This window comes from Rhodococcus sp. 06-1460-1B (assembly GCF_002258475.1).
In the GTDB taxonomy this organism is placed as follows: Bacteria; Actinomycetota; Actinomycetes; order Mycobacteriales; family Mycobacteriaceae; genus Rhodococcoides; species Rhodococcoides fascians.
In genome coordinates, this window is record NZ_NOYS01000026.1 from 1 (window position 1) to 221,218 (window position 221,218).

Here is a 221,218-nt window from a genome sequence, read left to right on the forward strand (position 1 = left end):
GGGGGGGTGGGGGGGGGGGGGGGGGGGGGGGGGCGGGGGTGCGCGGGCGGGGCAGGTGAAGATACGACAACGGGCGATCCTCCGAAGAGGATCGCCCGTTGTGTTGGAACTGGTGAAACTTACTCGCTGTCGCTGTCTCCGGCGGCCTTGGCCAGGTCGACCGGGACCTCGTCGGGGACGATGATGGCTTTCTTCTCGCCGCGGAACGTGAACTTCGCGTCCTCGCCAGCGCCTTCGCCGTCCCAGTTCTCGACGTCGACCAGGATGATCTGGCCGGCTTCGATCTCGCCGAAGAGGATCTTCTCCGACAACTGGTCCTCGATCTCGCGCTGGATGGTGCGACGCAGTGGCCGCGCACCCAGGACGGGGTCGAATCCGCGCTTGGCGAGCAGAGACTTCGCCTTCTCGGTGACCTCGATCGCCATGTCCTTGTTCTTGAGCGCACCTTCGACTCGGTTGAGCATGAGATCGACCATCTGGATGATCTCGTCCTTGGTGAGCTGGTGGAACACGACGATGTCGTCGATACGGTTCAGGAACTCGGGGCGGAAGTGCTTCTTCAGCTCGTCGTTGACCTTGAGCTTCATCCGCTCGTAGTTCGATCCGGTGCCTTCGCCCGAGGAGAAGCCGAGGCCGACTGCCTTCGAGATGTCCGAGGTACCGAGGTTCGAGGTGAAGATCAGCACGGTGTTCTTGAAGTCGACCGTGCGTCCCTGGCCGTCGGTGAGACGACCGTCCTCGAGCACCTGCAGGAGGGTGTTGTAGATCTCCTGGTGTGCCTTCTCGATCTCGTCGAACAGGACGACGGAGAACGGCTTGCGGCGGACCTTCTCGGTGAGCTGGCCACCCTCTTCGTAGCCGACGTATCCGGGAGGAGCACCGAACAGACGCGAGGCGGTGAAGCGGTCGTGGAACTCGCCCATGTCGATCTGGATGAGCGCGTCGTCCTCGCCGAAGAGGAAGTTCGCGAGTGCCTTCGACAGCTCGGTCTTACCGACACCGGACGGGCCGGCGAAGATAAACGAGCCCGACGGGCGCTTCGGGTCCTTCAGACCTGCACGGGTACGACGGATCGCCTTGGAGACGGCCTTGACTGCCTCGACCTGGCCGATGATCCGCTTGTGCAGCTCGTCTTCCATGCGGAGCAGACGGGTGGTCTCCTCCTCGGTGAGCTTGAAGACGGGGATGCCGGTCCAGTTGCCCAGAACCTCGGCGATCTGCTCGTCGTCGACCTCGGCGATGACGTCGAGGTCACCGGAGCGCCACTGCTTCTCCCGCTCGGCACGCTGACCGACGAGGGTCTTCTCCTTGTCGCGCAGGTTCGCAGCCTTCTCGAAGTCCTGTGCGTCGATGGCCGATTCCTTCTCCCGGCGTGCGTCGGCGATCTTGTCGTCGAACTCACGCAGGTCTGGCGGCGCGGTCATCCGGCGGATGCGCATCCGCGCGCCCGCCTCGTCGATGAGGTCGATTGCCTTGTCGGGCAAGAACCGATCGTTGATGTACCGGTCGGCCAGAGTGGCGGCAGCGACGAGTGCACCGTCGGTGATCGAGACGCGGTGGTGTGCCTCGTAGCGATCGCGCAGACCCTTGAGGATCTCGATGGTGTGCTCGACGGTCGGCTCGCCGACCTGGACGGGCTGGAAACGACGCTCGAGAGCGGCGTCCTTCTCGATGTACTTGCGGTACTCGTCGAGCGTGGTGGCACCGATGGTCTGCAGTTCGCCACGAGCCAGCTTCGGCTTGAGGATCGACGCTGCGTCGATGGCACCTTCGGCGGCACCTGCGCCGACGAGCGTGTGCAGCTCGTCGATGAACAGGATGATGTCGCCGCGGGTGTTGATCTCCTTGAGCACCTTCTTCAGGCGCTCCTCGAAGTCACCGCGGTAACGGCTACCGGCCACGAGCGAGCCGAGGTCGAGGGTGTAGAGCTGCTTGTCCTTGAGCGTCTCGGGAACCTCGCCGTTGACGATGGCCTGCGCGAGACCTTCGACGACTGCGGTCTTACCGACACCGGGCTCGCCGATGAGTACCGGGTTGTTCTTGGTACGACGCGAGAGCACCTGCATGACGCGCTCGATTTCCTTCGCGCGACCGATAACCGGGTCGAGCTTGCCTTCGAGCGCGGCCTGGGTGAGGTTGCGTCCGAACTGGTCGAGAACCAGTGACGTCGACGGGGTGCCCGCCTCGCCGCGGCCGCTGCCGCTCTCGGACGGCTCCTTGCCCTGGTAGCCCGACAGCAGCTGGATGACCTGCTGGCGCACGCGGTTGAGGTCGGCTCCGAGCTTGACCAGAACCTGAGCTGCGACGCCTTCGCCTTCGCGGATCAGGCCGAGCAGGATGTGCTCGGTGCCGATGTAGTTGTGGCCGAGCTGCAGTGCTTCACGCAGGCTGAGCTCGAGTACTTTCTTGGCGCGCGGAGTGAACGGAATGTGACCGGACGGAGCCTGCTGGCCCTGGCCGATGATTTCCTCTACCTGGCTGCGAACTCCTTCGAGGGAGATGCCCAGCGACTCGAGAGACTTTGCTGCAACACCTTCACCCTCGTGGATGAGGCCCAGCAGAATGTGCTCCGTGCCGATGTAGTTGTGGTTGAGCATCCGGGCTTCTTCTTGAGCCAGGACGACAACACGCCGCGCGCGATCGGTGAACCTCTCGAACATCGCTCTCCCTCACTTCTCGGTGGGTGGTAGCTCGCCCACCAGTTCTTCCAGCGCCGCAGTGTCCTGAACACTCGGTCGCTTGTGCATTCGAAGGTAAGACTGTGTCTCACTGTAGTTGGCCGACGTGACGAACGCCGACCCTCCACCCCTGAAATACTGCGTATCCGGCAACGAGACGGACCGCCTCGTGTGCTTACTGTTCATAACGCAGGCACTTTGCAAAACGTTTCCCGATCGCTGTCCGCTGCTGGCGAACAGCGGACATACCTCCCGATCAGGCCTGCGACGGCTTGACGATCGGAAACAGGATCGTTTCTCGGATACCCAGCCCGGTCAACGCCATCAGCAGACGGTCGATTCCCATACCGGTTCCGGTGGTCGGCGGCATTCCCTGTTCCATGGCCGCCAGGAAGTCCTCGTCGAGCACCATCGCCTCGTCGTCGCCTGCGGCAGCCTGACGCGCCTGGTCCTCGAAGCGCTCGCGCTGGATGATCGGGTCGATCAGCTCCGAGTAGCCGGTCGCCAGCTCGAATCCACGAACGTAGAGATCCCACTTCTCGGTGACGCCCGGCTTGCTGCGGTGCTGACGCGTCAACGGCGACGTCTCGACGGGGAAATCACGAACGAACGTCGGTTCGGTCAACGCGTCGCCCACCTGGTGTTCCCACAGTTCCTCGACGAGCTTGCCGTGGCCGTAGATCGGGACGCCGTCCTTGCGGGGGACATCCAGCCCAACCTTGTCGGCGATCGCGAGCAGTTCGTCGACGGTGGTGTCGGGGGTGACGTCGAATCCGAGCGACTCCGACAGCGACGGGTACATCTCGAGCGTCGTCCATTCGCCGCCGAGATCGTAGGAGGTGCCGTCGGGCAGGGTGACCACGGTGGATCCGAGTGCGGCCACCGCCACTTCCTGGACGAGTTCCCGCGTCATCTTCGCCGAGTCGTCGTACGTGCCGTAGGCCTCGTAGGTCTCGAGCATCGCGAACTCCGGCGAGTGCGAGGAGTCGGCACCTTCGTTGCGGAAGTTGCGGTTGATCTCGAAGACCTTCTCGATGCCGCCGACGACGCAGCGCTTGAGGAACAGCTCCGGCGCTATGCGCAGGTACAGGTCCGTGTCCATCGCATTGGAGTGGGTGACGAACGGCCGGGCCGCGGCACCGCCGTGCAGCGTCTGCAGCATCGGGGTCTCGACCTCGAGGAAGCCGCGACGCTCGAGTGCGTTACGCAGTTCACGAACGACGGCGATGCGCTTGCGGGCGGTCTCTCGGGCCTCCGGACGCGTGATCAGATCCAGGTAGCGCTGCCGAATACGCGTCTCTTCGCTGAGTTCCTTGTGCGCGACGGGCAAGGGCCGCAACGACTTCGACGCGATCTGCCAGGCGTCGGCCATCACCGAGAGCTCACCGCGACGGGAGCTGATGACCTCGCCGTGCACGAACACGAAGTCGCCCAGGTCGACGTCGGCCTTCCACGCTGCGAGGGCGTCCTCGCCGACACCTGCCAGGCTGATCATGGCTTGGAGCTGGGTGCCGTCGCCCTCCTGCAGGGTGGCGAAACACAGCTTGCCGGTGTTACGGACGAAGATCACGCGGCCGACGACGCCGACGATCAGGCCGGTCGTCGTGTCGGCGTCGAGCTCGGGAAACTGGGTGCGGATCTCGAGCAGCGAATGGGTCCGCGGAACCGACACCGGATACGCCTCGACCCCGCGCTCGAGCAACGCAGCGCGCTTGGCGCGACGAATCCGTAGCTGCTCCGGGGTGTCGTCGGCCGGCTGGGTAGAAGCTGTATCACTCACGCGCACACACTTTACAGTCCGAGACTGTCGGGACGATCAGTGCGCTGCGACGGCCTCGGCCTCGCGAACGCAGTGCTTGGCCTGCGTCAACACCCCGAGCAGCCCGGCGGACTTCAGTGCCTGATAGCCGCCGACCAGATCGGTGGCCTTGTGCAGACCCAGCAGCTTGAGCGACGCGGCCGCGAGCGAGGAGGTATAGCCCTCGGAGCAGATGACGATCCACTCGACGTCGTGGTCGGTGGCGATCGCCAGCCGCGCGTCACTGGTGGGATCGAGACGCCATTCGAGGACGTTGCGTTCGATGGCCAACGCACCGGGCAGGGTGCCCTCGACTGCGCGCTGCGCCTGCGGGCGAATGTCGACGACGACCGCGCCGCGGTCGACAGCGTCACGGAGCTCGAAGACGGTCATGCGATCGATGGTCTCGCGAGCGGATTCGAGCATTTCGACGATGGTCATCTCGTGGCCTTCTCGGGTTCGGCGGTGAGCTCGCTGCGGGTACGGCGCAGCGTGGCGCGCTCGGTCACTTCGTAGTACGACATCGCCGTCAGCGGCGGTGAGTAGGCGTGCACGCTGAGGGTGGGCCCGGTCGTGTTCGACGCCGGATCGTGCATCACGTCGTGCACCCATCCCAGCGGAAAGGCTGCCTGATCTCCGGCGTCGAGATGACGTTCCTTCAGTTCGGTTCCCGCCCAACGGTATTCGAGCAAAGAACCACTCAGGACGGTCAATGCACCGAGCGATCCGGCGTGATCGTGCAGTTCGGTGGATCGCTCGGGAACCCAGCTGATCAACCAGACGTCGAGATCGTCGTCGGAGTGCAGGCGAGTGGCCCAACGCTCGTCCGTGGGCCACTGTCCACCGCCGGGAAGCAGGTGGTCGAACCGCCCTTCGAGGACGTCCGATGCGCCCTGATCGGTGATGCGCAGCAGGTCGGGTGGACGTAGCCGGGTCGGCAACGTCGAGACCGACCGTGAGGACAATCGGGGTCGGGAGGGTGCAGAAAATACAGGTGTGGAAAGCATGAAGCTCTACTCCAGGGATGTGTAACGAACGAGGCAGCGGTCAGCCTCGACAACACTCCTGGGTGGCCATGCACGTCATCACGCCGACGATTCTGACACACGAACGCCCGACGCGCTACCCCGCTTCACCGAAACATTCAGCGTGGCCGCCGCTTTGCCATGTTGCGTTCGTAGACCAGTCGCAGACCCTCCAGCGTCAGGTCGGGTTCGTGATGCTCGATGGTCGTCGACTCGGGCAGGATCAGCGCAGCGATGTCTCCGGTACCGATGACCGCGACGTCGGTGCCTTTGACCTCCGGCACCTCACGTCTGATGCGTCCGACAAGCCCGTCCACCAGGCCGGCGAAACCGAAGATGGTGCCCGCTTGGATGCACTCGACGGTGTTCTTTCCCAGCACCGACCGCGGCCGCACCATCTCGACCTCACGCAGCGTCGCGGTGCGAGTCGACATGGCCGAGGCCGAAATTTCGAGACCGGGCGCGATCGCCCCGCCGAGGAACTCGCCCTTGGCCGAGACGACGTCGACGCACGTGGTGGTCCCGAAATCCACCACGATGCACGCCGAGTCGTACAGATCATGTGCGGCAAGGGTATTGACGATGCGGTCGGCCCCGACCTCTTTGGGATTGTCGACCAGCAGCGGAACCCCGGTCCGCACACCGGGTTCGACCACCACGTGCACCACGTGATCCCAGTAGCGCACGAGCATCGTCCGCATCTCGCGCAGCACGGACGGCACCGTGGACAGAGCCGTCACCCCGGTGATCTGCTCGGCCTGTTCGCCCAACAACCCCCGCAACATGAACGCCAGCTCGTCGGCCGTCACATGGGGGTCGGTGCGAATACGCCAATCGCGCAGCAGTTTCGAGTGATCCCCGGTGCCGGTGAAGAGCCCGACCACCGTGCTGGTGTTGCGTACATCGATTGCGAGAAGCATCGAGTCAGACCAGCACGGAGTCGGCCCGCAGATCGCGCGGCGTGATCAGACCCGAACCGGCGGGCGCATGAGCCGGGTCGCTGCCGAGCTCGACCGGCCGGTTCTTGTCGTCGACGAACACCACCCGGGGTGCGTAGTCGGCAACCTCCTGCTCGTTCATGACCCCGTAGGCGATCAGGATGACCAGGTCACCCGGGTTCACCAGATGCGCTGCGGCCCCATTGATTCCGATCACACCACTGCCCCGCTCACCGGTGATCACGTAGGTCTCCAGCCGCGCACCGTTGTCGATGTCGACAATGGTGACCTGCTCACCTTCGAGAAGATCGGCAGCCTCCATCAGATCCTGGTCGACGGTCACCGAGCCCACGTAGTGCAGATCTGCGTGCGTGACGGTGGCGCGATGGATCTTGGACTTCATCATGGTGCGAAACATCGTGTCACTCTCCACTTTTCGGATCGTCGGGGCTAATTTCTTCTGGTCGTTTCGCAGGCTCCACTCCTGCCTCGAGGAAACCGGTGCCGACGGCGACACCGACGTTGTCGATCAATCTCGTGGTGCCCACTTTGGCTGCCACGAGCAGTCTTCCGTCTCCACGCTCGGGAGCCGGGCCGAGATGCGGGTCGCGCACCTCCAGGTAGTCGACCTGCACCAGCGGCACCTCGTCGAGCACGGCGCGCGCGGTGGCCAGGATGGCGTCGACGCCCCCGGCAGCTGCGTGCGCCCCGGCAACGAGGGCTGCCGACAACGCCATCGCAGCGTCGCGCTGCTCCGCATCGAGATACCTGTTGCGCGAGGACAGCGCCAGACCGTCCTGCTCGCGAACCGTCGGGACTCCGATGACCGCGACGTCGAAGTTCAGGTCTCGCACCATCTGCCGGATCAACGTCAGCTGCTGGTAGTCCTTCTCCCCGAAGTACGCCCGATGCGGAGCGGCTATCTGCAGCAGCTTCGCCACGACGGTGAGCATTCCCGCGAAATGCGTTGGTCTGCTGGCACCTTCGAGTTCACTACCGAGCGGACCGGGATGGACCGTGGTGCGCGGCCCGGACGGGTACATGTCGGACGCGGACGGTGCGAATACCAATTCCACGCCCTCGCCGCGGAGCAGTTCGACATCGGCGTCGAGGGTCCGCGGATAGGCGTCGAGGTCCTCCCCCACGCCGAACTGCAGTGGATTGACGAAAATCGACACGATCACGACCGCGCCGGTGAGCTTCGCCTGGCGCACCAACTGCAGGTGGCCGGCATGCAGTGCACCCATGGTCGGCACCAGAGCGACCTGCTTGCCGACGCCACGTAGGGCCTTGGACACCGACGTGATCACCGCGGGATCGTGGTGAACCGTCAACTGTCCCTTCGTGTAGCTGCCCGCGAGGGTCATCGCTTCCCTTCCAGAATCTCGATCAGATCGGCTGCGGCACCGATACGTTGGGCGGACCGCAGCGACAGCGCACGGTAACCGGCGGCGATCCGTGGATCGACGGCCTCGAGCACTTCGAGGTGTTTGCCGACAGCCGCGGTATCGCCTCGGGCCACCGGGCCGGTCAGTGCGGATTGTCCGTTGCGCAGCGCATTGTCCAGTGCAGCTTCGAGCAGCGGAGCCAGAACGCGCTCGGGCACACCACGTTCGGCATCGGATCCAGGAAAACCCGGACCGGCCAACGCAACTCGCAGTGCCTCGACCGCGTCGACCACCAACGTCACGAGGTGATTGCTGCCGTGAGCCAACGCCGCGTGGTAGAGCGCCCGGTTGCTCTCGGGCACGTGCACCGGCTCGCCGCCGATCTCGAGGACGAGGGCTTGGGCTACCGCATAACCGATCTCGTCGCCCGCGGTGATGCCGAAGCACGCGGCCGTCATCCGGTCGGTGTCCTCGGGTCCGCCGCTGAATGTCATGGCCGGATGTATTGCCAACGGAACCGCGCCAAGGGCAGCCAGCGGCTCCAGTACCGCGACGCCGTTCGCGCCGGAGGTGTGCGCCACCAACTTGCCCGGCGCGACCGCCCCGGTCGCGGCGAGACCGGCGACGATCGAGGCCAGTTCGTAGTCCGGTACCGCCAGAATCAGCAGTTCGGCGCGACGGGCAACCTCGTCGACAGGCAGAATCTGCGACTCGGGCAATCGATCACGTACTCGCGCGATGGATGCGTCCGATACCGCGGCGGCACCGACGACAACGTGTCCGACGCGTTCGAGCGCCTCACCGAATGCCGTACCGACCCGACCGGCGGAGACGACACCCACGGTCAAGCGAGCCGGAGACAGACCACCAGTGAACCCTGATGAGGTCACCGAAATTTTCCTCTCGTTCGTTCCAGTCCCGCTCGGCGGGTACCAGACGTCCTGCAGGGAACAATAGCGACAGCGGCACCGAACGTGCCATGGGAGACCGGTGTGATCTGGTTCTCAGTCTGCGCGACGGCGACGGCGACGCGTGCCGGCGTCGGTGGTCGTCGTGTCGGCCGAATCGCCGCCTGTCAGCCCGGCCATGATCTCGGCGACGGAACGGCCGTTGGAGTGCGCGCCGGACGCCTCCTCGGGGGATTCGGCGCGCCTGCGTCCGCGTCGCGGTGCATCCGCCGTCTCCTCGGCAGGCGTGTCGTCGACGCGGTCGGCTGCGAAGAACGCATCGGCCGAATCGCGCAGCGATCGGCGAGACTCCGGGTACGTGGCCTCTTCCTGGGCCGATTCGGACTCGGTGGCCTGCTGGGGCTGGGCCTCCTCGACAGGTTCGGCGTCCTCGACAGGTTCTGATTCGGCCGCGGGTCGACGCGTCTGCTCGAATCTGTATGCGGTGAACGGCGAGGTGGGCGGGCTCACCCGACCGGCCGGCCTCGGTGCCCCGTAGGGGCGGGACTGCGCGGCCGGCGGCTCGGTGCGGTCGTTCTGCCCGGCGTCGGTGACGTCGTCGGAACCCTCCGGTGCAGAACCCTGCTCGGCGGACGCGTCCTGTGCGTACCCGGAACCGGGGTCCGGTGTCGCCGTCGCGCGGGGCATTTCGTCGGGATCCTCGGGGTAGACCACCGACGTCTCGGCGGTGACCGGCTCGTCGTAGGGCGTGCCCACGCCGTTGAAGCCGGGGCCTGCGGGTCCGTTGCCGTTGCCGCCACCTCGTACGTACAACCCGGACGGTGCGGGCTGATAGCTGTCGTATCCGCGGCCACCGAGTTCCTGCATCCGCATCGCCTCGGCGCGCAGTGCGACCCGTTCGGTCGGCAGATTGCCCTCGAAGAGCACCTGCAGGTTCTGGCGCAGCGCGGCCAGTTCGTTACGCAGCGCGGCGACCTCGTCCGATTCCAACCGCGTCTCGTTGCGCACCCGGGCTTCGACGCTCATCTCGTACTCGCGTCGGGCCGAGATCTCGCGGGCGAGCTGCAGTTCGTAGACGGTCTGTAGGTCCTTGGCCTTGGTCTGATCCGCGGCCGCTTCCCTGCGGTACTTCGTCATCGCGAACGCACCGATCACTGCGGCCCACAGCGCCGAGAGCACCCCGACGCGCATCCACTGAACGCTTTCGCTGAACAACAACAGCACACTGGCGACGATGCCGAACACGACGAGCGCCGCGAGGAACAGCTGGCTCGCACTACGCCGCTTTCGGCGTCCCTTCTTGGCGCGAGTCTGATCTGTCATGTTCTCAAGGGTAACCGGCCTGTCGGTCGCATCCGGTCATCCCCGACCGATCACGTACACAACGAAGGTAACGATCGAGGGACGGATACGTTATCGGGAGCGCTCGTCGTCCCGATCTTCCGGGGTGCGGCAGCACTGCTCCAGCCACACCGCGGCGGCGACGACGGCCAGGCCCGCGACGAGGGCCACGATCGCTCCGGCTCGGTCCGCGGACGCCGCTCGCACCGTTGCCGCTCGTGGCAATACGTACACCAGGAAGCCGACGCACACCCCCACCAGAGCGGTTCCCACCAGCAACGACGCCTTCGCCAACACCAGCGCCCGGAAGACCGTCAACGGATGCAGGTCGTGCAGACCGGTGCCCACTCGATGCTCGGCGATGCGATTGCGGACGATCACCGCGGTCACCACTTCCACCACCGCGACCAGGTACAGCGACGCTCCGGCGTACACCGGGATCGGCGGAAACGAACCGTAGAAAACCCGCACCAGCAGCCACGTGCCCACTGCGGCGATCAGAAACAAACCCAAGACATCCCAGATCTTGGTGGGATTGGTCACCACAGTCGATCACCGTCGCCGTCGAGTCGGACGACTCCCGCTCGCTCGTCCGTACTCAGACGCTCGAGCAGCTCGGAGACCGGCACGTCCGCCCCGTCGACCCGAAGAGTGGCGTCGGGATCGACGTCCAGCCACGGCAGCAGCACGAACGCGCGCTCGTGCGCACGGGGATGGGGAAGAATCAGGCGCGGGTCCTCACTGATGACGTCGTCGCACACGATCACGTCGACGTCGAGGCTGCGGGGTCCCCAACGCTGCACTCGAACGCGGTCCGCTGCCTCCTCGAGTTGCTGCGCCAGACGCAACCAGTCCCACGGGCCGTAGGCCTCGTCCTCGGCCACCACGATCGCGTTGAGGAAGTCCTGTTGCTCGACGCCGCCCCACGGAGCAGATCGATGGACGGCCGAGCACGCCACCACGCGCGAACCCAATTCCGCTGTGACAGAACGCAAGTGGCTCATCGAGTCGCCGATGTTGCTGCCGATCGACAGCACTGCACGGCTCACTTTCGCTCCCGATAGGCCACCACGGCAACGTCGCCGAACGTCAGGGGAATGGGAGCCGACGGCTTGTGCAGCACCACCTCCACCGCGTCGACTCGGGAGTCGTAACCGAGCACCACCTCGGCGATCTCGGCGGAGACCGTCTCGATCAGGTCCCGGGACGGGCCCGCTACGACCGCCGCGGCATGTTCGGCCAGTTCGCCGTAATGCAGCGTCCGAGTCAGATCGTCGGTCTCGGCCGCGGGCGAGAGATCCATCCAGACGGTGATGTCGACGACGAAGTCCTGGCCGTCTCGCTTCTCGAAGTCGAAGACACCGTGATTGCCGCGGACGGTCAGCCCGCGCAATTCGATGCGGTCGCCGCGACGAGTCCCTGCAGCGGCACTGTTGATCTCGCTCATGCGCGACCACCCTGCCATGCCCGCACGACGGCCACCGCGTCGAGTGACGACCGGACGTCGTGCACCCGCACTCCCCACGCGCCGCCGGCGACCGCGAGGGCCGAGACGACGGCCGTCGCGATCTCCCGGCCGTCCGGTGGACGCGGTGAACCGTCGGGTTCGGCGAGGAGCGAGCCCAGAAAACGTTTGCGGGACGCACCCACCAGAACCGGGAAACCGGATTCCACCAGGGTGGGCAGTCCGCGCAGCAGCTGCCAGTTGTGCTCCGCGTTCTTGGCGAATCCGAGGCCCGGGTCCAGCACGATCCGCGACGCGTCGACCCCGGCGCTCACTGCGTGGTCGACCTGCTCGAGCAGTTCGCGGCGAACGTCGGCGACCACGTCGTCGTAGTGATCGGCCGGACCGGTGTGCCGGAACGTCGAGTCGGCGGCCCGCCAGTGCATCAGGATCCACGGCAGCCCGCCTTGCGCGACCACGCCTGCCATTGCGGGGTCGGCTCGACCGCCCGAGACGTCGTTGACGATCGACACCCCGGCCTCGATCGCCGCAGCGGCGACGTGTGCGCGCATCGTGTCGACGCTGGTGCTCACGCCTTCGGCGGCCAAGGCCGAGATGACCGGTACGACGCGCTGCACCTCGACCGACGGGTCGACGCGGTCCGCCCCGGGGCGCGTGGATTCCCCGCCGACGTCGACGATGTCGACTCCCAGCCGATGCATCGCCAGACCGTGTTCGACGGCCGCGTCGACGTCGAGGTAGCGACCACCGTCGGAGAACGAATCGGCCGTCACGTTGAGAACGCCCATGACGATGGGCGCAGCGGGAACGGAGCTCGCGAGAATCATCGTGATCGGACCGGAACCGTCATTTCCGGAGGATCAGGTCCAAGGCTTCCGAACGCGATGCCGCGCTGGACTGCAGCAGACCTCGGACCGCCGAGGTGGTGGTGCTGGCACCGGGCTTGCGGATACCGCGCATCGCCATGCACAGGTGCTCGGCCTCGATCACGACGATCGCACCGCGTGGGTCGAGTTTGCGCATCAACGCGTCGGCGATCTGGCTGGTCAACCGCTCCTGCACCTGGGGACGCTTGGCGTACATGTCCACCACGCGGGCCAGCTTCGACAGACCGGTCACCTTGCCGCTCTTGCCGGGGATGTATCCCACGTGGGCGACGCCGTGGAACGAGACCAGGTGGTGCTCGCACGTGGAGTACATGGGGATGTCGCGAACCAGAACCAGTTCTTGATGGCCTTCGTCGAAGGTCGTGTTCAGCGCGGTGTCCGGATCGGTGTAGAGGCCGGCGAAGATCTCGCGGTAGGACCGGGCGACACGAGCCGGGGTATCGAGCAGGCCCTGGCGGTCGGGATCCTCACCGACGGCAATGAGCAACTCGCGTACCGCAGCCTCCGCGCGGGGCTGGTCGAACACCGCGCCCGTGGCATAGGCCACCGTCTCCGCGATTCCCTGCTGCGGGGCGGCAGATTGCACGGCTGCTGGGACTTCTGCCGAGTCGCCTGTCGACTCGTCGGTCCTGTTGACTGACACGAGAACGTACCTCCGGTTGGGCTCCGCGAATGTGGCAGCTGGGCGGGCGTGCTGCTCGGTGTGAACGGCTCGCCGACGAACAACAGCACGGGTTCGAAACGACGCACTGGGTCGACCGTCACGGTCGACCCAGTCAGCCTAATGATCGGACTAGCGGTGTGAGCCGCCCGGTCCTTCCCACCGTTGGGTGCGTGGGCCGGCGTCGCCGTCGTCGTTTCCGTGACGGTCGCCGTGCTCACCCTGCTGCGACTCCTCCGACGAACCATGAGCGGGTCGATCGTCTCCGGGCAGCGGGTAGTTGTGCGAGCTTTCCGGAACCTCCCACGTGGGAGTCGACTCCGGCGCGCCCTCGGAATTCTCGCCGTAGGGAGGCTCGTGCCGGGACGTACGACCGTGCTCCCCGGCGTCCGGCCGGAACGGATCCGGCTGGTACTGCGGCGGCTGATACGACTGCTGCGGCTGCTGCGGGTCGTACGACTGCTGCGGCTGGGGCGGCTGGTAGGACTGCGGCTGCTGATACGTCGGATGCTGACGGTAGCCCTGATCCGAGTCCTGTTCACGCGGAGGCTGGTACTGAGCCGGCGGCGTGGACGGGCCTTGGTAGCGCGGCACCTGTTGCTGATCGCGCGGCGGCCAGCCGGGTGCCGACCAACCGGCGGGAGCGCCGTAATCGGGGCCCGAACCGTTGGGACCCGATCGGGGCTCGGGCCGGCGATAGCCCTCGGAGTATCCGCCGCCTGTGGTCGGCCCGCCGTAGCTTCCGTTGGCAGGACCGCCGTTGGTAGCGCCGTTGTAGCCGCCACCGTTGGTAGCCCCGTTGTAGCCGCCGCCGTTGTTGCTACCGCCGTTGTAGTCGCCGGGGGCAGGCGCGCTACGTCGACCGGCACCCGTGTTCGGTCCGAGCTCGCCGGTGCCCGGTGCGCCGTTGCTGGGTGCGCCGTTGTAACCGTTGGTGCCGTTCTGCTGCCCACCCTTGGTCAGCTGCGGCGACCCGGCGTAGCTGGGCTGCGGAAACTGTTGCGGCGGAAGCTGTTTCGGTGCCGGTGGCACCGGAGGCCACGGCTCGCCGCGCTCGGCTGCGAGCTCGCGAGGTGTCTTGACCGGCGGCTTGTCCGACGGCTTACGGTCACCGAAGTCGTTGAACAGCGTGATGCGCGGACGCTTGGTGACACTGTGAAAGATCTTCTCGAGGTCCTTGCGGGTCAGCGTCTCGCGTTCGAGCAGCTCGGAGGCAAGGGTGTCGAGCAGGTCGCGGTACTCGTTGAGGATGGCCCACGCCTCGGTGTGCGCGGCTTCGATGAGCTTGCGCACCTCCTCGTCGATTTCGCGGGCGACCTCGTGCGAGAAGTCGGACTGCTGTCCCATCGAACGACCGAGGAAGGGGTCGCTCTGTTCCTGTCCGTAGCGGACGGCACCGAGCTTGCTGCTCATGCCGTACTCGGTGACCATCGCGCGGGCGATCTTGGTGGCCTGGTCGATGTCCGAGGACGCTCCGGTGGTCGGCTCGTGGAACACGAGCTCTTCCGCGGCGCGGCCACCCATGGCCATCACGAGACGTGCGATCATCTCCGACCGCGTCATCAGGCCCTTGTCGTCCTCCGGGACCGTCATCGCGTGGCCGCCGGTGCGACCGCGCGCGAGGATGGTCACCTTGTAGACGGGCTCGATGTCGGGCATCGCCCATGCCGCAAGAGTGTGGCCACCCTCGTGGTACGCGGTGATCTTGCGCTCGTGCTCGCTGATGATGCGGCTCTTGCGGCGCGGACCACCGACGACGCGGTCGACGGATTCTTCGAGCGACGCCTCGGTGATGACGGTGCCGTTCTCACGAGCGGTGAGCAGTGCCGCTTCGTTGATGACGTTGGCCAGGTCTGCACCCGACATTCCGACGGTTCGCTTGGCCAGACCTTCGAGGTCGGCATCCTGCGCGACGGGCTTGCCGGCCGAGTGCACCTTCAGGATCGCTCGACGGCCGGCCAGGTCGGGGGCACCGACGGGGATCTGACGGTCGAAGCGGCCCGGACGCAGCAGGGCCGGGTCGAGGATGTCGGGCCGGTTGGTGGCGGCGATGAGGATGACGCCGGTGCGCTCACCGAAGCCGTCCATTTCGACGAGCAACTGGTTGAGCGTCTGCTCGCGCTCGTCGTGTCCGCCGCCCATACCCGCACCGCGCTGGCGCCCGACGGCGTCGATCTCGTCGACGAAGATGATGCAGGGGCTGTTCTGCTTGGCCTGCTCGAACAGATCGCGCACGCGGGATGCGCCGACGCCGACGAACATCTCGACGAAGTCGGAGCCGGAAATGGTGAAGAACGGGACGCCCGCCTCGCCTGCGACGGCGCGCGCCAGCAGCGTCTTGCCGGTTCCGGGAGGGCCGTACAGCAGGACGCCGCGCGGAATCTTGGCACCGAGGGCCTGGTAACGCGCCGGGTTCTGCAGAAAGTCCTTGATTTCGTAGAGCTCTTCGACAGCCTCGTCCGCGCCCGCGACGTCGGCGAACGTGGTCTTCGGCATATCTTTCGTCAGCTGCTTGGCCTTGGATTTGCCGAAGCCCATGACACCGCCGCGGCCGCCGCCCTGCATACGGCTCATCACGAAGATGATCACGCCGAGGATCAACACCATCGGGAGGATGAGCAGCAGGAACGAGCTGAACCAGCTCTCCTGGGTGACGGTGGTGTTGTAGCTGTTCAAGCCCTGCGAGTCGACCTTGTCGAAGATCTGCTCGGACGCCGAGTCCGGATACTTCGCGATGATCTGCTTCTCGTTCTCCGTGGCGTCGGAGGCCTCTTTGAGGGTCAGCCGAATCTGCTGCTCACGGTCGTCGATCTGCGCGGACTCGACATTTCGGTCGTCGAGCTGGGCGATCGCCACCGAGGTGTCGACCGACGTCCAGTTCCGCGTGTCGTTACCGAAGTAGCTGAAGGCATAGATCACCAACAGAATGCCGAAAACGATGGCGAGATTTCGTATTACTGTCTTCCGATTCATACAGCTTCAGCCGACTCGGCCGTGTCCTTTCAGTCCGCTCCCGCGCGCTGGCTGCTCCCTGCCCGCCGGATACTCCAGGCTACCGCGAGACTCGGACATCGGACTCGCTCTTACCTGGCGCTCTGCGTCCACGCGCCTGTCGGCGTCGACGCTTCTTCCCCTCCAACGACTGCACTCCCCCGGCAGTTCCCCGTGTATCGCCGCACACTATCCGGATCGATGGACCATTGCATACGTCTCGGCGCGGCAATGGTCCATTGACGGACGGTCCAGCGCAGCGACACGGGCGGAACCGAAAGAACTCGGATCAGCTGTACACCTTCGGGTCCAGCAGACCGATGTACGGCAGATCGCGGTATCGCTCGTTGTAGTCGAGGCCGTAGCCGACGACGAACTCGTTGGGGATGTCGAAGCCCACGTTCGCGACCTCGACGTCGACCTTGATCGCGTCGGGCTTACGCAGCAACGTCACCACCGACAGCGAGGCCGGCGACCGGGTCGCCAGGTTGCGCTTGAGCCAGCTCAGCGTCAGACCGGAGTCGATGATGTCCTCGACGATCAGCACGTGGCGTCCGGTGATGTCGCGGTCGAGGTCCTTGAGAATCCGGACGACGCCGGAGGACGACGTCGACGAGCCGTAGGAGCTCACCGCCATGAACTCGAGCTGCGCCGGGATGGGCAGGGCCCGCGCGAAGTCGGTCATGAACATGATCGCGCCCTTGAGAACGCCGACCAGCAGCAAGTCGCCTTCGGGAGCACCCTCGGGATACCGCTTGGCAATTTCCTCTGCGAGTTCCGCGGTCCGTGTTTTGATCTGTTCCTCGGAAATGAGAACCGATTCGATGTCGCCCTCGTACACGGGGTTTCCCTTCATTCGTTCTCCAGGCCGACGCTCAGCCTGCCATGCCGACGCGAGCACACCAACCTCGCCTCCGGCGTTCCCCCAGGCAGCGCAACTCCGCCCTGCCCGGTCCAGCGCACGACGAGCGCATCGACAGCGCGGATCTGACGGTCCGACAACGACGTCACACCCCGGCCGAGGAGCCAGCGCCGCACCACTCGGCGGCGGATCGCAGGGTCGGACGATTCGATCGCCGAGACGTCCAACTCGCGCGTGTTCGGATCGACGACGGCCGCGGCGATGGCGTCGAGCGCCCGGCCGTCGTCCTGCAGCTGCTCGGCCGTGCGGGCCAGAGCCGGAGCGACGCCCCCACCGAGCACGTCCTCGAGCAACGGCAACACCTCGTGGCGTAGTCGCACCCGAGTGAAGTCCGGATCGGAATTGTGCGGATCCTCGAACGGTTCGAGTCCCAGCTCTGCGCACGCGGCCCGCGTCACGGCGCGGCGGACCCCGAGGAGCGGCCGACCCCACGGGTCGTCGAACGCTGCCATTCCGGCGATGGACCGCGGCCCCGAGCCGCGACCGAGGCCCAGCAGCACCGTCTCCGCCTGGTCGTCGAGAGTGTGCGCCACCAGTACCGAGGCAGCGCCGCGCGCGCCGTCCAATGCGTCGTACCGGGCTCGGCGAGCGGCAGCTTCCATCCCGCCCGAACCGGCCACGGTCACCGTCAGCACTCGGGCGTCGTCGACGCCCAGCAACCGGGCACGCTCGGCGGCAACGGCAGCCACCTCCGCGGATCCCGCCTGAAGCCCATGATCGACGATCAGCGCCGTCACGTTCGGAGCCTCGGCTGCCGTCGCCGCAGTGAGCGCCAGTGAATCTGCACCACCGGACAGCGCCACCGCTACCGGGCCGGGACGCGCCGCCAACCAACCCCGCACCGCTCGCCGAACTTCCAGCAACGCCGGAGACTCGGGCAGCATGGGTCGTTTCGCAGGCTCAGCCAAGGACTCGCGCGACCCACGCATCCGGGTCCTCGATCTCCGACAGCAACGGCAGAGTGTCCGGCCCGGTCCACACCGTGTTGAAGCGTTCCATTCCCACCGAGCCGACGACGTGATCGACGAATGCCTTGCCGCGTACGTATTGCGCCATCTTCGCGTCCATCCCGAGCAGCGTGCGCACGACGCGTTGCACGGGGTTGACCTTGCGTTGGCGTCGCCGATCGAACGCGCGGCGGATCTGCACCACCGACGGCACGACGGCCGGTCCGACGGCGTCCATGACGTGGTCGGCGTGACCTTCGAGCAGTGTTCCGAGAACGAGAAGCCGGTCGATCGCCTGCCGCTGCGGCTCGGGCTGGGTCGCGCGGAGCAGACCGATGATGCCGGCGTCTTCGGCGGATCCGCCGGGATTCTTCCTGGCCTTCAGAGCGCCGCTCAGCCGAGTGAGGACATCGGACATCGGCTCGTCGGTGCCGTCGGAGAGCAATCCGACGTTGTCCCGCATGTACTGCCCGAGCCACGGCGCGGAGGAGAACTGCACTCGGTGGGTCACCTCGTGCAGGCATACCCAGAGTCGAAAATCGCTGGGCGAGACGCGAAGTGCACGTTCGACGGCGATCACGTTGGGTGCGACCAGCAGCAGGGTGCCGCTCTCACCGGTGAACGGATCGTACTGTCCCAGAATGGCACTGGACAGGAACGCGAGCATGGCACCGGCCTGCAACCCGGCGGGCTTGCCACCGAGCAGACCGGTCGGGGGTGCCTCGTTCTCGTCCCCGGTGAGGTGCTTCATCGACGCAGCCGCCGCTGCGATCCATCCTGCTCGATCGACCACCTGGGCGTCGGGCACCGGCAGACCGTCGGCCAGGCCTGTCGTCTCCCGCACCGGACCTTCGGCCCGAATCGATGCTGCGGCAAGCTCTTCCACGGCCGCGTCGGCGGTGTATCGCGAGGTGGCCGGTCCCGGGCGGGCCAATCTCGCTCCGGCCTTCGCGGCCACCGCCCAGTCGACTGCGCCGGCGAACCCGGACGTGGCGTCGTTGTCGTCGGCGGTTGCTGTTTCGGTGCTCATCGGCAACCACACATTCTCAGGGTCGATGCGACGGCATCGAGGGCGGGTCGACTGACATCGGGTGGCCGGTCGTTGGACATCAGGGCGAACGTCAGGATCCGGCCGTCGACGTCGACGACGTATCCCGCCAAAGCGCTTGCAGCGGAAAGAGTTCCGGTCTTCGCACGAACCCAGCCGGCACCGGTACGATCACCCGAGGCGTACCGATCGGACAGCGTTCCGGTGGCACCGGCGACCGGTAGGTAGTCGAGCATGGGCCGCAGTGCCGGTTGACCGCTCCCGGCTGCCGACGTCAGCACCTGATCGAGCAGGCGCGCGGGAATCCTGCCGTCGACCGACAGTCCGCTCGCGTCCTGCAACGACAGACCGGCCATGTCGAAGCCGGCCGAGAACAGGGTCTGGCCGATGGACGCCACCGCCCCGGAAAAGCTTGCCGCCGTGTTCATCTCGAGCGAGAGTTCTCGGCCCACCGCTTCGGCGAGTACGTTGTCGGACCGATAGATCATCTGCTGCAGCCGATCTCGCAACGGGGCCGACTGCACCGATGCGATCTGATCGGCACCCTCCGCCGCCTTGCCCGTCGTCACCGCAGCGGGGTCGACGCCGAGTCCCGCGGCGAGGGCGCGGCCGGCATCGAGGGCAGGCGTGGTGCTGCGCGGCGATTCGTCGACGAGGGGGTTCGAGCGGCCGCCGTCGAGCATGATCGGTTCGATCGGGGTGATCGAACCGGCGGCGATGTCGGCCGGGAACCAGCCCTGGGCCATCGTGTCGCCGGCGTAGATGGACGTGTCGACGCTGATGCTGCGCACTGCGGTTCCGCTGCGACGGATCTGCTCCACCAGGTCGTCGATGCGTGCCGCTCCCGGATAGAACCCGGTCGTACCCACCGGCAGGGCGGTGAGCGTGGGGTCGCCGCCGGCGATCAGCACGATGTTGCCCTCACCGCTGCCCTGGACCACCCGGGTCGCGACGCGGTGGTCGGACGGAAGCGCGAGCATCGCGGCCGCTGCCGTGAGCACCTTGGTCGTCGATGCGGGAGTCATGGGCGTGTCGGGATTCTGCGACCACAGGATCTGGCCGGTCTGCGCGTCGGCCACGGTTCCGGTGAAGGTGCCGAGCGCGGCGTCGTCCACGACGGGTGCGAGCGCGCCTGCGAGACCGGCTGCGCTCGGCACCGGGGCCGAGTCCGGGAACGCGGTGATCGACGGGTTCGGCAGCACCGTCTCGGGTGGGGGTGCAATCGCGGCGTCGGCACTCTCGGAGACCCTGGGCAGCACCAGAGCGGCGGTCGTGACGGCAAGGACCACGACGAACACCGCGCACAGCGTGAGGATCAACCGCTTCTTCCTGCGTCTGCGCCCCGCCATGGGACCGAGGAATCGCCGTGTCAGCCCCGCCACCGTTCCTCCGTCATTGCCGTGGTCGTACCCATGATCATCGAGTCAACAGTATCCTCGGGTCCGGTAGCCTTGCGCCGCCACCATAGAGACATTCGCAAACCACTCGAGCCCGCTCGGGCTCGAACCAAGACAGTGAGGACTGCACGTGTCGTTCGACGTCACCATCGAGATCCCCAAGGGGCAGCGCAACAAGTACGAGGTCGACCACGTCACCGGACGTGTTCGCCTCGACCGCTACCTCTACACCGCGATGGCGTATCCGGCCGACTACGGCTTCATCGAGAACACCCTGGGCGAGGACGGCGATCCGCTCGACGCGCTGGTGCTGCTGCCCGAGTCGGTGTACCCCGGTGTCATCGTCGAGGCCCGCCCGGTGGCCATGTTCAAGATGGTCGACGAAGCAGGCGGCGACGACAAGGTGCTGTGTGTGCCGGCCGGCGACACCCGCTGGGATCACATCCAGGATCTGAGCGACGTCTCGACCTTCGAGCTCGACGCGATCAAGCATTTCTTCGTCCATTACAAGGATCTCGAACCCAACAAGCACGTCACCGGTGCAGACTGGGTGGGTCGCGCAGAAGCCGAGGCCGAAATCGCTGCGTCCTTCAAGCGTTTGACGGACAATCCGGGTCACTGATCCTTTCGGCATCACAACACCTCGTTTCGGCCGTGTGCCGACGAACCACAGTTTGGGGAGACGTATGACCGACAGCACTTCCAACGGCACCGCCGGTGATCGGCGCAATCTGGAGTCGCGGCCGATATCGGACCCGACCCAGTTCCCCGATCTGCCGGTGACCGTCGTTCTCGACCGGATCCCGGTACCGATTCTGGCTGTCGATCCCACCGGTGCCATCGTGTTCGCGAACGAGGCCTTCGACGATCTGTTCGGACTCGACCGGACAGAACGAGAGGACTTCCACCTGCACGACATCTTCCCGGATCGAGCTCCGGAGGGCGTGAACGTCGCAGAGATGTTCCTGACCACCGTCGCCACCCGTGCGGACTCCCTGTGGCGGATGACCGACAAGACCGGCGACATCGTTCAGGTGCGGGCCAGCAAGTCGATCCTTCGGCGCACCGAGGACACCATCGTGCTCGTCGCGTTGGAGGATTTCACCGACCAGCTGTGGAACGACCCGAAGAGCGCTCTGCGCTGACGGCTCGAATCGTTCTCCCCAGAACGTTTCCCGGGAACGACCAACGGTGTACATCGGCATGTCAGGTGCCGGTGTACACCGTTGCTTTGTTTCCACCCGCGTGTTTCGACTCGTACATCGCTGCGTCGGCGTCGAGCAATCCGTTGTGCATCAACTCGGCCGACTCGTAGGACGAATCGGCCGACCGCCACCGGCCGGCATCGAGTATCGCGACCCCGATGCTGACCGTCACCGGCACGTCGTCGCCTGGATCGTGCACCGCCTCGCGAATGTCGTCGGCCAGGTGTTTCGCGGAGTCGGCGTCGACCGGAACGGCAATCGTGAACTCTTCGCCTCCGGTCCGCGCCACGCACGGACGTCTACCGGTGACAGCGCTCAGCCGCCGCGCTGTCCGGCGAAGAACCCGGTCACCCATCGCGTGGCCGAAGGTGTCGTTGACCCGCTTGAACTGGTCCAGATCGACCACCATCAACGCCACGGATTCGGTGTCGGCCAATCTGCCCAGCATCCGCTCGAGCCGCAGTTCCAGACCGCGCCGATTGAGCAGGCCCGTCAAGGAGTCGGTGTTGGCGAGGTCGAGCTGGCGTTGGATGACGGCGCGAAAGGCGAGCACCGAGTTGACCACGAGCACCGTGACGAGAGCGCGCGCGACGATCGAGGCCGGATCGTCCGGGCGCTCGAGGACGGCCAGAACCGCGAGCAGCAAAATGATGGCGTTGACGAACGCCGTGTGAAATTTCAGTACGTTGCGGCGGGAGAAGTACGCGATGTAGGTGCCGATCACCGAGAACAGGGCGGCCCCGTACAGAGCCAGGTCCCGGTCCGCAAAGGTCAGCAGTAGCCCCGACACCCCCACGTCCGCATAGATCACGAACCATCCGGGCATGTGCGAGGCGTCCACCGACCGTAACCACCACCACGCTCCCACCGGCAGGGTGGAGAGCAGCACGATCGTGCAGATCAGCACGGCCGTCGTGCCCACCGGACCGTCGTCCGACAGCATGATGATCGCGCCGATCACGCCGAACGACGGGACGAGCACCGCGATACCCCTGGCCACGCGACGCTCGAGCCGGATCGAGCCCGATCGGGGTCCGATCTCGGACGACGGGGAGGGTAGGTCGTGATCGGTTGGCATCGCGTCCCCTCCGTCCGTTCCGAGCAGTCCGAGCATCCGGGTACGACGGCGTCGCGCCCCGGCCGTCGAGGCAGGGCTCGAGCGTACGAAACGACTCGACCGTCGGCACCGAGTTCTCGGAGTCCGAGGCTCAGACGTTACCCGGGCGTTGAGTGGGCAGGTCCGGTCTGATGGTCTCGTAATCGGTCAAGAATCGGTCCAGCAGTCCGACCAGCGTCGCCCGATCCTCCTCGGCCCATCCTTCGATGACTCGTCCAAGGTTCTCGGTGCGGCGTTGCTGGATGGCGGCTGCAGCTTCCTCGCCCGACGGGGTGACGGCCAGAACGAATGCCCGCCCGTCACGTTCGTCGGGTACCCGAGCGACATGTCCTCGCTCGACCAGCTGGCCTACCTGCCTGCTGACCGTGGACGGGTCCGAGTTGACCATCGCGGCGAGCTCGCTGGACCGCATCGGTCCGTCGCGCAGCAGGCGGAACAGGCAAACGTAGGCGGCACCGTCGACGCCGCCCGAGGACGAGATCTGCGCGATGTTGCGCTCCCGAATCCGCTGCAGCCGAACCAGCTGTGTACCCAGCTCTTCGGCGTACTCGACCACGTCAGCTACCGGTGAATTGGGCCGGACGCTTCTCGAACACCGAGGTGATGGCCTCGGTGAGATCGTGCGAGGCGAGGAAAGCCGCGTTCCAGGCCGCGACGAATCTCAGCGAATCGTCGACGCTCGCCGACCGGGAATGGTCGAGGACGGTCTTGATGCCCTGCACCACCAGGGGCGGGTTCGCAGCAATGGCCGCAGCGCACTCGCGGGCGGCCGCGAGGACGGCATCGTGGTCCTCGAACACGTCGTTGACCAGGCCGATCTTCTCGGCGCGCGCCGCGTCGATGTCCTTGCCGGTCAACGCGAGCTCACGCAGGTGGCCGTCGCCGATGATCGCGGGGAGTCGAGCGAGAGATCCCATGTCGGCGACGATCGCGACACGCACCTCGCGGACGCTGAACTTCGCGTCGGCGCTGGCATATCGCACGTCGGCGGCGGTGATGAGGTCGACGCCGCCACCGATGCACCAACCCTGCACTGCGGCGACGACGGGCTTGCGGCAGTCCGCCACGGCGTTGACGGCCTTCTGCATCGTCTTGATGGTGTCGTGAAACGTGGTCCTGGGTCCGGCGAGTGCTTGGTCGGCCATCAGCGGCCCGAACGTTCCGGCCATGGCCGGCAGGTCGAGACCGTAGGTGAAGTTCCTGCCGGAGCCCGCGAGAACCACGGCCCGTACCTCTGGATCGGCATCGAGTCGGTCGAACAGTTCTGGGCATTCGCTCCAGAAATCAGGGCCCATGGCGTTGCCCTTGTTCGGCCCGAGAAGTGTCACGTGCGCGATGTGGTCTGCGATCTCCACAGAGAATGCGGTCCAGTTCCGTTCGGTCATGCCTGCGAGCCTAGCGGCAGACGCAGCAGTACCCACAGGGCGTGTTACGCCGAGTAACGTCTGCGCTAAGAGCCTGCTCAGCTATGGCAATGGCCGACTCCGGTCCCTCATCATTCATGCATGTTGATGCATCAGGGGTTGGGTCTCGAGACATTCAACGATCTGCCGCGTCGCAAGGCGGTACACGCGCTCTACGAGTGCTGTTGCTCGGTTGCCTGGGCCTCACGTCTCGCGGACGGCCGCCCGTACCGGTCGCGGGACGAGTTGTTCACTGCGGCTGCCGCCGAGCTGAACGAGTTGTCCGACAACGTCATCGACGCCTTGGCCGCGACGCTGCCCGAGCCGAACAAGATGTGCACGGCCATGGACGCAGAATCACGTAGCGCCCTGGGCACCGCAGCGCGCGCGTACGAATCGAAATTCGGCTGGCGGTACGTCTCGAACCTGATGATGACTCCCGACGGTTTCGAACCCAGGGACGTGCTGATGGAGCTCGGCCATCGACTCGACAACGACGAACCGACCGAACGGCTGGTCATGCGCAGAGAGTTGATCGCGATCGATCACCGTCGCCTCGGCCGACTGTTGGGTCCCGAAGGCGGCTGGCCGCCGTACTGATACCGCGAGGTCAGCCGAAGAGGCCGACGACTCGGCCGACCAGGCCACCGGCGATCACGATCGCCAACAATGCCACCAGAACGATGACGACGATCGGCATCACGCGACTGCGCTGCGGCGGTTCGTGGTTGGGCCCACCGACTGATGTCTCGGCTGGAGGAGTATCGCCCGGCGTCACGCTACCGCCCGCTTCGAGGCCGGCAGTCTCATCGGGTTCTGGATTCTGAGCAGTCATGAACCCGGAGTACCCGGTAGCGCAGCCCTCAATCGAGCTGTGCTCTGGCTATCGCTCCGGCGAACAGTTCCGACACGGCATCGGCGATGACGGACCGGTCGATCTCCTCCGGATCCACCGAATGTTCCACGGCCAATCCGGAGATCAACGCAGCCAAGGACATCGCGAGGCGTCGAGCATCGAACGCCTCCCCCACACCCCACTGCACCGCCCGATCGGCGATCAGTCGTTCGAGCTCGGAGCGGAGGGCACGACGGTCGGTGCGGTAGCGCTCGGCAATCGCCGGGTCTCGGCCCGCAAGAATCCCGAATTCGACGGTCAGTAGCGGCCACCGCGGCTCGGCGACCACCCAGGACGCGATTTCGCCGCCGCCGGCTCCCGCAGCCGCCTGCGGGTCCAGGTCGGACACGTGAGCGAGTACTCGGGCGGCGAGATCGAGTGAGCGCTGTGCCAGCAGTTCGGCGAACAGCCCTTGCTTGGAATCGAAGTTGGAGTACACGGCCCCCTTCGTGAAGCCGGCCCGATCGGCTATGTCGGTGAGCTTGGCCGCCGCGTATCCGCGCTCGGTGAACTCGTCGGCCGCTGCGGCGAGCAGTCTCTCTCGCACATCGGTGCGCTGCGGCCTGCGCTGTGGCTGTGTCGATCGCCACTCTTCTTGCTGCTCGGCATTCACGATACCTAGAGTATTGAATACCTCGGGTATCGACAAGGTCTTCGAGTCTCGACATGTTCAGGAGCACTTTTCATGCGCAAGATGTCACTACTCGCCGCCGCAGTGCTGGTGCTGCAACTCGGCTTCATCCTCAGCTACGTGTCGGCGTTCCATCAGCCGACTCCCCACGCGATTCCGATCGCCGTGGTGACCGAGGCCGGGCTTCCCGCCGGCCTGGACCAGCAGACCGCCGACCGCCTCGACGCCATCGACGGTGCGCCGCTCGACGCGCGTACGGCAGTGGACACCGCCGAGGTTCGCACTCTGCTCCGCGATCGGGACATCCTCGGTGCCTACGTCGTCGGCTCGAGCGGCACCGACACACTGATCACCGCGAGCGCTGCCGGCAGCTCGGTGGCGACCGCCCTCGAATCGATCTTCACCGAGGTCGATGCCGCTCAGGGACGCCAATTCGTGGTGCGTGACGAGATCCCGGTCGGCGTGCATGACAACCGTGGATTGTCCGGCTTCTACCTGTCGGTGGGCTGGGTCGTCGGCGGCTACCTCCTCGCGGCCGCCTTCGGTCTCCTCATCGGGGCACCGACGACCCGACGCGAAACCTGTGTCCACGTCGGCATTCTCGCCGCGTACTCGATTGCCTCGGGCGCACTGGGAGCACTGCTGACCACCCACGTACTCGGAACCTTTGCCGGACACTGGTTTCCGCTCACCGTGCTGGGCACCGGGGTCGTCTTCGCCACCGGACTGTTCACGATGGGCCTGCGAGCCCTGATCGGAGTGGCTGCGGTACCGGCGGCGATCGTGCTGTTCGTCATCCTCGGAAATCCCAGCGCTGGAGGCGCTTTCGGGGCCAACGTACTGCCGCATGTGTACGCGTCGATCGGCCGGTGGATCACCCCGGGCATCGGCACCGAAGGAGTGCGCAGCATCGTGTACTTCTCGGGTGCGGGGGTCGGGCAGCCGGCACTCGGACTGGGCCTCTACATCCTGATCGGCGTGCTGCTGATGGCTGCGGCAGCGGTTCTGCGCCGTCGTCGCAGCGCCGGTGAATCGATGCCGAGCCAGTAAAGTGGCATCCCATGACTGCCACCTTCCCTCTGCCGATGCCCGATCTCGCTGTCCGCACACTCGGCGGCGCAGTGGTGTGGGCGAACGACGAGACGTTCGCCGAGAAGGAAAATCTGATCACACCGGGCAAAGCCGACTACTCGACCGCGACGTTCGGGCACAAGGGGCAGATCTACGACGGGTGGGAGACGCGGCGCCGACGCGAGGCCGGCTACGACGAGGCGATCGTGCGACTCGGAGCTGCCGGTGTCGTATCGGCCGTCATCGTCGACACGTCGTGGTTCACCGGCAACTACCCGCCGGAAATTTCGATCGAGGCCGCCGAGGTGACCGGATTCCCGTCACCGACCGAGCTGTACGACACGGAATGGACGACCATCGTCGCCCGTAGTGCCGTCGACGGCGACAGCGAGAACCGATTCGAGGTCGCGTCCGACGCCCGGTGGACTCACGTCAAGCTGTCCATCTACCCGGACGGCGGCGTCGCTCGGCTGCGAGTACTGGGCCGCGGCGTCCCGGACCCGAAGTTCCTCGCCGTCGGGCCCGTCGACCTGGCCGCGCTCGAGAACGGCGCATACGTGTCGGCCTGCTCCAATATGTTCTACAGCTCCCCCAACAATCTGCTGTTCCCCGGCCCGCCGCGCTCGATGGGCGAAGGCTGGGAGACCTCGCGTCGACGCAACGACGCCAACGACTGGGTGCAGGTGCAGCTCGCCGGCACGGGCCGAATCCGGCTGGCCGAGCTGGACACCAGTTGCTTCCTGGGCAACGCCCCCGGCGCCGCGTCCCTGCAAGGGCGACTGGGCGACGGCGACTGGATCGAACTCCTGCCGCGAACGACACTGCAGCCCGACACTCGGCATCGCTTCGTTCTCGACCACGACACTCCGGTGTCGGAGGTGCGAATGGACATCTTCCCCGACGGGGGAATGGCGCGATTGAGACTGTTCGGTGATCTCGACCTGTCTGCGTAAACGGTCGTGTGGCAATAGGGTTGGGGCATGTCCCGGCTACTTCATCCGAATGCAGCCCACGTTGCCGACACCCTGATTTCTCGTGGTCATCACGGGGTGGTGGTGAACAGTCCCGAGGGCACCCACACCGCCGCCGACGCCGCAGCTGCGTTGGGCGTCGATGTGGGTGCGATCGTGAAGTCGATGGTGTTTCTGCTCGACGACGAGCCGGTGTTGCTCCTGGTGTCCGGGGCTCACAATGTTCATCTCGAGCACACCGGTGAGCGTCTCGGCGGCACGCTCGCCCGGGCCGATCTGCGTACCGCCAAGCACGCCACCGGCCAGCCGATCGGGGGAATCGCTCCGGTGGGCCATCCGACGAATTTGGATACGTTCGTCGATCAGGACCTTGCGGCCCACCCCGAACTGTGGGCCGCGGCCGGGCACATCGACACGATCTTCCGCTCGTCGTACACCGAGTTGCTGCGCATCACCGCAGGTCTGGCGATCGACGTCACCTGAGCTCGAACGACCTAGGAAGCAAGGGTCGGGGCAATTCGGGGTGCGCCGAGGATCGCGTCGACGACGTCGGTGTCGAGGCGGGTGCCGCGCGATTCGAGGAGCGGCAACACTCCCGCGGCCAGGAACGTCGACTGCCGCTCGATCTCGCCGTGTACCTGCAGCGTCACGCCGTCGGCGACGTCGGCCGCGGTGACGTCGGAGATCAAACTCGCCAGTCCCGACGGGGTACCGACGTAGCGGATGGACGACGGGCTTGCCGGCGCGTCGAGTGCGGCGAATTCCCGACGGGCCGTCCTGGCGTCGGCAGCGATGTAGATCTCGAGATCGAGGAAGACCGCGAGATTGTCGGCCGATTCACCGCGGTCGACGGCTTCTGCGTGCAACCGGGTGCGTTGTTGCTGAGCTTCCCGCAGGTCCGAGGCAACGATTCTGATGGTGTTCACCTCGGGCCCGACGGTCAGTTCGGTCCAGACGTCAGCGGATTCGATGGCTATGCGGGTGTGATTGTGCGACATGAGTGGTGGTCCTGATTCGTCGGTCGGGATGCGCATGCGGTCGGAGCGGAGCCGAACTCGAACACGACCCGGACGCAGTGCGGCACAGATCGACATACCTGTTGCACCAGTGGCGATTGCCACGCGACACGACACTCACGGTCATGACGCCATGCTAACTGCCTGTGGGGCTGCACGGGGATCCAACCCCGGCGGCCCCGTCGGCCAGGGCGGGGAACGGCCGACGGTCCGGTACGGGGTTCCACCACCCGGCTTCTTCGGCGTAAGCCCATGTCGGCCCGGACTCGACGAACGCTGCCAACGCGTCGACGAGTCGGTCCACGTCGGCCGAGGAACTGCCGAGACCGATACTGGCCCGCACGGCACCGTCGGCATGACCGAGCCGGCGCAGCAGCGGGTGGGCGCAGAACTTTCCGTCGCGCACTCCGATGCCGTGTTCGGCCGACAGGTACGCCGCCACTTCACCGGGGTCGTGGCCGGCGACGGTGAAGGTGACGATGCCGACGACGTCGGGCGCGTCGGCCCACACCTGCAGCAGTTCGACACCCTTCAGTGCGGCCAACCCGTCCCGCAATCGGGTGGACAATTCCCGCTCGTGCGCCGTCGCGGCATCCTCGTCGAACGACGCGATGGCCTCGCACGCCGCCGCCAGCGCGGCGACTCCGAGCACGTTGGGCGTTCCCGCCTCGTGACGCTGCGGTGCGGGAGCCCAGTCGGTGTGCTCGATCGTCACACTGCGCACGGCACCGCCGCCGGCCAGGTGGGGCTCGCCCGCGTCGAGCCAATCACGGCTTCCCACAAGCACACCCGCGCCGAACGGGGCGTAGAGCTTGTGACCGGAGAACGCCAGATAGTCCACACCGAGTGCGGCGATGTCCACTCGACGGTGCGGAACGAGCTGTGCGCCGTCGACGACGATCCGGGCACCGTGGCGATGCGCGAGATCGGCCAGTTGCTCGATGGGGAGCACTTCGCCGGTGACGTTCGATGCACCCGTGATGGCCAGTAGCGCAGCAGGTTTCGCAGCCAGTTCGGAGTCGAGCCGGGCGAGCGTTTCGGCCAGCGTCGATGCCGCGACCACCACTCGGCGATTGCGCCACGGCAAGAGGTTGGCGTGGTGTTCGATATCGAGCACCACGGTATCCCCCGGCACGCACGCGGCCAACAGATTGAGCGAATCGGTGGTGTTGCGTGTGAACACGACCACTGAATTCGTCTGTGCACCAACGAATTCAGCCACGGTCTCACGCGCCTTCTCGTACGCCGCGGTGCACACCCGAGACGCGTAGCCGGCCCCGCGGTGCACGCTCGAATAGAACGGCAGCAACTCCGCGATCCGATCGGTCACTGCGGACAGCGCAGGCGCGCTGGCCGCGTAATCGAAATTGGCGTAGGTGCACGTGCCGCCGTGAACCAACGGAACCTGCAACTCCGTGCCGGAAACAGGGGCAAAAGGGGTGCAGGGACGGGAAAGTACAGACGTCATGACAGATCAAGCCCTCACGTTCGAGGGACCCGCAACGGAAGATATTCGTGAACGAGTCCGCGCTTGCCGCACCGATTGTTCGGTGTCAGCCTGGTCGTCACCCGGAGCACCCCACCGCGAAGGAGGGTTGCCGACCAGCAAGCCGGGGCTCGATGCTGGTACTCGTGACCGTGGTCAAGACACTGGCAAACCCGCCACGGTTTTGTCAAGCCGGGGATCGCTCCGACACAGCAGTAGGATTTCCGCGGTGGGAAGGCGCGCTCGTTCACCTGCTGGCAAACAGAACGTGAGATAACCAACGGCGCTGCTTTCCCCAGCACCACAAGAGTCATCTGCCAACGAACGAGAAGGACACCCGGTTGCCTGTGCACCAAGAGAACGATCTGCCGGGTTCGAGCACGGATATCGCACCTGCTCCGGCCGCGTTTCTCCGCTCGCCCCTTGCCCCGCCGGCCCGCACACTGATCGACGTACTGCAGGAGACCGCCGATCGCTTCCCGGATGCACCCGCGATCGACGACGGGACGGTGTCGGTCAGCTACGCCGAACTGCTGGACGACATCGCTGAGGGCGCCCAGTGGCTCGCCGACGCCGGTGTCCGGCGCGGCGACCGCGTCGGCATCAGGATGCCGTCGGGGTCCTTCTCGCTCTATGTCGCGATTCTGTCGATCCTCGACGTCGGGGCTGCGTACGTACCCGTCGACGCCGACGATCCGGAAGAGCGCGCCGAATTGGTCTTCGGTGAGGCGCAGGTGACGGCCATCGTCACTGCGGGCGGAATCGCTGCCGGCACCGCGCCGAAACAGAATGCGCCCGAACTGGGTGCCGGTACTCCGGTGCCCGAGCTGCCCACACCCGAGGACGACGCGTGGGTGATCTTCACCTCGGGTTCGACCGGAACCCCCAAAGGTGTTGCAGTCAGCCACCGTAACGCCGCGGCGTTCGTCGACGCCGAGGCCCGCATGTTTTTGCAGAAGGATCCGCTGGGTCCGGGCGACCGAGTGCTCGCCGGTCTGTCGGTGGCATTCGACGCCTCCTGCGAGGAGATGTGGCTGGCGTGGCGGCACGGTGCCTGTCTGGTGCCCGCGCCGCGGTCGTTGGTGCGGTCCGGTTTCGATCTGGGGCCGTGGCTCGTCTCCCGCGACATCAGTGTCGTTTCGACGGTGCCCACGCTCGCGTCGCTGTGGCCCGCAGTAGCGCTGGAAGCGGTGCGGCTGCTCATCTTCGGCGGCGAGGCCTGCCCGCCGGAGCTGGCCGAGCGGCTCGCCGTCGAGGGCCGCGAGGTCTGGAACACGTACGGTCCCACCGAGGCGACGGTCGTCGCCTGTGCGGCGATCATGGACGGCAAGGGCCCTGTCCGGATCGGCCTTCCCCTCGACGGGTGGGACCTGGCTGTGGTCGACGGTTCGGGACTACCCGTGCAGGTGGGTGAGATCGGCGAGCTGGTCATCGGCGGCGTCGGACTCGCGCGGTATCTCGATCCGGCCAAGGATGCCGAGAAGTACGCGCCCATGCCATCTCTCGGGTGGGAACGGGCGTATCGCAGCGGCGATCTGGTCAAGCTCGAGCTCGAAGGGCTCTTGTTCCAGGGTCGCGCCGACGATCAGGTCAAGCTCGGCGGGCGACGCATCGAGCTCGGCGAGATAGACAATGCGCTGCAAGCACTTCCGGGCGTCGGCGGCGCGGCGGCCGCCATCCGCAAGACGGCGGCCGGAAACTCGGTGTTGGTCGGATACCTCGCCAGCACCAATCCCGATTTCGATCTCGAAGCCGCACGCGAATTGCTCGCCGAGCAGTTGCCCGCGGCATTGGTGCCCAGGCTTGCGCTGGTCGACGAGATGCCCACGCGCACCTCGGGCAAGGTCGACCGCAACGCGCTGCCGTGGCCCCTGCCCGGCATGGCAGGAGCGTCCGCGCTCGGTGGGACGGCGGGCTGGGTGGCCGAACTGTGGACCAACATCCTCGGTGCGCAGGTCTCGGACGAGAGCGCCGATTTCTTCGCCAACGGGGGCGGCTCGCTCTCGGCCGCCCAGTTGGTGACGGCACTGCGCGAACGGTTCCCCGAGATCACCGTCGCGCAGCTGTACGACCACCCGCGGCTGGGTTCGCTGGCGCAGTATCTGGATGATTTGAAGCCGGTCGTCGAGGCCGTTCCCCGTGCGGTCGCCCCGACGTCGCGCACCGCGCAATGGGCGCAGATCGCGGCAACGGTTCCGTTGACCACCCTGACCGGATTGCAGTGGGTCACCTGGCTCGGGCTGCTCTTCAACGTCATGTCCTGGTTCGGCGACGTGCCCTGGGCCCCGACGCTGTCGTGGTGGTGGGTGCTCGTGGCATTCGTCCTGTTCATCACTCCGGTCGGCCGCATGGCGATCTCGGTGATCGGATCTCGCATCCTGTTGGCGGGCTTGAAACCCGGTGCGTATCGACGCGGCGGCAGCATGCACATCAGGCTCTGGGCGGCAACACGATTGACCGACGCCAGCGGTGCCTCGAACCTCTCGGGTGCGCCGTGGATGGTCTACTACGCGCGTGCGCTCGGTGCCAAGATCGGCAAGGGCGTCGACCTGCACACGATGCCGCCCGTCACCGGCATGCTCGAACTCGGCGACGGCTGTTCCATCGAGCCCGAGGTCGACCTGTCCGGGCACTGGATCGACGGCGATCTCGTCTACATCGGCGGCATCGAAATCGGTGCCGGTGCCACCGTCGGCGCACGCTCCACGTTGTTGCCCGGCACCAAGGTCGGCAAGAACGCGGTCGTCACGGCAGGCTCGGCCGTCGTCGGACGAGTGAAGGCCGGTCAGATGTGGTCCGGCTCGCCGGCTCAGAAGGTAGGCAAGGCCGACCATCCGTGGCCCGCCGAGACACCGCCGCGCGCCACGAAATGGGTGTTCGCGTACGGCGTCGCGTCCCTGTTCCTGTCCGGCATGGCACTGTTCTCCATCGGCGTCAGCCTCGTGCTGATGGGCTGGTGGATTCACACCGCGGACTCCGTGTTCGACGCCTTCGAACGTGGCCTGGTGATGTTGCCCGTCGCGACGCTGGTCTCGTTGGCGGTGTTCGCACTGATCACCGTCGTCGCGGTGCGGTTGCTCGGCATCGGACTCGTCGGCGGCTACCACCCGGTGCGCAGCCGTATCGGCTGGCAGGTCTGGGCCACCGAACGTCTGATGGACTCCGCGCGCACCTTCCTGTTCCCGCTCTATGCATCGCTGCTGACGCCGCACTGGCTTCGACTGCTGGGCGCGAAGATCGGCAAGGACGTCGAGGCGTCGACGGTGCTGATGATTCCCAAGTTCACCACCGTCGCCGACGGTGCGTTCCTGGCGGACGACACCATGGTCGCCAGTTACGAACTCGGCGGCGGTTGGATGCACCTGGGTGACGCCAAAGTGGGCAAGCGGGCGTTTCTCGGAAACTCCGGCATGACGGGACCGGGGCGGACCGTCCCGAAGAACGGTCTCGTTGCGGTGCTGTCGGCAACTCCGGACAAGGCGAAGTCGGGCTCGTCATGGCTCGGTAGTCCGCCGGTCCGGTTGCGCCGCGCGGCAGGCAGTGCCGACTCATCGCGCACGTTCGACCCGCCTCGGAAGTTGAAGATCGCCCGTTCACTCGTAGAGACGTGCCGGCTGATTCCCGTCGTCGTGACGTTCGGTATCGGGCTCGGCGTGTTGTTCGGACTGACCGCGATTGCCGACTCGATCGGCTACTGGCTCGCTGCCGCGCTCAGCGGTGTCGTGTTGCTCGTCGCCGGCTTCGTGGCTGCAGCGGTGTCGGCGGCCGCGAAGTGGCTGTGGGTCGGCCGGATCGGCAAGACCGATCATCCGCTGTGGAGTTCGTTCGTCTGGCGCAACGAGGTGGCCGACACGTTCGTCGAGACCGTCGCCGCACCGTGGTTCGCGCGCGCTGCCGAGGGCACCGCGGTGCTCAACATGTGGCTGCGGTGGCTCGGGGCGGACATCGGTCGAGGTGTGTGGTGCGAGACGTACTGGCTCCCCGAGGCAGACCTCGTGACGTTGGCCGACGGTGCGACGGTGAACCGAGGGTGCGTTGTGCAGACGCACCTGTTCCATGATCGGATCATGTCCATGGACACCGTCGATCTCGGCAGAGGCGCAACCCTGGGACCGCACTGTGTCGCTTTGCCGGCATCGGGTATAGGTGATGGTGCGACGGTGGGGCCTGCCTCTCTGGTGATGCGCGGCGATACGGTTCCCGCGCATACTCGTTGGCAGGGCAATCCGATCGCGCCGTGGGCCAAGGGTGATCCCTTTCCGCGGATTCGCGACGACCGAAACGAGGGGTGATCTTCAATGCCGGACAGGCTCGTGGCACCGGTGTTCGACGTCGACTCCAGTGACAATCCGATCGATACGTATCTTCCGCAGAACGGCAATCGCGGCTATCGCGTCTCGCGCTACGAACTCGACCTCGAGTACAAGGTCGAGAGCAACCGATTGACGGGCAAAGCGAAGATCACCGCGGTCACCACGGCGACGGTGTCGAAATTCGCGTTGGATCTCGGCCCGGCGATGAACGTGTCGAAGGTGTCGGTCAACGGGTCACGTTCGGTGAAGTTCAGCCACCAGCGGGGCAAGCTGAAGATCACTCCCGCCAAGCCCATCGCGTCCGGAGCGGCACTGGTGGTCACGGTGGCGTACGGCGGAACACCCAAGCCCATCAACGGTTTCTGGGGTGAGGTCGGCTGGGAGGAGCTCACCGAGGGATCGATCGTCGCGAGTCAGCCGAACGGTGCCGCATCGTGGTTTCCGTGTGACGACCACCCGGTGTCCAAGGCCAGCTACGGCATCACCATCACCACCGATTCGCCGTACTACGCGGTGGCCAACGGCACGTTGGTACGCAAGCAGACTCGGGCCAGCCGGACCACGTGGGTGTACGAGCAGCCCGAGCCGATGGCCAGCTATCTCGCGACCATTCAGGTCGGCCCGTACGAGCATCGCGTCGTCAGCCCGGGACCGGTGCCGATGAACGCGATCACGCCCCCGCGGCTACGAGCTCAGTTCGACCACGACTTCGGCCGTCAACCCCAGATGATGGACACCTTCGTACGGCTCTACGGCCCTTACCCTTTCGCGGCGTACACCGTGGTGGTGACCGACGACGATCTCGAAATCCCGGTCGAGGCGCAGGGCCTGTCCATCTTCGGTGCCAACCACTGTTCGGGTTCCCGGTACTACGAGCGCCTGGTTGCACACGAATTGGCCCACCAGTGGTTCGGCAATTCCCTCACCCTCGGCAAGTGGGCAGACATCTGGCTGCACGAAGGATTCGCCTGCTACTCGGAATGGATCTGGGCCGAGAACTCCGGCGGCGCAACGGCTCACGACAAGGCCAAGCGAGCGCACACCATTCAGCGAGGGCTCGCGATGGATCTGCAGCTCACCGATCCCGGGCCCGCCCGCATCTTCGACGACCGCGTCTACAAGCGGGGCGCGCTGGCCCTGCACGCACTGCGACGCACCATCGGCGACGAACGATTCTTCGGCCTGATCCAGGAATGGACCTCCAAATACCGCTACTCCACCGTGGCGACCGCCGACTTCACCGACCTCGCCTCCCGCTTCGGTTGCCCCCGAACCCTGTGGGACGCATGGCTTGTGGACACGCAATTGCCGTCGTTGCCGTAGATCCGGCGCTCGAATCGGCTCCCCGGTTTCGGAAATGTGCCTCCGGTCAGAGGCATATTTCCAAGTCTGGGGAGCCGATTGCCGTCAGCGATACCCGAGCGAGACCGCGAGGCCTGCCACGGCGTAGCCGTAGAGCGCCGACGTTGCCAGTGCTTGTCGCCAGAAGCTCGTCGGGAACGACGCCGCCCAGCGTCCCTTGCCGTCCAGTTGCAGATCGCAGGGGAAGTCGCTGATGACCATCGCTGAAGCCGGTTGTTTCGAGTGCGCCAGCACCACACCGGTGGTGAACGGCAGTCCCCGAACGAACAGGTGCCCGCGCGCATCCCCCGCTCGATAGCGCACCGTAGATTCCGTCAACGGTCCTGTGTACCAACGCCGTTGGACATTCCACCCGGTGGCGTGTGCGAGTCGGAGGTTGTGATCGCCGCGCAGTGCCGTGTCCACGGTCTCGACGTGTGCGATCACTCCCCAGCGCAGCATCGACACCCACGAGGCGATCCGTCGGTAGCGAAACACCAGAGCCCCGAACAGAACGATCGCGAACATGTACGGCACCAGCGCGGGATACCTGGACCAGCATGCGGCAGGCACGATCACTGCGACGAGAAACCAGTAGGCTTCGCGTCGATTCCAGACCGTGGCAGCAGCTACCAAAGCTGTCGGGGGCACCCGATACGGCGGGACCGTGCGCGAGGACTGCACCATGATGGCGCTGATCCTAGGGCCGAACCGGTCAGCGCGCACCCACTCGCGCGGTGCCCCGTCTGTTCCGGAGAATGCACCACGCCTGCGTACCATCCCCTGATGGCGAAACGGTGGTGGGGACTTGTCATTGCAGCCGCGGTTGCCGTGGCTCTGTTGTCGCTCGCCTCGAATGTCACGAGCGCAAGCCAGTTGTCCGCTCAGGCGAACACGTTGCTGGCCGTGCGCTCGACCTTCAGCAAACTGCTGAATTCCGGTGCCGTGTGGGCCGGCCTGCCTGTCCTGTCCGGCTGGCTGGTCCGACGGCCGCTGCACGCATTCGCGGCGGGGATCGTCGCGAGTCTGCTGGCGTTGGTGGTGCACTACGGTGTCGGGCAGTTGTTCGGGATGTTCGACGAGACCGTGTGGGCGGGGAACCGGATATGGTTCGCTCTCGCCGTTGTCATGGGCGGCCCGTTGGGCGTGGTCGGGGTCGTAGCGCGAGCCGGTGGCCTCCCGGGATCGATCGCGCGGCTCGTCGTCCCCGCCGGCGCGATCATCGAGCCGTCCTTTCGGGGCATGTTCAGCGTGCCGACGCTACTGCCGTGGCCCGAGCGTGTCGCCAGTGTCGCCGCAGGCGTAGTTCTCGTGGCCACCGGAATAGTGGGAGCCGCGGTGCTGATCCGCCAACGACGAAAGCAACACGTAGCGCACAGGAAGTCCCAGCATCCGGGCGCGGATCGACCGCACCCCAACCACATCGTCCGCTAGGACCACGGCGACGCGCACGACCCCTAGGGCAGGTGAGCCGACGTTTTCGATCGCACCACCAGGCCACACAGTGCCGCCATCACCGCGCCGAATCCGAAGATGATCGGATACGTGACCACCCCTGGCCAGGTCTCGGTCAGCGCCGACAGCACAGCGGGCACCGCAAAGCCGAGATACGTCAGCGAATAGAACACAGCGGTGAGGCCGGCGAGATCGTCGGGGCCCGCAATGCGTTGCACCTCTTGCAGACCCGAAACCAGCGCCATGCCGTATCCGCAACCGAGCACCGCTGCCGCGATCAATGCCGCGGCGATGGTGAGCACCGACGCTGCCCACGCCGCGACAGCCATACCGACCACCAACAGAGACAGCGCAACCAGAGCGCCGCGGGCATTGGCGGGTGTGTCGATCCGACGCCCGACAGCCTGGATCGCGAATCCGGAACCGAGGGCGATCACCGCCATCGCAGCGGACAGGGCGACGGGGTAACCGCCACCGGGCTCGTCGGCCAACGCGTCGGCCATCAGAGACGGCAGCACCGCATAGGCGACGCTGGCCGCACCGAAAACCCATGGGGCCAAGGGCAACACGACGAACAGGAACCGTCGATGCGACGCCGACGGAATTCTGAGATCGTCGACGAGGCTCTTCCTTCCCGATGATGCTGCGGCGCTGCGTGTCTCGGGGACCGACAGCATGCCGACGAACGCGGCGATGCAGATCAGCACGTGCACGCTGTACGCGAGGTGCGTCGGCCAGGGTGCCCACTGCGCCAGCACACCGGCGACGCCGGCTCCCAGGGCGAAGCCCGCCGTCAACGACATCGCGGCGCGGCGCGCTCCGGCACCGGGCTTGGCGGTGGCGTCGTGACCGGAGAGTTCCTTGACCCAGCTACCGCCGACGGCCATACCGATTCCGAGCGCGATGCCGCTGAGCACCCGCCCGCCGAAGAGCATGTAGGCGTTGTCGGGTCCGAGGGCGATCAGAATGGACCCGGCCGCGGCAATTGCAGGCGCGGGCAACATGATCGGGCGTCGGCCGAGTCGATCGGACAACGGACCACAGATCAGCATCGCCGGAATGATGCCCAGAACGTATGCGAACAGGAACGTGTCGACCACCACGGCAGAGAAGCCGTGGTCGAGTCGATACATCACCAAAAGCGGTGTGAATTCGTTGCCGCCCCAGGCGACGGCGAACATGCCGACGGCAACCAACAGCCAGCGTCTGGCCGTCGTCTGTCGGACGTCGTCGTCGATCATGGCCTCGGTCATCGTGTTCCCCCTCTGTCTGTGCGCAAGCCGTGCACCCTGAGCATGTGTTGTTCGACGGCTCGCTCGAATTCGTCTGCGTCCCCGGCTTCGATCAGGTCGGCGAGTCTGCGGTGGTCGTCGACGATGCGCAAGATCTGACCCGGATCACGGGTCAGGGATGCCGCGGTCATCCGCCGCTGTCGCTCGCGAAGTCCGTCGTAGAACGCGTCGAGTAACGGGTTGTTGCCTGCGCGGACGACGGTGCGATGGAAGTCTGCGTCGGCGGCACTGAACTCCGCTGCGGTGCCGTCGACTGCGAGCTTGTCCTGGATTCGCAGGTTGTCGCGTAGCGCCTCGACCACTCGTGCGCGGGCATCCGCATCGCCGACGAAGGCGCGAACACTGCCGGCCTCGACCAATCGCCTCGCGTCGACGACGCTCTCCGCCTCACCCACCGCGATGGGGACGACCAGCGCCCCGCGCTTGGGATACAGGCGCATCCATCCCTCGACCTGGAGGCGAAGGAATGCCTCGCGGACCGGCGTGCGGCTGATGTCGAGCCGCGTCGCGATCTCCCCTTCACTGACGAGCTCACCACCGGGAAGTTCCCCCGAAATGATGAGCTCCTTGACAGTCAGGTACGCCGTATCGGCTGCGGATCTCGTCTCGGACACAACATAGATACTAGATGCGCCTCACGCTGATACCAACCCGGGACCATCCGAAGAGCCACTCGACGTGACATTGACCCCCGAAAAGGCCACCACATGTCACATTGACTCCCCGCGGGGAGTCCAGAGGGAGCCAGCGGTCAGGGCACCCAGTGTCTGGCGGCGATGTCGTCGATCACCGGGTCTCCGTCGGGGGCTGCGTCCAGTGCTTCGAGGTCGTCGCGCAGTGCGTTCAGGCGTGGGTCGTCCCCCTCGGCCTGCTCGGCTGCCGTGCCTCCGTCGTCGGCGATCTGGGCGAGCAGTTTCGCTCGCACCCGATCTCGCAGTGAGTCGCTCATTCGTCGTCACCCTTCTTGAACACGCGTCGGGCCGTGGGGATGAGCGCGATGAGCACGCCCAGCAGCACGATGATCGAGAAGATTTGCAGCAGCACAGCAGCCTCCTAGGGATGTCAGGTCGGGGCGAGGGCGGTGCCCCACGCAGTGTTGCGCACCACGGTGAACAAGACCAATAGGGCAACCCCGACGACGACGGTCGGGCGATTGGGACGAGGCAGCGTCAGTGGCGTCTGCGTCCATCGTGCTCGCAGCCACGCGGCCCAGACACCGATTGCGACGACACCGAGCAGCACCGCCACGACGTTGCTCGACGCGGCAGCCGCGATGTCTCCGCGGGTGAGGTCGCCGAAAGCCCTGGTCGCGCCGCATCCCGGACACCACAGTCCGGTGAGGGCGTGGAAGGGGCACGGCAGGTACGTCGAGCTTTGGGGATCGCGGACGTGCAACAGGATGGCACCGCCGACCGCTGCTCCCGCCACCCCCAGGGGTGCGACGATGCTGCGGGACCGCGTTGCCATGACCAGCAGTCCATCACGGTTCGACGATGATCGTCGCGGTCATGTCGGGGTGCGGGGTGCAGTGGTAGGTGTAGGTGCCCGCGGTGTCGAAGGTGTGGGTGAACTGCCCCGACTGCATCAGTTCGCTGCGGAACGACTTGTCGTCGGCGACGACATTGTGCGCCATCGCGCGGTCGGAGAAAACCCAGGTCACGGTCTCGCCCGCAGTGATCGTCAGAGACTGCGGCGTGAACATCCGATCGGCGACGGTCACCTGGTTCTCGGCAGCGGGCTCGGCGGGTGCGGCCGGGGTGGTCGAGGTGGAGCAGGCGGTCGCGGCCAATGTGATCGACAGTGCCGCGAGCAGTCCGAGTGCCTTCATGACCTCGACGGTACCGAAGCGGCTCGTTCTCTCCGATCCAGCAGGTAGGTCGCCGTCAGCGCGATCGAGCGGTCCTCATCCTGAGTCAGCTCGCGCAGAGCCTGCGCCGCCGCCGGACCCGGAATGCTGGCCAGTGCCTGGGTCACCCGTAGGCGCGCCGCAATCTCACTCGGGCCGTCCATGAGGGCCGCGACCGTGGAGTCTGCATACCCGAGCTCACCGAGCACGTCTGCCGCGTCCACATCGTTCGTACCCTCGTGGACCATCTCGATCAGCACCGCAATCGCGTCGACGATTCCTCGGGCACCCAGTTCCAGCGCCGCGAGTCGTCGTACCTGCCCGTCCTCGTGGCCCAGCGCCTCCCGCAGCACCTCGGTGGCGTCGGGATGCGGAATCTCGACGACGGTATCGACGGCGCGGCGACGCACCTCGGGATCCGGTGAGTCGAGGCCCTGCCGCAGCGCCGAGACGGCGTCGCTCCCGGTCTGCGCGAGTGCCCATCGCAGCGCGCCGGCGACGTTGGTTGCGGGCTCGCGCAACACCGCCTCGGCCAGAGCCTCGGCCGGGATGGGGCGATCTCCGACGGAGGACAATGCCGCAGACTGCCGCTTCCCCGCGCTCACCGAGTCCAGGTCTCCGAGCATGCCGATGACACCGAGGACGTCCTCCCAATCCTCCGGTCGGGCGCTTCCGATGCGGCGCAACCGTGTCAGCAACTCGGTGTCTCGTGCGATGCGCTCCTCGGCTAGGGCCGCGAGCTCGTCGACGAGTCCCGACGCCGCGAAACTCGGATCGTCCAGTGCACGCCCGACGTCGTGCAGGGACAACCCGAGCGACCGGAGCGATTCGACGTGGAACAGGCGGCGCACGTCGGCCGGGGAGTATTCGCGGTAGCCGGTGCCAGTCCGCGAGGTCGGCTGCACGAGCCCGAGCCGGTCGTAGTGCCGAAGCATGCGCGCGCTGACTCCGGACCGCCGCGCCACCTCACCGATCAACATCTGCCTATATTCACCCCGTCGGGTCGGATGCGCCAAGTGCATCGACGCGCTGGGCCTCGAACAGTGCAAATCCGCTGTCGGGGTCGCGGAGCAGCGACTCCGTCGCCAGCGCGTGCGCGCGAACAGCAACATCCTTGCTCGACGCGGCCTCGCGCACCATCGGCTCGATCACCGACCCGAGTTCCACCAGCGCGCGGCTGAGGCTGCGCTGCAACTCCCGCCCGCCTCGCCCCAGCTGAGTGGACAGCGTCGTCGCCAACCACTGCTCGCTGCCGTCGGGGACCAGGACGACCGCCGCCCGCCACGCGCTTCGGGCCACCTCGTCGTCGGAGTCGGAGATGAGCGGCTCGGTGATCACCGGCCAGGCCGCCCGGTCCTTGACCTTCGACAACGTGTGCAACGCCTGGCTGCGAGCCTGCGCGCCGCCGGTGCGCACTTCGTGCATCAGCCTGGGCACCGTCGATGCAGCGGGGAGACGAATCAGCGCCCACGTCAACATCTCTCGAACCTGAAAATCCGGTTCGACGGCGCAACGCTCGAGCAGCGCGTCAAGGAGTTCTGGGTTCTTCGATATTCCGATGTCGAGCGCAGCCCGAAGCCGCACGGAAGAGTTCTGGTGCCGAAGTGAGTCGATCATGGCCGTCAGCCAAGACCTTGTCACCGTGTGAAGGTCAAGCCCGGGTCAGGACGTCCGCGAGCGTCCGATTCATGATGTTCAGCGCCCGCACCGCGACCCGCACCGGGCCGGGCGAGTTCGCGCTGGTGAGCAACACATCCAACACCGTTGTGTCGGTGACCTTCTCGGGCTGGCCCACCCGCTTGCCTGCGATCGCGGCCTCCACGTGCCGGGCGGTGTCCCGCACCAGCGCCGCAGCGTCGCGCAGGGCCTGGGCAGTATCGGCCGAGGGTGCCGTCTCCGGTTCGGCACGCGACGCCAGCACTCCGGCTCGCGCGAGTGCGTGGGCGGATCGGCCGCTGACGGTCAGCACCCGCAGTAATCGCTTCGCCCCTCGCCGGCTGCGGGTCGTCGGCCCGAGCACGAGCGGCTTCCCCGCCGTCACGACCTCCTTCAGCGCATTGTCGAGCGTGCGCGTCGACGCCACCAGGTCGGTGGCATTTCCCGGAGTGATCACCGATTCGACGCTGGTGTCGATCAGGGCGTCCAGTTGGTCGAGATACGTATCGACCTTGTCCACCAATGTCTTTCGTGTTCCGGTCGAGAAGATGAAGTAGGCGGACACAATACCGACGGCTCCGCCGACTGCAGTCTCGATGATCCGTAGTTCGAGAACTTCGATGCTGAACGTGCCGAGCAGCCCGTAGAGCATCGCGAGCAGGATGGTGACGAAGAACGACAGCAGCGCATACGCGACGGTCACCAGGTAGAACGCGAAGAACACACAGACGACGATGAGCACCAGCTGAACGGATTGGTGATTGCCGACGAGTGCCGCGATCACCACTCCCGCAAGCACTCCCGCCATCGTGCCGAGGATGCGTTGACCGGCTCTGGTCAGAATCTCGCCGCGCGTCGACGCCCCGGTGAACACCAGGAACGCCGTCAGCACGGCCCAGTACCAGCGGTCCGGCGAAACCAACTCCCCCAATACCGTTGCCGCGCTGGTCGCGACAGCAACCTGGATTGCCGCCTTGGTGCTGGGGTTCAGGCCGGCAGGCTCGTCCTTGTCCGCCGGCTCGAGAGCAGCCTGTCGAGGGCTCGACGTGACAGCCACCGCGTTGGTGGTGATGTGATGAATGGCGATGTGTGCCTGCACCGCTCGTTGCGCGGACACCGTCGCGATACCGGCGGGGGTCGACGGGTCGGCGCGCTCGGCCGCCGTGGCGGCCAACCGTCGGGCGGCCTTGAGTTGCTCGGCGGACGGGGCGTTCTGCAAGCACGATCCCAGTGCGGTAGTCGCTTGCCCCAGTGCGGTCGGCCACGGCTTGGCCGGATCGAGAGCCCACAGTGAGCTGACGAGTTGTTCGGTGGCGATCTGGGCGTCGAACACACGAAGCGACAGGTCGGTACTCGTCACGCTGAGCAGTTGTCCCGCGTCGTGACGGTCGAGCCAGTCGTCGATCATCAGGGCGGTGTTTCCGAGCCGATCGAGCCTGCGCCGCAACAGTTCCAGATCACGGTCCTCACGCGCCGATGCCGCCGCGAGCACCGATTCCGATACCGCTCGCATGGCGTACAGCAGCCGCCGCACCTCCACGATCGGTCGGTCCGGAAAGACCACCGCCCGTACGAACAGAGCGATGAGCACTCCGCCGACGATCGCCGCGATCAGCATCGGCACTTGCCCCGGGGTCGCCTGAAGGAACAACGCGAAGAAGTACGAGATGAACGCGACCATGCCGAGCGCGGTGCCACGGGGTCCGAATCTGCGCACCCATACGGCCGCGAACAACACCGCGATGAATCCGACGTCGGCCACCGCGCCGAGCCGCGAGAGCAGCGCCGCGACCGTCACTGCCGCCGAGGCGGGCAGCACCATCAGGGCGGTGGTGACGAGCCGGCTGTGCTGGTCTTTGTCCTTGACCGACGCCGACGCCTGCATCGCCACCACGGTGCCGAGCATCGCCACGGTGACCGGCTGGCCGATGGCGCGAGTACCGAGCAGCAGGACCACCATCGCGAGCAACACCGTCAGCGTCGTCGCCGAGGCACCGCGCAGCCGTAACTGCCCGGGATCCGACGCGTCGAGGATGCGGGCGAGGCGGTTCATTCCCCGATTCTGCGCTACGGCTCAGCCCCGTGCGGCCCGGATAGCGGGGGCCGACGAATGCGGTAGCAGCCTGTTCATGTCCGCCGGCGTGATCACGTCGACCGTCGCCGACTCGTCCAGCCGGTAGGGCTGAGTGGAGATGATGCCGGCGAGGTGTTTGCGCAGGCGCGACATCTCGGCCCGCACGGTGATCGCGCGGCCGTCGTCGCCGAAGAGGTCGGCAGCCATCTGCGACGCGGTGCGTCCCTGCCGGTGGATGGCCAGCAGGTACAGAATCTCGGCGTGCCGGGGCGTCGGCTCGTGGGTCCACTTCCCCACCTCGCTGCGCACCTCGATACGAGGCTTCTGCGAATCGCGCAGGTCGATGCGAATCGTCGTCGTATTGCCGGACTCCGCGACGAACGAGTCCGCCGAGTCGCCAGGAGTGGAGCCGGCGGAACGCCCATGAGAAGTGGGGCGCACCAGCCATCCACCGGGCAGGGGTTCGAAGTCGCACACGCCGAGGCTCGGCAGCCAGAAGCGTCCCGTCGCGAGGTCCTCGGGCAGCAGGATGCGATTGCGCAGTGCCACCGATTCGACGGCCGCGACCCACCCGTTCGCGTCGACGGCCAGCGCCGGGGACTGCAGGCGCGCCAGCATCGGTGCGGCCACCGAACGCAGTCGATCCAGGGTGGTTCGGTGAATCTCGCGCAGCTGCGATTCCGCCAACCTCGCCACGGCGTCCACCAGGGCGATGGTGGTGGGGTGCACCGTCTTGGCCGGCCCGCTGACGTCGATGGCGCCGAGCACCTGGCCGGTACGCGGATCGCGAATGGGCGCTCCGGCGCAGGTCCACGAATGATGGCTGCGCACATAGTGTTCGGCCGAGAAGATCTGCACAGCGCGGCGTGAGACCAAGGCTGTCCCGATGGCATTGGTGCCCACCGAGTCCTCGGCCCAGTTGGCCCCTTCGACGAATCCGAGGCCGTCGGCGCGGTCGAGCACCGACGTCGATCCGCTGCGCCACAGCACTCGACCGTTCCGATCGGCGACGACGAGAATGTTGTCGCCGTCCTGCACCACCGATTCCAAGCCACGGGCGAGGTCGTCCAGAATGTCGAACAACCCCGATTCCCGTCGACTGAACTCGAGATCGGACGCGTCCATCTGTCTCTCGGCAGGATTGCCCAGTTCCGGGTCGATACCGAGGGTCTGCAACCGCCGCCAGGAGTCACCGATGACCTCGCGGGGACGCGCGGGAGACTTCCCGCCGGTCATGGTCGCGTCGTACACGGCAGTGAGAATCTGCGCGTAGCGGCGCGGGTCTTCGCCGGCCGCCAGCGCAGGTTCAGGGCCTGTCGACTGCGTCATCGCTGTCAATTGTGCTCCAGCTCACAAAGCGGATTCATGCGGGGTCACCGGTAGACCAAACCACCATCGATCAACGGTGCCTGGCCGGTCATGTAATCCGAGTCGGGTCCGGCGAGATACGACACGAACGCGGCGACGTCCTCGGGAGTCTGCGCCCGACCGAGAGCGATACCGCCGACGAACTTGTCGTAGGTCTCGCCTTCCGCGGCACCGGTCAGCTCGGCGAAGCGCTTGTCGATGGTCACCCACATGTCGGTGCCGACAACGCCGGGGCAGTACGCGTTGACGGTGATGCCGTCCGAGGCGTACTCCTTGGCCGCAGCCTGGGTCAATGCCCGGACTGCGAATTTCGTTGCGCTGTAGACCCCGAGCATCGCGAAACCGTCGTGGCCTGCGATCGAGGAAGCGTTGATGATCTTGCCCTTCTGGCCGAGCGCCTTGAATGTGGCTGCCGCAGCTTGAATTCCCCATAGCACCCCGTCGACGTTGACGGCCCAGATCTTCTTCGTGTCTTCCGGGCGGACGTCGTCGAGCGGCGCGACCTGTGCGATACCGGCATTGTTGACGATGACGTCGAAGCCGCCGAGCGCTTGACGGGTATGTTCGACGGCCGCGAACACTTGATCGCGATCACTGACGTCGGCGACGAATGTCGTTGCCTTCGAGCCTGTTCGACGCACCTCGTCGGCCACGTCGGCGATCTTGTCCTCGGCCAGGTCGACCAGCGCGATGTCGTGCCCGTCGTTGGCCAACCGCAACGCGATCGCCCGTCCGATGCCCTGACCGGCCCCTGTGACCAACACCGCGCTCATGCGGGTGCACCCGTCGAGGGGTCGACCAGAACCTTCATCTTGGTGCCTGCGTGCAGCGCCTCGAATCCGTCGTCGATGACGCCGTCGAGCGTGATCTTGTCCACCCAGCCCGTCGTGTCGTAGTGGCCCTGGCTCATCAGATCGATGACGGCCTCGTAGTCGGCGGAGGTGTAGCAGAGCGATCCCTGGATGCGGGATTCGTTCATGACAAGCTTCTGCAGCGGTGTGGTGAGCGGCTTTTCGTAGATCGCGACGCTGACGAGCGGTTTGCGGGCACCGATGCAGCCCAGCGCGGTCTCGACGGCCGGTTGCACACCGGCCGCGTCGTAGATGGCGTCGGCCCCGTTGCCGTCGGTCAGATCGGCGATGAAGGCGGGCACGTCCACTGCCGTCGGGTCGAGGGTCTTGGCACCGAGCGCTTCGATCGAGGCGCGACGCGTCGGCGACGGTTCGACGACGTAGACGTTGTCGAGTCCCTTACCGCGCAACGCGAACCACAGGCCGATGCCGATGGGGCCGGCTCCGAACACCATCGCGGTGTCCTCGGGCTTCGGATCCCCCAGTGTCGCAGCGTGATAGGCAACCGACATCGGTTCGACGAGGGCACCGAGTTCGAGAGAGACGTTGTCGGGTAGGGCGTGAATCATGTCCGTGGGGACCACGGTGAATTCGGCCATTCCGCCGTCGGACATCAGTCCGTGGAAGCCGATCTGCGCGCAGATGTTGTAGTTACCTGCCCGGCAGGGTCCGCAGTGTCCACAGCGGTAGAGCGGTTCGATGGCAACGCGATCGCCGACCGAGATGCCGGTGACACCCGTGCCGAGCTCGGTGACCGTGCCCGAGAACTCGTGTCCGAGCACCAGGGGCATTTCCTGGCCGGTCAGCGGATGCGGCGAGGTGGGGATGAAGATGGGGCCGGCGTAGTACTCGTGTAGGTCGGTTCCGCAGATTCCGTTGAACCCGACCTTGACCTTGACCTGCCCCGCACCGGGATTCGGCTCGGGTACGTCGGTGATCTCCACCTTGTTCGGGCCGTAATACACAGCTGCACGCATCGGTTCTCACTCCTGACTGAATTGGATGCACACAGGTTTATGTGACGACGACCACTTTCGACAGGGTTGCAGTGCGTTGCATCGAATCGGCCACACTGCAACCTCCCGCAACCCTGACGGTGGGCTGTGATTCAGCTCATAGTGACGGCGACCCTGTCGACCCACCGAGAAGAGACCCCCATGACCGCAACCGCAGACCGACCCCTCGACGAGCCGAAAACGGCGTCAGCACAGGGCAACTGGCTCATATTCGGACTGGCCAACCTCGCCGTGGTCACGGCCGTGTCGCTGGCGACCTGGTATCTGTTGGCCGATCCCACCACCAGTCCCTGGAACTTCTATCCCCTGCCGTTCAACGCCGCGCTGTTCTGGGCCATTCTCTTCATCGTGTTCATCGGATTCGATTGTGAATTCGCCGGATTCGACTCTCTGAAGCAACCGATGCGCGGGCTCGCGATCCTGACTTCGACGGCGGTGTTCGCCGTTGCCGTCACCTGGATCCTCGGCAGCGGCCTCGGGGCGTTGTACCCGGACTTCGCCGGTTCTCGTGACGGCGGGCTCGGCTACTTCGCCGGAGCGCTGTTCGTGCTGTTCGGATTCGGAACCTGGGTCATGGTGGTCCTCAACTGGCAACACTGGCCGTGGACCGTGCTGCGCATGAAGCAACCGCTGATCGGGCTGTGCGAGATCGCATTCGTCGCCGTCCCGACCCTCGCGTTGTACTTCATGTTCGGACTGCCGTCGGTCTCGCTCTCGGCCACCGATCCCCTGATGTCCGTGGACACCGCACTCGGCTGGTTCTACTCGATCGTCGTCTCGGTGATTCTGACCGGCCAGACCCTGGACAACTGGCCCTGGAAATTGGCTGGCGGCGGCGGACGGACCGCACTGGCGGCCACCGTCGGCAACGCTGCGCTCGGCACGGCGATCTACTTCCTGATGGTTCCGCTCGCGAAGCTACTCGTCGGCTCGGAAGCCACCGCAGAACTCGGAACGGTCATCAACCAGTTCCCGGCACAGATCGGAGTCTGCTGGGCATTCTGGATGATCTTTTGGGCGAACGGCTTCGGTGATCGCTTCCCGGCGGCGGGACGCGCAGTACTGACTTTCGCGCTGGCCATCGGCACGTTCCTGGCCTACTACTACGTTCTTGCCGAGCACGTGCTCCACGAACCCGTCGTCGCGGCCGGCATCTCCGGCAACGCACTGGGCTTCGTCGACTGGCTGGTCCTGTGGACATTGATCTACGTCGTCGGATTCCAGTCGTTGGGGTTGAACAAGCTCTCGCAGCCCGATCAGTCGCTCAGCGCAGGACACTGAAATGTCAGTGCGGCTCTGATGAATTCGACCCGATCCCGTTCGATCTGCAGCAGGTGTCCATCGGTTTCGCTCTCCAGTCGCGCAATGATGTCCCGTAGTTCGATGACGTCATGTCGGGCGATTCGTCGGTTCTCCGGCAGTTCGCCGGGTTCCTCGGGGGAGGCAAGGAAGTCGAGGCGGTCCTTCAGCGAGTTCTGGTGCATCGCCCTCATGAAGTCGACCTTGCCTGCAGCGTTGTCCTCGAATCCGGCCAGTTTCTCATCGGCCCTGGCGAGGTAGTCGGTGGTGTTGCCCGACATCTCCATATCGGTGCAGAGTCGACGACCCAGGCCGCGCAAGAACCCTGGAGTCGACATCGCCGCCTCGAACTCTCCGGACGACAGGCCCGCCTTCCAGTCGAATTCGAGACTGCAGGTGGCTGCAGCGAAAGCTGCGTCTCCGCCGACAGGTGTGTTGGCGTACAGCAATGCAGTCTTGCTGCCACCGGGAACGAACGCGCTCAGGCGGCGTGCGTCCATGGGGTCGTCGGGCTGCTTGTTACGCCAGTAGAACTCTTCCTCCAACGCCGTACGCACCTGTCCCCGCACGCGCAGATACGGCGTGAGGAGCAATGCGTCACCCATGACGGCCAGCGTCGAGTTCTCGCCGACGGAGTCGATGCACGGGACCGCCGGCGACCGGGCACCGGTGTCGACGGTAGGCGACGCCGACGAGCACCCGGTCACGACGACCAGCACCAGAGCAGCGGTAAGACGACGAATCATGTTTCCCCCGGAAATTTCTCGAACTGTAGCGCTCACCGTGAAGTGCAACCCCCTGCAACTCTCGACCCCCTGGCCCGACAGGAGTGTGCTGGGTCACATACACGGCACCTCTTCATCGCAAGGAGTTTTCATGACCCAGACCATCGAGCCCGACTCGATCACCCGCACGCACACCCCGCAGGAACGGGTCGACGCCTGGTTGTCGAAGTTCGAGGACGCCCTGGTCGCCCGGGATATTCCTCGTGTTGCCGGCATGTTCGCCGTCAGCAGCTTCTGGCGCGATCTCGTCACGTTCACCTGGAACCTCAAGACGGTCGAGGGCCGGGACGGCGTCGCCGACATGCTCGGTGAAAGGCTCGCCGATACCGACCCGACGGGATTTCACACCACCGAGACCCCCGACGAAGCAGACGGCGTCGTCTCGGCGTGGATCGCATTCGAGACGGCGACGAGCCGCGGCAAGGGACATCTGCGTTTGACGACGGACGCCGAGACCGGTGACGACGTGGCGTGGACGCTGCTGACGACGATGCAGGAGCTCAAGGGATACGAGGAGCGGCAGGGCAAGTCCCGAATCAAGGGTGCCGTGCACGGCTCGAATGCCGATACCCAGAACTGGGCCGAGAAGAAGGAGATGGAGGAGAAGGAGCTCGGCTACAGCGTTCAGCCGTACGTCCTCGTCGTCGGCGGCGGGCAGGGCGGCATCGCCCTCGGTGCTCGGTTCCGTCAACTCGGCGTCCCGGCGATCGTCGTCGACCGTGCCGAGCGCCCCGGAGATCAGTGGCGTGGCCGATACAAGTCACTGTGCCTGCACGACCCGGTCTGGTACGACCATCTGCCCTACCTGCCGTTCCCGCCGAACTGGCCGGTGTTCGCGCCGAAGGACAAGATCGGCGACTGGCTCGAGATGTACACCAAGGTCATGGAGGTTCCGTACTGGAGCAAGACGACCGCGAAGTCCGCGACCTACGACGAGACCGCGAAGGAGTGGACCGTCGTCGTCGACCGCGACGGCGAGGAAGTGATCCTGCGGCCCAAGCAGTTGGTGATGGCCACCGGGATGTCCGGCAAGAAGAACGTGCCGAACTTCCCCGGCATGGACGAGTTCGAGGGCGAGCAGCACCATTCCAGCGAACACCCCGGTCCCGACGCTTACGTCGGCAAGCGCGTGGTGGTCGTCGGTTCCAACAACTCGGCGCACGACATCTGCAAGGCGCTGTACGAGACGGGCGTCGACGTCACGATGCTGCAGCGCTCGTCCACGCACATCGTCAAGTCGGATTCGTTGTGCGAGATCGCTCTCGGCGATCTGTACTCCGAGCGCGCGGTGGAGTCCGGAATGACCACGGCCAAAGCCGATCTCACGTTCGCGTCGCTGCCGTACCGGATCATGCACGAGTTCCAGATCCCGGTGTATCAGCAGATCGCAGAGCAGGACAAGGATTTCTACGATCGCCTCGAGAAGGCAGGCTTCCAGCACGACTTCGGTGACGACGGTTCCGGCCTGTTCATGAAGTACCTGCGCCGCGGCTCGGGCTACTACATCGACGTCGGCGCATCCGAGCTCGTCGCGGACGGCAAGATCAAACTCGTTGCCGGGCAGGTGGAGCGGATCAGCAAGACCGGCGTCGTACTCGAGGACGGGACCGAACTACCGGCGGACCTCATCGTCTACGCCACCGGATACGGCTCGATGAACGGCTGGGTCGCCGATCTCATCGACCAGGAGACCGCCGACAAGGTGGGCAAGTGCTGGGGTCTGGGCTCGGACACCACCAAGGATCCCGGTCCGTGGGAGGGCGAACAGCGAAACATGTGGAAGCCGACGCAGCAGGAGAACTTCTGGTTCCACGGCGGCAATCTGCATCAGTCACGCCACTATTCGCTGTACCTGGCGCTGCAGATCAAGGCGCGCTACGAGGGCATCGACACCCCGGTCTACGGGCTGCAGGAGGTGCATCACCTTCGGTGACGGTCGTGCGCGGAAACTCGTAGTGGGCTACGAGTTTCCGCGCACATGGCTGTCTAGTCGTACACGCCGGTCCCCTGCGCCTTGGCGATCAACGCATCCTCGGAGCGCACCTGATCGAGGTTGACCACGCGGGTGGACAGCACCGTCGAGTACAGCCAATCAGTGGCCACGCGCACCCGGGCGGAGGCGGTGGGCAGGGCATAAAGGTGATAACCGCGGGCGACGAACTTCGCGACGGCTCCGGTGAGGGGCACGCCCAACGGCTTTGCCACACCGTCGAATCCGCCCAGGTCGGCGACCAGTCCCAGATCCTTGTGTCGGTACGGTCGAGCAGTACCGACACCGAGGGACGCGGCGACGTTCTTGGCCACCGCTGTGCCCTGCCGCTGCGCGTGCTGCGCGGTGGGCGGCGTCGGCTTCGACGGGTCGGCGGCGATATCGGGCACCGCGGCCGCGTCACCGATGGCCCAGACGTCGTCCACGCCGGGGACCGTGAGGTCGGGGTTGACCACAAGCCGGCCCTTTTCGGTCGGCAAATCGAGTTGCGCGATGAGGGGGCTCGCAGCCACGCCCGCTCCCCACACCAGGGTGCGTGTCGGTACGACGTCGCCGTCCGTCAGCGTCACCGCGTTCGCCGTGGCCGATTCCACCGACACCCCGAGACGCACCTCGACGCCGCGAGCCGCGAGGACTTCCATTGCTTCCTTGCCGAGTCGCTCGCCCAGTTCCGGCAGCACCGCCGGCGCGAGGTCGATGAGCAACCACCGAATGTCCGACGGGTCGACCGTCGCCCACCGGGTAGCGATACCGTGAATCCAATTCTGCATCTGCGCAACGAATTCGGTGCCCGTATAGCCGGCTCCCACAGCGACGACGGTGAGCCGTTCCTTGCGTTCGGCGCGGCCCTCCGGCGTGTCGGGCAGTTCGTCGGCTGCATCCAACTGCTTCAACACGTGGTTGCGAATGAACACTGCTTCGCTCAGGGTCTTGAGACCGTGTGCGTGCTCGGCGACACCGGGGATGTCGAACTGCCTCGTCACCGAACCCGGGGCCAGAATCAGCTTGTCCCAGGCCAGGTCCGAATCACCGTCGGGACCGGCGACGCGAACGCGTCGATTCTCGAAGTCGACGGACGTGACGTGTCCCAGCACCAACTTGGTGCGCCGCAACGTCTGTCGTGTCGACACCGCGATGTCCCGCGGATCAAGCACGCCGGTCGCCACCTCGGGCAGCAACGGGCTGTAGAGCAGGTAGTCGTTGGGCGCAACCAGGGTAAACGAGGCGCGGTCCGGGCCCAACAGCTTCTGCATCTTGCGCAGTGCGTAGAAGCCGCCGAACCCGCCGCCGACCACCACCACCCGGGCTGGGGATGCGGGAGCCGGGGCGGTGCTGCGATTACGGAGTGGTGAGCGCATGGTCCACATTAACGCCGAGTACCGCAGCTCCGCCCCGTCAAACGTGGACCGGTCGACGAATTTCTAGACCAACCGGGCTTCCGGGGAGCCGGTCTTGCCCGCATCACGCTCGACCGAATCGCCGAGGGCTTCGTCGATCTTGGCGAGTACATCCGCGTCCAGGGTGACCTCGGACGCCTTGATGTTCTCGGCGATCTGCTCGGGACGCGATGCCCCGACCAGCGCGGCGGAAATGTTGTCGTTGGCCAGAACCCAGGCAACGGCCAACTGCGCCATGGTGATTCCGAGATCGTCGGCGATCGGCTTGAGTGCCTGCACCCGGGTGAGCGTCTGATCGTCGAGGTAGCGCGCGATCATCTTGTCGCCGCCCTTGTCGTCCTTGGCGCGCGAGCCGTCGGGCAGCGGTTGTCCGGGTAGGTACTTGCCGGTGAGCACGCCCTGAGCGATGGGTGACCAGACGATCTGCGAGATGCCCAGTTCCTTGGACGTCGGGATCACCTGATCCTCGATGACGCGCCACAAGGCCGAGTACTGCGGCTGGTTCGAGATGATCGAGAACCCGTTCTGCCGTGCCAGTTCCTGGCCGGCGCGGAGCTGATCTGCCGTCCACTCCGAGACGCCGATGTAGAGGGCCTTGCCCTGACGGACGACGTCGCCGAACGCGGCGATGGTCTCTTCGAGCGGGGTCTCGACGTCGTAGCGGTGGGCCTGGTAGAGATCGACGTAGTCGGTACCGAGCCGACGCAGCGAGGCATCGATGCCTTCGAAGATGTGTTTGCGAGAGAGTCCGGTGTCGTTGGGACCCTTGGGTCCGACGGGGAAGTAGACCTTGGTGAAGATCTCCAGCGATTCGCGGCGCTCGCCCTTCAATGCGTCACCGAGGACCGTTTCCGCAGCCCCGTTGGCGTAGACATCGGCGGTATCGAATGTGGTGATGCCTGCATCGAGAGCCGCACGCACGCACTGGGTCGCGATGTCGTTCTCCACCTGCGAACCATGGGTCAACCAATTGCCGTAGGTGATCTCCGAAATCTTCAGTCCACTGTTTCCGAGGTATCTGTAAGCCATGTAAGAAAACGGTACTCCGGTGTTCAATTCACAAGTGGCCGACGACCGAGGAACCGCGTCCCGACGCCTGCGAGGACCACCGTCGCCACTGCCCCGCCCGTCGAGAGCCACAGCTCGGCACTGGGCCACGTCGAGTGGTGGAGGGCGGATGTGAGCGGCGTGTACGCCGTCCAACCGTAGGTGACGACCATCGGCACCGTGATCGCCACCGGTACCGCGAGGCCGATGGTCAAGGGCGTGGGGGTCGAGGGCGTGCACGCCACGTAAAGATAGGCCGCAGCAGCCGGGAAGATCACCAGACTTGCCGCGTAGTGCACGTTGTCCCACGGGGGGCGCTCGAACAGCGCGGTCGTACACACCACCGCCAGGGTCGCGAAGCCGACGATCGGTCGACCCCAGCGCAGCCCGAGTGCCGCGCCCACTGTCACCGCAACTGCCGTGATTGCCACGAGCCCGAGCACCCAGATACCGTCCGACACATCGATGCCCACCCCAGCGGTGGTGGTCGAGGTGAGCAACACGGCTGTCCCGGCGAGCACAAGTATGCCTCCGCGACCCGGTAGCAGAGCGGCAGCACCGAACAACACTGGTACGACGACGAGGCCGAAGTACCAGCTTCCACCGAAGCCGTCTTCAGCTCGAAACAGCATCTGCACGAACAACATATTGAGCAGCAAGCCACCGATCGAGATAAGCAGTATCGCCCCGACCGGTCGGATGCTCCGTTCCGGTGGCGCATGGTCGTCGCTGCGGTCGACACGAGCTGCCGAGGCCACTGCAATTACGACGAGCACGCACAGCACCGGAACGACCACCGTTGGGCCGATATCGGATTCGGTGAGGTAGTCGGCGTAGCGACGCGGGATACTCGGATGCTGCAAGGCCTCGACCGCGCCTGCATTGAGTAGTCCGACGAGGAATGACCCGATCAACAGTGCTTGCCGAGCTCGTACACCGTTCGCCCGTACTGCAATGCATCCCAACAGAACTCCGCCTGCCACCACCTCGGCGAGGTCGGAGGGCATCATCAGGGCCGTCACCCCGGCGCCAATGGCCGCAGCGATGGACAGGCCGGCCAGAATATTGCGCCGACGGACGAGCATAGCCAGACCCGACGCCAGAATCACTGCAACGGCGACTCCCCCTCCGCCGCTGGAGAACACCACACCCCCGACGCTGGTGTCGCCGAAGATATCGACCCCGTCGGATTGCGAGAGCAAACCGGCCAGGAGTCCGGAAAGAACGATCACGAGCGCTGACATCCCCGAATTATGCACGGCCACCACGGTAGGCGCGGGATGCCGCAACAATCTTCTCCAAAGTCTGTGCAAAAGAACGCAATTCGTCCTCACCCACCGCGGCACCCACCGCGTCCGACCACGCGTGTTGAGCATCTCGCAGAGCGGCTACGGTCTCGCGTCCCTTCGGGGTGGGCTCGAGGAGCTTCGCTCGCTTGTGGTTCGGATTCTCGATGTAGACGGCCCAGCCCCTGTCCACCAACAGGTTTGCGGTTCGTTGCACACTTTGCCGCGCCAAACCCAGACCGACGCGTCGCGCTATATCGGCCACCGAGAGCGGCTCGTCGAGAGTGGCCCCGAGAACCTGCCACCAGGCCGGCGTCAATCCTGTCGGTTCGGTGATGTCCTGTGCGGCAGCCAGGAATTCGCCGTTGAGCTCGAAGACCGGCAGGACCACCTCGGTGAGCGCATCTCCCTCCGGCGTTCGTCGGCTCATGCGCCCGTCAGCTGGTCGTAAAATCTGCGCTCCCCCGTCGTGTAGAGCCCGTACCATGCGTCGATGATGGGCTGCGGGAACACGTCCAGGCGCTCGAACACCAGCTTGGCGAACTCGATCGGTGCAGTCGCTCCGGCGGTGATGACGGTGCCGTCGGACACTGCCTTCTCCTCACGGTAATGCTCCGCTCCGCGGTATTCCGCAGCCTGAGTGAGGAATTCGGCCGCATTCGAGGTATGCGGCCGGTCGTCGAGCAGGCCGGTCCGAGCCAGCCCGTAGGTTGCCCCGCAGATTGCTGCGACCGGGGTGCCCGCTGCAACGAGTTCGGCGGCCAACTTCAACGCTGCCTCGTTGGCGGATTCCCACGTGCCGGCACCGGGCAGAATCAGCGCGTCGACGGACGGAAGATCGGCCAACGCAACGTCGGGGGTAATCCTCAGGCCGCCCATCGTCGTCACCGCCTCCCCCGATTCCGATGCGACGAGCAACCGGTTGGCGTCGGGATTCTGCTCGCGGGCCATCGCGAGCCCGGCGATGAGGTAGCCGTACTCCCAATCGGCCATGGTGTCGGTGGCATACAGCGCAACGGTGATCACGGAACGGTCCTCACGTCGATTGACAGGATGCTGTCAATATTGCGCGCATGACAGCAGGCTGTCAACCCTTCTGCGATCCTTGTAAACCAATTGGTTGACTACACAGCTCGAGGGGCATATCTTTACTGCATTCGAGGAGGTAAGTGACCATGGACGACCGGATCGAGCAGCTCAATCGAACCTTTGCAGCGTTGGCGGACCCCACCCGGCGTGACATGGTTGCTCGGCTTGCGGGTGCCGACGCCAACGTCAGCGAACTGGCCGAGCCGTACGACATGAGTCTGCAGGCAGTCTCCAAGCACGTGAAGGTGCTCGAGGACGCCGGGCTGGTGACGCGCAGCAAAGACGCCCAGCGCAGACCGGTGCACTTGGATGCGGAGGTGTTCGGCCTTATGGCGAAGTGGATCGAGCGTTATCGCCAGGAGGCCGAGCAGCGCTACCGCCGACTCGACGACCTGCTGGATCACGTTGTAACACAAGACGACTCTCAGAAGGACGTGTCATGACCGAGCACGAAACCGAGATAGTAGCGGACGACAAAGTACCCACAATCGAGATCATCCGGCAGTTCGACGCGTCGCCCGAGCAGGTGTTCCGCGCACACGTCGACCCCGATCTGTATCGGCAGTGGGTGGGCCCGCGGTCGGTGACGACGCGAATCATCGCGTGGGACGCGCGAACCGGCGGTGCATGGTCGTTCGCGAACGACCGCGACGGCGAAGAGATCGCGTCGTTCTTCGGCAGCTTCCACGAGGTTCGCGCGAACGAGCGGATCGTGTGGACCTTCACCTACGAAGGCGATCCGGATTCGGTCGCCCTCGAGACAATGGCTTTCGAGGCCCGCGACAACGGCGGCACGCGATTGAGGGTGCTGAGCGTGCTGTCCGACTTCGCAACCCGAGACGGGATGCTCTCCAGCGGAATGGATGTCGGAGTCAGGGAGGGCTACGAGAAACTCGATGCACTGTTGACGGGACCCGCTGCACAGCATGCACGGGACGCCGCCGCGTTCACGGCGTTGGTCGAATCCGTTTCCGGGGACGCGTGGTCTCGGCCCAGTCCGGTACCGGAGTGGAACGCGCTGGGTGTCGTCGAACACCTCGTCGGTTGGTCACGTGGTTTCCTCGGCGGTGTCGAGGGTGTCGAGCTCACCGAACTCGACGTGACGCGCGACCCTGCCGCCGCGTGGGCGCGACACGCCGCCGACATCCAAGCCATCCTCGACGCCCCCGCGGGCCGCATCCTGAGCAATCCGCACATCGGCGACATGCCGGTCGAAGACGCGATCGACCGGTTCTATACCGCTGATGTGTGGATGCACACCTGGGACTTGGCCAAAGCCCTGGGACGCGATCCCGATCTCGGCGAAGAGCGTTGCGCCGCAGCGCTGATCGCCATGAAACCGATGGACCGCGTACTCCGCGAGAGCGGGCAGTTCGGCCCCGCCGTCGACGTCGACGACAACGCATCCGCCCAGGACAGGTTGATGGCCTTCATCGGACGCGACCCGTCCTGGTCACCCGAGAGTTAGGTACCCACAGCCTCGAGCTGCGGACGAATCTTGTTCAGCGAGAACTCGACCGACGCTTTCGATGGTGTATTGAATCCCACCACCGTCGCGTAGTCGACGACGGCAACTCCGCCGCCGGTCGCCGCGGGCAGGCTGGTGAACCCCGGAAGTTGTTCGAGGTCTTCGCGCGTGCCGCCGTTGGGGAGAATGACCACGAGGTCTGCGGTGAGAACGTCCAGCCGTTCGGGGCTCAGCACGATCCGGCCGTGAGAGATGTCGGGCGAGTTCACCAAATCCTGCGGGACGTCGAGTCCGATGCTGTCGAAGACCTTCGCGGCACCGTCCTCCGGGTCGGCGACGACCGCAAGCTGCTGACTGTCGAAAACGAACTGCGACAACACAGCCGACTTACCGTCGAGCGCCGGGTACTGCTGACGGATGCCATCGGTTACGGCATGCCCCTCGTCGATGATGCTCTGTGCATCGTCCTCGCGATCGAGCACCCGCCCGAGCGTCTCGATCTGCGATTCCCACGTCTCGACCTTCTCCGCCTTCGGAAATATCGTGGGCGCGACGTCGGACAAGCTCTTGTACGGCTCTATCGACGGTATCCCCGACAGCAGGATCAGGTCGGGCTGTAGCGCCGCGATCTGCTCGGTCGGCACCGAAGCCCCCATCTGATCGACGGCGGCCGAGTCGAGCATCTGGGCATCCGTATCCACTGCGGACTGCCAGGGGTAGAGCCCGCGTTCGTCGCCGTTCGATCCGGCGGAGACATACCCGACGGGTTGCACGTCGAATTCGAGCAGCGCGTCCACCCACTGCTGCCCGAATGCGACGATGCGCTGTGGCGTTCCCGTGATCTGCGTGGGTCCGGCGAGTGTGTCGACGGTGACGCTGCGGGTGTCGGAGCCGGCGTCGTCAGCGGTGTTACTGCTGCACGATGCCAGCGTCAGGGCCGTGGCGACGGCAAAGGCGCACCCCAGGAAGGTCCTTGTCATCGGCAGAAATTAGCACAGCCTTGCCTTCCTGAGGTGAGCTACGTTCACATGTACTTGCGCAGCTCCATCTTCGCGATGGACATCTTGTGCACCTCGTCGGGACCGTCGGCGAGCCGCAGCGTCCGCACGTGTGCGTACATCATCGCCAGCGGGAAGTCGTTGCTGACTCCGCCGCCGCCGTGCACCTGAATGGCGCGGTCGATGATCTTCAGCGCCATCTCGGGCGCAGCGACCTTGATCGCTGCGATCTCGGTGCGCGCTTCCTTGTTTCCGACGGTGTCCATCAGGTACGCGGCCTTGAACGTGAGCAGCCGCGTCTTCTCGATCTCGATGCGTGCCTCGGCGATCCAGTCCTGGATGTTCGCACGCATGGCGACCGGCTTGCCGAAGGTCACCCGTGAAACCGCACGGCGACAAAGTAATTCGAGCGCCCGTTCCGCAACACCGATGGTCCGCATCGCGTGATGGATACGGCCGGGCCCCAGCCGAGCCTGACTGATGGCGAATCCCTCACCCGGCCCCTTCAGCACGTCCTTCGCCGGCACCCGCACGTCCTCGAAGAGAACCTCGGCGTGGCCCTCTCGGTCGACGTAGCCGAAGACGGGCAGGTTGCGCAGCACGGTGACGCCGGGCGCATCGATGGGCACGACGAGCATCGACTGCTGCCGGTGCGTTGCTGCCTCGGGGTCGGTCTTGCCCATGACGATCAGAACCTTGCAGTTCTTGTGCATCGCGTTCGACGTCCACCATTTGCGCCCGTTCAGGATGAAGTCGTCGCCGTCGCGGTCCATCTTCATTGCGATGTTGGTGGCATCGGAACTGGCGACGTCGGGCTCGGTCATCGCGAAGGCCGAACGAATCTTACCGTCCAGCAACGGCTTCAGGTACTTCTCTTTGTGCTCGTCGGTACCGAAGAGGGTGAACACCTCCATGTTGCCGGTATCGGGTGCGTTGCAGTTGCATGCCTCGGGGGCGAGCAGGCTGCGGCCCATGATCTCGGCCAGCGGAGCGTATTCGAGGTTGGTCAGGCCGGGGCCCCACTCGGGGTGCGGGTGGAACAGATTCCACAGTCCACGCGAGCGCGCTTCCTTCTTCAGGTCCTCGAGAATCGGGGGATGGAAGTGCGGGTCACCGGCTTCGAGCATCTGTTGCTCGTACACCGCCTCCGCCGGATAGACGTGAGAGTCCATGAACTCCAACAGATCCGACTCGTACTTCTTTGCGCGGTCGCTGGTCTCGAAAAATGCCACGTTCAGTTCCCCTGTTGGTTGTCGAGCAAGCTGTCCTGGTAGCGGCGCATGCCGCGCAACCACCGGTCGTAATCGGCACCTTTGTTGCGGTACATGTCCAGTACGTTCTCGTGGGGCAGGATCAGGAACTGCTCCCGGTCCATCGCGTCGAGCACCACGTCGGCGACGTCGAGCGGCTCGAGCACAGCGCCCGCGCTCAGCACCGCGGCAGTTGCGGCCGCTCCCAAGGCATCTCCCGATTCGCGGCCTTCGTAGAGCAGCTTGGTATTGACGCCCATCGGGCACAGGCAGCTGACGCGAATGCCCCGATTGCCGTAGGTGACGTTGAGCCATTCGGCGAATCCCACCGCGGCATGCTTGGTCGTCGCGTATGTCGCGGAACCGATCTGGGTGAGCAAGCCGGCTGCGGAGGCCGTACTGACGAAGTAGCCCTCACCACGTTCGAGCCAACCCGGCACCAACAGCTGCGCAGCGCGGATGTGTGCGCGCACGTTGACGTCGAAGGACAGGTCCCAGTCCGGTTCGCTGGCGTCGAGCCCGGGGGCACCGCTGATGCCGGCGTTTGCGAAATACAGATCGACCGGACCGAACGACTCTTCGGCGACCGCGATCAGCCGCTCGATATCCCCGATGTCCGACGCGTCGGCCGCGGCAGCGACGGCTGTGCCCGGCCGGTCTCGCTCGATGGCGTCGACCACGGATCGGGCCGTGGACTCGTCGACATCGGAGACGACGACGCGGGCTCCGTGTTCGGTGAGTCTGGCGGCGATGGCTCCGCCGATTCCGCCACCACCTCCGGTGACGATGGCGACCTTGCCTGCAACCTTCATTCCCCAGGTATAGTTGAAGTCAGATTCAAGTTCAACCCTGGTTGAATGAACTGCCAGCTCAGCGCCGGTGTGTCATGCCCTCGGCCGCGTCGGATCGGTGATCCAACCCGACCACGAGCCGGGATACAACGCGGCATCGATACCTGCCAACTCCAGTGCGAGAATCTGATGCGCAGCGGTCACACCCGAGCCGCAGTAGACGGCGACGTCCTTTCCCTTCGGCACGAGTCCACCGAATGCGCCGTCGAGTACCTCCGGGGGCAGGAAGCGCCCGTCGGAATCGACATTGTCGGTCGTCGGCCTGTTGATCGCCCCGGGGATGTGGCCGGCCACAGGATCGACTGGCTCGACCTCGCCGCGGAATCGCTCGGGTGCGCGGGCGTCGAGAAGGACGTTCTCGCGTGCGAAGTCGAGCACGTCCTCGACTTCGAGGACCCGGGCCAGCGGCGGCCGCGCCGTGAACGATCCGGCCGCCACGATCGAGGGCTCGGTACCGACGGAATAGCCCTCGTCGACCCATCGCGCGAACCCGCCGTCGAGGACGCGCACATCCCGGTGACCGAAGTAGCGGAGCAACCACCAGGCCCGCGCAGCCGCAGTTGCCGGCCCCGCGTCGTAGACCACCACCGCGGAATCGTCGCCGACTCCGGCTCCTCGCATCGCCGCAACGAACGTATCCGCGTCGGGCAGCGGATGGCGACCACGATCGTCTGGCGGTGCCGCCAGTTCCGTACCGAGGTCGACGAATTGCGCGGTCGGGATGTGCCCCGCCTCGTAACCTGCTCTGTCGCTACCGTTTTGAAGGGTCCACCGAATGTCCAGGACCACTGGGCCGCGACCCATCTCGAACAGACCGTGCAATTCGGAAGCTGATATCAGCGGCGACTGGCTCATAATGTTTCGACGCTAACAGTCAGGGAGGGGGAATAGCTCGGACTCCGGCCAGGTTGTGCGCAGGCGTGACCGAAACTGCAACGACAACACCGCACCTGTCCACCGCTGGACTCTTCGAGCCGTTCGAGGTCAAGTCGCTGAAGCTGCGCAACCGCTTCGCCATGGCGCCGATGACGAGGGCGTTCTCGCCCGACGGCATCCCCGGCCCGGACGTGGCGGAGTACTACCGCAAACGTGCAGCAGGCGGCACCGGCCTCATCATCACCGAGGGCACGTATATCCCCGACCCCGCCGCAGGACCGCACACCCGCGTACCGAGGATCTACGGCGACGCCAGCCTCGACGGATGGAAGGGCGTCGTCGATGCAGTCCACGCCGAGGGCAGCGCGATCATCCCGCAGCTGTGGCACCTGGGAGTCGAGCGCGGCACCGAGCCACGCCTGTTCCCCGACGTCACCACCGTCAGCCCGTCCGGCATCGCTCTCGACGGCTCCTCGGTCGGTCGCGCCTTCACCGACGCCGATCTCGACGAACTGACCTCGCACTGGGTTCAGGCTGCCGTCAACGCGAAGAACACCGGCTTCGACGGCCTGGAACTGCACGGTGCTCACGGTTACCTTCTCGACGAATTCCTCTGGGCAACAACCAATGTGCGTGACGACGAATTCGGCGGATCTCTGGAGGCCCGCACCCGCTTCCCCGCACAGGTTGTCGCTGCGATCCGCGCCGCGGTGGGTGAGGACTTCGCGATCGTCTACCGCTTCTCGCAGTGGAAGAGCAACCACTTCGACGCTCGACTCGCAGAGAACCCGGCCGAACTCGATCGCGTCCTCACGCCGCTGGTCGAAGCAGGCGTGGACGTACTGCATGCTTCGACTCGTCGGCACTGGGATCCGGCATTCCCCGAACTGGACGGAGTGGACGGCAAGCTCGGTCTGGCCGGTTGGACGCGCAAGCTCACCGGCGTTCCGACCATCACCGTCGGCTCCGTGGGCCTCGATTCGGTGTTCACCTCGGCATGGTCGGAGGACGCGGCCTCCGGTGTGACGGGATTGGACGCGCTGGCGGGCCAGTTCCAGGACGGCGAGTTCGATCTGGTGGCTGTCGGACGCGCGCTGCTCTCCGATCCGGAGTGGGTGAACAAGGTCGGCGACGGCCGCGTCGACGAGCGCATCGAATTCACGCGCGACCACATTCGGAACCTGGTCTGACGCCCCCAGCCCTGGTCGCCCTCGGGTCCTAGCGCCCGAGAGCGACTCTCACCTCCTGCACGACGAGCCCACGATCGGTCGGTCGTGGGCTCGCGTGTTGCGCCCGAGCAGGAGACGGCACACCCCGCGCCGGCCAGCAGAATGTTCGCGACGAGGGCGATCGCCCTGCGCCCGCTGCGGCGCGCGACAATCAGTCGCCCGCTGCCCGAGCACGGTGCCGTCGGGCCTTCATCTTGTTGCCACACGTGGCCATCGAACACCACCGCGCGGTGCCCGCACGGGAGCGATCCAGGAGAAACAGGCGGCACTCGTCATTCGCACACGGACGCAGTGCGCCGGGAATAGTCTCACGAATCTCCGCCCAGGCCAGCACTATTCGCGCAGCCAGTCGGCGATCCTCGGCTACCTGCAGATTCCAGTCCAGCGCGTCATCGGTCAGCACCGGCACCCGCGAGAGGCCATCCAAGTACGTTCTCAGCGACGACGGTGACGCCTCACCCCGCACCACCCGCTGAAGGTCGTCACGCACAGCGCGACACACCTGAAGCTCCTCGGCGCTTCCGGTCCCGCCGCGTGCACTCAGCCAGTCTCGGCCGTCGGCGTCGCCCGCCAAGAGATCGATCGGCTGATCATCCACGACCGGTGTGGTGTTGAGCAGGTCGATCAGCAGCGCTTCGTCGATCGCCCGTGCTTCCGCGGTGTCCATGTAACCATCATAGACCGCTTGACAGGTTACGGCCAGTGTGGTTCCGTCATCGGAGTAACCACATCAACTACCTATAGGGGTTATTCATGGTCGCCGTTCATCACCACACCACCACCGTCGACGGACTCGAAGTCTTCTACCGCGAGGCCGGCAATCCCGCCGATCCCACCATCGTGCTGCTGCACGGAACACCCTCGAGCTCTTTCATGTTCCGCCACCTCATCCCGTTGTTGGGCAAGCATTTTCACGTGATCGCACCCGACCTCATCGGCTTCGGATACTCGTCAGCTCCATCCGTCGACAACTTCGACTACACCTTCGACACGCTCACCGCGGTGACCGATCACCTCCTCGAGCAGCTGGGTCTCGACCGGTACGCGATCTACACCCAGGACTACGGCGCACCCGTCGGATGGCGTCTCGCCCTCAGCCATCCCGATCGCATCACCGCCATCGTCACTCAGAACGGAAATGCCTACGAGGAAGGGTTCGTCGACTCGTTCTGGGCTCCTCTATGGACCTACGCGAATAACCGCACACCGGAAACCGCGGCTCCGCTGCGCGAAGCGCTCGAACTGGACGCGGTCCGATGGCAGTACGTCCACGGTGTCTCCGATTCGACGCTCCTGAGTCCCGACGCTTGGATCCACGACCACACGCTACTCACCCGCCCCGGCATCGACGAGATCCAACTGCGGCTGTTCGCCGACTATCCGACCAACGTCCGCCTGTATCCCGCGGTACAGCGCTACTTTCGCGATTGTCGTCCCCCACTCCTTGCTGTCTGGGGCAAGAACGACGAAATCTTCGGACCCGACGGCGCGCGCGCGTTCCTGCGCGATCTCCCCGACGCGGAAATTCATCTACTGGACGGGGGCCACTTCCTCCTCGAAAGCCACCTCGACGACGTCGCCACCCTGATCACCACCTTCCTGCACCGATCTTCCGGGGCGCGACACGCAGCCTGATAGAGAACTTGTTCTCGATTCCGCACCAGTTGTTCCCAATAGCCATGTATGCCAACAGCCTCGGAGAAAGGCCAGACGTCGTGCGAGCAGATGACGACCACATGCCGAGCCAGTGGCATCCAGGGGAGGAGACGATGCACCGTCTTCTGCAGGTGCCGTACGAGGACAACCCCACTGTCCCAGGGCTGCCCGCCGCATACGGACCCTGGATGAGCCGGAGCCCACTCGTGGCGCTGGGGACGATCGGCGTCGACGGCCGTGTGTGGACAACGCTGCTCGGAGGCGCTCCGGGAACAGCAACCGTGGCCTCGGACAGTGTTCTCCGAGTGAGGTTTCGGACCCGGCTCGAACCTCGTCCCGCAGATCCGGGCGCTCACTGGACGGGTACCGACCCAGTGCTCGAGGGTCTCGTGGGCGACGAAGCCACGAACGGACGAGGAAAGCTGGTCTCGGGCCTCGTCATCGATCTCGAGCACAGGGGCCGGGTCAAGATCGCAGGACGGCTGCACGACGCGATGGTGCTGGAAAGGCGAACGGACACAACGCCTTCGGAGACCAGCGAATCTATCGACGTACAGGTGAATGTCGCAGTCGACGAAACCCTCGGAAACTGCCCCAAATATCTGAACAAGCGGGCGATAACACCCTACGCATCATCTCCGCAGTTGATCACCGATTCACTCCCGCTACCAGCCGACGCCCTCGCCCTCATCGGCAGATCCGACACGTTCCTCATCTCCAGCCGACACGGCGCCCACAGCATGGACACCAACATCCGCGGTGGGGCACCAGGATTCGTCCGGGTATTCAGTAACTCCGACACGGAGGGCGTGACCCTGGTGTACCCGGAGTACTCGGGGAACCGCCTCTACCAGACGTTGGGAAACATCACTTCCGACCGGGCAGTGGGACTCACCTTCCCCGATTTCGACACCGGCGACATCCTCTACCTGACGGGACGCGCAGAGGTACTGATCGGAGATGCCGCTGAAAGCGTTCTGCCACATAGCAGTATGGCTGTACGGATCGATATCGAGGCAGTGCGCTTCGTAAGAGAGGGCCTTGCATTCCGAGGCACGCTGCTCGACCCGTCGCCGTACAACCCGCCGGTTCGAAGATTGGCCCGCGAGGTCGGAGGTTCGGGCCGGCGGCCCAGATCAGCGGACAGAATGCTTGCCTCGCTGATCCACAAGCTGCCGATCACACCGACGATATCGCGCTACACATTCCGGCTTTCTCCGGGCGAGTCGTCGACGCCGGTGCGATGGAGTGCAGGGCAACACGTCACCCTCGACTTCTCGCATCGACTCGATCGTGGCTGGTCGCACATGCGCGATCATGACCCGAGCTCCCTCAACGACGACTTCATCAGAACGTTCACGGTGTCCAGCGAACCGAACACTTCGGGCAGCAATGTATTCGAGATAACCGTTCGGGAGCACGGACCGGTCAGCCGCCTGCTGTCGCGGTGGACTCCAGGGTCGGACCTGGCCGTCCCTGTCATGGGCTTCGGCGGCGAGGACGACACCAGATACGCCGATACGCAGCCCGATACCGACGACGTAGTGGTCGTGGCATCGGGGATCGGGATCACGCCCTTCATGGCGCAGGCGCATGCTGCCCACGAATCCGGACTCGCGCTGACCCTGCTGTGGAGCATCCGCGCAGAGGACCTGGCTCTCGCCGTCGACGTCATCGAGCAGGTCGGCCACTTGGGGATGGCGATCACGGTGTTCATCACCGGACAGTTGGACACCGACGGGCATGCCAAGGCACGCACTCTCGAACAGCTCCGAGCCCGGACATACGTACGACGAATGACCGAGTCCGACGTCAAAGCCGTAGGCCACGTGGGGCGAAGGCAGTTCTATGTGTGCGCGGATCGGCCTCTGCACCAAGCAGTTCTGGAGTGGGTGGCCGGTGAAGATGTCAGGTTCGAGGCGTTCGACTACTGAACGCTGCACCTAAGAACGCGGCCTCTAGAAGGGCGGTGCTGCCGTGTCGTCTGTCTCGGGCTGTTCGTTGTCCGGTGGGTCGGGGTAGGCAATGATGCCGGATCGTTTGGGCTTGGTGGGTATGTACGGTCGGAGGTCGTTGCCAATGATGGGTACGGCTGTTCCGTTGGCGGGCAGGGTGATTCGGGTGGTCTTCGAGGTGGAGGTCCACAGGGTGGCGCCGCCTGGGAGCATGACGGCTTTCCAGTAGCCTGCGGTTTTGACGCTGTGGTGGTATTCGCAGAGGCATTGGAGGTTGTTGACTGTCGTCCAGCCGCCGCCGAGTGGATTGGCGTGATCGAAGGCGATGATGTGGTCGAGTTGGCAGCGTTCGGCAGGTCGGTGGCAGCCGGGGAAACGGCAATGGCGGTCGCGTAGCCGGACTGCCGCGGTGGTGAGGGCGTCGGGCCGGTAGATCAGGGCTCGGTCGGTGAGTGGGTCGCGTCGGACGGACTTGCCGAGGGTGGGGTCGGCGGCGATGGCGGCTTCGAGGGCTGCGGCCAGGGATGCGTTGCCGAGATAGACGCCTGAGGAAGTGCGCTGTGCGGTGCGGCCTGCGGGGCGGATCGTCGGGTTGTCGGGGCGGACCTCCGAGGATAGGTCGAGGGCAGAGCTGTGCCGTGTGCCCCTGCCGACGGGTGTGTGAGTACAGAACAGGGCTGCGGAGGCCGCCAAGGCATTCCGACGTCGTTGCCGGTGCTGGGTCTCGTCGTAGTCGGTCGGCTCAGGCGGTATCGGGGCTGGCTTCGAATGCGATTCTGCTGCAACCGAACCCGAACCCTGGCCCGGCCCCGCGCCGGGATGCGGTCCTGGGTCCGGGAGCGACGGTGGCGGAACCGAAGGTGGCGGTATCGACGGTACTGGCGCTGCTGTGTTCGTTGCGGTGCCAGTGCCAGTGCCAGTGCCAGTCCGCGTTACTCGCGTATCCGCTTCCGCGTTGGTTTGTGTCGCGTCGGGCTCTGTCGCGTCAGGCTCTGTCGCGTCAGGCTCTGCCGCATCGGGCTCTGCCGGCTCGGGCTCTGTCGCACTCGGCTCGGCTGTTGTTTCTGCCGAGCGTTGTTCCCATTCCCCGGTTTCCGGGTTCTGCACTGCCAGTCCGAGTGTCTCGGCGAGGGTCACCGCCTCGGTGAGCAGGATCTGCCAGTGACTGTTGCGCGCCAACTCCCGCGCGAGGTCGGGATCGATGGATCCGTGCCCGGCCAGGTACGCCGGATTCGCGAGCAGTCCGATCAGCGTCGCGATATCGACAGTGACCATCGTCAACGGCACCCGACGGTCCGGCAGCTCTGCATCTTTCTTCGGGCAGTCCTCACGTTGACACAGGCATTCCAGCCGGGGTTCTCCGTGCATCCGCGCCATGAAGGCGTCACACAGCCGATCTTGTTTGCCGCGTGGGTCTTTCGGGCAGAGCGTGTCGGCCATTTCCTCCAGGAGCTGCCATGCGGCCGCCGCTTCGGGGGCGGTCAATTCTGCTCGGATCCGGGCCAATTCCCCAGCCGGGGCGTAGGAAACATTGCGGAACTTTTTCGCGAACTCCCGCAACGCTGCTGCTTCCTCCGGCGCGACCCGCAGAAGAATGTCCCAGATCTCCTTCTCCAAAGGCCCCGGTGACGACCGTCGGGCCGCCTCGACGATCTCGTCCTCGACCGACCTCACGATGTCGTCCGAGAGGTTGTCGAGGATCCGGCACACCACCCTCACTCGCGGAAGATCGATCTCCCCAGCCTCGAATGCCTTCTTCACCAGCGGCAGTCGAGTGTGCAGGGCGACCCCGACCGAGACATACGCCTCGGCGACCGTCGCCGAACACCCCAACGCCACCGCCATCTCGGTGCGCCCATACCGGCTGTAGTGCTTGTGCTTGGTGTCGAGAGTGATCCAGCTCCGATGGACGTCGTAGCACGCGGAAATCTTGCGAGCCGCCAGCCGATTCTCTTCCCGCGCAGCAGCGGTCAACGCATCCAACGACACCGTCGGTATCGCCATCTCTTCACCCCCCAGTGAATCGAAACAAGAACGCATGTTCGAACTGAAAGAAGAGTATCCCGACCCACCGACAAGAACGCCGGACCCGTCGAACCCCAGGTCGTCGGACCGACGCGGCGATGATCGCGTACCCGAGCCACATCCCCCGAATACTCGACAACGCCTATCCTCGGTACGTGCCCACCCTCTGCACTTCATCGACGAGTACCACGTGACCGGTTCGGCAGTGGCGTGGCTCGAGAAGTTCCAGATCCCGCTGTATCTACTGGCGTTGGCCGTCGGAGTTGTTGTCGGGTTGGCGGCACCGGCATCGGCTCCCGCATTCGAGATCGCCATCAATCCGGTGCTGATCGTCTTGCTCTACGCAACGTTCCTCGCAGTTCCGTTCTCCGCCATCGGCGATTCGCTACGCGACCGGAATTTCTTGCTGAGCGTCGTGGTGCTCAATTTCGTACTCGTCCCGATCGTCGTGTTCGCACTGACCCGGTTCGTTGCGAGTAACGAAGCGGTGCTCGTCGGGATACTTCTCGTGCTGTTGGCTCCGTGCATCGACTACGTCATCGTCTTCAGCGGATTGGCCGGGGCGGCATCGGAACGACTTCTCGCCGCTGCTCCATTACTGATGCTGCTGCAGATCGCGTTCTTGCCGCTCTACCTCTGGTTGTTCGTCGGACCCGACCTGGTGAAGATCATCGACGTCGCACCGTTCGTCGAGGCGTTCGTCCTACTGATCGCGCTGCCACTGACATTGGCTGCGGCAACGCAGTGGTTGGCACGACGCACACGCCTCGGCACTCGCATAATGGACGCCATGGCAGCGGCAATGGTGCCGATCATGATGGCGACCCTCGCAGTCGTCGTCGCATCTCAGGTCGACGCAGTCCGCAGCGAGGCATCTCAGCTGATCGCAGCAGTGCCGATCTTCGTGGCGTTTCTGGTCGTCATGGCCGTCGTGGGACTCGCGACGGCTCGGGTCACCCGCCAGGACGTGCCCGCGACCCGGGCTTTGATCTTCTCCGGGGCGACCCGGAACTCGCTGGTGGTGCTGCCTCTCGCGCTCGCGCTGCCGCCGGCTCTTTCCCTCGCCGCAGTGGTCGTGGTGACGCAGACGTTGGTGGAGCTGATCGGCATGATCGCGTACGTCAGAATTGTTCCTCGCCTCGCACGGGCGACTTAGACTCCGTACATGACCGAACCCACGCCATCCGACCTGACCGCACTACGTGCACGGGCTGCGGGCGGTGACCAGGACGCGATCGACGAATTGGTGGAGCAGGGCACCGTCGACGACCTGCGTTCACTTGCCGCAGCCGGCAACAGCGACGCCGTCGACATGCTCGTCGAACGCGCCGGAGAGCGCGAGGACCGCGACGAACTGCAGCGACTGGCAGCCGGCGGAAGTCAGGATGCCGCAGACATTCTCGAAGGACTGGACGGCTAGATCGGATCGGGACGGGTGCCCACCTGCAGGGTGAGCCGATGCGCGGCGTCGAGCAGCATCTTTCCCAACTCCCGACGTCTGTCCTCTCGAAACCTCGTTTCCACACCGGTCAGACTCAATGCCCATGCCGGCCTACGGCCGCGGTCGAACACCGCTGCGCCCAGTCCCCAGCTGCCTTCCACGAGCAATGCCGGGTTGACGGCGTAGCCCGAGGACCGCGTCAGCTCGATCCGGTGCCGAATCGCCGACTCCGAATGATCGGGTCCCCACTCGGGCACCAGATCGACGCCGTCCAGGTACTCGTCGACCTCGCGGTCCGGGAGATGGGCGAGAACGGCCAAGCCTGCGGAGGCCACCCCCAGCGGTAATCGGATGCCCTCGTACAGCACATGCGACCGTAGCGGGAAGCTGCCCTCCACCCGAAGCAGACACACTGTCTCGCCACCTCGACGCGCGGACAGGAACGCGCTCTCGCCGCTCCGCATTGCCAAGTCCTGCACGATATCTCGGGCCTGATCGGTGACGTCGTAGCGCAATGCGGCCATGGAGCCGAGGAGATAGATTTCCGGTCCCAGTGCCCACCGTCCGGTTCCCGTATCGCGGTCGACGAATCCCTCGTCGGCCAGTTCCGTCAACAGCCGATGAGCCGTCGGGCGCGCAACTCCAGCGGACCTCGCCAACTCGGTGGTCGAGGTACCGGTCGCCTCCGCCGCACTGGCGGCACGCAGCAGAGCACACACTTTGGCGATGACGCCTGCGTTGGCATCGAGCACAGTCACCGCACCACTGTACGTCCACTGAGTGAACGCTGATGCACTTCATGTTCGACATTCGAGCAGAATTTCCTAAAACAGCCGCGATGCGCGCTGGTCGAGTTCACTGGACCCATCGTTTGCTCAACGAACACATCAGGAGTTCACGTGACAGGAAAGACCTACGACTCCGCAGCCGACGCGGTGGCGGACATCGGTAGAGGAGCGACCATCGCGGTCGGCGGCTTCGGCCTGTGCGGCATCGCCGATGCCCTCATCGAGGCCATCGCCGACACCGACGCGGACGAATTGGAGGTGTTCTCCAACAACTGCGGCGTCGACGGCTACGGATTGGGAATTCTGTTGGCAGCCGGACGTATTCGCCGCGTCACTGCGTCGTACGTCGGCGAGAACAAGGAGTTCGCCCGGCAGTACCTCGCCGGCGAACTCGAAGTGGAACTGACACCGCAGGGCACGCTCGCCGAGCGTCTCCGCGCCGGCGGCACCGGCATTCCCGCCTTCTTCACCCCCGCCGGGGTCGGCAGCCCCATCGCCGACGGCGGAATGCCGTGGCGCTACAACGTCGACGGTTCCGTCTCGATCGAGTCACCGCCCAAGGAAACACGGGTGTTCGGCAACAAACGCTACGTGCTCGAGGAGGCGATCAACGCCGACTTCGCTCTCGTGCACGCCGAAATCGGCGACACCGCGGGAAATCTCGTGTTCGACAAGACAGCGATGAACTTCAATCCGCTGGCAGCGATGGCCGGCAGGATCACGATCGCTCAGGTGGAGAAGCTCGTCGAGCCGGGCGAAATCGACCCGGCCCAGGTGCATCTTCCCGGAGTGTTCGTCCAACGTGTCGTACATACCGGTCCACAGGACAAGCGCATCGAAAAGCGCACCGTCAGTTCAGGAGTTCGAGCATGACCGCAGGATGGACCCGAGACCGGATGGCCGAGCGTGCGGCGGCCGAGATGGTCGACGGCGAATACGTCAACCTCGGCATCGGCTTGCCGACGCTGATCCCGGGCTACCTCACCGACAAGGTGAACGTCACTCTGCATTCGGAGAACGGCATTCTCGGCACCGGCCCCTACCCCACCGAGGACGAGGTCGACGCCAACCTCATCAATGCCGGAAAGGAGACCGTCACCGTCAATCCCGGTGCGTCGTACTTCGATTCGTCGCTGAGCTTCGGCATGATCCGAGGCGGCCACATCGACACAGCCGTTCTCGGCGGCATGCAGGTCTCCCGAAACGGCGACCTCGCCAACTGGATGGTCCCCGGCAAGATGGTCAAGGGCATGGGCGGCGCGATGGACCTGGTGCACGGGGCTCGACGCGTCATCGTGGTCATGGAACACACAGACCGCGACGGCAATCCGAAGATCCTCGACGCGTGCACCCTGCCGCTGACCGGCCAGGGCGTCGTCGACCGCATCATCACCAACCTGGCCGTCATCGACGTCGTCGGCGACGGCACGCTGAAGCTGGTGGAACTGGCACCGGGCGTGACCACCGAACAGGTCATCGCCGCCACCGGATCAACCCTGAAGCACTGAAGCACCGACAGCCGTTCGAACAGCACCGTGGGCCCGAACGTCCGAAGACGTTCGGGCCCACAGTGTTACGTTCTAGTCCGGAATCATGTCGAACGTGTCCGGATTCGGACCGTTCCGGCCTTCCTCGCCCTTGTCGAGTGCGGTGATCGCATCGACGTCGGCCGAGCTCAGCTCGAAGTCGAAGATGTCGAAGTTGGCCTTCACTCGCTCCGGTGTCACCGACTTCGGGAAGATGATGTTGCCACGCTGAATGTGCCAGCGCAGCACTACCTGTGCAACGGATTTGCCTGCGGCGTCGGCGATTCGCTTCAGTTCCGCGTCGTCGAGAACGTTGCCCTGAGCGATCGGCGACCACGCCTCGGTGGGGATGGCATGTTCGCGGCCGTAGGCCCACACGTCGTGGTTGACGAAGTACGGGTGCACCTCGATCTGGTTCACCGCGGGAACCGTCTCGGTCTCTTCGGCGAGACGATCGAGGTGAGCGGGCTGGAAGTTCGAGACGCCGATGTTGCGGGCCCGGCCGTCTGCCGCGAACTCCTCCAACGTCTTCCACGTGGAGACGAAGTCGCCGTCGTACCGGGTGGGCAGCGGCCAGTGGATGAGGAAGAGATCGACGTAGTCGGTCCCGAGGTCGCTGAGCGTCTTGTCGAACGCCGAGCGCGCGTCGTCGGGCCGGTGGAAACCGTTGTTGAGCTTGCTGGTGACGAACACCGATTCGCGGTCGATGCCGGAGTTGCGAATGCCCTCGCCGACCTGCTTCTCGTTGCCGTACATCTGCGCGGTGTCGATGTGTCGGTAGCCGATCTCGAGCGCCGTTTCGACGGCCTTCGCGGTCTCGTCGGCGTCGATCTGAAAGACGCCGAAACCGAGCTGGGGAATCTGCTTGCCGTTTCTGAGCGTGACGTTGGGTACCTGAGTCATATCGCCGGGGTGCCCGCCCACTGTGGCCTTCAAACCGGGTGGAACAATGCCATCGTGATAGTGCAGCGCATCCGGCGCGTCGTTGACGGAGTTGCCGAGAAATTCGGTCGGTCCACCTCTGCTCTGACAGCTCCCGAGCGCAGTTTCGATCCGGGGCACCCGTGGTTCCTGACCGCGCCCGAGCGAGGCAACGACGACACCCGAATCTCGGCCTGGACCGAGGGCAATCGCGTCGAGAACCTCGTGCACGGCAAGACGTACTTCGCGGCACTCGCACGGGCCCTCGAGCAGACCGAGCGCGACGATCTGGTGCTCTTCACCGATTGGCGCGGGGACCCGGAGCAGCTGCTCACCGACGACGGCGTGACCGTCGAGGATGCCCTGGCCGCCGTCGCGCACCGCGGTGGCGTCGTCAAGGGGATGGTGTGGCGCTCCCACATGGAGACCCTCGGTTTCACCGGTCCGAAGAACCGCAAGCTCGCGCTGCGGCTGGAGGAGGCGGGCGGCGAGGTCATTCTGGACCAGCGCGTGCTGGTCACCGGGAGCCACCATCAGAAGTTCGTGGTCGTGCGGTACGGCAGGAAAGATCTGCCCGACGTCGCTTTCGTGGGCGGTATCGATCTGGCCCGTGCTCGACGCGACGACGCCGATCACTTCGGCGATCCCGTCTCGCGCCCCTTCCCGCCCGAGTACGGCGAGATTCCGGCGTGGCACGACGTGCAGGTGCAGATCGAGGGGCCCGCAGTCCGGGATGTGGAGGACGTCTTCCGCGAACGGTGGGAAGATCCCGCGGCGCTCTCGCGTCTACCGTGGCATGCCATTCCCGATTTCCTGCGCGGAGTCACGCGTGAACCGTCGGAGTTGCCACCCGCTGCCGCCGCCCCGGAGCCCCAGGGCACGTGCTCGGTTCAGCTGCTGCGTACCTACCCGCGTCGACGCCCCGCCTACCCGTTCGCGACGAGAGGCGAGCGCAGCGCGGCCCGTGCGTACGCCAAAGCCCTGGACCGTGCCACCGAGCTGATCTACATCGAGGATCAATATCTGTGGTCCGTCGACGTCGCGCGCGTGTTCGCCGCGGCACTGCGCCGCAAGCCGAACCTGCGGCTGGTGGTGGTGGTCCCCAAGCACCTCGACGACGACAGTAACTTGACCATTCCCTCTGCGCTGCTGGGACACTCGGCGGCGCTCGGGGTCATCCGCGCAGCCGGCGGTGACCGCGTACTGGTACTCGACATCGAAAACGACCGTGGCATACCGGTATACGTGCACTCGAAGGTCTGCATCATCGACGACGTGTGGGCGGCAGTGGGGTCGGACAACTTCAATCGCCGCTCCTGGACCCATGATTCGGAGCTGACCGCGGCCATTGTCGACGAGCAGCGCGACGATCGGGCACCCTTGGACCCAGCAGGCCTCGGCGACGGCGCCAGAACCCACGCGCGCAACCTGAGACTCGAACTGATCCGCGAACACCTCGGGCGGGCCGACGGCGACGACGCCGACCTCGTCGACCCGCAGCAGTTCTTCGACGTGATCTCGGCGAGCGCGACGGCCCTGGACAACTGGCACCGCAACCCGTCCGCGAAGCCCCGGCCCGTCGGCCGACTGCGAATGCACGAGATCACGGTGCCGCCCGTCTGGCAGCAGCGACTTGCCGCACTCGCCTACCGGTTGTTCGTCGACCCCGACGGACGCCCTATCGGGATGCGCCTGCGTCGTCGATTCTGAGTCCACGTTTTCGAGTTGTAGCTGTTTCGGACCTGACATATCGGGCATTCGCTCACGATGTCCACCTCCTCTCGCGCACCGAGCGCGCTCGTCTTCGCGCCGTCCCCACTACTGACGGTGACCCTCGACGCTGCCCCCAACGGCAGTACCGAACTGCACGTGCACGCGGGCGGTCAGGGTCACTGGATCGCCAGGATGGCGTCGGTGCTCGGTCTCGACGTCACTCTGGCCGGGGTGTTCGGCGGCGAGATCGGTGCCGTATTGCGGGGCATCGTCGAGAGCGAGGGCATCTCCGTCGTCTCCGTCGACATCGGCCAGGAAAGCGGCTCCTACGTGCACGATCGCCGAAGCGGAGAGCGCGAGGTACTGGCCACGGTCGATCCGCCGCCGCTGGCCAGGCACGCGCTCGACGACCTGTTCGGCGCGGCACTGGCCACCGGTGCCCGCAGCGACGTGGCAATTCTCGGCGGTCCGCACGCCGACAACATCGTGCCTGCGGAGGTGTACGAGCGGCTGTGTGCCGACCTGCGCGCACTCGAGGTCCCGGTGGTCGCCGACCTGTCGGGCCCCACCATGCTGGCCGCCCTCGCCGGCGGCCTCACGGTGCTCAAGGTCAGCCACGAGGACCTCATTGCCGACGGCGGAGCCGAGTCCGAGGACCCGAAGCACCTGATCGATGCGATGCGAAAGATGCACGACGACGGTGCCGAGGTGGTCGTGATCTCCCGAGCGGGAGACCCCGCCCTGGCGTTGGTCGACGGGGACGTGCTGGAGATCGTCACCCCGGGTCTACAGATGGTCGACCACCACGGCGCAGGCGATTCGATGAGCGCCGGCATCGCCGCCGGAATCGCTCAGGGACTGTCGATGCCGGAGGCGCTCCGGCTGGGCGGAGGCGCGGGCACGGCCAACGTCACCCGCCGCGGCCTCGGTAGCGGCCGAAAAGACCTGGTTCTCGGACTCACCGAATCGGTCGACGTGCGTCCGTACGGCAAGGCGGGCAAGAAATGAGGGCGCTGATCACCAACGACGACGGTGTGGACAGCGCAGGCATCGCGCTGCTGGCGCGGGTCGCGCTCGACGCCGGCCTCGACGTCGTGGTGGCCGCTCCCCACGAGGAACGCAGCGGTGCCAGTGCATCGCTGACGGGGATGGGCGTCGACGATCACCTGGGTATCGAGCGAACCGAGATCGAGGGGCTGCGCGGTGTCGAAGTGTATGCGGTACAGGCCTCACCGGCCCTCATCGCGTTCGTCGCCACCCGAGGTGCCTTCGGCGCTCCACCCGACGTGGTCCTCTCCGGCATCAATCACGGCCCCAATACCGGTGCGGCCGTACTGCATTCGGGCACGGTGGGCGCGGCGCTGACCGCATTGACGCACGGGGTTCCCGCCATGGCGCTGTCGTCGCTCGCCACCCGGCCGTCGCACTGGGACACCGCCGAACACGTCGCGCATCTGGCGGTGACATGGATGATCTCGCATCTGACCGTCGATGCGGTCGTCAACGTCAACATTCCCGACGTTGCACGGTCGGATTTCGCCGGGATCGTTCCGGCCTCGCTGGCCCGATACGGCGCGGTGCAGGCCGAAATAGGCGATCGCGGAGAAGATTTCGTCACCGTCCGGTTCGACGAGATCCACGCCGAGGACGACGACTCCGACGCCTCCCTACTGGCACGGAACTGGGCGACCGTCACCGCGCTGCGTCCCCCGAGCGAGGTGGACAGTATCGATCTGTCGACGCTGCGTGAGTGAGCTCGGTGCGGTGGACCCGAATGTGTCGGTGCCCTCGGGCACACTGGGAACCATCACCGCACATGCCACGGACCTAGGGGGTCACCGCACATGACGACAGATACCGATTCCGGATCGTTCCGCAGGCTCCACTCGCATGGCGTAGTTCCACCGTTCCTGCTCGAGCGTCTACAGGGAGCCGGTGCACGCGCGACTCTGCTGGCCGACCGCGAGATGCGGGCGGGCCGAGAGGTCGTCCAGGCACGTACCGCCATCGCACCGCGGACCGGCGGCACCCTCGAACGCACCATCTCCGATGCCAAAGCGACCCGTGACCTCCCGGGTCAGCAGGTTCGCGCCGAGGGTGAGGATCCCACCGGCGATGCTGCGACCGACGAGGCATACGACGGCCTCGGTGCCACCTATGCGTTCTTCGACGAGGTGTACGGCTACTCGAGTCTCGACGGCAGCGGCCTGCCCCTCGATGCGACGGTGCATTACGGCCGGGACTACGACAACGCGTTCTGGGACGGCTCTCGCATGGTGTTCGGCGACGGTGACGGCGAAGTGTTCGCCCGCTTCACCGTTTCTCTGGGCGTCATCGCGCACGAGCTCGCGCACGGTTTCACGCAGTACACCACCCCGCTCGAATACAAGGACCAGGCCGGCGCACTGAACGAGTCCATCTCCGACGTGTTCGGTGCGCTCGTGGAGCAGTACGCCGCGAAGCAGAACGCCGAGGACGCGTCGTGGTTGATCGGCGAAGGTCTGTTCCTGCCCGCGGTGCAGGGCAAGGCGCTGCGCTCGCTCCTCGAGCCCGGCACCGCGTACGACGACGATGTACTCGGCAAGGACCCGCAGCCGGCGAGCATGGACGACTTCGTCGTCACCACCGAGGACGACGGCGGTGTGCACATCAACTCGGGCATTCCCAACCGCGCGTTCGCCGTGGCCGCAACCACTTTGGGTGGCCCGGCGTGGGATCGCGTCGGGCAGGTCTGGTTCGACACCATGACTGTCGGGGGTCTGGCACCGACGGTCGACTTCGCGGGTTTTTCCGCGGCGACGCTGCTCGCAGCGCAGAAGCGATTCGGCACCGATTCCGACGTCGCCCGGGCCGTGGCCGCCGGTTGGTCTACCGTGGGAGTTCAGTCAACACGGGAGCCGAGCGACGATCGGGTGTGATCGAGGGGCATGAGCCTGCGCATCGAGGTACTGCGAACCGGTGGGATCGCCGGGATGTCCAAACGCGGAGTGGTCGAGACCGACGAGCCGGAATGGCAGTCGCTGGTCGAGGCTGCGCGCCCGTACCTCGCTGAGCCGCCCCCACCCGAGCCCGCCGAGTCGCAGGCCCGCGACACCTTCGTGTGGAACGTGTCTGTGGGCGAGCAGTCGTGCCGGGTCGGCGATTCGGCCCTGACCGGGCCGCTACGCGACCTCGCGGAGCGCACACTCCGCGAGGGTCGCGTCAGGTAGTTCAGCAGCTCGGCTCAAGCTTTCCATTCCGCGGAACGTTCCGGGGACGCCTCGGCCAACGCCTTCACGGTGTCGTCGACGCCGAAGTCCTTGCCGTACACCGGGGTTCCCGGCTGCTGATGCCACGACTCGGCGAGAGAACCGGCATCGACCGGGTCGAAGCCGAGCTCGTCGATCACCGAGAACACCAGCTTCTTCGACTCGGCGTCGTCCCCGGCGATCGGCAGCGCGATGCGCTTGTCGGTTCCGGCAGGAACACCCTTCTCGAGCAGGTGCTTGTACCAAATTCCGTTGAAGGCCTTGATGACCGGCTCACCGAGCTGCTGCGACACCCACACGCTCTCGGGTGTGCCGCCTTCGATGTCTTCGATCAGACCGTCGCGCTGCTGCGGGTAGTAGTTGTTCGTTTCGATGACCGGCGCTCCGGGCTTGCGTGCGCCGGCGATACCGGCGGCGAGGTCGGGCACGTTCTTCTGCGGGATGCTGAGGATGACCAGGTCCGCATCCTGCGCCGCGTCCGCTGCCCACACCGCCGTCGCTCCGGTTTCCGACGCCAGCTCCGCCAGAGTCTCCGGGTCGCGTGAGTTCGAGAATCGAACCTCGTGACCGAGCGCCGTCAACCGGCGCACGAGCGTTCCACCGATGAATCCACTTCCGATGATGCCAATTTTCATGTACGGGACAAACGATCAGGGACTCGATCTATTCCCGTCAGGAAGCGACCGCGACCTTCGATCGAGGCCGCCCGAACTTCATCGCCTTGTCGACGAGCTTGCCGTACCGCAGAACCGGCAGGTCGCGGAAGTAATTCATCCGCAGCTTCCACGGAGTTTCACTGCCCTGCCTCGGGAAGTTGTCCACGGCCCGCAGCACGTAGCCGGCGGCGAAATCGAGGAACGGCTCTTCGTCCACGGACGGGTCGCGTTCGAGCTCGACGGTGCTGTACCCGTTCTCGTCCATGTGGGCGAGCAGGCGCATGACGTAGTTCGAGACCATGTCGGCTTTGAGCGTCCACGACGCGTTGGTGTACCCGACGACAAAAGCGAAGTTGGGGATTCCGGTGAGCATCATGCCCTTGTACGCCATGGTGCTGGGCAGATCCACGTCTCTACCGTCGACGCGGAAGGTCGCGCCGCCGAGTGCGGACAGGTTCAATCCCGTTGCAGTGACGACGATATCGGCGTCGAGGTGCTGGCCGGACTTCAACTTCAGGCCGGTCTCGGTGAAGCTGTCGATGTGATCGGTGACGATCGAGACCTCGTCCTTGCGGATCGAGCGGAACAGATCGTTGTCGGGCACCAGGCACAGGCGCTGATCCCACGGGTTGTACGACGGGGTGAAGTGGGTGTCCAGGTCGTATCCCTTCGGCAGCCATCCCTCCTGCATCTTCCGGATCCGCTTCTTCATGAATTCCGGGTACTTCTGGCTCAACGAGAAGATCAACATGGCCATCGATACGTTCTTGAGCCGAGTCACGCTGTACGCCAACTTCTTCGGCAAACGCTTCCGCAGTGTCTGCGCAATCGGATCCTTCGAGGGGAGCGAGAGGATGTAGCTCGGCGAGCGCTGCAGCAACGTCACGTGCTCGGCCTCACGAGCGAGGTTGGGAGCCAGCGTGATCGCCGTTGCACCGCTGCCGATGACGACGACCTTCTTGCCCGCGTAATCCAGATCCTCGGGCCAGTGTTGCGGGTGGATCACCTGCCCACCGAAGTTCTCCTGGCCGACGAACTCCGGGCTGAAACCCTTGTCGTAGTTGTAGTAACCACTGCAGGAGAACACGAACGACGCGGTGATCGTGACGGTCTCGTCGGTGTCGCTGCGCTGCGCCGTGACCGTCCAGAACTGCTGCTCGGACGACCATTCGAGGGCGACGACCTTGTGGTGGTATCGAATGTGCTTGTCCACACCCGCTTCTCGTGCGGTTTCGACGATGTAGTTACGGATGTCGGAACCGTCGGCGATGGACTTCTCTCCTGTCCACGGCTTGAAGCTGTACCCGAGGGTGTACATGTCGGAATCGGAGCGAATACCGGGATAGCGGAACAGATCCCAGGTGCCACCGATCGCCCCGCGGCTTTCGAGGATGGTGTACGTCTTCCCGGGCAGATCGTGCCCGAGGTGGCGCGCGGCACCGATCCCGGACAGGCCGGCACCGATGATGAGGACATCGACCTCGGGGGTGGTCAGTACGGCAGTCATGAGCAACGATTCCTTCGGTGGGGGGGTCAGCTGATTTTGTTGCGTGCGCTCTCGGACCTACCGAGGCGCGCTACTTCTTCGTCCATCTTGGGCAGGATCGTCGGCACGTGCGCCAACATGCTGCGGTCGCCGACGCGCGAGGTGATGACGGCCTTGAACCAGGACGCCGCACCCACCCACCGCGGTACGTAGACGCGGCGCTTGCGCTTGGCCAGGCCGTCGACGAACGCATCCACGCACTGCTCGACGGTCATCGTCTTCCCGAGGGGGCCGGGCAATACCGCGAGCAAATCCTGGAATGCCGTGAGATCGGACTTCGCGTCCTGGACCATCGGGGTATCGATCCAGGCCATGTGGGCCGAGCCGACGTCGACTCCTCGGTAGTTCACTTCCAGCCGAAGCGCATTGGCGAAATGTTCGGCTGCGGCCTTGCTGGCGTTGTACGCGGCCAAGCCGGGGCACGGGGTGAACGCGGCCAGCGAGGAGACGACGAGGATGTAGCCGTTGCGTTCGATCAGCGACGGCAAGGCAGCGCGGACGGTGTTGAACACGCCCATCACGTTGATGTCCATGACGCGCTGGAACGTGGCCGGGTCCACCTGCAGGATCGATCCGTAGCTGGCGATTCCCGCATTGGCGAGCACCAGATCGATGCCTCCGTAGGCCGCGATGCCGCCGTCGACGGCGCGCTGCATGTCGTCCAGATTTCGGACGTCGGCGACGAACGCCTCGGCCTTCAGCTGCGTCGCGACCTCCCGCAGCGGAGCCTCGTCGACGTCGACGAGTACCAACTTGGCTCCACGACCTGCCAACGCACGTGCGGTCTCGGCACCGATTCCTCGTGCCGCGCCTGTGATCAGAACGACCTTGTTCCGGAGCGTCGATGACGCCATGTCTCCCCCTCGATCGAGATTCATTCCTGCGAACACTTTGCATCTGATACCGAGCGGTGTCAAGATCTGTCTGTGACTACCCATCACAGTGACGTCGGCAGGACGTATCGCGGAGCTCCCCCGCAGCAGCGGCAGCAGGAGCGTCGAACCCGGCTGCTCGATGCCGCCGTCGAAGTGTTCGGCACCACCGGGTACCGGACGGCGACCGTGGAGAAAGTCTGCGTCGAAGCGGGGCTGACCAAGCGCTACTTCTACGAGTCCTTCACCAACAGCGAAGAACTCCTGATGGCCACCTACGCCCGCGCCACCGACGCGATGCGCGAGAGCATCCTCGCCGGAGCGGCCTCGGAGACGGAGTCCAGCGAACAGGTGCTCCGAGGAGCCCTGACCGGATTCTTCACGTTCGTCGCCGAGCAACCGAAGTCCGCTCGTATCGCCTTCGTCGAAATCCTCGGCGTATCCCCCACCGTCGACGCGTTGTACCGCAAGACCACCACCTCGTTCTCGGCGACGGTGCTACAGGTAGCCGACACCGTCGGGTCCAGCCGAGGCCTGGCCGGGCCGAACCGTAAAACGCTGGCGATGGGCCTGGTGGGCGCGGTTCTCACCATCGCTCAGCAATGGTTGCTGTCCCCCGAACGCGAACCTCTCGACTCCGTGATCGCCAGTGCGCACACCATTCTGGCCGCCGTCGTATTCGGACGCGTCGACGGCTGAGCAATTGTCATGCTCTGCTCTGCAGCGGCTCCACCGGTTCGTCCGAGGTGACGCGTTCACCTGATTTGACGACGACGACACCGAGCAGAATCAGTGCGCCACCGGCCAATTGGATCGGCCCCGGAGCCTGGCCGAGCAACAGCCACGCAAACACAAGCGCTGCAACAACTTCCATCAGACCCATGAACGACGCCAGCCGCGAGCCGAGGCGTCGGCCGGCCGCAATTCCGAGTACGTACGCCAACGCGGCGGTCACCACACCGAGACCGATGATCGGAACCCACCACGGCACAACGGCATCGACGAACGTGACGTCGGTCAGGGGAGCCGCGAACGGGACGATGCCGACCAGCCCGGCGGCGAGCAGAATGAGTCCACCCGCCAGCAGACCGCCCCCGGCAAGCACGATCGGTGGCAAGCCGTTGCTCTCGTCGGCGGAGAGCACCCAGTAGACGGCGGCCCCCGCCATCGCGCCGAGCGCCCACAGCACGCCGACGCTGTCGACGTCCGCGCCGGAGATCAGGTCGAGCACGAGCACCAGTCCCATTGCGGCCAACAGCGCACCGACCAGCGTCAGCCGACCCGGACGCTGCTGGTGCCGAAACCACATCCAGCCGATGACGGCTACGGGCGAGGTGAATTCGATGAGCAGTGCGACACCCACGTCCATTCGGCCGACGGCGTTGAAGAACGCGAGCTGACAACCGGCCACCGCGAAGGCACCGTAGGCCACGAGCAGCTTCCAATTCTTGGCCAACAGGCCCCAGCGTCCACGCAGCGCGAGAATCGACGGAATCAGCAACACCGCTGCCGCGAGCAGGATGCGCGCAGTCACGGCGGCACCGGCGGTCCAGCCGGCATCGAGCAGGCCTTTGGCCAACGAGCCGGAGAGCCCGAACGATGCCGCGGAGAGGAGCGCGAACATGAGCCCCGAGAGTCGACGCGACCGTGCCGCAGCGTCGTATGCAGCTGCGCGATCCACCTGCGCGTCATGAGTGTAAGCCGTCATGACATGTGACAGTAGGGAGTGAGTTGGTAAGGTGTCAACATGCTTTTTGCTCATGACGCAGAACTGTCGCTTCTGTCCGCCGTGGCATTGGTCAATTCCGCCGAAGACCCGGACACGCTGACCACCCGCGAGGAGCTGGCCGAGTTCTTCACCGACCAGGGCTACTCCGGACGGTTCGACGGCGACGACGCCGAGCTCGAAGCGGTGCGGGCACTGCGCCCGACCCTGCGATCACTGCTGACCAGCAGTCGAGACGACGCCGTGCTCGAGGTGAACCGCTTGCTTGCCGAATCCTCGGCCCTGCCCCGATTGGTCCGGCACGACACTCTCGACTGGCACATCCATGCCGTCGCCGACGACAGTCCGCTGGCAACCCGCATCGTCGTCGAGACTGCGATGGCCATGATCGACGTCATCCGAGCCGACGAGCTCTCCCGTTTCGACGTCTGCGCCGATCCGGACTGCAACGGGCTGGTTCTCGACCTCTCCCGAAACCGCTCTCGCCGCTTCTGCAGCACCACCTGCGGCAACCGCGCGGCAGTTGCCGCGTACCGCGCACGCAAGGCCCAGTAGCACCGCAGGGCTTAGACGACCGGGTTTCGGGTATTCGGCGACGGAACTTAGCGAGAGGAACATCCCCATGGTCGAGAAAAGGCCTTCGAAAACGAGCTGGGCACGTGCAGTCGAGAACATGCTGGCCGTCATGTTGATCTTCGCCGGAATCGCATCCGCGGGCGGTCTGATCGCGGCTCTGGCGGGCGGCTTCGAGGGATGGGCGATCGTCGCCGGCATCACCGTGGTCGTACTGTTCGCAGCCGCGTTCTTCGCCGTTCGCGACGGTGCCCGACGACGCGCGCGGGAAGTCGACACCGTCGTCTACTCCCCCGACAACACCGATCAACTGTTCGACGTGGACCCGAACACCGGTGAGCGCACTCCGCACCGGGAATAGCACTGCCGCACGGTAGTGCTGCTCGGCGTCAACTCGGAACCGATTCGAGACGAACCATCGAATCGGTTCCGAGGAAGAACACACCCGATCGCGTCTGGGCGATCGAACCCGATTCCGTGAAACCGTCCGGCCTTCTGGGTAAGGGCCACCGCCAGCGCACGTCGTTCGATGCCGTGGTGGCCACGAGCGCGTCCTCCTCGAACGAATAGACGGTGTCACCGACGGAAGTCTCGGTGGCATACGGCTCCCGCAGCTTCCACACTTCCGCGCCGTCCTCCGCGACCGCGGTTGCGTCGGGCAACAATTCGAGCCCCTCGAGCGGAGTGCCGGTTCGTGGATCGAAGAACGTGGCCTCGCCGCCGAGGGTGACGAGACCGCGACCGTCGGACACGTGAATCAACGGGCCCTCCACGCCATCCCAGCCCGCAAACGATGTGATCGGACGCGACCACATCCGGTCGAGGGCATCGATGGAACCCCCGTGCAACACAGATTCACCGTCCTCCGGGTTGCCCTCAAGCACGAAGACAGACGAGCCATCGCTCTCGACGGCGTACGCGAACCACGCTTCGGGCATCGGCGTTCTCCGTGCCTCCCCGTCGTCCACTCCGATCCTCACGATCGATGGGACGTCGGAATACGAATCCAGACAGACGATCTCGCTCTGAACGGGAACGCTCGCGCATTCGTCGACTGCACCGGGCGACTTCTTCCACCGGACGCTGCCGTCGTCGGCGTCGAAGGCCGCGAACTCGATCGCATCCACCGAGTAGGAACGCGGATTCGGCAAACCGACGGCCGTGACGAGTACATCGTCTCCGTCGATCACCCCGGTGACGCTCGAATCGAACTGCAGATTCGCAGCCGGAGAACGGAATGCGGCGAAGTTACGTCCATAAACGGCCTCGGCGTCGATCCGCCAGCTCGGATCCAAAACCGGGCCGGGCGGTGCCTGCGTGGTGGTCGCCTCCTCCGAGAACGTCGGTGTCATCGCCAGACTGTCCGACGGCTGTTCGACGGGATCGTCCTGCATCGACATCACGAGAACAGCAGCGACGACGGACACGACCGCCACCGCCACCGCCACGCCGGCTCCGATGTTCGGGGTCCAGCTCGAATTACTCATGGCCACTGCTCAATAGGGGCCTGTGCCACAGCATCGAGAACCTCGAAGGGCAATGGGTCCGGCAACACCAGCGGCGCATACGAGCCCGGCTCGAACGCCGCCGTCGAGCGGACCGACACCTGCACTCCGGATGGCCGCGTCACCGTCACCGAACGCGTGAGCTGCGTGGTGCCGTCCTCTGATGTCGTGCTGTTGACGATATCAGCGTCGTAGCTTTCGACAGCCGAACCGTCTGGCAGCGTGCGAAACTCGACGACAGGTCCGTACGCGTTATCGGGATCGTAGGGATCCGTCGCCACCGGCAGTTCCGCACCCCCGGATACCGAAACGAACAGTCCCACCCGAGTTCCGACCACCTCCAGATCGGTGCACACCCCTGAGCCATAGTAACCGGGCACGAGGGACCCGATCGGTCGATTCAACGCGGGAGCGTTGGGAATGGCTTGCCACACTGTCGCCAACGCGTCGTTTGCCGCGGCCACACGATCCGCGCGAATATCTTGTGCAGAGCCGGAATCCTGCGTCCAGACGGAGCAATCCTGCCGTGGCGCAGCGCTTCCCGCCGGCGCGGGAACCGCGACACGCAGATCCGACACGGTCGCGATCCGAGCCAACTCCGATGATTCCAGCGGAAATTCGTCCGACCGGGCTGCAGTGAGATTAGCGGTCACCTGCGTCCCGTCCGGGTGATAAGCGGTGGCAGTGCGCAAATTCGTTCTGTCGCCGGCAAATTCGTACCAACTGTCGACAGTGTCGACGACGGTGCCGTCGGACTCGGTGGTTCGCGCATCAAGAGCGCCTGCGATGCATGCGGGGATACCGGTTTCGGAAGGCCGAACGTCGACGCTTGCGTAGGCCGAGGAATCGCCCCGGGCCAGTGTTCCCGTCGCGGTCGTGCTGGGCTCAAAGCCCTCCGGCACAGCACCGCCAAGGTCGTCGACCGGTTGAAAGGTCAGTGACTGGGATGGAGCGGCCAATGCGACGGTCACATCGGCCGGTAGCGCAGCGAGAACTGCGTCGGACATCGCACCGGCTTTGCCCGAGGTGAGCCACGGATAGGCGGGGTTGTCGTACGACGGGGTCTCTCCCCCGAGGGTCGCTCTCATCACCACCTCGCCCTCATCGGACGGGGGCGGTTCGACCTCCACGCAACCCGGAATGTCCACCGGGTATTGAACCGGCTCGAACACGACCGAGGAATCGGCGTCGACCGCAACGGACTCCGGCGATCGAAGCAAGCCGGCCGCAACGACGCCGAGGGCGACCACCGTGACGATGACGGATACGTCGATGACGGTGTTGTGTCTTCTACCTCCGGGCACGAGGAAACAGTACAGACCCACCGGAAGGTTTCGCGCTGGAACGCGAGGGCTATCGCGAGTCCGCCAGCACCGCCGCCACCATACTCGAGCTGTTCACACCTCGGCTGATCCATGTCGCCTGCACAGCGTGGTACAGGTCCGGCTTTCCACTCCACACCGTGGCTGCGGGCCTGTTGTCCGCGTCGAGTTCGTGATGCCAGGAGCCGTCGACGAGGTCGATGAAGGAGTCGGCGGCAATGTCCCACCAGGTGCGATAGTCGTTGTCGTAGCGGTCTTCTCCGGTCCGACGGCCCAGTGTCGCGGCGGCCGCGATCGCCTCGCACAACACCCAGTGCAGACGCTCTGTCACTACCGGTCGCCCAGTCCAGTCGGTGGTGTAGACGAAGCCGGGCGACGGACCGGGTTGCCAGCCGTCCTGCGCCGCGCGGTGATACAGGGACGCGGCGGCGGCAACGTAATCGTGGCCACGAGGGCTGTCGGCCACGAGATTCGCCTGCACGAGCAGCCGAGCCCACTCGAAACCGTGCCCCACCGTTGCCCCGTAAGGCTTGAACTGGTTTGCGGTGTCGCCGCTGTTGTACTCGAGCATCGGCTGCCATTCGGCAGTGAAATGCTCGGGTATCCGATGCTCGTTCGCCTGCGACCAGCCGATCACGTTGTCGCAGATGCGTACTGCCCTGCTCCACCAGATTTCGGGCGCACCCGCATCGGCCGCCGCCAGCAGTGCCTCGACCATGTGCATGTTGGCGTTGATACCGCGATAACCGTCGAGCGCAGTCCAGCTCGCATTCCAGGTGTCTGCGCACATGCCGTGGTTCTCGTCCCAGAATCGCCGATCCACGACCTCGAGGGCTTCGTCGAGAAGCCCCCGTCCACTGGGGTGTCCCGCCGCTGCGGCTGCGGCTGCCGCCAACACCACGAAGGCATGCGTGTAAGCCGTCTTCGTCGCGTCGGGGGACGAGGCGTCGGCGCTGGACTCGAACCACCCGCCGTTCGTGCTGTCCCGCAACGTCGTCAGTAGACCTTCGAACACTCGATCGGCTTTCCTACGAGACCCCGGATACCCCTGCATCGAGGCCAGGAAATGCACGTGCGCCATCCGAGCAGTGATGTAGGTCAGGGCCGGATGGCTCAGGTCCGGATGTCCGCGGTCGTTCAACCACGCCGCTCCCCCGGCAGGATGCTCGAGCGAGCTACCGAACCCGAGGAGCCGAGCCGATTCTGTGTCGAGCCACCGCTGGTGCGCGGGCAAGGTCCACCACTGACGACGATCACCGGATGTCATGAGCCCATTCTGCGCGATCGGGCCGGACGACAGGTCTGCTTACCGAACCACCCTGTACCGCAGATACATCCAGCCCGACGTGGGGAAGTGCCTCTGCTCTTCCAGCACCAGGTTCAGTCGGTGCCCCACAGGGAAGTACGGCTTCCCACCACCCAGGACGGTCGGGACGACAATCAGCTCGAACTGGTCGATCTGGTCGAACAACGACGCGGCCAGGTTCGCCCCGGCGACCGCCAACGTGCCCTCGGTCTCGCGCTTGAGTCGCTCCACCTCCGCGACGGCGTCGGCACTACGGACCAGCCGGCAACCGTCGGGCACGGAAGTGAGGGTGTCCGAGAAGACCACCCGGGGAGTTGCCTTGTACAGCTCGGCGAATTCGGCTTCGACGGGGTCGCCGGCCGCCCGTTCCGGGGCGGTCCAGTAGTCCTCCATGGCCTCGTACAGCCGCCGTCCGAACAGAAAGACGCTCGTCTCCACGGTCTGTCGATTCGAGAACCGATGCGATTCCTCGTCGGGCATCGAGTAGTCGAGGCTGCCGTCGGGATCCTCGATGTAGCCGTCGAGGGAAACATGCAGGTTGTAGGTCAGAATCGCCATGTCACTCCAGAGGTCGGGTGGGTTTGCCGGTATCGACCTCCGCACCGCCGAGAAGTCACCGGCCTATCCGCGGATTCAGTCCAGAATCGCGGTTGCTTCCACCTCGACCCGCACGTCCGGTTCGAAGAGGTAATCCACTCCGATCAACGACGCAGGCGGCATGGGAGTCGGCAGTCCGATCTCGTCGGCGACGCGCGTGACGCCGTCCATGAACTCACCGATCAGCTCGGGAGCCCAGTGCGTGACGTAGAACGTCAGCCGCAGTACGTCCTCGAATGTTGCTCCTGCACCGGTCAATCCGATCGCGGTATTGCGCAGCGCCTGCGCAACCTGACCGGCGAGGTCGTCGGTATCGATGGCCGACCCGTCCTCGTTCCGGGCGATCTGACCGCTGACGTGGATGTGTCGAGAACCCTGACCCACCGCCACGTGGTGATACGGGGTGGGTTGCATCATTCCGGGCGGGGTGAATCGAGTGACGCTCATGGTTGGTCCTTCGTCGTAGAAATTCAGGTATAACGTTGATACCTGGTACACAAAGGACACTTCAAGGGAACCTGGTTTCATGACCGATACCGCCGACGGCAACGCAGAACTCACGATCACTGCCCCGCACCGCGAACTGTTGGATCAGGTGCTCGACAAATGGTCGCTGCAAGTACTCAACGAATTGTGCGAGCGCCCCTGCCGATTCAACGATCTCCGCCGCGCGATTCCTGAGGTGACTCAGAAGTCCCTCACCGCAACGCTGCGCAAGCTCGAACGCAACGGAATCATCGAACGCACGGTTCTGAGCACCCGCCCGGTGGCGGTGGAATATCGAATCACTCCCCTGGGCAAAACGCTCCGAACTCCCGTCGACGTCCTGCTGGCGTGGGCAACCACGCACATGGACGACATCGACCGAGCGCGAGACCGATTCGATGCCCTGTGACGGTTCACGTCCAGTACAGCAGCTGCGCGTCGGGCAGAACGTCGCGAAGTTCGTCGACGAACCAGCTGCGCATCTCGGCCATCGTGTCCTTCGGATAGACGTATTTCACGCCGCCGAACTTGTTTCTCTTCGCTGTGCGCGCGCCCTCGTCCATCTCCAGTTTCGTTCCCGGATACCAGCTCAACAACACATCCTTGCTCGACGGCGTGAAGCGGTGAGTGATGATTTCGGCGGTCAGATCGAGATCGGGCACATCGCGCAACGCGTCGGAGACATTCGCGAGCAATCGACCGTACTGCTCGCGCCAATGCGGGATCGGCATGATCGGCGCGATCGTCAGCCCCACTCGGTAACCGGCCAGTGCCAACTGCCGCAGAGCTTCTATCCGAGCCGGCATACGTGCCGTGCCGCCCTCGAAGCGGTGAGCGATGTCATCGGCGTTGACCGACAGCCGAACTCGCGTTCGGCGGCCGTGGTCGAGCGTCACCAACTCGCGGACGTCGTCGAACTTGGTGGTGAAACGCAGCGACACGTCGTCCCCGTACACGCCCGCGCCCACTCTGCGAACGGCCTCGGCAAGAGAGCCCGTCACGTGTTCGATCCCCAAAGGATCGGTGTAGCAAGATAATTCGAATGTGGTGCCTTCGTGCCCACGCTCATCGGTGCCGGAGGTGATGGAACCGCGGCCTGCGTGAGTGCCGATACCGGCCAGCACGTCGTCGAGGTTGGCGAAGACCCTGGTGATCGGCGGACCGGACAACGAGCCGGCGAGATAGCAGTACTGGCAATGCGCCGGGCATCCCTTGGCCAGGTCGATCCGCCAGTCCGCGCTCGGCGGAATCGGTTGCGGTTTCAGCACACTCGGCGGGGCGACCACCACGGCCATCGTCGACTTGGCTCGTGCGTAGGTCTCGCGCTCGGACTCACCACGCAGTCCGGTGAGGCGGTCACCGGACAGAATGTCGATGTCGGCGACGCCCGCTGCTTCGCACCGACGGAGAATTTCCGCGGTGTGCGGTAGCTCGGACGCAGACTTGGTGACCAGGACACGCGAGGGTGTCCAGAGTCGAGTGGGGGCAACCAGAAGATCATCCATTACTCGTGTTCAACGCGTCGCAGCGTGCAATGCTTCCCGGTTACCGCAGCTCAGGCGAGAAATTCGTCGAGCACGCCCAGCAGGGCACGTACCGCCGCGCTCGGAGCGCGAGTCGACGAGGTCGCAACCGCGAGCGGCCACGTCAGATCCACTTTCGACACCGTGGTGACGACCACACCGCTCCGCTCGGTCAGGACGAACCGGGGTAGCAGCGATATCCCGAGGCCGTTGCGGACGTAGGCAACGCCGGTGGAGATATCGGTGATTTCGATGCTCACGCGTCGCTGCAATCCCGCGTCGGCGAACGCGCGGTCGGCCACCGCGCGGTTTCCGAAGCCGATGGGCGAATCGATGAAGTCGTACGGTGCAATGTCGTGCAGCGTCAAGGACTCTCGTTCGGCCAGGGGGTGGTCCGACGGGAGCACCAGATCCAATACCGACGATGCGAGTTCTCGCACGTCGATCCCGGCGGGCCGTCGGCCGGAGTCGGAGACGAACGCGAGGTCCAGTCGACCGTCCGCCACCGATTCGAGTAGCCCCTGGGTGCCCGACGGCGCTGCGCCGGTGATGAGCTGGACGTGCGGAAACCGGCGGTGGTACTCGCCCAGCAGACCGGGAAGGTCGATCAGCTTGATCGAGGTCAACGTGCCGATTCTGACGGTGCCGCGTAGGCCGCCTCGAACGTCGTCGACCGCATCACGGGCATCGCGAGCGGCATCGAGGACCACCCGAGCACGGGGAAGCAGAGCCCGACCGGCCTCGGTCAGCCGCACACGCTTGGAATTGCGATCGAGCAGCGATGCACCCAGTTCTCGTTCGAGGGACTTGATCGCCGCCGAAACCGCAGATTGAACGATATGCAGACGGGCAGCGGCACGGGTGAAGTTCTGTTCTTCACTGACCGCGACGAAGTATTCGAGGTGGCGCAGCTCCATCCATCGATGATCGCATATCGAGATAGTTGTCAGCGTTGTTCTTCGTTGGACGTGATCGTCGAGTCCGAGGACAGTCGTATCCGAACGAACAACACCGACATCGGAGAACGACATGTCCCACGACACCCTGCGCGCCGCTCCGCCGGCACAGACTCACTCACCGACCTCGACTCGTCGACACGGCGTCGGCTTCTGGGTGGTTGCGGCGGCATTCCTCACCGCGATGGCGTTCTCCACCGTGCCCAGCCCGCTGTACCCGCTCTATCAGGTGCGTGACGGCTTCTCGACGTTCATGGTCACGATCGTGTTCGCGGCCTACGCCGTCGGCGTGATCGTCAGTCTTGTTCTGGCCGGACATGTCTCGGACTGGGTGGGCCGGAAGAAGGTCTTGATCGCCGCGTTGCTGCTCGAATTGGTGGCTGCGGTCATGTTCCTCAGCGGCACTGCACTTCCTCTACTGCTCGTCGCACGGCTCATCACCGGACTCGGCGTCGGAGCACTCACCGCGACCGCCACGGCCTACCTGCACGAGCTGCATTCCACGCACCGGCCGACCGCGTCCGGCCAGCGATTCGAGAAGGTCTCCACCGCAGCGAACATCGGCGGACTCGGCGTCGGGCCGTTGGTAGCCGGGTTCCTGGCGCAGTTCGTCGCGGCTCCCCTGCACACCCCGTATCTGGTGTTCGCGGTACTGATCGTCGTCGCTGTCGTCGGTGTCGCGCTGGTACCCGAGACCGTGGCCGTAATGCCGGAGCGGCCCGCCTATCGCCCGCAGCGAATCAGTGCCGATCACGGTGATCGCGCCGGGTACTTCGCCGCTGCCTCAGCCGGTTTCGCGTCGTTCGCAGTGTTCGGTGTGTTCACCTCGGTGGCACCGGGATTCGTCGCGGGCACACTCGACCATCCGTCCCGCGCCCTCAGCGGTGCCACCGTGTTCGCAGTGTTCGGCACGGCAGCGCTCGCGCAGACGATGACCAGCCGCATGTCGAGTACAGCGAAACTCTCACTCGGCATCTCGGCCGAGGCCCTCGGTCTGATCGCGCTGGTGGTCGGAATGCACACCCTGAGCCTGCCGACATTCCTGGTAGGCGGTGTCGTGGCCGGAATCGGGGCGGGCGTTCTGTTCAAGGCCGCAGTGGGAGCCGTTGCCGCGATGGCGGCACCGGCCGAACGAAGCGAGGCCTTGGCCGGACTGTTCCTGATCGCGTACCTCGGCCTGGGCATTCCGGCCGTGGGAATCGGAATCGCCACCCTCTCGATGTCCGCAACCGCAGCCATGACCGGACTTGCGGCCTTAGTGCTGGTACTTCTACTGGGAGTGGCAACCCTGGCTCGACGGGCCTCGGCAACACCGCGGTGACGCTCAGGAGTTCCACGTATCCGACGCGATCTCGGCAGGTCTGCCCAGCAGATAGCCCTGTCCCTGAACAGAATTGGGCAACGCCTCGAGTTGATCGAGAGTTTCGATGCCCTCGACCACGCAGCCCAGTTTCAGATCGCGGGCCAAGTTTATGATTGCGCCGACAATGCTGCTGCTCGTCGCGTCACTGGTCATGCTGGAGGTGAAGGACCGGTCTATCTTCACTGCGCTCACCGGCAGCGTAGCGAGGTATCGCAGGCTCGCGAAGCCCGTTCCGAAGTCGTCGATGGCGATTCCCACACCCAGCGTGCGAAATTCGCCGAGCTGACGCAGGACCGACGAGCCGGAATCGAGCAACACGGACTCGGTGAGTTCGAGAACGAGGTCCCCCGGAGCCATTCGATGCCGCTCGAGGGCTGTTTCCACTGCCGCACAAATGTCGACGTGTTGAGCCTGTCGAGCACTGAGATTCACGGCCATCGTGACGGGCTCGTCGGACGCGGAGGTAGGCGGGTTCTCGGATTTCCACCGCGCGAGGGTGCCGAGAGCGTCGTCGAGCACGCGCTCACCCAGATCGGAAATGAGCCCCGTGTCCTCGGCCACCGAGATGAATCTGTCGGGTGAAATCGCTGTGCCCGTGCTGTCCCGCAGGCGAGCGAGCGCCTCGAAACTGACGAGTCGCCGACTGCCGAGATCGTAGACCGGTTGGTAGGCCACACCGAATGTCGCGGAACCGCCGCGATCAGGATCGAGCGCGTCCCTCAGGGTCTGTTCGATGTACGCACGCTCGATCGCGTGCACCCGCAGCGCGTCGTCGAACAGTTCGATTCGGTCCTTGCCCAATTGCTTCGCCCGGTACATCGCGGAGTCCGCATCGCGCAGCGCTTCCTGGGCACTGACGCCCCGGCGGACCAACACCATCCCGACGCTTGCCGACACCACGTACTCACGGCCTCCGTACGCGATGGGCGCTGCGAGTACCGTCCGGATTCGTTCGGCGACCTGTGCGGCAAGCGCGCCGCCCGCAGGCTTGCCTGTCCCGTTCTCCGCAGGCAACGCATCGAGGACCAGAACGAACTCGTCGCCGCCGACGCGGGCGATCGAGTCCTCGGCTCGCAGCACCGAGCGCAAGCGGCGAGCGACCTCGACCAGCACGGCGTCTCCGGCCGCATGGCCACCGGTGTCGTTGATTCGTTTGAACCCGTCCAGATCGCAGAACAGCACCGCCGCGGCAGCGCCGGTGCGCGCACCCCGCTCGATCGCCGATCCGATTCGCTCCAGCAGCTTCATACGGTTGGGCAGGCCCGTCAACGGATCTTGCAGGGCTGCACGCTCGAGAGCGCGCTCGGCTTCGACGACATCGGTCACCTCCCGCACCACCGAGAGCACCTCCGCCGCTGAACCCGCCGGTCCATGTCGGAACGGGGTCGTGCGCCGCGAAAGCCACCTCAGCGAGCCGTCCGCCGCACGCACCCGGTACCGGATGCTGACGCTCTCCCCATCCGGCAGGGAGGCAGCGTCCCGGTCCGCTGCCCGGACGACATCGATGTCCTCGGACACCACCGACTCCAATCCGTCCTCGGGGGCTGCGGTGTCGCCGGGTAAGCCGTCCTGGTTCGGCCCGGTCAACAACGACCTGACGTTGCGCGAGGCCCACTTCACGGTCCCGGTCTCGACATCGGTGACGATGGTGACGTCCGGCGATGCCGTCAGCACCGCATCACGGAACGCGCGCGCCTGCTCGAGCTCGGCGCGCGCCTCACGCTCGGCAGTGACGTCCTCGGACAGCACCATCGCGCCGACGATTCGACCTGTGTCATCGCGCAGAGGTCTGGTCTTCACGGCGAAGATCGCACCCGTCCGGGAACCCACGGAGTCGAAGGACGATTCCTCCCCATCGATGGCCGCTGTGTAGAACGGCTTCAGCCGGGCATAGACCTCCGGCGGCACAGTGTCTTGCAGCAGTTGCCCCTCCATCCGCCGCGGGTCGTATCCTTCCGCCAGCAGTCCGGCACCTTCGACGAGTATGAATCGCAGGTCGCGATCGACGACGAGCACCGACGTGTGCGGCAGGTTCGCCGCCAGCTGCCGATACCGGGCCTCGCTCGCGTCGTCGAACATCGCAGGTGAGCGGAGCAACGGTCCGTAGAAGCGGCGCATCCCCAGGTAGACGACGCCGGCGAGTGCCGTCGAGGCCGTCACCATCACATCGACGGTCCCGCCCATCGACTCCCGCATCGCGTCCAGGGTTCCCATGCCGGAATCGGTACCGAGATGCGATGCGTGAGTGCCGAGCCCGGCCGTCAGATGCCACGCATGGATCAAGTGGTGGGCGGCACACGTCGTGAAGATCGCGGCGGTGGCGACCGCGAGCCGGTTGTTACGAAACTGCCCGGTTCGCAACAGCCCTCGGACGATGAGCAGCACGATCCCCGAGTACGCAGCAGCGGTGATCCCGTTGAGGATCACCACCCAGAGCCACCCGCTCACCGCGATCGCTCATCGGCTCGGTACACCGGGCTCACGAGTCGGTTCGAGTCGACGACGAGCACGATGCGACCCCCCGGGTTCGTAGCGCGTTGCACAGAATGATCGGACCGAGACCGGAATTCGATACTTCACCACCGGATACCCGCATTGACCAGCGTTTCAGCACATTGTGTTTCGCGAAGGTTATCGCAGTTCTTTTTACACTGCTGCCGTTCGGGCAGCCGAGAATCGGGCGTTTCGCCGGATAATCCGCACCTTCGGTCCGCCTCCGAACGAACGCGATGCGTCGGGTAATAAGCTCTCATGCCCTTCGCCGATGAACTACTCGGTCCGGACGCAGCCCACACGCTGTTTCGGACCATTCGTACGGCTGCTCCGAACGCGGATCTATCGTCGCTTCGAGAGTCGTCGGACGGGTTGGGCCCACTCGCACTCCGGGCCCGCGCCGACCTGCTGCGTGACGCGCTACTGACAGGGCTGCCGGGCGACTACGCCCAGTTCGCTCGGACCATCCGACTGGCCGCGGCGGATCCCGACTTTCGAGGCTGGTCGGTCTGGCCCGTGACGAGTGCTGTCGCATCGAAGGCCGTCGACGAGCGCACTGCGACCGCGTTCGACGACGGGATGTCCTTGCTCGCCGAGCTCACCGGCCGACTGACCTCCGAATTCGCCATCCGGACCTTTCTCCGAACCGATCTGGATCGGGCTCTCGCCATCGCGGCCGAGTGGACGCAATCACCGGACGAACACGTACGCCGCCTCGCGTCGGAAGGCACTCGACCGTACTTGCCGTGGTCGGTGAGAGTGCCCGAAATACTTGCGCGCCCCGGCGTGACCGTGCCGATTCTGGACAGGCTGTACCGAGACGACAGCGACTACGTTCGGCGATCGGTTGCCAACCATCTCAACGACTTCAGCCGAGACATCCCGGATGTCGTCGTCGGGACCGCGGCGCGGTGGCTGGGCGAGCCGGACGCCAACACAGACCGGCTTGCGCGCCATGCGCTTCGGACGGTGATCAAGAAGGGGAACACCGACGCGCTCGCGTTACTGGGTTTCGCCCCGGCCGAACTCGAGGTGACGGGCCCTGCCGTGGACGTGACCGAGTTGCAGATCGGCGAGAGCGTGGGATTCACCGCAAAAATTCGCAACGTCGGCGTCGAGCCCGCAAAGATCGCGATCGACTACGTCGTCCACCACACCAAAGCGAACGGCGGGGTGACCGCGAAAACGTTCAAGCTGACGACCAAATCGGTCGCGCCCGGAGAGAGCATCGAGGTTGCGCGCCGACACTCGTTCAGAACGTTGACCACACGCACGTACTACCCCGGTCCGCACTCTATCGAGCTCCAGATCAACGGTGTGAGTTACGGTCTCGCGGAGTTCGTGCTCGTCCGCTAGCCGCGAGTTCTGTACCACGCACATGCGGCACATCGACTACGTCCGTACGGTCGATGAGGTGCGTGGACAGTGGCGGTGGCTGGCGGTGGTGCTCGGCATCGCCGTGCTCGTCGCCACGCCCTCGGTGATCGAGCGCCTGCCCGTCGCCGCGTCGGACATCGGTGCGGCGGAACTGCTGTCTCGGGTTCAGTCCTCCACCGCAACACCGTATTCGGGCTACGCCCAGGCCGTTGGCGGCGTCACCCTGCCGGTCACCGACGGACTCGGCGGCCTACCGGATCTGTTGGGCGACACCACGACCCTGCGCGCCTGGTACCGCGCCCCGGACAGCTTTCGCGTCGACACCGTCCGCCTCGCCGGTGAACGCGGTCTCTACCGGTCCCCGGCTCTGCTGTGGAGATGGGACTACGAGCAGAACACGGCTGCGGCAACCCCGGTCCCCGAACCGAGCCTGCGTCTGCCGCGCGAGGCCGATCTGCTGCCGCCGGAGCTCGGGCAGCGGCTGCTCAGTGAGGCGACCACCGACGAGGTCACCCGACTGCCGACCCGCCGAATTGCCGGCCGGGACGCCCCTGGCCTGCGGCTCGTCCCCGCCGAGCCGCAGAGCACCATCACCGAGGTCGACGTGTGGGCCGACTCCGACAGCGGGCTGCCACTACAGGTCGACGTGCTCGCCGGCGGGGCCGCTCGCCCTGTTGTCAGCACCGCGTTCCTGGACTTCTCACCCGAGATGCCCGATGCCGACACCGTCCGATTCGTCCCGCCCCCGGGTACCGATGTGCAGCAGCAGGACGGTCTCGACATCGCCTCGTTCGCCGACGGGATCGACTCTCCCCGTCTTCCGTCGACTCTGTCCGGACTGGATCTGCGGGACCGCGACGGACCGGGTTCCGTCGGGATCTACGGCCGTGGCGTGACCGAGCTGATCGCCGCTCCGCTGCCGCGTCGCGCCGCGCGCGGGCTCGTCGACCAGTTGCGGGCCGCTCCCGGCGCCGTCGTGACCGGCGACAGCGTGGCGCTGTCGATCGGACCGCTGAACGTCCTGATCACCGAGCCCGCCGGAGACCGCCGCCGATATCTGCTCTCCGGCACCGTCACCGCAGAAACCTTGGCCACCGCCGCCCAGCAGCTCGAAGGAGCAGCCACATGATCCGCACGACCGGCCTCACCAAGCGTTACGGATCGGTGCGGGCCGTCGACGGCGTCGACCTCGACGTACGCGCCGGCGACATCTACGGCTTCGTGGGCGCGAACGGCTCCGGCAAGACGACGACCGTGCGGATGCTGCTCGGGCTGGTCCTGGCCACCTCCGGGCAGATGCAGGTGCTCGGCGAGGAGATGCCGCGACGACGCAGGAGCGTGCTGCCGCGGGTGGGTGCGCTGATCGAGAACCCCGCCGCCTACCCCAACCTCTCCGGACGCCGGAACCTCACGCTGCTCGACGCGGCCGGCCCCGGTGGTTCCCGGCGTACCAGGACCGCCCGCGTCGGCGAGGCCCTCGAGCAGGTGGGCCTCGCCGGGGTCGGACGCAGGCCGGTCAAGCAGTACTCGCTCGGCATGCGGCAACGCCTCGGCTTGGCCGCGGCGCTCATGCGCACCCCCGAGCTGCTGATACTCGACGAGCCGACCAATGGCCTCGATCCACAGGGGATCCTCGAAATTCGAGAGTTGTTGCTGGACTTGCATTCCCGGGGCACAACCGTGTTCCTCTCGAGCCACCTGCTGGCCGAAGTGGAGCAATTGTGCGACCGCGTGGGAGTACTCGATCGAGGTCGCCTCGTTCTGCAGGATCAGCTCTCTGCATTCCAACAACCCACCGGCCGAGTGCTCGTGCGTACCCCCGACCCCGCCGACGCGGTGACGGTCCTGTCCGATGTGGAGGACGCCACCGTGCTCGAGCGCGACGGGCAACAGCTCGTGATCGAACACCCTGATCCGGCCTTGCTCAATCGACTGCTCGTCGAAGGCGGCGTCCGGGTGAGCGAGTTGACCCCGCAGCAGATGAGCCTCGAGCAGTCGGTGCTGGCGGTCACCGGTGCCAGCGCGGACCGAATCGACGGTCCTGCTGGCCCTCGCGACCGTTCCGTCCGATCGGAGGTGACCGCATGATCGGCGTCGAACTGCGCGCGATGCTTCGCCGACCCCGCACCTGGGTCGTCATTCTCCTGCTGAACCTACTGCCGACCATCGTCGCGGGCTTGCTGGCCCTCACCGACGTCGGTCCGCGTCCCGGCGACGGCCCTGCCTTCCTGTCCGCGGTGACCACGAACGGCCAGCTCTTCCCACTCGCCGCTCTTGCCATCGTGCTCCCGCTGTTCCTGCCCGTCGCGGTGTCGGTCATCGCCGGCGATTCCGTCGCCGGGGAGGCCCAGGCCGGCACCCTGCGTTACCTGCTGGCTCGCCCGGTGGGACGAACGAAGCTACTGGTGGCGAAGCTGATCTCGGTGGCCGCGTTCGTGCTGCTGGCCGTCGTCATCGTGGCAGCCGTCGCATACTTCGTCGGCACGACGCTGTTCGACACCACGTCGTTGGCCGGCGTCTCGAGCGTGTCAGGCACGGTACTGACCGACGAACAGGTCGCCGTACGCACCGTCATAGCGGTCCTCTACGTGACCCTGTCGATGCTCGGAGTTGCCGCGATGGGGTTGTTCCTGTCGACCCTGACCGACTCGCCACTCGCGGCAACGCTGGGTGCGTTGGCCTTCCTCATCGCCAGCTCGCTCCTGCTGACGCTGGACGCCGCCGACGCCATCGCGCCGTACCTTCCGACGCGGTACTGGCTGGCCTTCGTCGATCTCTTCCGCGACCCGGTGCCGACGCGGGACCTGGTGCGCGGCGTCGGGTTGCAGGGCGTCTACGTCGTCGTGCTCCTGGGGGCCGCGTGGGCGAATTTCACGACCAAGGACATCACGAGCTGAGACGGCTGCAGTCGGCTGCGCCGAGCTCGACGGTGGAGCTGCCGTCCAACTGGGCCGAGACCATCGCGCCGACGAGCGGATCGCGGGGCAGATTTCCGTGGTCGACGGCCGAGTCCGCGCACACGCTCTGCACGGGGATGTCGATCGCCCCGTCGATCCGGGCCGAGTTCGGCGGGGTCACCACCTGATCCAGTTCGGTCCAGATCGACACCCACTGCGGCCCGTCCGGCGTCTCGTCGCCCGAGTTCAAGCCGGCCAGCACGGAGCTGTTCGGGGCCAGCTGTTGGCAGGCGATCGGGCACCGGTCGGGTAGGACCTGGGCAGCCAGCCCCGCCACCTGGGTCCCGTGGTGTGGGGATCCGAGGGTCACGATGCGTCGAGCCTGCTCGGCACCGCCCAGATCGGCAGCCCAGATCCGGGCCACCACCCCGCCGGCGGAGTACCCGACGACGTCGACCGAAGTCGCTCCCGTCCGAGTCAGAGCCGCGTCGACGGCGTCGCGCAGTGTCTGCGCCTGTGCGGTCAGGTCGCCGACGCCACCATCGGGCAGGGCCACGACGGTGGCGTCGCGGCCGTTCTCCCGTAGTTCCGCAGCGAGCACCTCGAGAGCATCGGTGGATCCGCCGAACCCGGGGACCAACAGCACCGGGCCGGGAACCGACTGGTCGACGCTCGCAACAGGGTCGTTCGTAGGGCGCGATGCGACGAAGGCCGCCACGGCCACGACGAGCCCGATCAGGACGAGAGCGAGTACGACGTACACGAGGCGACGACGGGCCGGGGCGAGGGAGGCGAACACCTCGTCCAGTGTGCCCGTCGACGGTGGTGCGGAAGGTCAGGGTGTCTGCGGTTCAGCTTTCGATGGCGGTGATCGCGTCGACAGCGATGACGACGGTGACGTAGGGAGACCCTGTGGGGACCTCGGTGAGGGCGACGGTGATGAAGCCACCGTCCTCATCGTTGTTGTCCACGGCCCCGATCTTGCCGACATGCTGGTGTCCGTCGATGGTGCTGATTCGGACGGGGGTTTCGGTATCGGAGTAGTTGGTGAAAATGACGGCGTCGATCATGTGGGTGTTCCTGTTCGTTCGGTGATGGATGTCGCGGGGTCCGCGAGGCTGACGGGTCCGATGCTCACCGGAGCGGGATACGAAAAAGCCCCTCACAGATTTGTATCGGTGAGGGGCTGAGTCTGAGCCGCCTAAGAGAATCGAACTCTTGACCTTTTCATTACGAGTGAAATGCTCTACCGACTGAGCTAAGGCGGCGTGCCTTTCGGCGTTGGTGAGTCTAACGGAGCATCGGGTCGAAACGAAAATCGCCCTCCCCCGAGCCTCGATGCGGGCCTGCTCCTAACGCAGCACGTCGCCGAGCGTCGCCACCATCGCATAGATGGCAAATCTCGGTTTTGCGTTGACAGCCAACGACTCTCGGCATTCGAGGATCGCCTCGATACTTTTCAGCAGAGCCTCGGGCGGTACGGCCTTTGCCATTCGCTCGACCTGCTCGGCCATGTCGGGGTGCGTAGCCGTCGCGGTCGAGCCGTACGAACGCGCGAGCGCGTCGCGGTACAGGCCCACCAGGTCCATCAACGCCCGATCCAGCGAGTCGCGGCCGGTTCTGGTGGCGCGAGACTTTTGCCGCTTCTCGAGGTCCTTGAGCACTCCGGCCGAGCCACGTAATGCTCCGGCAGCGCCCTTACCTGTACCTCCAGCTCCGAGGGCCGTGCGCAATTCCTCGGTCTCGGCCTCGTCACGAGTGGCACTCATTTCCTTGGCCTCGTCCTCGGCGGCCTTCACCAGTTCCTCGGCTGCGAGGTATGCCTGATTGGGACGGGCCGCGGCCGACGCCAGGGCAAGTGCCCGCTTGCGTCGCGCCCGCGCGTCCTCGTCGGTGGCGAGTCGGCGTGCTCTGCCCACGTGGCCGCCGCTGATCGACGCGGCCCACTCCGCGGTCTCGGCGTCGAGCTTGTCGCGGGTCTGCAGCACCTGCGCGATGGCCGGCACTGTGGGCGTCACCAACGAGACGTGCCGGCAGCGCGAGCGCAGCGTCACCGAGATGTCCTGCGGATCGACCGACGGAGCACACAACAGGAACACCGTCCGAGCGGGCGGCTCCTCGACGACCTTGAGCAGTACGTTTCCGGCACCCTCGGTGAGTCGATCGGCATCCTCGACGACGACCACCTGCCACAGACCGGTGCTCGGCCGACGCGACGCGACCGAGACGATGTCTCGCATCTCCTTGGTGCTGATGCTCAGACCCTCCGGGATGACGCGTCGCACATCGCCGTGAGTGCCTGCCATCGTCGTCGAACAGGCCTGACAATGCCCACACCCCGGAGTGCCCTCGGTGGTGCACTGCAACGCCGCAGCGAAGCACAGGGCGGCGATGGAACGCCCGGACCCGGGAGGGCCGGTGAAGAGCCACGAATGCGTCATCGCCGACGAGTCGACGCCCGTACGAGCAGCCACTGCTGCAGCCGTCAGATCGGCCTCGACATCTTCCTGACCGACCAAACGATCGAACACACCCGCCATGCTGGCAACCCTAACGGTTGGGACCGACTACTCCCGGCGCACTGTTCCCGGACAGTGCCGAACTCGAAGCTATGGACGTAAACGCTGCCGATTCCATCCACAACGTCGAGTTCGCGAGCTACTCGCCGTCGGTCTTCTTCGCCGGCGCCTTCTTGGCAGCAGCCTTCTTCGTCGTCGTCTTGGCCGCCGTCGTCTTCGTGGCGGTCTTCTTGGCTGCAGCCTTCTTGGCCGGAGCCTTCTTCGCGGCAGCCTTCTTGGCCGGAGCCTTCTTCGCAGCGGCCTTCTTCGCCGGTGCCTTCTTCTTCACCGGGCCACGAGCACGCCTGTCTGCCAACAACTCCGACGCGCGATCGTCGGTGATCGTCTCGACCTCGTCGTCCTTGCGCAGGCTCGCGTTGGTCTCACCGTCGGTGACGTACGGTCCGAATCGGCCGTCCTTGATCACCATCGGCTTCTCGCTGATCGGGTCGACGCCCAGCTCGCGCAGCGGCGGCTTGGCCTCACCCTGACGGCCTCGACGCTTGGGCTCGGCGTAGATCTTCAGAGCCTCTTCGAGACTGACCGTGAACATCTGATCCTCGTCGGCGAGCGAGCGAGAATCGGTGCCCTTCTTCAGATACGGGCCGTAGCGGCCGTTCTGCGCGGTGATCTCTTCCTTGGACTCGGGATCGACACCGACGACGCGTGGCAACGACAGCAGCTTGAGCGCATCCTCGAGCGTGATCGTCGCCAGATCCATCGACTTGAGCAACGAACCGGTGCGCGGCTTGGGGCCGGTGGCCTTCTTCGCAGCAGCCTTCTTGGCCGGAGCCTTCTTGGCCGCGGCCTTCTTCACCGCAGTCTTGACGCCACCGCCGCCATCACCGTCGTTGCCGGACGGCACCGGGACGATGTCGGGCTCGGGGGGCGTGGGTTCAGGTTCCGGCTCGGGCAGGATCTCGGTGACGTAGGGCCCGAAACGGCCTTCCTTCGCCACGATGTCGTGACCGGTCAGCGGATCCACACCGAGCTTGCGGCCCTCTTGTGGTGTGGCGAACAGCTTTTCGGCGAAATCGATCGTCAGCTCGTCCGGCGGCAAGTCGTCGGGCAGGTTGGCGCGCTGGCTGATCGGATCGCCGTCCGGATCGTCGTCGTTCTTGACCATGCGCTCGAGGTACGGACCGTAACGGCCCACGCGCACATGGATTTCGCGCCCCTCTGAATCGTCGAACAGACGAATCGAGTTGATGGTGCGCGCATCGATGTCTTCGAGGTTCTGGCCCACCATCTTCTTCAGGCCACCCGAGCGCGCCACCGAACCCTCGGCACCGGTCTCGCCGCCGAAGTAGAAGCTCTGCAGCCAATCTCCGCGCCGCTCACGGCCTCCCGCGATCGCGTCGAGGTCGTCTTCCATGCCTGCGGTGAAGTCGAAGTCCACCAGACGCCCGAAGTGCGCTTCCAACAACGCAATCACCGAGAATGCCACCCACGACGGCACGAGAGCGCTGCCACGCTTGTAGACGTAACCGCGGTCGAGGATCGTCTTGATGATCGACGAATACGTCGACGGCCGACCGATTCCCAACTCTTCGAGCGTCTTGATCAGCGATGCCTCGGTGAATCGAGCAGGCGGGTTGGTGGTGTGACCGTCGGGATCGAGCTTGGTGGCCGTCACTGCCTGGCCGGCCTTCAACGCAGGCAGACGCGACTCGGCGTCGTCGGTCTGACCGCCTGCCTCGTCGTCGACGCTCTCGACGTAGGCCTTGAGGAAGCCCGCGAACGTGATGGTGCGGCCCGACGCGGAGAACGTGCACTCCTCGCCGGTACCGGCGGTTCCGGTGATGCGCAGGGTCAGCGTGGTGCCGCGTAGATCTGCCATCTGCGACGCGACGGTGCGCTGCCAGATCAGCTCGTAGAGCCGGAACTCGTCGGTCTGCAGCGCCGAATGCAGCTGACCGGGAGTCTGGAACACGTCACCCGAGGGGCGGATGGCCTCGTGCGCCTCCTGCGCGTTCTTGACCTTGCGGGTGTACTGCCGCGGGGTGGGGTGCACGTACTCGGGCCCGTACAGCTCGGTCGCCTGCGCCCGTGCCGCGGAGACCGCAGACGCGGACAGCGACGTCGAGTCGGTACGCATGTAGGTGATGTAGCCGTTCTCGTACAGACGCTGCGCGACACGCATGGTCCGCTCGGAACTGAACCGCAGCTTGCGGCCGGCCTCCTGCTGCAGCGTCGACGTCATGAACGGCGGGTACGGCTTACGCGTGTACGGCTTGTCCTCGGCGGACGCGACGGTGAGGTCGACGCCTTCGAGAGCGTCGGCGAGGCGTCGGGCATGCGGTTCGTCGAGAACGGTGACCGACTCGGTCTTGAGCTTGCCGTCGGGACCGAAGTCGCGGCCGGCGGCGACGCGATTGCCGTCGACGTTGACCAGCCGAGCTCCGAAACTGCGCGGGCTCGCCTCGGCCCCGGCGTCGAGGGTGGCAGAAATATCCCAGTACTCGGCGCTACGGAACGCCATCCGCTCGCGCTCACGCTGGACGATGATGCGGGTGGCCACGGACTGCACACGGCCTGCCGACAGCTTCGGCATGACCTTCTTCCACAGCACCGGGCTGACCTCGTAGCCGTAGAGACGGTCGAGGATGCGGCGGGTTTCCTGTGCGTCGACGAGGTCTTGGTCCAGGTCGCGAGTATCGGCGGCGGCCGCGAGGATCGCCGGCTTGGTGATCTCGTGGAAGACCATGCGTCGAACGGGGACTTTGGGGTTCAGGGTCTCGAGGAGATGCCAGGCGATGGCCTCGCCCTCGCGGTCGGGGTCAGTGGCGAGATACAGCTCGTCGGCGTCCTTGAGCAGGCTTTTGAGCTCTGCGACCTTGCCCTTCTTCTCGGGCGAGACGACGTAGAGGGCCTCGAAGTCGTGGTCGACGTCCACGCCCAGACGTGCCCACGGCTCGCCCTTGTATTTGGCGGGCACGTCGGCAGCACCACGAGGAAGGTCACGGATATGGCCGACGGAGGCCTCGACGACATAGTTGCTCCCGAGGTAGGGAGCGATCTTTTTGGCCTTGGTCGGAGACTCGACGATGACCAGACGACGCGGCTCGGCGGAGCTGTCCCCCGAGCCGTTGTTACGTGCTGCCACCTTGCTGCCGAACCTTCCCTAGTGCGTTTTCACAAGCAGATTTGCCTGCCCCACTCCTAACAGACTGACATACGTCGAGCAAATACTCGCAGATCAGTCATTCATCTTCCTACTCAGCGTGGGGCCAATTGGTACGGGCGTCCACATTCGCAGGAGCCTCGCCGACGTTCTCGGTGAGGCGCAACAGCCGACGTCGGCCGGTGATTCGAAGGCCAGGATTGGACCCGCGGGTGCCGATCAGAGTCGGCGCGATGCCCGCGCGCATCAACGATTGAGCAAGGACCGCATGAGTCTCCGGCGCGTGCGGATCGAGGCCGAGTACGTAGCGTTCCCCCTCCGCCTCGGGACGCCCCGACGCGAGCACCCATGCCCGCAACTCCCGAGAACCGGGCACCCACCCGGGAGGCACCGCCTTCACCGCGCCCTTGGTCCACAACGACGCCAGCGCGGACAGTTCCGGAACCGACGCGGTGCGGACGAGAGGACGGTCTTCTTCGGACCGTCCCAGCTCTGCCGACAGACCACATTGTTCGATCAACTCGGCAATGGCATCGGCCCGCCACTGCGCGTCGACGACGACGGAGATACGCGCCGATCCCGAGGACGTGACGACATGGCCGGTGGCAGCCAGCAGTCCGCTGAGATCGGTCACCGCGGGCGGCAACGACTCGGCAGAGAAGAAGGACAGCTGGTTCACAGCATGGACATTAGGACATCGACACCGGCAGACACTGCTTTCGACTCTTCCTGGTGGTTCGCCACGAACGAAACATCCCCCTTTCTCGAACGGCTTTTCACGGCCGATCGAGAAAGGGGGATGAAGGTTCTCGTCTCCGAGGAGAAAAGAATCAGACTGCGCGAACGCCCGTTGCCTGAGGACCCTTGGTGCCCTGGCCGACCTCGAACTCGACGCGCTGGTTCTCCTCGAGGGTGCGGAAGCCGCTGCCCTGGATCTCGGAGTAGTGAACGAAAACGTCAGCGGAGCCGTCTTCTGGTGCGATGAATCCAAAGCCCTTTTCGGCGTTGAACCACTTCACAGTTCCCTGTGCCATGCTTTTCCTTCTCTTTCTAACACCGGATTCGATGGAGCGCACTTTCGATCCATCGGGCCGGTTCCGACCGCTGCACTTGTACGAATCCCCCTCAGGATTCCCCCTGATGGACGAGCTCTCCCAGTACCGCGCCCGCAACATAAGATCCTGCGAAGCGTAGAACGAACACAGAAGCTGCGACCGCGTCAAGTGAACCATGAACTCCGCGTTCGCAACAGTCGAAAACCGACCCTTTTCGAACAAATTGCCCGTCTTGTAACAACACACAACGCCGGACGGGTGGAATGCGGCTCTCACCAGGGCTCGAGCCGCTCGTTTCGGGTCCGCGATAGCATGAGGACCCCAGGTCGCGCCTAGCCCGAATGGGCGGCCAGTAGATCGAACGAATGTATGGAGACCGGCAGTGAGCGAGAAGCATCCGCACGACGGTGCGGATGTCCGGAGTTACGGGCAGCGGCTGCTGGATCGAGTGTTGGCCGGTACCCCCGCCGACGACGGCCCCGTCACGCACGTCGCCGAGTTGCCGGCTCGATCGTCCAGCTTTGCACCATGGCCGTCGTGGGTCGGCCCGGAAGTGGTGCAGGTGATCACCTCTCGGGGCATCGCACAACCGTGGACGCATCAGGCCCGGGCCGCGACGCTCGCCGCCGAGGGCAGTCACGTGGTGCTCTCGACGAGTACCGCGTCGGGCAAATCGTTGGCCTATCAGCTGCCCATTCTGACGACGCTGGCCGCCGACGCCCGGGCGACGGCTCTGTATCTCGCACCGACCAAGGCCCTCGGAGCCGATCAGCTACGCACCACCATCTCGATCACCGACGAGTTACGTTCGCTGTCAGACGATCTCGCCGAGGTGTTTCCCAGCTCGTACGACGGCGATACCCCGATCGAGATTCGGCAGTGGGCCAGAACCAATGCGCGGTGGATCTTCACCAATCCCGACATGTTGCACCTGGGCATCCTCGGCGCGCACGAGCGATGGTCGCGTTTCCTGCGCAACCTGCGCTACGTGGTAGTCGACGAATGCCATTACTACCGTGGTGTTTTCGGCTCCAACGTGGCTTTGGTGCTACGCCGATTGCGACGCCTCTGCGCGCGCTACGGAGCGTCTCCGGTGTTCGTTCTCGCCAGTGCCACCACTTCGGAGCCGGGACGCGCTGCCAGTCGACTCATCGGAGCGCCCTGCGAGGAGATCACCGAGGACGGCTCGCCCCACGGAGCGCGTACCGTCGCACTCTGGGAACCGCCGCTGCTCAAGGAGATCACCGGCGAGAACGGTGCGCCGGTACGCAAATCGGCGGGGGCCGAGGCGTCGCGCATCATGGCGGATCTGTTGGTCGAGGGTGCGCGGACACTTGCGTTCGTACGGTCCAGGCGCGGAGCCGAAGTCACGGCGTTGGGGACCCAGAGAATTCTCGCCGACGTCGATCCGCAACTGGTCCGACGCGTCGCCGCTTATCGCGCAGGCTATTTGGCCGAGGATCGTCGCGAACTCGAACGCGACCTGTCCGACGGCACCCTGCTGGGAGTGGCCACCACCAACGCACTCGAACTCGGCGTCGACATCGCCGGTTTGGACGCGGTGATCGTCGCTGGTTTCCCGGGCACCGTCGCCTCGTTCTGGCAGCAGGGTGGGCGTGCCGGACGACGCGGGGAGGGCTCACTGCTGGTACTCGTCGCGCGCGACGATCCGTTGGATACCTACTTGGTGCATCACCCGGCGGCCCTGCTGGACAAGCCGGTCGAGGCAACCGTCACAGACCCGACCAATCCGTATATTCTTGCTCCCCAATTGCTTTGCGCCGCAGTCGAACTACCGATCACCCTAGCCGAGGCCGAGGCGTTGAGCGCGGAATCCGTACTCGAAGAGCTCGAGCTCAAGGGCTACGTGCGCAAGCGTCCTCACGGGTGGTTCATCACCCCCGAGGGGCAGCAGCTGTCTCCGCACGGTGCGGTCAACATTCGCGGCGGCACGGGCGTGCAGGTCGCCATCGTCGACGGCGAGTCCGGCCGCATGCTCGGCACCGTCGACGGCGGACGTGCCCCTGCCACAGCACATCCCGGTGCGGTGCACATTCATCAAGGCGAATCCTTCGTGGTCGACGAGCTCGATCTCGAGGCCGGCCTCGCGCTGGTGCATGCCGAACAACCCGAGTGGAACACCTCGGCGCGCGAGATCACCGACATCGCGATCACCGCGGTGCACGAATCCGTCGACTACGGCGAGGTCCGCGTCGCGCTGGTGCAGGTGAACGTCACCCATCAGGTGGTGGGATATCTTCGACGCCTCCCGTCGGGAGAGGTCCTCGATTCCATCGAACTCGACATGCCGGCCCAGACCCTCGACACCCGCGCCGTCATGTACACCATCACCCCGGAGTTGTTGGAGCACAGCGGTGTTCCGTTCGAGCGATTCCCCGGATCGCTGCACGCGGCCGAGCACGCCGCCATCGGCTTGCTGCCGTTGGTCGCGACCTGCGATCGATGGGACATCGGTGGAGTGTCGACGGCATTACACCCCGACACCGGGCTCCCGACCGTCTTCGTTTACGACGGATACGACGGCGGAGCAGGCTTCGCAGACCGCGGACACGTGGCCATCGCCGACTGGCTCGCCGCCACCAAGGACGCCATCGTCTCCTGCGAGTGTCAGACCGGTTGCCCGTCCTGCGTGCAATCCCCGAAATGCGGAAACGGTAACGACCCCCTGGACAAAGAGGGTGCCGTCCGAGTGCTGACCGCAGTGTTGGCGGCCGTCACTCGCGAGGGATGAGCCGGCCGATCTCGCAGTCAGGAACCTGGTGGCTGGAGACCGAGTGGGGGTTCACCGCAAACGCGCGCGCGTTTGCCATGCGCGCGCAAAATTGCCAGGGTTTCGCGGGGATTACCAGTCATTTTTCGCAAACGCGCGCGCGTTCAAGGCTTGGATCGAACTGGTGCGCCACCCTGCTTGTCGTTACTAACACCTCGGGTGGTGTGGTGGGGAGAGGATCAGCCCACAGAATCGAGACAACGCATGCCCATTGCCCGGCAGATACCGAAAGCCACCGACCTGCGCGAGGTCCTCTCGTTCAAGAAGCCCGATCTGAACCTGCGTCGACGACGCCTCAGCGCGGCACTGACCATCGACGATCTCCGCACCATCGCCCGTCGCCGTACCCCGCGCGCGGCATTCGATTACACCGACGGCGCGGCCGATGCCGAGATCTCGCTCTCCCGGGCCCGGCAGGCCTTCCGTGACGTCGAATTCCACCCCTCGATCCTGCGAGACGTCTCCCACGTCGACACCTCGACGACGGTGTTCGGTGGGCCCTCCGCGCTTCCGTTCGGTATCGCGCCGACGGGCTTCACTCGCCTGATGCAGACCGAGGGTGAATACGCCGGTTCTGCTGCCGCCGGCGCAGCGGGAATCCCGTTCTGCCTCTCGACTCTGGGCACCACGTCTATCGAGGACGTCAAGGCCACCAATCCGAACGGTCGCAACTGGTTTCAGCTCTACGTCATGCGAGACCGCGAAATCTCGTTCGGTTTGGTCGAACGCGCCGCGAAGGCAGGCTTCGACACCCTCCTGTTCACGGTCGACACACCGGTTGCAGGCTCACGTCTGCGCGACAAGCGCAACGGATTTTCCATCCCGCCGCAGTTGACCGCGTCGACGATCGCCAACGCCATCCCGCGGCCCTGGTGGTGGTGGGACTTCCTCACCACGGCCAAGCTCGAGTTCGCATCACTGTCCTCCACCGGTGGCACGGTCGGGGAGCTGCTCAATTCGGCGATGGATCCGTCGATCTCGTTCGAAGATCTCGACGTCATCCGTAGCATCTGGCCCGGCAAACTGGTCGTCAAAGGTGTTCAGTCGGTGGCAGATTCGGCCCGCCTCGCCGAACTGGGAGTCGACGGCATCATTCTGTCCAACCACGGAGGCAGACAACTCGACCGCGCTCCCGTTCCCTTCCACCTGCTGCCTGAGGTCGTCCGCGAAGTCGGCTCCGACTTCGAAGTCGCCGTCGACACGGGCATCATGCACGGTGCCGATATCGTCGCCTCCATCGCGATGGGGGCGTCGTTCACACTTGTCGGGCGCGCGTATCTGTACGGCCTGATGGCCGGTGGCCGCGCGGGCGTCGACCGCATGATCGAAATTCTGAGGGAAGAGATCATCCGCACCATGCAACTGCTGCAGGTCAATTCACTCGCGGAACTGACCCCGGAACACGTCACGCAACTCACTCGGTTGGCCCCTCTGCAGTCCGGTGCCGCCGCATTCACGCTGCGCTGACCGCTGCAGGCGGACCGTCGCGACCCGTCGAGGCCGTGGCAAGACTCTCGGCCACGGGTTCGGGTCCTCGGGCGGGGGTCGAGGCCGGGTTTCACCGCAAACGCGCGCGCATTCGCTGAACGCGCGCGAATTCGCCGGCTCGAACGGGGCGATTCCGCTCGCACCTGACAAACGCGCGCGCGTTTGTCAGGTGCGAGCGGAATCGCCCCGTTCGAGCCGGCGAATTCGCGCGCGTTCAGCGAATGCGCGCGCGTTTGCGGTGAAACCCGGCCTCGACCCCCGCCCGAGGACCCGAACCCGTGGCCGAGAGTCTTGCCACGGCCTCGACGGGTCGCGACGGTCCGCCTGCAGCGGTCAGCGCAGCGTGAATGCGGCGGCACCGGACTGCAGAGGGGCCAACCGAGTGAGTTGCGTGACGTGTTCCGGGGTCAGTTCCGCGAGTGAATTGACCTGCAGCAGTTGCATGGTGCGGATGATCTCTTCCCTCAGAATTTCGATCATGCGGTCGACGCCCGCGCGGCCACCGGCCATCAGGCCGTACAGATACGCGCGCCCGACAAGTGTGAACGACGCCCCCATCGCGATGGAGGCGACGATATCGGCACCGTGCATGATGCCCGTGTCGACGGCGACTTCGAAGTCGGAGCCGACTTCGCGGACGACCTCAGGCAGCAGGTGGAAGGGAACGGGAGCGCGGTCGAGTTGTCTGCCTCCGTGGTTGGACAGAATGATGCCGTCGACTCCCAGTTCGGCGAGGCGGGCCGAATCTGCCACCGACTGAACACCTTTGACGACCAGTTTGCCGGGCCAGATGCTACGGATGACGTCGAGATCTTCGAACGAGATCGACGGATCCATCGCCGAATTGAGCAGCTCCCCGACCGTGCCACCGGTGGAGGACAGTGATGCGAACTCGAGCTTGGCCGTGGTGAGGAAGTCCCACCACCACCAGGGCCGCGGGATGGCGTTGGCGATCGTCGACGCGGTCAACTGCGGCGGGATGGAAAATCCGTTGCGCTTGTCGCGCAGACGTGAGCCTGCAACCGGTGTGTCGACCGTGAACAGGAGGGTGTCGAAGCCTGCCTTCGCGGCGCGTTCGACCAAACCGAACGAGATTTCGCGGTCTCGCATGACGTAGAGCTGAAACCAGTTGCGACCGTTCGGATTGGTGGCCTTGACGTCCTCGATAGACGTGGTGCCCAGAGTCGAGAGGCAGAACGGGATTCCCGCTGCGCCGGCGGCAGCAGAACCGGCGTATTCACCCTCGGTCTGCATCAGGCGAGTGAAGCCCGTCGGCGCGATACCGAACGGAAGCGCGGAGGGCCCACCGAACACCGTCGTCGAGGTGTCGACGTGGGAGACGTCTCGCAGGATCGAGGGGTGGAATTCGACGTCACGGAAGGCCTGCCGGGCCCGGGAGAGCGAGATCTCGGCATCGGCCGCGCCGTCGGTGTAATCGAATGCCGCGCGCGGGGTACGGCGACGGGCGATGGTGCGGAGATCGTCGATGGTCAGTGCCGCGCTGAGGCGTCGTCGACGCAGGTTCAGATCGGGCTTCTTGAACGAGAGGACCTCGCGCAGGTCGGTGGCTTTCGGTATCTGCCGGGCAATGGGCATGCGTTGTCTCGATTCTGTGGGCTGATCCTCTCCCCACCACACCACCCGAGGTGTTAGTAACGACAAGCAGGGTGGCGCACCAGTTCGATCCAAGCCTTGAACGCGCGCGCGTTTGCGAAAAATGACTGGTAATCCCCGCGAAACCCTGGCAATTTTGCGCGCGCATGGCAAACGCGCGCGCGTTTGCGGTGAACCCCCACTCGGTCTCCAGCCACCAGGTTCCTGACTGCGAGATCGGCCGGCTCATCCCTCGCGAGTGACGGCCGCCAACACTGCGGTCAGCACTCGGACGGCACCCTCTTTGTCCAGGGGGTCGTTACCGTTTCCGCATTTCGGGGATTGCACGCAGGACGGGCAACCGGTCTGACACTCGCAGGAGACGATGGCGTCCTTGGTGGCGGCGAGCCAGTCGGCGATGGCCACGTGTCCGCGGTCTGCGAAGCCTGCTCCGCCGTCGTATCCGTCGTAAACGAAGACGGTCGGGAGCCCGGTGTCGGGGTGTAATGCCGTCGACACTCCACCGATGTCCCATCGATCGCAGGTCGCGACCAACGGCAGCAAGCCGATGGCGGCGTGCTCGGCCGCGTGCAGCGATCCGGGGAATCGCTCGAACGGAACACCGCTGTGCTCCAACAACTCCGGGGTGATGGTGTACATGACGGCGCGGGTGTCGAGGGTCTGGGCCGGCATGTCGAGTTCGATGGAATCGAGGACCTCTCCCGACGGGAGGCGTCGAAGATATCCCACCACCTGATGGGTGACGTTCACCTGCACCAGCGCGACGCGGACCTCGCCGTAGTCGACGGATTCGTGCACCGCGGTGATCGCGATGTCGGTGATCTCGCGCGCCGAGGTGTTCCACTCGGGTTGTTCGGCATGCACCAGCGCGAGGCCGGCCTCGAGATCGAGCTCGTCGACCACGAAGGATTCGCCTTGATGAATGTGCACCGCACCGGGATGTGCTGTGGCAGGGGCACGTCCGCCGTCGACGGTGCCGAGCATGCGGCCGGACTCGCCGTCGACGATGGCGACCTGCACGCCCGTGCCGCCGCGAATGTTGACCGCACCGTGCGGAGACAGCTGCTGCCCCTCGGGGGTGATGAACCACCCGTGAGGACGCTTGCGCACGTAGCCCTTGAGCTCGAGCTCTTCGAGTACGGATTCCGCGCTCAACGCCTCGGCCTCGGCTAGGGTGATCGGTAGTTCGACTGCGGCGCAAAGCAATTGGGGAGCAAGAATATACGGATTGGTCGGGTCTGTGACGGTTGCCTCGACCGGCTTGTCCAGCAGGGCCGCCGGGTGATGCACCAAGTAGGTATCCAACGGATCGTCGCGCGCGACGAGTACCAGCAGTGAGCCCTCCCCGCGTCGTCCGGCACGCCCACCCTGCTGCCAGAACGAGGCGACGGTGCCCGGGAAACCAGCGACGATCACCGCGTCCAAACCGGCGATGTCGACGCCGAGTTCGAGTGCGTTGGTGGTGGCCACTCCCAGCAGGGTGCCGTCGGACAGGTCGCGTTCGAGTTCGCGACGATCCTCGGCCAAATAGCCTGCGCGATAAGCGGCGACGCGTCGGACCAGTTGCGGATCGACGTCGGCGAGAATTCTCTGGGTCCCCAACGCCGTGACTTCGGCTCCGCGCCTGGACCGTACGAACGCAAGTGTCCGCGCACCCTCGACCAACAGATCCGCCATGATGCGCGACGCCTCGGCCCCCGCCGATTTGCGTACCGGCGCACCGTTCTCGCCGGTGATCTCCTTGAGCAGCGGCGGTTCCCAGAGTGCGACGGTACGCGCTCCGTGGGGCGAGCCGTCCTCGGTGATCTCCTCGCAGGGCGCTCCGATGAGTCGACTGGCAGCGCGTCCCGGCTCCGAAGTGGTGGCACTGGCGAGAACGAACACCGGAGACGCTCCGTAGCGCGCGCAGAGGCGTCGCAATCGGCGTAGCACCAAAGCCACGTTGGAGCCGAAAACACCACGGTAGTAATGGCATTCGTCGACTACCACGTAGCGCAGGTTGCGCAGGAAACGCGACCATCGCTCGTGCGCGCCGAGGATGCCCAGGTGCAACATGTCGGGATTGGTGAAGATCCACCGCGCATTGGTTCTGGCCCACTGCCGAATCTCGATCGGGGTATCGCCGTCGTACGAGCTGGGAAACACCTCGGCGAGATCGTCTGACAGCGAACGTAACTCGTCGGTGATCGAGATGGTGGTGCGTAGCTGATCGGCTCCGAGGGCCTTGGTCGGTGCGAGATACAGAGCCGTCGCCCGGGCGTCGGCGGCCAGCGTCGTCAGAATGGGCAGCTGATAGGCCAACGATTTGCCCGACGCGGTACTCGTCGAGAGCACCACGTGACTGCCCTCGGCGGCGAGCGTCGCGGCCCGGGCCTGATGCGTCCACGGTTGTGCGATGCCCCGAGAGGTGATCACCTGCACCACTTCCGGGCCGACCCACGACGGCCATGGTGCAAAGCTGGACGATCGAGCCGGCAACTCGGCGACGTGCGTGACGGGGCCGTCGTCGGCGGGGGTACCGGCCAACACTCGATCCAGCAGCCGCTGCCCGTAACTCCGGACATCCGCACCGTCGTGCGGATGCTTCTCGCTCACTGCCGGTCTCCATACATTCGTTCGATCTACTGGCCGCCCATTCGGGCTAGGCGCGACCTGGGGTCCTCATGCTATCGCGGACCCGAAACGAGCGGCTCGAGCCCTGGTGAGAGCCGCATTCCACCCGTCCGGCGTTGTGTGTTGTTACAAGACGGGCAATTTGTTCGAAAAGGGTCGGTTTTCGACTGTTGCGAACGCGGAGTTCATGGTTCACTTGACGCGGTCGCAGCTTCTGTGTTCGTTCTACGCTTCGCAGGATCTTATGTTGCGGGCGCGGTACTGGGAGAGCTCGTCCATCAGGGGGAATCCTGAGGGGGATTCGTACAAGTGCAGCGGTCGGAACCGGCCCGATGGATCGAAAGTGCGCTCCATCGAATCCGGTGTTAGAAAGAGAAGGAAAAGCATGGCACAGGGAACTGTGAAGTGGTTCAACGCCGAAAAGGGCTTTGGATTCATCGCACCAGAAGACGGCTCCGCTGACGTTTTCGTTCACTACTCCGAGATCCAGGGCAGCGGCTTCCGCACCCTCGAGGAGAACCAGCGCGTCGAGTTCGAGGTCGGCCAGGGCACCAAGGGTCCTCAGGCAACGGGCGTTCGCGCAGTCTGATTCTTTTCTCCTCGGAGACGAGAACCTTCATCCCCCTTTCTCGATCGGCCGTGAAAAGCCGTTCGAGAAAGGGGGATGTTTCGTTCGTGGCGAACCACCAGGAAGAGTCGAAAGCAGTGTCTGCCGGTGTCGATGTCCTAATGTCCATGCTGTGAACCAGCTGTCCTTCTTCTCTGCCGAGTCGTTGCCGCCCGCGGTGACCGATCTCAGCGGACTGCTGGCTGCCACCGGCCATGTCGTCACGTCCTCGGGATCGGCGCGTATCTCCGTCGTCGTCGACGCGCAGTGGCGGGCCGATGCCATTGCCGAGTTGATCGAACAATGTGGTCTGTCGGCAGAGCTGGGACGGTCCGAAGAAGACCGTCCTCTCGTCCGCACCGCGTCGGTTCCGGAACTGTCCGCGCTGGCGTCGTTGTGGACCAAGGGCGCGGTGAAGGCGGTGCCTCCCGGGTGGGTGCCCGGTTCTCGGGAGTTGCGGGCATGGGTGCTCGCGTCGGGGCGTCCCGAGGCGGAGGGGGAACGCTACGTACTCGGCCTCGATCCGCACGCGCCGGAGACTCATGCGGTCCTTGCTCAATCGTTGATGCGCGCGGGCATCGCGCCGACTCTGATCGGCACCCGCGGGTCCAATCCTGGCCTTCGAATCACCGGCCGACGTCGGCTGTTGCGCCTCACCGAGAACGTCGGCGAGGCTCCTGCGAATGTGGACGCCCGTACCAATTGGCCCCACGCTGAGTAGGAAGATGAATGACTGATCTGCGAGTATTTGCTCGACGTATGTCAGTCTGTTAGGAGTGGGGCAGGCAAATCTGCTTGTGAAAACGCACTAGGGAAGGTTCGGCAGCAAGGTGGCAGCACGTAACAACGGCTCGGGGGACAGCTCCGCCGAGCCGCGTCGTCTGGTCATCGTCGAGTCTCCGACCAAGGCCAAAAAGATCGCTCCCTACCTCGGGAGCAACTATGTCGTCGAGGCCTCCGTCGGCCATATCCGTGACCTTCCTCGTGGTGCTGCCGACGTGCCCGCCAAATACAAGGGCGAGCCGTGGGCACGTCTGGGCGTGGACGTCGACCACGACTTCGAGGCCCTCTACGTCGTCTCGCCCGAGAAGAAGGGCAAGGTCGCAGAGCTCAAAAGCCTGCTCAAGGACGCCGACGAGCTGTATCTCGCCACTGACCCCGACCGCGAGGGCGAGGCCATCGCCTGGCATCTCCTCGAGACCCTGAACCCCAAAGTCCCCGTTCGACGCATGGTCTTCCACGAGATCACCAAGCCGGCGATCCTCGCGGCCGCCGCCGATACTCGCGACCTGGACCAAGACCTCGTCGACGCACAGGAAACCCGCCGCATCCTCGACCGTCTCTACGGCTACGAGGTCAGCCCGGTGCTGTGGAAGAAGGTCATGCCGAAGCTGTCGGCAGGCCGTGTGCAGTCCGTGGCCACCCGCATCATCGTCCAGCGTGAGCGCGAGCGGATGGCGTTCCGTAGCGCCGAGTACTGGGATATTTCTGCCACCCTCGACGCCGGGGCCGAGGCGAGCCCGCGCAGTTTCGGAGCTCGGCTGGTCAACGTCGACGGCAATCGCGTCGCCGCCGGCCGCGACTTCGGTCCCGACGGCAAGCTCAAGACCGAGTCGGTCACCGTTCTCGACGAACCGCATGCCCGACGCCTCGCCGACGCTCTCGAAGGCGTCGACCTCACCGTCGCGTCCGCCGAGGACAAGCCGTACACGCGTAAGCCGTACCCGCCGTTCATGACGTCGACGCTGCAGCAGGAGGCCGGCCGCAAGCTGCGGTTCAGTTCCGAGCGGACCATGCGTGTCGCGCAGCGTCTGTACGAGAACGGCTACATCACCTACATGCGTACCGACTCGACGTCGCTGTCCGCGTCTGCGGTCTCCGCGGCACGGGCGCAGGCGACCGAGCTGTACGGGCCCGAGTACGTGCACCCCACCCCGCGGCAGTACACCCGCAAGGTCAAGAACGCGCAGGAGGCGCACGAGGCCATCCGCCCCTCGGGTGACGTGTTCCAGACTCCCGGTCAGCTGCATTCGGCGCTGCAGACCGACGAGTTCCGGCTCTACGAGCTGATCTGGCAGCGCACCGTCGCGTCGCAGATGGCAGATCTACGCGGCACCACGCTGACCCTGCGCATCACCGGAACCGCCGGTACCGGCGAGGAGTGCACGTTCTCCGCGTCGGGCCGCACCATCACGTTCGCGGGCTTCCTCAAGGCCTACGTCGAGAGCGTCGACGACGAGGCAGGCGGTCAGACCGACGACGCCGAGTCGCGTCTGCCTGCGTTGAAGGCCGGCCAGGCAGTGACGGCCACCAAGCTCGATCCCGACGGTCACACCACCAACCCGCCTGCTCGATTCACCGAGGCATCGCTGATCAAGACGCTCGAAGAGTTGGGAATCGGTCGGCCGTCGACGTATTCGTCGATCATCAAGACGATCCTCGACCGCGGTTACGTCTACAAGCGTGGCAGCGCTCTCGTGCCGTCGTGGGTGGCATTCTCGGTGATTGCGTTGTTGGAAGCGCACTTCGGGCGTCTGGTGGACTTCGACTTCACCGCAGGCATGGAAGACGACCTCGACGCGATCGCGGGAGGCCGTGAGCGGCGCGGAGATTGGCTGCAGAGCTTCTACTTCGGCGGCGAGACCGGTGCCGAGGGTTCGGTGGCGCGCTCGGGTGGCCTGAAGAAGATGGTGGGCCAGAACCTCGAAGACATCGATGCGCGCACCATCAACTCGATTCGTCTGTTCGACGATTCAGAGGGGCGCGAAATCCATGTGCGCGTGGGCCGTTACGGTCCGTACCTCGAGCGCATGGTCAAGAACGACGACGATCCGGACGGCGATCCGATCAGCCAGCGCGCCAACCTGCCCGACGACTTGCCGCCGGACGAGCTGACGATCGATTTCGCCGAAAAGCTGTTCGCCACACCACAAGAGGGCCGCAAGCTCGGTGTGGATCCGCTGACCGGTCACGACATCGTGGCGAAGGAAGGCCGTTTCGGGCCCTACGTCACCGAGATCCTGCCCGAGCCGGAACCTGAACCCACGCCCCCCGAGCCCGACATCGTCCCGGTGCCGTCCGGCAACGACGGTGATGGCGGCGGTGGCGTCAAGACTGCGGTGAAGAAGGCCGCGGCCAAGAAGGCTCCGGCCAAGAAGGCTGCTGCGAAGAAGGCCACCGGCCCCAAGCCGCGCACCGGTTCGTTGCTCAAGTCGATGGATCTGGCGACGATCACGCTCGAGGATGCGCTCAAGCTGCTGTCGTTGCCACGCGTCGTCGGTGTCGATCCCGAGTCCAAGGAAGAGATCACCGCGCAGAACGGCCGCTACGGCCCGTATCTGAAGAAGGGCACCGATTCTCGCTCGCTCGCCGACGAGGATCAGATGTTCACGGTCAGTCTCGAAGAGGCTCTGAAGATCTACGCCGAGCCCAAGCGTCGAGGCCGTCAGGGTGAGGCCAAGCCGCCGCTGCGCGAGCTGGGCGTCGACCCGATCAGCGAGAAGCCGATGGTGATCAAGGACGGCCGATTCGGACCGTACGTCACCGACGGTGAGACCAACGCGAGCCTGCGCAAGGACGACGAGGTCGAGACGATCACCGACGATCGCGCGTCGGAGTTGTTGGCAGACAGGCGTGCTCGTGGCCCGGTGAAGAAGAAGGCACCGGCGAAGAAGGCCGCTGCGAAGAAGGCTCCGGCCAAGAAGGCTGCCGCGAAGAAGGCTCCGGCCAAGAAGGCTGCAGCCAAGAAGACCGCCACGAAGACGACGGCGGCCAAGACGACGACGAAGAAGGCTGCTGCCAAGAAGGCGCCGGCGAAGAAGACCGACGGCGAGTAGCTCGCGAACTCGACGTTGTGGATGGAATCGGCAGCGTTTACGTCCATAGCTTCGAGTTCGGCACTGTCCGGGAACAGTGCGCCGGGAGTAGTCGGTCCCAACCGTTAGGGTTGCCAGCATGGCGGGTGTGTTCGATCGTTTGGTCGGTCAGGAAGATGTCGAGGCCGATCTGACGGCTGCAGCAGTGGCTGCTCGTACGGGCGTCGACTCGTCGGCGATGACGCATTCGTGGCTCTTCACCGGCCCTCCCGGGTCCGGGCGTTCCATCGCCGCCCTGTGCTTCGCTGCGGCGTTGCAGTGCACCACCGAGGGCACTCCGGGGTGTGGGCATTGTCAGGCCTGTTCGACGACGATGGCAGGCACTCACGGCGATGTGCGACGCGTCATCCCGGAGGGTCTGAGCATCAGCACCAAGGAGATGCGAGACATCGTCTCGGTCGCGTCGCGTCGGCCGAGCACCGGTCTGTGGCAGGTGGTCGTCGTCGAGGATGCCGATCGACTCACCGAGGGTGCCGGAAACGTACTGCTCAAGGTCGTCGAGGAGCCGCCCGCTCGGACGGTGTTCCTGTTGTGTGCTCCGTCGGTCGATCCGCAGGACATCTCGGTGACGCTGCGCTCGCGCTGCCGGCACGTCTCGTTGGTGACGCCCACAGTGCCGGCCATCGCGCAGGTGCTGCAGACCCGCGACAAGCTCGACGCCGAGACCGCGGAGTGGGCCGCGTCGATCAGCGGCGGCCACGTGGGCAGAGCACGCCGACTCGCCACCGACGAGGACGCGCGGGCGCGACGCAAGCGGGCACTTGCCCTGGCGTCGGCCGCGGCCCGTCCCAATCAGGCATACCTCGCAGCCGAGGAACTGGTGAAGGCCGCCGAGGACGAGGCCAAGGAAATGAGTGCCACTCGTGACGAGGCCGAGACCGAGGAATTGCGCACGGCCCTCGGAGCTGGAGGTACAGGTAAGGGCGCTGCCGGAGCATTACGTGGCTCGGCCGGAGTGCTCAAGGACCTCGAGAAGCGGCAAAAGTCTCGCGCCACCAGAACCGGCCGCGACTCGCTGGATCGGGCGTTGATGGACCTGGTGGGCCTGTACCGCGACGCGCTCGCGCGTTCGTACGGCTCGACCGCGACGGCTACGCACCCCGACATGGCCGAGCAGGTCGAGCGAATGGCAAAGGCCGTACCGCCCGAGGCTCTGCTGAAAAGTATCGAGGCGATCCTCGAATGCCGAGAGTCGTTGGCTGTCAACGCAAAACCGAGATTTGCCATCTATGCGATGGTGGCGACGCTCGGCGACGTGCTGCGTTAGGAGCAGGCCCGCATCGAGGCTCGGGGGAGGGCGATTTTCGTTTCGACCCGATGCTCCGTTAGACTCACCAACGCCGAAAGGCACGCCGCCTTAGCTCAGTCGGTAGAGCATTTCACTCGTAATGAAAAGGTCAAGAGTTCGATTCTCTTAGGCGGCTCAGACTCAGCCCCTCACCGATACAAATCTGTGAGGGGCTTTTTCGTATCCCGCTCCGGTGAGCATCGGACCCGTCAGCCTCGCGGACCCCGCGACATCCATCACCGAACGAACAGGAACACCCACATGATCGACGCCGTCATTTTCACCAACTACTCCGATACCGAAACCCCCGTCCGAATCAGCACCATCGACGGACACCAGCATGTCGGCAAGATCGGGGCCGTGGACAACAACGATGAGGACGGTGGCTTCATCACCGTCGCCCTCACCGAGGTCCCCACAGGGTCTCCCTACGTCACCGTCGTCATCGCTGTCGACGCGATCACCGCCATCGAAAGCTGAACCGCAGACACCCTGACCTTCCGCACCACCGTCGACGGGCACACTGGACGAGGTGTTCGCCTCCCTCGCCCCGGCCCGTCGTCGCCTCGTGTACGTCGTACTCGCTCTCGTCCTGATCGGGCTCGTCGTGGCCGTGGCGGCCTTCGTCGCATCGCGCCCTACGAACGACCCTGTTGCGAGCGTCGACCAGTCGGTTCCCGGCCCGGTGCTGTTGGTCCCCGGGTTCGGCGGATCCACCGATGCTCTCGAGGTGCTCGCTGCGGAACTACGGGAGAACGGCCGCGACGCCACCGTCGTGGCCCTGCCCGATGGTGGCGTCGGCGACCTGACCGCACAGGCGCAGACACTGCGCGACGCCGTCGACGCGGCTCTGACTCGGACGGGAGCGACTTCGGTCGACGTCGTCGGGTACTCCGCCGGCGGGGTGGTGGCCCGGATCTGGGCTGCCGATCTGGGCGGTGCCGAGCAGGCTCGACGCATCGTGACCCTCGGATCCCCACACCACGGGACCCAGGTGGCGGGGCTGGCTGCCCAGGTCCTACCCGACCGGTGCCCGATCGCCTGCCAACAGCTGGCCCCGAACAGCTCCGTGCTGGCCGGCTTGAACTCGGGCGACGAGACGCCGGACGGGCCGCAGTGGGTGTCGATCTGGACCGAACTGGATCAGGTGGTGACCCCGCCGAACTCGGCCCGGATCGACGGGGCGATCGACATCCCCGTGCAGAGCGTGTGCGCGGACTCGGCCGTCGACCACGGAAATCTGCCCCGCGATCCGCTCGTCGGCGCGATGGTCTCGGCCCAGTTGGACGGCAGCTCCACCGTCGAGCTCGGCGCAGCCGACTGCAGCCGTCTCAGCTCGTGATGTCCTTGGTCGTGAAATTCGCCCACGCGGCCCCCAGGAGCACGACGACGTAGACGCCCTGCAACCCGACGCCGCGCACCAGGTCCCGCGTCGGCACCGGGTCGCGGAAGAGATCGACGAAGGCCAGCCAGTACCGCGTCGGAAGGTACGGCGCGATGGCGTCGGCGGCGTCCAGCGTCAGCAGGAGCGAGCTGGCGATGAGGAAGGCCAACGCACCCAGCGTTGCCGCGAGTGGCGAGTCGGTCAGGGTCGACAGGAACAACCCCATCGCGGCAACTCCGAGCATCGACAGGGTCACGTAGAGGACCGCTATGACGGTGCGTACGGCGACCTGTTCGTCGGTCAGTACCGTGCCTGACACGCTCGAGACGCCGGCCAACGACGTGGTGTCGAACAGCGTCGTGCCGACGAAGTATGCGACGGCTGCCACGATGACGACGGCCAGCAGCACGAACGCGGCCACCGAGATCAGCTTCGCCACCAGTAGCTTCGTTCGTCCCACCGGGCGAGCCAGCAGGTAACGCAGGGTGCCGGCCTGGGCCTCCCCGGCGACGGAATCGCCGGCGATGACCGACACCGCGACGGGCAGGAACAGCGGGAGCACGATGGCAAGAGCGGCGAGTGGGAAGAGCTGGCCGTTCGTGGTCACCGCGGACAGGAAGGCAGGGCCGTCGCCGGGACGCGGACCGACGTCGGTGAGGGCCAGCAAGCCCGCGACGATGGTCGGCAGTAGGTTCAGCAGGAGAATGACGACCCAGGTGCGGGGTCGGCGAAGCATCGCGCGCAGTTCGACGCCGATCATGCGGTCACCTCCGATCGGACGGAACGGTCGCGAGGGCCAGCAGGACCGTCGATTCGGTCCGCGCTGGCACCGGTGACCGCCAGCACCGACTGCTCGAGGCTCATCTGCTGCGGGGTCAACTCGCTCACCCGGACGCCGCCTTCGACGAGCAGTCGATTGAGCAAGGCCGGATCAGGGTGTTCGATCACGAGCTGTTGCCCGTCGCGCTCGAGCACGGTGGCGTCCTCCACATCGGACAGGACCGTCACCGCGTCGGCGGGGTCGGGGGTACGCACGAGCACTCGGCCGGTGGGTTGTTGGAATGCAGAGAGCTGATCCTGCAGAACGAGGCGACCTCGATCGAGTACTCCCACGCGGTCGCACAATTGCTCCACTTCGGCCAGCAGGTGGCTCGAGAGGAACACGGTTGTGCCCCGGGAATGCAAGTCCAGCAACAACTCTCGAATTTCGAGGATCCCCTGTGGATCGAGGCCATTGGTCGGCTCGTCGAGTATCAGCAGCTCGGGGGTGCGCATGAGCGCCGCGGCCAAGCCGAGGCGTTGCCGCATGCCGAGCGAGTACTGCTTGACCGGCCTGCGTCCGACCCCGGCGAGGCCCACCTGCTCGAGGGCCTCGCCGACGCGGGCGGTCCTGGTACGCCGGGAACCACCGGGGCCGGCCGCGTCGAGCAGCGTGAGGTTCCGGCGTCCGGAGAGGTTGGGGTAGGCGGCGGGGTTCTCGATCAGCGCACCCACCCGCGGCAGCACGCTCCTGCGTCGTCGCGGCATCTCCTCGCCGAGCACCTGCATCTGCCCGGAGGTGGCCAGGACCAGCCCGAGCAGCATCCGCACGGTCGTCGTCTTGCCGGAGCCGTTCGCGCCCACGAAGCCGTAGATGTCGCCGGCGCGTACGTCGAGGTCGACGCCGTCGACGGCCCGCACCGATCCGTAACGCTTGGTGAGGCCGGTCGTGCGGATCATGTGGCTGCTCCTTCGAGCTGCTGGGCGGCGGTGGCCAAGGTTTCTGCGGTGACGGTGCCGGAGAGCAGATATCGGCGGCGGTCTCCGGCGGGCTCGGTGATCAGGACGTTCAGCGGTCCGATCGACAGCGCCACGCTGTCGCCGGTCACGACGGCGCCGGGAGCGGCCCGCAACTGGTCGACGAGCCCGCGCGCGGCGCGACGCGGCAGCGGAGCGGCGATCAGCTCGGTCACGCCACGGCCGTAGATCCCGACGGAACCCGGTCCGTCGCGGTCCCGCAGATCCAGTCCGGACAGAGTCGACGGAAGACGGGGAGAGTCGATCCCGTCGGCGAACGAGGCGATGTCGAGACCGTCCTGCTGCTGCACATCGGTACCCGGGGGCGGGACGAATCGGACGGTGTCGGCATCGGGCATCTCGGGTGAGAAGTCCAGGAACGCGGTGCTGACAACAGGGCGAGCGGCCCCGCCGGCGAGCACGTCGACCTGTAGTGGCAGCCCGCTGTCGGAGTCGGCCCACACGTCGACCTCGGTGATGGTGCTCTGCGGCTCGGCGGGGACGAGCCGCAGGCCAGGGGCGTCCCGGCCGGCAATTCGGCGGGTCGGCAGTCGGGTGACCTCGTCGGTGGTCGCCTCACTGAGCAGCCGCTGCCCGAGCTCCGGCGGCAGCAGATCGGCCTCGCGCGGCAGACGCAGGCTCGGTTCGGGGACCGGGGTTGCCGCAGCCGTGTTCTGCTCGTAGTCCCATCTCCACAGCAGAGCCGGGGACCGGTAGAGACCGCGTTCACCGGCGAGGCGGACGGTGTCGACGCGAAAGCTGTCCGGGGCGCGGTACCAGGCGCGCAGGGTCGTGGTGTCGCCCAACAGATCCGGTAGGCCGCCGAGTCCGTCGGTGACCGGCAGGGTGACGCCGCCAACGGCCTGGGCGTAGCCCGAATACGGTGTTGCGGTGGAGGACTGAACCCGAGACAGCAGTTCCGCCGCACCGATGTCCGACGCGGCGACGGGCAGGCGCTCGATCACCGAGGGCGTGGCGACGAGCACGGCGATGCCGAGCACCACCGCCAGCCACCGCCACTGTCCACGCACCTCATCGACCGTACGGACGTAGTCGATGTGCCGCATGTGCGTGGTACAGAACTCGCGGCTAGCGGACGAGCACGAACTCCGCGAGACCGTAACTCACACCGTTGATCTGGAGCTCGATAGAGTGCGGACCGGGGTAGTACGTGCGTGTGGTCAACGTTCTGAACGAGTGTCGGCGCGCAACCTCGATGCTCTCTCCGGGCGCGACCGATTTGGTCGTCAGCTTGAACGTTTTCGCGGTCACCCCGCCGTTCGCTTTGGTGTGGTGGACGACGTAGTCGATCGCGATCTTTGCGGGCTCGACGCCGACGTTGCGAATTTTTGCGGTGAATCCCACGCTCTCGCCGATCTGCAACTCGGTCACGTCCACGGCAGGGCCCGTCACCTCGAGTTCGGCCGGGGCGAAACCCAGTAACGCGAGCGCGTCGGTGTTCCCCTTCTTGATCACCGTCCGAAGCGCATGGCGCGCAAGCCGGTCTGTGTTGGCGTCCGGCTCGCCCAGCCACCGCGCCGCGGTCCCGACGACGACATCCGGGATGTCTCGGCTGAAGTCGTTGAGATGGTTGGCAACCGATCGCCGAACGTAGTCGCTGTCGTCTCGGTACAGCCTGTCCAGAATCGGCACGGTCACGCCGGGGCGCGCAAGTATTTCGGGCACTCTCACCGACCACGGCAAGTACGGTCGAGTGCCTTCCGACGCGAGGCGGCGTACGTGTTCGTCCGGTGATTGCGTCCACTCGGCCGCGATGGCGAGAGCCCGATCCAGATCGGTTCGGAGAAAGGTCCGGATGGCGAATTCGGAGGTCAGTCGGCCGGTGAGCTCGGCGAGCAAGGACATCCCGTCGTCGAACGCGGTCGCAGTGCGCTCGTCGACGGCCTTCGATGCGACAGCACTCGTCACGGGCCAGACCGACCAGCCTCGAAAGTCGGGATCCGCCGCGGCCAGTCGGATGGTCCGAGCGAACTGGGCGTAGTCGCCCGGCAGCCCTGTCAGTAGCGCGTCACGCAGCAGGTCGGCGCGGGCCCGGAGTGCGAGTGGGCCCAACCCGTCCGACGACTCTCGAAGCGACGATAGATCCGCGTTCGGAGCAGCCGTACGAATGGTCCGAAACAGCGTGTGGGCTGCGTCCGGACCGAGTAGTTCATCGGCGAAGGGCATGAGAGCTTATTACCCGACGCATCGCGTTCGTTCGGAGGCGGACCGAAGGTGCGGATTATCCGGCGAAACGCCCGATTCTCGGCTGCCCGAACGGCAGCAGTGTAAAAAGAACTGCGATAACCTTCGCGAAACACAATGTGCTGAAACGCTGGTCAATGCGGGTATCCGGTGGTGAAGTATCGAATTCCGGTCTCGGTCCGATCATTCTGTGCAACGCGCTACGAACCCGGGGGGTCGCATCGTGCTCGTCGTCGACTCGAACCGACTCGTGAGCCCGGTGTACCGAGCCGATGAGCGATCGCGGTGAGCGGGTGGCTCTGGGTGGTGATCCTCAACGGGATCACCGCTGCTGCGTACTCGGGGATCGTGCTGCTCATCGTCCGAGGGCTGTTGCGAACCGGGCAGTTTCGTAACAACCGGCTCGCGGTCGCCACCGCCGCGATCTTCACGACGTGTGCCGCCCACCACTTGATCCATGCGTGGCATCTGACGGCCGGGCTCGGCACTCACGCATCGCATCTCGGTACCGATTCCGGCATGGGAACCCTGGACGCGATGCGGGAGTCGATGGGCGGGACCGTCGATGTGATGGTGACGGCCTCGACGGCACTCGCCGGCGTCGTCTACCTGGGGATGCGCCGCTTCTACGGACCGTTGCTCCGCTCACCTGCGATGTTCGACGACGCGAGCGAGGCCCGGTATCGGCAGCTGGCGGCGAACCTGCCGCACACGTCGGTGCTCGTCGTCGATCGCGACCTGCGATTCATACTCGTCGAAGGTGCCGGACTGCTGGCGGAAGGATACGACCCGCGGCGGATGGAGGGGCAACTGCTGCAAGACACTGTGCCGCCGGAGGTCTATGCCCGGCTGAAGCCGTTCTACACAGCGGCCATCGATGGGGAGGAATCGTCCTTCGACTCCGTGGGTTCCCGGACGGGTGCGATCTTCGCCGTGAAGACCAGACCTCTGCGCGATGACACAGGTCGAATCGTCGGCGCGATGGTGCTGTCCGAGGACGTCACTGCCGAGCGTGAGGCGCGCGCCGAGCTCGAGCAGGCGCGCGCGTTCCGTGATGCGGTGCTGACGGCATCGCCGGACGTCACCATCGTCACCGATGTCGAGACCGGGACCGTGAAGTGGGCCTCGCGCAACGTCAGGTCGTTGTTGACCGGGCCGAACCAGGACGGCTTACCCGGCGACACCGCAGCCCCCGAGGACGGATTGGAGTCGGTGGTGTCCGAGGACATCGATGTCGTCCGGGCAGCGGACCGGGACGCTGCCTCCCTGCCGGATGGGGAGAGCGTCAGCATCCGGTACCGGGTGCGTGCGGCGGACGGCTCGCTGAGGTGGCTTTCGCGGCGCACGACCCCGTTCCGACATGGACCGGCGGGTTCAGCGGCGGAGGTGCTCTCGGTGGTGCGGGAGGTGACCGATGTCGTCGAAGCCGAGCGCGCTCTCGAGCGTGCAGCCCTGCAAGATCCGTTGACGGGCCTGCCCAACCGTATGAAGCTGCTGGAGCGAATCGGATCGGCGATCGAGCGGGGTGCGCGCACCGGCGCTGCCGCGGCGGTGCTGTTCTGCGATCTGGACGGGTTCAAACGAATCAACGACACCGGTGGCCATGCGGCCGGAGACGCCGTGCTGGTCGAGGTCGCTCGCCGCTTGCGCTCGGTGCTGCGAGCCGAGGACTCGATCGCCCGCGTCGGCGGCGACGAGTTCGTTCTGGTCCTCGATGCGTTGCCTGCGGAGAACGGGACAGGCAAGCCTGCGGGCGGCGCGCTTGCCGCACAGGTCGCCGAACGAATCCGGACGGTACTCGCAGCGCCCATCGCGTACGGAGGCCGTGAGTACGTGGTGTCGGCAAGCGTCGGGATGGTGTTGGTCCGCCGGGGCGTCAGTGCCCAGGAAGCGCTGCGCGATGCGGACTCCGCGATGTACCGGGCGAAGCAATTGGGCAAGGACCGAATCGAACTGTTCGACGACGCGCTGCGGGTGCACGCGATCGAGCGTGCGTACATCGAACAGACCCTGAGGGACGCGCTCGATCCTGATCGCGGCGGTTCCGCGACATTCGGTGTGGCCTACCAACCGGTCTACGATCTCGGCAGTCGGCGACTCGTCAGTTTCGAGGCGCTCGCTCGCCTGCGGGACAGCACGGGCACAGCGATTTCACCCGACAGATTCATCTCGGTGGCCGAGGACACGGGGCTCATTTCCGATCTGGGTGAGCGCGTGCTCGACGACGCTCTCGGCACCCTCGCGCGGTGGAAATCCGAGAACCCGCCTACCTCCGCGTCCGACGAGCCCGTCACGATGGCCGTGAATCTCAGTGCTCGACAGGCTCAACACGTCGACATTTGTGCGGCAGTGGAAACAGCCCTCGAGCGGCATCGAATGGCTCCGGGGGACCTCGTTCTCGAACTCACCGAGTCCGTGTTGCTCGATTCCGGCTCGTCGGTCCTGCGTCAGCTCGGCGAATTTCGCACGCTGGGTGTGGGAATCGCCATCGACGACTTCGGAACGGGCTTCGCGAGCCTGCGATACCTCGCTACGCTGCCGGTGAGCGCAGTGAAGATAGACCGGTCCTTCACCTCCAGCATGACCAGTGACGCGACGAGCAGCAGCATTGTCGGCGCAATCATAAACTTGGCCCGCGATCTGAAACTGGGCTGCGTGGTCGAGGGCATCGAAACTCTCGATCAACTCGAGGCGTTGCCCAATTCTGTTCAGGGACAGGGCTATCTGCTGGGCAGACCTGCCGAGATCGCGTCGGATACGTGGAACTCCTGAGCGTCACCGCGGTGTTGCCGAGGCCCGTCGAGCCAGGGTTGCCACTCCCAGTAGAAGTACCAGCACTAAGGCCGCAAGTCCGGTCATGGCTGCGGTTGCGGACATCGAGAGGGTGGCGATTCCGATTCCCACGGCCGGAATGCCCAGGCCGAGGTACGCGATCAGGAACAGTCCGGCCAAGGCCTCGCTTCGTTCGGCCGGTGCCGCCATCGCGGCAACGGCTCCCACTGCGGCCTTGAACAGAACGCCCGCCCCGATTCCGGCCACGACACCGCCTACCAGGAATGTCGGCAGGCTCAGGGTGTGCATTCCGACCACCAGCGCGATCAGACCGAGGGCCTCGGCCGAGATGCCGAGTGAGAGTTTCGCTGTACTCGACATGCGGCTGGTCATCGTCTGCGCGAGCGCTGCCGTGCCGAACACTGCGAACACGGTGGCACCGCTGAGGGCGCGGGACGGATGGTCGAGTGTGCCCGCGACGAATCCCGGTGCCACCGAGGTGAACACACCGAACACTGCGAACGACGCGAAACCGGCTGAGGCAGCGGCGAAGTACCCGGCGCGATCACCGTGATCGGCACTGATTCGCTGCGGGCGATAGGCGGGCCGCTCCGGCATTACGGCCACGGTCTCGGGTACCAGCGCGACACCGACGACAGCGACGACGATCAGTACCGCGAACACCAGATACGGGGTGTGCAGGGGAGCCGCGACGAACTGCGCCAGGAACCCGGCTACCAACGGCCCGACGCCGAGTCCGCCGATGTTCGCTGCGGTGGAGACCTTCTCGAATCGCTGGCCGGACGCGGTCGGCCGGTGCGTGGAATGCAGCTCGTGCAGGTAGGCCGTGGCGGTCGCGGTGAGTGCTCCGACGCCGAGTCCGGTGATGAGCCGTGCGACGAGCAGTAGAGGAAGTGCAGTGCCGCTGAGGAACATGACCGCAGCCACCAATTCGAGCAGCAACGCGGCGATCAAGACCTTCTTCCGGCCCACCCAGTCCGAGACATGTCCGGCCAGAACAAGACTGACGATCACGCCGACGGCGTAGGCCGCGAACACGATCGTGACCATGAACGTCGAGAAGCCGTCACGCACCTGATAGAGCGGGTACAGCGGGCTGGGCACGGTGGAGAACGCCATCGCGGTGAGGAATGCCGCCGCAACCACCCAGAAGCCGACGCCGTGTCGACGAGTCGAGGTCGGTGAGTGAGTCTGTGCCGGCGGAGCGGCGCGCAGGGTGTCGTGGGACATGTCGTTCTCCGATGTCGGTGTTGTTCGTTCGGATACGACTGTCCTCGGACTCGACGATCACGTCCAACGAAGAACAACGCTGACAACTATCTCGATATGCGATCATCGATGGATGGAGCTGCGCCACCTCGAATACTTCGTCGCGGTCAGTGAAGAACAGAACTTCACCCGTGCCGCTGCCCGTCTGCATATCGTTCAATCTGCGGTTTCGGCGGCGATCAAGTCCCTCGAACGAGAACTGGGTGCATCGCTGCTCGATCGCAATTCCAAGCGTGTGCGGCTGACCGAGGCCGGTCGGGCTCTGCTTCCCCGTGCTCGGGTGGTCCTCGATGCCGCTCGCGATGCCCGTGATGCGGTCGACGACGTTCGAGGCGGCCTACGCGGCACCGTCAGAATCGGCACGTTGACCTCGATCAAGCTGATCGACCTTCCCGGTCTGCTGGGCGAGTACCACCGCCGGTTTCCGCACGTCCAGCTCATCACCGGCGCAGCGCCGTCGGGCACCCAGGGGCTACTCGAATCGGTGGCGGACGGTCGACTGGACCTCGCGTTCGTCTCCGACTCCGGCCGACGGCCCGCCGGGATCGACGTGCGAGAACTCGCATCGTCGGTATTGGATCTGGTGCTCCCGTCGGACCACCCCCTGGCCGAACGAGAGTCCTTGACGCTGCACGACATTGCACCGTACGACTTCATCGATTCGCCCATCGGCTTCGGAAACCGCGCGGTGGCCGACCGCGCGTTCGCCGACGCGGGATTGCAGCGACGCGTGAGCATCGAAATCACCGATATCTCCACCGGCGTTGCCTACGTCCGCAACGGCCTCGGGATATCGCTGCTACCCCGGTTCGTCCTGACCGAGCGGAGCGGTGTGGTCGTCACCACGGTGTCGAAAGTGGATCTGACGTGGCCGCTCGCGGTTGCGACCTCGTCGACTCGCGCTCCGAGCGCGGCGGTACGTGCCCTGCTGGGCGTGCTCGACGAATTTCTCGCCTGAGCTGCGGTAACCGGGAAGCATTGCACGCTGCGACGCGTTGAACACGAGTAATGGATGATCTTCTGGTTGCCCCCACTCGACTCTGGACACCCTCGCGTGTCCTGGTCACCAAGTCTGCGTCCGAGCTACCGCACACCGCGGAAATTCTCCGTCGGTGCGAAGCAGCGGGCGTCGCCGACATCGACATTCTGTCCGGTGACCGCCTCACCGGACTGCGTGGTGAGTCCGAGCGCGAGACCTACGCACGAGCCAAGTCGACGATGGCCGTGGTGGTCGCCCCGCCGAGTGTGCTGAAACCGCAACCGATTCCGCCGAGCGCGGACTGGCGGATCGACCTGGCCAAGGGATGCCCGGCGCATTGCCAGTACTGCTATCTCGCCGGCTCGTTGTCCGGTCCGCCGATCACCAGGGTCTTCGCCAACCTCGACGACGTGCTGGCCGGTATCGGCACTCACGCAGGCCGCGGTTCCATCACCTCCGGCACCGATGAGCGTGGGCACGAAGGCACCACATTCGAATTATCTTGCTACACCGATCCTTTGGGGATCGAACACGTGACGGGCTCTCTTGCCGAGGCCGTTCGCAGAGTGGGCGCGGGCGTGTACGGGGACGACGTGTCGCTGCGTTTCACCACCAAGTTCGACGACGTCCGCGAGTTGGTGACGCTCGACCACGGCCGCCGAACGCGAGTTCGGCTGTCGGTCAACGCCGATGACATCGCTCACCGCTTCGAGGGCGGCACGGCACGTATGCCGGCTCGGATAGAAGCTCTGCGGCAGTTGGCACTGGCCGGTTACCGAGTGGGGCTGACGATCGCGCCGATCATGCCGATCCCGCATTGGCGCGAGCAGTACGGTCGATTGCTCGCGAATGTCTCCGACGCGTTGCGCGATGTGCCCGATCTCGATCTGACCGCCGAAATCATCACTCACCGCTTCACGCCGTCGAGCAAGGATGTGTTGTTGAGCTGGTATCCGGGAACGAAACTGGAGATGGACGAGGGCGCGCGCACAGCGAAGAGAAACAAGTTCGGCGGCGTGAAATACGTCTATCCGAAGGACACGATGGCCGAGATGCGCAGCTGGTTCGTCGACGAACTTCGCGACGTTCTGCCCGACGCGCAGCTGCTGTACTGGACGTGAACCGTCACAGGGCATCGAATCGGTCTCGCGCTCGGTCGATGTCGTCCATGTGCGTGGTTGCCCACGCCAGCAGGACGTCGACGGGAGTTCGGAGCGTTTTGCCCAGGGGAGTGATTCGATATTCCACCGCCACCGGGCGGGTGCTCAGAACCGTGCGTTCGATGATTCCGTTGCGTTCGAGCTTGCGCAGCGTTGCGGTGAGGGACTTCTGAGTCACCTCAGGAATCGCGCGGCGGAGATCGTTGAATCGGCAGGGGCGCTCGCACAATTCGTTGAGTACTTGCAGCGACCATTTGTCGAGCACCTGATCCAACAGTTCGCGGTGCGGGGCAGTGATCGTGAGTTCTGCGTTGCCGTCGGCGGTATCGGTCATGAAACCAGGTTCCCTTGAAGTGTCCTTTGTGTACCAGGTATCAACGTTATACCTGAATTTCTACGACGAAGGACCAACCATGAGCGTCACTCGATTCACCCCGCCCGGAATGATGCAACCCACCCCGTATCACCACGTGGCGGTGGGTCAGGGTTCTCGACACATCCACGTCAGCGGTCAGATCGCCCGGAACGAGGACGGGTCGGCCATCGATACCGACGACCTCGCCGGTCAGGTTGCGCAGGCGCTGCGCAATACCGCGATCGGATTGACCGGTGCAGGAGCAACATTCGAGGACGTACTGCGGCTGACGTTCTACGTCACGCACTGGGCTCCCGAGCTGATCGGTGAGTTCATGGACGGCGTCACGCGCGTCGCCGACGAGATCGGACTGCCGACTCCCATGCCGCCTGCGTCGTTGATCGGAGTGGATTACCTCTTCGAACCGGACGTGCGGGTCGAGGTGGAAGCAACCGCGATTCTGGACTGAATCCGCGGATAGGCCGGTGACTTCTCGGCGGTGCGGAGGTCGATACCGGCAAACCCACCCGACCTCTGGAGTGACATGGCGATTCTGACCTACAACCTGCATGTTTCCCTCGACGGCTACATCGAGGATCCCGACGGCAGCCTCGACTACTCGATGCCCGACGAGGAATCGCATCGGTTCTCGAATCGACAGACCGTGGAGACGAGCGTCTTTCTGTTCGGACGGCGGCTGTACGAGGCCATGGAGGACTACTGGACCGCCCCGGAACGGGCGGCCGGCGACCCCGTCGAAGCCGAATTCGCCGAGCTGTACAAGGCAACTCCCCGGGTGGTCTTCTCGGACACCCTCACTTCCGTGCCCGACGGTTGCCGGCTGGTCCGTAGTGCCGACGCCGTCGCGGAGGTGGAGCGACTCAAGCGCGAGACCGAGGGCACGTTGGCGGTCGCCGGGGCGAACCTGGCCGCGTCGTTGTTCGACCAGATCGACCAGTTCGAGCTGATTGTCGTCCCGACCGTCCTGGGTGGTGGGAAGCCGTACTTCCCTGTGGGGCACCGACTGAACCTGGTGCTGGAAGAGCAGAGGCACTTCCCCACGTCGGGCTGGATGTATCTGCGGTACAGGGTGGTTCGGTAAGCAGACCTGTCGTCCGGCCCGATCGCGCAGAATGGGCTCATGACATCCGGTGATCGTCGTCAGTGGTGGACCTTGCCCGCGCACCAGCGGTGGCTCGACACAGAATCGGCTCGGCTCCTCGGGTTCGGTAGCTCGCTCGAGCATCCTGCCGGGGGAGCGGCGTGGTTGAACGACCGCGGACATCCGGACCTGAGCCATCCGGCCCTGACCTACATCACTGCTCGGATGGCGCACGTGCATTTCCTGGCCTCGATGCAGGGGTATCCGGGGTCTCGTAGGAAAGCCGATCGAGTGTTCGAAGGTCTACTGACGACGTTGCGGGACAGCACGAACGGCGGGTGGTTCGAGTCCAGCGCCGACGCCTCGTCCCCCGACGCGACGAAGACGGCTTACACGCATGCCTTCGTGGTGTTGGCGGCAGCCGCAGCCGCAGCGGCGGGACACCCCAGTGGACGGGGGCTTCTCGACGAAGCCCTCGAGGTCGTGGATCGGCGATTCTGGGACGAGAACCACGGCATGTGCGCAGACACCTGGAATGCGAGCTGGACTGCGCTCGACGGTTATCGCGGTATCAACGCCAACATGCACATGGTCGAGGCACTGCTGGCGGCGGCCGATGCGGGTGCGCCCGAAATCTGGTGGAGCAGGGCAGTACGCATCTGCGACAACGTGATCGGCTGGTCGCAGGCGAACGAGCATCGGATACCCGAGCATTTCACTGCCGAATGGCAGCCGATGCTCGAGTACAACAGCGGCGACACCGCAAACCAGTTCAAGCCTTACGGGGCAACGGTGGGGCACGGTTTCGAGTGGGCTCGGCTGCTCGTGCAGGCGAATCTCGTGGCCGACAGCCCTCGTGGCCACGATTACGTTGCCGCCGCCGCGTCCCTGTATCACCGCGCGGCGCAGGACGGCTGGCAACCCGGTCCGTCGCCCGGCTTCGTCTACACCACCGACTGGACTGGGCGACCGGTAGTGACAGAGCGTCTGCACTGGGTGTTGTGCGAGGCGATCGCGGCCGCCGCGACACTGGGCCGTCGGACCGGAGAAGACCGCTACGACAACGACTATCGCACCTGGTGGGACATTGCCGCCGACTCCTTCATCGACCTCGTCGACGGCTCCTGGCATCACGAACTCGACGCGGACAACAGGCCCGCAGCCACGGTGTGGAGTGGAAAGCCGGACCTGTACCACGCTGTGCAGGCGACATGGATCAGCCGAGGTGTGAACAGCTCGAGTATGGTGGCGGCGGTGCTGGCGGACTCGCGATAGCCCTCGCGTTCCAGCGCGAAACCTTCCGGTGGGTCTGTACTGTTTCCTCGTGCCCGGAGGTAGAAGACACAACACCGTCATCGACGTATCCGTCATCGTCACGGTGGTCGCCCTCGGCGTCGTTGCGGCCGGCTTGCTTCGATCGCCGGAGTCCGTTGCGGTCGACGCCGATTCCTCGGTCGTGTTCGAGCCGGTTCAATACCCGGTGGACATTCCGGGTTGCGTGGAGGTCGAACCGCCCCCGTCCGATGAGGGCGAGGTGGTGATGAGAGCGACCCTCGGGGGAGAGACCCCGTCGTACGACAACCCCGCCTATCCGTGGCTCACCTCGGGCAAAGCCGGTGCGATGTCCGACGCAGTTCTCGCTGCGCTACCGGCCGATGTGACCGTCGCATTGGCCGCTCCATCCCAGTCACTGACCTTTCAACCGGTCGACGACCTTGGCGGTGCTGTGCCGGAGGGCTTTGAGCCCAGCACGACCGCGACGGGAACACTGGCCCGGGGCGATTCCTCGGCCTACGCAAGCGTCGACGTTCGGCCTTCCGAAACCGGTATCCCCGCATGCATCGCAGGCGCTCTTGATGCGCGAACCACCGAGTCCGACGGCACCGTCGTCGACACTGTCGACAGTTGGTACGAATTTGCCGGCGACAGAACGAATTTGCGCACTGCCACCGCTTATCACCCGGACGGGACGCAGGTGACCGCTAATCTCACTGCAGCCCGGTCGGACGAATTTCCGCTGGAATCATCGGAGTTGGCTCGGATCGCGACCGTGTCGGATCTGCGTGTCGCGGTTCCCGCGCCGGCGGGAAGCGCTGCGCCACGGCAGGATTGCTCCGTCTGGACGCAGGATTCCGGCTCTGCACAAGATATTCGCGCGGATCGTGTGGCCGCGGCAAACGACGCGTTGGCGACAGTGTGGCAAGCCATTCCCAACGCTCCCGCGTTGAATCGACCGATCGGGTCCCTCGTGCCCGGTTACTATGGCTCAGGGGTGTGCACCGATCTGGAGGTGGTCGGAACTCGGGTGGGACTGTTCGTTTCGGTATCCGGGGGTGCGGAACTGCCGGTGGCGACGGATCCCTACGATCCCGATAACGCGTACGGACCTGTCGTCGAGTTTCGCACGCTGCCAGACGGTTCGGCTGTCGAAAGCTACGACGCTGATATCGTCAACAGCACGACATCAGAGGACGGCACCACGCAGCTCACGCGTTCGGTGACGGTGACGCGGCCATCCGGAGTGCAGGTGTCGGTCCGCTCGACGGCGGCGTTCGAGCCGGGCTCGTATGCGCCGCTGGTGTTGCCGGACCCATTGCCCTTCGAGGTTCTCGATGCTGTGGCACAGGCCCCTATTGAGCAGTGGCCATGAGTAATTCGAGCTGGACCCCGAACATCGGAGCCGGCGTGGCGGTGGCGGTGGCGGTCGTGTCCGTCGTCGCTGCTGTTCTCGTGATGTCGATGCAGGACGATCCCGTCGAACAGCCGTCGGACAGTCTGGCGATGACACCGACGTTCTCGGAGGAGGCGACCACCACGCAGGCACCGCCCGGCCCGGTTTTGGATCCGAGCTGGCGGATCGACGCCGAGGCCGTTTATGGACGTAACTTCGCCGCATTCCGTTCTCCGGCTGCGAATCTGCAGTTCGATTCGAGCGTCACCGGGGTGATCGACGGAGACGATGTACTCGTCACGGCCGTCGGTTTGCCGAATCCGCGTTCCTACTCGGTGGATGCGATCGAGTTCGCGGCCTTCGACGCCGACGACGGCAGCGTCCGGTGGAAGAAGTCGCCCGGTGCAGTCGACGAATGCGCGAGCGTTCCCGTTCAGAGCGAGATCGTCTGTCTGGATTCGTATTCCGACGTCCCATCGATCGTGAGGATCGGAGTGGACGACGGGGAGGCACGGAGAACGCCGATGCCCGAAGCGTGGTTCGCGTACGCCGTCGAGAGCGATGGCTCGTCTGTCTTCGTGCTTGAGGGCAACCCGGAGGACGGTGAATCTGTGTTGCACGGGGGTTCCATCGATGCCCTCGACCGGATGTGGTCGCGTCCGATCACATCGTTTGCGGGCTGGGATGGCGTGGAGGGCCCGTTGATTCACGTGTCCGACGGTCGCGGTCTCGTCACCCTCGGCGGCGAGGCCACGTTCTTCGATCCACGAACCGGCACTCCGCTCGAGGGGCTCGAATTGTTGCCCGACGCAACCGCGGTCGCGGAGGACGGCGCGGAAGTGTGGAAGCTGCGGGAGCCGTATGCCACCGAGACTTCCGTCGGTGACACCGTCTATTCGTTCGAGGAGGACGCGCTCGTGGCCACCACGGCATCGAACGACGTGCGCTGGCGGTGGCCCTTACCCAGAAGGCCGGACGGTTTCACGGAATCGGGTTCGATCGCCCAGACGCGATCGGGTGTGTTCTTCCTCGGAACCGATTCGATGGTTCGTCTCGAATCGGTTCCGAGTTGACGCCGAGCAGCACTACCGTGCGGCAGTGCTATTCCCGGTGCGGAGTGCGCTCACCGGTGTTCGGGTCCACGTCGAACAGTTGATCGGTGTTGTCGGGGGAGTAGACGACGGTGTCGACTTCCCGCGCGCGTCGTCGGGCACCGTCGCGAACGGCGAAGAACGCGGCTGCGAACAGTACGACCACGGTGATGCCGGCGACGATCGCCCATCCCTCGAAGCCGCCCGCCAGAGCCGCGATCAGACCGCCCGCGGATGCGATTCCGGCGAAGATCAACATGACGGCCAGCATGTTCTCGACTGCACGTGCCCAGCTCGTTTTCGAAGGCCTTTTCTCGACCATGGGGATGTTCCTCTCGCTAAGTTCCGTCGCCGAATACCCGAAACCCGGTCGTCTAAGCCCTGCGGTGCTACTGGGCCTTGCGTGCGCGGTACGCGGCAACTGCCGCGCGGTTGCCGCAGGTGGTGCTGCAGAAGCGGCGAGAGCGGTTTCGGGAGAGGTCGAGAACCAGCCCGTTGCAGTCCGGATCGGCGCAGACGTCGAAACGGGAGAGCTCGTCGGCTCGGATGACGTCGATCATGGCCATCGCAGTCTCGACGACGATGCGGGTTGCCAGCGGACTGTCGTCGGCGACGGCATGGATGTGCCAGTCGAGAGTGTCGTGCCGGACCAATCGGGGCAGGGCCGAGGATTCGGCAAGCAAGCGGTTCACCTCGAGCACGGCGTCGTCTCGACTGCTGGTCAGCAGTGATCGCAGGGTCGGGCGCAGTGCCCGCACCGCTTCGAGCTCGGCGTCGTCGCCGTCGAACCGTCCGGAGTAGCCCTGGTCGGTGAAGAACTCGGCCAGCTCCTCGCGGGTGGTCAGCGTGTCCGGGTCTTCGGCGGAATTGACCAATGCCACGGCGGACAGAAGCGACAGTTCTGCGTCATGAGCAAAAAGCATGTTGACACCTTACCAACTCACTCCCTACTGTCACATGTCATGACGGCTTACACTCATGACGCGCAGGTGGATCGCGCAGCTGCATACGACGCTGCGGCACGGTCGCGTCGACTCTCGGGGCTCATGTTCGCGCTCCTCTCCGCGGCATCGTTCGGGCTCTCCGGCTCGTTGGCCAAAGGCCTGCTCGATGCCGGCTGGACCGCCGGTGCCGCCGTGACTGCGCGCATCCTGCTCGCGGCAGCGGTGTTGCTGATTCCGTCGATTCTCGCGCTGCGTGGACGCTGGGGCCTGTTGGCCAAGAATTGGAAGCTGCTCGTGGCCTACGGTGCCTTCGCGGTGGCCGGTTGTCAGCTCGCGTTCTTCAACGCCGTCGGCCGAATGGACGTGGGTGTCGCACTGCTCATCGAATTCACCTCGCCCGTAGCCGTCATCGGCTGGATGTGGTTTCGGCACCAGCAGCGTCCGGGTCGGCTGACGCTGGTCGGTGCGCTGTTGGCCGCAATGGGACTGGTGCTCGTGCTCGACCTGATCTCCGGCGCGGACGTCGACAGCGTCGGCGTGCTGTGGGCGCTCGGCGCGATGGCGGGGGCCGCCGTCTACTGGGTGCTCTCCGCCGACGAGAGCAACGGCTTGCCACCGATCGTGCTTGCCGGGGGCGGTCTGCTGGCGGGTGGACTCATTCTGCTCGCCGCCGGGCTGGTCGGCATCGTCCCGTTCGCGGCTCCCCTGACCGACGTCACGTTCGTCGATGCCGTTGTGCCGTGGTGGGTTCCGATCATCGGTCTCGGTGTGGTGACCGCCGCGTTGGCGTACGTACTCGGAATTGCGGCCGGCCGACGCCTCGGCTCGCGGCTGGCGTCGTTCATGGGTCTGATGGAAGTTGTTGCAGCGCTTGTGTTTGCGTGGCTGTTGCTCGGCCAGGCTCCGGGGCCGATCCAATTGGCCGGTGGCGCACTGATTCTGCTCGGTGTCGTCGTCGTCAAATCAGGTGAACGCGTCACCTCGGACGAACCGGTGGAGCCGCTGCAGAGCAGAGCATGACAATTGCTCAGCCGTCGACGCGTCCGAATACGACGGCGGCCAGAATGGTGTGCGCACTGGCGATCACGGAGTCGAGAGGTTCGCGTTCGGGGGACAGCAACCATTGCTGAGCGATGGTGAGAACCGCGCCCACCAGGCCCATCGCCAGCGTTTTACGGTTCGGCCCGGCCAGGCCTCGGCTGGACCCGACGGTGTCGGCTACCTGTAGCACCGTCGCCGAGAACGAGGTGGTGGTCTTGCGGTACAACGCGTCGACGGTGGGGGATACGCCGAGGATTTCGACGAAGGCGATACGAGCGGACTTCGGTTGCTCGGCGACGAACGTGAAGAATCCGGTCAGGGCTCCTCGGAGCACCTGTTCGCTGGACTCCGTCTCCGAGGCCGCTCCGGCGAGGATGCTCTCGCGCATCGCGTCGGTGGCGCGGGCGTAGGTGGCCATCAGGAGTTCTTCGCTGTTGGTGAAGGACTCGTAGAAGTAGCGCTTGGTCAGCCCCGCTTCGACGCAGACTTTCTCCACGGTCGCCGTCCGGTACCCGGTGGTGCCGAACACTTCGACGGCGGCATCGAGCAGCCGGGTTCGACGCTCCTGCTGCCGCTGCTGCGGGGGAGCTCCGCGATACGTCCTGCCGACGTCACTGTGATGGGTAGTCACAGACAGATCTTGACACCGCTCGGTATCAGATGCAAAGTGTTCGCAGGAATGAATCTCGATCGAGGGGGAGACATGGCGTCATCGACGCTCCGGAACAAGGTCGTTCTGATCACAGGCGCGGCACGAGGAATCGGTGCCGAGACCGCACGTGCGTTGGCAGGTCGTGGAGCCAAGTTGGTACTCGTCGACGTCGACGAGGCTCCGCTGCGGGAGGTCGCGACGCAGCTGAAGGCCGAGGCGTTCGTCGCCGACGTCCGAAATCTGGACGACATGCAGCGCGCCGTCGACGGCGGCATCGCGGCCTACGGAGGCATCGATCTGGTGCTCGCCAATGCGGGAATCGCCAGCTACGGATCGATCCTGCAGGTGGACCCGGCCACGTTCCAGCGCGTCATGGACATCAACGTGATGGGCGTGTTCAACACCGTCCGCGCTGCCTTGCCGTCGCTGATCGAACGCAACGGCTACATCCTCGTCGTCTCCTCGCTGGCCGCGTTCACCCCGTGCCCCGGCTTGGCCGCGTACAACGCCAGCAAGGCCGCAGCCGAACATTTCGCCAATGCGCTTCGGCTGGAAGTGAACTACCGAGGAGTCGACGTCGGCTCGGCCCACATGGCCTGGATCGATACCCCGATGGTCCAGGACGCGAAGTCCGATCTCACGGCATTCCAGGATTTGCTCGCGGTATTGCCCGGCCCCCTCGGGAAGACGATGACCGTCGAGCAGTGCGTGGATGCGTTCGTCGACGGCCTGGCCAAGCGCAAGCGCCGCGTCTACGTACCGCGGTGGGTGGGTGCGGCGTCCTGGTTCAAGGCCGTCATCACCTCGCGCGTCGGCGACCGCAGCATGTTGGCGCACGTGCCGACGATCCTGCCCAAGATGGACGAAGAAGTAGCGCGCCTCGGTAGGTCCGAGAGCGCACGCAACAAAATCAGCTGACCCCCCCACCGAAGGAATCGTTGCTCATGACTGCCGTACTGACCACCCCCGAGGTCGATGTCCTCATCATCGGTGCCGGCCTGTCCGGGATCGGTGCCGCGCGCCACCTCGGGCACGATCTGCCCGGGAAGACGTACACCATCCTCGAAAGCCGCGGGGCGATCGGTGGCACCTGGGATCTGTTCCGCTATCCCGGTATTCGCTCCGATTCCGACATGTACACCCTCGGGTACAGCTTCAAGCCGTGGACAGGAGAGAAGTCCATCGCCGACGGTTCCGACATCCGTAACTACATCGTCGAAACCGCACGAGAAGCGGGTGTGGACAAGCACATTCGATACCACCACAAGGTCGTCGCCCTCGAATGGTCGTCCGAGCAGCAGTTCTGGACGGTCACGGCGCAGCGCAGCGACACCGACGAGACCGTCACGATCACCGCGTCGTTCGTGTTCTCCTGCAGTGGTTACTACAACTACGACAAGGGTTTCAGCCCGGAGTTCGTCGGCCAGGAGAACTTCGGTGGGCAGGTGATCCACCCGCAACACTGGCCCGAGGATCTGGATTACGCGGGCAAGAAGGTCGTCGTCATCGGCAGCGGTGCAACGGCGATCACGCTGGCTCCCAACCTCGCTCGTGAGGCCGAGCACGTGACGTTGCTGCAGCGCTCGCCGAGCTACATCCTCTCGCTCCCCTCGAAGGATCCGATTGCGCAGACACTGCGGAAGCGTTTGCCGAAGAAGTTGGCGTACAGCGTGACTCGGCTCAAGAACGTATCGATGGCCATGTTGATCTTCTCGTTGAGCCAGAAGTACCCGGAATTCATGAAGAAGCGGATCCGGAAGATGCAGGAGGGATGGCTGCCGAAGGGATACGACCTGGACACCCACTTCACCCCGTCGTACAACCCGTGGGATCAGCGCCTGTGCCTGGTGCCCGACAACGATCTGTTCCGCTCGATCCGCAAGGACGAGGTCTCGATCGTCACCGATCACATCGACAGCTTCACCGAGACCGGCCTGAAGTTGAAGTCCGGCCAGCACCTCGACGCCGATATCGTCGTCACTGCAACGGGATTGAACCTGTCCGCACTCGGCGGCGCGACCTTCCGCGTCGACGGTAGAGACGTGGATCTGCCCAGCACCATGGCGTACAAGGGCATGATGCTCACCGGAATCCCCAACTTCGCTTTTGTCGTCGGGTACACCAACGCGTCGTGGACGCTCAAAGCCGACATGGTCTCGAACTACGTCATGCGCCTGCTCGCCCACATGGACGAGAACGGGTACAGCACCGTCGAGCTCGAACGCGACCCGTCCGTGGACGAAGAGCCGTTCCTCGATTTCGCCGCCGGCTACGTGCTGCGGGCCGTGGACAACTTCCCGAGGCAGGGCAGTGAAACTCCGTGGAAGCTGCGGATGAATTACTTCCGCGACCTGCCGGTTCTGCGGTACGGCAAGCTCGTCGACAAGGCGATGAAGTTCGGGCGGCCTCGATCGAAGGTCGCGGTCGCTTCCTGACGGGAATAGATCGAGTCCCTGATCGTTTGTCCCGTACATGAAAATTGGCATCATCGGAAGTGGATTCATCGGTGGAACGCTCGTGCGCCGGTTGACGGCGCTCGGTCACGAGGTTCGATTCTCGAACTCACGCGACCCGGAGACTCTGGCGGAGCTGGCGTCGGAAACCGGAGCGACGGCGGTGTGGGCAGCGGACGCGGCGCAGGATGCGGACCTGGTCATCCTCAGCATCCCGCAGAAGAACGTGCCCGACCTCGCCGCCGGTATCGCCGGCGCACGCAAGCCCGGAGCGCCGGTCATCGAAACGAACAACTACTACCCGCAGCAGCGCGACGGTCTGATCGAAGACATCGAAGGCGGCACACCCGAGAGCGTGTGGGTGTCGCAGCAGCTCGGTGAGCCGGTCATCAAGGCCTTCAACGGAATTTGGTACAAGCACCTGCTCGAGAAGGGTGTTCCTGCCGGAACCGACAAGCGCATCGCGCTGCCGATCGCCGGGGACGACGCCGAGTCGAAGAAGCTGGTGTTCTCGGTGATCGACGAGCTCGGCTTCGACCCGGTCGATGCCGGTTCTCTCGCCGAGTCGTGGCATCAGCAGCCGGGAACCCCGGTGTACGGCAAGGACTTCGGCGTCGACGACACCGTGAAGGCGTTGGCCGAGGCGTCCCCGGAACGTTCCGCGGAATGGAAAGCTTGAGCCGAGCTGCTGAACTACCTGACGCGACCCTCGCGGAGTGTGCGCTCCGCGAGGTCGCGTAGCGGCCCGGTCAGGGCCGAATCGCCGACCCGGCACGACTGCTCGCCCACAGACACGTTCCACACGAAGGTGTCGCGGGCCTGCGACTCGGCGGGCTCGGGTGGGGGCGGCTCAGCGAGGTACGGGCGCGCAGCCTCGACCAGCGACTGCCATTCCGGCTCGTCGGTCTCGACCACTCCGCGTTTGGACATCCCGGCGATCCCACCGGTTCGCAGTACCTCGATGCGCAGGCTCATGCCCCTCGATCACACCCGATCGTCGCTCGGCTCCCGTGTTGACTGAACTCCCACGGTAGACCAACCGGCGGCCACGGCCCGGGCGACGTCGGAATCGGTGCCGAATCGCTTCTGCGCTGCGAGCAGCGTCGCCGCGGAAAAACCCGCGAAGTCGACCGTCGGTGCCAGACCCCCGACAGTCATGGTGTCGAACCAGACCTGCCCGACGCGATCCCACGCCGGGCCACCCAAAGTGGTTGCGGCCACGGCGAACGCGCGGTTGGGAATGCCCGAGTTGATGTGCACACCGCCGTCGTCCTCGGTGGTGACGACGAAGTCGTCCATGCTCGCCGGCTGCGGGTCCTTGCCGAGTACATCGTCGTCGTACGCGGTGCCGGGCTCGAGGAGCGAGCGCAGCGCCTTGCCCTGCACCGCGGGCAGGAACAGACCTTCGCCGATCAACCACGACGCGTCCTCGGCGTTCTGCTTCGCGGCGTACTGCTCCACGAGCGCACCGAACACGTCGGAGATGGACTCGTTCAGTGCGCCGGCCTGGTCCTTGTATTCGAGCGGGGTGGTGTACTGCGTGAAACCGTGCGCGAGCTCGTGCGCGATGACGCCCAGAGAAACGGTGAAGCGGGCGAACACTTCGCCGTCACCGTCGCCGAACACCATGCGAGAGCCGTCCCAGAACGCGTTGTCGTAGTCCCGGCCGTAATGCACCGTCGCATCGAGGGGCAGGCCGCTGCCGTCGAGACTCGAGTAGCCGTACACCTCGTCGAAGAACGCATAGGTGGCACCGAGGCCGTCGTATGCCTCGTCGGTCGCAGCATCGCCGGTGGGATCCTCACCCTCGGCGCGAACCTGCTGACCCGGGAGGTCACGGGTCGCTTTGGCATCGGAGATGGTGCGTTCGAGGGTGCCGCCGGTCCGCGGTGCGATGGCGGTACGTGCCTGGACGACCTCTCGGCCCGCCCGCATCTCGCGGTCGGCCAGCAGAGTCGCGCGTGCACCGGCTCCCTGTAGACGCTCGAGCAGGAACGGTGGAACTACGCCATGCGAGTGGAGCCTGCGGAACGATCCGGAATCGGTATCTGTCGTCATGTGCGGTGACCCCCTAGGTCCGTGGCATGTGCGGTGATGGTTCCCAGTGTGCCCGAGGGCACCGACACATTCGGGTCCACCGCACCGAGCTCACTCACGCAGCGTCGACAGATCGATACTGTCCACCTCGCTCGGGGGACGCAGCGCGGTGACGGTCGCCCAGTTCCGTGCCAGTAGGGAGGCGTCGGAGTCGTCGTCCTCGGCGTGGATCTCGTCGAACCGGACGGTGACGAAATCTTCTCCGCGATCGCCTATTTCGGCCTGCACCGCGCCGTATCGGGCCAGCGAGGCCGGAACGATCCCGGCGAAATCCGACCGTGCAACGTCGGGAATGTTGACGTTGACGACCGCATCGACGGTCAGATGCGAGATCATCCATGTCACCGCCAGATGCGCGACGTGTTCGGCGGTGTCCCAGTGCGACGGCCGGGTGGCGAGCGACGACAGCGCCATGGCGGGAACCCCGTGCGTCAATGCGGTCAGCGCCGCGCCCACCGTGCCCGAATGCAGTACGGCCGCACCGGTATTGGGGCCGTGATTGATGCCGGAGAGGACCACGTCGGGTGGAGCGCCGAAGGCACCTCGGGTGGCGACGAACGCGATGAGGGCCGGTGAGGCCTGTACCGCATACACTTCGACACCGCGCAGCCCCTCGATCTCGGTTCGCTCGATACCCAGGTGATCGTCGACGCCCATCCCCGTCAGCGATGCACTGGCACCGCTGCGTTCCTCGTGGGGAGCGGCCACCACGACGTCGAGGCCGGCGTCGAGCGCGACCCGCGCCAGCAGCGCGATGCCTGCGCTGTCCACACCGTCGTCGTTGGTGATCAGCGCCCTCATTTCTTGCCCGCCTTGCCGTACGGACGCACGTCGACCGATTCGGTGAGTCCGAGAACCAGGTCTTTTCGGCCGCTACCGAGGCCGCGGCGGGTGACGTTGGCCGTGCCCGCGCCTCCGCCCAGCCGGAGCGCCTCCGGCATCGACAGTCCCTGAGCGATTCCGGCGGCGATGCCGGCGCTCATCGAATCGCCTGCGCCGTGGTGGTCGACCATCTGTAGACCCGGGGTGACGATCTCCAGCACGTCCCCGTCGACCAACGCCAGGGCGGGGTCTCCCGCTCGGGAGATCACGACCACCTCGGCACCGTCGTCGTGCATCTTTCGCATCGCATCGATCAGGTGCTTCGGGTCCTCGGACTCGGCTCCGCCGTCGGCAATGAGGTCCTCGTGGCTGACCTTGAGCACCGTGAGGCCGCCGGCGAGGGCGGCCAGCATGGTGGGGCCCGACAGGTCGGCGACCACCGGGACCTCGAGTGCGCGCAGGTCGGCACACAGCCGCTCGTACACCTCCGCAGGCACGATGTTGTCGGCGTGCGGACCGCCGAGAATTGCCACGTCGCTGCGGGCACCGGTGGCCAGTGCCGCGCCGAACAGGTCGTCGAGCGCGTGCCTGGCCAGCGGCGGCGGATCGACCGTGGCCAGTACCTCGCGCTCTCCGCTTCGGCGATCGTGCACGTAGGAGCCGCTTTCCTGGCCGATGTCGACGGAGACGACGGAGATGCCCTCGCTCTCGACGATGCCCCGCAATACGGCACCGATCTCGCCGCCGAACACCCCGGCCAGAGTGACGTCGAGACCGAGCACCGACGCCATCCTGGCGATCCAGTGACCCTGACCGCCCGCGTGCACGTGCAGTTCGGTACTGCCGTTGGGGGCAGCGTCGAGGGTCACCGTCAGTAGTGGGGACGGCGCGAAGACGAGCGCGCTCGGTGCGCGAGAGGAGGTGGACATCGTGAGCGAATGCCCGATATGTCAGGTCCGAAACAGCTACAACTCGAAAACGTGGACTCAGAATCGACGACGCAGGCGCATCCCGATAGGGCGTCCGTCGGGGTCGACGAACAACCGGTAGGCGAGTGCGGCAAGTCGCTGCTGCCAGACGGGCGGCACCGTGATCTCGTGCATTCGCAGTCGGCCGACGGGCCGGGGCTTCGCGGACGGGTTGCGGTGCCAGTTGTCCAGGGCCGTCGCGCTCGCCGAGATCACGTCGAAGAACTGCTGCGGGTCGACGAGGTCGGCGTCGTCGCCGTCGGCCCGCCCGAGGTGTTCGCGGATCAGTTCGAGTCTCAGGTTGCGCGCGTGGGTTCTGGCGCCGTCGCCGAGGCCTGCTGGGTCCAAGGGTGCCCGATCGTCGCGCTGCTCGTCGACAATGGCCGCGGTCAGCTCCGAATCATGGGTCCAGGAGCGGCGATTGAAGTTGTCCGACCCCACTGCCGCCCACACGTCGTCGATGATGCAGACCTTCGAGTGCACGTATACCGGTATGCCACGGTCGTTTTCGATGTCGAGTACCAGTACGCGGTCACCGCCGGCTGCGCGGATGACCCCGAGCGCCGCCGAGTGTCCCAGCAGCGCAGAGGGAATGGTCAAGTTACTGTCGTCGTCGAGGTGCTTGGGGACCACCACCACCAGCCGCAGGTTCGGCTTGCGGCGCAGTGCCGCGGCGAACACGCGCGCGACGTCGACGGACCACAGATATTGATCCTCGATGTAGATCAGCTCGGTGGCACGGTCCAGGGCTTTGGCGTACGCACGGGCCGCGCTGCGCTCGCCTCTCGTCGCGAACGGGTAGGCGGGGCGTCGACGCGGGTAGGTACGCAGCAGCTGAACCGAGCACGTGCCCTGGGGCTCCGGGGCGGCGGCAGCGGGTGGCAACTCCGACGGTTCACGCGTGACTCCGCGCAGGAAATCGGGAATGGCATGCCACGGTAGACGCGAGAGCGCCGCGGGATCTTCCCACCGTTCGCGGAAGACGTCCTCCACATCCCGGACTGCGGGCCCCTCGATCTGCACCTGCACGTCGTGCCACGCCGGAATCTCGCCGTACTCGGGCGGGAAGGGGCGCGAGACGGGATCGCCGAAGTGATCGGCGTCGTCGCGTCGAGCACGGGCCAGATCGATACCGCCCACGAAAGCGACGTCGGGCAGATCTTTCCTGCCGTACCGCACGACCACGAACTTCTGATGGTGGCTCCCGGTGACCAGCACGCGCTGGTCCAGAATGACCTCGCCGCCCGCCTCCTCCAGCCGCAGCGCGAGCTTGCGGTTCTTCGGACCGGTGAAACCGAGGGTCTCCATGTGGGAGCGCCACACCATCCCCTTGACGACGCCACCGCGGTGCGCGACGGCGGCCAGGGCATCCTCGACGGTCACGCCGTCGTCGGTGAGCAGCTGCTCCGGGTCCCCGCGCCAATCGGTGAAGAGCACCAGATCGTCGCGCTCGGTCTGCTCGAGGGCCCGTGCGAGTGCCGCGAAGTACGTCTTGCCGTGCACGAGGTTCTCGACGCGATTGCCCTCGGTCCAGGCCGAGATTCGGGTGTCGTCGTTGCCTCGCTCGGGCGCGGTCAGGAACCACGGGTGCCCCGGATCGAAACTGCGCTCGGGAGCTGTCAGAGCAGAGGTGGACCGACCGAATTTCTCGGCAACTCCGTCAACGACGCGCCGGATGCGCTGCACTATCACGATGGCATTGTTCCACCCGGTTTGAAGGCCACAGTGGGCGGGCACCCCGGCGATATGACTCAGGTACCCAACGTCACGCTCAGAAACGGCAAGCAGATTCCCCAGCTCGGTTTCGGCGTCTTTCAGATCGACGCCGACGAGACCGCGAAGGCCGTCGAAACGGCGCTCGAGATCGGCTACCGACACATCGACACCGCGCAGATGTACGGCAACGAGAAGCAGGTCGGCGAGGGCATTCGCAACTCCGGCATCGACCGCGAATCGGTGTTCGTCACCAGCAAGCTCAACAACGGTTTCCACCGGCCCGACGACGCGCGCTCGGCGTTCGACAAGACGCTCAGCGACCTCGGGACCGACTACGTCGATCTCTTCCTCATCCACTGGCCGCTGCCCACCCGGTACGACGGCGACTTCGTCTCCACGTGGAAGACGTTGGAGGAGTTCGCGGCAGACGGCCGGGCCCGCAACATCGGCGTCTCGAACTTCCAGCCCGCTCACCTCGATCGTCTCGCCGAAGAGACCGAGACGGTTCCCGCGGTGAACCAGATCGAGGTGCACCCGTACTTCGTCAACCACGACGTGTGGGCCTACGGCCGCGAACATGCCATCCCCACCGAGGCGTGGTCGCCGATCGCTCAGGGCAACGTTCTCGACGACGCGGAACTGAAGCGAATCGCCGACGCCGCAGGCAAATCCGTTGCACAGGTAGTGCTGCGCTGGCACATTCAGCGTGGCAACATCATCTTCCCGAAGTCGGTGACACCGGAGCGAGTGAAGGCCAACTTCGACATCTTCGACTTCGAGCTGAGCTCGGCCGACGTCGATGCGATCACCGCACTCGACAAGGGCGAGGAAGGCCGGAACGGTCCGAATCCGGACACGTTCGACATGATTCCGGACTAGAACGTAACACTGTGGGCCCGAACGTCTTCGGACGTTCGGGCCCACGGTGCTGTTCGAACGGCTGTCGGTGCTTCAGTGCTTCAGGGTTGATCCGGTGGCGGCGATGACCTGTTCGGTGGTCACGCCCGGTGCCAGTTCCACCAGCTTCAGCGTGCCGTCGCCGACGACGTCGATGACGGCCAGGTTGGTGATGATGCGGTCGACGACGCCCTGGCCGGTCAGCGGCAGGGTGCACGCGTCGAGGATCTTCGGATTGCCGTCGCGGTCTGTGTGTTCCATGACCACGATGACGCGTCGAGCCCCGTGCACCAGGTCCATCGCGCCGCCCATGCCCTTGACCATCTTGCCGGGGACCATCCAGTTGGCGAGGTCGCCGTTTCGGGAGACCTGCATGCCGCCGAGAACGGCTGTGTCGATGTGGCCGCCTCGGATCATGCCGAAGCTCAGCGACGAATCGAAGTACGACGCACCGGGATTGACGGTGACGGTCTCCTTTCCGGCATTGATGAGGTTGGCGTCGACCTCGTCCTCGGTGGGGTAGGGGCCGGTGCCGAGAATGCCGTTCTCCGAATGCAGAGTGACGTTCACCTTGTCGGTGAGGTAGCCCGGGATCAGCGTCGGCAAGCCGATGCCGAGGTTGACGTATTCGCCGTCGACCATCTCGGCCGCCGCACGCTCGGCCATCCGGTCTCGGGTCCATCCTGCGGTCATGCTCGAACTCCTGAACTGACGGTGCGCTTTTCGATGCGCTTGTCCTGTGGACCGGTATGTACGACACGTTGGACGAACACTCCGGGAAGATGCACCTGGGCCGGGTCGATTTCGCCCGGCTCGACGAGCTTCTCCACCTGAGCGATCGTGATCCTGCCGGCCATCGCTGCCAGCGGATTGAAGTTCATCGCTGTCTTGTCGAACACGAGATTTCCCGCGGTGTCGCCGATTTCGGCGTGCACGAGAGCGAAGTCGGCGTTGATCGCCTCCTCGAGCACGTAGCGTTTGTTGCCGAACACCCGTGTTTCCTTGGGCGGTGACTCGATCGAGACGGAACCGTCGACGTTGTAGCGCCACGGCATTCCGCCGTCGGCGATGGGGCTGCCGACCCCGGCGGGGGTGAAGAAGGCGGGAATGCCGGTGCCGCCGGCGCGGAGACGCTCGGCGAGCGTGCCCTGCGGTGTCAGTTCCACTTCGAGTTCGCCGGCGAGGTACTGCCGGGCGAACTCCTTGTTCTCGCCGACGTACGACGCAGTGACGCGGCGAATACGTCCGGCTGCCAACAGAATTCCCAATCCGTAGCCGTCGACGCCGCAGTTGTTGGAGAACACCTCCAATTCGTCCGCGTCGGTGTCGGCGATGGCCTCGATGAGGGCATCGGCGATGCCGCACAGGCCGAAGCCGCCGACCGCGATGGTCGCTCCTCTACCGATGTCCGCCACCGCGTCGGCTGCGGAGTCGTAGGTCTTTCCTGTCACGTGAACTCCTGATGTGTTCGTTGAGCAAACGATGGGTCCAGTGAACTCGACCAGCGCGCATCGCGGCTGTTTTAGGAAATTCTGCTCGAATGTCGAACATGAAGTGCATCAGCGTTCACTCAGTGGACGTACAGTGGTGCGGTGACTGTGCTCGATGCCAACGCAGGCGTCATCGCCAAAGTGTGTGCTCTGCTGCGTGCCGCCAGTGCGGCGGAGGCGACCGGTACCTCGACCACCGAGTTGGCGAGGTCCGCTGGAGTTGCGCGCCCGACGGCTCATCGGCTGTTGACGGAACTGGCCGACGAGGGATTCGTCGACCGCGATACGGGAACCGGACGGTGGGCACTGGGACCGGAAATCTATCTCCTCGGCTCCATGGCCGCATTGCGCTACGACGTCACCGATCAGGCCCGAGATATCGTGCAGGACTTGGCAATGCGGAGCGGCGAGAGCGCGTTCCTGTCCGCGCGTCGAGGTGGCGAGACAGTGTGTCTGCTTCGGGTGGAGGGCAGCTTCCCGCTACGGTCGCATGTGCTGTACGAGGGCATCCGATTACCGCTGGGGGTGGCCTCCGCAGGCTTGGCCGTTCTCGCCCATCTCCCGGACCGCGAGGTCGACGAGTACCTGGACGGCGTCGATCTGGTGCCCGAGTGGGGACCCGATCATTCGGAGTCGGCGATTCGGCACCGGATCGAGCTGACGCGGTCCTCGGGCTACGCCGTCAACCCGGCATTGCTCGTGGAAGGCAGCTGGGGACTGGGCGCAGCGGTGTTCGACCGCGGCCGTAGGCCGGCATGGGCATTGAGTCTGACCGGTGTGGAAACGAGGTTTCGAGAGGACAGACGTCGGGAGTTGGGAAAGATGCTGCTCGACGCCGCGCATCGGCTCACCCTGCAGGTGGGCACCCGTCCCGATCCGATCTAGCCGTCCAGTCCTTCGAGAATGTCTGCGGCATCCTGACTTCCGCCGGCTGCCAGTCGCTGCAGTTCGTCGCGGTCCTCGCGCTCTCCGGCGCGTTCGACGAGCATGTCGACGGCGTCGCTGTTGCCGGCTGCGGCAAGTGAACGCAGGTCGTCGACGGTGCCCTGCTCCACCAATTCGTCGATCGCGTCCTGGTCACCGCCCGCAGCCCGTGCACGTAGTGCGGTCAGGTCGGATGGCGTGGGTTCGGTCATGTACGGAGTCTAAGTCGCCCGTGCGAGGCGAGGAACAATTCTGACGTACGCGATCATGCCGATCAGCTCCACCAACGTCTGCGTCACCACGACCACTGCGGCGAGGGAAAGAGCCGGCGGCAGCGCGAGCGCGAGAGGCAGCACCACCAGCGAGTTCCGGGTCGCCCCGGAGAAGATCAAAGCCCGGGTCGCGGGCACGTCCTGGCGGGTGACCCGAGCCGTCGCGAGTCCCACGACGGCCATGACGACCAGAAACGCCACGAAGATCGGCACTGCTGCGATCAGCTGAGATGCCTCGCTGCGGACTGCGTCGACCTGAGATGCGACGACGACTGCGAGGGTCGCCATCATGATCGGCACCATTGCCGCTGCCATGGCGTCCATTATGCGAGTGCCGAGGCGTGTGCGTCGTGCCAACCACTGCGTTGCCGCAGCCAATGTCAGTGGCAGCGCGATCAGTAGGACGAACGCCTCGACGAACGGTGCGACGTCGATGATCTTCACCAGGTCGGGTCCGACGAACAACCAGAGGTAGAGCGGCAAGAACGCGATCTGCAGCAGCATCAGTAATGGAGCAGCGGCGAGAAGTCGTTCCGATGCCGCCCCGGCCAATCCGCTGAAGACGATGACGTAGTCGATGCACGGAGCCAACAGCACGAGAAGTATCCCGACGAGCACCGCTTCGTTACTCGCAACGAACCGGGTCAGTGCGAACACGACGATCGGGACGAGTACGAAATTGAGCACCACGACGCTCAGCAAGAAATTCCGGTCGCGTAGCGAATCGCCGATGGCGGAGAACGGAACTGCGAGGAACGTTGCGTAGAGCAAGACGATCAGCACCGGATTGATGGCGATCTCGAATGCGGGAGCCGATGCCGGTGCCGCCAACCCGACAACAACTCCGACGGCCAACGCCAGTAGATACAGCGGGATCTGGAACTTCTCGAGCCACGCCACTGCCGAACCGGTCACGTGGTACTCGTCGATGAAGTGCAGAGGGTGGGCACGTACCGAGGATAGGCGTTGTCGAGTATTCGGGGGATGTGGCTCGGGTACGCGATCATCGCCGCGTCGGTCCGACGACCTGGGGTTCGACGGGTCCGGCGTTCTTGTCGGTGGGTCGGGATACTCTTCTTTCAGTTCGAACATGCGTTCTTGTTTCGATTCACTGGGGGGTGAAGAGATGGCGATACCGACGGTGTCGTTGGATGCGTTGACCGCTGCTGCGCGGGAAGAGAATCGGCTGGCGGCTCGCAAGATTTCCGCGTGCTACGACGTCCATCGGAGCTGGATCACTCTCGACACCAAGCACAAGCACTACAGCCGGTATGGGCGCACCGAGATGGCGGTGGCGTTGGGGTGTTCGGCGACGGTCGCCGAGGCGTATGTCTCGGTCGGGGTCGCCCTGCACACTCGACTGCCGCTGGTGAAGAAGGCATTCGAGGCTGGGGAGATCGATCTTCCGCGAGTGAGGGTGGTGTGCCGGATCCTCGACAACCTCTCGGACGACATCGTGAGGTCGGTCGAGGACGAGATCGTCGAGGCGGCCCGACGGTCGTCACCGGGGCCTTTGGAGAAGGAGATCTGGGACATTCTTCTGCGGGTCGCGCCGGAGGAAGCAGCAGCGTTGCGGGAGTTCGCGAAAAAGTTCCGCAATGTTTCCTACGCCCCGGCTGGGGAATTGGCCCGGATCCGAGCAGAATTGACCGCCCCCGAAGCGGCGGCCGCATGGCAGCTCCTGGAGGAAATGGCCGACACGCTCTGCCCGAAAGACCCACGCGGCAAACAAGATCGGCTGTGTGACGCCTTCATGGCGCGGATGCACGGAGAACCCCGGCTGGAATGCCTGTGTCAACGTGAGGACTGCCCGAAGAAAGATGCAGAGCTGCCGGACCGTCGGGTGCCGTTGACGATGGTCACTGTCGATATCGCGACGCTGATCGGACTGCTCGCGAATCCGGCGTACCTGGCCGGGCACGGATCCATCGATCCCGACCTCGCGCGGGAGTTGGCGCGCAACAGTCACTGGCAGATCCTGCTCACCGAGGCGGTGACCCTCGCCGAGACACTCGGACTGGCAGTGCAGAACCCGGAAACCGGGGAATGGGAACAACGCTCGGCAGAAACAACAGCCGAGCCGAGTGCGACAGAGCCCGAGCCGGCAGAGCCCGATGCGGCAGAGCCTGACGCGACAGAGCCTGACGCGACAGAGCCCGACGCGACACAAACCAACGCGGAAGCGGATACGCGAGTAACGCGGACTGGCACTGGCACTGGCACTGGCACCGCAACGAACACAGCAGCGCCAGTACCGTCGATACCGCCACCTTCGGTTCCGCCACCGTCGCTCCCGGACCCAGGACCGCATCCCGGCGCGGGGCCGGGCCAGGGTTCGGGTTCGGTTGCAGCAGAATCGCATTCGAAGCCAGCCCCGATACCGCCTGAGCCGACCGACTACGACGAGACCCAGCACCGGCAACGACGTCGGAATGCCTTGGCGGCCTCCGCAGCCCTGTTCTGTACTCACACACCCGTCGGCAGGGGCACACGGCACAGCTCTGCCCTCGACCTATCCTCGGAGGTCCGCCCCGACAACCCGACGATCCGCCCCGCAGGCCGCACCGCACAGCGCACTTCCTCAGGCGTCTATCTCGGCAACGCATCCCTGGCCGCAGCCCTCGAAGCCGCCATCGCCGCCGACCCCACCCTCGGCAAGTCCGTCCGACGCGACCCACTCACCGACCGAGCCCTGATCTACCGGCCCGACGCCCTCACCACCGCGGCAGTCCGGCTACGCGACCGCCATTGCCGTTTCCCCGGCTGCCACCGACCTGCCGAACGCTGCCAACTCGACCACATCATCGCCTTCGATCACGCCAATCCACTCGGCGGCGGCTGGACGACAGTCAACAACCTCCAATGCCTCTGCGAATACCACCACAGCGTCAAAACCGCAGGCTACTGGAAAGCCGTCATGCTCCCAGGCGGCGCCACCCTGTGGACCTCCACCTCGAAGACCACCCGAATCACCCTGCCCGCCAACGGAACAGCCGTACCCATCATTGGCAACGACCTCCGACCGTACATACCCACCAAGCCCAAACGATCCGGCATCATTGCCTACCCCGACCCACCGGACAACGAACAGCCCGAGACAGACGACACGGCAGCACCGCCCTTCTAGAGGCCGCGTTCTTAGGTGCAGCGTTCAGTAGTCGAACGCCTCGAACCTGACATCTTCACCGGCCACCCACTCCAGAACTGCTTGGTGCAGAGGCCGATCCGCGCACACATAGAACTGCCTTCGCCCCACGTGGCCTACGGCTTTGACGTCGGACTCGGTCATTCGTCGTACGTATGTCCGGGCTCGGAGCTGTTCGAGAGTGCGTGCCTTGGCATGCCCGTCGGTGTCCAACTGTCCGGTGATGAACACCGTGATCGCCATCCCCAAGTGGCCGACCTGCTCGATGACGTCGACGGCGAGAGCCAGGTCCTCTGCGCGGATGCTCCACAGCAGGGTCAGCGCGAGTCCGGATTCGTGGGCAGCATGCGCCTGCGCCATGAAGGGCGTGATCCCGATCCCCGATGCCACGACCACTACGTCGTCGGTATCGGGCTGCGTATCGGCGTATCTGGTGTCGTCCTCGCCGCCGAAGCCCATGACAGGGACGGCCAGGTCCGACCCTGGAGTCCACCGCGACAGCAGGCGGCTGACCGGTCCGTGCTCCCGAACGGTTATCTCGAATACATTGCTGCCCGAAGTGTTCGGTTCGCTGGACACCGTGAACGTTCTGATGAAGTCGTCGTTGAGGGAGCTCGGGTCATGATCGCGCATGTGCGACCAGCCACGATCGAGTCGATGCGAGAAGTCGAGGGTGACGTGTTGCCCTGCACTCCATCGCACCGGCGTCGACGACTCGCCCGGAGAAAGCCGGAATGTGTAGCGCGATATCGTCGGTGTGATCGGCAGCTTGTGGATCAGCGAGGCAAGCATTCTGTCCGCTGATCTGGGCCGCCGGCCCGAACCTCCGACCTCGCGGGCCAATCTTCGAACCGGCGGGTTGTACGGCGACGGGTCGAGCAGCGTGCCTCGGAATGCAAGGCCCTCTCTTACGAAGCGCACTGCCTCGATATCGATCCGTACAGCCATACTGCTATGTGGCAGAACGCTTTCAGCGGCATCTCCGATCAGTACCTCTGCGCGTCCCGTCAGGTAGAGGATGTCGCCGGTGTCGAAATCGGGGAAGGTGAGTCCCACTGCCCGGTCGGAAGTGATGTTTCCCAACGTCTGGTAGAGGCGGTTCCCCGAGTACTCCGGGTACACCAGGGTCACGCCCTCCGTGTCGGAGTTACTGAATACCCGGACGAATCCTGGTGCCCCACCGCGGATGTTGGTGTCCATGCTGTGGGCGCCGTGTCGGCTGGAGATGAGGAACGTGTCGGATCTGCCGATGAGGGCGAGGGCGTCGGCTGGTAGCGGGAGTGAATCGGTGATCAACTGCGGAGATGATGCGTAGGGTGTTATCGCCCGCTTGTTCAGATATTTGGGGCAGTTTCCGAGGGTTTCGTCGACTGCGACATTCACCTGTACGTCGATAGATTCGCTGGTCTCCGAAGGCGTTGTGTCCGTTCGCCTTTCCAGCACCATCGCGTCGTGCAGCCGTCCTGCGATCTTGACCCGGCCCCTGTGCTCGAGATCGATGACGAGGCCCGAGACCAGCTTTCCTCGTCCGTTCGTGGCTTCGTCGCCCACGAGACCCTCGAGCACTGGGTCGGTACCCGTCCAGTGAGCGCCCGGATCTGCGGGACGAGGTTCGAGCCGGGTCCGAAACCTCACTCGGAGAACACTGTCCGAGGCCACGGTTGCTGTTCCCGGAGCGCCTCCGAGCAGCGTTGTCCACACACGGCCGTCGACGCCGATCGTCCCCAGCGCCACGAGTGGGCTCCGGCTCATCCAGGGTCCGTATGCGGCGGGCAGCCCTGGGACAGTGGGGTTGTCCTCGTACGGCACCTGCAGAAGACGGTGCATCGTCTCCTCCCCTGGATGCCACTGGCTCGGCATGTGGTCGTCATCTGCTCGCACGACGTCTGGCCTTTCTCCGAGGCTGTTGGCATACATGGCTATTGGGAACAACTGGTGCGGAATCGAGAACAAGTTCTCTATCAGGCTGCGTGTCGCGCCCCGGAAGATCGGTGCAGGAAGGTGGTGATCAGGGTGGCGACGTCGTCGAGGTGGCTTTCGAGGAGGAAGTGGCCCCCGTCCAGTAGATGAATTTCCGCGTCGGGGAGATCGCGCAGGAACGCGCGCGCGCCGTCGGGTCCGAAGATTTCGTCGTTCTTGCCCCAGACAGCAAGGAGTGGGGGACGACAATCGCGAAAGTAGCGCTGTACCGCGGGATACAGGCGGACGTTGGTCGGATAGTCGGCGAACAGCCGCAGTTGGATCTCGTCGATGCCGGGGCGGGTGAGTAGCGTGTGGTCGTGGATCCAAGCGTCGGGACTCAGGAGCGTCGAATCGGAGACACCGTGGACGTACTGCCATCGGACCGCGTCCAGTTCGAGCGCTTCGCGCAGCGGAGCCGCGGTTTCCGGTGTGCGGTTATTCGCGTAGGTCCATAGAGGAGCCCAGAACGAGTCGACGAACCCTTCCTCGTAGGCATTTCCGTTCTGAGTGACGATGGCGGTGATGCGATCGGGATGGCTGAGGGCGAGACGCCATCCGACGGGTGCGCCGTAGTCCTGGGTGTAGATCGCGTACCGGTCGAGACCCAGCTGCTCGAGGAGGTGATCGGTCACCGCGGTGAGCGTGTCGAAGGTGTAGTCGAAGTTGTCGACGGATGGAGCTGACGAGTATCCGAAGCCGATGAGGTCGGGTGCGATCACGTGAAAATGCTTGCCCAACAACGGGATGAGGTGGCGGAACATGAAAGAGCTCGAGGGTGTTCCGTGCAGCAGCACGATGGTGGGATCGGCGGGATTGCCGGCCTCGCGGTAGAAGACTTCGAGTCCGTCGACGGTGGTGGTGTGGTGATGAACGGCGACCATGAATAACCCCTATAGGTAGTTGATGTGGTTACTCCGATGACGGAACCACACTGGCCGTAACCTGTCAAGCGGTCTATGATGGTTACATGGACACCGCGGAAGCACGGGCGATCGACGAAGCGCTGCTGATCGACCTGCTCAACACCACACCGGTCGTGGATGATCAGCCGATCGATCTCTTGGCGGGCGACGCCGACGGCCGAGACTGGCTGAGTGCACGCGGCGGGACCGGAAGCGCCGAGGAGCTTCAGGTGTGTCGCGCTGTGCGTGACGACCTTCAGCGGGTGGTGCGGGGTGAGGCGTCACCGTCGTCGCTGAGAACGTACTTGGATGGCCTCTCGCGGGTGCCGGTGCTGACCGATGACGCGCTGGACTGGAATCTGCAGGTAGCCGAGGATCGCCGACTGGCTGCGCGAATAGTGCTGGCCTGGGCGGAGATTCGTGAGACTATTCCCGGCGCACTGCGTCCGTGTGCGAATGACGAGTGCCGCCTGTTTCTCCTGGATCGCTCCCGTGCGGGCACCGCGCGGTGGTGTTCGATGGCCACGTGTGGCAACAAGATGAAGGCCCGACGGCACCGTGCTCGGGCAGCGGGCGACTGATTGTCGCGCGCCGCAGCGGGCGCAGGGCGATCGCCCTCGTCGCGAACATTCTGCTGGCCGGCGCGGGGTGTGCCGTCTCCTGCTCGGGCGCAACACGCGAGCCCACGACCGACCGATCGTGGGCTCGTCGTGCAGGAGGTGAGAGTCGCTCTCGGGCGCTAGGACCCGAGGGCGACCAGGGCTGGGGGCGTCAGACCAGGTTCCGAATGTGGTCGCGCGTGAATTCGATGCGCTCGTCGACGCGGCCGTCGCCGACCTTGTTCACCCACTCCGGATCGGAGAGCAGCGCGCGTCCGACAGCCACCAGATCGAACTCGCCGTCCTGGAACTGGCCCGCCAGCGCGTCCAATCCCGTCACACCGGAGGCCGCGTCCTCCGACCATGCCGAGGTGAACACCGAATCGAGGCCCACGGAGCCGACGGTGATGGTCGGAACGCCGGTGAGCTTGCGCGTCCAACCGGCCAGACCGAGCTTGCCGTCCACTCCGTCCAGTTCGGGGAATGCCGGATCCCAGTGCCGACGAGTCGAAGCATGCAGTACGTCCACGCCTGCTTCGACCAGCGGCGTGAGGACGCGATCGAGTTCGGCCGGGTTCTCTGCGAGTCGAGCGTCGAAGTGGTTGCTCTTCCACTGCGAGAAGCGGTAGACGATCGCGAAGTCCTCACCCACCGCGGCGCGGATCGCAGCGACAACCTGTGCGGGGAAGCGGGTGCGGGCCTCCAGAGATCCGCCGAATTCGTCGTCACGCACATTGGTTGTTGCCCAGAGGAATTCGTCGAGAAGGTAACCGTGAGCACCGTGCAGTTCCAGGCCGTCGAAGCCGGTGTTCTTCGCGTTGACGGCAGCCTGAACCCAGTGCGAGGTCAGTTCGTCGAGATCGGCGTCGGTGAAGGCGCGACCGACCGAGGAGCCGTCGAGAGCGATGCCGGACGGGCTGACGGTGGTGACGTCGGGGAACAGGCGTGGCTCGGTGCCGCGCTCGACTCCCAGGTGCCACAGCTGCGGGATGATCGCGCTGCCCTCGGCGTGGACTGCATCGACGACGCCCTTCCATCCGTCGAGGCTGGCGTCGCCGTAGATCCTCGGTACGCGGGTGTGCGGTCCTGCGGCGGGGTCGGGGATATACGTGCCCTCGGTGATGATGAGGCCGGTGCCGCCTGCTGCACGTTTGCGGTAGTACTCCGCCACGTCCGGGCCGGGGATGCCGTCGGGCGAGAACGCCCTCGTCATCGGCGCCATGGCGAAGCGGTTGCGCAGCTTCAGCGACTTGACCTCGAACGGCTCGAAGAGTCCAGCGGTGGACAGGTGCGGTGTTGTCGTTGCAGTTTCGGTCACGCCTGCGCACAACCTGGCCGGAGTCCGAGCTATTCCCCCTCCCTGACTGTTAGCGTCGAAACATTATGAGCCAGTCGCCGCTGATATCAGCTTCCGAATTGCACGGTCTGTTCGAGATGGGTCGCGGCCCAGTGGTCCTGGACATTCGGTGGACCCTTCAAAACGGTAGCGACAGAGCAGGTTACGAGGCGGGGCACATCCCGACCGCGCAATTCGTCGACCTCGGTACGGAACTGGCGGCACCGCCAGACGATCGTGGTCGCCATCCGCTGCCCGACGCGGATACGTTCGTTGCGGCGATGCGAGGAGCCGGAGTCGGCGACGATTCCGCGGTGGTGGTCTACGACGCGGGGCCGGCAACTGCGGCTGCGCGGGCCTGGTGGTTGCTCCGCTACTTCGGTCACCGGGATGTGCGCGTCCTCGACGGCGGGTTCGCGCGATGGGTCGACGAGGGCTATTCCGTCGGTACCGAGCCCTCGATCGTGGCGGCCGGATCGTTCACGGCGCGGCCGCCGCTGGCCCGGGTCCTCGAAGTCGAGGACGTGCTCGACTTCGCACGCGAGAACGTCCTTCTCGACGCCCGCGCACCCGAGCGATTCCGCGGCGAGGTCGAGCCAGTCGATCCTGTGGCCGGCCACATCCCCGGGGCGATCAACAGGCCGACGACCGACAATGTCGATTCCGACGGGCGCTTCCTGCCCCCGGAGGTACTCGACGGCGCATTCGGTGGACTCGTGCCGAAGGGAAAGGACGTCGCCGTCTACTGCGGCTCGGGTGTGACCGCTGCGCATCAGATTCTCGCACTGGAGTTGGCAGGTATCGATGCCGCGTTGTATCCCGGCTCGTGGTCGGGTTGGATCACCGATCCGACGCGGCCGAGGGCATGACACACCGGCGCTGAGCTGGCAGTTCATTCAACCAGGGTTGAACTTGAATCTGACTTCAACTATACCTGGGGAATGAAGGTTGCAGGCAAGGTCGCCATCGTCACCGGAGGTGGTGGCGGAATCGGCGGAGCCATCGCCGCCAGACTCACCGAACACGGAGCCCGCGTCGTCGTCTCCGATGTCGACGAGTCCACGGCCCGATCCGTGGTCGACGCCATCGAGCGAGACCGGCCGGGCACAGCCGTCGCTGCCGCGGCCGACGCGTCGGACATCGGGGATATCGAGCGGCTGATCGCGGTCGCCGAAGAGTCGTTCGGTCCGGTCGATCTGTATTTCGCAAACGCCGGCATCAGCGGTGCCCCCGGGCTCGACGCCAGCGAACCGGACTGGGACCTGTCCTTCGACGTCAACGTGCGCGCACACATCCGCGCTGCGCAGCTGTTGGTGCCGGGTTGGCTCGAACGTGGTGAGGGCTACTTCGTCAGTACGGCCTCCGCAGCCGGCTTGCTCACCCAGATCGGTTCCGCGACATACGCGACGACCAAGCATGCCGCGGTGGGATTCGCCGAATGGCTCAACGTCACCTACGGCAATCGGGGCATTCGCGTCAGCTGCCTGTGCCCGATGGGCGTCAATACCAAGCTGCTCTACGAAGGCCGCGAATCGGGAGATGCCTTGGGAGCGGCCGCAACTGCCGCGGTGCTGAGCGCGGGCGCTGTGCTCGAGCCGCTCGACGTCGCCGACGTGGTGCTCGACGCGATGGACCGGGAGCAGTTCCTGATCCTGCCCCACGAGAACGTACTGGACATGTACCGCAACAAAGGTGCCGATTACGACCGGTGGTTGCGCGGCATGCGCCGCTACCAGGACAGCTTGCTCGACAACCAACAGGGGAACTGAACGTGGCATTTTTCGAGACCAGCGACCGCGCAAAGAAGTACGAGTCGGATCTGTTGGAGTTCATGGACTCTCACGTCTATCCGGCGGAGGCGGTGTACGAGCAACAGATGCTCGAAGCCGGTGACCCGCACTTCCATCCCCCGATTCTCGAGGACCTGAAGAAGGAAGCGCGCTCGCGTGGACTGTGGAATCTGTTCCACCCGCACCCCGAGTGGGGCCCCGGCCTGACCAACCTCGAATACGCTCCGCTGGCCGAGATCATGGGCCGCAGCCTGCTCGCCCCCGAGGCATGCAACTGCAACGCACCCGATACCGGCAACATGGAGGTGTTCACCCTCTTCGGTACCGACGAGCACAAAGAGAAGTACCTGAAGCCGTTGCTGGACGGTAAGATTCGTTCGGCCTTCGCGATGACCGAGCCCGACGTCGCCAGTTCCGATGCCACCAACATCGCAATGAAGATGGACCGCGACGGCGACGACTTCATCCTGAACGGGCGCAAATGGTGGACGTCGAACGCGATGCACAAGAACTGCAAGGTTCTGATCGTCATGGGCAAGACCGACCCCGAGGCAGCAACGCACCGGCAGCAGTCGATGCTCGTCGTGCCCATCGATGCGCCCGGCGTCACCGTGCTGCGCAACCTGCCCGTCTTCGGCTACGTCGACCGAGAGGGCCACGCCGAGGTTCTCTTCGAGGACGTGCGGGTGCCGGCGAAGGACGTGCTGAAGGGGCCGGGTGAGGGATTCGCCATCAGTCAGGCTCGGCTGGGGCCCGGCCGTATCCATCACGCGATGCGGACCATCGGTGTTGCGGAACGGGCGCTCGAATTACTTTGTCGCCGTGCGGTTTCACGGGTGACCTTCGGCAAGCCGGTCGCCATGCGTGCGAACATCCAGGACTGGATCGCCGAGGCACGCATCGAGATCGAGAAGACGCGGCTGCTCACGTTCAAGGCCGCGTACCTGATGGACACCGTCGGAAACAAGGAAGCGCGCACCGAGATCGCAGCGATCAAGGTCGCTGCGCCCGAGATGGCGCTGAAGATCATCGACCGCGCCATTCAGGTGCACGGCGGCGGCGGAGTCAGCAACGACTTCCCGCTGGCGATGATGTACGCACACGTGCGGACGCTGCGGCTCGCCGACGGTCCCGACGAGGTGCACAAGATGTCCATCGCGAAGATGGAGCTGCGCAAGTACATGTGAACGTAGCTCACCTCAGGAAGGCAAGGCTGTGCTAATTTCTGCCGATGACAAGGACCTTCCTGGGGTGCGCCTTTGCCGTCGCCACGGCCCTGACGCTGGCATCGTGCAGCAGTAACACCGCTGACGACGCCGGCTCCGACACCCGCAGCGTCACCGTCGACACACTCGCCGGACCCACGCAGATCACGGGAACGCCACAGCGCATCGTCGCATTCGGGCAGCAGTGGGTGGACGCGCTGCTCGAATTCGACGTGCAACCCGTCGGGTATGTCTCCGCCGGATCGAACGGCGACGAACGCGGGCTCTACCCCTGGCAGTCCGCAGTGGATACGGATGCCCAGATGCTCGACTCGGCCGCCGTCGATCAGATGGGGGCTTCGGTGCCGACCGAGCAGATCGCGGCGCTACAGCCCGACCTGATCCTGCTGTCGGGGATACCGTCGATAGAGCCGTACAAGAGCTTGTCCGACGTCGCGCCCACGATATTTCCGAAGGCGGAGAAGGTCGAGACGTGGGAATCGCAGATCGAGACGCTCGGGCGGGTGCTCGATCGCGAGGACGATGCACAGAGCATCATCGACGAGGGGCATGCCGTAACCGATGGCATCCGTCAGCAGTACCCGGCGCTCGACGGTAAGTCGGCTGTGTTGTCGCAGTTCGTTTTCGACAGTCAGCAGCTTGCGGTCGTCGCCGACCCGGAGGACGGTGCCGCGAAGGTCTTCGACAGCATCGGACTCGACGTCCCGCAGGATTTGGTGAACTCGCCCGACATCTCTCACGGCCGGATCGTGCTGAGCCCCGAACGGCTGGACGTTCTCACCGCAGACCTCGTGGTCATTCTCCCCAACGGCGGCACGCGCGAAGACCTCGAACAACTTCCGGGGTTCACCAGCCTGCCCGCGGCGACCGGCGGCGGAGTTGCCGTCGTCGACTACGCGACGGTGGTGGGATTCAATACACCATCGAAAGCGTCGGTCGAGTTCTCGCTGAACAAGATTCGTCCGCAGCTCGAGGCTGTGGGTACCTAACTCTCGGGTGACCAGGACGGGTCGCGTCCGATGAAGGCCATCAACCTGTCCTGGGCGGATGCGTTGTCGTCGACGTCGACGGCGGGGCCGAACTGCCCGCTCTCGCGGAGTACGCGGTCCATCGGTTTCATGGCGATCAGCGCTGCGGCGCAACGCTCTTCGCCGAGATCGGGATCGCGTCCCAGGGCTTTGGCCAAGTCCCAGGTGTGCATCCACACATCAGCGGTATAGAACCGGTCGATCGCGTCTTCGACCGGCATGTCGCCGATGTGCGGATTGCTCAGGATGCGGCCCGCGGGGGCGTCGAGGATGGCTTGGATGTCGGCGGCGTGTCGCGCCCACGCGGCGGCAGGGTCGCGCGTCACGTCGAGTTCGGTGAGCTCGACACCCTCGACACCGCCGAGGAAACCACGTGACCAACCGACGAGGTGTTCGACGACACCCAGCGCGTTCCACTCCGGTACCGGACTGGGCCGAGACCACGCGTCCCCGGAAACGGATTCGACCAACGCCGTGAACGCGGCGGCGTCCCGTGCATGCTGTGCAGCGGGTCCCGTCAACAGTGCATCGAGTTTCTCGTAGCCCTCCCTGACTCCGACATCCATTCCGCTGGAGAGCATCCCGTCTCGGGTTGCGAAGTCGGACAGCACGCTCAGCACCCTCAATCGCGTGCCGCCGTTGTCGCGGGCCTCGAAAGCCATTGTCTCGAGGGCGACCGAATCCGGATCGCCTTCGTAGGTGAAGGTCCACACGATCCGCTCGTTCGCGCGAACCTCGTGGAAGCTGCCGAAGAACGACGCGATCTCTTCGCCGTCGCGGTCGTTCGCGAACGACCATGCACCGCCGGTTCGCGCGTCCCACGCGATGATTCGCGTCGTCACCGACCGCGGGCCCACCCACTGCCGATACAGATCGGGGTCGACGTGTGCGCGGAACACCTGCTCGGGCGACGCGTCGAACTGCCGGATGATCTCGATTGTGGGTACTTTGTCGTCCGCTACTATCTCGGTTTCGTGCTCGGTCATGACACGTCCTTCTGAGAGTCGTCTTGTGTTACAACGTGATCCAGCAGGTCGTCGAGTCGGCGGTAGCGCTGCTCGGCCTCCTGGCGATAACGCTCGATCCACTTCGCCATAAGGCCGAACACCTCCGCATCCAAGTGCACCGGTCTGCGCTGGGCGTCTTTGCTGCGCGTCACCAGCCCGGCGTCCTCGAGCACCTTCACGTGCTTGGAGACTGCCTGCAGACTCATGTCGTACGGCTCGGCCAGTTCGCTGACGTTGGCGTCGGCACCCGCAAGCCGAGCAACCATGTCACGCCGGGTGGGGTCCGCCAACGCTGCAAAGGTTCGATTGAGCTGCTCGATCCGGTCGTCCATGGTCACTTACCTCCTCGAATGCAGTAAAGATATGCCCCTCGAGCTGTGTAGTCAACCAATTGGTTTACAAGGATCGCAGAAGGGTTGACAGCCTGCTGTCATGCGCGCAATATTGACAGCATCCTGTCAATCGACGTGAGGACCGTTCCGTGATCACCGTTGCGCTGTATGCCACCGACACCATGGCCGATTGGGAGTACGGCTACCTCATCGCCGGGCTCGCGATGGCCCGCGAGCAGAATCCCGACGCCAACCGGTTGCTCGTCGCATCGGAATCGGGGGAGGCGGTGACGACGATGGGCGGCCTGAGGATTACCCCCGACGTTGCGTTGGCCGATCTTCCGTCCGTCGACGCGCTGATTCTGCCCGGTGCCGGCACGTGGGAATCCGCCAACGAGGCAGCGTTGAAGTTGGCCGCCGAACTCGTTGCAGCGGGCACCCCGGTCGCAGCAATCTGCGGGGCAACCTACGGGCTGGCTCGGACCGGCCTGCTCGACGACCGGCCGCATACCTCGAATGCGGCCGAATTCCTCACTCAGGCTGCGGAATACCGCGGAGCGGAGCATTACCGTGAGGAGAAGGCAGTGTCCGACGGCACCGTCATCACCGCCGGAGCGACTGCACCGATCGAGTTCGCCAAGCTGGTGTTCGAGCGCCTGGACGTGTTCCCGCAGCCCATCATCGACGCATGGTACGGGCTCTACACGACGGGGGAGCGCAGATTTTACGACCAGCTGACGGGCGCATGAGCCGACGAACGCCGGAGGGAGATGCGCTCACCGAGGTGGTCCTGCCGGTCTTCGAGCTCAACGGCGAATTCCTGGCTGCCGCACAGGACATCACCGAACCGACAGGATTGACGCCGGCCTGGTGGCAGGTTCTCGGGGCCACTCTCGACGAGCCGCTCTCGGTGGCCGATATAGCGCGACGCGTCGGTCTGGGTTTGGCGCGGCAAAGTGTGCAACGAACCGCAAACCTGTTGGTGGACAGGGGCTGGGCCGTCTACATCGAGAATCCGAACCACAAGCGAGCGAAGCTCCTCGAGCCCACCCCGAAGGGACGCGAGACCGTAGCCGCTCTGCGAGATGCTCAACACGCGTGGTCGGACGCGGTGGGTGCCGCGGTGGGTGAGGACGAATTGCGTTCTTTTGCACAGACTTTGGAGAAGATTGTTGCGGCATCCCGCGCCTACCGTGGTGGCCGTGCATAATTCGGGGATGTCAGCGCTCGTGATCGTTCTTTCCGGACTCCTGGCCGGTTTGCTCTCGCAATCCGACGGGGTCGATATCTTCGGCGACACCAGCGTCGGGGGTGTGGTGTTCTCCAGCGGCGGAGGGGGAGTCGCCGTTGCAGTGATTCTGGCGTCGGGTCTGGCTATGCTCGTCCGTCGGCGCAATATTCTGGCCGGCCTGTCCATCGCTGCGGCCATTGGCGCCGGGGTGACGGCCCTGATGATGCCCTCCGACCTCGCCGAGGTGGTGGCAGGCGGAGTTCTGTTGGGATGCATTGCAGTACGGGCGAACGGTGTACGAGCTCGGCAAGCACTGTTGATCGGGTCATTCCTCGTCGGACTACTCAATGCAGGCGCGGTCGAGGCCTTGCAGCATCCGAGTATCCCGCGTCGCTACGCCGACTACCTCACCGAATCCGATATCGGCCCAACGGTGGTCGTTCCGGTGCTGTGCGTGCTCGTCGTAATTGCAGTGGCCTCGGCAGCTCGTGTCGACCGCAGCGACGACCATGCGCCACCGGAACGGAGCATCCGACCGGTCGGGGCGATACTGCTTATCTCGATCGGTGGCTTGCTGCTCAATATGTTGTTCGTGCAGATGCTGTTTCGAGCTGAAGACGGCTTCGGTGGAAGCTGGTACTTCGGCCTCGTCGTCGTACCAGTGTTGTTCGGTGCTGCCGCTCTGCTACCGGGTCGCGGAGGCATACTTGTGCTCGCCGGGACAGCCGTGTTGCTCACCTCGACCACCACCGCTGGGGTGGGCATCGATGTGTCGGACGGTATCTGGGTGCTCGGGCTCGTGGCAATCACGGCAGTTGCGGTGACAGTGGGCGCGGCACTCGGGCTGCGCTGGGGTCGACCGATCGTCGGCTTCGCGACCCTGGCGGTGGTGTGTACGACCGCGCTGTTCGAGCGCCCCCCGTGGGACAACGTGCACTACGCGGCAAGTCTGGTGATCTTCCCGGCTGCTGCGGCCTATCTTTACGTGGCGTGCACGCCCTCGACCCCCACGCCCTTGACCATCGGCCTCGCGGTACCGGTGGCGATCACGGTGCCGATGGTCGTCACCTACGGTTGGACGGCGTACACGCCGCTCACATCCGCCCTCCACCACTCGACGTGGCCCAGTGCCGAGCTGTGGCTCTCGACGGGCGGGGCAGTGGCGACGGTGGTCCTCGCAGGCGTCGGGACGCGGTTCCTCGGTCGTCGGCCACTTGTGAATTGAACACCGGAGTACCGTTTTCTTACATGGCTTACAGATACCTCGGAAACAGTGGACTGAAGATTTCGGAGATCACCTACGGCAATTGGTTGACCCATGGTTCGCAGGTGGAGAACGACATCGCGACCCAGTGCGTGCGTGCGGCTCTCGATGCAGGCATCACCACATTCGATACCGCCGATGTCTACGCCAACGGGGCTGCGGAAACGGTCCTCGGTGACGCATTGAAGGGCGAGCGCCGCGAATCGCTGGAGATCTTCACCAAGGTCTACTTCCCCGTCGGACCCAAGGGTCCCAACGACACCGGACTCTCTCGCAAACACATCTTCGAAGGCATCGATGCCTCGCTGCGTCGGCTCGGTACCGACTACGTCGATCTCTACCAGGCCCACCGCTACGACGTCGAGACCCCGCTCGAAGAGACCATCGCCGCGTTCGGCGACGTCGTCCGTCAGGGCAAGGCCCTCTACATCGGCGTCTCGGAGTGGACGGCAGATCAGCTCCGCGCCGGCCAGGAACTGGCACGGCAGAACGGGTTCTCGATCATCTCGAACCAGCCGCAGTACTCGGCCTTGTGGCGCGTCATCGAGGATCAGGTGATCCCGACGTCCAAGGAACTGGGCATCTCGCAGATCGTCTGGTCACCCATCGCTCAGGGCGTGCTCACCGGCAAGTACCTACCCGGACAACCGCTGCCCGACGGCTCGCGCGCCAAGGACGACAAGGGCGGCGACAAGATGATCGCGCGCTACCTCGACGATCAGACGCTCACCCGGGTGCAGGCACTCAAGCCGATCGCCGACGATCTCGGAATCACCATGGCGCAGTTGGCCGTTGCCTGGGTTCTGGCCAACGACAACATTTCCGCCGCGCTGGTCGGGGCATCGCGTCCCGAGCAGATCGCCGAGAACATCAAGGCGTCCGAGGTCACCCTGGACGCGGATGTACTCGCCAAGATCGACGAAGCCCTCGGCGATTCGGTCGAGCGTGATGCGGGCAAGACCGGCTCCCCGGAAGCCCGGTTGGTCTAGAAATTCGTCGACCGGTCCACGTTTGACGGGGCGGAGCTGCGGTACTCGGCGTTAATGTGGACCATGCGCTCACCACTCCGTAATCGCAGCACCGCCCCGGCTCCCGCATCCCCAGCCCGGGTGGTGGTGGTCGGCGGCGGGTTCGGCGGCTTCTACGCACTGCGCAAGATGCAGAAGCTGTTGGGCCCGGACCGCGCCTCGTTTACCCTGGTTGCGCCCAACGACTACCTGCTCTACAGCCCGTTGCTGCCCGAGGTGGCGACCGGCGTGCTTGATCCGCGGGACATCGCGGTGTCGACACGACAGACGTTGCGGCGCACCAAGTTGGTGCTGGGACACGTCACGTCCGTCGACTTCGAGAATCGACGCGTTCGCGTCGCCGGTCCCGACGGTGATTCGGACCTGGCCTGGGACAAGCTGATTCTGGCCCCGGGTTCGGTGACGAGGCAGTTCGACATCCCCGGTGTCGCCGAGCACGCACACGGTCTCAAGACCCTGAGCGAAGCAGTGTTCATTCGCAACCACGTGTTGAAGCAGTTGGATGCAGCCGACGAACTGCCCGACACGCCGGAGGGCCGCGCCGAACGCAAGGAACGGCTCACCGTCGTCGCTGTGGGAGCCGGCTATACGGGCACCGAATTCGTTGCGCAGATGCAGAATTGGATTCACGGTATCGCTACCCGGTGGGCGACGGTCGACCCGTCGGACATTCGGTGGTTGCTCATCGACCTCGCGCCGGCGGTGCTGCCGGAACTGGGCGAGCGACTCGGCAAGGAAGCAATGGAAGTCCTCGCGGCTCGCGGCGTCGAGGTGCGTCTCGGGGTGTCGGTGGAATCGGCCACGGCGAACGCGGTGACGCTGACGGACGGCGACGTCGTACCGACACGCACCCTGGTGTGGGGAGCGGGCGTGGCTGCGAGCCCCCTCATCGCGCAACTCGATTTGCCGACCGAAAAGGGCCGGCTTGTGGTCAACCCCGACCTCACGGTCCCCGGCGTGGACGACGTCTGGGCCATCGGTGACGCGGCCGCGGTGCCCGATATCGCCGCCGACCCGTCGAAGCCGACGCCGCCCACCGCGCAGCACGCGCAGCGGCAGGGCACAGCGGTGGCCAAGAACGTCGCCGCGTCCCTCGGTGTCGGTACTGCTCGACCGTACCGACACAAGGATCTGGGACTGGTCGCCGACCTGGGCGGATTCGACGGTGTGGCAAAGCCGTTGGGCGTGCCCCTCACCGGAGCCGTCGCGAAGTTCGTCGCCCGCGGTTATCACCTTTATGCCCTGCCCACCGCCTCCGCCCGGGTGCGCGTGGCCACTGATTGGCTGTACTCGACGGTGCTGTCCACCCGCGTGGTCAACCTCGATCAGGTGCGCTCCGAGGATGCGTTGATCGCCAAGGCGCAGGGGACCGGCGTGTACGACTAGACAGCCATGTGCGCGGAAACTCGTAGCCCACTACGAGTTTCCGCGCACGACCGTCACCGAAGGTGATGCACCTCCTGCAGCCCGTAGACCGGGGTGTCGATGCCCTCGTAGCGCGCCTTGATCTGCAGCGCCAGGTACAGCGAATAGTGGCGTGACTGATGCAGATTGCCGCCGTGGAACCAGAAGTTCTCCTGCTGCGTCGGCTTCCACATGTTTCGCTGTTCGCCCTCCCACGGACCGGGATCCTTGGTGGTGTCCGAGCCCAGACCCCAGCACTTGCCCACCTTGTCGGCGGTCTCCTGGTCGATGAGATCGGCGACCCAGCCGTTCATCGAGCCGTATCCGGTGGCGTAGACGATGAGGTCCGCCGGTAGTTCGGTCCCGTCCTCGAGTACGACGCCGGTCTTGCTGATCCGCTCCACCTGCCCGGCAACGAGTTTGATCTTGCCGTCCGCGACGAGCTCGGATGCGCCGACGTCGATGTAGTAGCCCGAGCCGCGGCGCAGGTACTTCATGAACAGGCCGGAACCGTCGTCACCGAAGTCGTGCTGGAAGCCTGCCTTCTCGAGGCGATCGTAGAAATCCTTGTCCTGCTCTGCGATCTGCTGATACACCGGGATCTGGAACTCGTGCATGATCCGGTACGGCAGCGACGCGAACGTGAGATCGGCTTTGGCCGTGGTCATTCCGGACTCCACCGCGCGCTCGGAGTACAGATCGCCGAGAGCGATCTCGCACAACGAATCCGACTTGACGATGTGCGTGGACGAGCGCTGCAGCATCGTGACGTCGACGCCCGTCTCGTACAGCGCCTTGCAGATGTCGTGCGCCGAGTTGTTGGAACCGACGACCACCACGCGCTTGCCGACGTAAGCGTCGGGACCGGGGTGTTCGCTGGAATGGTGCTGCTCGCCCTCGAACTCGTCCATGCCGGGGAAGTTCGGCACGTTCTTCTTGCCGGACATCCCGGTGGCCATCACCAACTGCTTGGGCCGCAGGATCACTTCCTCGCCGTCGCGGTCGACGACGACGGTCCACTCCTTCGCGGTCTCGTCGTAGGTCGCGGACTTCGCGGTCGTCTTGCTCCAGTACGGAACCTCCATGACCTTGGTGTACATCTCGAGCCAGTCGCCGATCTTGTCCTTCGGCGCGAACACCGGCCAGTTCGGCGGGAACGGCAGGTAGGGCAGATGGTCGTACCAGACCGGGTCGTGCAGGCACAGTGACTTGTATCGGCCACGCCACTGATCTCCGGGGCGCTCGGCACGGTCGACGACGATCGCCGGGACGCCGAGTTGACGGAACCGAGCACCGAGGGCGATGCCGCCCTGCCCGCCGCCGACGACGAGGACGTACGGCTGAACGCTGTAGCCGAGCTCCTTCTCCTCCATCTCCTTCTTCTCGGCCCAGTTCTGGGTATCGGCATTCGAGCCGTGCACGGCACCCTTGATTCGGGACTTGCCCTGCCGCTCCTCGTATCCCTTGAGCTCCTGCATCGTCGTCAGCAGCGTCCACGCCACGTCGTCACCGGTCTCGGCGTCCGTCGTCAAACGCAGATGTCCCTTGCCGCGGCTCGTCGCCGTCTCGAATGCGATCCACGCCGAGACGACGCCGTCTGCTTCGTCGGGGGTCTCGGTGGTGTGAAATCCCGTCGGGTCGGTATCGGCGAGCCTTTCACCGAGCATGTCGGCGACGCCGTCCCGGCCCTCGACCGTCTTGAGGTTCCAGGTGAACGTGACGAGATCGCGCCAGAAGCTGCTGACGGCGAACATGCCGGCAACACGAGGAATATCCCGGGCGACCAGGGCGTCCTCGAACTTCGACAACCAGGCGTCGACCCGTTCCTGCGGGGTGTGCGTGCGGGTGATCGAGTCGGGCTCGATGGTCTGGGTCATGAAAACTCCTTGCGATGAAGAGGTGCCGTGTATGTGACCCAGCACACTCCTGTCGGGCCAGGGGGTCGAGAGTTGCAGGGGGTTGCACTTCACGGTGAGCGCTACAGTTCGAGAAATTTCCGGGGGAAACATGATTCGTCGTCTTACCGCTGCTCTGGTGCTGGTCGTCGTGACCGGGTGCTCGTCGGCGTCGCCTACCGTCGACACCGGTGCCCGGTCGCCGGCGGTCCCGTGCATCGACTCCGTCGGCGAGAACTCGACGCTGGCCGTCATGGGTGACGCATTGCTCCTCACGCCGTATCTGCGCGTGCGGGGACAGGTGCGTACGGCGTTGGAGGAAGAGTTCTACTGGCGTAACAAGCAGCCCGACGACCCCATGGACGCACGCCGCCTGAGCGCGTTCGTTCCCGGTGGCAGCAAGACTGCATTGCTGTACGCCAACACACCTGTCGGCGGAGACGCAGCTTTCGCTGCAGCCACCTGCAGTCTCGAATTCGACTGGAAGGCGGGCCTGTCGTCCGGAGAGTTCGAGGCGGCGATGTCGACTCCAGGGTTCTTGCGCGGCCTGGGTCGTCGACTCTGCACCGATATGGAGATGTCGGGCAACACCACCGACTACCTCGCCAGGGCCGATGAGAAACTGGCCGGATTCGAGGACAACGCTGCAGGCAAGGTCGACTTCATGAGGGCGATGCACCAGAACTCGCTGAAGGACCGCCTCGACTTCCTTGCCTCCCCCGAGGAACCCGGCGAACTGCCGGAGAACCGACGAATCGCCCGACATGACGTCATCGAACTACGGGACATCATTGCGCGACTGGAGAGCGAAACCGATGGACACCTGCTGCAGATCGAACGGGATCGGGTCGAATTCATCAGAGCCGCACTGACATTTCAGTGTCCTGCGCTGAGCGACTGATCGGGCTGCGAGAGCTTGTTCAACCCCAACGACTGGAATCCGACGACGTAGATCAATGTCCACAGGACCAGCCAGTCGACGAAGCCCAGTGCGTTGCCGGAGATGCCGGCCGCGACGACGGGTTCGTGGAGCACGTGCTCGGCAAGAACGTAGTAGTAGGCCAGGAACGTGCCGATGGCCAGCGCGAAAGTCAGTACTGCGCGTCCCGCCGCCGGGAAGCGATCACCGAAGCCGTTCGCCCAAAAGATCATCCAGAATGCCCAGCAGACTCCGATCTGTGCCGGGAACTGGTTGATGACCGTTCCGAGTTCTGCGGTGGCTTCCGAGCCGACGAGTAGCTTCGCGAGCGGAACCATCAGGAAGTAGATCGCCGTGCCGAGCGCAGCGTTGCCGACGGTGGCCGCCAGTGCGGTCCGTCCGCCGCCGCCAGCCAATTTCCAGGGCCAGTTGTCCAGGGTCTGGCCGGTCAGAATCACCGAGACGACGATCGAGTAGAACCAGCCGAGTGCGGTGTCCACGGACATCAGGGGATCGGTGGCCGAGAGCGAGACCGACGGCAGTCCGAACATGAAGTACAACGCGAGGGTCGGGACGGCGACGAATGCGATCTCGCACAGCCCGATCAGCGGTTGCTTCATGCGCAGCACGGTCCACGGCCAGTGTTGCCAGTTGAGGACCACCATGACCCAGGTTCCGAATCCGAACAGCACGAACAGCGCTCCGGCGAAGTAGCCGAGCCCGCCGTCACGAGAACCGGCGAAGTCCGGGTACAACGCCCCGAGGCCGCTGCCGAGGATCCAGGTGACGGCAACGGCGAACACCGCCGTCGAAGTCAGGATCGCGAGCCCGCGCATCGGTTGCTTCAGAGAGTCGAATCCGGCGAATTCACAATCGAATCCGATGAACACGATGAAGAGAATGGCCCAGAACAGCGCGGCGTTGAACGGCAGGGGATAGAAGTTCCAGGGACTGGTGGTGGGATCGGCCAACAGATACCAGGTCGCCAGCGACACGGCCGTGACCACGGCGAGGTTGGCCAGTCCGAATATGAGCCAGTTGCCCTGTGCTGACGCCGTTTTCGGCTCGTCGAGGGGTCGGTCTGCGGTTGCGGTCATGGGGGTCTCTTCTCGGTGGGTCGACAGGGTCGCCGTCACTATGAGCTGAATCACAGCCCACCGTCAGGGTTGCGGGAGGTTGCAGTGTGGCCGATTCGATGCAACGCACTGCAACCCTGTCGAAAGTGGTCGTCGTCACATAAACCTGTGTGCATCCAATTCAGTCAGGAGTGAGAACCGATGCGTGCAGCTGTGTATTACGGCCCGAACAAGGTGGAGATCACCGACGTACCCGAGCCGAATCCCGGTGCGGGGCAGGTCAAGGTCAAGGTCGGGTTCAACGGAATCTGCGGAACCGACCTACACGAGTACTACGCCGGCCCCATCTTCATCCCCACCTCGCCGCATCCGCTGACCGGCCAGGAAATGCCCCTGGTGCTCGGACACGAGTTCTCGGGCACGGTCACCGAGCTCGGCACGGGTGTCACCGGCATCTCGGTCGGCGATCGCGTTGCCATCGAACCGCTCTACCGCTGTGGACACTGCGGACCCTGCCGGGCAGGTAACTACAACATCTGCGCGCAGATCGGCTTCCACGGACTGATGTCCGACGGCGGAATGGCCGAATTCACCGTGGTCCCCACGGACATGATTCACGCCCTACCCGACAACGTCTCTCTCGAACTCGGTGCCCTCGTCGAACCGATGTCGGTTGCCTATCACGCTGCGACACTGGGGGATCCGAAGCCCGAGGACACCGCGATGGTGTTCGGAGCCGGCCCCATCGGCATCGGCCTGTGGTTCGCGTTGCGCGGTAAGGGACTCGACAACGTCTACGTCGTCGAACCGTCGCCGACGCGTCGCGCCTCGATCGAAGCGCTCGGTGCCAAGACCCTCGACCCGACGGCAGTGGACGTGCCCGCCTTCATCGCCGATCTGACCGACGGCAACGGGGCCGACGCCATCTACGACGCGGCCGGTGTGCAACCGGCCGTCGAGACCGCGCTGGGCTGCATCGGTGCCCGCAAACCGCTCGTCAGCGTCGCGATCTACGAAAAGCCGCTCACCACACCGCTGCAGAAGCTTGTCATGAACGAATCCCGCATCCAGGGATCGCTCTGCTACACCTCCGCCGACTACGAGGCCGTCATCGATCTGATGAGCCAGGGCCACTACGACACGACGGGCTGGGTGGACAAGATCACGCTCGACGGCGTCATCGACGACGGATTCGAGGCGCTGCACGCAGGCACCAAGATGAAGGTTCTGGTCGACCCCTCGACGGGTGCACCCGCATGAGCGCGGTGTTGGTCACAGGGGCCGGTCAGGGCATCGGACGGGCGATCGCGTTGCGGTTGGCCAACGACGGGCACGACATCGCGCTGGTCGACCTGGCCGAGGACAAGATCGCCGACGTGGCCGACGAGGTGCGTCGAACAGGCTCGAAGGCAACGACATTCGTCGCCGACGTCAGTGATCGCGATCAAGTGTTCGCGGCCGTCGAACATACCCGTCAAGCGCTCGGCGGCTTCGACGTCATCGTCAACAATGCCGGTATCGCACAGGTCGCGCCGCTCGACGACGTCCGCCCGGAAGACACGAAGAAGATCTGGGCCGTCAACGTCGACGGGGTGCTATGGGGAATTCAAGCTGCGGCAGCCACATTCAAGGCGCTCGGCCAGAAGGGCAAGATCATCAACGCTTCCTCGATCGCAGGCCACGACGGTTTCGCGATGCTCGGGGTCTACAGCGCAACGAAATTCGCAGTCCGGGCATTGACCCAGGCTGCGGCCAAGGAGTACGCCTCGGACGGCATCACCGTCAACGCGTACTGCCCCGGCGTTGTCGGCACCGACATGTGGGTGACCATCGACAAGCGCTTCGCCGAGCTGACCGGTGCCGCGGAAGGCGAGACCTACGACAAGTTCGTCGGCGGTATCGCTCTCGGTCGGGCGCAGACTCCCGAGGACGTCGCCGCGTTCGTGTCGTATCTCGCCGGACCCGACTCGGATTACATGACCGGCCAGGCACCGTTGATCGATGGTGGTTTGGTCTACCGGTGACCCCGCATGAATCCGCTTTGTGAGCTGGAGCACAATTGACAGCGATGACGCAGTCGACAGGCCCTGAACCTGCGCTGGCGGCCGGCGAAGACCCGCGCCGCTACGCGCAGATTCTCACTGCCGTGTACGACGCGACCATGACCGGCGGGAAGTCTCCCGCGCGTCCCCGCGAGGTCATCGGTGACTCCTGGCGGCGGTTGCAGACCCTCGGTATCGACCCGGAACTGGGCAATCCTGCCGAGAGACAGATGGACGCGTCCGATCTCGAGTTCAGTCGACGGGAATCGGGGTTGTTCGACATTCTGGACGACCTCGCCCGTGGCTTGGAATCGGTGGTGCAGGACGGCGACAACATTCTCGTCGTCGCCGATCGGAACGGTCGAGTGCTGTGGCGCAGCGGATCGACGTCGGTGCTCGACCGCGCCGACGGCCTCGGATTCGTCGAAGGGGCCAACTGGGCCGAGGACTCGGTGGGCACCAATGCCATCGGGACAGCCTTGGTCTCACGCCGCGCTGTGCAGATCTTCTCGGCCGAACACTATGTGCGCAGCCATCATTCGTGGACCTGCGCCGGAGCGCCCATTCGCGATCCGCGTACCGGCCAGGTGCTCGGCGCCATCGACGTCAGCGGGCCGGCCAAGACGGTGCACCCCACCACCATCGCCCTGGTGGACGCCGTGGCGAGGTTGGCGGAATCGCAGCTGCGCGAGATTCACCGAACCACCCTGGATCGACTGCGTTCGGTGGCCGCACCGATGCTGGCGCGCCTGCAGTCCCCGGCGCTGGCCGTCGACGCGAACGGGTGGGTCGCGGCCGTCGAATCGGTGGCACTGCGCAATCGCATCCTGCTGCCCGAGGACCTCGCGACGGGACGCTTCTGGCTGCCGAGCCTCGGCGTGTGCGACTTCGAACCCCTGCCCGGTGGATGGCTGGTGCGCCCCACTTCTCATGGGCGTTCCGCCGGCTCCACTCCTGGCGACTCGGCGGACTCGTTCGTCGCGGAGTCCGGCAATACGACGACGATTCGCATCGACCTGCGCGATTCGCAGAAGCCTCGTATCGAGGTGCGCAGCGAGGTGGGGAAGTGGACCCACGAGCCGACGCCCCGGCACGCCGAGATTCTGTACCTGCTGGCCATCCACCGGCAGGGACGCACCGCGTCGCAGATGGCTGCCGACCTCTTCGGCGACGACGGCCGCGCGATCACCGTGCGGGCCGAGATGTCGCGCCTGCGCAAACACCTCGCCGGCATCATCTCCACTCAGCCCTACCGGCTGGACGAGTCGGCGACGGTCGACGTGATCACGCCGGCGGACATGAACAGGCTGCTACCGCATTCGTCGGCCCCCGCTATCCGGGCCGCACGGGGCTGAGCCGTAGCGCAGAATCGGGGAATGAACCGCCTCGCCCGCATCCTCGACGCGTCGGATCCCGGGCAGTTACGGCTGCGCGGTGCCTCGGCGACGACGCTGACGGTGTTGCTCGCGATGGTGGTCCTGCTGCTCGGTACTCGCGCCATCGGCCAGCCGGTCACCGTGGCGATGCTCGGCACCGTGGTGGCGATGCAGGCGTCGGCGTCGGTCAAGGACAAAGACCAGCACAGCCGGCTCGTCACCACCGCCCTGATGGTGCTGCCCGCCTCGGCGGCAGTGACGGTCGCGGCGCTGCTCTCGCGGCTCGGCGCGGTGGCCGACGTCGGATTCATCGCGGTGTTGTTCGCGGCCGTATGGGTGCGCAGATTCGGACCCCGTGGCACCGCGCTCGGCATGGTCGCGTTCATCTCGTACTTCTTCGCGTTGTTCCTTCAGGCGACCCCGGGGCAAGTGCCGATGCTGATCGCGGCGATCGTCGGCGGAGTGCTCATCGCTCTGTTCGTACGGGCGGTGGTCTTTCCGGACCGACCGATCGTGGAGGTGCGGCGGCTGCTGTACGCCATGCGAGCGGTATCGGAATCGGTGCTCGCGGCGGCATCGGCGCGTGAGGACCGTGATCTGGAACTGTTGCGGCGCAGGCTCGATCGGCTCGGAAACACCGCCCTGATGATCGACGACTGGCTCGACCGTCACGACGCGGGACAACTGCTCAGCGTGACGAGTACCGACCTGTCGCTTCGTGTGTTCGACGCCCAGATCGCCACCGAACAACTCGTCAGCTCACTGTGGGCTCTCGATCCGGCCAAGCCGTGGCCGACCGCACTGGGGCAAGCGACTACCGCACTGGGATCGTGCTTGCAGAACGCCCCGTCCGCCGAGCAACTCAAGGCCGCCCGACGGTTGGCCGCCACGGCGGCCGAGCGCGCCGACCCGTCGACCCCCGCCGGTATCGCGACGGTGTCCGCGCAACGAGCGGTGCAGGCACACATCGCCATTCATCACATCACCACCAACGCGGTGGCTGTCACGTCGAGCCCTCGACAGGCTGCTCTCGAGCCGGCGGACAAGGACGAGCCTGCCGGCCTGAACCCCAGCACCAAGGCGGCAATCCAGGTTGCTGTCGCGACCAGCGCGGCAACGGTATTGGGGGAGTTGGTTTCGCCGGACCGCTGGTACTGGGCCGTGCTGACGGCGTTCCTGGTGTTCACCGGGGCGTCGACGCGCGGCGAGATTCTGACCAGAGCCGGTCAACGCATCCTCGGCACGATGGCGGGAGTGCTTGCGGGAGTGGTGATCGCGGCACTCGTCGGCAATCACCAATCCGTTCAGCTGGTGCTCATCGTCGTCTGTGTGTTCTTCGCGTTCTACCTGGTGACCGTCGCGTATGCGCTGCTGTCGTTCTTCGTCACCATCCTGCTCGCGATGCTCTACGGGCTGCTCGGCACGTTCAGCATCGAAGTTCTCGAACTACGGATCATCGAGACTGCAGTCGGCGGAGCCGTCGGTATTGTGTCCGCCTACTTCATCTTCTCGACCGGAACACGAAAGACATTGGTGGACAAGGTCGATACGTATCTCGACCAACTGGACGCCCTGATCGACACCAGCGTCGAATCGGTGATCACTCCGGGAAATGCCACCGACCTGGTGGCGTCGACGCGCACGCTCGACAATGCGCTGAAGGAGGTCGTGACGGCGGGGAAGCCGCTCGTGCTCGGGCCGACGACCCGCAGCCGGCGAGGGGCGAAGCGATTACTGCGGGTGCTGACCGTCAGCGGCCGATCCGCCCACGCACTCGCGCGAGCCGGAGTGCTGGCGTCGCGTGCCGAACCGGAGACGGCACCCTCGGCCGATACTGCCCAGGCCCTGCGCGACGCTGCGGCGCTGGTGCGGGACACCGCCCGGCACGTGGAGGCCGCGATCGCAGGCAAGCGGGTGGGCCAGCCCGAGAAGGTCACCGACACAACGGTGTTGGATGTGTTGCTCACCAGCGCGAACTCGCCCGGCCCGGTGCGGGTCGCGGTGCGGGCGCTGAACATCATGAATCGGACGCTCGCGGACGTCCTGACCCGGGCTTGACCTTCACACGGTGACAAGGTCTTGGCTGACGGCCATGATCGACTCACTTCGGCACCAGAACTCTTCCGTGCGGCTTCGGGCTGCGCTCGACATCGGAATATCGAAGAACCCAGAACTCCTTGACGCGCTGCTCGAGCGTTGCGCCGTCGAACCGGATTTTCAGGTTCGAGAGATGTTGACGTGGGCGCTGATTCGTCTCCCCGCTGCATCGACGGTGCCCAGGCTGATGCACGAAGTGCGCACCGGCGGCGCGCAGGCTCGCAGCCAGGCGTTGCACACGTTGTCGAAGGTCAAGGACCGGGCGGCCTGGCCGGTGATCACCGAGCCGCTCATCTCCGACTCCGACGACGAGGTGGCCCGAAGCGCGTGGCGGGCGGCGGTCGTCCTGGTCCCCGACGGCAGCGAGCAGTGGTTGGCGACGACGCTGTCCACTCAGCTGGGGCGAGGCGGGCGGGAGTTGCAGCGCAGCCTCAGCCGCGCGCTGGTGGAACTCGGGTCGGTGATCGAGCCGATGGTGCGCGAGGCCGCGTCGAGCAAGGATGTTGCTGTTCGCGCGCACGCGCTGGCGACGGAGTCGCTGCTCCGCGACCCCGACAGCGGATTTGCACTGTTCGAGGCCCAGCGCGTCGATGCACTTGGCGCATCCGACCCGACGGGGTGAATATAGGCAGATGTTGATCGGTGAGGTGGCGCGGCGGTCCGGAGTCAGCGCGCGCATGCTTCGGCACTACGACCGGCTCGGGCTCGTGCAGCCGACCTCGCGGACTGGCACCGGCTACCGCGAATACTCCCCGGCCGACGTGCGCCGCCTGTTCCACGTCGAATCGCTCCGGTCGCTCGGGTTGTCCCTGCACGACGTCGGGCGTGCACTGGACGATCCGAGTTTCGCGGCGTCGGGACTCGTCGACGAGCTCGCGGCCCTAGCCGAGGAGCGCATCGCACGAGACACCGAGTTGCTGACACGGTTGCGCCGCATCGGAAGCGCCCGACCGGAGGATTGGGAGGACGTCCTCGGTGTCATCGGCATGCTCGGAGACCTGGACTCGGTGAGCGCGGGGAAGCGGCAGTCTGCGGCATTGTCCTCCGTCGGAGATCGCCCCATCCCGGCCGAGGCTCTGGCCGAGGCGGTGTTGCGCGAGCCCGCAACCAACGTCGCCGGCGCGCTGCGATGGGCACTCGCGCAGACCGGGAGCGACGCCGTCTCGGCGCTGCGGCAGGGCCTCGACTCACCGGATCCCGAGGTGCGTCGCCGCGCCGTCGATACCGTCGTCGAGATTCCGCATCCCGACGCCACCGAGGTGCTGCGGGAGGCGCTGGGCCACGAGGACGGGCAGGTACGACGACTCGCGGCGCTGGAACTGGGTGCCCGAGGAATCGTCGACGCGATTGCGGTGCTGATCGAGATGGTCCACGAGGGTACGAACGATGTGGACGCGGCAGACGTGCTCGGTGAGCTCGGGTATGCAGACTCCACGGTCGCGGCCCTCATGGACGGCCCGAGTGAGATTGCGGCGCGCCTACGGGTGACCCAGGCACTGGCCAGCATTCCGGGTCCGGCGGCGGCGCAGGCTCTGCGCGAGCTGACTCAGGATGAGGACCGCTCGATCGCGCTGACGGCGACCTACCTGCTGGATCGGAGAGAACGAGCCGCTTCGGTACCGTCGAGGTCATGAAGGCACTCGGACTGCTCGCGGCACTGTCGATCACATTGGCCGCGACCGCCTGCTCCACCTCGACCACCCCGGCCGCACCCGCCGAGCCCGCTGCCGAGAACCAGGTGACCGTCGCCGATCGGATGTTCACGCCGCAGTCTCTGACGATCACTGCGGGCGAGACCGTGACCTGGGTTTTCTCCGACCGCGCGATGGCGCACAATGTCGTCGCCGACGACAAGTCGTTCCGCAGCGAACTGATGCAGTCGGGGCAGTTCACCCACACCTTCGACACCGCGGGCACCTACACCTACCACTGCACCCCGCACCCCGACATGACCGCGACGATCATCGTCGAACCGTGATGGACTGCTGGTCATGGCAACGCGGTCCCGCAGCATCGTCGCACCCCTGGGGGTGGCGGGAGCAGCGGTCGGCGGTGCCATCCTGTTGCACGTCCGCGATCCCCAAAGCTCGACGTACCTGCCGTGCCCCTTCCACGCCCTCACCGGACTGTGGTGTCCGGGATGCGGCGCGACCAGGGCTTTCGGCGACCTCACCCGCGGAGACATCGCGGCTGCCGCGTCGAGCAACGTCGTGGCGGTGCTGCTCGGTGTCGTCGCAATCGGTGTCTGGGCCGCGTGGCTGCGAGCACGATGGACGCAGACGCCACTGACGCTGCCTCGTCCCAATCGCCCGACCGTCGTCGTCGGGGTTGCCCTATTGGTCTTGTTCACCGTGGTGCGCAACACTGCGTGGGGCACCGCCCTCGCCCCGACCTGACATCCCTAGGAGGCTGCTGTGCTGCTGCAAATCTTCTCGATCATCGTGCTGCTGGGCGTGCTCATCGCGCTCATCCCCACGGCCCGACGCGTGTTCAAGAAGGGTGACGACGAATGAGCGACTCACTGCGAGATCGGGTGCGAGCGAAACTGCTCGCCCAGATCGCCGACGACGGAGGCACGGCAGCCGAGCAGGCCGAGGGGGACGACCCACGCCTGAACGCACTGCGCGACGACCTCGAAGCACTGGACGCAGCCCCCGACGGAGACCCGGTGATCGACGACATCGCCGCCAGACACTGGGTGCCCTGACCGCTGGCTCCCTCTGGACTCCCCGCGGGGAGTCAATGTGACATGTGGTGGCCTTTTCGGGGGTCAATGTCACGTCGAGTGGCTCTTCGGATGGTCCCGGGTTGGTATCAGCGTGAGGCGCATCTAGTATCTATGTTGTGTCCGAGACGAGATCCGCAGCCGATACGGCGTACCTGACTGTCAAGGAGCTCATCATTTCGGGGGAACTTCCCGGTGGTGAGCTCGTCAGTGAAGGGGAGATCGCGACGCGGCTCGACATCAGCCGCACGCCGGTCCGCGAGGCATTCCTTCGCCTCCAGGTCGAGGGATGGATGCGCCTGTATCCCAAGCGCGGGGCGCTGGTCGTCCCCATCGCGGTGGGTGAGGCGGAGAGCGTCGTCGACGCGAGGCGATTGGTCGAGGCCGGCAGTGTTCGCGCCTTCGTCGGCGATGCGGATGCCCGCGCACGAGTGGTCGAGGCGCTACGCGACAACCTGCGAATCCAGGACAAGCTCGCAGTCGACGGCACCGCAGCGGAGTTCAGTGCCGCCGACGCAGACTTCCATCGCACCGTCGTCCGCGCAGGCAACAACCCGTTACTCGACGCGTTCTACGACGGACTTCGCGAGCGACAGCGGCGGATGACCGCGGCATCCCTGACCCGTGATCCGGGTCAGATCTTGCGCATCGTCGACGACCACCGCAGACTCGCCGACCTGATCGAAGCCGGGGACGCAGACGAATTCGAGCGAGCCGTCGAACAACACATGCTCAGGGTGCACGGCTTGCGCACAGACAGAGGGGGAACACGATGACCGAGGCCATGATCGACGACGACGTCCGACAGACGACGGCCAGACGCTGGCTGTTGGTTGCCGTCGGCATGTTCGCCGTCGCCTGGGGCGGCAACGAATTCACACCGCTTTTGGTGATGTATCGACTCGACCACGGCTTCTCTGCCGTGGTGGTCGACACGTTCCTGTTCGCATACGTTCTGGGCATCATTCCGGCGATGCTGATCTGTGGTCCGTTGTCCGATCGACTCGGCCGACGCCCGATCATGTTGCCCGCGCCTGCAATTGCCGCGGCCGGGTCCATTCTGATCGCCCTCGGACCCGACAACGCCTACATGCTCTTCGGCGGGCGGGTGCTCAGCGGCATCGCGCTCGGAATCGGTATGGCCGTCGGCGGTAGCTGGGTCAAGGAACTCTCCGGTCACGACGCCACCGCCAAGCCCGGTGCCGGAGCGCGCCGCGCCGCGATGTCGTTGACGGCGGGCTTCGCCCTGGGAGCCGGCGTCGCCGGTGTGCTGGCGCAGTGGGCACCCTGGCCGACGCACCTCGCGTACAGCGTGCACGTGCTGATCTGCATCGCCGCGTTCGTCGGCATGCTGTCGGTCCCCGAGACACGCAGCGCCGCAGCATCATCGGGAAGGAAGAGCCTCGTCGACGATCTCAGAATTCCGTCGGCGTCGCATCGACGGTTCCTGTTCGTCGTGTTGCCCTTGGCCCCATGGGTTTTCGGTGCGGCCAGCGTCGCCTATGCGGTGCTGCCGTCTCTGATGGCCGACGCGTTGGCCGACGAGCCCGGTGGCGGTTACCCCGTCGCCCTGTCCGCTGCGATGGCGGTGATCGCCCTCGGTTCCGGATTCGCGATCCAGGCTGTCGGGCGTCGGATCGACACACCCGCCAATGCCCGCGGCGCTCTGGTTGCGCTGTCTCTGTTGGTGGTCGGTATGGCTGTCGCGGCGTGGGCAGCGTCGGTGCTCACCATCGCCGCGGCATTGATCGCGGCAGCGGTGCTCGGTTGCGGATACGGCATGGCGCTGGTTTCGGGTCTGCAAGAGGTGCAACGCATTGCGGGCCCCGACGATCTCGCCGGCCTCACCGCTGTGTTCTATTCGCTGACGTATCTCGGCTTTGCGGTGCCCGCTGTGCTGTCGGCGCTGACCGAGACCTGGCCAGGGGTGGTCACGTATCCGATCATCTTCGGATTCGGCGCGGTGATGGCGGCACTGTGTGGCCTGGTGGTGCGATCGAAAACGTCGGCTCACCTGCCCTAGGGGTCGTGCGCGTCGCCGTGGTCCTAGCGGACGATGTGGTTGGGGTGCGGTCGATCCGCGCCCGGATGCTGGGACTTCCTGTGCGCTACGTGTTGCTTTCGTCGTTGGCGGATCAGCACCGCGGCTCCCACTATTCCGGTGGCCACGAGAACTACGCCTGCGGCGACACTGGCGACACGCTCGGGCCACGGCAGTAGCGTCGGCACGCTGAACATGCCCCGAAAGGACGGCTCGATGATCGCGCCGGCGGGGACGACGAGCCGCGCGATCGATCCCGGGAGGCCACCGGCTCGCGCTACGACCCCGACCACGCCCAACGGGCCGCCCATGACAACGGCGAGAGCGAACCATATCCGGTTCCCCGCCCACACGGTCTCGTCGAACATCCCGAACAACTGCCCGACACCGTAGTGCACCACCAACGCCAGCAGACTCGCGACGATCCCCGCCGCGAATGCGTGCAGCGGCCGTCGGACCAGCCAGCCGGACAGGACAGGCAGGCCGGCCCACACGGCACCGGAATTCAGCAGTTTGCTGAAGGTCGAGCGCACGGCCAGCAACGTGTTCGCCTGAGCGGACAACTGGCTTGCGCTCGTGACATTCGAGGCGAGCGACAACAGAGCCACGGCAACCGCGGCTGCAATGACAAGTCCCCACCACCGTTTCGCCATCAGGGGATGGTACGCAGGCGTGGTGCATTCTCCGGAACAGACGGGGCACCGCGCGAGTGGGTGCGCGCTGACCGGTTCGGCCCTAGGATCAGCGCCATCATGGTGCAGTCCTCGCGCACGGTCCCGCCGTATCGGGTGCCCCCGACAGCTTTGGTAGCTGCTGCCACGGTCTGGAATCGACGCGAAGCCTACTGGTTTCTCGTCGCAGTGATCGTGCCTGCCGCATGCTGGTCCAGGTATCCCGCGCTGGTGCCGTACATGTTCGCGATCGTTCTGTTCGGGGCTCTGGTGTTTCGCTACCGACGGATCGCCTCGTGGGTGTCGATGCTGCGCTGGGGAGTGATCGCACACGTCGAGACCGTGGACACGGCACTGCGCGGCGATCACAACCTCCGACTCGCACACGCCACCGGGTGGAATGTCCAACGGCGTTGGTACACAGGACCGTTGACGGAATCTACGGTGCGCTATCGAGCGGGGGATGCGCGCGGGCACCTGTTCGTTCGGGGACTGCCGTTCACCACCGGTGTGGTGCTGGCGCACTCGAAACAACCGGCTTCAGCGATGGTCATCAGCGACTTCCCCTGCGATCTGCAACTGGACGGCAAGGGACGCTGGGCGGCGTCGTTCCCGACGAGCTTCTGGCGACAAGCACTGGCAACGTCGGCGCTCTACGGCTACGCCGTGGCAGGCCTCGCGGTCTCGCTCGGGTATCGCTGACGGCAATCGGCTCCCCAGACTTGGAAATATGCCTCTGACCGGAGGCACATTTCCGAAACCGGGGAGCCGATTCGAGCGCCGGATCTACGGCAACGACGGCAATTGCGTGTCCACAAGCCATGCGTCCCACAGGGTTCGGGGGCAACCGAAGCGGGAGGCGAGGTCGGTGAAGTCGGCGGTCGCCACGGTGGAGTAGCGGTATTTGGAGGTCCATTCCTGGATCAGGCCGAAGAATCGTTCGTCGCCGATGGTGCGTCGCAGTGCGTGCAGGGCCAGCGCGCCCCGCTTGTAGACGCGGTCGTCGAAGATGCGGGCGGGCCCGGGATCGGTGAGCTGCAGATCCATCGCGAGCCCTCGCTGAATGGTGTGCGCTCGCTTGGCCTTGTCGTGAGCCGTTGCGCCGCCGGAGTTCTCGGCCCAGATCCATTCCGAGTAGCAGGCGAATCCTTCGTGCAGCCAGATGTCTGCCCACTTGCCGAGGGTGAGGGAATTGCCGAACCACTGGTGGGCCAATTCGTGTGCAACCAGGCGCTCGTAGTACCGGGAACCCGAACAGTGGTTGGCACCGAAGATGGACAGGCCCTGCGCCTCGACCGGGATTTCGAGATCGTCGTCGGTCACCACCACGGTGTACGCCGCGAAAGGGTAAGGGCCGTAGAGCCGTACGAAGGTGTCCATCATCTGGGGTTGACGGCCGAAGTCGTGGTCGAACTGAGCTCGTAGCCGCGGGGGCGTGATCGCGTTCATCGGCACCGGTCCCGGGCTGACGACGCGATGCTCGTACGGGCCGACCTGAATGGTCGCGAGATAGCTGGCCATCGGCTCGGGCTGCTCGTACACCCACGTGGTCCGGCTGGCCCGAGTCTGCTTGCGTACCAACGTGCCGTTGGCCACCGCGTAGTACGGCGAATCGGTGGTGATGGTGATGCCGTAGCTGGCCTTGGACACCGGGTGGTCGTCACACGGAAACCACGATGCGGCACCGTTCGGCTGACTCGCGACGATCGATCCCTCGGTGAGCTCCTCCCAGCCGACCTCACCCCAGAAACCGTTGATGGGCTTGGGTGTTCCGCCGTACGCCACCGTGACCACCAGTGCCGCTCCGGACGCGATGGGCTTGGCGGGAGTGATCTTCAGCTTGCCCCGCTGGTGGCTGAACTTCACCGAACGTGACCCGTTGACCGACACCTTCGACACGTTCATCGCCGGGCCGAGATCCAACGCGAATTTCGACACCGTCGCCGTGGTGACCGCGGTGATCTTCGCTTTGCCCGTCAATCGGTTGCTCTCGACCTTGTACTCGAGGTCGAGTTCGTAGCGCGAGACGCGATAGCCGCGATTGCCGTTCTGCGGAAGATACGTATCGATCGGATTGTCACTGGAGTCGACGTCGAACACCGGTGCCACGAGCCTGTCCGGCATTGAAGATCACCCCTCGTTTCGGTCGTCGCGAATCCGCGGAAAGGGATCACCCTTGGCCCACGGCGCGATCGGATTGCCCTGCCAACGAGTATGCGCGGGAACCGTATCGCCGCGCATCACCAGAGAGGCAGGCCCCACCGTCGCACCATCACCTATACCCGATGCCGGCAAAGCGACACAGTGCGGTCCCAGGGTTGCGCCTCTGCCGAGATCGACGGTGTCCATGGACATGATCCGATCATGGAACAGGTGCGTCTGCACAACGCACCCTCGGTTCACCGTCGCACCGTCGGCCAACGTCACGAGGTCTGCCTCGGGGAGCCAGTACGTCTCGCACCACACACCTCGACCGATGTCCGCCCCGAGCCACCGCAGCCACATGTTGAGCACCGCGGTGCCCTCGGCAGCGCGCGCGAACCACGGTGCGGCGACGGTCTCGACGAACGTGTCGGCCACCTCGTTGCGCCAGACGAACGAACTCCACAGCGGATGATCGGTCTTGCCGATCCGGCCGACCCACAGCCACTTCGCGGCCGCCGACACCGCTGCAGCCACGAAGCCGGCGACGAGCAACACGACACCGCTGAGCGCGGCAGCGAGCCAGTAGCCGATCGAGTCGGCAATCGCGGTCAGTCCGAACAACACGCCGAGCCCGATACCGAACGTCACGACGACGGGAATCAGCCGGCACGTCTCTACGAGTGAACGGGCGATCTTCAACTTCCGAGGCGGGTCGAACGTGCGCGATGAGTCGGCACTGCCTGCCGCGCGGCGCAACCGGACCGGCGGACTACCGAGCCATGACGAGCCCGACTTCGCCTTGTCCGGAGTTGCCGACAGCACCGCAACGAGACCGTTCTTCGGGACGGTCCGCCCCGGTCCCGTCATGCCGGAGTTTCCGAGAAACGCCCGCTTGCCCACTTTGGCGTCACCCAGGTGCATCCAACCGCCGCCGAGTTCGTAACTGGCGACCATGGTGTCGTCCGCCAGGAACGCACCGTCGGCGACGGTGGTGAACTTGGGAATCATCAGCACCGTCGACGCCTCGACGTCCTTGCCGATCTTCGCGCCCAGCAGTCGAAGCCAGTGCGGCGTCAGCAGCGATGCATAGAGCGGGAACAGGAAGGTGCGCGCGGAGTCCATCAGACGTTCGGTGGCCCAGACCTGCCAGCCGATACGGCTGCGCACCGGGTGGTAGCCGCCGACGAGTCCGATGCCGAGCAACCGCACCGCGACGACGGTGATCAGTGCGAACACCGCCAACGAGACCAGCGTCGCGACGGGCAACATCACCAGGCCACGTTCGAAGGCGTCGAACACGGAGTCCGCGGTGTGAATCCACCAGCCCATCAGCACGAGGCTGACGCCGATGGAGAACAGTGCCATGCCGGACAGGAACAGGGACGCGACGCCGTACGCGAACACCCATTTCGTGGCGCGCGGCGGTGTCTCGGCGGGCCACGGATGGTCGGCCTTGCCTACCTTCTGAGCCGGCGAGCCGGACCACATCTGACCGGCCTTCACTCGTCCGACGACGGCCGAGCCTGCCGTGACGACCGCGTTCTTGCCGACCTTGGTGCCGGGCAACAACGTGGAGCGTGCGCCGACGGTGGCACCGGCACCGATTTCGATGCCGCCGATGTAGACGAGATCGCCGTCGATCCAGTGCCCGGACAGGTCGACCTCGGGCTCGATGGAACAGCCGTCGCCGAGTTCGAGCATGCCGGTGACGGGCGGCATCGTGTGCAGGTCGACGCCCTTGCCGATCTTGGCACCGAGCGCACGCGCGTAGTAGACCATCCACGGCGCACCCGAGAGGTTCGAGGCACCGCTGGCGTCGGTCAATCGTGTTGCCGCCCAGAGCCTGATGTGCATGCTGCCGCCGCGTCGATACGCACCGGGTTTCAAGCCCGCCAACAGGATGCGAGATCCGATCACCGAGATCGCCATGCGGCCGACCGGAGTGATGAACAGGACGAATGCCACGAGCACCCACCACCACGACAGCGTCGGGGCCCAGGGCACGTCGCCGAACCAGGACATGACGTTGAAGAGCAGCCCGAGCCAGGTGACCCACTGCAATCCGGTCAGGGTGGTCAACGGAACCGTTGCCGCGATCTGCGCCCATTGCGCGGTGCGCGACGTCGGGGCGACCGCACGGGGAACGGCCTCGACGACCGGCTTCAAATCATCCAGATACTGCGCCAGCGAACCCAGCCGCGGGTGGTCGTACAGCTGCGCGACGGTGATCTCGGGGAACCGTTCGCGCAGTGCCGTCACCAACTGGGCGGCCGAGAGCGAGCCGCCCCCGTTGGCGAAGAAATCGGCGCTCTCGTCCGAGACCTGCGCACCGAGGATGTTGGTCCACAGTTCGGCCACCCAGCCCGCCGTCCCACCGAGCGCGGACGCTCCTGCCATGCCGGGCAGGGGCCACGGCAGCGCGTTGCGGTCGACCTTGCCCGAGGTGCGCGTGGGCATCTCGTCGACCAGCGCAAGCCTGGGCACCAATGCCGCGGGCAACTGCTCGGCGAGCAATTCGCGTGCGGCTTCGAGATCGAAATCGGGATTGGTGCTGGCGAGGTATCCGACCAACACCGAGTTTCCGGCCGCCGTCTTGCGGATGGCGGCCGCCGCGCCGCCGACGCCCGGAAGTGCTTGCAGCGCATTGTCTATCTCGCCGAGCTCGATGCGTCGCCCGCCGAGCTTGACCTGATCGTCGGCGCGACCCTGGAACAAGAGCCCTTCGAGCTCGAGCTTGACCAGATCGCCGCTGCGATACGCCCGTTCCCACCCGAGAGATGGCATGGGCGCGTACTTCTCGGCATCCTTGGCCGGATCGAGATACCGCGCGAGTCCGACGCCGCCGATGACCAGCTCGCCGATCTCACCCACCTGCACGGGTAGTCCCGAACCGTCGACCACAGCCAGGTCCCACCCGTCGAGGGGAAGGCCGATCCGGACAGGGCCCTTGCCGTCCATGATCGCCGCACAGGCGACGACCGTCGCCTCGGTGGGACCGTACGTGTTCCAGACCTCGCGGCCCTCGACGGCGAGCCGCTCGGCCAGCTCCGGCGGGCAGGCCTCGCCGCCGAAGATGAGCAGCCGCACCGCTTCCAGCGCTACTGCGGGCCACAGCGACGCGAGCGTGGGCACCGTCGAAACGACACTGATGTCGCGGGAGACGAGCCACGGCCCCAGATCGAAACCGGACCGCACCAACGACCGCGGCGCGGGCACCAGACAGGCACCGTGCCGCCACGCCAGCCACATCTCCTCGCAGGAGGCGTCGAATGCCACCGACAGACCGGCGAGCACTCGGTCGCCCGGACCCAGCGGATCCTTCTGCAAAAACATGCGGGCCTCGGCGTCGACGAACGCCGCGGCGTTACGGTGGCTGACTGCAACACCTTTGGGGGTTCCGGTCGAACCCGAGGTGAAGATCACCCACGCGTCGTCCTCGGGTGTGGGCAGCTCGGGCACCGGAGTACCGGCACCCAGTTCGGGCGCATTCTGTTTCGGCGCGGTGCCGGCAGCGATTCCGCCCGCAGTGACGATGGCCGTCACCTGCGCCTCACCGAAGACCAATTCGGCGCGCTCTTCCGGATCGTCGGCGTCGACGGGTACGTACGCAGCCCCGACGTCGAGGATCGACAGAATCGCGACATAGAGCGAGAAGGACCCCGACGGCATCCTGATGCCGACGCGGTCGCCGCGCCGGACACCGGCGTCGGCGAGCCACTGGGCGCCCTCAGCGATGTCGTCCAGCAGTTCGGCGTAGCTGACCGACACCGTCCCGTCGTCGATCGCGGGTGCATCCGGGAAGCGATCGGCGGTCTCCTGCAGTACGTCGATCAGTGTGCGGGCCGGCGGGGCAAGGGGCGAGCGGAGAAACGCGGCCGGAGCAGGTGCGATATCCGTGCTCGAACCCGGCAGATCGTTCTCTTGGTGCACAGGCAACCGGGTGTCCTTCTCGTTCGTTGGCAGATGACTCTTGTGGTGCTGGGGAAAGCAGCGCCGTTGGTTATCTCACGTTCTGTTTGCCAGCAGGTGAACGAGCGCGCCTTCCCACCGCGGAAATCCTACTGCTGTGTCGGAGCGATCCCCGGCTTGACAAAACCGTGGCGGGTTTGCCAGTGTCTTGACCACGGTCACGAGTACCAGCATCGAGCCCCGGCTTGCTGGTCGGCAACCCTCCTTCGCGGTGGGGTGCTCCGGGTGACGACCAGGCTGACACCGAACAATCGGTGCGGCAAGCGCGGACTCGTTCACGAATATCTTCCGTTGCGGGTCCCTCGAACGTGAGGGCTTGATCTGTCATGACGTCTGTACTTTCCCGTCCCTGCACCCCTTTTGCCCCTGTTTCCGGCACGGAGTTGCAGGTTCCGTTGGTTCACGGCGGCACGTGCACCTACGCCAATTTCGATTACGCGGCCAGCGCGCCTGCGCTGTCCGCAGTGACCGATCGGATCGCGGAGTTGCTGCCGTTCTATTCGAGCGTGCACCGCGGGGCCGGCTACGCGTCTCGGGTGTGCACCGCGGCGTACGAGAAGGCGCGTGAGACCGTGGCTGAATTCGTTGGTGCACAGACGAATTCAGTGGTCGTGTTCACACGCAACACCACCGATTCGCTCAATCTGTTGGCCGCGTGCGTGCCGGGGGATACCGTGGTGCTCGATATCGAACACCACGCCAACCTCTTGCCGTGGCGCAATCGCCGAGTGGTGGTCGCGGCATCGACGCTGGCCGAAACGCTCGCCCGGCTCGACTCCGAACTGGCTGCGAAACCTGCTGCGCTACTGGCCATCACGGGTGCATCGAACGTCACCGGCGAAGTGCTCCCCATCGAGCAACTGGCCGATCTCGCGCATCGCCACGGTGCCCGGATCGTCGTCGACGGCGCACAGCTCGTTCCGCACCGTCGAGTGGACATCGCCGCACTCGGTGTGGACTATCTGGCGTTCTCCGGTCACAAGCTCTACGCCCCGTTCGGCGCGGGTGTGCTTGTGGGAAGCCGTGATTGGCTCGACGCGGGCGAGCCCCACCTGGCCGGCGGCGGTGCCGTGCGCAGTGTGACGATCGAGCACACCGACTGGGCTCCCGCACCGCAGCGTCACGAGGCGGGAACGCCCAACGTGCTCGGAGTCGCCGCGCTGGCGGCGGCGTGCGAGGCCATCGCGTCGTTCGACGAGGATGCCGCGACGGCGCACGAGCGGGAATTGTCCACCCGATTGCGGGACGGGTTGGCCGCACTGAAGGGTGTCGAACTGCTGCAGGTGTGGGCCGACGCGCCCGACGTCGTCGGCATCGTCACCTTCACCGTCGCCGGCCACGACCCCGGTGAAGTGGCGGCGTACCTGTCGGCCGAACACGGCATCGGAGTGCGCGACGGAAAGTTCTGCGCCCACCCGCTGCTGCGCCGGCTCGGTCATGCCGACGGTGCCGTGCGGGCCAGTATCGGTCTCGGCAGTTCCTCGGCCGACGTGGACCGACTCGTCGACGCGTTGGCAGCGTTCGTCGAGTCCGGGCCGACATGGGCTTACGCCGAAGAAGCCGGGTGGTGGAACCCCGTACCGGACCGTCGGCCGTTCCCCGCCCTGGCCGACGGGGCCGCCGGGGTTGGATCCCCGTGCAGCCCCACAGGCAGTTAGCATGGCGTCATGACCGTGAGTGTCGTGTCGCGTGGCAATCGCCACTGGTGCAACAGGTATGTCGATCTGTGCCGCACTGCGTCCGGGTCGTGTTCGAGTTCGGCTCCGCTCCGACCGCATGCGCATCCCGACCGACGAATCAGGACCACCACTCATGTCGCACAATCACACCCGCATAGCCATCGAATCCGCTGACGTCTGGACCGAACTGACCGTCGGGCCCGAGGTGAACACCATCAGAATCGTTGCCTCGGACCTGCGGGAAGCTCAGCAACAACGCACCCGGTTGCACGCAGAAGCCGTCGACCGCGGTGAATCGGCCGACAATCTCGCGGTCTTCCTCGATCTCGAGATCTACATCGCTGCCGACGCCAGGACGGCCCGTCGGGAATTCGCCGCACTCGACGCGCCGGCAAGCCCGTCGTCCATCCGCTACGTCGGTACCCCGTCGGGACTGGCGAGTTTGATCTCCGACGTCACCGCGGCCGACGTCGCCGACGGCGTGACGCTGCAGGTACACGGCGAGATCGAGCGGCAGTCGACGTTCCTGGCCGCGGGAGTGTTGCCGCTCCTCGAATCGCGCGGCACCCGCCTCGACACCGACGTCGTCGACGCGATCCTCGGCGCACCCCGAATTGCCCCGACCCTTGCTTCCTAGGTCGTTCGAGCTCAGGTGACGTCGATCGCCAGACCTGCGGTGATGCGCAGCAACTCGGTGTACGACGAGCGGAAGATCGTGTCGATGTGCCCGGCCGCGGCCCACAGTTCGGGGTGGGCCGCAAGGTCCTGATCGACGAACGTATCCAAATTCGTCGGATGGCCCACCGGAGCGATTCCCCCGATCGGCTGGCCGGTGGCGTGCTTGGCGGTACGCAGATCGGCCCGGGCGAGCGTGCCGCCGAGACGCTCACCGGTGTGCTCGAGATGAACATTGTGAGCCCCGGACACCAGGAGCAACACCGGCTCGTCGTCGAGCAGAAACACCATCGACTTCACGATCGCACCCACATCGACGCCCAACGCAGCTGCGGCGTCGGCGGCGGTGTGGGTGCCCTCGGGACTGTTCACCACCACCCCGTGATGACCACGAGAAATCAGGGTGTCGGCAACGTGGGCTGCATTCGGATGAAGTAGCCGGGACATGCCCCAACCCTATTGCCACACGACCGTTTACGCAGACAGGTCGAGATCACCGAACAGTCTCAATCGCGCCATTCCCCCGTCGGGGAAGATGTCCATTCGCACCTCCGACACCGGAGTGTCGTGGTCGAGAACGAAGCGATGCCGAGTGTCGGGCTGCAGTGTCGTTCGCGGCAGGAGTTCGATCCAGTCGCCGTCGCCCAGTCGCCCTTGCAGGGACGCGGCGCCGGGGGCGTTGCCCAGGAAGCAACTGGTGTCCAGCTCGGCCAGCCGGATTCGGCCCGTGCCGGCGAGCTGCACCTGCACCCAGTCGTTGGCGTCGTTGCGTCGACGCGAGGTCTCCCAGCCTTCGCCCATCGAGCGCGGCGGGCCGGGGAACAGCAGATTGTTGGGGGAGCTGTAGAACATATTGGAGCAGGCCGACACGTATGCGCCGTTCTCGAGCGCGGCCAGGTCGACGGGCCCGACGGCGAGGAACTTCGGGTCCGGGACGCCGCGGCCCAGTACTCGCAGCCGAGCGACGCCGCCGTCCGGGTAGATGGACAGCTTGACGTGAGTCCACCGGGCGTCGGACGCGACCTCGAATCGGTTCTCGCTGTCGCCGTCGACGGCACTACGGGCGACGATGGTCGTCCATTCCGTGTCGTACAGCTCGGTCGGTGACGGGAATCCGGTCACCTCGGCGGCCTCGATCGAAATTTCCGGCGGGTAGTTGCCGGTGAACCACGACGTGTCGACGATGACGGCCGATACGACACCGGCAGCTCCGAGTCGCACGATCGCCTCGTCGTAGCCGGCCTCGCGTCGGCGCCGCGTCTCCCACCCGTCGTAGATCTGCCCCTTGTGCCCGAACGTCGCGGTCGAGTAGTCGGCTTTGCCCGGTGTGATCAGATTTTCCTTCTCGGCGAACGTCTCGTCGTTCGCCCACACCACTGCGCCGCCGAGTGTGCGGACAGCGAGATCGGGCATCGGCAGAGGGAAGGTGGCAGTCATGGGATGCCACTTTACTGGCTCGGCATCGATTCACCGGCGCTGCGACGACGGCGCAGAACCGCTGCCGCAGCCATCAGCAGCACGCCGATCAGGATGTAGAGGCCCAGTCCGAGTGCCGGCTGCCCGACCCCCGCACCCGAGAAGTACACGATGCTGCGCACTCCTTCGGTGCCGATGCCCGGGGTGATCCACCGGCCGATCGACGCGTACACATGCGGCAGTACGTTGGCCCCGAAAGCGCCTCCAGCGCTGGGATTTCCGAGGATGACGAACAGCACGATCGCCGCCGGTACCGCAGCCACTCCGATCAGGGCTCGCAGGCCCATCGTGAACAGTCCGGTGGCGAAGACGACCCCGGTGCCCAGCACGGTGAGCGGAAACCAGTGTCCGGCAAAGGTTCCGAGTACGTGGGTGGTCAGCAGTGCTCCCAGTGCGCCCGAGGCAATCGAGTACGCGGCGAGAATGCCGACGTGGACACAGGTTTCGCGTCGGGTCGTCGGTGCCCCGATGAGGAGACCGAAGGCGGCCGCGAGGAGGTAGCCGCCGACGACCCAGCCCACCGACAGGTAGAAGCCGGACAATCCACGGTTGTCATGCACGCCGACCGGGATCTCGTCACGCACCACGAATTGGCGTCCCTGAGCGGCATCGACCTCGGTGAAGATCGATTCGAGGGCGGTCGCCACCGAGCTGCCGGCAGCGCTCGCGGTGATCAGTGTGTCGGTGCCGCTCGAGCCGACGACGTAGGCACCGAGGATGTCCCGATCGCGGAGCAGAGTGCGAACCTCGGCGGTGTCCACTGCCGTACGCGCGTCGAGCGGCGCACCGTCGATGGCGTCGAGGCGGTCGGCGGTCTGCTGGTCCAGGCCGGCGGGAAGCCCGGCCTCGGTCACCACGGCGATCGGAATCGCGTGGGGAGTCGGCTGATGGAACGCCGACACGTAGCTGAGGATGAAGCCGAGTTGCAGCACCAGCACTGCGGCGGCGAGTAGTGACATCTTGCGCATGAAAAGTGCTCCTGAACATGTCGAGACTCGAAGACCTTGTCGATACCCGAGGTATTCAATACTCTAGGTATCGTGAATGCCGAGCAGCAAGAAGAGTGGCGATCGACACAGCCACAGCGCAGGCCGCAGCGCACCGATGTGCGAGAGAGACTGCTCGCCGCAGCGGCCGACGAGTTCACCGAGCGCGGATACGCGGCGGCCAAGCTCACCGACATAGCCGATCGGGCCGGCTTCACGAAGGGGGCCGTGTACTCCAACTTCGATTCCAAGCAAGGGCTGTTCGCCGAACTGCTGGCACAGCGCTCACTCGATCTCGCCGCCCGAGTACTCGCTCACGTGTCCGACCTGGACCCGCAGGCGGCTGCGGGAGCCGGCGGCGGCGAAATCGCGTCCTGGGTGGTCGCCGAGCCGCGGTGGCCGCTACTGACCGTCGAATTCGGGATTCTTGCGGGCCGAGACCCGGCGATTGCCGAGCGCTACCGCACCGACCGTCGTGCCCTCCGCTCCGAGCTCGAACGACTGATCGCCGATCGGGCGGTGCAGTGGGGTGTGGGGGAGGCGTTCGATGCTCGACGCCTCGCGATGTCCTTGGCTGCGTTGATCTCCGGATTGGCCGTGGAACATTCGGTGGATCCGGAGGAGATCGACCGGTCCGTCATCGCCGATGCCGTGTCGGAACTGTTCGCCGGAGCGATAGCCAGAGCACAGCTCGATTGAGGGCTGCGCTACCGGGTACTCCGGGTTCATGACTGCTCAGAATCCAGAACCCGATGAGACTGCCGGCCTCGAAGCGGGCGGTAGCGTGACGCCGGGCGATACTCCTCCAGCCGAGACATCAGTCGGTGGGCCCAACCACGAACCGCCGCAGCGCAGTCGCGTGATGCCGATCGTCGTCATCGTTCTGGTGGCATTGTTGGCGATCGTGATCGCCGGTGGCCTGGTCGGCCGAGTCGTCGGCCTCTTCGGCTGACCTCGCGGTATCAGTACGGCGGCCAGCCGCCTTCGGGACCCAACAGTCGGCCGAGGCGACGGTGATCGATCGCGATCAACTCTCTGCGCATGACCAGCCGTTCGGTCGGTTCGTCGTTGTCGAGTCGATGGCCGAGCTCCATCAGCACGTCCCTGGGTTCGAAACCGTCGGGAGTCATCATCAGGTTCGAGACGTACCGCCAGCCGAATTTCGATTCGTACGCGCGCGCTGCGGTGCCCAGGGCGCTACGTGATTCTGCGTCCATGGCCGTGCACATCTTGTTCGGCTCGGGCAGCGTCGCGGCCAAGGCGTCGATGACGTTGTCGGACAACTCGTTCAGCTCGGCGGCAGCCGCAGTGAACAACTCGTCCCGCGACCGGTACGGGCGGCCGTCCGCGAGACGTGAGGCCCAGGCAACCGAGCAACAGCACTCGTAGAGCGCGTGTACCGCCTTGCGACGCGGCAGATCGTTGAATGTCTCGAGACCCAACCCCTGATGCATCAACATGCATGAATGATGAGGGACCGGAGTCGGCCATTGCCATAGCTGAGCAGGCTCTTAGCGCAGACGTTACTCGGCGTAACACGCCCTGTGGGTACTGCTGCGTCTGCCGCTAGGCTCGCAGGCATGACCGAACGGAACTGGACCGCATTCTCTGTGGAGATCGCAGACCACATCGCGCACGTGACACTTCTCGGGCCGAACAAGGGCAACGCCATGGGCCCTGATTTCTGGAGCGAATGCCCAGAACTGTTCGACCGACTCGATGCCGATCCAGAGGTACGGGCCGTGGTTCTCGCGGGCTCCGGCAGGAACTTCACCTACGGTCTCGACCTGCCGGCCATGGCCGGAACGTTCGGGCCGCTGATGGCCGACCAAGCACTCGCCGGACCCAGGACCACGTTTCACGACACCATCAAGACGATGCAGAAGGCCGTCAACGCCGTGGCGGACTGCCGCAAGCCCGTCGTCGCCGCAGTGCAGGGTTGGTGCATCGGTGGCGGCGTCGACCTCATCACCGCCGCCGACGTGCGATATGCCAGCGCCGACGCGAAGTTCAGCGTCCGCGAGGTGCGTGTCGCGATCGTCGCCGACATGGGATCTCTCGCTCGACTCCCCGCGATCATCGGCGACGGCCACCTGCGTGAGCTCGCGTTGACCGGCAAGGACATCGACGCGGCGCGCGCCGAGAAGATCGGCCTGGTCAACGACGTGTTCGAGGACCACGATGCCGTCCTCGCGGCCGCCCGCGAGTGCGCTGCGGCCATTGCTGCGAACCCGCCCCTGGTGGTGCAGGGCATCAAGACCGTCCTCGACCATTCCCGGTCGGCGAGCGTCGACGATTCGCTGAGATTCGTCGCGGCCTGGAACGCGGCTTTCCTCGCCTCGCACGATCTCACCGAGGCCATCACCTCGGTGTTCGAGAAGCGTCCGGCCCAATTCACCGGTAGCTGACGTGGTCGAGTACGCCGAAGAGCTGGGTACACAGCTGGTTCGGCTGCAGCGGATTCGGGAGCGCAACATCGCGCAGATCTCGTCCTCGGGCGGCGTCGACGGTGCCGCCTACGTTTGCCTGTTCCGCCTGCTGCGCGACGGACCGATGCGGTCCAGCGAGCTCGCCGCGATGGTCAACTCGGACCCGTCCACGGTCAGCAGGCAGGTAGGCCAGCTGGTCGAGCGAGGACATGTCGCTCGGGTACCCGACGAACGTGACGGGCGGGCATTCGTTCTGGCCGTCACCCCGTCGGGCGAGGAAGCTGCAGCCGCCATCCAGCAACGCCGCACCGAGAACCTTGGACGAGTCATCGAAGGATGGGCCGAGGAGGATCGGGCGACGCTGGTCGGACTGCTGGACCGATTCTTGACCGATTACGAGACCATCAGACCGGACCTGCCCACTCAACGCCCGGGTAACGTCTGAGCCTCGGACTCCGAGAACTCGGTGCCGACGGTCGAGTCGTTTCGTACGCTCGAGCCCTGCCTCGACGGCCGGGGCGCGACGCCGTCGTACCCGGATGCTCGGACTGCTCGGAACGGACGGAGGGGACGCGATGCCAACCGATCACGACCTACCCTCCCCGTCGTCCGAGATCGGACCCCGATCGGGCTCGATCCGGCTCGAGCGTCGCGTGGCCAGGGGTATCGCGGTGCTCGTCCCGTCGTTCGGCGTGATCGGCGCGATCATCATGCTGTCGGACGACGGTCCGGTGGGCACGACGGCCGTGCTGATCTGCACGATCGTGCTGCTCTCCACCCTGCCGGTGGGAGCGTGGTGGTGGTTACGGTCGGTGGACGCCTCGCACATGCCCGGATGGTTCGTGATCTATGCGGACGTGGGGGTGTCGGGGCTACTGCTGACCTTTGCGGACCGGGACCTGGCTCTGTACGGGGCCGCCCTGTTCTCGGTGATCGGCACCTACATCGCGTACTTCTCCCGCCGCAACGTACTGAAATTTCACACGGCGTTCGTCAACGCCATCATTTTGCTGCTCGCGGTTCTGGCCGTCCTCGAGCGCCCGGACGATCCGGCCTCGATCGTCGCGCGCGCTCTCGTCACGGTGCTCGTGGTCAACTCGGTGCTCGCCTTTCGCGCCGTCATCCAACGCCAGCTCGACCTCGCCAACACCGACTCCTTGACGGGCCTGCTCAATCGGCGCGGTCTGGAACTGCGGCTCGAGCGGATGCTGGGCAGATTGGCCGACACCGAATCCGTGGCGTTGATGGTGGTCGATCTGGACCAGTTCAAGCGGGTCAACGACACCTTCGGCCACGCGATGGGTGACCGGGTTCTTCGCCGGACAGCGCGGCGGCTGAGCGCTGTCACCGGTAGACGTCCGTGCGTGGCGCGGACCGGAGGCGAAGAGTTCACGATTGCCGTTCCGGTCGACGCCGACTCCGCGAAACACCTGGCCGACGACATTCGCGAGGCGGTGCACGATCCAGGCGACGACGTGCCGGTGACGGTCAGCATCGGGGTCGCGATACTCGATGCCGGCCGGTGGCGGTCGGCCGATTCGTCCTACGAGTCGGCCGAGTTGATGCACAACGGATTGCTCGACGCCGACGCAGCGATGTACGAGTCGAAACACGCGGGTGGAAACAAAGCAACGGTGTACACCGGCACCTGACATGCCGATGTACACCGTTGGTCGTTCCCGGGAAACGTTCTGGGGAGAACGATTCGAGCCGTCAGCGCAGAGCGCTCTTCGGGTCGTTCCACAGCTGGTCGGTGAAATCCTCCAACGCGACGAGCACGATGGTGTCCTCGGTGCGCCGAAGGATCGACTTGCTGGCCCGCACCTGAACGATGTCGCCGGTCTTGTCGGTCATCCGCCACAGGGAGTCCGCACGGGTGGCGACGGTGGTCAGGAACATCTCTGCGACGTTCACGCCCTCCGGAGCTCGATCCGGGAAGATGTCGTGCAGGTGGAAGTCCTCTCGTTCTGTCCGGTCGAGTCCGAACAGATCGTCGAAGGCCTCGTTCGCGAACACGATGGCACCGGTGGGATCGACAGCCAGAATCGGTACCGGGATCCGGTCGAGAACGACGGTCACCGGCAGATCGGGGAACTGGGTCGGGTCCGATATCGGCCGCGACTCCAGATTGCGCCGATCACCGGCGGTGCCGTTGGAAGTGCTGTCGGTCATACGTCTCCCCAAACTGTGGTTCGTCGGCACACGGCCGAAACGAGGTGTTGTGATGCCGAAAGGATCAGTGACCCGGATTGTCCGTCAAACGCTTGAAGGACGCAGCGATTTCGGCCTCGGCTTCTGCGCGACCCACCCAGTCTGCACCGGTGACGTGCTTGTTGGGTTCGAGATCCTTGTAATGGACGAAGAAATGCTTGATCGCGTCGAGCTCGAAGGTCGAGACGTCGCTCAGATCCTGGATGTGATCCCAGCGGGTGTCGCCGGCCGGCACACACAGCACCTTGTCGTCGCCGCCTGCTTCGTCGACCATCTTGAACATGGCCACCGGGCGGGCCTCGACGATGACACCGGGGTACACCGACTCGGGCAGCAGCACCAGCGCGTCGAGCGGATCGCCGTCCTCGCCCAGGGTGTTCTCGATGAAGCCGTAGTCGGCCGGATACGCCATCGCGGTGTAGAGGTAGCGGTCGAGGCGAACACGTCCGGTGACGTGGTCGACCTCGTACTTGTTGCGCTGCCCCTTGGGGATCTCGATGGTGACGTCGAACGACACGTGCAGTCCTCACTGTCTTGGTTCGAGCCCGAGCGGGCTCGAGTGGTTTGCGAATGTCTCTATGGTGGCGGCGCAAGGCTACCGGACCCGAGGATACTGTTGACTCGATGATCATGGGTACGACCACGGCAATGACGGAGGAACGGTGGCGGGGCTGACACGGCGATTCCTCGGTCCCATGGCGGGGCGCAGACGCAGGAAGAAGCGGTTGATCCTCACGCTGTGCGCGGTGTTCGTCGTGGTCCTTGCCGTCACGACCGCCGCTCTGGTGCTGCCCAGGGTCTCCGAGAGTGCCGACGCCGCGATTGCACCCCCACCCGAGACGGTGCTGCCGAACCCGTCGATCACCGCGTTCCCGGACTCGGCCCCGGTGCCGAGCGCAGCCGGTCTCGCAGGCGCGCTCGCACCCGTCGTGGACGACGCCGCGCTCGGCACCTTCACCGGAACCGTGGCCGACGCGCAGACCGGCCAGATCCTGTGGTCGCAGAATCCCGACACGCCCATGACTCCCGCATCGACGACCAAGGTGCTCACGGCAGCGGCCGCGATGCTCGCGCTTCCGTCCGACCACCGCGTCGCGACCCGGGTGGTCCAGGGCAGCGGTGAGGGCAACATCGTGCTGATCGCCGGCGGCGACCCCACGCTCACCGCCCTGCCGGTGGGTACGACCGGGTTCTATCCGGGAGCGGCACGCATCGACGACCTGGTGGAGCAGATCCGTCGCAGCGGAACCGCAGTGCGCAGCATCAGCGTCGACACGTCCATCTACGCCGGCGACACGATGGCCCAGGGCTGGTTCCCGGCCGACATCGCCGCCGGTTCGATCACCCCGATCGAACCGATCATGCTCGACGGCGGCCGCTCGAACCCCCTCGTCGACGAATCGCCGCGCAGCACCACGCCTGCCCTCGATGCCGGCCGCGCCCTCGCCGCGGGACTCGGCGTCGACCCCGCTGCGGTGACGACGGGCAAGGCGGCGGAGGGTGCCGATCAGATCGCATCGGTGCAGTCGGCCCCGTTGCGAGATCGGCTGCAGCAGATGATCTATCGGTCCGACAACGTACTCGCCGAAGCGGTGGGCCGAGAACTCTCGCTCGAGATGAACACGGCGGCAAGCTTTTCCGGGGCGGTGGCGTCCATCGGCCAGACCCTGTTCTCGGCCGGCTTCGACATGGCCGGTCTGTCGTTGCAGGACGCGAGCGGACTGTCGGTCGACGGCAGGATTCCCGCGCGCCTGCTCGATCAGGTGCTGACGTCGGCAGCCGGGAGCGGTCAACCGGCACTGCGGCCCATGCTCGACTACCTACCGGTCGCCGGTGCCACCGGAACGCTGTCCGATCGGTACGCCTCGGGTGATCGTACCGGTGCCGGCTGGGTTCGTGCGAAGACCGGAACTCTTTCCGCTGCAAGCGCTTTGGCGGGATACGTCGTCGACGTCGACGGCCGGATCCTGACGTTCGCCCTGATGTCCAACGACCGGCCACCCGATGTCAGTCGACCCGCCCTCGATGCCGTCGCATCGACCCTGAGAATGTGTGGTTGCCGATGAGCACCGAAACAGCAACCGCCGACGACAACGACGCCACGTCCGGGTTCGCCGGCGCAGTCGACTGGGCGGTGGCCGCGAAGGCCGGAGCGAGATTGGCCCGCCCGGGACCGGCCACCTCGCGATACACCGCCGACGCGGCCGTGGAAGAGCTTGCCGCAGCATCGATTCGGGCCGAAGGTCCGGTGCGGGAGACGACAGGCCTGGCCGACGGTCTGCCGGTGCCCGACGCCCAGGTGGTCGATCGAGCAGGATGGATCGCAGCGGCGGCTGCGTCGATGAAGCACCTCACCGGGGACGAGAACGAGGCACCCCCGACCGGTCTGCTCGGTGGCAAGCCCGCCGGGTTGCAGGCCGGTGCCATGCTCGCGTTCCTGTCCAGTGCCATTCTGGGACAGTACGATCCGTTCACCGGTGAGAGCGGCACCCTGCTGCTGGTCGCACCCAACGTGATCGCCGTCGAACGTGCACTTCGCGTCTCGCCCAGCGATTTTCGACTCTGGGTATGCCTGCACGAGGTGACCCACCGAGTGCAGTTCTCCTCCGCGCCGTGGCTCGGGCAGTACATGCGGGACAACGTCGGATTGCTCTCCGACGGCACCGACGAGCCGATGTCCGATGTCCTCACTCGGCTGAGCGGCGCTCTGAAGGCCAGGAAGAATCCCGGCGGATCCGCCGAAGACGCCGGCATCATCGGTCTGCTCCGCGCGACCCAGCCCGAGCCGCAGCGGCAGGCGATCGACCGGCTTCTCGTTCTCGGAACACTGCTCGAAGGTCACGCCGACCACGTCATGGACGCCGTCGGACCGGCCGTCGTGCCGTCGGTGGTGCAGATCCGCCGCGCGTTCGATCGGCGACGCCAACGCAAGGTCAACCCCGTGCAACGCGTCGTGCGCACGCTGCTCGGGATGGACGCGAAGATGGCGCAATACGTACGCGGCAAGGCATTCGTCGATCACGTCGTCGGCTCGGTGGGAATGGAACGCTTCAACACGGTGTGGACCGGGCCGGACACTCTGCCGTTGCTGTCGGAGATCGAGGACCCGGATGCGTGGGTCGCGCGAGTCCTTGGCTGAGCCTGCGAAACGACCCATGCTGCCCGAGTCTCCGGCGTTGCTGGAAGTTCGGCGAGCGGTGCGGGGTTGGTTGGCGGCGCGTCCCGGCCCGGTAGCGGTGGCGCTGTCCGGTGGTGCAGATTCACTGGCGCTCACTGCGGCGACGGCAGCCGAGGCTCCGAACGTGACGGCGCTGATCGTCGATCATGGGCTTCAGGCGGGATCCGCGGAGGTGGCTGCCGTTGCCGCCGAGCGTGCCCGGTTGCTGGGCGTCGACGACGCCCGAGTGCTGACGGTGACCGTGGCCGGTTCGGGCGGGATGGAAGCTGCCGCTCGCCGAGCCCGGTACGACGCATTGGACGGCGCGCGCGGCGCTGCCTCGGTACTGGTGGCGCACACTCTCGACGACCAGGCGGAGACGGTGCTGCTGGGCCTCGGTCGCGGCTCGGGGCCGCGGTCCATCGCCGGAATGGCAGCGTTCGACGACCCGTGGGGTCGGCCGCTCCTCGGGGTCCGCCGCGCCGTGACGCGGGCCGCGTGCGCAGAGCTGGGACTCGAACCGTTCGAGGATCCGCACAATTCCGATCCGGACTTCACTCGGGTGCGACTACGCCACGAGGTGTTGCCGTTGCTCGAGGACGTGCTCGGTGGGGGCGTCGCTCCGGCTCTGGCCCGCACGGCCGAGCAGCTGCAGGACGACGGCCGGGCGCTCGACGCCATCGCCGCGGCCGTCGTCGATCCGAACACGCGCGAGTTGGACGTCTCGGCGATCGAATCGTCCGACCCTGCGATCCGCCGCCGAGTGGTGCGGCGCTGGCTCCTCGGCCGGGGTGTGACGTCGTTGTCGGACCGTCAGATCCGCGCTGTCGATGCGCTCGTCGTGCGCTGGACCGGGCAGGGCGGAGTTGCGCTGCCTGGGGGAACGCCGGAGGCGAGGTTGGTGTGCTCGCGTCGGCATGGCAGGCTGAGCGTCGGCCTGGAGAACGAATGAAGGGAAACCCCGTGTACGAGGGCGACATCGAATCGGTTCTCATTTCCGAGGAACAGATCAAAACACGGACCGCGGAACTCGCAGAGGAAATTGCCAAGCGGTATCCCGAGGGTGCTCCCGAAGGCGACTTGCTGCTGGTCGGCGTTCTCAAGGGCGCGATCATGTTCATGACCGACTTCGCGCGGGCCCTGCCCATCCCGGCGCAGCTCGAGTTCATGGCGGTGAGCTCCTACGGCTCGTCGACGTCGTCCTCCGGCGTCGTCCGGATTCTCAAGGACCTCGACCGCGACATCACCGGACGCCACGTGCTGATCGTCGAGGACATCATCGACTCCGGTCTGACGCTGAGCTGGCTCAAGCGCAACCTGGCGACCCGGTCGCCGGCCTCGCTGTCGGTGGTGACGTTGCTGCGTAAGCCCGACGCGATCAAGGTCGACGTCGAGGTCGCGAACGTGGGCTTCGACATCCCCAACGAGTTCGTCGTCGGCTACGGCCTCGACTACAACGAGCGATACCGCGATCTGCCGTACATCGGTCTGCTGGACCCGAAGGTGTACAGCTGATCCGAGTTCTTTCGGTTCCGCCCGTGTCGCTGCGCTGGACCGTCCGTCAATGGACCATTGCCGCGCCGAGACGTATGCAATGGTCCATCGATCCGGATAGTGTGCGGCGATACACGGGGAACTGCCGGGGGAGTGCAGTCGTTGGAGGGGAAGAAGCGTCGACGCCGACAGGCGCGTGGACGCAGAGCGCCAGGTAAGAGCGAGTCCGATGTCCGAGTCTCGCGGTAGCCTGGAGTATCCGGCGGGCAGGGAGCAGCCAGCGCGCGGGAGCGGACTGAAAGGACACGGCCGAGTCGGCTGAAGCTGTATGAATCGGAAGACAGTAATACGAAATCTCGCCATCGTTTTCGGCATTCTGTTGGTGATCTATGCCTTCAGCTACTTCGGTAACGACACGCGGAACTGGACGTCGGTCGACACCTCGGTGGCGATCGCCCAGCTCGACGACCGAAATGTCGAGTCCGCGCAGATCGACGACCGTGAGCAGCAGATTCGGCTGACCCTCAAAGAGGCCTCCGACGCCACGGAGAACGAGAAGCAGATCATCGCGAAGTATCCGGACTCGGCGTCCGAGCAGATCTTCGACAAGGTCGACTCGCAGGGCTTGAACAGCTACAACACCACCGTCACCCAGGAGAGCTGGTTCAGCTCGTTCCTGCTGCTCATCCTCCCGATGGTGTTGATCCTCGGCGTGATCATCTTCGTGATGAGCCGTATGCAGGGCGGCGGCCGCGGCGGTGTCATGGGCTTCGGCAAATCCAAGGCCAAGCAGCTGACGAAAGATATGCCGAAGACCACGTTCGCCGACGTCGCGGGCGCGGACGAGGCTGTCGAAGAGCTCTACGAAATCAAGGACTTTCTGCAGAACCCGGCGCGTTACCAGGCCCTCGGTGCCAAGATTCCGCGCGGCGTCCTGCTGTACGGCCCTCCCGGAACCGGCAAGACGCTGCTGGCGCGCGCCGTCGCAGGCGAGGCGGGCGTCCCGTTCTTCACCATTTCCGGCTCCGACTTCGTCGAGATGTTCGTCGGCGTCGGCGCATCCCGCGTGCGCGATCTGTTCGAGCAGGCCAAGCAGAACAGCCCCTGCATCATCTTCGTCGACGAGATCGACGCCGTCGGGCGCCAGCGCGGTGCGGGTATGGGCGGCGGACACGACGAGCGCGAGCAGACGCTCAACCAGTTGCTCGTCGAAATGGACGGCTTCGGTGAGCGCACCGGCGTCATCCTCATCGCCGCCACCAACCGGCCCGACATCCTCGACCCGGCCCTGCTGCGTCCGGGCCGCTTCGACCGTCAGATCCCCGTCGGTGCCCCCGACCTGGCCGGCCGTCGAGCGATCCTGAAGGTGCACTCGGCCGGCAAGCCCGTCGCGCAGGATGCCGACCTCGAAGGTCTGGCCAAGCGAACCGTCGGAATGTCGGGTGCAGACCTGGCCAACGTCATCAACGAAGCGGCACTGCTCACCGCTCGTGAGAACGGCACCGTCATCACCGAGGCGTCGCTCGAAGAATCCGTCGACCGCGTCGTCGGTGGTCCGCGCCGCAAGAGCCGCATCATCAGCGAGCACGAGCGCAAGATCACCGCGTACCACGAGGGTGGCCACACTCTTGCGGCATGGGCGATGCCCGACATCGAGCCCGTCTACAAGGTGACCATCCTCGCGCGCGGTCGCACCGGCGGCCACGCGATGACGGTCCCGGAGGACGACAAGGGCCTGATGACGCGGTCGGAGATGATCGCACGTCTCGTGATGGCCATGGGTGGCCGCGCCGCGGAAGAGCTCGTGTTCCACGAGCCGACCACCGGAGCGTCCTCGGACATCGACCAGGCCACCAAGATCGCCCGCGCGATGGTCACCGAGTACGGCATGAGCAGCAAGCTCGGTGCCGTCCGCTACGGACAGGAACAGAGCGACCCCTTCCTCGGTCGTTCGATGGGACAGCAGTCCGACTTCTCGCACGAGGTCGCCCGCGAAATCGACGAGGAGGTGCGCAAGCTCATCGAAGCCGCGCACACCGAGGCGTGGGCCATCCTCAACGAGTACCGCGACCTGCTCGACACCCTTGCCTCCGAGCTGCTCGAACGCGAGACGCTGACCCGCAAGGACCTCGAGAAGATCTTTCACAGTGTCACCAAGCGTCCGCGCATCACGCTGTTCAACGACTTCGGTGACCGTAAGCCGTCGGACAAGCCGCCGGTCAAGACACCTCGCGAGCTCGCAGCCGAGCGCGGCGAGCCGTGGCCTCCGGTGCCACCGGCACCGAAACAGCTTCCGCCGCAACAGTTTCCGCAGCCCAGCTACGCCGGGTCGCCGCAGCTGACCAAGGGTGGGCAGCAGAACGGCACCAACGGTTACAACGGCGCACCCAGCAACGGCGCACCGGGCACCGGCGAGCTCGGACCGAACACGGGTGCCGGTCGACGTAGCGCGCCTGCCCCCGGCGACTACAACGGCGGTAGCAACAACGGCGGCGGCTACAACGGGGCTACCAACGGTGGCGGCTACAACGGCGCTACCAACGGCGGTCCTGCCAACGGAAGCTACGGCGGGCCGACCACAGGCGGCGGATACTCCGAGGGCTATCGCCGGCCCGAGCCCCGATCGGGTCCCAACGGTTCGGGCCCCGATTACGGCGCTCCCGCCGGTTGGTCGGCACCCGGCTGGCCGCCGCGCGATCAGCAACAGGTGCCGCGCTACCAAGGCCCGTCCACGCCGCCGGCTCAGTACCAGCCTCCGCGTGAACAGGACTCGGATCAGGGCTACCGTCAGCATCCGACGTATCAGCAGCCGCAGTCCTACCAGCCGCCCCAGCCGCAGCAGTCGTACGACCCGCAGCAGCCGCAGCAGTCGTATCAGCCGCCGCAGTACCAGCCGGATCCGTTCCGGCCGGACGCCGGGGAGCACGGTCGTACGTCCCGGCACGAGCCTCCCTACGGCGAGAATTCCGAGGGCGCGCCGGAGTCGACTCCCACGTGGGAGGTTCCGGAAAGCTCGCACAACTACCCGCTGCCCGGAGACGATCGACCCGCTCATGGTTCGTCGGAGGAGTCGCAGCAGGGTGAGCACGGCGACCGTCACGGAAACGACGACGGCGACGCCGGCCCACGCACCCAACGGTGGGAAGGACCGGGCGGCTCACACCGCTAGTCCGATCATTAGGCTGACTGGGTCGACCGTGACGGTCGACCCAGTGCGTCGTTTCGAACCCGTGCTGTTGTTCGTCGGCGAGCCGTTCACACCGAGCAGCACGCCCGCCCAGCTGCCACATTCGCGGAGCCCAACCGGAGGTACGTTCTCGTGTCAGTCAACAGGACCGACGAGTCGACAGGCGACTCGGCAGAAGTCCCAGCAGCCGTGCAATCTGCCGCCCCGCAGCAGGGAATCGCGGAGACGGTGGCCTATGCCACGGGCGCGGTGTTCGACCAGCCCCGCGCGGAGGCTGCGGTACGCGAGTTGCTCATTGCCGTCGGTGAGGATCCCGACCGCCAGGGCCTGCTCGATACCCCGGCTCGTGTCGCCCGGTCCTACCGCGAGATCTTCGCCGGCCTCTACACCGATCCGGACACCGCGCTGAACACGACCTTCGACGAAGGCCATCAAGAACTGGTTCTGGTTCGCGACATCCCCATGTACTCCACGTGCGAGCACCACCTGGTCTCGTTCCACGGCGTCGCCCACGTGGGATACATCCCCGGCAAGAGCGGCAAGGTGACCGGTCTGTCGAAGCTGGCCCGCGTGGTGGACATGTACGCCAAGCGTCCCCAGGTGCAGGAGCGGTTGACCAGCCAGATCGCCGACGCGTTGATGCGCAAACTCGACCCACGCGGTGCGATCGTCGTGATCGAGGCCGAGCACCTGTGCATGGCGATGCGCGGTATCCGCAAGCCCGGTGCCAGCACCACCACCTCGGCGGTCCGAGGTCTGCTGCAGTCCAGCGCGGCATCGCGTTCGGAAGCCTTGGACCTGATCCTCCGGAAATGACGGTTCCGGTCCGATCACGATGATTCTCGCGAGCTCCGTTCCCGCTGCGCCCATCGTCATGGGCGTTCTCAACGTGACGGCCGATTCGTTCTCCGACGGTGGTCGCTACCTCGACGTCGACGCGGCCGTCGAACACGGTCTGGCGATGCATCGGCTGGGAGTCGACATCGTCGACGTCGGCGGGGAATCCACGCGCCCCGGGGCGGACCGCGTCGACCCGTCGGTCGAGGTGCAGCGCGTCGTACCGGTCATCTCGGCCTTGGCCGCCGAAGGCGTGAGCACCAGCGTCGACACGATGCGCGCACACGTCGCCGCTGCGGCGATCGAGGCCGGGGTGTCGATCGTCAACGACGTCTCGGGCGGTCGAGCCGACCCCGCAATGGCAGGCGTGGTCGCGCAAGGCGGGCTGCCGTGGATCCTGATGCACTGGCGGGCCGCCGACTCGACGTTCCGGCACACCGGTCCGGCCGATCACTACGACGACGTGGTCGCCGACGTTCGCCGCGAACTGCTCGAGCAGGTCGACCACGCAGTGAGCGCCGGGGTCGACGCGTCGCGGATCGTGCTGGACCCGGGCCTCGGATTCGCCAAGAACGCGGAGCACAACTGGCAGCTGCTGCGCGGACTGCCCACCCTGGTGGAATCCGGTTTCCCGGTTCTGGTGGGTGCGTCCCGCAAACGTTTTCTGGGCTCGCTCCTCGCCGAACCCGACGGTTCACCGCGTCCACCGGACGGCCGGGAGATCGCGACGGCCGTCGTCTCGGCCCTCGCGGTCGCCGGCGGCGCGTGGGGAGTGCGGGTGCACGACGTCCGGTCGTCACTCGACGCGGTGGCCGTCGTGCGGGCATGGCAGGGTGGTCGCGCATGAGCGAGATCAACAGTGCCGCTGCAGGGACTCGTCGCGGCGACCGCATCGAATTGCGCGGGCTGACCGTCCGCGGCAATGACGGTGTCTTCGACTTCGAGAAGCGAGACGGCCAGGACTTCGTCGTCGACATCACCGTCTGGATGGATCTCTCGCCCGCGGCCGAGACCGACGATCTGACTCGGACGCTGCATTACGGCGAACTGGCCGAACATGCCGCGGCGGTCGTAGCGGGCCCGTCCCGGGACCTGATCGAGACGGTCTCCGCCGAGATCGCCGAGGTGGTGCTCGGTTACGACTCCCGAGTCGACGCGGTGGAGGTGGTGCTGCACAAGCCGTCGGCTCCCATTCCCCTGACGTTCGGCGACGTTGCCGTGGTGGCCTATCGGGAGCGAAAGTGAGCCGTGCAGTGCTGTCGATCGGCAGCAACATCGGCGACTCGATGAGCCACTTGCGTTCTGTCACAGCGGAATTGGGTTCGCGCGTGGTGGCGTGCTCGGCCGTCCATCGATCTGCTCCGTGGGGCGGCGTCGAGCAACAGGACTTCCTCAACGCGATCGTGGTGGCCGAGGACGAGGCCTACGGCCCGTGGGACTGGTTGCGTCTGGCGCAGCAACTCGAGGAGGCAGCGGACCGCGTTCGAGTGCAGCGTTGGGGACCCCGCAGCCTCGACGTCGACGTGATCGTGTGCGACGACGTCATCAGTGAGGACCCGCGCCTGATTCTTCCCCATCCCCGTGCGCACGAGCGCGCGTTCGTGCTGCTGCCGTGGCTGGACGTCGATCCCGACGCCACTCTTCGGGTCGACGGGGCGGACGTGCCGGTCTCCGAGCTGCTCGAGCGTCTGAGTACGGACGAGCGAGCGGGAGTCGTCCGACTCGACGGCGACGGTGATCGACTGTGGTGACCAATCCCACCAAGATCTGGGATGTCTTGGGTTTGTTTCTGATCGCCGCAGTGGGCACGTGGCTGCTGGTGCGGGTTTTCTACGGTTCGTTTCCGCCGATCCCGGTGTACGCCGGAGCGTCGCTGTACCTGGTCGCGGTGGTGGAAGTGGTGACCGCGGTGATCGTCCGCAATCGCATCGCCGAGCATCGAGTGGGCACCGGTCTGCACGACCTGCATCCGTTGACGGTCTTCCGGGCGCTGGTGTTGGCGAAGGCGTCGTTGCTGGTGGGAACCGCTCTGGTGGGGGTGTGCGTCGGCTTCCTGGTGTACGTATTGCCACGAGCGGCAACGGTGCGAGCGGCGTCCGCGGACCGAGCCGGAGCGATCGTGGCCCTCGTCGCGGGCCTGGCCGTCGTCGCCGCCGCGGTGTGGCTGGAGCAGTGCTGCCGCACCCCGGAAGATCGGGACGACGAGCGCTCCCGATAACGTATCCGTCCCTCGATCGTTACCTTCGTTGTGTACGTGATCGGTCGGGGATGACCGGATGCGACCGACAGGCCGGTTACCCTTGAGAACATGACAGATCAGACTCGCGCCAAGAAGGGACGCCGAAAGCGGCGTAGTGCGAGCCAGCTGTTCCTCGCGGCGCTCGTCGTGTTCGGCATCGTCGCCAGTGTGCTGTTGTTGTTCAGCGAAAGCGTTCAGTGGATGCGCGTCGGGGTGCTCTCGGCGCTGTGGGCCGCAGTGATCGGTGCGTTCGCGATGACGAAGTACCGCAGGGAAGCGGCCGCGGATCAGACCAAGGCCAAGGACCTACAGACCGTCTACGAACTGCAGCTCGCCCGCGAGATCTCGGCCCGACGCGAGTACGAGATGAGCGTCGAAGCCCGGGTGCGCAACGAGACGCGGTTGGAATCGGACGAGGTCGCCGCGCTGCGTAACGAACTGGCCGCGCTGCGCCAGAACCTGCAGGTGCTCTTCGAGGGCAATCTGCCGACCGAACGGGTCGCACTGCGCGCCGAGGCGATGCGGATGCAGGAACTCGGTGGCCGCGGATACGACAGCTATCAGCCCGCACCGTCCGGGTTGTACGTACGAGGTGGCGGCAACGGCAACGGACCCGCAGGCCCCGGCTTCAACGGCGTGGGCACGCCCTACGACGAGCCGGTCACCGCCGAGACGTCGGTGGTCTACCCCGAGGATCCCGACGAAATGCCCCGCGCGACGGCGACACCGGACCCCGGTTCCGGGTACGCACAGGACGCGTCCGCCGAGCAGGGTTCTGCACCGGAGGGTTCCGACGACGTCACCGACGCCGGGCAGAACGACCGCACCGAGCCGCCGGCCGCGCAGTCCCGCCCCTACGGGGCACCGAGGCCGGCCGGTCGGGTGAGCCCGCCCACCTCGCCGTTCACCGCATACAGATTCGAGCAGACGCGTCGACCCGCGGCCGAATCAGAACCTGTCGAGGACGCCGAACCTGTCGAGGAGGCCCAGCCCCAGCAGGCCACCGAGTCCGAATCGGCCCAGGAAGAGGCCACGTACCCGGAGTCTCGCCGATCGCTGCGCGATTCGGCCGATGCGTTCTTCGCAGCCGACCGCGTCGACGACACGCCTGCCGAGGAGACGGCGGATGCACCGCGACGCGGACGCAGGCGCGCCGAATCCCCCGAGGAGGCGTCCGGCGCGCACTCCAACGGCCGTTCCGTCGCCGAGATCATGGCCGGGCTGACAGGCGGCGATTCGGCCGACACGACGACCACCGACGCCGGCACGCGTCGCCGTCGCCGTCGCGCAGACTGAGAACCAGATCACACCGGTCTCCCATGGCACGTTCGGTGCCGCTGTCGCTATTGTTCCCTGCAGGACGTCTGGTACCCGCCGAGCGGGACTGGAACGAACGAGAGGAAAATTTCGGTGACCTCATCAGGGTTCACTGGTGGTCTGTCTCCGGCTCGCTTGACCGTGGGTGTCGTCTCCGCCGGTCGGGTCGGTACGGCATTCGGTGAGGCGCTCGAACGCGTCGGACACGTTGTCGTCGGTGCCGCCGCGGTATCGGACGCATCCATCGCGCGAGTACGTGATCGATTGCCCGAGTCGCAGATTCTGCCTGTCGACGAGGTTGCCCGTCGCGCCGAACTGCTGATTCTGGCGGTACCGGACTACGAACTGGCCTCGATCGTCGCCGGTCTCGCCGCGACCGGGGCGGTCGCGCCGGGCAAGTTGGTGGCGCACACCTCCGGCGCGAACGGCGTCGCGGTACTGGAGCCGCTGGCTGCCCTTGGCGCGGTTCCGTTGGCAATACATCCGGCCATGACATTCAGCGGCGGACCCGAGGACACCGACCGGATGACGGCCGCGTGCTTCGGCATCACCGCGGGCGACGAGATCGGTTATGCGGTAGCCCAAGCCCTCGTCCTCGAGATCGGCGGCGAGCCGGTGCACGTGCCCGAGAGCAACCGGGCGCTCTACCACGCGGCGTTGGCTCACGGCAGCAATCACCTCGTGACGTTGGTGGTCGACGCGGTCGAGGCACTGCGAGTTGCGTTGGCCGGTCCGGGTTTTCCTGGATCCGATGCCGAACGTGGTGTGCCCGAGCGCGTTCTGGCTCCGCTGCTCGAAGCTGCACTGGACAATGCGCTGCGCAACGGACAATCCGCACTGACCGGCCCGGTGGCCCGAGGCGATACCGCGGCTGTCGGCAAACACCTCGAAGTGCTCGAGGCCGTCGATCCACGGATCGCCGCCGGTTACCGTGCGCTGTCGCTGCGGTCCGCCCAACGTATCGGTGCCGCAGCCGATCTGATCGAGATTCTGGAAGGGAAGCGATGACCCTCGCGGGCAGCTACACGAAGGGACAGTTGACGGTTCACCACGATCCCGCGGTGATCACGTCGGTGTCCAAGGCCCTACGTGGCGTCGGCAAGCAGGTCGCTCTGGTGCCGACCATGGGTGCACTGCATGCCGGCCACCTGCAGTTGGTGCGCCAGGCGAAGCTCACCGGCGCGGTCGTGATCGTGTCGATTTTCGTCAATCCACTGCAGTTCGGCGTGGGGGAGGACCTCGACGCCTATCCGCGGACCCTCGACGCCGATGTCGAACTGCTCCGCGGCGAGGGCGTGGAATTGGTATTCGCACCGTCCGCGTCCGACATGTACCCGTCCGGGCCGCGCACCACGGTCCATCCCGGTCCGCTCGGTAGTGAACTCGAAGGTGCCAGCAGACCAACGCATTTCGCGGGAATGCTCACCGTCGTGGCGAAGCTGCTGCAGATAGCCGCTCCGCATCGGGCGTACTTCGGGGAGAAGGACTACCAGCAGCTGACGTTGATCCGGCAGATGGTGCGAGACCTGAACTTCGACGTCGCGGTCATCGGAGTCCCGACGGTTCGCGAGCAGGACGGTCTGGCGCTGTCCTCGCGCAACAGGTATCTCGATGCGGAGCAGCGCGACGCTGCGATGGCGTTGTCGGCAGCCCTCGTTGCCGGGGCGCACGCAGCTGCCGGGGGCGTCGACGCCATCCTGGCCACCGCGCGCGCCGTGCTCGACGAGGTGCCGCTGGTGCAGGTCGACTACCTGGAGGTGCGCGACCCGCATCTCGGCCCGGCTCCCGAGCGTGGAGACGGAAGACTGCTCGTGGCAGCCAAAGTGGGCACCACGAGATTGATCGACAACGTCGGTGTCGCCGTCGGCACCGGTTTCCTCGAGGCAGGAGTGGAGCCTGCGAAACGACCAGAAGAAATTAGCCCCGACGATCCGAAAAGTGGAGAGTGACACGATGTTTCGCACCATGATGAAGTCCAAGATCCATCGCGCCACCGTCACGCACGCAGATCTGCACTACGTGGGCTCGGTGACCGTCGACCAGGATCTGATGGAGGCTGCCGATCTTCTCGAAGGTGAGCAGGTCACCATTGTCGACATCGACAACGGTGCGCGGCTGGAGACCTACGTGATCACCGGTGAGCGGGGCAGTGGTGTGATCGGAATCAATGGGGCCGCAGCGCATCTGGTGAACCCGGGTGACCTGGTCATCCTGATCGCCTACGGGGTCATGAACGAGCAGGAGGTTGCCGACTACGCACCCCGGGTGGTGTTCGTCGACGACAAGAACCGGCCGGTCGAGCTCGGCAGCGACCCGGCTCATGCGCCCGCCGGTTCGGGTCTGATCACGCCGCGCGATCTGCGGGCCGACTCCGTGCTGGTCTGACTCGATGCTTCTCGCAATCGATGTACGCAACACCAGCACGGTGGTCGGGCTCTTCACCGGCACCGGGGATCACTCGAAACTGCTGCGCGATTGGCGTATTCGCACCGACCCCCATGTGACGGCCGACGAGCTGGCGTTCATGTTGCGGGGGTTGTTGGGCGAACAGGCCGAGCAGATCACCGGGGTGACGGCTCTGTCCACGGTGCCGTCCGTGCTGCGCGAGATGCGGACGATGCTCGTGCGCTACTGGGATCACGTGGTGCACGTGGTGGTCGAACCCGGTGTGCGGACCGGGGTTCCGCTGCTGGTCGACAATCCCAAAGAGGTCGGGGCCGACCGCATCGTCAATACCCTTGCCGCACATGATCTGTACGACTCGGCGTGCATCGTGGTGGATTTCGGGACCACCACGTGCGTCGACGTCGTCTCGGCCAAGGGCGAGTTCCTCGGCGGGGCGATCGCGCCCGGTCTCGAAATTTCGGCCTCGGCCATGTCGACTCGCACCGCGACGCTGCGTGAGGTCGAGATGGTGCGGCCGCGGTCGGTGCTGGGAAAGAACACCGTCGAGTGCATCCAAGCGGGCACCATCTTCGGTTTCGCCGGCCTGGTGGACGGGCTTGTCGGACGCATCAGACGTGAGGTGCCGGAGGTCAAAGGCACCGACGTCGCGGTCATCGGTACCGGAGACATCGCTGCGCTGATCCTGCCCGAGTCGACGACCATCGAGCATCACGAACCCGACCTGACGCTGGAGGGTCTGCGACTGGTCTACGAACGCAACATGGCAAAGCGGCGGCCACGCTGAATGTTTCGGTGAAGCGGGGTAGCGCGTCGGGCGTTCGTGTGTCAGAATCGTCGGCGTGATGACGTGCATGGCCACCCAGGAGTGTTGTCGAGGCTGACCGCTGCCTCGTTCGTTACACATCCCTGGAGTAGAGCTTCATGCTTTCCACACCTGTATTTTCTGCACCCTCCCGACCCCGATTGTCCTCACGGTCGGTCTCGACGTTGCCGACCCGGCTACGTCCACCCGACCTGCTGCGCATCACCGATCAGGGCGCATCGGACGTCCTCGAAGGGCGGTTCGACCACCTGCTTCCCGGCGGTGGACAGTGGCCCACGGACGAGCGTTGGGCCACTCGCCTGCACTCCGACGACGATCTCGACGTCTGGTTGATCAGCTGGGTTCCCGAGCGATCCACCGAACTGCACGATCACGCCGGATCGCTCGGTGCATTGACCGTCCTGAGTGGTTCTTTGCTCGAATACCGTTGGGCGGGAACCGAACTGAAGGAACGTCATCTCGACGCCGGAGATCAGGCAGCCTTTCCGCTGGGATGGGTGCACGACGTGATGCACGATCCGGCGTCGAACACGACCGGGCCCACCCTCAGCGTGCACGCCTACTCACCGCCGCTGACGGCGATGTCGTACTACGAAGTGACCGAGCGCGCCACGCTGCGCCGTACCCGCAGCGAGCTCACCGCCGAACCCGAGAAGGCCACGAGATGACCATCGTCGAAATGCTCGAATCCGCTCGCGAGACCATCGATCGCATGACCGTCTTCGAGCTCCGTGACGCTGTCGACCGCGGCGCGGTCGTCGTCGACATTCGCCCGCAGGCGCAGCGCGCAGTCGAGGGCACCCTGCCCGGTGCGTTGGCCATCGAACGCAACGTCCTCGAATGGCGTCTCGATCCCACCAGTGACGCGCGGCTGGCGATCGCCACCGACCACGACGTCGAGTGGATCGTCATCTGCTCCGAGGGCTATACCTCCTCGCTCGCGGCCGCGTCGCTCAAGCTGCTGGGTCTGCACAAGGCCACCGATCTGGTCGGCGGCTATCAGGCACTGAAGTCCGCCGGGCTGCTCGGGGTGTTGACGCAGGCCAAGCACTGCGTTCGCGAGGCCGAGGCCGTCGCAGCGCACTGATCGTCCCGACAGTCTCGGACTGTAAAGTGTGTGCGCGTGAGTGATACAGCTTCTACCCAGCCGGCCGACGACACCCCGGAGCAGCTACGGATTCGTCGCGCCAAGCGCGCTGCGTTGCTCGAGCGCGGGGTCGAGGCGTATCCGGTGTCGGTTCCGCGGACCCATTCGCTGCTCGAGATCCGCACCCAGTTTCCCGAGCTCGACGCCGACACGACGACCGGCCTGATCGTCGGCGTCGTCGGCCGCGTGATCTTCGTCCGTAACACCGGCAAGCTGTGTTTCGCCACCCTGCAGGAGGGCGACGGCACCCAGCTCCAAGCCATGATCAGCCTGGCAGGTGTCGGCGAGGACGCCCTCGCAGCGTGGAAGGCCGACGTCGACCTGGGCGACTTCGTGTTCGTGCACGGCGAGGTCATCAGCTCCCGTCGCGGTGAGCTCTCGGTGATGGCCGACGCCTGGCAGATCGCGTCGAAGTCGTTGCGGCCCTTGCCCGTCGCGCACAAGGAACTCAGCGAAGAGACGCGTATTCGGCAGCGCTACCTGGATCTGATCACGCGTCCGGAGGCCCGAGAGACCGCCCGCAAGCGCATCGCCGTCGTTCGTGAACTGCGTAACGCACTCGAGCGTCGCGGCTTCCTCGAGGTCGAGACCCCGATGCTGCAGACGCTGCACGGCGGTGCCGCGGCCCGGCCGTTCGTCACCCACTCCAATGCGATGGACACGGACCTGTACCTGCGCATAGCGCCGGAGCTGTTCCTCAAGCGCTGCGTCGTCGGCGGCATCGAGAAGGTCTTCGAGATCAACCGCAACTTCCGCAACGAAGGTGCCGACTCCTCGCACTCGCCGGAGTTCGCGATGCTCGAGACCTACGAGGCCTACGGCACGTACGACGACTCGGCGAAGATGACGCGGGAACTCGTCCAGGAAGTGGCGGTGGCCGCACTCGGATCCACCGTGGTCACCCTGCCCGACGGCACCTCCTACGATCTCGGCGGCGAATGGACGACGCTCGAGATGTACCCGTCGCTGTCGGAGTCGCTCGGATTCGACGTCACCCCCGACACCACCGTCGACGAACTGCTCGCGATCGCCGACAAGGTTGGGCTGGATGTCCCCCGCAAGGACGGCGTCCCGATCTACGGCCACGGCAAGCTCGTCGAGGAACTGTGGGAACACCAGGTGGGCGACGCGTTGACCGAACCGACGTTCGTTCGTGATTTCCCCGTCGAGACGTCGCCGTTGACGCGTCAGCACCGCAGCAAGCCGGGCGTCACCGAGAAGTGGGATCTCTACGTTCGTGGATTCGAGCTGGCGACCGGCTACTCGGAGCTGATCGACCCGATCATCCAGCGCGAGCGCTTCGAGGACCAGGCGCGTCAGGCTGCCGCAGGCGACGACGAGGCGATGGTGCTCGACGAGGACTTCCTGGCGGCCATGGAACAGGGAATGCCGCCGACCACCGGAACCGGTATGGGAATCGACCGTCTGCTGATGGCGTTGACCGGGCTGGGTATCCGAGAAACGATCCTGTTTCCGATCGTCAAGCCGTCGCAGGCCTGATCGGGAGGTATGTCCGCTGTTCGCCAGCAGCGGACAGCGATCGGGAAACGTTTTGCAAAGTGCCTGCGTTATGAACAGTAAGCACACGAGGCGGTCCGTCTCGTTGCCGGATACGCAGTATTTCAGGGGTGGAGGGTCGGCGTTCGTCACGTCGGCCAACTACAGTGAGACACAGTCTTACCTTCGAATGCACAAGCGACCGAGTGTTCAGGACACTGCGGCGCTGGAAGAACTGGTGGGCGAGCTACCACCCACCGAGAAGTGAGGGAGAGCGATGTTCGAGAGGTTCACCGATCGCGCGCGGCGTGTTGTCGTCCTGGCTCAAGAAGAAGCCCGGATGCTCAACCACAACTACATCGGCACGGAGCACATTCTGCTGGGCCTCATCCACGAGGGTGAAGGTGTTGCAGCAAAGTCTCTCGAGTCGCTGGGCATCTCCCTCGAAGGAGTTCGCAGCCAGGTAGAGGAAATCATCGGCCAGGGCCAGCAGGCTCCGTCCGGTCACATTCCGTTCACTCCGCGCGCCAAGAAAGTACTCGAGCTCAGCCTGCGTGAAGCACTGCAGCTCGGCCACAACTACATCGGCACCGAGCACATCCTGCTCGGCCTGATCCGCGAAGGCGAAGGCGTCGCAGCTCAGGTTCTGGTCAAGCTCGGAGCCGACCTCAACCGCGTGCGCCAGCAGGTCATCCAGCTGCTGTCGGGCTACCAGGGCAAGGAGCCGTCCGAGAGCGGCAGCGGCCGCGGCGAGGCGGGCACCCCGTCGACGTCACTGGTTCTCGACCAGTTCGGACGCAACCTCACCCAGGCCGCGCTCGAAGGCAAGCTCGACCCGGTTATCGGTCGCGCGAAGGAAATCGAGCGCGTCATGCAGGTGCTCTCGCGTCGTACCAAGAACAACCCGGTACTCATCGGCGAGCCCGGTGTCGGTAAGACCGCAGTCGTCGAAGGTCTCGCGCAGGCCATCGTCAACGGCGAGGTTCCCGAGACGCTCAAGGACAAGCAGCTCTACACCCTCGACCTCGGCTCGCTCGTGGCCGGTAGCCGTTACCGCGGTGACTTCGAGGAGCGCCTGAAGAAGGTGCTCAAGGAGATCAACACCCGCGGCGACATCATCCTGTTCATCGACGAGCTGCACACGCTCGTCGGCGCAGGTGCCGCCGAAGGTGCCATCGACGCAGCGTCGATCCTCAAGCCGAAGCTGGCTCGTGGCGAACTGCAGACCATCGGTGCCACCACGCTCGACGAGTACCGCAAGTACATCGAGAAGGACGCCGCTCTCGAGCGTCGTTTCCAGCCCGTCCAGGTCGGCGAGCCGACCGTCGAGCACACCATCGAGATCCTCAAGGGTCTGCGCGATCGCTACGAGGCACACCACCGCGTCTCGATCACCGACGGTGCACTCGTCGCTGCCGCCACTCTGGCCGACCGGTACATCAACGATCGGTTCTTGCCCGACAAGGCAATCGACCTCATCGACGAGGCGGGCGCGCGGATGCGCATCCGCCGGATGACCGCGCCGCCAGACCTGCGTGAGTTCGACGACAAGATCGCCGACGCACGCCGGGAGAAGGAATCGGCCATCGACGCACAGGACTTCGAGAAGGCTGCGAACCTGCGCGACAAGGAGAAGACCCTCGTCGGTCAGCGTGCCGAGCGGGAGAAGCAGTGGCGCTCCGGTGACCTCGACGTCATCGCCGAGGTCGACGACGAGCAGATCGCCGAGGTTCTGGGCAACTGGACCGGCATCCCCGTCTTCAAGCTCACCGAGGAGGAGACCACCCGTCTGCTCCGCATGGAAGACGAGCTGCACAAGCGGATCATCGGCCAGGTCGAGGCAGTCAAGGCCGTCTCCAAGGCGATCCGTCGTACCCGTGCAGGTCTGAAGGACCCGAAGCGCCCGTCGGGCTCGTTTATCTTCGCCGGCCCGTCCGGTGTCGGTAAGACCGAGCTGTCGAAGGCACTCGCGAACTTCCTCTTCGGCGAGGACGACGCGCTCATCCAGATCGACATGGGCGAGTTCCACGACCGCTTCACCGCCTCGCGTCTGTTCGGTGCTCCTCCCGGATACGTCGGCTACGAAGAGGGTGGCCAGCTCACCGAGAAGGTCCGCCGCAAGCCGTTCTCCGTCGTCCTGTTCGACGAGATCGAGAAGGCACACCAGGAGATCTACAACACCCTCCTGCAGGTGCTCGAGGACGGTCGTCTCACCGACGGCCAGGGACGCACGGTCGACTTCAAGAACACCGTGCTGATCTTCACCTCGAACCTCGGTACCTCGGACATCTCGAAGGCAGTCGGCCTCGGCTTCTCCTCGGGCGAAGGCACCGGATCGAACTACGAGCGGATGAAGCTCAAGGTCAACGACGAGCTGAAGAAGCACTTCCGCCCCGAGTTCCTGAACCGTATCGACGACATCGTCGTGTTCCACCAGCTCACCAAGGACGAGATCATCCAGATGGTCGATCTCATGCTCAACCGAGTCGAAGGTGCGCTCAAGAACAAGGACATGGCGATCGAGGTCACCGAGAAGGCGAAGTCTCTGCTCGCCAAGCGCGGATTCGACCCCGTCCTGGGTGCGCGGCCACTGCGTCGCACCATCCAGCGCGAGATCGAGGACCAGTTGTCGGAGAAGATCCTCTTCGGCGAGATCGAAGCCGGCCAGATCATCCTGGTCGACGTCGAGAACTGGGACGGCGAAGGCGCTGGCGAGGACGCGAAGTTCACGTTCCGCGGCGAGAAGAAAGCCATCATCGTCCCCGACGAGGTCCCGGTCGACCTGGCCAAGGCCGCCGGAGACAGCGACAGCGAGTAAGTTTCACCAGTTCCAACACAACGGGCGATCCTCTTCGGAGGATCGCCCGTTGTCGTATCTTCACCTGCCCCGCCCGCGCACCCCCGCCCCCCCCCCCCCCCCCCCCCCCCCACCCCCCC

Annotated in this window: 212 protein-coding genes, 2 tRNA genes and 2 riboswitches; of the genes, 107 read left to right on the plus strand and 107 right to left on the minus strand. The window is 65.5% G+C overall.

All coding sequences use genetic code 11. From position 1 onward, the window contains the following. Window positions 1-119: 119 nt before the first annotated feature. The 19 genes from CH268_RS14445 to dacB (CH268_RS14540) all read right to left on the minus strand — a co-directional run bounded on the left by CH268_RS14445 (window position 120) and on the right by dacB (CH268_RS14540) (window position 20,346). On the minus strand, window positions 120-2,660 hold the full coding sequence (locus tag CH268_RS14445) for an ATP-dependent Clp protease ATP-binding subunit (protein ID WP_027494358.1): 2,541 nt from the start codon (window positions 2,658-2,660) through the stop codon (window positions 120-122). Between the two features lie 274 nt (window positions 2,661-2,934). Next, entirely contained in the window at window positions 2,935-4,458 is a 1,524-nt protein-coding gene (gene lysS, locus CH268_RS14455) for a lysine--tRNA ligase (protein WP_048317274.1), read from the minus strand. Window positions 4,459-4,494: 36 nt separating this feature from the next. Beyond that, window positions 4,495-4,917 carry a rhodanese-like domain-containing protein gene (locus CH268_RS14460; RefSeq protein ID WP_032364474.1) on the minus strand — a complete coding sequence of 141 codons (423 nt, stop codon included), beginning with the start codon at window positions 4,915-4,917 and terminating at the stop codon, window positions 4,495-4,497. Next, complete coding sequence (locus CH268_RS14465) at window positions 4,914-5,483, minus strand: cysteine dioxygenase (protein WP_052056950.1); 570 nt, start codon at window positions 5,481-5,483, stop codon at window positions 4,914-4,916. The genes CH268_RS14460 and CH268_RS14465 overlap by 4 nt, the downstream gene beginning before the upstream one ends. Before the next feature lie 137 nt (window positions 5,484-5,620). Then, the gene (locus CH268_RS14470) at window positions 5,621-6,421 is read right to left on the minus strand and encodes a type III pantothenate kinase (RefSeq protein WP_032373865.1); all 801 of its coding nucleotides are present in this window, start codon (window positions 6,419-6,421) and stop codon (window positions 5,621-5,623) included. A gap of 4 nt (window positions 6,422-6,425) precedes the next feature. Then, window positions 6,426-6,857, minus strand: coding sequence for an aspartate 1-decarboxylase (gene panD / locus CH268_RS14475; protein WP_094664907.1), 432 nt, complete (start codon window positions 6,855-6,857; stop codon window positions 6,426-6,428). 4 nt (window positions 6,858-6,861) lie between these two features. Then, the gene (gene panC / locus CH268_RS14480; RefSeq protein WP_094664798.1) at window positions 6,862-7,806 is read right to left on the minus strand and encodes a pantoate--beta-alanine ligase; all 945 of its coding nucleotides are present in this window, start codon (window positions 7,804-7,806) and stop codon (window positions 6,862-6,864) included. Next, complete coding sequence (locus CH268_RS14485) at window positions 7,803-8,717, minus strand: Rossmann-like and DUF2520 domain-containing protein (protein WP_032364477.1); 915 nt, start codon at window positions 8,715-8,717, stop codon at window positions 7,803-7,805. The genes panC (CH268_RS14480) and CH268_RS14485 overlap by 4 nt, the downstream gene beginning before the upstream one ends. Window positions 8,718-8,831: 114 nt before the next feature. Next, a complete protein-coding gene (locus CH268_RS14490) occupies window positions 8,832-10,058 on the minus strand; it encodes a DUF6779 domain-containing protein (protein ID WP_094664800.1) in 1,227 nt (408 codons plus the stop codon). 90 nt (window positions 10,059-10,148) lie between these two features. After that, on the minus strand, window positions 10,149-10,619 hold the full coding sequence (locus CH268_RS14495) for a DUF3180 domain-containing protein (RefSeq protein WP_032369421.1): 471 nt from the start codon (window positions 10,617-10,619) through the stop codon (window positions 10,149-10,151). Then, window positions 10,616-11,125 (minus strand): 2-amino-4-hydroxy-6-hydroxymethyldihydropteridine diphosphokinase, encoded by a 510-nt coding sequence (gene folK / locus CH268_RS14500; protein ID WP_094664802.1) that lies wholly within the window; start codon window positions 11,123-11,125, stop codon window positions 10,616-10,618. The genes CH268_RS14495 and folK (CH268_RS14500) overlap by 4 nt, the downstream gene beginning before the upstream one ends. Beyond that, window positions 11,122-11,523, minus strand: coding sequence for a dihydroneopterin aldolase (gene folB, locus CH268_RS14505; RefSeq protein WP_045841635.1), 402 nt, complete (start codon window positions 11,521-11,523; stop codon window positions 11,122-11,124). The genes folK (CH268_RS14500) and folB (CH268_RS14505) overlap by 4 nt, the downstream gene beginning before the upstream one ends. After that, window positions 11,520-12,368, minus strand: a complete 849-nt coding sequence (folP, locus tag CH268_RS14510) for a dihydropteroate synthase (protein WP_255182401.1) — start codon at window positions 12,366-12,368, stop codon at window positions 11,520-11,522. Before folP (CH268_RS14510) ends, folB (CH268_RS14505) begins: the two co-directional genes overlap by 4 nt. 19 nt (window positions 12,369-12,387) lie before the next feature. Continuing rightward, a complete protein-coding gene (gene folE / locus CH268_RS14515; RefSeq protein WP_371832489.1) occupies window positions 12,388-13,014 on the minus strand; it encodes a GTP cyclohydrolase I FolE in 627 nt (208 codons plus the stop codon). 207 nt (window positions 13,015-13,221) lie between these two features. Continuing rightward, complete coding sequence (ftsH, locus tag CH268_RS14520; protein ID WP_094664804.1) at window positions 13,222-16,062, minus strand: ATP-dependent zinc metalloprotease FtsH; 2,841 nt, start codon at window positions 16,060-16,062, stop codon at window positions 13,222-13,224. A gap of 307 nt (window positions 16,063-16,369) precedes the next feature. Further along, window positions 16,370-16,921 carry a hypoxanthine phosphoribosyltransferase gene (gene hpt, locus CH268_RS14525; RefSeq protein WP_027494374.1) on the minus strand — a complete coding sequence of 184 codons (552 nt, stop codon included), beginning with the start codon at window positions 16,919-16,921 and terminating at the stop codon, window positions 16,370-16,372. An 11-nt stretch (window positions 16,922-16,932) separates the two neighbouring features. After that, window positions 16,933-17,886 carry a tRNA lysidine(34) synthetase TilS gene (gene tilS, locus CH268_RS14530; RefSeq protein ID WP_176457954.1) on the minus strand — a complete coding sequence of 318 codons (954 nt, stop codon included), beginning with the start codon at window positions 17,884-17,886 and terminating at the stop codon, window positions 16,933-16,935. 16 nt (window positions 17,887-17,902) lie between these two features. After that, window positions 17,903-18,979, minus strand: a complete 1,077-nt coding sequence (locus CH268_RS14535) for a zinc-dependent metalloprotease (RefSeq protein ID WP_094642934.1) — start codon at window positions 18,977-18,979, stop codon at window positions 17,903-17,905. After that, window positions 18,976-20,346, minus strand: a complete 1,371-nt coding sequence (gene dacB, locus CH268_RS14540; protein ID WP_094664911.1) for a D-alanyl-D-alanine carboxypeptidase/D-alanyl-D-alanine endopeptidase — start codon at window positions 20,344-20,346, stop codon at window positions 18,976-18,978. Before dacB (CH268_RS14540) ends, CH268_RS14535 begins: the two co-directional genes overlap by 4 nt. Window positions 20,347-20,524: 178 nt before the next feature. On the opposite strand from dacB (CH268_RS14540), the gene CH268_RS14545 reads away from it, so the two are divergent. Beyond that, on the plus strand, window positions 20,525-21,016 hold the full coding sequence (locus CH268_RS14545) for an inorganic diphosphatase (protein WP_027494378.1): 492 nt from the start codon (window positions 20,525-20,527) through the stop codon (window positions 21,014-21,016). Window positions 21,017-21,080: 64 nt separating this feature from the next. Continuing rightward, window positions 21,081-21,539 (plus strand): PAS domain-containing protein, encoded by a 459-nt coding sequence (locus CH268_RS14550; protein WP_027494379.1) that lies wholly within the window; start codon window positions 21,081-21,083, stop codon window positions 21,537-21,539. 61 nt (window positions 21,540-21,600) lie between these two features. On the opposite strand, the gene CH268_RS14555 is transcribed toward CH268_RS14550, so the two are convergent. From CH268_RS14555 to CH268_RS14565, 3 genes are all read right to left on the minus strand, one after another. Continuing rightward, complete coding sequence (locus CH268_RS14555; RefSeq protein WP_094664913.1) at window positions 21,601-22,677, minus strand: GGDEF domain-containing protein; 1,077 nt, start codon at window positions 22,675-22,677, stop codon at window positions 21,601-21,603. 130 nt (window positions 22,678-22,807) lie between these two features. Then, the gene (locus tag CH268_RS14560; RefSeq protein ID WP_032369382.1) at window positions 22,808-23,272 is read right to left on the minus strand and encodes a MarR family winged helix-turn-helix transcriptional regulator; all 465 of its coding nucleotides are present in this window, start codon (window positions 23,270-23,272) and stop codon (window positions 22,808-22,810) included. Window position 23,273: 1 nt separating this feature from the next. Then, window positions 23,274-24,101: a crotonase/enoyl-CoA hydratase family protein gene (locus CH268_RS14565; protein ID WP_027494382.1), complete on the minus strand. Its 828-nt coding sequence runs from the start codon at window positions 24,099-24,101 to the stop codon at window positions 23,274-23,276. 120 nt (window positions 24,102-24,221) lie between these two features. On the opposite strand from CH268_RS14565, the gene CH268_RS14570 reads away from it, so the two are divergent. Continuing rightward, window positions 24,222-24,719 (plus strand): 2-oxo-4-hydroxy-4-carboxy-5-ureidoimidazoline decarboxylase, encoded by a 498-nt coding sequence (locus CH268_RS14570; RefSeq protein WP_048316593.1) that lies wholly within the window; start codon window positions 24,222-24,224, stop codon window positions 24,717-24,719. 10 nt (window positions 24,720-24,729) lie between these two features. Here the strand turns inward: CH268_RS14570 and CH268_RS14575 are convergent, their stop codons facing one another. Further along, window positions 24,730-24,954: a DUF6480 family protein gene (locus CH268_RS14575; protein WP_094664808.1), complete on the minus strand. Its 225-nt coding sequence runs from the start codon at window positions 24,952-24,954 to the stop codon at window positions 24,730-24,732. Window positions 24,955-24,982: 28 nt separating this feature from the next. After that, entirely contained in the window at window positions 24,983-25,561 is a 579-nt protein-coding gene (locus tag CH268_RS14580; RefSeq protein ID WP_094664905.1) for a TetR/AcrR family transcriptional regulator, read from the minus strand. A 138-nt stretch (window positions 25,562-25,699) separates the two neighbouring features. On the opposite strand from CH268_RS14580, the gene CH268_RS14585 reads away from it, so the two are divergent. The 3 genes from CH268_RS14585 to CH268_RS14595 are packed head-to-tail and all read left to right on the plus strand — an operon-like array spanning window position 25,700 to window position 28,170. Further along, window positions 25,700-26,695: a hypothetical protein gene (locus CH268_RS14585; protein ID WP_032373856.1), complete on the plus strand. Its 996-nt coding sequence runs from the start codon at window positions 25,700-25,702 to the stop codon at window positions 26,693-26,695. 11 nt (window positions 26,696-26,706) lie between these two features. Next, window positions 26,707-27,669, plus strand: coding sequence for an allantoicase (gene alc, locus CH268_RS14590; protein ID WP_094664810.1), 963 nt, complete (start codon window positions 26,707-26,709; stop codon window positions 27,667-27,669). A 27-nt stretch (window positions 27,670-27,696) separates the two neighbouring features. Then, the gene (locus CH268_RS14595) at window positions 27,697-28,170 is read left to right on the plus strand and encodes a YbaK/EbsC family protein (RefSeq protein WP_032364486.1); all 474 of its coding nucleotides are present in this window, start codon (window positions 27,697-27,699) and stop codon (window positions 28,168-28,170) included. An 11-nt stretch (window positions 28,171-28,181) separates the two neighbouring features. Here CH268_RS14595 and CH268_RS14600 read toward each other — a convergent pair whose 3' ends face one another. Beyond that, window positions 28,182-28,685, minus strand: a complete 504-nt coding sequence (locus CH268_RS14600; protein ID WP_032386624.1) for a hypothetical protein — start codon at window positions 28,683-28,685, stop codon at window positions 28,182-28,184. Between the two features lie 154 nt (window positions 28,686-28,839). Further along, window positions 28,840-30,171 (minus strand): aminotransferase class V-fold PLP-dependent enzyme, encoded by a 1,332-nt coding sequence (locus CH268_RS14605; RefSeq protein WP_094664812.1) that lies wholly within the window; start codon window positions 30,169-30,171, stop codon window positions 28,840-28,842. Between the two features lie 54 nt (window positions 30,172-30,225). Next, window positions 30,226-30,341, minus strand: a riboswitch (SAM riboswitch). A gap of 195 nt (window positions 30,342-30,536) precedes the next feature. Between CH268_RS14605 and CH268_RS14610 the strand changes: the two genes are divergently transcribed. Both CH268_RS14610 and CH268_RS14615 read left to right on the plus strand, forming a co-directional pair. Further along, complete coding sequence (locus CH268_RS14610; RefSeq protein ID WP_255182404.1) at window positions 30,537-34,481, plus strand: Pls/PosA family non-ribosomal peptide synthetase; 3,945 nt, start codon at window positions 30,537-30,539, stop codon at window positions 34,479-34,481. A gap of 6 nt (window positions 34,482-34,487) precedes the next feature. Beyond that, window positions 34,488-35,825 (plus strand): M1 family metallopeptidase, encoded by a 1,338-nt coding sequence (locus CH268_RS14615; RefSeq protein ID WP_032391337.1) that lies wholly within the window; start codon window positions 34,488-34,490, stop codon window positions 35,823-35,825. An 84-nt stretch (window positions 35,826-35,909) separates the two neighbouring features. Here CH268_RS14615 and CH268_RS14620 read toward each other — a convergent pair whose 3' ends face one another. Beyond that, window positions 35,910-36,530 (minus strand): hypothetical protein, encoded by a 621-nt coding sequence (locus CH268_RS14620; RefSeq protein ID WP_094664814.1) that lies wholly within the window; start codon window positions 36,528-36,530, stop codon window positions 35,910-35,912. Between the two features lie 99 nt (window positions 36,531-36,629). Here CH268_RS14620 and CH268_RS14625 point away from each other — a divergent pair, with 99 nt between their 5' ends. Beyond that, window positions 36,630-37,277, plus strand: coding sequence for a DUF6518 family protein (locus CH268_RS14625; protein ID WP_255182402.1), 648 nt, complete (start codon window positions 36,630-36,632; stop codon window positions 37,275-37,277). A 23-nt stretch (window positions 37,278-37,300) separates the two neighbouring features. Here CH268_RS14625 and CH268_RS14630 read toward each other — a convergent pair whose 3' ends face one another. The 11 genes from CH268_RS14630 to CH268_RS14680 all read right to left on the minus strand — a co-directional run bounded on the left by CH268_RS14630 (window position 37,301) and on the right by CH268_RS14680 (window position 47,362). Then, window positions 37,301-38,551 carry an MFS transporter gene (locus CH268_RS14630; RefSeq protein WP_094664816.1) on the minus strand — a complete coding sequence of 417 codons (1,251 nt, stop codon included), beginning with the start codon at window positions 38,549-38,551 and terminating at the stop codon, window positions 37,301-37,303. Beyond that, window positions 38,548-39,204: a GntR family transcriptional regulator gene (locus CH268_RS14635; protein WP_094664818.1), complete on the minus strand. Its 657-nt coding sequence runs from the start codon at window positions 39,202-39,204 to the stop codon at window positions 38,548-38,550. The genes CH268_RS14630 and CH268_RS14635 overlap by 4 nt, the downstream gene beginning before the upstream one ends. A 137-nt stretch (window positions 39,205-39,341) precedes the next feature. Continuing rightward, complete coding sequence (locus CH268_RS14640) at window positions 39,342-39,539, minus strand: hypothetical protein (RefSeq protein WP_027494394.1); 198 nt, start codon at window positions 39,537-39,539, stop codon at window positions 39,342-39,344. A gap of 113 nt (window positions 39,540-39,652) precedes the next feature. Continuing rightward, window positions 39,653-40,057, minus strand: coding sequence for a DUF2752 domain-containing protein (locus tag CH268_RS14645; RefSeq protein ID WP_094664820.1), 405 nt, complete (start codon window positions 40,055-40,057; stop codon window positions 39,653-39,655). A gap of 13 nt (window positions 40,058-40,070) precedes the next feature. Next, window positions 40,071-40,418 (minus strand): cupredoxin domain-containing protein, encoded by a 348-nt coding sequence (locus CH268_RS14650; RefSeq protein WP_094664822.1) that lies wholly within the window; start codon window positions 40,416-40,418, stop codon window positions 40,071-40,073. Then, complete coding sequence (locus tag CH268_RS14655; RefSeq protein ID WP_094664824.1) at window positions 40,415-41,416, minus strand: HEAT repeat domain-containing protein; 1,002 nt, start codon at window positions 41,414-41,416, stop codon at window positions 40,415-40,417. The genes CH268_RS14650 and CH268_RS14655 overlap by 4 nt, the downstream gene beginning before the upstream one ends. Window positions 41,417-41,426: 10 nt before the next feature. Beyond that, on the minus strand, window positions 41,427-42,053 hold the full coding sequence (locus CH268_RS14660) for a HEAT repeat domain-containing protein (RefSeq protein WP_094664826.1): 627 nt from the start codon (window positions 42,051-42,053) through the stop codon (window positions 41,427-41,429). A 34-nt stretch (window positions 42,054-42,087) separates the two neighbouring features. Further along, a complete protein-coding gene (locus CH268_RS14665; protein ID WP_094664828.1) occupies window positions 42,088-44,145 on the minus strand; it encodes an FUSC family protein in 2,058 nt (685 codons plus the stop codon). 21 nt (window positions 44,146-44,166) lie between these two features. Next, on the minus strand, window positions 44,167-45,495 hold the full coding sequence (locus CH268_RS14670) for a GAF domain-containing protein (protein ID WP_094664830.1): 1,329 nt from the start codon (window positions 45,493-45,495) through the stop codon (window positions 44,167-44,169). Between the two features lie 44 nt (window positions 45,496-45,539). Continuing rightward, window positions 45,540-46,307, minus strand: a complete 768-nt coding sequence (locus CH268_RS14675; RefSeq protein WP_094664832.1) for an acetoin reductase — start codon at window positions 46,305-46,307, stop codon at window positions 45,540-45,542. Beyond that, window positions 46,304-47,362, minus strand: a complete 1,059-nt coding sequence (locus CH268_RS14680) for a 2,3-butanediol dehydrogenase (RefSeq protein ID WP_094664834.1) — start codon at window positions 47,360-47,362, stop codon at window positions 46,304-46,306. The genes CH268_RS14675 and CH268_RS14680 overlap by 4 nt, the downstream gene beginning before the upstream one ends. Window positions 47,363-47,542: 180 nt before the next feature. On the opposite strand from CH268_RS14680, the gene CH268_RS14685 reads away from it, so the two are divergent. Next, window positions 47,543-48,682, plus strand: a complete 1,140-nt coding sequence (locus tag CH268_RS14685; RefSeq protein ID WP_094664836.1) for a hypothetical protein — start codon at window positions 47,543-47,545, stop codon at window positions 48,680-48,682. On the opposite strand, the gene CH268_RS14690 is transcribed toward CH268_RS14685, so the two are convergent. Beyond that, complete coding sequence (locus CH268_RS14690; RefSeq protein ID WP_094664838.1) at window positions 48,658-49,446, minus strand: hypothetical protein; 789 nt, start codon at window positions 49,444-49,446, stop codon at window positions 48,658-48,660. The genes CH268_RS14685 and CH268_RS14690 overlap by 25 nt on opposite strands. A 130-nt stretch (window positions 49,447-49,576) precedes the next feature. On the opposite strand from CH268_RS14690, the gene CH268_RS14695 reads away from it, so the two are divergent. Next, window positions 49,577-51,418, plus strand: coding sequence for a flavin-containing monooxygenase (locus tag CH268_RS14695; protein ID WP_032382166.1), 1,842 nt, complete (start codon window positions 49,577-49,579; stop codon window positions 51,416-51,418). A 53-nt stretch (window positions 51,419-51,471) separates the two neighbouring features. Here the strand turns inward: CH268_RS14695 and CH268_RS14700 are convergent, their stop codons facing one another. From CH268_RS14700 to CH268_RS14720, 5 genes are all read right to left on the minus strand, one after another. After that, a complete protein-coding gene (locus CH268_RS14700; RefSeq protein WP_094664919.1) occupies window positions 51,472-52,833 on the minus strand; it encodes an NAD(P)/FAD-dependent oxidoreductase in 1,362 nt (453 codons plus the stop codon). A 63-nt stretch (window positions 52,834-52,896) separates the two neighbouring features. Then, window positions 52,897-53,901, minus strand: a complete 1,005-nt coding sequence (locus CH268_RS14705; protein WP_032369362.1) for an aldo/keto reductase family protein — start codon at window positions 53,899-53,901, stop codon at window positions 52,897-52,899. 23 nt (window positions 53,902-53,924) lie between these two features. After that, on the minus strand, window positions 53,925-55,163 hold the full coding sequence (locus tag CH268_RS14710) for a hypothetical protein (RefSeq protein ID WP_094664840.1): 1,239 nt from the start codon (window positions 55,161-55,163) through the stop codon (window positions 53,925-53,927). Between the two features lie 7 nt (window positions 55,164-55,170). Then, window positions 55,171-55,635 (minus strand): MarR family winged helix-turn-helix transcriptional regulator, encoded by a 465-nt coding sequence (locus CH268_RS14715; protein ID WP_032382162.1) that lies wholly within the window; start codon window positions 55,633-55,635, stop codon window positions 55,171-55,173. After that, window positions 55,632-56,231: a DJ-1/PfpI family protein gene (locus CH268_RS14720; RefSeq protein ID WP_094664842.1), complete on the minus strand. Its 600-nt coding sequence runs from the start codon at window positions 56,229-56,231 to the stop codon at window positions 55,632-55,634. Before CH268_RS14720 ends, CH268_RS14715 begins: the two co-directional genes overlap by 4 nt. A 149-nt stretch (window positions 56,232-56,380) precedes the next feature. Between CH268_RS14720 and CH268_RS14725 the strand changes: the two genes are divergently transcribed. Both CH268_RS14725 and CH268_RS28455 read left to right on the plus strand, forming a co-directional pair. Next, a complete protein-coding gene (locus tag CH268_RS14725; RefSeq protein WP_032364507.1) occupies window positions 56,381-56,737 on the plus strand; it encodes an ArsR/SmtB family transcription factor in 357 nt (118 codons plus the stop codon). Further along, window positions 56,734-57,762: a TIGR03086 family metal-binding protein gene (locus tag CH268_RS28455; RefSeq protein ID WP_094664844.1), complete on the plus strand. Its 1,029-nt coding sequence runs from the start codon at window positions 56,734-56,736 to the stop codon at window positions 57,760-57,762. Before CH268_RS14725 ends, CH268_RS28455 begins: the two co-directional genes overlap by 4 nt. Here CH268_RS28455 and CH268_RS14735 read toward each other — a convergent pair. The 4 genes from CH268_RS14735 to CH268_RS14750 form a co-directional block, all read right to left on the minus strand. Then, window positions 57,759-58,742, minus strand: a complete 984-nt coding sequence (locus tag CH268_RS14735) for an ABC transporter substrate-binding protein (protein ID WP_080733271.1) — start codon at window positions 58,740-58,742, stop codon at window positions 57,759-57,761. The genes CH268_RS28455 and CH268_RS14735 overlap by 4 nt on opposite strands. Before the next feature lie 44 nt (window positions 58,743-58,786). After that, window positions 58,787-59,932, minus strand: coding sequence for an acyl-CoA dehydrogenase family protein (locus CH268_RS14740; protein ID WP_239536539.1), 1,146 nt, complete (start codon window positions 59,930-59,932; stop codon window positions 58,787-58,789). A gap of 62 nt (window positions 59,933-59,994) precedes the next feature. Continuing rightward, on the minus strand, window positions 59,995-60,822 hold the full coding sequence (locus CH268_RS14745; RefSeq protein ID WP_032382158.1) for an SDR family oxidoreductase: 828 nt from the start codon (window positions 60,820-60,822) through the stop codon (window positions 59,995-59,997). A 72-nt stretch (window positions 60,823-60,894) separates the two neighbouring features. Continuing rightward, a complete protein-coding gene (locus tag CH268_RS14750) occupies window positions 60,895-61,716 on the minus strand; it encodes a sulfurtransferase (protein ID WP_094664846.1) in 822 nt (273 codons plus the stop codon). A 65-nt stretch (window positions 61,717-61,781) separates the two neighbouring features. Here CH268_RS14750 and CH268_RS14755 point away from each other — a divergent pair, with 65 nt between their 5' ends. Further along, on the plus strand, window positions 61,782-62,927 hold the full coding sequence (locus tag CH268_RS14755) for an NADH:flavin oxidoreductase (RefSeq protein ID WP_176457048.1): 1,146 nt from the start codon (window positions 61,782-61,784) through the stop codon (window positions 62,925-62,927). A 190-nt stretch (window positions 62,928-63,117) separates the two neighbouring features. On the opposite strand, the gene CH268_RS14760 is transcribed toward CH268_RS14755, so the two are convergent. Continuing rightward, window positions 63,118-63,633, minus strand: coding sequence for a CGNR zinc finger domain-containing protein (locus CH268_RS14760; RefSeq protein ID WP_094664848.1), 516 nt, complete (start codon window positions 63,631-63,633; stop codon window positions 63,118-63,120). A gap of 86 nt (window positions 63,634-63,719) precedes the next feature. Here CH268_RS14760 and CH268_RS14765 point away from each other — a divergent pair, with 86 nt between their 5' ends. Both CH268_RS14765 and CH268_RS14770 read left to right on the plus strand, forming a co-directional pair. Next, complete coding sequence (locus tag CH268_RS14765; RefSeq protein WP_094664850.1) at window positions 63,720-64,601, plus strand: alpha/beta fold hydrolase; 882 nt, start codon at window positions 63,720-63,722, stop codon at window positions 64,599-64,601. 134 nt (window positions 64,602-64,735) lie between these two features. Then, entirely contained in the window at window positions 64,736-66,556 is a 1,821-nt protein-coding gene (locus CH268_RS14770) for a pyridoxamine 5'-phosphate oxidase family protein (RefSeq protein WP_176457956.1), read from the plus strand. A 24-nt stretch (window positions 66,557-66,580) separates the two neighbouring features. Here CH268_RS14770 and CH268_RS14775 read toward each other — a convergent pair whose 3' ends face one another. Continuing rightward, window positions 66,581-68,581: an HNH endonuclease signature motif containing protein gene (locus CH268_RS14775; RefSeq protein WP_176457957.1), complete on the minus strand. Its 2,001-nt coding sequence runs from the start codon at window positions 68,579-68,581 to the stop codon at window positions 66,581-66,583. A 211-nt stretch (window positions 68,582-68,792) separates the two neighbouring features. Between CH268_RS14775 and CH268_RS14780 the strand changes: the two genes are divergently transcribed. Further along, window positions 68,793-69,758 (plus strand): arsenic resistance protein, encoded by a 966-nt coding sequence (locus CH268_RS14780; RefSeq protein ID WP_176457958.1) that lies wholly within the window; start codon window positions 68,793-68,795, stop codon window positions 69,756-69,758. Between the two features lie 9 nt (window positions 69,759-69,767). Continuing rightward, on the plus strand, window positions 69,768-70,022 hold the full coding sequence (locus CH268_RS14785; protein WP_094664856.1) for a hypothetical protein: 255 nt from the start codon (window positions 69,768-69,770) through the stop codon (window positions 70,020-70,022). Here the strand turns inward: CH268_RS14785 and CH268_RS14790 are convergent. Then, window positions 70,019-70,801, minus strand: coding sequence for an IclR family transcriptional regulator (locus tag CH268_RS14790; protein ID WP_176457959.1), 783 nt, complete (start codon window positions 70,799-70,801; stop codon window positions 70,019-70,021). The genes CH268_RS14785 and CH268_RS14790 overlap by 4 nt on opposite strands. Before the next feature lie 141 nt (window positions 70,802-70,942). Between CH268_RS14790 and CH268_RS14795 the strand changes: the two genes are divergently transcribed. Both CH268_RS14795 and CH268_RS14800 read left to right on the plus strand, forming a co-directional pair. Beyond that, a complete protein-coding gene (locus CH268_RS14795) occupies window positions 70,943-71,704 on the plus strand; it encodes a CoA transferase subunit A (protein WP_094664860.1) in 762 nt (253 codons plus the stop codon). After that, complete coding sequence (locus CH268_RS14800) at window positions 71,701-72,339, plus strand: 3-oxoacid CoA-transferase subunit B (protein ID WP_094664862.1); 639 nt, start codon at window positions 71,701-71,703, stop codon at window positions 72,337-72,339. The genes CH268_RS14795 and CH268_RS14800 overlap by 4 nt, the downstream gene beginning before the upstream one ends. A gap of 72 nt (window positions 72,340-72,411) precedes the next feature. Here CH268_RS14800 and CH268_RS14805 read toward each other — a convergent pair whose 3' ends face one another. Then, the gene (locus tag CH268_RS14805; RefSeq protein WP_032364727.1) at window positions 72,412-73,260 is read right to left on the minus strand and encodes an aldo/keto reductase; all 849 of its coding nucleotides are present in this window, start codon (window positions 73,258-73,260) and stop codon (window positions 72,412-72,414) included. Between the two features lie 54 nt (window positions 73,261-73,314). Between CH268_RS14805 and CH268_RS14810 the strand changes: the two genes are divergently transcribed. The 5 genes from CH268_RS14810 (at window position 73,315) to CH268_RS14830 (ending at window position 78,200) form a co-directional block, all read left to right on the plus strand. Continuing rightward, on the plus strand, window positions 73,315-74,988 hold the full coding sequence (locus CH268_RS14810; protein WP_027494426.1) for a phospholipase D family protein: 1,674 nt from the start codon (window positions 73,315-73,317) through the stop codon (window positions 74,986-74,988). A gap of 57 nt (window positions 74,989-75,045) precedes the next feature. Next, on the plus strand, window positions 75,046-75,999 hold the full coding sequence (locus CH268_RS14815; protein WP_094664864.1) for a 1-phosphofructokinase family hexose kinase: 954 nt from the start codon (window positions 75,046-75,048) through the stop codon (window positions 75,997-75,999). Next, entirely contained in the window at window positions 75,996-76,745 is a 750-nt protein-coding gene (gene surE / locus CH268_RS14820) for a 5'/3'-nucleotidase SurE (RefSeq protein ID WP_094664866.1), read from the plus strand. Before CH268_RS14815 ends, surE (CH268_RS14820) begins: the two co-directional genes overlap by 4 nt. A gap of 90 nt (window positions 76,746-76,835) precedes the next feature. Beyond that, window positions 76,836-77,909: a M4 family metallopeptidase gene (locus CH268_RS14825; protein WP_094664868.1), complete on the plus strand. Its 1,074-nt coding sequence runs from the start codon at window positions 76,836-76,838 to the stop codon at window positions 77,907-77,909. A gap of 9 nt (window positions 77,910-77,918) precedes the next feature. Further along, entirely contained in the window at window positions 77,919-78,200 is a 282-nt protein-coding gene (locus tag CH268_RS14830) for a protealysin inhibitor emfourin (protein WP_027494430.1), read from the plus strand. 14 nt (window positions 78,201-78,214) lie between these two features. Here CH268_RS14830 and CH268_RS14835 read toward each other — a convergent pair whose 3' ends face one another. From CH268_RS14835 to CH268_RS14845, 3 genes are read right to left on the minus strand one after another with little or no spacing between them, the layout of a single operon-like run. Continuing rightward, a complete protein-coding gene (locus tag CH268_RS14835; RefSeq protein WP_094664870.1) occupies window positions 78,215-78,874 on the minus strand; it encodes an NADPH-dependent F420 reductase in 660 nt (219 codons plus the stop codon). Between the two features lie 37 nt (window positions 78,875-78,911). Further along, complete coding sequence (locus CH268_RS14840; protein ID WP_032364516.1) at window positions 78,912-80,402, minus strand: flavin-containing monooxygenase; 1,491 nt, start codon at window positions 80,400-80,402, stop codon at window positions 78,912-78,914. Between the two features lie 26 nt (window positions 80,403-80,428). Then, window positions 80,429-81,295 (minus strand): SDR family oxidoreductase, encoded by an 867-nt coding sequence (locus CH268_RS14845; protein ID WP_032364730.1) that lies wholly within the window; start codon window positions 81,293-81,295, stop codon window positions 80,429-80,431. Between the two features lie 72 nt (window positions 81,296-81,367). On the opposite strand from CH268_RS14845, the gene CH268_RS14850 reads away from it, so the two are divergent. After that, complete coding sequence (locus CH268_RS14850) at window positions 81,368-82,012, plus strand: TetR/AcrR family transcriptional regulator (protein WP_032373825.1); 645 nt, start codon at window positions 81,368-81,370, stop codon at window positions 82,010-82,012. A gap of 7 nt (window positions 82,013-82,019) precedes the next feature. Here CH268_RS14850 and CH268_RS14855 read toward each other — a convergent pair whose 3' ends face one another. Continuing rightward, on the minus strand, window positions 82,020-83,021 hold the full coding sequence (locus CH268_RS14855) for an EamA family transporter (RefSeq protein ID WP_094664872.1): 1,002 nt from the start codon (window positions 83,019-83,021) through the stop codon (window positions 82,020-82,022). A gap of 39 nt (window positions 83,022-83,060) precedes the next feature. On the opposite strand from CH268_RS14855, the gene CH268_RS14860 reads away from it, so the two are divergent. Together CH268_RS14860 and CH268_RS14865 are read left to right on the plus strand one after the other, a co-directional pair. Beyond that, the gene (locus tag CH268_RS14860; RefSeq protein WP_032384032.1) at window positions 83,061-83,594 is read left to right on the plus strand and encodes a CGNR zinc finger domain-containing protein; all 534 of its coding nucleotides are present in this window, start codon (window positions 83,061-83,063) and stop codon (window positions 83,592-83,594) included. A gap of 67 nt (window positions 83,595-83,661) precedes the next feature. Beyond that, complete coding sequence (locus CH268_RS14865) at window positions 83,662-83,973, plus strand: hypothetical protein (protein WP_141215151.1); 312 nt, start codon at window positions 83,662-83,664, stop codon at window positions 83,971-83,973. Between the two features lie 28 nt (window positions 83,974-84,001). Here the strand turns inward: CH268_RS14865 and CH268_RS14870 are convergent, their stop codons facing one another. From CH268_RS14870 to CH268_RS14890, 5 genes are all read right to left on the minus strand, one after another. Beyond that, entirely contained in the window at window positions 84,002-85,099 is a 1,098-nt protein-coding gene (locus CH268_RS14870; protein WP_094664925.1) for a hypothetical protein, read from the minus strand. Then, window positions 85,096-86,421 carry a hypothetical protein gene (locus CH268_RS14875; RefSeq protein WP_094664927.1) on the minus strand — a complete coding sequence of 442 codons (1,326 nt, stop codon included), beginning with the start codon at window positions 86,419-86,421 and terminating at the stop codon, window positions 85,096-85,098. Before CH268_RS14875 ends, CH268_RS14870 begins: the two co-directional genes overlap by 4 nt. A 49-nt stretch (window positions 86,422-86,470) precedes the next feature. Continuing rightward, complete coding sequence (locus tag CH268_RS14880; RefSeq protein WP_094664876.1) at window positions 86,471-87,706, minus strand: AGE family epimerase/isomerase; 1,236 nt, start codon at window positions 87,704-87,706, stop codon at window positions 86,471-86,473. Between the two features lie 39 nt (window positions 87,707-87,745). After that, on the minus strand, window positions 87,746-88,303 hold the full coding sequence (locus CH268_RS14885; RefSeq protein WP_094664878.1) for a dihydrofolate reductase family protein: 558 nt from the start codon (window positions 88,301-88,303) through the stop codon (window positions 87,746-87,748). Between the two features lie 75 nt (window positions 88,304-88,378). After that, complete coding sequence (locus CH268_RS14890; protein ID WP_027494441.1) at window positions 88,379-88,789, minus strand: RidA family protein; 411 nt, start codon at window positions 88,787-88,789, stop codon at window positions 88,379-88,381. Between the two features lie 79 nt (window positions 88,790-88,868). On the opposite strand from CH268_RS14890, the gene CH268_RS14895 reads away from it, so the two are divergent. After that, window positions 88,869-89,237 (plus strand): winged helix-turn-helix transcriptional regulator, encoded by a 369-nt coding sequence (locus tag CH268_RS14895; protein ID WP_094664880.1) that lies wholly within the window; start codon window positions 88,869-88,871, stop codon window positions 89,235-89,237. A gap of 4 nt (window positions 89,238-89,241) precedes the next feature. On the opposite strand, the gene CH268_RS14900 is transcribed toward CH268_RS14895, so the two are convergent. Further along, window positions 89,242-90,333 carry a spore photoproduct lyase family protein gene (locus tag CH268_RS14900; RefSeq protein WP_094664882.1) on the minus strand — a complete coding sequence of 364 codons (1,092 nt, stop codon included), beginning with the start codon at window positions 90,331-90,333 and terminating at the stop codon, window positions 89,242-89,244. A gap of 50 nt (window positions 90,334-90,383) precedes the next feature. Next, window positions 90,384-91,268, minus strand: a complete 885-nt coding sequence (locus CH268_RS14905; protein ID WP_094664884.1) for a LysR family transcriptional regulator — start codon at window positions 91,266-91,268, stop codon at window positions 90,384-90,386. 112 nt (window positions 91,269-91,380) lie between these two features. Between CH268_RS14905 and CH268_RS14910 the strand changes: the two genes are divergently transcribed. Further along, window positions 91,381-92,628: an MFS transporter gene (locus CH268_RS14910; protein WP_094664886.1), complete on the plus strand. Its 1,248-nt coding sequence runs from the start codon at window positions 91,381-91,383 to the stop codon at window positions 92,626-92,628. 3 nt (window positions 92,629-92,631) lie between these two features. On the opposite strand, the gene CH268_RS14915 is transcribed toward CH268_RS14910, so the two are convergent. Continuing rightward, window positions 92,632-95,118 carry a putative bifunctional diguanylate cyclase/phosphodiesterase gene (locus CH268_RS14915; RefSeq protein WP_094664888.1) on the minus strand — a complete coding sequence of 829 codons (2,487 nt, stop codon included), beginning with the start codon at window positions 95,116-95,118 and terminating at the stop codon, window positions 92,632-92,634. Between the two features lie 303 nt (window positions 95,119-95,421). Between CH268_RS14915 and CH268_RS14920 the strand changes: the two genes are divergently transcribed. From CH268_RS14920 to CH268_RS14935, 4 genes are read left to right on the plus strand one after another with little or no spacing between them, the layout of a single operon-like run. Further along, window positions 95,422-96,519: a DNA alkylation repair protein gene (locus CH268_RS14920; RefSeq protein WP_094664890.1), complete on the plus strand. Its 1,098-nt coding sequence runs from the start codon at window positions 95,422-95,424 to the stop codon at window positions 96,517-96,519. Between the two features lie 58 nt (window positions 96,520-96,577). Then, the gene (locus tag CH268_RS14925; protein ID WP_141215152.1) at window positions 96,578-97,669 is read left to right on the plus strand and encodes a LolA family protein; all 1,092 of its coding nucleotides are present in this window, start codon (window positions 96,578-96,580) and stop codon (window positions 97,667-97,669) included. After that, window positions 97,666-98,628 (plus strand): ABC transporter ATP-binding protein, encoded by a 963-nt coding sequence (locus tag CH268_RS14930; RefSeq protein ID WP_094664894.1) that lies wholly within the window; start codon window positions 97,666-97,668, stop codon window positions 98,626-98,628. The genes CH268_RS14925 and CH268_RS14930 overlap by 4 nt, the downstream gene beginning before the upstream one ends. Next, a complete protein-coding gene (locus tag CH268_RS14935; RefSeq protein ID WP_027494448.1) occupies window positions 98,625-99,437 on the plus strand; it encodes an ABC transporter permease in 813 nt (270 codons plus the stop codon). The genes CH268_RS14930 and CH268_RS14935 overlap by 4 nt, the downstream gene beginning before the upstream one ends. Here CH268_RS14935 and CH268_RS14940 read toward each other — a convergent pair. From CH268_RS14940 to CH268_RS14970, 7 genes are all read right to left on the minus strand, one after another. Then, on the minus strand, window positions 99,427-100,236 hold the full coding sequence (locus CH268_RS14940; protein ID WP_094664896.1) for a lipase family alpha/beta hydrolase: 810 nt from the start codon (window positions 100,234-100,236) through the stop codon (window positions 99,427-99,429). The genes CH268_RS14935 and CH268_RS14940 overlap by 11 nt on opposite strands. Before the next feature lie 52 nt (window positions 100,237-100,288). After that, window positions 100,289-100,507 carry a hypothetical protein gene (locus CH268_RS14945; protein ID WP_032364533.1) on the minus strand — a complete coding sequence of 73 codons (219 nt, stop codon included), beginning with the start codon at window positions 100,505-100,507 and terminating at the stop codon, window positions 100,289-100,291. Between the two features lie 125 nt (window positions 100,508-100,632). Then, window positions 100,633-100,705, minus strand: a tRNA-Thr gene (locus CH268_RS14950). 84 nt (window positions 100,706-100,789) lie between these two features. Further along, entirely contained in the window at window positions 100,790-101,977 is a 1,188-nt protein-coding gene (locus CH268_RS14955) for a DNA polymerase III subunit delta' (RefSeq protein WP_094664898.1), read from the minus strand. A 118-nt stretch (window positions 101,978-102,095) separates the two neighbouring features. Continuing rightward, window positions 102,096-105,101 (minus strand): type I DNA topoisomerase, encoded by a 3,006-nt coding sequence (topA, locus tag CH268_RS14960; protein ID WP_027494469.1) that lies wholly within the window; start codon window positions 105,099-105,101, stop codon window positions 102,096-102,098. A 109-nt stretch (window positions 105,102-105,210) separates the two neighbouring features. Beyond that, entirely contained in the window at window positions 105,211-105,798 is a 588-nt protein-coding gene (locus CH268_RS14965) for a hypothetical protein (protein ID WP_032364537.1), read from the minus strand. A gap of 151 nt (window positions 105,799-105,949) precedes the next feature. Continuing rightward, window positions 105,950-106,153: a cold-shock protein gene (locus CH268_RS14970; RefSeq protein WP_005248460.1), complete on the minus strand. Its 204-nt coding sequence runs from the start codon at window positions 106,151-106,153 to the stop codon at window positions 105,950-105,952. A 403-nt stretch (window positions 106,154-106,556) separates the two neighbouring features. Here CH268_RS14970 and CH268_RS14975 point away from each other — a divergent pair, with 403 nt between their 5' ends. Together CH268_RS14975 and CH268_RS14980 are read left to right on the plus strand one after the other, a co-directional pair. Further along, a complete protein-coding gene (locus tag CH268_RS14975; protein WP_094664900.1) occupies window positions 106,557-108,926 on the plus strand; it encodes a DEAD/DEAH box helicase in 2,370 nt (789 codons plus the stop codon). A gap of 243 nt (window positions 108,927-109,169) precedes the next feature. Then, window positions 109,170-110,432, plus strand: a complete 1,263-nt coding sequence (locus tag CH268_RS14980; RefSeq protein ID WP_094664902.1) for an alpha-hydroxy acid oxidase — start codon at window positions 109,170-109,172, stop codon at window positions 110,430-110,432. Window positions 110,433-110,786: 354 nt separating this feature from the next. Here CH268_RS14980 and CH268_RS14985 read toward each other — a convergent pair whose 3' ends face one another. Both CH268_RS14985 and CH268_RS14990 read right to left on the minus strand, forming a co-directional pair. Further along, window positions 110,787-112,049, minus strand: coding sequence for an alpha-hydroxy acid oxidase (locus tag CH268_RS14985; protein WP_094664902.1), 1,263 nt, complete (start codon window positions 112,047-112,049; stop codon window positions 110,787-110,789). 243 nt (window positions 112,050-112,292) lie between these two features. Then, window positions 112,293-114,662 (minus strand): DEAD/DEAH box helicase, encoded by a 2,370-nt coding sequence (locus CH268_RS14990; protein WP_094664900.1) that lies wholly within the window; start codon window positions 114,660-114,662, stop codon window positions 112,293-112,295. A 403-nt stretch (window positions 114,663-115,065) separates the two neighbouring features. On the opposite strand from CH268_RS14990, the gene CH268_RS14995 reads away from it, so the two are divergent. From CH268_RS14995 to CH268_RS15025, 7 genes are all read left to right on the plus strand, one after another. After that, complete coding sequence (locus CH268_RS14995; RefSeq protein ID WP_005248460.1) at window positions 115,066-115,269, plus strand: cold-shock protein; 204 nt, start codon at window positions 115,066-115,068, stop codon at window positions 115,267-115,269. Window positions 115,270-115,420: 151 nt separating this feature from the next. Then, window positions 115,421-116,008 (plus strand): hypothetical protein, encoded by a 588-nt coding sequence (locus CH268_RS15000; RefSeq protein ID WP_032364537.1) that lies wholly within the window; start codon window positions 115,421-115,423, stop codon window positions 116,006-116,008. A 109-nt stretch (window positions 116,009-116,117) separates the two neighbouring features. Next, window positions 116,118-119,123, plus strand: coding sequence for a type I DNA topoisomerase (topA, locus tag CH268_RS15005; RefSeq protein WP_027494469.1), 3,006 nt, complete (start codon window positions 116,118-116,120; stop codon window positions 119,121-119,123). A gap of 118 nt (window positions 119,124-119,241) precedes the next feature. Beyond that, window positions 119,242-120,429 (plus strand): DNA polymerase III subunit delta', encoded by a 1,188-nt coding sequence (locus tag CH268_RS15010; protein ID WP_094664898.1) that lies wholly within the window; start codon window positions 119,242-119,244, stop codon window positions 120,427-120,429. A gap of 84 nt (window positions 120,430-120,513) precedes the next feature. After that, window positions 120,514-120,586: transfer RNA gene (locus CH268_RS15015), tRNA-Thr, on the plus strand. Window positions 120,587-120,711: 125 nt separating this feature from the next. Beyond that, window positions 120,712-120,930 (plus strand): hypothetical protein, encoded by a 219-nt coding sequence (locus tag CH268_RS15020; protein WP_032364533.1) that lies wholly within the window; start codon window positions 120,712-120,714, stop codon window positions 120,928-120,930. Between the two features lie 52 nt (window positions 120,931-120,982). After that, on the plus strand, window positions 120,983-121,792 hold the full coding sequence (locus CH268_RS15025; protein ID WP_094664896.1) for a lipase family alpha/beta hydrolase: 810 nt from the start codon (window positions 120,983-120,985) through the stop codon (window positions 121,790-121,792). Here the strand turns inward: CH268_RS15025 and CH268_RS15030 are convergent. The 4 genes from CH268_RS15030 to CH268_RS15045 are packed head-to-tail and all read right to left on the minus strand — an operon-like array spanning window position 121,782 to window position 125,797. Then, window positions 121,782-122,594: an ABC transporter permease gene (locus CH268_RS15030; RefSeq protein ID WP_027494448.1), complete on the minus strand. Its 813-nt coding sequence runs from the start codon at window positions 122,592-122,594 to the stop codon at window positions 121,782-121,784. The two genes, CH268_RS15025 and CH268_RS15030, sit on opposite strands and share 11 nt — an antisense overlap. Continuing rightward, on the minus strand, window positions 122,591-123,553 hold the full coding sequence (locus CH268_RS15035; protein WP_094664894.1) for an ABC transporter ATP-binding protein: 963 nt from the start codon (window positions 123,551-123,553) through the stop codon (window positions 122,591-122,593). Before CH268_RS15035 ends, CH268_RS15030 begins: the two co-directional genes overlap by 4 nt. Then, window positions 123,550-124,641 (minus strand): LolA family protein, encoded by a 1,092-nt coding sequence (locus CH268_RS15040; protein ID WP_141215152.1) that lies wholly within the window; start codon window positions 124,639-124,641, stop codon window positions 123,550-123,552. The genes CH268_RS15035 and CH268_RS15040 overlap by 4 nt, the downstream gene beginning before the upstream one ends. Before the next feature lie 58 nt (window positions 124,642-124,699). Beyond that, on the minus strand, window positions 124,700-125,797 hold the full coding sequence (locus tag CH268_RS15045) for a DNA alkylation repair protein (RefSeq protein WP_094664890.1): 1,098 nt from the start codon (window positions 125,795-125,797) through the stop codon (window positions 124,700-124,702). Between the two features lie 303 nt (window positions 125,798-126,100). On the opposite strand from CH268_RS15045, the gene CH268_RS15050 reads away from it, so the two are divergent. Then, window positions 126,101-128,587 carry a putative bifunctional diguanylate cyclase/phosphodiesterase gene (locus CH268_RS15050; protein ID WP_094664888.1) on the plus strand — a complete coding sequence of 829 codons (2,487 nt, stop codon included), beginning with the start codon at window positions 126,101-126,103 and terminating at the stop codon, window positions 128,585-128,587. 3 nt (window positions 128,588-128,590) lie between these two features. On the opposite strand, the gene CH268_RS15055 is transcribed toward CH268_RS15050, so the two are convergent. Beyond that, on the minus strand, window positions 128,591-129,838 hold the full coding sequence (locus CH268_RS15055; RefSeq protein WP_094664886.1) for an MFS transporter: 1,248 nt from the start codon (window positions 129,836-129,838) through the stop codon (window positions 128,591-128,593). Between the two features lie 112 nt (window positions 129,839-129,950). On the opposite strand from CH268_RS15055, the gene CH268_RS15060 reads away from it, so the two are divergent. Both CH268_RS15060 and CH268_RS15065 read left to right on the plus strand, forming a co-directional pair. Next, window positions 129,951-130,835 carry a LysR family transcriptional regulator gene (locus CH268_RS15060; RefSeq protein WP_094664884.1) on the plus strand — a complete coding sequence of 295 codons (885 nt, stop codon included), beginning with the start codon at window positions 129,951-129,953 and terminating at the stop codon, window positions 130,833-130,835. A gap of 50 nt (window positions 130,836-130,885) precedes the next feature. Further along, entirely contained in the window at window positions 130,886-131,977 is a 1,092-nt protein-coding gene (locus tag CH268_RS15065; RefSeq protein ID WP_094664882.1) for a spore photoproduct lyase family protein, read from the plus strand. A 4-nt stretch (window positions 131,978-131,981) separates the two neighbouring features. Here CH268_RS15065 and CH268_RS15070 read toward each other — a convergent pair whose 3' ends face one another. Beyond that, window positions 131,982-132,350 carry a winged helix-turn-helix transcriptional regulator gene (locus tag CH268_RS15070; protein WP_094664880.1) on the minus strand — a complete coding sequence of 123 codons (369 nt, stop codon included), beginning with the start codon at window positions 132,348-132,350 and terminating at the stop codon, window positions 131,982-131,984. A gap of 79 nt (window positions 132,351-132,429) precedes the next feature. Between CH268_RS15070 and CH268_RS15075 the strand changes: the two genes are divergently transcribed. The 5 genes from CH268_RS15075 (at window position 132,430) to CH268_RS15095 (ending at window position 137,217) form a co-directional block, all read left to right on the plus strand. Further along, window positions 132,430-132,840, plus strand: coding sequence for a RidA family protein (locus CH268_RS15075; protein ID WP_027494441.1), 411 nt, complete (start codon window positions 132,430-132,432; stop codon window positions 132,838-132,840). A gap of 75 nt (window positions 132,841-132,915) precedes the next feature. Beyond that, window positions 132,916-133,473 (plus strand): dihydrofolate reductase family protein, encoded by a 558-nt coding sequence (locus tag CH268_RS15080; protein WP_094664878.1) that lies wholly within the window; start codon window positions 132,916-132,918, stop codon window positions 133,471-133,473. A 39-nt stretch (window positions 133,474-133,512) separates the two neighbouring features. Beyond that, window positions 133,513-134,748 carry an AGE family epimerase/isomerase gene (locus CH268_RS15085; RefSeq protein ID WP_094664876.1) on the plus strand — a complete coding sequence of 412 codons (1,236 nt, stop codon included), beginning with the start codon at window positions 133,513-133,515 and terminating at the stop codon, window positions 134,746-134,748. A gap of 49 nt (window positions 134,749-134,797) precedes the next feature. Then, window positions 134,798-136,123, plus strand: coding sequence for a hypothetical protein (locus CH268_RS15090; RefSeq protein ID WP_094664927.1), 1,326 nt, complete (start codon window positions 134,798-134,800; stop codon window positions 136,121-136,123). Beyond that, window positions 136,120-137,217, plus strand: coding sequence for a hypothetical protein (locus CH268_RS15095; protein ID WP_094664925.1), 1,098 nt, complete (start codon window positions 136,120-136,122; stop codon window positions 137,215-137,217). The genes CH268_RS15090 and CH268_RS15095 overlap by 4 nt, the downstream gene beginning before the upstream one ends. A gap of 28 nt (window positions 137,218-137,245) precedes the next feature. Here CH268_RS15095 and CH268_RS15100 read toward each other — a convergent pair whose 3' ends face one another. After that, window positions 137,246-137,557, minus strand: a complete 312-nt coding sequence (locus tag CH268_RS15100) for a hypothetical protein (RefSeq protein WP_141215151.1) — start codon at window positions 137,555-137,557, stop codon at window positions 137,246-137,248. Window positions 137,558-137,624: 67 nt separating this feature from the next. After that, complete coding sequence (locus CH268_RS15105; protein ID WP_032384032.1) at window positions 137,625-138,158, minus strand: CGNR zinc finger domain-containing protein; 534 nt, start codon at window positions 138,156-138,158, stop codon at window positions 137,625-137,627. Window positions 138,159-138,197: 39 nt separating this feature from the next. On the opposite strand from CH268_RS15105, the gene CH268_RS15110 reads away from it, so the two are divergent. After that, on the plus strand, window positions 138,198-139,199 hold the full coding sequence (locus tag CH268_RS15110; protein WP_094664872.1) for an EamA family transporter: 1,002 nt from the start codon (window positions 138,198-138,200) through the stop codon (window positions 139,197-139,199). Window positions 139,200-139,206: 7 nt separating this feature from the next. On the opposite strand, the gene CH268_RS15115 is transcribed toward CH268_RS15110, so the two are convergent. Continuing rightward, window positions 139,207-139,851 (minus strand): TetR/AcrR family transcriptional regulator, encoded by a 645-nt coding sequence (locus CH268_RS15115; RefSeq protein ID WP_032373825.1) that lies wholly within the window; start codon window positions 139,849-139,851, stop codon window positions 139,207-139,209. Window positions 139,852-139,923: 72 nt separating this feature from the next. On the opposite strand from CH268_RS15115, the gene CH268_RS15120 reads away from it, so the two are divergent. Genes CH268_RS15120 through CH268_RS15130 form a run of 3 tightly spaced genes read left to right on the plus strand, consistent with a single transcriptional unit; the run spans window position 139,924 to window position 143,004 of the window. After that, a complete protein-coding gene (locus CH268_RS15120) occupies window positions 139,924-140,790 on the plus strand; it encodes an SDR family oxidoreductase (protein WP_032364730.1) in 867 nt (288 codons plus the stop codon). 26 nt (window positions 140,791-140,816) lie between these two features. Next, window positions 140,817-142,307: a flavin-containing monooxygenase gene (locus CH268_RS15125; protein WP_032364516.1), complete on the plus strand. Its 1,491-nt coding sequence runs from the start codon at window positions 140,817-140,819 to the stop codon at window positions 142,305-142,307. A gap of 37 nt (window positions 142,308-142,344) precedes the next feature. Continuing rightward, entirely contained in the window at window positions 142,345-143,004 is a 660-nt protein-coding gene (locus CH268_RS15130; RefSeq protein WP_094664870.1) for an NADPH-dependent F420 reductase, read from the plus strand. Window positions 143,005-143,018: 14 nt separating this feature from the next. Here CH268_RS15130 and CH268_RS15135 read toward each other — a convergent pair whose 3' ends face one another. The 5 genes from CH268_RS15135 to CH268_RS15155 all read right to left on the minus strand — a co-directional run bounded on the left by CH268_RS15135 (window position 143,019) and on the right by CH268_RS15155 (window position 147,904). Then, window positions 143,019-143,300 (minus strand): protealysin inhibitor emfourin, encoded by a 282-nt coding sequence (locus CH268_RS15135; RefSeq protein WP_027494430.1) that lies wholly within the window; start codon window positions 143,298-143,300, stop codon window positions 143,019-143,021. Window positions 143,301-143,309: 9 nt separating this feature from the next. Continuing rightward, window positions 143,310-144,383 carry a M4 family metallopeptidase gene (locus tag CH268_RS15140; protein WP_094664868.1) on the minus strand — a complete coding sequence of 358 codons (1,074 nt, stop codon included), beginning with the start codon at window positions 144,381-144,383 and terminating at the stop codon, window positions 143,310-143,312. Window positions 144,384-144,473: 90 nt separating this feature from the next. After that, a complete protein-coding gene (surE, locus tag CH268_RS15145) occupies window positions 144,474-145,223 on the minus strand; it encodes a 5'/3'-nucleotidase SurE (protein ID WP_094664866.1) in 750 nt (249 codons plus the stop codon). After that, window positions 145,220-146,173 (minus strand): 1-phosphofructokinase family hexose kinase, encoded by a 954-nt coding sequence (locus CH268_RS15150; RefSeq protein WP_094664864.1) that lies wholly within the window; start codon window positions 146,171-146,173, stop codon window positions 145,220-145,222. Before CH268_RS15150 ends, surE (CH268_RS15145) begins: the two co-directional genes overlap by 4 nt. Window positions 146,174-146,230: 57 nt before the next feature. Further along, complete coding sequence (locus CH268_RS15155; RefSeq protein WP_027494426.1) at window positions 146,231-147,904, minus strand: phospholipase D family protein; 1,674 nt, start codon at window positions 147,902-147,904, stop codon at window positions 146,231-146,233. Between the two features lie 54 nt (window positions 147,905-147,958). Between CH268_RS15155 and CH268_RS15160 the strand changes: the two genes are divergently transcribed. Next, on the plus strand, window positions 147,959-148,807 hold the full coding sequence (locus CH268_RS15160; protein ID WP_032364727.1) for an aldo/keto reductase: 849 nt from the start codon (window positions 147,959-147,961) through the stop codon (window positions 148,805-148,807). A gap of 72 nt (window positions 148,808-148,879) precedes the next feature. On the opposite strand, the gene CH268_RS15165 is transcribed toward CH268_RS15160, so the two are convergent. Both CH268_RS15165 and CH268_RS15170 read right to left on the minus strand, forming a co-directional pair. Continuing rightward, entirely contained in the window at window positions 148,880-149,518 is a 639-nt protein-coding gene (locus CH268_RS15165; protein WP_094664862.1) for a 3-oxoacid CoA-transferase subunit B, read from the minus strand. Further along, the gene (locus CH268_RS15170; protein WP_094664860.1) at window positions 149,515-150,276 is read right to left on the minus strand and encodes a CoA transferase subunit A; all 762 of its coding nucleotides are present in this window, start codon (window positions 150,274-150,276) and stop codon (window positions 149,515-149,517) included. The genes CH268_RS15165 and CH268_RS15170 overlap by 4 nt, the downstream gene beginning before the upstream one ends. Window positions 150,277-150,417: 141 nt before the next feature. Between CH268_RS15170 and CH268_RS15175 the strand changes: the two genes are divergently transcribed. After that, window positions 150,418-151,200, plus strand: a complete 783-nt coding sequence (locus CH268_RS15175) for an IclR family transcriptional regulator (RefSeq protein ID WP_176457959.1) — start codon at window positions 150,418-150,420, stop codon at window positions 151,198-151,200. Here CH268_RS15175 and CH268_RS15180 read toward each other — a convergent pair. Continuing rightward, complete coding sequence (locus tag CH268_RS15180; protein WP_094664856.1) at window positions 151,197-151,451, minus strand: hypothetical protein; 255 nt, start codon at window positions 151,449-151,451, stop codon at window positions 151,197-151,199. The genes CH268_RS15175 and CH268_RS15180 overlap by 4 nt on opposite strands. A gap of 9 nt (window positions 151,452-151,460) precedes the next feature. Beyond that, entirely contained in the window at window positions 151,461-152,426 is a 966-nt protein-coding gene (locus CH268_RS15185) for an arsenic resistance protein (RefSeq protein ID WP_176457958.1), read from the minus strand. Between the two features lie 211 nt (window positions 152,427-152,637). On the opposite strand from CH268_RS15185, the gene CH268_RS15190 reads away from it, so the two are divergent. Next, window positions 152,638-154,638 carry an HNH endonuclease signature motif containing protein gene (locus CH268_RS15190; protein ID WP_176457957.1) on the plus strand — a complete coding sequence of 667 codons (2,001 nt, stop codon included), beginning with the start codon at window positions 152,638-152,640 and terminating at the stop codon, window positions 154,636-154,638. Between the two features lie 24 nt (window positions 154,639-154,662). On the opposite strand, the gene CH268_RS15195 is transcribed toward CH268_RS15190, so the two are convergent. Together CH268_RS15195 and CH268_RS15200 are read right to left on the minus strand one after the other, a co-directional pair. Then, complete coding sequence (locus CH268_RS15195; RefSeq protein ID WP_176457956.1) at window positions 154,663-156,483, minus strand: pyridoxamine 5'-phosphate oxidase family protein; 1,821 nt, start codon at window positions 156,481-156,483, stop codon at window positions 154,663-154,665. 134 nt (window positions 156,484-156,617) lie between these two features. Further along, window positions 156,618-157,499, minus strand: a complete 882-nt coding sequence (locus CH268_RS15200) for an alpha/beta fold hydrolase (RefSeq protein ID WP_094664850.1) — start codon at window positions 157,497-157,499, stop codon at window positions 156,618-156,620. Between the two features lie 86 nt (window positions 157,500-157,585). Between CH268_RS15200 and CH268_RS15205 the strand changes: the two genes are divergently transcribed. Continuing rightward, window positions 157,586-158,101: a CGNR zinc finger domain-containing protein gene (locus CH268_RS15205; protein WP_094664848.1), complete on the plus strand. Its 516-nt coding sequence runs from the start codon at window positions 157,586-157,588 to the stop codon at window positions 158,099-158,101. 190 nt (window positions 158,102-158,291) lie between these two features. Here the strand turns inward: CH268_RS15205 and CH268_RS15210 are convergent, their stop codons facing one another. Beyond that, window positions 158,292-159,437 carry an NADH:flavin oxidoreductase gene (locus tag CH268_RS15210; protein ID WP_176457048.1) on the minus strand — a complete coding sequence of 382 codons (1,146 nt, stop codon included), beginning with the start codon at window positions 159,435-159,437 and terminating at the stop codon, window positions 158,292-158,294. Window positions 159,438-159,502: 65 nt separating this feature from the next. On the opposite strand from CH268_RS15210, the gene CH268_RS15215 reads away from it, so the two are divergent. The 4 genes from CH268_RS15215 (at window position 159,503) to CH268_RS15230 (ending at window position 163,460) form a co-directional block, all read left to right on the plus strand. After that, window positions 159,503-160,324, plus strand: coding sequence for a sulfurtransferase (locus CH268_RS15215; RefSeq protein ID WP_094664846.1), 822 nt, complete (start codon window positions 159,503-159,505; stop codon window positions 160,322-160,324). 72 nt (window positions 160,325-160,396) lie between these two features. Continuing rightward, the gene (locus CH268_RS15220) at window positions 160,397-161,224 is read left to right on the plus strand and encodes an SDR family oxidoreductase (protein ID WP_032382158.1); all 828 of its coding nucleotides are present in this window, start codon (window positions 160,397-160,399) and stop codon (window positions 161,222-161,224) included. A 62-nt stretch (window positions 161,225-161,286) separates the two neighbouring features. Then, the gene (locus CH268_RS15225) at window positions 161,287-162,432 is read left to right on the plus strand and encodes an acyl-CoA dehydrogenase family protein (RefSeq protein ID WP_239536539.1); all 1,146 of its coding nucleotides are present in this window, start codon (window positions 161,287-161,289) and stop codon (window positions 162,430-162,432) included. 44 nt (window positions 162,433-162,476) lie between these two features. After that, on the plus strand, window positions 162,477-163,460 hold the full coding sequence (locus tag CH268_RS15230; protein ID WP_080733271.1) for an ABC transporter substrate-binding protein: 984 nt from the start codon (window positions 162,477-162,479) through the stop codon (window positions 163,458-163,460). On the opposite strand, the gene CH268_RS28450 is transcribed toward CH268_RS15230, so the two are convergent. Both CH268_RS28450 and CH268_RS15240 read right to left on the minus strand, forming a co-directional pair. Next, window positions 163,457-164,485, minus strand: coding sequence for a TIGR03086 family metal-binding protein (locus CH268_RS28450; RefSeq protein WP_094664844.1), 1,029 nt, complete (start codon window positions 164,483-164,485; stop codon window positions 163,457-163,459). The two genes, CH268_RS15230 and CH268_RS28450, sit on opposite strands and share 4 nt — an antisense overlap. Continuing rightward, window positions 164,482-164,838, minus strand: a complete 357-nt coding sequence (locus CH268_RS15240) for an ArsR/SmtB family transcription factor (protein ID WP_032364507.1) — start codon at window positions 164,836-164,838, stop codon at window positions 164,482-164,484. Before CH268_RS15240 ends, CH268_RS28450 begins: the two co-directional genes overlap by 4 nt. Before the next feature lie 149 nt (window positions 164,839-164,987). Here CH268_RS15240 and CH268_RS15245 point away from each other — a divergent pair, with 149 nt between their 5' ends. The 5 genes from CH268_RS15245 (at window position 164,988) to CH268_RS15265 (ending at window position 169,747) form a co-directional block, all read left to right on the plus strand. Next, on the plus strand, window positions 164,988-165,587 hold the full coding sequence (locus CH268_RS15245; RefSeq protein WP_094664842.1) for a DJ-1/PfpI family protein: 600 nt from the start codon (window positions 164,988-164,990) through the stop codon (window positions 165,585-165,587). Beyond that, window positions 165,584-166,048, plus strand: coding sequence for a MarR family winged helix-turn-helix transcriptional regulator (locus tag CH268_RS15250; RefSeq protein ID WP_032382162.1), 465 nt, complete (start codon window positions 165,584-165,586; stop codon window positions 166,046-166,048). The genes CH268_RS15245 and CH268_RS15250 overlap by 4 nt, the downstream gene beginning before the upstream one ends. A 7-nt stretch (window positions 166,049-166,055) precedes the next feature. Continuing rightward, window positions 166,056-167,294 (plus strand): hypothetical protein, encoded by a 1,239-nt coding sequence (locus CH268_RS15255; protein ID WP_094664840.1) that lies wholly within the window; start codon window positions 166,056-166,058, stop codon window positions 167,292-167,294. 23 nt (window positions 167,295-167,317) lie between these two features. Next, window positions 167,318-168,322, plus strand: coding sequence for an aldo/keto reductase family protein (locus tag CH268_RS15260; RefSeq protein WP_032369362.1), 1,005 nt, complete (start codon window positions 167,318-167,320; stop codon window positions 168,320-168,322). A gap of 63 nt (window positions 168,323-168,385) precedes the next feature. Next, window positions 168,386-169,747, plus strand: a complete 1,362-nt coding sequence (locus CH268_RS15265; protein WP_094664919.1) for an NAD(P)/FAD-dependent oxidoreductase — start codon at window positions 168,386-168,388, stop codon at window positions 169,745-169,747. A 53-nt stretch (window positions 169,748-169,800) separates the two neighbouring features. Here the strand turns inward: CH268_RS15265 and CH268_RS15270 are convergent, their stop codons facing one another. Beyond that, window positions 169,801-171,642 carry a flavin-containing monooxygenase gene (locus tag CH268_RS15270; protein WP_032382166.1) on the minus strand — a complete coding sequence of 614 codons (1,842 nt, stop codon included), beginning with the start codon at window positions 171,640-171,642 and terminating at the stop codon, window positions 169,801-169,803. A gap of 130 nt (window positions 171,643-171,772) precedes the next feature. Between CH268_RS15270 and CH268_RS15275 the strand changes: the two genes are divergently transcribed. After that, on the plus strand, window positions 171,773-172,561 hold the full coding sequence (locus tag CH268_RS15275) for a hypothetical protein (RefSeq protein ID WP_094664838.1): 789 nt from the start codon (window positions 171,773-171,775) through the stop codon (window positions 172,559-172,561). Here the strand turns inward: CH268_RS15275 and CH268_RS15280 are convergent. Then, window positions 172,537-173,676, minus strand: coding sequence for a hypothetical protein (locus CH268_RS15280; protein ID WP_094664836.1), 1,140 nt, complete (start codon window positions 173,674-173,676; stop codon window positions 172,537-172,539). The two genes, CH268_RS15275 and CH268_RS15280, sit on opposite strands and share 25 nt — an antisense overlap. Before the next feature lie 180 nt (window positions 173,677-173,856). Here CH268_RS15280 and CH268_RS15285 point away from each other — a divergent pair, with 180 nt between their 5' ends. The 11 genes from CH268_RS15285 to CH268_RS15335 all read left to right on the plus strand — a co-directional run bounded on the left by CH268_RS15285 (window position 173,857) and on the right by CH268_RS15335 (window position 183,918). After that, window positions 173,857-174,915, plus strand: coding sequence for a 2,3-butanediol dehydrogenase (locus tag CH268_RS15285; RefSeq protein ID WP_094664834.1), 1,059 nt, complete (start codon window positions 173,857-173,859; stop codon window positions 174,913-174,915). Next, on the plus strand, window positions 174,912-175,679 hold the full coding sequence (locus CH268_RS15290; RefSeq protein ID WP_094664832.1) for an acetoin reductase: 768 nt from the start codon (window positions 174,912-174,914) through the stop codon (window positions 175,677-175,679). The genes CH268_RS15285 and CH268_RS15290 overlap by 4 nt, the downstream gene beginning before the upstream one ends. Before the next feature lie 44 nt (window positions 175,680-175,723). After that, window positions 175,724-177,052: a GAF domain-containing protein gene (locus CH268_RS15295; protein ID WP_094664830.1), complete on the plus strand. Its 1,329-nt coding sequence runs from the start codon at window positions 175,724-175,726 to the stop codon at window positions 177,050-177,052. 21 nt (window positions 177,053-177,073) lie between these two features. After that, window positions 177,074-179,131: an FUSC family protein gene (locus tag CH268_RS15300; RefSeq protein WP_094664828.1), complete on the plus strand. Its 2,058-nt coding sequence runs from the start codon at window positions 177,074-177,076 to the stop codon at window positions 179,129-179,131. A gap of 34 nt (window positions 179,132-179,165) precedes the next feature. Then, entirely contained in the window at window positions 179,166-179,792 is a 627-nt protein-coding gene (locus CH268_RS15305) for a HEAT repeat domain-containing protein (protein WP_094664826.1), read from the plus strand. Window positions 179,793-179,802: 10 nt separating this feature from the next. Then, window positions 179,803-180,804 (plus strand): HEAT repeat domain-containing protein, encoded by a 1,002-nt coding sequence (locus CH268_RS15310; RefSeq protein ID WP_094664824.1) that lies wholly within the window; start codon window positions 179,803-179,805, stop codon window positions 180,802-180,804. After that, complete coding sequence (locus CH268_RS15315) at window positions 180,801-181,148, plus strand: cupredoxin domain-containing protein (RefSeq protein WP_094664822.1); 348 nt, start codon at window positions 180,801-180,803, stop codon at window positions 181,146-181,148. The genes CH268_RS15310 and CH268_RS15315 overlap by 4 nt, the downstream gene beginning before the upstream one ends. Window positions 181,149-181,161: 13 nt before the next feature. Then, window positions 181,162-181,566 (plus strand): DUF2752 domain-containing protein, encoded by a 405-nt coding sequence (locus tag CH268_RS15320; RefSeq protein WP_094664820.1) that lies wholly within the window; start codon window positions 181,162-181,164, stop codon window positions 181,564-181,566. A 113-nt stretch (window positions 181,567-181,679) separates the two neighbouring features. Then, on the plus strand, window positions 181,680-181,877 hold the full coding sequence (locus tag CH268_RS15325) for a hypothetical protein (RefSeq protein WP_027494394.1): 198 nt from the start codon (window positions 181,680-181,682) through the stop codon (window positions 181,875-181,877). A gap of 137 nt (window positions 181,878-182,014) precedes the next feature. Beyond that, window positions 182,015-182,671 (plus strand): GntR family transcriptional regulator, encoded by a 657-nt coding sequence (locus CH268_RS15330; RefSeq protein ID WP_094664818.1) that lies wholly within the window; start codon window positions 182,015-182,017, stop codon window positions 182,669-182,671. Next, entirely contained in the window at window positions 182,668-183,918 is a 1,251-nt protein-coding gene (locus tag CH268_RS15335; protein WP_094664816.1) for an MFS transporter, read from the plus strand. The genes CH268_RS15330 and CH268_RS15335 overlap by 4 nt, the downstream gene beginning before the upstream one ends. Before the next feature lie 23 nt (window positions 183,919-183,941). Here the strand turns inward: CH268_RS15335 and CH268_RS15340 are convergent, their stop codons facing one another. Further along, complete coding sequence (locus CH268_RS15340; protein WP_255182402.1) at window positions 183,942-184,589, minus strand: DUF6518 family protein; 648 nt, start codon at window positions 184,587-184,589, stop codon at window positions 183,942-183,944. 99 nt (window positions 184,590-184,688) lie between these two features. Between CH268_RS15340 and CH268_RS15345 the strand changes: the two genes are divergently transcribed. Next, the gene (locus CH268_RS15345; RefSeq protein WP_094664814.1) at window positions 184,689-185,309 is read left to right on the plus strand and encodes a hypothetical protein; all 621 of its coding nucleotides are present in this window, start codon (window positions 184,689-184,691) and stop codon (window positions 185,307-185,309) included. A gap of 84 nt (window positions 185,310-185,393) precedes the next feature. Here the strand turns inward: CH268_RS15345 and CH268_RS15350 are convergent, their stop codons facing one another. After that, a complete protein-coding gene (locus CH268_RS15350) occupies window positions 185,394-186,731 on the minus strand; it encodes a M1 family metallopeptidase (RefSeq protein WP_032391337.1) in 1,338 nt (445 codons plus the stop codon). A gap of 6 nt (window positions 186,732-186,737) precedes the next feature. Beyond that, on the minus strand, window positions 186,738-190,682 hold the full coding sequence (locus CH268_RS15355; protein WP_255182404.1) for a Pls/PosA family non-ribosomal peptide synthetase: 3,945 nt from the start codon (window positions 190,680-190,682) through the stop codon (window positions 186,738-186,740). A 195-nt stretch (window positions 190,683-190,877) separates the two neighbouring features. Continuing rightward, window positions 190,878-190,993: riboswitch (SAM riboswitch) on the plus strand. Window positions 190,994-191,047: 54 nt separating this feature from the next. Here CH268_RS15355 and CH268_RS15360 point away from each other — a divergent pair. Further along, window positions 191,048-192,379 (plus strand): aminotransferase class V-fold PLP-dependent enzyme, encoded by a 1,332-nt coding sequence (locus CH268_RS15360; protein WP_094664812.1) that lies wholly within the window; start codon window positions 191,048-191,050, stop codon window positions 192,377-192,379. 154 nt (window positions 192,380-192,533) lie between these two features. After that, the gene (locus tag CH268_RS15365; RefSeq protein ID WP_032386624.1) at window positions 192,534-193,037 is read left to right on the plus strand and encodes a hypothetical protein; all 504 of its coding nucleotides are present in this window, start codon (window positions 192,534-192,536) and stop codon (window positions 193,035-193,037) included. A gap of 11 nt (window positions 193,038-193,048) precedes the next feature. On the opposite strand, the gene CH268_RS15370 is transcribed toward CH268_RS15365, so the two are convergent. From CH268_RS15370 to CH268_RS15380, 3 genes are read right to left on the minus strand one after another with little or no spacing between them, the layout of a single operon-like run. Then, the gene (locus CH268_RS15370; protein WP_032364486.1) at window positions 193,049-193,522 is read right to left on the minus strand and encodes a YbaK/EbsC family protein; all 474 of its coding nucleotides are present in this window, start codon (window positions 193,520-193,522) and stop codon (window positions 193,049-193,051) included. Window positions 193,523-193,549: 27 nt separating this feature from the next. Continuing rightward, entirely contained in the window at window positions 193,550-194,512 is a 963-nt protein-coding gene (gene alc, locus CH268_RS15375; RefSeq protein ID WP_094664810.1) for an allantoicase, read from the minus strand. A gap of 11 nt (window positions 194,513-194,523) precedes the next feature. After that, a complete protein-coding gene (locus CH268_RS15380; protein ID WP_032373856.1) occupies window positions 194,524-195,519 on the minus strand; it encodes a hypothetical protein in 996 nt (331 codons plus the stop codon). A gap of 138 nt (window positions 195,520-195,657) precedes the next feature. Here CH268_RS15380 and CH268_RS15385 point away from each other — a divergent pair, with 138 nt between their 5' ends. Both CH268_RS15385 and CH268_RS15390 read left to right on the plus strand, forming a co-directional pair. Further along, a complete protein-coding gene (locus tag CH268_RS15385; RefSeq protein WP_094664905.1) occupies window positions 195,658-196,236 on the plus strand; it encodes a TetR/AcrR family transcriptional regulator in 579 nt (192 codons plus the stop codon). A 28-nt stretch (window positions 196,237-196,264) separates the two neighbouring features. Next, complete coding sequence (locus CH268_RS15390) at window positions 196,265-196,489, plus strand: DUF6480 family protein (protein ID WP_094664808.1); 225 nt, start codon at window positions 196,265-196,267, stop codon at window positions 196,487-196,489. Between the two features lie 10 nt (window positions 196,490-196,499). Here the strand turns inward: CH268_RS15390 and CH268_RS15395 are convergent, their stop codons facing one another. After that, window positions 196,500-196,997 carry a 2-oxo-4-hydroxy-4-carboxy-5-ureidoimidazoline decarboxylase gene (locus tag CH268_RS15395; protein WP_048316593.1) on the minus strand — a complete coding sequence of 166 codons (498 nt, stop codon included), beginning with the start codon at window positions 196,995-196,997 and terminating at the stop codon, window positions 196,500-196,502. Window positions 196,998-197,117: 120 nt separating this feature from the next. Here CH268_RS15395 and CH268_RS15400 point away from each other — a divergent pair, with 120 nt between their 5' ends. From CH268_RS15400 to CH268_RS15410, 3 genes are all read left to right on the plus strand, one after another. Next, the gene (locus CH268_RS15400; protein WP_027494382.1) at window positions 197,118-197,945 is read left to right on the plus strand and encodes a crotonase/enoyl-CoA hydratase family protein; all 828 of its coding nucleotides are present in this window, start codon (window positions 197,118-197,120) and stop codon (window positions 197,943-197,945) included. Between the two features lies 1 nt (window position 197,946). Then, window positions 197,947-198,411, plus strand: a complete 465-nt coding sequence (locus tag CH268_RS15405) for a MarR family winged helix-turn-helix transcriptional regulator (protein ID WP_032369382.1) — start codon at window positions 197,947-197,949, stop codon at window positions 198,409-198,411. Window positions 198,412-198,541: 130 nt separating this feature from the next. Continuing rightward, entirely contained in the window at window positions 198,542-199,618 is a 1,077-nt protein-coding gene (locus CH268_RS15410; protein WP_094664913.1) for a GGDEF domain-containing protein, read from the plus strand. A 61-nt stretch (window positions 199,619-199,679) separates the two neighbouring features. Here CH268_RS15410 and CH268_RS15415 read toward each other — a convergent pair whose 3' ends face one another. Continuing rightward, window positions 199,680-200,138 (minus strand): PAS domain-containing protein, encoded by a 459-nt coding sequence (locus CH268_RS15415; RefSeq protein WP_027494379.1) that lies wholly within the window; start codon window positions 200,136-200,138, stop codon window positions 199,680-199,682. 64 nt (window positions 200,139-200,202) lie between these two features. Continuing rightward, window positions 200,203-200,694, minus strand: a complete 492-nt coding sequence (locus tag CH268_RS15420) for an inorganic diphosphatase (protein ID WP_027494378.1) — start codon at window positions 200,692-200,694, stop codon at window positions 200,203-200,205. Window positions 200,695-200,872: 178 nt separating this feature from the next. Here CH268_RS15420 and dacB (CH268_RS15425) point away from each other — a divergent pair, with 178 nt between their 5' ends. The 19 genes from dacB (CH268_RS15425) (at window position 200,873) to CH268_RS15520 (ending at window position 221,099) form a co-directional block, all read left to right on the plus strand. Beyond that, window positions 200,873-202,243, plus strand: coding sequence for a D-alanyl-D-alanine carboxypeptidase/D-alanyl-D-alanine endopeptidase (dacB, locus tag CH268_RS15425; RefSeq protein ID WP_094664911.1), 1,371 nt, complete (start codon window positions 200,873-200,875; stop codon window positions 202,241-202,243). Beyond that, the gene (locus CH268_RS15430; RefSeq protein WP_094642934.1) at window positions 202,240-203,316 is read left to right on the plus strand and encodes a zinc-dependent metalloprotease; all 1,077 of its coding nucleotides are present in this window, start codon (window positions 202,240-202,242) and stop codon (window positions 203,314-203,316) included. The genes dacB (CH268_RS15425) and CH268_RS15430 overlap by 4 nt, the downstream gene beginning before the upstream one ends. Before the next feature lie 16 nt (window positions 203,317-203,332). Then, window positions 203,333-204,286 (plus strand): tRNA lysidine(34) synthetase TilS, encoded by a 954-nt coding sequence (tilS, locus tag CH268_RS15435; RefSeq protein WP_176457954.1) that lies wholly within the window; start codon window positions 203,333-203,335, stop codon window positions 204,284-204,286. 11 nt (window positions 204,287-204,297) lie between these two features. After that, window positions 204,298-204,849 carry a hypoxanthine phosphoribosyltransferase gene (gene hpt / locus CH268_RS15440; protein ID WP_027494374.1) on the plus strand — a complete coding sequence of 184 codons (552 nt, stop codon included), beginning with the start codon at window positions 204,298-204,300 and terminating at the stop codon, window positions 204,847-204,849. A 307-nt stretch (window positions 204,850-205,156) separates the two neighbouring features. Next, window positions 205,157-207,997, plus strand: a complete 2,841-nt coding sequence (gene ftsH / locus CH268_RS15445) for an ATP-dependent zinc metalloprotease FtsH (RefSeq protein ID WP_094664804.1) — start codon at window positions 205,157-205,159, stop codon at window positions 207,995-207,997. 207 nt (window positions 207,998-208,204) lie between these two features. Then, window positions 208,205-208,831 (plus strand): GTP cyclohydrolase I FolE, encoded by a 627-nt coding sequence (gene folE / locus CH268_RS15450; protein WP_371832489.1) that lies wholly within the window; start codon window positions 208,205-208,207, stop codon window positions 208,829-208,831. 19 nt (window positions 208,832-208,850) lie between these two features. Next, complete coding sequence (gene folP / locus CH268_RS15455; RefSeq protein ID WP_255182401.1) at window positions 208,851-209,699, plus strand: dihydropteroate synthase; 849 nt, start codon at window positions 208,851-208,853, stop codon at window positions 209,697-209,699. Then, on the plus strand, window positions 209,696-210,097 hold the full coding sequence (folB, locus tag CH268_RS15460) for a dihydroneopterin aldolase (protein ID WP_094664930.1): 402 nt from the start codon (window positions 209,696-209,698) through the stop codon (window positions 210,095-210,097). The genes folP (CH268_RS15455) and folB (CH268_RS15460) overlap by 4 nt, the downstream gene beginning before the upstream one ends. Continuing rightward, complete coding sequence (folK, locus tag CH268_RS15465) at window positions 210,094-210,603, plus strand: 2-amino-4-hydroxy-6-hydroxymethyldihydropteridine diphosphokinase (protein WP_094664802.1); 510 nt, start codon at window positions 210,094-210,096, stop codon at window positions 210,601-210,603. Before folB (CH268_RS15460) ends, folK (CH268_RS15465) begins: the two co-directional genes overlap by 4 nt. Then, complete coding sequence (locus tag CH268_RS15470; RefSeq protein WP_032369421.1) at window positions 210,600-211,070, plus strand: DUF3180 domain-containing protein; 471 nt, start codon at window positions 210,600-210,602, stop codon at window positions 211,068-211,070. The genes folK (CH268_RS15465) and CH268_RS15470 overlap by 4 nt, the downstream gene beginning before the upstream one ends. Window positions 211,071-211,160: 90 nt before the next feature. Further along, complete coding sequence (locus CH268_RS15475) at window positions 211,161-212,387, plus strand: DUF6779 domain-containing protein (protein ID WP_094664800.1); 1,227 nt, start codon at window positions 211,161-211,163, stop codon at window positions 212,385-212,387. Window positions 212,388-212,501: 114 nt separating this feature from the next. Continuing rightward, entirely contained in the window at window positions 212,502-213,416 is a 915-nt protein-coding gene (locus tag CH268_RS15480; RefSeq protein WP_032364477.1) for a Rossmann-like and DUF2520 domain-containing protein, read from the plus strand. Further along, complete coding sequence (panC, locus tag CH268_RS15485) at window positions 213,413-214,357, plus strand: pantoate--beta-alanine ligase (protein ID WP_094664798.1); 945 nt, start codon at window positions 213,413-213,415, stop codon at window positions 214,355-214,357. Before CH268_RS15480 ends, panC (CH268_RS15485) begins: the two co-directional genes overlap by 4 nt. Window positions 214,358-214,361: 4 nt before the next feature. Continuing rightward, window positions 214,362-214,793, plus strand: coding sequence for an aspartate 1-decarboxylase (panD, locus tag CH268_RS15490; RefSeq protein ID WP_094664907.1), 432 nt, complete (start codon window positions 214,362-214,364; stop codon window positions 214,791-214,793). 4 nt (window positions 214,794-214,797) lie between these two features. Further along, entirely contained in the window at window positions 214,798-215,598 is an 801-nt protein-coding gene (locus CH268_RS15495; RefSeq protein WP_032373865.1) for a type III pantothenate kinase, read from the plus strand. A gap of 137 nt (window positions 215,599-215,735) precedes the next feature. Then, complete coding sequence (locus CH268_RS15500) at window positions 215,736-216,305, plus strand: cysteine dioxygenase (protein ID WP_052056950.1); 570 nt, start codon at window positions 215,736-215,738, stop codon at window positions 216,303-216,305. Then, the gene (locus tag CH268_RS15505) at window positions 216,302-216,724 is read left to right on the plus strand and encodes a rhodanese-like domain-containing protein (RefSeq protein ID WP_032364474.1); all 423 of its coding nucleotides are present in this window, start codon (window positions 216,302-216,304) and stop codon (window positions 216,722-216,724) included. The genes CH268_RS15500 and CH268_RS15505 overlap by 4 nt, the downstream gene beginning before the upstream one ends. Window positions 216,725-216,760: 36 nt before the next feature. Continuing rightward, window positions 216,761-218,284: a lysine--tRNA ligase gene (gene lysS, locus CH268_RS15510; RefSeq protein WP_048317274.1), complete on the plus strand. Its 1,524-nt coding sequence runs from the start codon at window positions 216,761-216,763 to the stop codon at window positions 218,282-218,284. A 274-nt stretch (window positions 218,285-218,558) separates the two neighbouring features. Continuing rightward, window positions 218,559-221,099 (plus strand): ATP-dependent Clp protease ATP-binding subunit, encoded by a 2,541-nt coding sequence (locus tag CH268_RS15520; protein ID WP_027494358.1) that lies wholly within the window; start codon window positions 218,559-218,561, stop codon window positions 221,097-221,099. The last annotated feature ends 119 nt before the right edge of the window (window positions 221,100-221,218 follow it).

What these genes read in the sequence shown, in the direction of transcription:
- CH268_RS14445 (WP_027494358.1), bottom strand. Translation starts at nt 2,660, where the DNA reads ATGTTCGAGAGGTTCACCGATCGCGCGCGGCGTGTTGTCGTCCTGGCT.
- CH268_RS14460 (WP_032364474.1), bottom strand. Translation starts at nt 4,917, where the DNA reads ATGACCATCGTCGAAATGCTCGAATCCGCTCGCGAGACCATCGATCGC.
- CH268_RS14465 (WP_052056950.1), bottom strand. Translation starts at nt 5,483, where the DNA reads ATGCTTTCCACACCTGTATTTTCTGCACCCTCCCGACCCCGATTGTCC.
- CH268_RS14470 (WP_032373865.1), bottom strand. Translation starts at nt 6,421, where the DNA reads ATGCTTCTCGCAATCGATGTACGCAACACCAGCACGGTGGTCGGGCTC.
- panD (WP_094664907.1), bottom strand. Translation starts at nt 6,857, where the DNA reads ATGTTTCGCACCATGATGAAGTCCAAGATCCATCGCGCCACCGTCACG.
- panC (WP_094664798.1), bottom strand. Translation starts at nt 7,806, where the DNA reads ATGACCCTCGCGGGCAGCTACACGAAGGGACAGTTGACGGTTCACCAC.
- CH268_RS14490 (WP_094664800.1), bottom strand. Translation starts at nt 10,058, where the DNA reads ATGACAGATCAGACTCGCGCCAAGAAGGGACGCCGAAAGCGGCGTAGT.
- folB (WP_045841635.1), bottom strand. Translation starts at nt 11,523, where the DNA reads ATGAGCGAGATCAACAGTGCCGCTGCAGGGACTCGTCGCGGCGACCGC.
- folP (WP_255182401.1), bottom strand. Translation starts at nt 12,368, where the DNA reads ATGATTCTCGCGAGCTCCGTTCCCGCTGCGCCCATCGTCATGGGCGTT.
- ftsH (WP_094664804.1), bottom strand. Translation starts at nt 16,062, where the DNA reads ATGAATCGGAAGACAGTAATACGAAATCTCGCCATCGTTTTCGGCATT.
- tilS (WP_176457954.1), bottom strand. Translation starts at nt 17,886, where the DNA reads ATGCTGCCCGAGTCTCCGGCGTTGCTGGAAGTTCGGCGAGCGGTGCGG.
- CH268_RS14535 (WP_094642934.1), bottom strand. Translation starts at nt 18,979, where the DNA reads ATGAGCACCGAAACAGCAACCGCCGACGACAACGACGCCACGTCCGGG.
- dacB (WP_094664911.1), bottom strand. Translation starts at nt 20,346, where the DNA reads ATGGCGGGGCGCAGACGCAGGAAGAAGCGGTTGATCCTCACGCTGTGC.
- CH268_RS14550 (WP_027494379.1), top strand. Translation starts at nt 21,081, where the DNA reads ATGACCGACAGCACTTCCAACGGCACCGCCGGTGATCGGCGCAATCTG.
- CH268_RS14555 (WP_094664913.1), bottom strand. Translation starts at nt 22,677, where the DNA reads ATGCCAACCGATCACGACCTACCCTCCCCGTCGTCCGAGATCGGACCC.
- CH268_RS14565 (WP_027494382.1), bottom strand. Translation starts at nt 24,101, where the DNA reads ATGACCGAACGGAACTGGACCGCATTCTCTGTGGAGATCGCAGACCAC.
- CH268_RS14570 (WP_048316593.1), top strand. Translation starts at nt 24,222, where the DNA reads ATGTTGATGCATCAGGGGTTGGGTCTCGAGACATTCAACGATCTGCCG.
- CH268_RS14575 (WP_094664808.1), bottom strand. Translation starts at nt 24,954, where the DNA reads ATGACTGCTCAGAATCCAGAACCCGATGAGACTGCCGGCCTCGAAGCG.
- CH268_RS14585 (WP_032373856.1), top strand. Translation starts at nt 25,700, where the DNA reads ATGCGCAAGATGTCACTACTCGCCGCCGCAGTGCTGGTGCTGCAACTC.
- alc (WP_094664810.1), top strand. Translation starts at nt 26,707, where the DNA reads ATGACTGCCACCTTCCCTCTGCCGATGCCCGATCTCGCTGTCCGCACA.
- CH268_RS14595 (WP_032364486.1), top strand. Translation starts at nt 27,697, where the DNA reads ATGTCCCGGCTACTTCATCCGAATGCAGCCCACGTTGCCGACACCCTG.
- CH268_RS14600 (WP_032386624.1), bottom strand. Translation starts at nt 28,685, where the DNA reads ATGTCGCACAATCACACCCGCATAGCCATCGAATCCGCTGACGTCTGG.
- CH268_RS14605 (WP_094664812.1), bottom strand. Translation starts at nt 30,171, where the DNA reads ATGACGTCTGTACTTTCCCGTCCCTGCACCCCTTTTGCCCCTGTTTCC.
- CH268_RS14615 (WP_032391337.1), top strand. Translation starts at nt 34,488, where the DNA reads ATGCCGGACAGGCTCGTGGCACCGGTGTTCGACGTCGACTCCAGTGAC.
- CH268_RS14620 (WP_094664814.1), bottom strand. Translation starts at nt 36,530, where the DNA reads ATGGTGCAGTCCTCGCGCACGGTCCCGCCGTATCGGGTGCCCCCGACA.
- CH268_RS14625 (WP_255182402.1), top strand. Translation starts at nt 36,630, where the DNA reads ATGGCGAAACGGTGGTGGGGACTTGTCATTGCAGCCGCGGTTGCCGTG.
- CH268_RS14630 (WP_094664816.1), bottom strand. Translation starts at nt 38,551, where the DNA reads ATGACCGAGGCCATGATCGACGACGACGTCCGACAGACGACGGCCAGA.
- CH268_RS14640 (WP_027494394.1), bottom strand. Translation starts at nt 39,539, where the DNA reads ATGAGCGACTCACTGCGAGATCGGGTGCGAGCGAAACTGCTCGCCCAG.
- CH268_RS14645 (WP_094664820.1), bottom strand. Translation starts at nt 40,057, where the DNA reads ATGGCAACGCGGTCCCGCAGCATCGTCGCACCCCTGGGGGTGGCGGGA.
- CH268_RS14650 (WP_094664822.1), bottom strand. Translation starts at nt 40,418, where the DNA reads ATGAAGGCACTCGGACTGCTCGCGGCACTGTCGATCACATTGGCCGCG.
- CH268_RS14655 (WP_094664824.1), bottom strand. Translation starts at nt 41,416, where the DNA reads ATGTTGATCGGTGAGGTGGCGCGGCGGTCCGGAGTCAGCGCGCGCATG.
- CH268_RS14660 (WP_094664826.1), bottom strand. Translation starts at nt 42,053, where the DNA reads ATGATCGACTCACTTCGGCACCAGAACTCTTCCGTGCGGCTTCGGGCT.
- CH268_RS14665 (WP_094664828.1), bottom strand. Translation starts at nt 44,145, where the DNA reads ATGAACCGCCTCGCCCGCATCCTCGACGCGTCGGATCCCGGGCAGTTA.
- CH268_RS14670 (WP_094664830.1), bottom strand. Translation starts at nt 45,495, where the DNA reads ATGACGCAGTCGACAGGCCCTGAACCTGCGCTGGCGGCCGGCGAAGAC.
- CH268_RS14675 (WP_094664832.1), bottom strand. Translation starts at nt 46,307, where the DNA reads ATGAGCGCGGTGTTGGTCACAGGGGCCGGTCAGGGCATCGGACGGGCG.
- CH268_RS14680 (WP_094664834.1), bottom strand. Translation starts at nt 47,362, where the DNA reads ATGCGTGCAGCTGTGTATTACGGCCCGAACAAGGTGGAGATCACCGAC.
- CH268_RS14685 (WP_094664836.1), top strand. Translation starts at nt 47,543, where the DNA reads ATGACCGCAACCGCAGACCGACCCCTCGACGAGCCGAAAACGGCGTCA.
- CH268_RS14690 (WP_094664838.1), bottom strand. Translation starts at nt 49,446, where the DNA reads ATGATTCGTCGTCTTACCGCTGCTCTGGTGCTGGTCGTCGTGACCGGG.
- CH268_RS14695 (WP_032382166.1), top strand. Translation starts at nt 49,577, where the DNA reads ATGACCCAGACCATCGAGCCCGACTCGATCACCCGCACGCACACCCCG.
- CH268_RS14700 (WP_094664919.1), bottom strand. Translation starts at nt 52,833, where the DNA reads ATGCGCTCACCACTCCGTAATCGCAGCACCGCCCCGGCTCCCGCATCC.
- CH268_RS14705 (WP_032369362.1), bottom strand. Translation starts at nt 53,901, where the DNA reads ATGGCTTACAGATACCTCGGAAACAGTGGACTGAAGATTTCGGAGATC.
- CH268_RS14710 (WP_094664840.1), bottom strand. Translation starts at nt 55,163, where the DNA reads ATGTCAGCGCTCGTGATCGTTCTTTCCGGACTCCTGGCCGGTTTGCTC.
- CH268_RS14715 (WP_032382162.1), bottom strand. Translation starts at nt 55,635, where the DNA reads ATGAGCCGACGAACGCCGGAGGGAGATGCGCTCACCGAGGTGGTCCTG.
- CH268_RS14725 (WP_032364507.1), top strand. Translation starts at nt 56,381, where the DNA reads ATGGACGACCGGATCGAGCAGCTCAATCGAACCTTTGCAGCGTTGGCG.
- CH268_RS28455 (WP_094664844.1), top strand. Translation starts at nt 56,734, where the DNA reads ATGACCGAGCACGAAACCGAGATAGTAGCGGACGACAAAGTACCCACA.
- CH268_RS14735 (WP_080733271.1), bottom strand. Translation starts at nt 58,742, where the DNA reads ATGACAAGGACCTTCCTGGGGTGCGCCTTTGCCGTCGCCACGGCCCTG.
- CH268_RS14740 (WP_239536539.1), bottom strand. Translation starts at nt 59,932, where the DNA reads ATGGACTCTCACGTCTATCCGGCGGAGGCGGTGTACGAGCAACAGATG.
- CH268_RS14745 (WP_032382158.1), bottom strand. Translation starts at nt 60,822, where the DNA reads ATGAAGGTTGCAGGCAAGGTCGCCATCGTCACCGGAGGTGGTGGCGGA.
- CH268_RS14750 (WP_094664846.1), bottom strand. Translation starts at nt 61,716, where the DNA reads ATGAGCCAGTCGCCGCTGATATCAGCTTCCGAATTGCACGGTCTGTTC.
- CH268_RS14760 (WP_094664848.1), bottom strand. Translation starts at nt 63,633, where the DNA reads ATGGACACCGCGGAAGCACGGGCGATCGACGAAGCGCTGCTGATCGAC.
- CH268_RS14765 (WP_094664850.1), top strand. Translation starts at nt 63,720, where the DNA reads ATGGTCGCCGTTCATCACCACACCACCACCGTCGACGGACTCGAAGTC.
- CH268_RS14770 (WP_176457956.1), top strand. Translation starts at nt 64,736, where the DNA reads ATGCACCGTCTTCTGCAGGTGCCGTACGAGGACAACCCCACTGTCCCA.
- CH268_RS14775 (WP_176457957.1), bottom strand. Translation starts at nt 68,581, where the DNA reads ATGGCGATACCGACGGTGTCGTTGGATGCGTTGACCGCTGCTGCGCGG.
- CH268_RS14785 (WP_094664856.1), top strand. Translation starts at nt 69,768, where the DNA reads ATGACCGAACCCACGCCATCCGACCTGACCGCACTACGTGCACGGGCT.
- CH268_RS14800 (WP_094664862.1), top strand. Translation starts at nt 71,701, where the DNA reads ATGACCGCAGGATGGACCCGAGACCGGATGGCCGAGCGTGCGGCGGCC.
- CH268_RS14805 (WP_032364727.1), bottom strand. Translation starts at nt 73,260, where the DNA reads ATGACTCAGGTACCCAACGTCACGCTCAGAAACGGCAAGCAGATTCCC.
- CH268_RS14815 (WP_094664864.1), top strand. Translation starts at nt 75,046, where the DNA reads ATGTCCACCTCCTCTCGCGCACCGAGCGCGCTCGTCTTCGCGCCGTCC.
- surE (WP_094664866.1), top strand. Translation starts at nt 75,996, where the DNA reads ATGAGGGCGCTGATCACCAACGACGACGGTGTGGACAGCGCAGGCATC.
- CH268_RS14825 (WP_094664868.1), top strand. Translation starts at nt 76,836, where the DNA reads ATGACGACAGATACCGATTCCGGATCGTTCCGCAGGCTCCACTCGCAT.
- CH268_RS14830 (WP_027494430.1), top strand. Translation starts at nt 77,919, where the DNA reads ATGAGCCTGCGCATCGAGGTACTGCGAACCGGTGGGATCGCCGGGATG.
- CH268_RS14835 (WP_094664870.1), bottom strand. Translation starts at nt 78,874, where the DNA reads ATGAAAATTGGCATCATCGGAAGTGGATTCATCGGTGGAACGCTCGTG.
- CH268_RS14840 (WP_032364516.1), bottom strand. Translation starts at nt 80,402, where the DNA reads ATGACTGCCGTACTGACCACCCCCGAGGTCGATGTCCTCATCATCGGT.
- CH268_RS14845 (WP_032364730.1), bottom strand. Translation starts at nt 81,295, where the DNA reads ATGGCGTCATCGACGCTCCGGAACAAGGTCGTTCTGATCACAGGCGCG.
- CH268_RS14855 (WP_094664872.1), bottom strand. Translation starts at nt 83,021, where the DNA reads ATGACGGCTTACACTCATGACGCGCAGGTGGATCGCGCAGCTGCATAC.
- CH268_RS14860 (WP_032384032.1), top strand. Translation starts at nt 83,061, where the DNA reads ATGCTTTTTGCTCATGACGCAGAACTGTCGCTTCTGTCCGCCGTGGCA.
- CH268_RS14865 (WP_141215151.1), top strand. Translation starts at nt 83,662, where the DNA reads ATGGTCGAGAAAAGGCCTTCGAAAACGAGCTGGGCACGTGCAGTCGAG.
- CH268_RS14870 (WP_094664925.1), bottom strand. Translation starts at nt 85,099, where the DNA reads ATGAGTAATTCGAGCTGGACCCCGAACATCGGAGCCGGCGTGGCGGTG.
- CH268_RS14880 (WP_094664876.1), bottom strand. Translation starts at nt 87,706, where the DNA reads ATGACATCCGGTGATCGTCGTCAGTGGTGGACCTTGCCCGCGCACCAG.
- CH268_RS14885 (WP_094664878.1), bottom strand. Translation starts at nt 88,303, where the DNA reads ATGGCGATTCTGACCTACAACCTGCATGTTTCCCTCGACGGCTACATC.
- CH268_RS14890 (WP_027494441.1), bottom strand. Translation starts at nt 88,789, where the DNA reads ATGAGCGTCACTCGATTCACCCCGCCCGGAATGATGCAACCCACCCCG.
- CH268_RS14895 (WP_094664880.1), top strand. Translation starts at nt 88,869, where the DNA reads ATGACCGATACCGCCGACGGCAACGCAGAACTCACGATCACTGCCCCG.
- CH268_RS14900 (WP_094664882.1), bottom strand. Translation starts at nt 90,333, where the DNA reads ATGGATGATCTTCTGGTTGCCCCCACTCGACTCTGGACACCCTCGCGT.
- CH268_RS14905 (WP_094664884.1), bottom strand. Translation starts at nt 91,268, where the DNA reads ATGGAGCTGCGCCACCTCGAATACTTCGTCGCGGTCAGTGAAGAACAG.
- CH268_RS14910 (WP_094664886.1), top strand. Translation starts at nt 91,381, where the DNA reads ATGTCCCACGACACCCTGCGCGCCGCTCCGCCGGCACAGACTCACTCA.
- CH268_RS14920 (WP_094664890.1), top strand. Translation starts at nt 95,422, where the DNA reads ATGCCCTTCGCCGATGAACTACTCGGTCCGGACGCAGCCCACACGCTG.
- CH268_RS14930 (WP_094664894.1), top strand. Translation starts at nt 97,666, where the DNA reads ATGATCCGCACGACCGGCCTCACCAAGCGTTACGGATCGGTGCGGGCC.
- CH268_RS14935 (WP_027494448.1), top strand. Translation starts at nt 98,625, where the DNA reads ATGATCGGCGTCGAACTGCGCGCGATGCTTCGCCGACCCCGCACCTGG.
- CH268_RS14945 (WP_032364533.1), bottom strand. Translation starts at nt 100,507, where the DNA reads ATGATCGACGCCGTCATTTTCACCAACTACTCCGATACCGAAACCCCC.
- CH268_RS14955 (WP_094664898.1), bottom strand. Translation starts at nt 101,977, where the DNA reads ATGGCGGGTGTGTTCGATCGTTTGGTCGGTCAGGAAGATGTCGAGGCC.
- CH268_RS14970 (WP_005248460.1), bottom strand. Translation starts at nt 106,153, where the DNA reads ATGGCACAGGGAACTGTGAAGTGGTTCAACGCCGAAAAGGGCTTTGGA.
- CH268_RS14980 (WP_094664902.1), top strand. Translation starts at nt 109,170, where the DNA reads ATGCCCATTGCCCGGCAGATACCGAAAGCCACCGACCTGCGCGAGGTC.
- CH268_RS14985 (WP_094664902.1), bottom strand. Translation starts at nt 112,049, where the DNA reads ATGCCCATTGCCCGGCAGATACCGAAAGCCACCGACCTGCGCGAGGTC.
- CH268_RS14995 (WP_005248460.1), top strand. Translation starts at nt 115,066, where the DNA reads ATGGCACAGGGAACTGTGAAGTGGTTCAACGCCGAAAAGGGCTTTGGA.
- CH268_RS15010 (WP_094664898.1), top strand. Translation starts at nt 119,242, where the DNA reads ATGGCGGGTGTGTTCGATCGTTTGGTCGGTCAGGAAGATGTCGAGGCC.
- CH268_RS15020 (WP_032364533.1), top strand. Translation starts at nt 120,712, where the DNA reads ATGATCGACGCCGTCATTTTCACCAACTACTCCGATACCGAAACCCCC.
- CH268_RS15030 (WP_027494448.1), bottom strand. Translation starts at nt 122,594, where the DNA reads ATGATCGGCGTCGAACTGCGCGCGATGCTTCGCCGACCCCGCACCTGG.
- CH268_RS15035 (WP_094664894.1), bottom strand. Translation starts at nt 123,553, where the DNA reads ATGATCCGCACGACCGGCCTCACCAAGCGTTACGGATCGGTGCGGGCC.
- CH268_RS15045 (WP_094664890.1), bottom strand. Translation starts at nt 125,797, where the DNA reads ATGCCCTTCGCCGATGAACTACTCGGTCCGGACGCAGCCCACACGCTG.
- CH268_RS15055 (WP_094664886.1), bottom strand. Translation starts at nt 129,838, where the DNA reads ATGTCCCACGACACCCTGCGCGCCGCTCCGCCGGCACAGACTCACTCA.
- CH268_RS15060 (WP_094664884.1), top strand. Translation starts at nt 129,951, where the DNA reads ATGGAGCTGCGCCACCTCGAATACTTCGTCGCGGTCAGTGAAGAACAG.
- CH268_RS15065 (WP_094664882.1), top strand. Translation starts at nt 130,886, where the DNA reads ATGGATGATCTTCTGGTTGCCCCCACTCGACTCTGGACACCCTCGCGT.
- CH268_RS15070 (WP_094664880.1), bottom strand. Translation starts at nt 132,350, where the DNA reads ATGACCGATACCGCCGACGGCAACGCAGAACTCACGATCACTGCCCCG.
- CH268_RS15075 (WP_027494441.1), top strand. Translation starts at nt 132,430, where the DNA reads ATGAGCGTCACTCGATTCACCCCGCCCGGAATGATGCAACCCACCCCG.
- CH268_RS15080 (WP_094664878.1), top strand. Translation starts at nt 132,916, where the DNA reads ATGGCGATTCTGACCTACAACCTGCATGTTTCCCTCGACGGCTACATC.
- CH268_RS15085 (WP_094664876.1), top strand. Translation starts at nt 133,513, where the DNA reads ATGACATCCGGTGATCGTCGTCAGTGGTGGACCTTGCCCGCGCACCAG.
- CH268_RS15095 (WP_094664925.1), top strand. Translation starts at nt 136,120, where the DNA reads ATGAGTAATTCGAGCTGGACCCCGAACATCGGAGCCGGCGTGGCGGTG.
- CH268_RS15100 (WP_141215151.1), bottom strand. Translation starts at nt 137,557, where the DNA reads ATGGTCGAGAAAAGGCCTTCGAAAACGAGCTGGGCACGTGCAGTCGAG.
- CH268_RS15105 (WP_032384032.1), bottom strand. Translation starts at nt 138,158, where the DNA reads ATGCTTTTTGCTCATGACGCAGAACTGTCGCTTCTGTCCGCCGTGGCA.
- CH268_RS15110 (WP_094664872.1), top strand. Translation starts at nt 138,198, where the DNA reads ATGACGGCTTACACTCATGACGCGCAGGTGGATCGCGCAGCTGCATAC.
- CH268_RS15120 (WP_032364730.1), top strand. Translation starts at nt 139,924, where the DNA reads ATGGCGTCATCGACGCTCCGGAACAAGGTCGTTCTGATCACAGGCGCG.
- CH268_RS15125 (WP_032364516.1), top strand. Translation starts at nt 140,817, where the DNA reads ATGACTGCCGTACTGACCACCCCCGAGGTCGATGTCCTCATCATCGGT.
- CH268_RS15130 (WP_094664870.1), top strand. Translation starts at nt 142,345, where the DNA reads ATGAAAATTGGCATCATCGGAAGTGGATTCATCGGTGGAACGCTCGTG.
- CH268_RS15135 (WP_027494430.1), bottom strand. Translation starts at nt 143,300, where the DNA reads ATGAGCCTGCGCATCGAGGTACTGCGAACCGGTGGGATCGCCGGGATG.
- CH268_RS15140 (WP_094664868.1), bottom strand. Translation starts at nt 144,383, where the DNA reads ATGACGACAGATACCGATTCCGGATCGTTCCGCAGGCTCCACTCGCAT.
- surE (WP_094664866.1), bottom strand. Translation starts at nt 145,223, where the DNA reads ATGAGGGCGCTGATCACCAACGACGACGGTGTGGACAGCGCAGGCATC.
- CH268_RS15150 (WP_094664864.1), bottom strand. Translation starts at nt 146,173, where the DNA reads ATGTCCACCTCCTCTCGCGCACCGAGCGCGCTCGTCTTCGCGCCGTCC.
- CH268_RS15160 (WP_032364727.1), top strand. Translation starts at nt 147,959, where the DNA reads ATGACTCAGGTACCCAACGTCACGCTCAGAAACGGCAAGCAGATTCCC.
- CH268_RS15165 (WP_094664862.1), bottom strand. Translation starts at nt 149,518, where the DNA reads ATGACCGCAGGATGGACCCGAGACCGGATGGCCGAGCGTGCGGCGGCC.
- CH268_RS15180 (WP_094664856.1), bottom strand. Translation starts at nt 151,451, where the DNA reads ATGACCGAACCCACGCCATCCGACCTGACCGCACTACGTGCACGGGCT.
- CH268_RS15190 (WP_176457957.1), top strand. Translation starts at nt 152,638, where the DNA reads ATGGCGATACCGACGGTGTCGTTGGATGCGTTGACCGCTGCTGCGCGG.
- CH268_RS15195 (WP_176457956.1), bottom strand. Translation starts at nt 156,483, where the DNA reads ATGCACCGTCTTCTGCAGGTGCCGTACGAGGACAACCCCACTGTCCCA.
- CH268_RS15200 (WP_094664850.1), bottom strand. Translation starts at nt 157,499, where the DNA reads ATGGTCGCCGTTCATCACCACACCACCACCGTCGACGGACTCGAAGTC.
- CH268_RS15205 (WP_094664848.1), top strand. Translation starts at nt 157,586, where the DNA reads ATGGACACCGCGGAAGCACGGGCGATCGACGAAGCGCTGCTGATCGAC.
- CH268_RS15215 (WP_094664846.1), top strand. Translation starts at nt 159,503, where the DNA reads ATGAGCCAGTCGCCGCTGATATCAGCTTCCGAATTGCACGGTCTGTTC.
- CH268_RS15220 (WP_032382158.1), top strand. Translation starts at nt 160,397, where the DNA reads ATGAAGGTTGCAGGCAAGGTCGCCATCGTCACCGGAGGTGGTGGCGGA.
- CH268_RS15225 (WP_239536539.1), top strand. Translation starts at nt 161,287, where the DNA reads ATGGACTCTCACGTCTATCCGGCGGAGGCGGTGTACGAGCAACAGATG.
- CH268_RS15230 (WP_080733271.1), top strand. Translation starts at nt 162,477, where the DNA reads ATGACAAGGACCTTCCTGGGGTGCGCCTTTGCCGTCGCCACGGCCCTG.
- CH268_RS28450 (WP_094664844.1), bottom strand. Translation starts at nt 164,485, where the DNA reads ATGACCGAGCACGAAACCGAGATAGTAGCGGACGACAAAGTACCCACA.
- CH268_RS15240 (WP_032364507.1), bottom strand. Translation starts at nt 164,838, where the DNA reads ATGGACGACCGGATCGAGCAGCTCAATCGAACCTTTGCAGCGTTGGCG.
- CH268_RS15250 (WP_032382162.1), top strand. Translation starts at nt 165,584, where the DNA reads ATGAGCCGACGAACGCCGGAGGGAGATGCGCTCACCGAGGTGGTCCTG.
- CH268_RS15255 (WP_094664840.1), top strand. Translation starts at nt 166,056, where the DNA reads ATGTCAGCGCTCGTGATCGTTCTTTCCGGACTCCTGGCCGGTTTGCTC.
- CH268_RS15260 (WP_032369362.1), top strand. Translation starts at nt 167,318, where the DNA reads ATGGCTTACAGATACCTCGGAAACAGTGGACTGAAGATTTCGGAGATC.
- CH268_RS15265 (WP_094664919.1), top strand. Translation starts at nt 168,386, where the DNA reads ATGCGCTCACCACTCCGTAATCGCAGCACCGCCCCGGCTCCCGCATCC.
- CH268_RS15270 (WP_032382166.1), bottom strand. Translation starts at nt 171,642, where the DNA reads ATGACCCAGACCATCGAGCCCGACTCGATCACCCGCACGCACACCCCG.
- CH268_RS15275 (WP_094664838.1), top strand. Translation starts at nt 171,773, where the DNA reads ATGATTCGTCGTCTTACCGCTGCTCTGGTGCTGGTCGTCGTGACCGGG.
- CH268_RS15280 (WP_094664836.1), bottom strand. Translation starts at nt 173,676, where the DNA reads ATGACCGCAACCGCAGACCGACCCCTCGACGAGCCGAAAACGGCGTCA.
- CH268_RS15285 (WP_094664834.1), top strand. Translation starts at nt 173,857, where the DNA reads ATGCGTGCAGCTGTGTATTACGGCCCGAACAAGGTGGAGATCACCGAC.
- CH268_RS15290 (WP_094664832.1), top strand. Translation starts at nt 174,912, where the DNA reads ATGAGCGCGGTGTTGGTCACAGGGGCCGGTCAGGGCATCGGACGGGCG.
- CH268_RS15295 (WP_094664830.1), top strand. Translation starts at nt 175,724, where the DNA reads ATGACGCAGTCGACAGGCCCTGAACCTGCGCTGGCGGCCGGCGAAGAC.
- CH268_RS15300 (WP_094664828.1), top strand. Translation starts at nt 177,074, where the DNA reads ATGAACCGCCTCGCCCGCATCCTCGACGCGTCGGATCCCGGGCAGTTA.
- CH268_RS15305 (WP_094664826.1), top strand. Translation starts at nt 179,166, where the DNA reads ATGATCGACTCACTTCGGCACCAGAACTCTTCCGTGCGGCTTCGGGCT.
- CH268_RS15310 (WP_094664824.1), top strand. Translation starts at nt 179,803, where the DNA reads ATGTTGATCGGTGAGGTGGCGCGGCGGTCCGGAGTCAGCGCGCGCATG.
- CH268_RS15315 (WP_094664822.1), top strand. Translation starts at nt 180,801, where the DNA reads ATGAAGGCACTCGGACTGCTCGCGGCACTGTCGATCACATTGGCCGCG.
- CH268_RS15320 (WP_094664820.1), top strand. Translation starts at nt 181,162, where the DNA reads ATGGCAACGCGGTCCCGCAGCATCGTCGCACCCCTGGGGGTGGCGGGA.
- CH268_RS15325 (WP_027494394.1), top strand. Translation starts at nt 181,680, where the DNA reads ATGAGCGACTCACTGCGAGATCGGGTGCGAGCGAAACTGCTCGCCCAG.
- CH268_RS15335 (WP_094664816.1), top strand. Translation starts at nt 182,668, where the DNA reads ATGACCGAGGCCATGATCGACGACGACGTCCGACAGACGACGGCCAGA.
- CH268_RS15340 (WP_255182402.1), bottom strand. Translation starts at nt 184,589, where the DNA reads ATGGCGAAACGGTGGTGGGGACTTGTCATTGCAGCCGCGGTTGCCGTG.
- CH268_RS15345 (WP_094664814.1), top strand. Translation starts at nt 184,689, where the DNA reads ATGGTGCAGTCCTCGCGCACGGTCCCGCCGTATCGGGTGCCCCCGACA.
- CH268_RS15350 (WP_032391337.1), bottom strand. Translation starts at nt 186,731, where the DNA reads ATGCCGGACAGGCTCGTGGCACCGGTGTTCGACGTCGACTCCAGTGAC.
- CH268_RS15360 (WP_094664812.1), top strand. Translation starts at nt 191,048, where the DNA reads ATGACGTCTGTACTTTCCCGTCCCTGCACCCCTTTTGCCCCTGTTTCC.
- CH268_RS15365 (WP_032386624.1), top strand. Translation starts at nt 192,534, where the DNA reads ATGTCGCACAATCACACCCGCATAGCCATCGAATCCGCTGACGTCTGG.
- CH268_RS15370 (WP_032364486.1), bottom strand. Translation starts at nt 193,522, where the DNA reads ATGTCCCGGCTACTTCATCCGAATGCAGCCCACGTTGCCGACACCCTG.
- alc (WP_094664810.1), bottom strand. Translation starts at nt 194,512, where the DNA reads ATGACTGCCACCTTCCCTCTGCCGATGCCCGATCTCGCTGTCCGCACA.
- CH268_RS15380 (WP_032373856.1), bottom strand. Translation starts at nt 195,519, where the DNA reads ATGCGCAAGATGTCACTACTCGCCGCCGCAGTGCTGGTGCTGCAACTC.
- CH268_RS15390 (WP_094664808.1), top strand. Translation starts at nt 196,265, where the DNA reads ATGACTGCTCAGAATCCAGAACCCGATGAGACTGCCGGCCTCGAAGCG.
- CH268_RS15395 (WP_048316593.1), bottom strand. Translation starts at nt 196,997, where the DNA reads ATGTTGATGCATCAGGGGTTGGGTCTCGAGACATTCAACGATCTGCCG.
- CH268_RS15400 (WP_027494382.1), top strand. Translation starts at nt 197,118, where the DNA reads ATGACCGAACGGAACTGGACCGCATTCTCTGTGGAGATCGCAGACCAC.
- CH268_RS15410 (WP_094664913.1), top strand. Translation starts at nt 198,542, where the DNA reads ATGCCAACCGATCACGACCTACCCTCCCCGTCGTCCGAGATCGGACCC.
- CH268_RS15415 (WP_027494379.1), bottom strand. Translation starts at nt 200,138, where the DNA reads ATGACCGACAGCACTTCCAACGGCACCGCCGGTGATCGGCGCAATCTG.
- dacB (WP_094664911.1), top strand. Translation starts at nt 200,873, where the DNA reads ATGGCGGGGCGCAGACGCAGGAAGAAGCGGTTGATCCTCACGCTGTGC.
- CH268_RS15430 (WP_094642934.1), top strand. Translation starts at nt 202,240, where the DNA reads ATGAGCACCGAAACAGCAACCGCCGACGACAACGACGCCACGTCCGGG.
- tilS (WP_176457954.1), top strand. Translation starts at nt 203,333, where the DNA reads ATGCTGCCCGAGTCTCCGGCGTTGCTGGAAGTTCGGCGAGCGGTGCGG.
- ftsH (WP_094664804.1), top strand. Translation starts at nt 205,157, where the DNA reads ATGAATCGGAAGACAGTAATACGAAATCTCGCCATCGTTTTCGGCATT.
- folP (WP_255182401.1), top strand. Translation starts at nt 208,851, where the DNA reads ATGATTCTCGCGAGCTCCGTTCCCGCTGCGCCCATCGTCATGGGCGTT.
- folB (WP_094664930.1), top strand. Translation starts at nt 209,696, where the DNA reads ATGAGCGAGATCAACAGTGCCGCTGCAGGGACTCGTCGCGGCGACCGC.
- CH268_RS15475 (WP_094664800.1), top strand. Translation starts at nt 211,161, where the DNA reads ATGACAGATCAGACTCGCGCCAAGAAGGGACGCCGAAAGCGGCGTAGT.
- panC (WP_094664798.1), top strand. Translation starts at nt 213,413, where the DNA reads ATGACCCTCGCGGGCAGCTACACGAAGGGACAGTTGACGGTTCACCAC.
- panD (WP_094664907.1), top strand. Translation starts at nt 214,362, where the DNA reads ATGTTTCGCACCATGATGAAGTCCAAGATCCATCGCGCCACCGTCACG.
- CH268_RS15495 (WP_032373865.1), top strand. Translation starts at nt 214,798, where the DNA reads ATGCTTCTCGCAATCGATGTACGCAACACCAGCACGGTGGTCGGGCTC.
- CH268_RS15500 (WP_052056950.1), top strand. Translation starts at nt 215,736, where the DNA reads ATGCTTTCCACACCTGTATTTTCTGCACCCTCCCGACCCCGATTGTCC.
- CH268_RS15505 (WP_032364474.1), top strand. Translation starts at nt 216,302, where the DNA reads ATGACCATCGTCGAAATGCTCGAATCCGCTCGCGAGACCATCGATCGC.
- CH268_RS15520 (WP_027494358.1), top strand. Translation starts at nt 218,559, where the DNA reads ATGTTCGAGAGGTTCACCGATCGCGCGCGGCGTGTTGTCGTCCTGGCT.